170 protein-coding genes, 1 other RNA gene, 3 pseudogenes and 1 riboswitch are annotated in these 201827 nt (G+C 72.6%); of the genes and pseudogenes, 78 read left to right on the top strand and 96 right to left on the bottom strand.

From position 1 onward, the window contains the following. Window positions 1-173: 173 nt before the first annotated feature. Window positions 174-335: a hypothetical protein gene (locus tag ACZ592_RS28825; RefSeq protein WP_471584569.1), complete on the bottom strand. Its 162-nt coding sequence runs from the start codon at window positions 333-335 to the stop codon at window positions 174-176. Window positions 336-379: 44 nt separating this feature from the next. Then, window positions 380-1519, bottom strand: a complete 1140-nt coding sequence (locus ACZ592_RS28820; RefSeq protein ID WP_471584568.1) for a hypothetical protein — start codon at window positions 1517-1519, stop codon at window positions 380-382. Window positions 1520-1891: 372 nt separating this feature from the next. Between ACZ592_RS28820 and ACZ592_RS28815 the strand changes: the two genes are divergently transcribed. Genes ACZ592_RS28815 through ACZ592_RS28805 form a run of 3 tightly spaced genes read left to right on the top strand, consistent with a single transcriptional unit; the run spans window position 1892 to window position 4767 of the window. Beyond that, window positions 1892-2743 (top strand): Nif3-like dinuclear metal center hexameric protein, encoded by an 852-nt coding sequence (locus ACZ592_RS28815; protein WP_471584567.1) that lies wholly within the window; start codon window positions 1892-1894, stop codon window positions 2741-2743. Beyond that, window positions 2740-3483: a zinc ribbon domain-containing protein gene (locus ACZ592_RS28810; protein ID WP_471584819.1), complete on the top strand. Its 744-nt coding sequence runs from the start codon at window positions 2740-2742 to the stop codon at window positions 3481-3483. Before ACZ592_RS28815 ends, ACZ592_RS28810 begins: the two co-directional genes overlap by 4 nt. A 12-nt stretch (window positions 3484-3495) precedes the next feature. After that, window positions 3496-4767 carry a bifunctional RNase H/acid phosphatase gene (locus ACZ592_RS28805; RefSeq protein ID WP_471584566.1) on the top strand — a complete coding sequence of 424 codons (1272 nt, stop codon included), beginning with the start codon at window positions 3496-3498 and terminating at the stop codon, window positions 4765-4767. On the opposite strand, the gene eda is transcribed toward ACZ592_RS28805, so the two are convergent. Then, window positions 4753-5382 (bottom strand): bifunctional 4-hydroxy-2-oxoglutarate aldolase/2-dehydro-3-deoxy-phosphogluconate aldolase, encoded by a 630-nt coding sequence (gene eda, locus ACZ592_RS28800; protein WP_471584565.1) that lies wholly within the window; start codon window positions 5380-5382, stop codon window positions 4753-4755. The two genes, ACZ592_RS28805 and eda, sit on opposite strands and share 15 nt — an antisense overlap. A gap of 413 nt (window positions 5383-5795) precedes the next feature. Here eda and yaaA point away from each other — a divergent pair, with 413 nt between their 5' ends. Together yaaA and ACZ592_RS28790 are read left to right on the top strand one after the other, a co-directional pair. Next, window positions 5796-6602: a peroxide stress protein YaaA gene (gene yaaA / locus ACZ592_RS28795; RefSeq protein ID WP_471584564.1), complete on the top strand. Its 807-nt coding sequence runs from the start codon at window positions 5796-5798 to the stop codon at window positions 6600-6602. 195 nt (window positions 6603-6797) lie between these two features. Then, entirely contained in the window at window positions 6798-8240 is a 1443-nt protein-coding gene (locus ACZ592_RS28790) for an RNB domain-containing ribonuclease (protein ID WP_471584563.1), read from the top strand. Here ACZ592_RS28790 and ACZ592_RS28785 read toward each other — a convergent pair. Both ACZ592_RS28785 and ACZ592_RS28780 read right to left on the bottom strand, forming a co-directional pair. Beyond that, window positions 8222-8890, bottom strand: coding sequence for a hypothetical protein (locus ACZ592_RS28785; RefSeq protein ID WP_471584562.1), 669 nt, complete (start codon window positions 8888-8890; stop codon window positions 8222-8224). The genes ACZ592_RS28790 and ACZ592_RS28785 overlap by 19 nt on opposite strands. Next, the gene (locus ACZ592_RS28780; protein WP_471584561.1) at window positions 8887-9843 is read right to left on the bottom strand and encodes a MerR family transcriptional regulator; all 957 of its coding nucleotides are present in this window, start codon (window positions 9841-9843) and stop codon (window positions 8887-8889) included. The genes ACZ592_RS28785 and ACZ592_RS28780 overlap by 4 nt, the downstream gene beginning before the upstream one ends. Before the next feature lie 262 nt (window positions 9844-10105). On the opposite strand from ACZ592_RS28780, the gene ACZ592_RS28775 reads away from it, so the two are divergent. Further along, a complete protein-coding gene (locus ACZ592_RS28775; protein ID WP_471584818.1) occupies window positions 10106-10969 on the top strand; it encodes an AraC family transcriptional regulator in 864 nt (287 codons plus the stop codon). A 12-nt stretch (window positions 10970-10981) separates the two neighbouring features. Here the strand turns inward: ACZ592_RS28775 and ACZ592_RS28770 are convergent, their stop codons facing one another. After that, complete coding sequence (locus tag ACZ592_RS28770; protein WP_471584560.1) at window positions 10982-12448, bottom strand: FG-GAP and VCBS repeat-containing protein; 1467 nt, start codon at window positions 12446-12448, stop codon at window positions 10982-10984. Window positions 12449-12700: 252 nt separating this feature from the next. Here ACZ592_RS28770 and ACZ592_RS28765 point away from each other — a divergent pair. The 3 genes and pseudogenes from ACZ592_RS28765 to ACZ592_RS28755 form a co-directional block, all read left to right on the top strand. Then, window positions 12701-13480, top strand: a pseudogene (locus ACZ592_RS28765) (DMT family transporter); the annotation flags it as partial. 118 nt (window positions 13481-13598) lie between these two features. After that, an RNA gene (gene rnpB, locus ACZ592_RS28760) (RNase P RNA component class A) lies at window positions 13599-14022 on the top strand. Between the two features lie 118 nt (window positions 14023-14140). After that, window positions 14141-15571, top strand: coding sequence for a DEAD/DEAH box helicase (locus tag ACZ592_RS28755; protein ID WP_471584559.1), 1431 nt, complete (start codon window positions 14141-14143; stop codon window positions 15569-15571). Window positions 15572-15580: 9 nt separating this feature from the next. On the opposite strand, the gene ACZ592_RS28750 is transcribed toward ACZ592_RS28755, so the two are convergent. Further along, window positions 15581-15799: a response regulator transcription factor gene (locus ACZ592_RS28750; RefSeq protein ID WP_471584558.1), complete on the bottom strand. Its 219-nt coding sequence runs from the start codon at window positions 15797-15799 to the stop codon at window positions 15581-15583. Window positions 15800-16056: 257 nt separating this feature from the next. Here ACZ592_RS28750 and ACZ592_RS28745 point away from each other — a divergent pair, with 257 nt between their 5' ends. The 5 genes from ACZ592_RS28745 (at window position 16057) to ACZ592_RS28725 (ending at window position 30186) form a co-directional block, all read left to right on the top strand. Beyond that, entirely contained in the window at window positions 16057-17433 is a 1377-nt protein-coding gene (locus ACZ592_RS28745; protein ID WP_471584557.1) for an MFS transporter, read from the top strand. After that, window positions 17430-20846: a type I polyketide synthase gene (locus tag ACZ592_RS28740; protein WP_471584556.1), complete on the top strand. Its 3417-nt coding sequence runs from the start codon at window positions 17430-17432 to the stop codon at window positions 20844-20846. The genes ACZ592_RS28745 and ACZ592_RS28740 overlap by 4 nt, the downstream gene beginning before the upstream one ends. Continuing rightward, entirely contained in the window at window positions 20843-28285 is a 7443-nt protein-coding gene (locus tag ACZ592_RS28735) for a MupA/Atu3671 family FMN-dependent luciferase-like monooxygenase (RefSeq protein ID WP_471584555.1), read from the top strand. Before ACZ592_RS28740 ends, ACZ592_RS28735 begins: the two co-directional genes overlap by 4 nt. Window positions 28286-28601: 316 nt before the next feature. Beyond that, window positions 28602-29075 (top strand): hypothetical protein, encoded by a 474-nt coding sequence (locus tag ACZ592_RS28730; protein WP_471584554.1) that lies wholly within the window; start codon window positions 28602-28604, stop codon window positions 29073-29075. Window positions 29076-29247: 172 nt separating this feature from the next. Further along, window positions 29248-30186, top strand: a complete 939-nt coding sequence (locus tag ACZ592_RS28725) for an aminoglycoside phosphotransferase family protein (protein WP_471584553.1) — start codon at window positions 29248-29250, stop codon at window positions 30184-30186. Window positions 30187-30225: 39 nt separating this feature from the next. Here ACZ592_RS28725 and ACZ592_RS28720 read toward each other — a convergent pair whose 3' ends face one another. From ACZ592_RS28720 to ACZ592_RS28710, 3 genes are read right to left on the bottom strand one after another with little or no spacing between them, the layout of a single operon-like run. Then, entirely contained in the window at window positions 30226-30993 is a 768-nt protein-coding gene (locus ACZ592_RS28720) for an SAM-dependent methyltransferase (protein WP_471584552.1), read from the bottom strand. 19 nt (window positions 30994-31012) lie between these two features. After that, entirely contained in the window at window positions 31013-31375 is a 363-nt protein-coding gene (locus ACZ592_RS28715; protein ID WP_471584551.1) for a MazG-like family protein, read from the bottom strand. Window positions 31376-31418: 43 nt separating this feature from the next. Then, window positions 31419-31973 carry a DoxX family membrane protein gene (locus tag ACZ592_RS28710; RefSeq protein WP_471584550.1) on the bottom strand — a complete coding sequence of 185 codons (555 nt, stop codon included), beginning with the start codon at window positions 31971-31973 and terminating at the stop codon, window positions 31419-31421. A gap of 157 nt (window positions 31974-32130) precedes the next feature. On the opposite strand from ACZ592_RS28710, the gene ACZ592_RS28705 reads away from it, so the two are divergent. Next, window positions 32131-32454: a nuclear transport factor 2 family protein gene (locus ACZ592_RS28705; protein ID WP_471584549.1), complete on the top strand. Its 324-nt coding sequence runs from the start codon at window positions 32131-32133 to the stop codon at window positions 32452-32454. A 4-nt stretch (window positions 32455-32458) separates the two neighbouring features. Here ACZ592_RS28705 and ACZ592_RS28700 read toward each other — a convergent pair whose 3' ends face one another. From ACZ592_RS28700 to ACZ592_RS28690, 3 genes are all read right to left on the bottom strand, one after another. Continuing rightward, window positions 32459-33463, bottom strand: coding sequence for a PhzF family phenazine biosynthesis protein (locus ACZ592_RS28700; protein ID WP_471584548.1), 1005 nt, complete (start codon window positions 33461-33463; stop codon window positions 32459-32461). Between the two features lie 100 nt (window positions 33464-33563). Continuing rightward, complete coding sequence (locus ACZ592_RS28695; protein WP_471584547.1) at window positions 33564-34034, bottom strand: lamin tail domain-containing protein; 471 nt, start codon at window positions 34032-34034, stop codon at window positions 33564-33566. A 161-nt stretch (window positions 34035-34195) separates the two neighbouring features. Then, the gene (locus tag ACZ592_RS28690) at window positions 34196-35014 is read right to left on the bottom strand and encodes an SDR family oxidoreductase (RefSeq protein ID WP_471584546.1); all 819 of its coding nucleotides are present in this window, start codon (window positions 35012-35014) and stop codon (window positions 34196-34198) included. A gap of 133 nt (window positions 35015-35147) precedes the next feature. Here ACZ592_RS28690 and ACZ592_RS28685 point away from each other — a divergent pair, with 133 nt between their 5' ends. The 3 genes from ACZ592_RS28685 to ACZ592_RS28675 all read left to right on the top strand — a co-directional run bounded on the left by ACZ592_RS28685 (window position 35148) and on the right by ACZ592_RS28675 (window position 39309). Beyond that, window positions 35148-36779, top strand: coding sequence for an alkaline phosphatase D family protein (locus ACZ592_RS28685; protein WP_471584545.1), 1632 nt, complete (start codon window positions 35148-35150; stop codon window positions 36777-36779). A 113-nt stretch (window positions 36780-36892) separates the two neighbouring features. Continuing rightward, the gene (locus ACZ592_RS28680) at window positions 36893-38179 is read left to right on the top strand and encodes a multidrug effflux MFS transporter (RefSeq protein WP_471584544.1); all 1287 of its coding nucleotides are present in this window, start codon (window positions 36893-36895) and stop codon (window positions 38177-38179) included. Continuing rightward, window positions 38137-39309 carry a serine hydrolase domain-containing protein gene (locus ACZ592_RS28675; RefSeq protein WP_471584543.1) on the top strand — a complete coding sequence of 391 codons (1173 nt, stop codon included), beginning with the start codon at window positions 38137-38139 and terminating at the stop codon, window positions 39307-39309. The genes ACZ592_RS28680 and ACZ592_RS28675 overlap by 43 nt, the downstream gene beginning before the upstream one ends. Window positions 39310-39349: 40 nt before the next feature. Here ACZ592_RS28675 and ACZ592_RS28670 read toward each other — a convergent pair whose 3' ends face one another. Further along, the gene (locus ACZ592_RS28670) at window positions 39350-39889 is read right to left on the bottom strand and encodes a GNAT family N-acetyltransferase (RefSeq protein ID WP_471584542.1); all 540 of its coding nucleotides are present in this window, start codon (window positions 39887-39889) and stop codon (window positions 39350-39352) included. A gap of 65 nt (window positions 39890-39954) precedes the next feature. Between ACZ592_RS28670 and ACZ592_RS28665 the strand changes: the two genes are divergently transcribed. Next, a complete protein-coding gene (locus ACZ592_RS28665) occupies window positions 39955-40971 on the top strand; it encodes a small ribosomal subunit Rsm22 family protein (RefSeq protein ID WP_471584541.1) in 1017 nt (338 codons plus the stop codon). Between the two features lie 4 nt (window positions 40972-40975). On the opposite strand, the gene ACZ592_RS28660 is transcribed toward ACZ592_RS28665, so the two are convergent. Continuing rightward, window positions 40976-41461, bottom strand: coding sequence for a hypothetical protein (locus tag ACZ592_RS28660; protein WP_471584540.1), 486 nt, complete (start codon window positions 41459-41461; stop codon window positions 40976-40978). A gap of 187 nt (window positions 41462-41648) precedes the next feature. Here ACZ592_RS28660 and ACZ592_RS28655 point away from each other — a divergent pair, with 187 nt between their 5' ends. After that, window positions 41649-43679 (top strand): glycoside hydrolase, encoded by a 2031-nt coding sequence (locus ACZ592_RS28655; RefSeq protein ID WP_471584539.1) that lies wholly within the window; start codon window positions 41649-41651, stop codon window positions 43677-43679. 3 nt (window positions 43680-43682) lie between these two features. On the opposite strand, the gene ddaH is transcribed toward ACZ592_RS28655, so the two are convergent. Next, entirely contained in the window at window positions 43683-44516 is an 834-nt protein-coding gene (gene ddaH, locus ACZ592_RS28650; RefSeq protein WP_471584538.1) for a dimethylargininase, read from the bottom strand. Between the two features lie 208 nt (window positions 44517-44724). Between ddaH and ACZ592_RS28645 the strand changes: the two genes are divergently transcribed. After that, window positions 44725-45357, top strand: a complete 633-nt coding sequence (locus ACZ592_RS28645) for a TetR/AcrR family transcriptional regulator (RefSeq protein WP_471584537.1) — start codon at window positions 44725-44727, stop codon at window positions 45355-45357. On the opposite strand, the gene ACZ592_RS28640 is transcribed toward ACZ592_RS28645, so the two are convergent. Further along, window positions 45344-46294, bottom strand: a complete 951-nt coding sequence (locus ACZ592_RS28640) for a glycerophosphodiester phosphodiesterase (protein WP_471584536.1) — start codon at window positions 46292-46294, stop codon at window positions 45344-45346. The two genes, ACZ592_RS28645 and ACZ592_RS28640, sit on opposite strands and share 14 nt — an antisense overlap. A gap of 168 nt (window positions 46295-46462) precedes the next feature. On the opposite strand from ACZ592_RS28640, the gene ACZ592_RS28635 reads away from it, so the two are divergent. Beyond that, a complete protein-coding gene (locus ACZ592_RS28635) occupies window positions 46463-47188 on the top strand; it encodes a bifunctional DNA primase/polymerase (RefSeq protein WP_471584535.1) in 726 nt (241 codons plus the stop codon). Between the two features lie 27 nt (window positions 47189-47215). Here ACZ592_RS28635 and ACZ592_RS28630 read toward each other — a convergent pair whose 3' ends face one another. From ACZ592_RS28630 to ACZ592_RS28600, 7 genes are all read right to left on the bottom strand, one after another. Continuing rightward, window positions 47216-48202 carry an SCO2278 family lipoprotein gene (locus ACZ592_RS28630; RefSeq protein ID WP_471584534.1) on the bottom strand — a complete coding sequence of 329 codons (987 nt, stop codon included), beginning with the start codon at window positions 48200-48202 and terminating at the stop codon, window positions 47216-47218. A gap of 70 nt (window positions 48203-48272) precedes the next feature. After that, window positions 48273-48611: a hypothetical protein gene (locus ACZ592_RS28625; protein WP_471584533.1), complete on the bottom strand. Its 339-nt coding sequence runs from the start codon at window positions 48609-48611 to the stop codon at window positions 48273-48275. 75 nt (window positions 48612-48686) lie between these two features. Further along, window positions 48687-49550, bottom strand: coding sequence for an iron uptake transporter permease EfeU (efeU, locus tag ACZ592_RS28620; protein WP_471584532.1), 864 nt, complete (start codon window positions 49548-49550; stop codon window positions 48687-48689). Between the two features lie 5 nt (window positions 49551-49555). After that, window positions 49556-50371 carry a Dyp-type peroxidase gene (locus ACZ592_RS28615; RefSeq protein ID WP_471584817.1) on the bottom strand — a complete coding sequence of 272 codons (816 nt, stop codon included), beginning with the start codon at window positions 50369-50371 and terminating at the stop codon, window positions 49556-49558. A 372-nt stretch (window positions 50372-50743) separates the two neighbouring features. After that, window positions 50744-51601 (bottom strand): heme ABC transporter ATP-binding protein, encoded by an 858-nt coding sequence (locus ACZ592_RS28610; protein WP_471584531.1) that lies wholly within the window; start codon window positions 51599-51601, stop codon window positions 50744-50746. Further along, the gene (locus tag ACZ592_RS28605) at window positions 51598-52683 is read right to left on the bottom strand and encodes a FecCD family ABC transporter permease (protein WP_471584816.1); all 1086 of its coding nucleotides are present in this window, start codon (window positions 52681-52683) and stop codon (window positions 51598-51600) included. The genes ACZ592_RS28610 and ACZ592_RS28605 overlap by 4 nt, the downstream gene beginning before the upstream one ends. Window positions 52684-52688: 5 nt before the next feature. Continuing rightward, window positions 52689-53717, bottom strand: coding sequence for a heme/hemin ABC transporter substrate-binding protein (locus ACZ592_RS28600; protein ID WP_471584530.1), 1029 nt, complete (start codon window positions 53715-53717; stop codon window positions 52689-52691). A 162-nt stretch (window positions 53718-53879) separates the two neighbouring features. Here ACZ592_RS28600 and ACZ592_RS28595 point away from each other — a divergent pair, with 162 nt between their 5' ends. The 3 genes from ACZ592_RS28595 to ACZ592_RS28585 are packed head-to-tail and all read left to right on the top strand — an operon-like array spanning window position 53880 to window position 57612. Next, window positions 53880-55367: an HtaA domain-containing protein gene (locus tag ACZ592_RS28595; protein ID WP_471584529.1), complete on the top strand. Its 1488-nt coding sequence runs from the start codon at window positions 53880-53882 to the stop codon at window positions 55365-55367. A gap of 58 nt (window positions 55368-55425) precedes the next feature. Continuing rightward, complete coding sequence (locus ACZ592_RS28590; RefSeq protein WP_471584528.1) at window positions 55426-56919, top strand: HtaA domain-containing protein; 1494 nt, start codon at window positions 55426-55428, stop codon at window positions 56917-56919. Between the two features lie 15 nt (window positions 56920-56934). Further along, the gene (locus ACZ592_RS28585) at window positions 56935-57612 is read left to right on the top strand and encodes a PhzF family phenazine biosynthesis protein (RefSeq protein ID WP_471584527.1); all 678 of its coding nucleotides are present in this window, start codon (window positions 56935-56937) and stop codon (window positions 57610-57612) included. A 42-nt stretch (window positions 57613-57654) separates the two neighbouring features. On the opposite strand, the gene ACZ592_RS28580 is transcribed toward ACZ592_RS28585, so the two are convergent. Together ACZ592_RS28580 and map are read right to left on the bottom strand one after the other, a co-directional pair. After that, window positions 57655-58323: a biliverdin-producing heme oxygenase gene (locus tag ACZ592_RS28580; protein ID WP_471584526.1), complete on the bottom strand. Its 669-nt coding sequence runs from the start codon at window positions 58321-58323 to the stop codon at window positions 57655-57657. A gap of 226 nt (window positions 58324-58549) precedes the next feature. Next, a complete protein-coding gene (gene map / locus ACZ592_RS28575) occupies window positions 58550-59407 on the bottom strand; it encodes a type I methionyl aminopeptidase (RefSeq protein WP_471584525.1) in 858 nt (285 codons plus the stop codon). Window positions 59408-59499: 92 nt separating this feature from the next. Here map and ACZ592_RS28570 point away from each other — a divergent pair, with 92 nt between their 5' ends. Beyond that, window positions 59500-59727, top strand: coding sequence for a hypothetical protein (locus ACZ592_RS28570; protein WP_471584524.1), 228 nt, complete (start codon window positions 59500-59502; stop codon window positions 59725-59727). 51 nt (window positions 59728-59778) lie between these two features. Here ACZ592_RS28570 and ACZ592_RS28565 read toward each other — a convergent pair whose 3' ends face one another. Further along, complete coding sequence (locus ACZ592_RS28565) at window positions 59779-61089, bottom strand: MFS transporter (protein ID WP_471584523.1); 1311 nt, start codon at window positions 61087-61089, stop codon at window positions 59779-59781. A gap of 79 nt (window positions 61090-61168) precedes the next feature. After that, window positions 61169-61771: a hypothetical protein gene (locus tag ACZ592_RS28560; RefSeq protein WP_471584522.1), complete on the bottom strand. Its 603-nt coding sequence runs from the start codon at window positions 61769-61771 to the stop codon at window positions 61169-61171. A gap of 79 nt (window positions 61772-61850) precedes the next feature. Between ACZ592_RS28560 and ACZ592_RS28555 the strand changes: the two genes are divergently transcribed. From ACZ592_RS28555 to ACZ592_RS28545, 3 genes are all read left to right on the top strand, one after another. After that, window positions 61851-62948 carry a sialidase family protein gene (locus tag ACZ592_RS28555; protein ID WP_471584521.1) on the top strand — a complete coding sequence of 366 codons (1098 nt, stop codon included), beginning with the start codon at window positions 61851-61853 and terminating at the stop codon, window positions 62946-62948. 9 nt (window positions 62949-62957) lie between these two features. Further along, window positions 62958-63686 carry an NADPH-dependent F420 reductase gene (gene npdG, locus ACZ592_RS28550; protein WP_471584520.1) on the top strand — a complete coding sequence of 243 codons (729 nt, stop codon included), beginning with the start codon at window positions 62958-62960 and terminating at the stop codon, window positions 63684-63686. A 179-nt stretch (window positions 63687-63865) separates the two neighbouring features. Further along, on the top strand, window positions 63866-64087 hold the full coding sequence (locus ACZ592_RS28545) for a hypothetical protein (RefSeq protein ID WP_471584519.1): 222 nt from the start codon (window positions 63866-63868) through the stop codon (window positions 64085-64087). A gap of 21 nt (window positions 64088-64108) precedes the next feature. On the opposite strand, the gene ACZ592_RS28540 is transcribed toward ACZ592_RS28545, so the two are convergent. Next, entirely contained in the window at window positions 64109-64915 is an 807-nt protein-coding gene (locus ACZ592_RS28540; RefSeq protein WP_471584518.1) for a site-2 protease family protein, read from the bottom strand. A 155-nt stretch (window positions 64916-65070) separates the two neighbouring features. Between ACZ592_RS28540 and ACZ592_RS28535 the strand changes: the two genes are divergently transcribed. Both ACZ592_RS28535 and ACZ592_RS28530 read left to right on the top strand, forming a co-directional pair. Continuing rightward, window positions 65071-65610 carry a DUF6578 domain-containing protein gene (locus tag ACZ592_RS28535; RefSeq protein ID WP_471584517.1) on the top strand — a complete coding sequence of 180 codons (540 nt, stop codon included), beginning with the start codon at window positions 65071-65073 and terminating at the stop codon, window positions 65608-65610. Window positions 65611-65855: 245 nt separating this feature from the next. Further along, window positions 65856-69161, top strand: coding sequence for an ATP-binding protein (locus ACZ592_RS28530; RefSeq protein ID WP_471584516.1), 3306 nt, complete (start codon window positions 65856-65858; stop codon window positions 69159-69161). 71 nt (window positions 69162-69232) lie between these two features. Here the strand turns inward: ACZ592_RS28530 and ACZ592_RS28525 are convergent, their stop codons facing one another. The 3 genes from ACZ592_RS28525 to panB form a co-directional block, all read right to left on the bottom strand. After that, entirely contained in the window at window positions 69233-70060 is an 828-nt protein-coding gene (locus ACZ592_RS28525) for an ABC transporter permease (protein WP_471584515.1), read from the bottom strand. Then, window positions 70057-71085, bottom strand: a complete 1029-nt coding sequence (locus ACZ592_RS28520) for an ATP-binding cassette domain-containing protein (RefSeq protein WP_471584514.1) — start codon at window positions 71083-71085, stop codon at window positions 70057-70059. The genes ACZ592_RS28525 and ACZ592_RS28520 overlap by 4 nt, the downstream gene beginning before the upstream one ends. A gap of 209 nt (window positions 71086-71294) precedes the next feature. Beyond that, complete coding sequence (panB, locus tag ACZ592_RS28515; protein ID WP_471584513.1) at window positions 71295-72176, bottom strand: 3-methyl-2-oxobutanoate hydroxymethyltransferase; 882 nt, start codon at window positions 72174-72176, stop codon at window positions 71295-71297. A 206-nt stretch (window positions 72177-72382) separates the two neighbouring features. Here panB and ACZ592_RS28510 point away from each other — a divergent pair, with 206 nt between their 5' ends. The 4 genes from ACZ592_RS28510 (at window position 72383) to ACZ592_RS28495 (ending at window position 77368) form a co-directional block, all read left to right on the top strand. After that, window positions 72383-73981, top strand: a complete 1599-nt coding sequence (locus ACZ592_RS28510; protein WP_471584512.1) for an MFS transporter — start codon at window positions 72383-72385, stop codon at window positions 73979-73981. Window positions 73982-74062: 81 nt separating this feature from the next. Continuing rightward, the gene (locus ACZ592_RS28505; protein ID WP_471584511.1) at window positions 74063-74710 is read left to right on the top strand and encodes a TetR/AcrR family transcriptional regulator; all 648 of its coding nucleotides are present in this window, start codon (window positions 74063-74065) and stop codon (window positions 74708-74710) included. A 221-nt stretch (window positions 74711-74931) separates the two neighbouring features. Further along, window positions 74932-75960, top strand: coding sequence for an endonuclease/exonuclease/phosphatase family protein (locus ACZ592_RS28500; RefSeq protein WP_471584510.1), 1029 nt, complete (start codon window positions 74932-74934; stop codon window positions 75958-75960). Window positions 75961-76153: 193 nt separating this feature from the next. Next, window positions 76154-77368 carry an MFS transporter gene (locus ACZ592_RS28495; RefSeq protein WP_471584509.1) on the top strand — a complete coding sequence of 405 codons (1215 nt, stop codon included), beginning with the start codon at window positions 76154-76156 and terminating at the stop codon, window positions 77366-77368. A gap of 171 nt (window positions 77369-77539) precedes the next feature. On the opposite strand, the gene ACZ592_RS28490 is transcribed toward ACZ592_RS28495, so the two are convergent. The 4 genes from ACZ592_RS28490 to ACZ592_RS28475 all read right to left on the bottom strand — a co-directional run bounded on the left by ACZ592_RS28490 (window position 77540) and on the right by ACZ592_RS28475 (window position 82773). Further along, window positions 77540-79300, bottom strand: coding sequence for an NAD+ synthase (locus ACZ592_RS28490; protein WP_471584508.1), 1761 nt, complete (start codon window positions 79298-79300; stop codon window positions 77540-77542). A gap of 83 nt (window positions 79301-79383) precedes the next feature. Further along, entirely contained in the window at window positions 79384-80088 is a 705-nt protein-coding gene (locus tag ACZ592_RS28485) for a DUF4190 domain-containing protein (RefSeq protein WP_471584507.1), read from the bottom strand. A gap of 293 nt (window positions 80089-80381) precedes the next feature. Further along, window positions 80382-82124: a multicopper oxidase family protein gene (locus ACZ592_RS28480; protein WP_471584506.1), complete on the bottom strand. Its 1743-nt coding sequence runs from the start codon at window positions 82122-82124 to the stop codon at window positions 80382-80384. Between the two features lie 136 nt (window positions 82125-82260). Then, window positions 82261-82773, bottom strand: a complete 513-nt coding sequence (locus ACZ592_RS28475) for a hypothetical protein (protein ID WP_471584505.1) — start codon at window positions 82771-82773, stop codon at window positions 82261-82263. Window positions 82774-82841: 68 nt separating this feature from the next. Between ACZ592_RS28475 and ACZ592_RS28470 the strand changes: the two genes are divergently transcribed. From ACZ592_RS28470 to ACZ592_RS28460, 3 genes are read left to right on the top strand one after another with little or no spacing between them, the layout of a single operon-like run. Further along, window positions 82842-84308, top strand: coding sequence for an APC family permease (locus ACZ592_RS28470; RefSeq protein WP_471584504.1), 1467 nt, complete (start codon window positions 82842-82844; stop codon window positions 84306-84308). Beyond that, window positions 84295-85077, top strand: coding sequence for a DUF998 domain-containing protein (locus ACZ592_RS28465; RefSeq protein ID WP_471584503.1), 783 nt, complete (start codon window positions 84295-84297; stop codon window positions 85075-85077). The genes ACZ592_RS28470 and ACZ592_RS28465 overlap by 14 nt, the downstream gene beginning before the upstream one ends. Next, entirely contained in the window at window positions 85074-85868 is a 795-nt protein-coding gene (locus ACZ592_RS28460; protein ID WP_471584502.1) for an alpha/beta fold hydrolase, read from the top strand. The genes ACZ592_RS28465 and ACZ592_RS28460 overlap by 4 nt, the downstream gene beginning before the upstream one ends. A 9-nt stretch (window positions 85869-85877) precedes the next feature. Here ACZ592_RS28460 and ACZ592_RS28455 read toward each other — a convergent pair whose 3' ends face one another. From ACZ592_RS28455 to ACZ592_RS28440, 4 genes are all read right to left on the bottom strand, one after another. Beyond that, the gene (locus tag ACZ592_RS28455; RefSeq protein WP_471584501.1) at window positions 85878-86936 is read right to left on the bottom strand and encodes a LacI family DNA-binding transcriptional regulator; all 1059 of its coding nucleotides are present in this window, start codon (window positions 86934-86936) and stop codon (window positions 85878-85880) included. 123 nt (window positions 86937-87059) lie between these two features. Continuing rightward, complete coding sequence (locus ACZ592_RS28450; protein ID WP_471584500.1) at window positions 87060-88697, bottom strand: extracellular solute-binding protein; 1638 nt, start codon at window positions 88695-88697, stop codon at window positions 87060-87062. A gap of 88 nt (window positions 88698-88785) precedes the next feature. After that, the gene (locus tag ACZ592_RS28445; RefSeq protein ID WP_471584815.1) at window positions 88786-89649 is read right to left on the bottom strand and encodes a carbohydrate ABC transporter permease; all 864 of its coding nucleotides are present in this window, start codon (window positions 89647-89649) and stop codon (window positions 88786-88788) included. A gap of 29 nt (window positions 89650-89678) precedes the next feature. Then, window positions 89679-90533 (bottom strand): ABC transporter permease, encoded by an 855-nt coding sequence (locus ACZ592_RS28440; protein WP_471584499.1) that lies wholly within the window; start codon window positions 90531-90533, stop codon window positions 89679-89681. A 371-nt stretch (window positions 90534-90904) separates the two neighbouring features. Between ACZ592_RS28440 and ACZ592_RS28435 the strand changes: the two genes are divergently transcribed. Continuing rightward, window positions 90905-91876, top strand: a complete 972-nt coding sequence (locus ACZ592_RS28435; RefSeq protein ID WP_471584814.1) for a hydroxyacid dehydrogenase — start codon at window positions 90905-90907, stop codon at window positions 91874-91876. A gap of 574 nt (window positions 91877-92450) precedes the next feature. Here the strand turns inward: ACZ592_RS28435 and ACZ592_RS28430 are convergent. Together ACZ592_RS28430 and ACZ592_RS28425 are read right to left on the bottom strand one after the other, a co-directional pair. Then, window positions 92451-93071 carry a DUF305 domain-containing protein gene (locus tag ACZ592_RS28430; protein ID WP_471584498.1) on the bottom strand — a complete coding sequence of 207 codons (621 nt, stop codon included), beginning with the start codon at window positions 93069-93071 and terminating at the stop codon, window positions 92451-92453. A gap of 67 nt (window positions 93072-93138) precedes the next feature. After that, entirely contained in the window at window positions 93139-93798 is a 660-nt protein-coding gene (locus ACZ592_RS28425; protein WP_471584497.1) for a DUF3105 domain-containing protein, read from the bottom strand. Between the two features lie 266 nt (window positions 93799-94064). On the opposite strand from ACZ592_RS28425, the gene ACZ592_RS28420 reads away from it, so the two are divergent. Continuing rightward, window positions 94065-94502, top strand: coding sequence for an RrF2 family transcriptional regulator (locus ACZ592_RS28420; protein WP_471584496.1), 438 nt, complete (start codon window positions 94065-94067; stop codon window positions 94500-94502). Window positions 94503-94544: 42 nt separating this feature from the next. Here ACZ592_RS28420 and ACZ592_RS28415 read toward each other — a convergent pair whose 3' ends face one another. Next, window positions 94545-95900: a globin domain-containing protein gene (locus ACZ592_RS28415; protein ID WP_471584495.1), complete on the bottom strand. Its 1356-nt coding sequence runs from the start codon at window positions 95898-95900 to the stop codon at window positions 94545-94547. Between the two features lie 336 nt (window positions 95901-96236). Between ACZ592_RS28415 and ACZ592_RS28410 the strand changes: the two genes are divergently transcribed. Continuing rightward, window positions 96237-97598, top strand: coding sequence for a glutamine synthetase family protein (locus tag ACZ592_RS28410; protein ID WP_384257058.1), 1362 nt, complete (start codon window positions 96237-96239; stop codon window positions 97596-97598). Window positions 97599-97675: 77 nt separating this feature from the next. Here ACZ592_RS28410 and ACZ592_RS28405 read toward each other — a convergent pair whose 3' ends face one another. Beyond that, window positions 97676-98110: a VOC family protein gene (locus ACZ592_RS28405; RefSeq protein ID WP_471584494.1), complete on the bottom strand. Its 435-nt coding sequence runs from the start codon at window positions 98108-98110 to the stop codon at window positions 97676-97678. Window positions 98111-98173: 63 nt separating this feature from the next. Continuing rightward, window positions 98174-98686, bottom strand: a complete 513-nt coding sequence (locus ACZ592_RS28400; protein ID WP_471584493.1) for a pyridoxamine 5'-phosphate oxidase family protein — start codon at window positions 98684-98686, stop codon at window positions 98174-98176. A 117-nt stretch (window positions 98687-98803) separates the two neighbouring features. Here ACZ592_RS28400 and ACZ592_RS28395 point away from each other — a divergent pair, with 117 nt between their 5' ends. Both ACZ592_RS28395 and ACZ592_RS28390 read left to right on the top strand, forming a co-directional pair. Then, window positions 98804-101797, top strand: coding sequence for a bifunctional [glutamine synthetase] adenylyltransferase/[glutamine synthetase]-adenylyl-L-tyrosine phosphorylase (locus ACZ592_RS28395; protein WP_471584492.1), 2994 nt, complete (start codon window positions 98804-98806; stop codon window positions 101795-101797). 141 nt (window positions 101798-101938) lie between these two features. After that, window positions 101939-102463: pseudogene (locus tag ACZ592_RS28390) on the top strand (eCIS core domain-containing protein); the annotation flags it as partial. 52 nt (window positions 102464-102515) lie between these two features. Here the strand turns inward: ACZ592_RS28390 and ACZ592_RS28385 are convergent. Then, window positions 102516-103181: a TetR/AcrR family transcriptional regulator C-terminal domain-containing protein gene (locus ACZ592_RS28385; RefSeq protein ID WP_471584491.1), complete on the bottom strand. Its 666-nt coding sequence runs from the start codon at window positions 103179-103181 to the stop codon at window positions 102516-102518. 168 nt (window positions 103182-103349) lie between these two features. On the opposite strand from ACZ592_RS28385, the gene ACZ592_RS28380 reads away from it, so the two are divergent. Next, window positions 103350-104834 (top strand): APC family permease, encoded by a 1485-nt coding sequence (locus ACZ592_RS28380; protein ID WP_471584490.1) that lies wholly within the window; start codon window positions 103350-103352, stop codon window positions 104832-104834. Between the two features lie 99 nt (window positions 104835-104933). Further along, on the top strand, window positions 104934-106514 hold the full coding sequence (locus tag ACZ592_RS28375; protein WP_471584489.1) for an amidohydrolase: 1581 nt from the start codon (window positions 104934-104936) through the stop codon (window positions 106512-106514). A gap of 12 nt (window positions 106515-106526) precedes the next feature. Here ACZ592_RS28375 and ACZ592_RS28370 read toward each other — a convergent pair whose 3' ends face one another. The 3 genes from ACZ592_RS28370 to ACZ592_RS28360 all read right to left on the bottom strand — a co-directional run bounded on the left by ACZ592_RS28370 (window position 106527) and on the right by ACZ592_RS28360 (window position 110227). Beyond that, window positions 106527-107405, bottom strand: coding sequence for a phosphatase PAP2 family protein (locus ACZ592_RS28370; RefSeq protein WP_471584488.1), 879 nt, complete (start codon window positions 107403-107405; stop codon window positions 106527-106529). Window positions 107406-107511: 106 nt separating this feature from the next. After that, window positions 107512-108537 carry a LacI family DNA-binding transcriptional regulator gene (locus tag ACZ592_RS28365; protein ID WP_471584487.1) on the bottom strand — a complete coding sequence of 342 codons (1026 nt, stop codon included), beginning with the start codon at window positions 108535-108537 and terminating at the stop codon, window positions 107512-107514. Window positions 108538-108562: 25 nt separating this feature from the next. Beyond that, a complete protein-coding gene (locus ACZ592_RS28360) occupies window positions 108563-110227 on the bottom strand; it encodes a glycoside hydrolase family 13 protein (RefSeq protein WP_471584486.1) in 1665 nt (554 codons plus the stop codon). Window positions 110228-110578: 351 nt separating this feature from the next. Here ACZ592_RS28360 and ACZ592_RS28355 point away from each other — a divergent pair, with 351 nt between their 5' ends. Then, window positions 110579-112282 carry a SpoIIE family protein phosphatase gene (locus ACZ592_RS28355; protein WP_471584485.1) on the top strand — a complete coding sequence of 568 codons (1704 nt, stop codon included), beginning with the start codon at window positions 110579-110581 and terminating at the stop codon, window positions 112280-112282. Here the strand turns inward: ACZ592_RS28355 and ACZ592_RS28350 are convergent. Next, window positions 112279-112446 (bottom strand): hypothetical protein, encoded by a 168-nt coding sequence (locus tag ACZ592_RS28350; RefSeq protein ID WP_471584484.1) that lies wholly within the window; start codon window positions 112444-112446, stop codon window positions 112279-112281. The two genes, ACZ592_RS28355 and ACZ592_RS28350, sit on opposite strands and share 4 nt — an antisense overlap. 41 nt (window positions 112447-112487) lie before the next feature. Between ACZ592_RS28350 and ACZ592_RS28345 the strand changes: the two genes are divergently transcribed. Further along, on the top strand, window positions 112488-112847 hold the full coding sequence (locus ACZ592_RS28345; protein WP_471584483.1) for a 5-carboxymethyl-2-hydroxymuconate Delta-isomerase: 360 nt from the start codon (window positions 112488-112490) through the stop codon (window positions 112845-112847). On the opposite strand, the gene ACZ592_RS28340 is transcribed toward ACZ592_RS28345, so the two are convergent. The 6 genes from ACZ592_RS28340 to ACZ592_RS28315 all read right to left on the bottom strand — a co-directional run bounded on the left by ACZ592_RS28340 (window position 112823) and on the right by ACZ592_RS28315 (window position 121927). Then, on the bottom strand, window positions 112823-113569 hold the full coding sequence (locus ACZ592_RS28340; protein ID WP_471584482.1) for a TetR/AcrR family transcriptional regulator: 747 nt from the start codon (window positions 113567-113569) through the stop codon (window positions 112823-112825). The two genes, ACZ592_RS28345 and ACZ592_RS28340, sit on opposite strands and share 25 nt — an antisense overlap. A 67-nt stretch (window positions 113570-113636) precedes the next feature. Beyond that, window positions 113637-114707, bottom strand: a complete 1071-nt coding sequence (locus ACZ592_RS28335; protein WP_471584481.1) for a PDR/VanB family oxidoreductase — start codon at window positions 114705-114707, stop codon at window positions 113637-113639. Between the two features lies 1 nt (window position 114708). Beyond that, a complete protein-coding gene (locus ACZ592_RS28330; protein ID WP_471584480.1) occupies window positions 114709-115614 on the bottom strand; it encodes a metal-dependent hydrolase in 906 nt (301 codons plus the stop codon). 71 nt (window positions 115615-115685) lie between these two features. Further along, complete coding sequence (locus ACZ592_RS28325) at window positions 115686-117599, bottom strand: hypothetical protein (protein ID WP_471584813.1); 1914 nt, start codon at window positions 117597-117599, stop codon at window positions 115686-115688. 47 nt (window positions 117600-117646) lie between these two features. Further along, window positions 117647-118141 carry a tetratricopeptide repeat protein gene (locus ACZ592_RS28320; RefSeq protein ID WP_471584479.1) on the bottom strand — a complete coding sequence of 165 codons (495 nt, stop codon included), beginning with the start codon at window positions 118139-118141 and terminating at the stop codon, window positions 117647-117649. Window positions 118142-118798: 657 nt separating this feature from the next. Then, entirely contained in the window at window positions 118799-121927 is a 3129-nt protein-coding gene (locus ACZ592_RS28315) for an alpha-N-acetylglucosaminidase (RefSeq protein ID WP_471584478.1), read from the bottom strand. Between the two features lie 111 nt (window positions 121928-122038). Between ACZ592_RS28315 and ACZ592_RS28310 the strand changes: the two genes are divergently transcribed. Beyond that, a complete protein-coding gene (locus ACZ592_RS28310) occupies window positions 122039-122479 on the top strand; it encodes a hypothetical protein (RefSeq protein WP_471584477.1) in 441 nt (146 codons plus the stop codon). Between the two features lie 44 nt (window positions 122480-122523). Here the strand turns inward: ACZ592_RS28310 and ACZ592_RS28305 are convergent, their stop codons facing one another. From ACZ592_RS28305 to ACZ592_RS28295, 3 genes are all read right to left on the bottom strand, one after another. Further along, on the bottom strand, window positions 122524-123969 hold the full coding sequence (locus ACZ592_RS28305) for a DUF1996 domain-containing protein (protein ID WP_471584476.1): 1446 nt from the start codon (window positions 123967-123969) through the stop codon (window positions 122524-122526). Window positions 123970-124043: 74 nt separating this feature from the next. Continuing rightward, window positions 124044-124694 carry a LuxR C-terminal-related transcriptional regulator gene (locus ACZ592_RS28300; protein WP_471584475.1) on the bottom strand — a complete coding sequence of 217 codons (651 nt, stop codon included), beginning with the start codon at window positions 124692-124694 and terminating at the stop codon, window positions 124044-124046. After that, on the bottom strand, window positions 124679-125956 hold the full coding sequence (locus ACZ592_RS28295) for a sensor histidine kinase (RefSeq protein ID WP_471584474.1): 1278 nt from the start codon (window positions 125954-125956) through the stop codon (window positions 124679-124681). Before ACZ592_RS28295 ends, ACZ592_RS28300 begins: the two co-directional genes overlap by 16 nt. 254 nt (window positions 125957-126210) lie before the next feature. On the opposite strand from ACZ592_RS28295, the gene ACZ592_RS28290 reads away from it, so the two are divergent. After that, window positions 126211-128400 carry an MMPL family transporter gene (locus tag ACZ592_RS28290; protein ID WP_471584473.1) on the top strand — a complete coding sequence of 730 codons (2190 nt, stop codon included), beginning with the start codon at window positions 126211-126213 and terminating at the stop codon, window positions 128398-128400. Between the two features lie 59 nt (window positions 128401-128459). Here ACZ592_RS28290 and ACZ592_RS28285 read toward each other — a convergent pair whose 3' ends face one another. The 5 genes from ACZ592_RS28285 to ACZ592_RS28265 all read right to left on the bottom strand — a co-directional run bounded on the left by ACZ592_RS28285 (window position 128460) and on the right by ACZ592_RS28265 (window position 132951). Next, window positions 128460-129446, bottom strand: a complete 987-nt coding sequence (locus ACZ592_RS28285; protein WP_471584472.1) for an NAD-dependent epimerase/dehydratase family protein — start codon at window positions 129444-129446, stop codon at window positions 128460-128462. Between the two features lie 85 nt (window positions 129447-129531). Then, a complete protein-coding gene (locus ACZ592_RS28280; protein WP_471584471.1) occupies window positions 129532-130101 on the bottom strand; it encodes a winged helix-turn-helix domain-containing protein in 570 nt (189 codons plus the stop codon). A gap of 622 nt (window positions 130102-130723) precedes the next feature. Beyond that, the gene (gene glnII / locus ACZ592_RS28275) at window positions 130724-131752 is read right to left on the bottom strand and encodes a glutamine synthetase (RefSeq protein ID WP_471584470.1); all 1029 of its coding nucleotides are present in this window, start codon (window positions 131750-131752) and stop codon (window positions 130724-130726) included. A 170-nt stretch (window positions 131753-131922) separates the two neighbouring features. After that, window positions 131923-132393 carry a hypothetical protein gene (locus tag ACZ592_RS28270; RefSeq protein ID WP_471584469.1) on the bottom strand — a complete coding sequence of 157 codons (471 nt, stop codon included), beginning with the start codon at window positions 132391-132393 and terminating at the stop codon, window positions 131923-131925. 189 nt (window positions 132394-132582) lie between these two features. Beyond that, complete coding sequence (locus ACZ592_RS28265) at window positions 132583-132951, bottom strand: arsenate reductase family protein (RefSeq protein ID WP_471584468.1); 369 nt, start codon at window positions 132949-132951, stop codon at window positions 132583-132585. Between the two features lie 167 nt (window positions 132952-133118). Between ACZ592_RS28265 and ACZ592_RS28260 the strand changes: the two genes are divergently transcribed. The 3 genes from ACZ592_RS28260 (at window position 133119) to ACZ592_RS28250 (ending at window position 136032) form a co-directional block, all read left to right on the top strand. Next, a complete protein-coding gene (locus ACZ592_RS28260; protein ID WP_471584467.1) occupies window positions 133119-133427 on the top strand; it encodes a hypothetical protein in 309 nt (102 codons plus the stop codon). A 124-nt stretch (window positions 133428-133551) separates the two neighbouring features. Continuing rightward, window positions 133552-134520: an alpha/beta hydrolase family protein gene (locus tag ACZ592_RS28255; RefSeq protein ID WP_471584466.1), complete on the top strand. Its 969-nt coding sequence runs from the start codon at window positions 133552-133554 to the stop codon at window positions 134518-134520. A gap of 150 nt (window positions 134521-134670) precedes the next feature. Then, window positions 134671-136032 (top strand): DUF2252 domain-containing protein, encoded by a 1362-nt coding sequence (locus ACZ592_RS28250; protein WP_471584465.1) that lies wholly within the window; start codon window positions 134671-134673, stop codon window positions 136030-136032. 3 nt (window positions 136033-136035) lie between these two features. On the opposite strand, the gene ACZ592_RS28245 is transcribed toward ACZ592_RS28250, so the two are convergent. After that, on the bottom strand, window positions 136036-136863 hold the full coding sequence (locus ACZ592_RS28245; RefSeq protein ID WP_471584464.1) for an alpha/beta hydrolase: 828 nt from the start codon (window positions 136861-136863) through the stop codon (window positions 136036-136038). Between the two features lie 335 nt (window positions 136864-137198). Continuing rightward, window positions 137199-138329 (bottom strand): HAD family hydrolase, encoded by a 1131-nt coding sequence (locus ACZ592_RS28240; RefSeq protein ID WP_471584463.1) that lies wholly within the window; start codon window positions 138327-138329, stop codon window positions 137199-137201. A 238-nt stretch (window positions 138330-138567) separates the two neighbouring features. Here ACZ592_RS28240 and ACZ592_RS28235 point away from each other — a divergent pair, with 238 nt between their 5' ends. The 6 genes from ACZ592_RS28235 (at window position 138568) to ACZ592_RS28210 (ending at window position 144448) form a co-directional block, all read left to right on the top strand. Continuing rightward, a complete protein-coding gene (locus tag ACZ592_RS28235) occupies window positions 138568-139437 on the top strand; it encodes an AraC family transcriptional regulator (protein WP_471584462.1) in 870 nt (289 codons plus the stop codon). Then, window positions 139434-139955: a VOC family protein gene (locus ACZ592_RS28230; protein ID WP_471584461.1), complete on the top strand. Its 522-nt coding sequence runs from the start codon at window positions 139434-139436 to the stop codon at window positions 139953-139955. The genes ACZ592_RS28235 and ACZ592_RS28230 overlap by 4 nt, the downstream gene beginning before the upstream one ends. 28 nt (window positions 139956-139983) lie before the next feature. Next, a riboswitch (cobalamin riboswitch) is annotated at window positions 139984-140168 on the top strand. A gap of 171 nt (window positions 140169-140339) precedes the next feature. Next, the gene (locus tag ACZ592_RS28225; RefSeq protein WP_471584460.1) at window positions 140340-141329 is read left to right on the top strand and encodes an ABC transporter substrate-binding protein; all 990 of its coding nucleotides are present in this window, start codon (window positions 140340-140342) and stop codon (window positions 141327-141329) included. Window positions 141330-141577: 248 nt separating this feature from the next. Beyond that, entirely contained in the window at window positions 141578-142699 is a 1122-nt protein-coding gene (locus tag ACZ592_RS28220; RefSeq protein ID WP_471584812.1) for a FecCD family ABC transporter permease, read from the top strand. 89 nt (window positions 142700-142788) lie between these two features. Then, a complete protein-coding gene (locus ACZ592_RS28215) occupies window positions 142789-143583 on the top strand; it encodes an ABC transporter ATP-binding protein (protein WP_471584811.1) in 795 nt (264 codons plus the stop codon). An 88-nt stretch (window positions 143584-143671) separates the two neighbouring features. Next, window positions 143672-144448 carry a metallophosphoesterase gene (locus tag ACZ592_RS28210; RefSeq protein ID WP_471584459.1) on the top strand — a complete coding sequence of 259 codons (777 nt, stop codon included), beginning with the start codon at window positions 143672-143674 and terminating at the stop codon, window positions 144446-144448. Between the two features lie 13 nt (window positions 144449-144461). Here the strand turns inward: ACZ592_RS28210 and ACZ592_RS28205 are convergent, their stop codons facing one another. Next, window positions 144462-144881, bottom strand: coding sequence for a hypothetical protein (locus ACZ592_RS28205; protein ID WP_471584458.1), 420 nt, complete (start codon window positions 144879-144881; stop codon window positions 144462-144464). 323 nt (window positions 144882-145204) lie between these two features. Between ACZ592_RS28205 and ACZ592_RS28200 the strand changes: the two are divergent. Continuing rightward, window positions 145205-145339, top strand: a pseudogene (locus ACZ592_RS28200) (NUDIX domain-containing protein); the annotation flags it as partial. Between the two features lie 314 nt (window positions 145340-145653). Here ACZ592_RS28200 and glnA read toward each other — a convergent pair. Continuing rightward, window positions 145654-147063: a type I glutamate--ammonia ligase gene (gene glnA, locus ACZ592_RS28195; RefSeq protein ID WP_471584810.1), complete on the bottom strand. Its 1410-nt coding sequence runs from the start codon at window positions 147061-147063 to the stop codon at window positions 145654-145656. Between the two features lie 286 nt (window positions 147064-147349). On the opposite strand from glnA, the gene ACZ592_RS28190 reads away from it, so the two are divergent. Next, window positions 147350-147817 carry an RDD family protein gene (locus ACZ592_RS28190; protein ID WP_471584457.1) on the top strand — a complete coding sequence of 156 codons (468 nt, stop codon included), beginning with the start codon at window positions 147350-147352 and terminating at the stop codon, window positions 147815-147817. 418 nt (window positions 147818-148235) lie between these two features. Here ACZ592_RS28190 and ACZ592_RS28185 read toward each other — a convergent pair whose 3' ends face one another. The 5 genes from ACZ592_RS28185 to lipB all read right to left on the bottom strand — a co-directional run bounded on the left by ACZ592_RS28185 (window position 148236) and on the right by lipB (window position 152122). After that, entirely contained in the window at window positions 148236-148628 is a 393-nt protein-coding gene (locus ACZ592_RS28185) for a hypothetical protein (protein ID WP_471584456.1), read from the bottom strand. 299 nt (window positions 148629-148927) lie between these two features. Continuing rightward, complete coding sequence (locus tag ACZ592_RS28180; protein WP_471584455.1) at window positions 148928-149635, bottom strand: DUF4191 domain-containing protein; 708 nt, start codon at window positions 149633-149635, stop codon at window positions 148928-148930. A 30-nt stretch (window positions 149636-149665) separates the two neighbouring features. Continuing rightward, complete coding sequence (locus ACZ592_RS28175) at window positions 149666-149869, bottom strand: SCO2195 family GlnR-regulated protein (RefSeq protein ID WP_471584454.1); 204 nt, start codon at window positions 149867-149869, stop codon at window positions 149666-149668. 288 nt (window positions 149870-150157) lie between these two features. Further along, window positions 150158-151123: a lipoyl synthase gene (locus ACZ592_RS28170; protein ID WP_471584453.1), complete on the bottom strand. Its 966-nt coding sequence runs from the start codon at window positions 151121-151123 to the stop codon at window positions 150158-150160. Window positions 151124-151255: 132 nt separating this feature from the next. After that, entirely contained in the window at window positions 151256-152122 is an 867-nt protein-coding gene (gene lipB / locus ACZ592_RS28165; protein ID WP_471584452.1) for a lipoyl(octanoyl) transferase LipB, read from the bottom strand. Window positions 152123-152339: 217 nt separating this feature from the next. On the opposite strand from lipB, the gene ACZ592_RS28160 reads away from it, so the two are divergent. Then, entirely contained in the window at window positions 152340-153785 is a 1446-nt protein-coding gene (locus ACZ592_RS28160; RefSeq protein WP_471584451.1) for a regulator, read from the top strand. Window positions 153786-153810: 25 nt separating this feature from the next. Here the strand turns inward: ACZ592_RS28160 and ACZ592_RS28155 are convergent, their stop codons facing one another. The 3 genes from ACZ592_RS28155 to ACZ592_RS28145 all read right to left on the bottom strand — a co-directional run bounded on the left by ACZ592_RS28155 (window position 153811) and on the right by ACZ592_RS28145 (window position 158848). Further along, a complete protein-coding gene (locus tag ACZ592_RS28155; protein WP_471584450.1) occupies window positions 153811-155955 on the bottom strand; it encodes a family 20 glycosylhydrolase in 2145 nt (714 codons plus the stop codon). Between the two features lie 252 nt (window positions 155956-156207). Then, window positions 156208-157572, bottom strand: coding sequence for an NAD(P)/FAD-dependent oxidoreductase (locus ACZ592_RS28150; protein WP_471584449.1), 1365 nt, complete (start codon window positions 157570-157572; stop codon window positions 156208-156210). Between the two features lie 373 nt (window positions 157573-157945). Beyond that, window positions 157946-158848 carry a TIGR01777 family oxidoreductase gene (locus tag ACZ592_RS28145; protein ID WP_471584448.1) on the bottom strand — a complete coding sequence of 301 codons (903 nt, stop codon included), beginning with the start codon at window positions 158846-158848 and terminating at the stop codon, window positions 157946-157948. An 87-nt stretch (window positions 158849-158935) separates the two neighbouring features. On the opposite strand from ACZ592_RS28145, the gene ACZ592_RS28140 reads away from it, so the two are divergent. Together ACZ592_RS28140 and ACZ592_RS28135 are read left to right on the top strand one after the other, a co-directional pair. Beyond that, complete coding sequence (locus ACZ592_RS28140; RefSeq protein WP_471584447.1) at window positions 158936-159424, top strand: GNAT family N-acetyltransferase; 489 nt, start codon at window positions 158936-158938, stop codon at window positions 159422-159424. A 101-nt stretch (window positions 159425-159525) separates the two neighbouring features. Beyond that, the gene (locus ACZ592_RS28135; protein WP_471584446.1) at window positions 159526-160749 is read left to right on the top strand and encodes a PP2C family protein-serine/threonine phosphatase; all 1224 of its coding nucleotides are present in this window, start codon (window positions 159526-159528) and stop codon (window positions 160747-160749) included. Between the two features lie 350 nt (window positions 160750-161099). Here ACZ592_RS28135 and ACZ592_RS28130 read toward each other — a convergent pair whose 3' ends face one another. Continuing rightward, window positions 161100-161735, bottom strand: coding sequence for a TetR/AcrR family transcriptional regulator (locus tag ACZ592_RS28130; RefSeq protein ID WP_471584445.1), 636 nt, complete (start codon window positions 161733-161735; stop codon window positions 161100-161102). Between the two features lie 128 nt (window positions 161736-161863). Between ACZ592_RS28130 and ACZ592_RS28125 the strand changes: the two genes are divergently transcribed. Beyond that, window positions 161864-162658 carry an SDR family NAD(P)-dependent oxidoreductase gene (locus ACZ592_RS28125; protein WP_471584809.1) on the top strand — a complete coding sequence of 265 codons (795 nt, stop codon included), beginning with the start codon at window positions 161864-161866 and terminating at the stop codon, window positions 162656-162658. A gap of 22 nt (window positions 162659-162680) precedes the next feature. After that, window positions 162681-163598 (top strand): SDR family NAD(P)-dependent oxidoreductase, encoded by a 918-nt coding sequence (locus ACZ592_RS28120; protein WP_471584444.1) that lies wholly within the window; start codon window positions 162681-162683, stop codon window positions 163596-163598. Here ACZ592_RS28120 and ACZ592_RS28115 read toward each other — a convergent pair. Next, the gene (locus ACZ592_RS28115) at window positions 163583-164104 is read right to left on the bottom strand and encodes a DUF4240 domain-containing protein (protein WP_471584808.1); all 522 of its coding nucleotides are present in this window, start codon (window positions 164102-164104) and stop codon (window positions 163583-163585) included. The genes ACZ592_RS28120 and ACZ592_RS28115 overlap by 16 nt on opposite strands. Before the next feature lie 134 nt (window positions 164105-164238). On the opposite strand from ACZ592_RS28115, the gene ACZ592_RS28110 reads away from it, so the two are divergent. After that, window positions 164239-165165 carry an SDR family oxidoreductase gene (locus ACZ592_RS28110; protein ID WP_471584443.1) on the top strand — a complete coding sequence of 309 codons (927 nt, stop codon included), beginning with the start codon at window positions 164239-164241 and terminating at the stop codon, window positions 165163-165165. A 6-nt stretch (window positions 165166-165171) separates the two neighbouring features. Here the strand turns inward: ACZ592_RS28110 and ACZ592_RS28105 are convergent, their stop codons facing one another. The 7 genes from ACZ592_RS28105 to ACZ592_RS28075 form a co-directional block, all read right to left on the bottom strand. After that, entirely contained in the window at window positions 165172-166149 is a 978-nt protein-coding gene (locus ACZ592_RS28105; RefSeq protein WP_471584442.1) for a helix-turn-helix transcriptional regulator, read from the bottom strand. Between the two features lie 93 nt (window positions 166150-166242). Continuing rightward, window positions 166243-168948, bottom strand: coding sequence for a pyruvate dehydrogenase (acetyl-transferring), homodimeric type (aceE, locus tag ACZ592_RS28100; RefSeq protein WP_471584441.1), 2706 nt, complete (start codon window positions 168946-168948; stop codon window positions 166243-166245). Between the two features lie 287 nt (window positions 168949-169235). Beyond that, window positions 169236-169859 carry a GntR family transcriptional regulator gene (locus tag ACZ592_RS28095; RefSeq protein WP_471584440.1) on the bottom strand — a complete coding sequence of 208 codons (624 nt, stop codon included), beginning with the start codon at window positions 169857-169859 and terminating at the stop codon, window positions 169236-169238. A gap of 135 nt (window positions 169860-169994) precedes the next feature. Next, window positions 169995-171794 (bottom strand): 2-oxoglutarate dehydrogenase, E2 component, dihydrolipoamide succinyltransferase, encoded by a 1800-nt coding sequence (gene sucB / locus ACZ592_RS28090; RefSeq protein WP_471584439.1) that lies wholly within the window; start codon window positions 171792-171794, stop codon window positions 169995-169997. Window positions 171795-171860: 66 nt separating this feature from the next. After that, complete coding sequence (lpdA, locus tag ACZ592_RS28085; protein ID WP_471584438.1) at window positions 171861-173249, bottom strand: dihydrolipoyl dehydrogenase; 1389 nt, start codon at window positions 173247-173249, stop codon at window positions 171861-171863. A 296-nt stretch (window positions 173250-173545) separates the two neighbouring features. Then, a complete protein-coding gene (locus tag ACZ592_RS28080; RefSeq protein ID WP_471584437.1) occupies window positions 173546-175093 on the bottom strand; it encodes a leucyl aminopeptidase in 1548 nt (515 codons plus the stop codon). A 145-nt stretch (window positions 175094-175238) separates the two neighbouring features. Beyond that, the gene (locus ACZ592_RS28075; protein ID WP_471584436.1) at window positions 175239-176021 is read right to left on the bottom strand and encodes an adenosylcobinamide-GDP ribazoletransferase; all 783 of its coding nucleotides are present in this window, start codon (window positions 176019-176021) and stop codon (window positions 175239-175241) included. Window positions 176022-176108: 87 nt separating this feature from the next. Between ACZ592_RS28075 and ACZ592_RS28070 the strand changes: the two genes are divergently transcribed. Further along, entirely contained in the window at window positions 176109-176897 is a 789-nt protein-coding gene (locus ACZ592_RS28070; RefSeq protein WP_471584435.1) for a hypothetical protein, read from the top strand. Here ACZ592_RS28070 and ACZ592_RS28065 read toward each other — a convergent pair. The 3 genes from ACZ592_RS28065 to cobT all read right to left on the bottom strand — a co-directional run bounded on the left by ACZ592_RS28065 (window position 176813) and on the right by cobT (window position 180763). Then, entirely contained in the window at window positions 176813-177535 is a 723-nt protein-coding gene (locus ACZ592_RS28065) for a hypothetical protein (RefSeq protein ID WP_471584434.1), read from the bottom strand. The genes ACZ592_RS28070 and ACZ592_RS28065 overlap by 85 nt on opposite strands. Next, entirely contained in the window at window positions 177532-179322 is a 1791-nt protein-coding gene (locus tag ACZ592_RS28060; RefSeq protein ID WP_471584433.1) for a phosphatidylglycerol lysyltransferase domain-containing protein, read from the bottom strand. The genes ACZ592_RS28065 and ACZ592_RS28060 overlap by 4 nt, the downstream gene beginning before the upstream one ends. A 283-nt stretch (window positions 179323-179605) precedes the next feature. Beyond that, window positions 179606-180763 carry a nicotinate-nucleotide--dimethylbenzimidazole phosphoribosyltransferase gene (gene cobT, locus ACZ592_RS28055; protein ID WP_471584432.1) on the bottom strand — a complete coding sequence of 386 codons (1158 nt, stop codon included), beginning with the start codon at window positions 180761-180763 and terminating at the stop codon, window positions 179606-179608. A 277-nt stretch (window positions 180764-181040) separates the two neighbouring features. On the opposite strand from cobT, the gene ACZ592_RS28050 reads away from it, so the two are divergent. Continuing rightward, window positions 181041-182156, top strand: a complete 1116-nt coding sequence (locus ACZ592_RS28050) for a class I SAM-dependent methyltransferase (protein WP_471584431.1) — start codon at window positions 181041-181043, stop codon at window positions 182154-182156. Between the two features lie 4 nt (window positions 182157-182160). Here ACZ592_RS28050 and ACZ592_RS28045 read toward each other — a convergent pair whose 3' ends face one another. Then, window positions 182161-183381 (bottom strand): bifunctional adenosylcobinamide kinase/adenosylcobinamide-phosphate guanylyltransferase, encoded by a 1221-nt coding sequence (locus ACZ592_RS28045; RefSeq protein ID WP_471584430.1) that lies wholly within the window; start codon window positions 183379-183381, stop codon window positions 182161-182163. A gap of 101 nt (window positions 183382-183482) precedes the next feature. Between ACZ592_RS28045 and ACZ592_RS28040 the strand changes: the two genes are divergently transcribed. Continuing rightward, entirely contained in the window at window positions 183483-183710 is a 228-nt protein-coding gene (locus tag ACZ592_RS28040; protein WP_471584429.1) for a hypothetical protein, read from the top strand. 192 nt (window positions 183711-183902) lie between these two features. Here the strand turns inward: ACZ592_RS28040 and ACZ592_RS28035 are convergent, their stop codons facing one another. From ACZ592_RS28035 to ACZ592_RS28025, 3 genes are all read right to left on the bottom strand, one after another. Next, window positions 183903-184979, bottom strand: coding sequence for a S1C family serine protease (locus ACZ592_RS28035; protein WP_471584428.1), 1077 nt, complete (start codon window positions 184977-184979; stop codon window positions 183903-183905). 173 nt (window positions 184980-185152) lie between these two features. Beyond that, entirely contained in the window at window positions 185153-185860 is a 708-nt protein-coding gene (locus ACZ592_RS28030; protein ID WP_471584427.1) for a class I SAM-dependent methyltransferase, read from the bottom strand. A 74-nt stretch (window positions 185861-185934) separates the two neighbouring features. Further along, window positions 185935-186555: a DUF3043 domain-containing protein gene (locus tag ACZ592_RS28025; protein WP_471584426.1), complete on the bottom strand. Its 621-nt coding sequence runs from the start codon at window positions 186553-186555 to the stop codon at window positions 185935-185937. A gap of 302 nt (window positions 186556-186857) precedes the next feature. On the opposite strand from ACZ592_RS28025, the gene ACZ592_RS28020 reads away from it, so the two are divergent. The 5 genes from ACZ592_RS28020 to ACZ592_RS28000 all read left to right on the top strand — a co-directional run bounded on the left by ACZ592_RS28020 (window position 186858) and on the right by ACZ592_RS28000 (window position 193666). Continuing rightward, on the top strand, window positions 186858-187655 hold the full coding sequence (locus tag ACZ592_RS28020) for a PspA/IM30 family protein (protein WP_471584425.1): 798 nt from the start codon (window positions 186858-186860) through the stop codon (window positions 187653-187655). Between the two features lie 47 nt (window positions 187656-187702). Beyond that, window positions 187703-187981 (top strand): PspA-associated protein PspAA, encoded by a 279-nt coding sequence (pspAA, locus tag ACZ592_RS28015; RefSeq protein ID WP_471584424.1) that lies wholly within the window; start codon window positions 187703-187705, stop codon window positions 187979-187981. A 441-nt stretch (window positions 187982-188422) separates the two neighbouring features. Next, window positions 188423-189643 (top strand): sensor histidine kinase, encoded by a 1221-nt coding sequence (locus ACZ592_RS28010; protein ID WP_471584423.1) that lies wholly within the window; start codon window positions 188423-188425, stop codon window positions 189641-189643. Then, a complete protein-coding gene (locus ACZ592_RS28005; protein ID WP_471584422.1) occupies window positions 189640-190320 on the top strand; it encodes a response regulator in 681 nt (226 codons plus the stop codon). Before ACZ592_RS28010 ends, ACZ592_RS28005 begins: the two co-directional genes overlap by 4 nt. 196 nt (window positions 190321-190516) lie before the next feature. Continuing rightward, window positions 190517-193666 carry an efflux RND transporter permease subunit gene (locus ACZ592_RS28000; RefSeq protein WP_471584421.1) on the top strand — a complete coding sequence of 1050 codons (3150 nt, stop codon included), beginning with the start codon at window positions 190517-190519 and terminating at the stop codon, window positions 193664-193666. A gap of 125 nt (window positions 193667-193791) precedes the next feature. On the opposite strand, the gene nadA is transcribed toward ACZ592_RS28000, so the two are convergent. Further along, window positions 193792-194994, bottom strand: a complete 1203-nt coding sequence (nadA, locus tag ACZ592_RS27995) for a quinolinate synthase NadA (RefSeq protein WP_471584420.1) — start codon at window positions 194992-194994, stop codon at window positions 193792-193794. A 258-nt stretch (window positions 194995-195252) separates the two neighbouring features. On the opposite strand from nadA, the gene ACZ592_RS27990 reads away from it, so the two are divergent. Next, window positions 195253-195609, top strand: a complete 357-nt coding sequence (locus tag ACZ592_RS27990) for a HesB/IscA family protein (RefSeq protein WP_030933606.1) — start codon at window positions 195253-195255, stop codon at window positions 195607-195609. 112 nt (window positions 195610-195721) lie between these two features. Here ACZ592_RS27990 and ACZ592_RS27985 read toward each other — a convergent pair whose 3' ends face one another. Together ACZ592_RS27985 and ACZ592_RS27980 are read right to left on the bottom strand one after the other, a co-directional pair. Beyond that, entirely contained in the window at window positions 195722-197242 is a 1521-nt protein-coding gene (locus ACZ592_RS27985) for a hypothetical protein (protein ID WP_471584419.1), read from the bottom strand. A gap of 174 nt (window positions 197243-197416) precedes the next feature. After that, window positions 197417-197644 carry a hypothetical protein gene (locus tag ACZ592_RS27980; protein ID WP_471584833.1) on the bottom strand — a complete coding sequence of 76 codons (228 nt, stop codon included), beginning with the start codon at window positions 197642-197644 and terminating at the stop codon, window positions 197417-197419. A 133-nt stretch (window positions 197645-197777) separates the two neighbouring features. Between ACZ592_RS27980 and ACZ592_RS27975 the strand changes: the two genes are divergently transcribed. Then, window positions 197778-198752 carry a carbohydrate kinase family protein gene (locus ACZ592_RS27975; RefSeq protein WP_471584418.1) on the top strand — a complete coding sequence of 325 codons (975 nt, stop codon included), beginning with the start codon at window positions 197778-197780 and terminating at the stop codon, window positions 198750-198752. A gap of 122 nt (window positions 198753-198874) precedes the next feature. Here ACZ592_RS27975 and ACZ592_RS27970 read toward each other — a convergent pair whose 3' ends face one another. Further along, on the bottom strand, window positions 198875-200254 hold the full coding sequence (locus ACZ592_RS27970; RefSeq protein ID WP_471584417.1) for an aminotransferase class V-fold PLP-dependent enzyme: 1380 nt from the start codon (window positions 200252-200254) through the stop codon (window positions 198875-198877). A 342-nt stretch (window positions 200255-200596) separates the two neighbouring features. Between ACZ592_RS27970 and ctaC the strand changes: the two genes are divergently transcribed. Together ctaC and ACZ592_RS27960 are read left to right on the top strand one after the other, a co-directional pair. Then, on the top strand, window positions 200597-201559 hold the full coding sequence (gene ctaC, locus ACZ592_RS27965) for an aa3-type cytochrome oxidase subunit II (protein ID WP_471584416.1): 963 nt from the start codon (window positions 200597-200599) through the stop codon (window positions 201557-201559). Beyond that, the coding region (locus ACZ592_RS27960) for a cbb3-type cytochrome c oxidase subunit I (protein WP_471584415.1) at window positions 201556-201827 on the top strand (272 nt) is incomplete at its 3' end. The genes ctaC and ACZ592_RS27960, both read left to right, overlap by 4 nt.

Genomic DNA, 201827 nt, shown 5'->3' with positions numbered 1-201827 from the left:
CAGAAGATCTTTTTGCGGCGGCGGATGTCTGGGCCTTCAGTCGGGGGGAGGGAAAGGGTAGAAAGTTCTCCTCTCCTTACTGTCCCAGCCGCCAGGGGTCCGAGACCTTTCTGCACTGGTCTGTGCTGGTCCGCCCCGGACTCAAGGGCTCAAGGACTCAGGGACTCAGGGGCTCAGGACTCCTGGTCCTGCTTGCGGTGCCGCCCCCGCGGCGCCGACGCCTCGTCGCGCTCGGACACCGGACCCCGGTGCTTGCCGGCGCCCGTGGGCGCGTCCGTCCGGGTCTGTGGCGCGGTGTTCTGCTGTGTCTCCGTGACGGTCTCGGTCGTAGTCAAGCCATTCACCCCGTAAAGATGATCGTTCGTACAGCCGGGCGAGTCTAACCGGCCACGGTTCGACCGCCGAGGGGTGCCTGCTGCAGAGGGACGGGGCGTGCGGCGGCGGGCTTCGGGGGCTCCGCCGACGGCGGTGGCGGAGGCGGTGACGGCAGGGGCGCGGGCTCGTCCTGCGGGGCGTCGGCGGCGGCCGGCGGCGCGGGTCCGCTGACCCGGGCGACACCGCACGGCGCCGCCCCCGTCACGTACGGCAGACACAGCACCCCGTCCCGCGTCCACCAGCCGGATCCGGCCAACCACCCTTCGGGAGCCGCCAGTTGGTGGAGCTCGCGGGCGGCGGGCCGCCACAGGCCCAGCCAGCTGCCGTTGCCCCCACCGCCCGGCGCCCCGTCGATCCGCAGCGCCACCGCGCACGCCTCCGGCGTCAGTACCTGCCCCGGCTGGACCGCGAACGGCGTCACCGTCAGGTCGGGCAGCCGTAGGGACTCCGGGAAACGCACCGGCCGCGTACCGCCGAGGACGCCCCAGCCCAGGCGGTCGTCGCCCGGCGCGTTCGAGCGGATCAGCAGCAGGCCGCTGTCCGCGTCGGCGAGCAGCAGCCGGTCGTCGCTGTCCTCCGCGATCTGCAGCAGGGGCGAGACCTCGCCGCCGCGCTCCAGGTCCACCGCGACCGTCTTGGTGCGGCCGTCCCGTTCGCGGTCCAGGGCGAGCATGCGGTCCGAGCCGTCCAGCCAGACACCCCCCGAGCAGCGCCCCGGCACCTCGGCGAGATGCTCGGGCCCGAAGGCGCCGCCCGCCACCAGCCAGACGTCCGTGGAGTGCGCGCCGGGCGCGAGGGCGTAGGCGCGGGTGCCGCCCGGCGCGGGCGGCAGCAGGCGCAGCTCGCCGCACTCCACGGCCCCCAGCGGGATCTCGCCGGTGCCCGGGCCCGTCGGGTACAGCAGGGCGAACAGGTGCCGCTCGCCCACCACGCGGTGGATGAGGACCCGGCCGTCGCCCATCGGGAGCACTTCGGTGGACGGCTCCTCGGGCTGGTTGCCGGGCAGGGGCACCGCGTAGGGCTCGGGGGAGTCCAGGGCCCAGCGTTCGGGATACCAGGAGTCCGGCGCTCCGGCGGCACGGGCGAGACGGGCCGCGTACGACCCGTCCGCCGCGATCGTGCACCCCGTGGGGCGGACGGGCACCCGGACGCGGATGGGAGCCTGGACCGGCGGTGGCGCCGGCGGCGCGGGTGGCACTGGTACGGCCGGTGGCGCGGGCGGCGCTGGTGGCGCAGTCATCGTGGTGTGGTCACCTCCGGCCCCGAAGCTAGTTTTCGCACGCACTGGCGTGGCACCGACGGGAGTCCCTTCACACAGAAGGGTGGCGATTGCCCGATTCGACGGAGACGGCGGGGGCGAATGTGCTGTTACGAGGGTGAGCGGCCGGTGACCGGACTGTCCCGTACGGCCCCGGGAAGCCACAGGACACCCCGAAGGTGACCGCTCCAAGTAGCCGTCCGACAGCGGTCCGTGACGCGCGACCTGCGGGGCACGCCGGGAAGGTAGCCTTTCTCCGTGCCCCGTCTGTCTGAAGTCATCGCCGCGCTCGACGCCCTGTGGCCCGCCGATCTGGCCGAGAGCTGGGACGCGGTCGGCACGGTCTGCGGAGACCCCGACGCGGAGGTCTCCCGGGTCCTCTTCGCCGTCGACCCCGTCCAGGAGATCGCCGACGAGGCGGTCGCGCTCGGCGCCCAGCTCCTGGTCACCCACCACCCCCTCTACCTGCGGGGCACGACGACGGTCGCGGCGTCCACCTTCAAGGGCCGGGTCGTCCACGACCTCATCAAGAACGACATCGCGCTGCACGTCGCGCACACCAACGCCGACCGTGCCGACCCGGGCGTCTCCGACGCACTCGCGGGCGCGCTCGACCTCCCGGTCGTACGCCCCCTCGTGCCCGACCCCGAGGACCCGCGCGGCCGCCGCGGGCTCGGCAGGATCTGCGAGCCCGCCCACCCCCTGACCCTCGCCGAGCTGGCCGAGCGCGCCGCGAAGCGGCTGCCCGCCACCGCGCAGGGCATCCGCGTCGCCGGCGACCCGGACGCGCTGATCCGCACGGTCGCGGTCAGCGGCGGCTCCGGCGACAGCCTCTTCGACGACGTGCGCGCCGCGGGCGTGGACGCCTTCCTCACCGCGGACCTGCGCCACCACCCGGCGTCCGAGGCCCGCGAACGCACACCTCTCGCGCTGCTCGACGCGGCGCACTGGGCCACCGAGTGGCCCTGGTGCGAGCTGGCCGCAGCCCAGCTCGACGAGATCTCCGACCGGAACGGATGGGGACTGCGCGTCCACGTCTCGAAGAAGGTCACCGACCCCTGGACCGCCCACGCGGCCTCATCTCTCGACTCAACAGGAGCCCCCAACTGAACGCCGCGCCCGCCGACCAGATCCGACTGCTCGACCTCCAGGCCCTGGACGTACGCCTGCAGCAGCTCGCGCACAAGAAGAAGTCGCTGCCCGAGCACGCCGAGATCGAGTCGCTGAACAAGGACCTCACGCAGCTGCGCGACCTGCTCGTCGCCGCGACGACCGAGGAGAGCGACTGCGCCCGCGAGCAGACCAAGGCGGAGCAGGACGTCGACCAGGTCCGCCAGCGCGCGGCCCGCGACCAGCAGCGCCTCGACTCCGGAGCGGTCACGTCCCCCAAGGACCTGGAGAACCTCCAGAAGGAGATCGCCTCGCTGGCCAGGCGCCAGGGCGACCTGGAGGACGTCGTCCTCGAGGTCATGGAACGCCGCGAGTCCGCCCAGGAGCGGGTCGGCGAGCTCACCGAGCGCGTCTCCTCGGTCCAGTCGAAGACCGACGACGCCACGGCCCGCCGCGACGCCGCCTTCCAGGAGATCGACGGTGAGGCCGGCACGGTCGGCAAGGAGCGCGACGTCGTGGCGGGTTCGGTCCCGGCCGACCTGCTCAAGCTCTACGACAAGCTGCGCGTGAAGGAGGGCGGCGTCGGCGCCGCCAAGCTCTACCAGCGACGCTGCGAGGGCTGCCGCCTGGAGCTCAACATCACCGAGGTCAACGAGGTGAAGGCGGCCTCCCCGGACACCGTGCTGCGCTGCGAGAACTGCCGCCGCATCCTGGTCCGCACGTCCGAGTCCGGCCTGTAAGGACGCCTGCAGATGCGCGAGTTCATCGTCGAGGCCGACGGCGGCTCCCGGGGCAACCCGGGACCCGCGGGCTACGGCTCGGTGGTCATCGACGCGACCACCGGGGAGACCCTGCGCGAGGTCGCGGAGTACATCGGCGTCGCGACGAACAACGTCGCCGAGTACAAGGGCCTGGTCGCGGGACTCAAGGCGGCGCACGAGCTGGACGCGACCGCCTCCGTGCACGTGCGGATGGACTCCAAACTCGTCGTCGAGCAGATGTCGGGCCGCTGGAAGATCAAGCACCCCGACATGAAGCCGCTCGCCGCCGAGGCCGCGCGGATCTACCCGTCGTCCCAGGTGACGTACGAGTGGATCCCCCGCGAGAAGAACAAGCACGCGGACCGGCTCGCCAACGAGGCGATGGACGCGGGCAAGCGCGGCGAGCAGTGGTCGCCCTCGGCCTCGACGGCGGAGCTGGACGCGCGGGCCGCGCGGTCGGCCGCCGCCCCCGAGCCCGCGGGCCCGCCCGGTGACGTGGCGGCCGGCACGGCGAAGGCGCGGGCGGCGCTCGCCACGTCCGTCGCGGGGCGCACCGGCGCGGTGTCGGCGCCCGCCGACGACGCCCGCGCCGCGCACAACGCCGCGGCCCCGCCGGTCGGCTGGGCCGCCCCCGCGGACCTGGGCGCCCCCGCGACCTTCGTCCTGCTGCGGCACGGCGAGACCGCGCTGACGCCCGAGAAGCGGTTCTCCGGAAGCGGCGGCACCGACCCCGTCCTCTCGGACGTGGGCCGCGGCCAGGCCGAGCGCGCCGCCGCCGCCTTCGCGGCACGCGGCACGATCCAGGCGATCGTCTCCTCGCCGCTCACGCGCTGCCGGCAGACCGCGCAGGCCGTCGCCGACCGCCTCGGCCTCGACGTACACGTCGAAGAGGGCCTGCGGGAAACGGACTTCGGGGCCTGGGAGGGGCTGACCTTCGGCGAGGTGCGCGAGCGCCACCCCGAGGAGCTGAACGCCTGGCTGGCCTCGCCCGACGCGGCGCCGCCCGGCGGCGAGTCGTTCGCCGAGGTCGCCGTACGGGTCGCGGAGGCGCGCGACCGGCTGACGGCCGCGCATGCGGGCCGCACGGTCCTGCTCGTCACGCACGTCACGCCCATCAAGACGCTGGTGCGGCTCGCGCTCGGCGCACCGCCGGAGTCCCTGTTCCGCATGGAACTCGCGGCGGCCTCGGTGTCGGCCGTGGCGTACTACGCCGACGGCAACGCCTCGCTGCGCCTGCTCAACGACACGTCACACCTGCGCTGACGCAAGCCCCGCGGCCTCGCGCGCCAGGGACTCGACGCGCGCCCAGTCCTTGGCGGCGACCGCGTCGGCGGGCAGCATCCAACTGCCGCCCACGCAGCCGACGTTCTTCAGCGCGAGGTACGAGGGCGCGGAGTCCGGCGTGATCCCGCCGGTCGGGCAGAACCGGGCCTGCGGCAGCGGGGCGCCGAGCGACTTCAGGTAAGCGGTGCCGCCCGCGGCCTCCGCGGGGAAGAACTTCATCTCCTGTACGCCGCGTTCGAGCAGCGCCACGACCTCCGAGGTCGTCGACACGCCCGGCAGGAACGGCACGCCGGAGCCCCGCATGGCGTCCAGCAGCGTGTCCGTCCAGCCCGGGCTGACGAGGAAGCGGGCGCCGGCCGCCACGGAGTCCTCGACGTTCCGCGCCGAGATGACGGTGCCCGCGCCGACCACCGCGCCCGGTACCTCGGCGGCGATGGCCGAGATCGCGTCGAGCGCGACAGGAGTCCGCAGCGTCACCTCGATCGCGGGGAGCCCGCCCGCGACGAGCGCGCGCGCCATCGGTACGGCGTCGTCGAGGTCCGACACGACGACGACGGGGATGACGGGGGCGAGGTCCAGCACGGAGGAGGTCATAGGGGCATCCTGCCCCTCCGCACGCACCCTGCGCAAAGCGCGTTGCGCATGCTGCAACGTTGCGGGCCCCTGGGCCTTGGGCGGTCATGGGTGGGTGGGGGTGGCCCTGCGTGTGCGGGTGCGGGTTCGTTGTGGCTTGTTGCGCAGTTCCCCGCGCCCCTGAAAGCCCGTCCGCCGCTGGGGGGGGGCTCGACGGTTTGTGGGTGCGGGTTTGTCGTGGCTTGTTGCGCAGTTCCCCGCGCCCCTGTGGCACCGCCCCTGCGGGGCTTGTCCACCAGAGTCGGGCCGCACCCGCACGTGACCCCGCCGCACACGACGGACCCGAGGCGACGCGAGCCCAAGGCGCCCCGCCGGACCCCGTACGATTTCGCAGGGGCCGCACCCCTCCCCCCATCCTCCGAAGGAGTCCGATCGTGCTCGTCCTGCTGCCGCCGTCCGAAGGCAAGGCCTCCTCCGGGCGGGGTGCCCCGCTCAAGCCCGAGTCGCTGTCCTTGCCGGGGCTCACCGACGCGCGGCAGGCCGTCCTCGACGAGCTCGTCGAGCTGTGTGCCGCGGACGAGGAGAAGGCCCGCGAGGTGCTCGGCCTCAGCGAGGGACTGCGCGGCGAGGTCGCCAAGAACACCGAGCTGCGGACGGCGGGCGCGCGCCCGGCCGGGGAGATCTACACGGGCGTCCTGTACGACGCCCTCGACCTCGCCTCGCTCGACCCCGCGGCCAAGCGCCGCGCCGCCCGCTCGCTGCTGGTCTTCTCCGGCCTGTGGGGCGCCGTCGGCGTCGGCGACAGGATCCCCTCGTACCGCTGCTCCATGGGCGTGAAGCTGCCGGGTCTCGGCGCCCTCGGCGCGTACTGGCGTACGCCGATGGTCTCCGTGATGCCGGAGGCGGCGGGCGACGGCCTCGTCCTGGACCTGCGGTCGTCCGCGTACGCGGCGGCCTGGAAGCCGAAGGGCGAGGTCGCGGGCAGGACCGCGACCGTCCGCGTGCTGCACGCCCAGGTGGACGAGCGAACGGGTACCGAGAAGCGGTCCGTCGTGTCGCACTTCAACAAGGCGACGAAGGGCCGCATCGTCCGTTCGCTGCTGACCACCGGCGCCCGGCCGAAGGACCCGGCCGAGCTGGTCGGGGCGCTGCGGGACCTGGGCCACGTGGTGGAGGCCGAGGCCCCGGCGAAGGCGGGCAAGCCGTGGGCCCTGGACGTGGTGGTACGCGAGATCCACTGAGGTCCGGGCGAACCGGGGCCCGCCCTGACCAGGGGCGCGGGGAACTGCGCGACAAGCCACGAGGCACCCGCACCCGCACCCGCACCCGCACCCGCACCCGCAAGACGGCCACCCCGCGATGGGGAGGGGAAATCCGTTCGAGCCCGGCGCACGCCAGCAGGTGCTGAGGCACGCCCCCGGCCCTACGCTCGGTCCATGCCCCGCCGTCACCTCCGCATGACCGCCGCAGCCGACGCCCCGCTGCGGGCCGCGCTGTGTGACCTGCGTACGAAACTCGACGTGCCCGACGCGTTCCCCTCCGACGTCCTCGCGGAGGCGGAACGCGCCGCCGCCTCGCCGCGGCTGCCGGACCACGACGCAACGGACCTGCCGCTGTTCACCGTCGACCCGCCCACGTCCGTCGACCTCGACCAGGCGATGCATCTGGCGCGGCGCGAGGCCGGCGGTTTCCGGGTGTCGTACGCGATCGCCGACGTCGCCGCGTACGTCACGCCCGACGGGCCGCTCGACGCCGAGGCCCACCGCCGCGTCACCACCCTCTACTTCCCGGACGGGAAGGTGCCGCTGCACCCGACCGCGCTGAGCGAGGGCGCGGCCAGCCTGTTGCCGGGGCAGACCTGCCCGGCGGTCCTGTGGACGATCGACCTCGACGCGGACGGGCGCGCGGAGCGGACCGACGTGCGGCGCGCCCTGGTCCGCAGCCGCGCGAAGCTCGACTACGAGGGTGTGCAGAAGGCCATCGACGGGCGCACGGCGGAGGAGCCCGTCGCGCTCCTGCGGGACATCGGCGAACTGCGCGAGCGGCGGGAGGCCGCCCGCGGCGGCATTTCCCTCGACGTGCCCGAGCAGGAGATCGTCGAGCACGAAGGAGCGTACGAGCCGGCCTTCCGCGCCCCGCTCCCCGCCGACGGCTGGAACGCGCAGATCTCGCTCCTCACCGGCATGGCCGCGGCCGAGCTCATGATCGCCTCGGGGACGGGCATCCTGCGGACCCTGCCCACCGCCCCGGACGGCGCCGTCGGCCGGCTGCGGCGCACCGCACAGGCGCTGCACATCGACTGGCCCCACCACATGCCGTACGCGCAGCTCGTCCGCTCCCTGGACGCGAGGAAGCCGCACCACGCGGCCTTCCTGCAGGAGTGCACGACGCTGCTGCGCGGCGCGGGTTACACGGCGTTCAGCGGCGGCGCGGTCCCCGAGCTCACCACGCACGCCGCGGTCGCCGCCCCCTACGCCCACTGCACGGCCCCGCTGCGCCGCCTCGTCGACCGGTACGCCTCCGAGCTCTGCGTCGCGGCCTGCGCGGGCGCCGGAGTCCCGCAGTGGGTCCTCGCAGCCCTGGACGAGCTGCCCAAGGAGATGGCGGAGGGCACCCGGCGCGCCAACACCGTGGAGCGGGAGTGCGTCGACATCGTCGAGGCCGCGCTGCTGGAGGGGCGGGTCGGCGAGATCTTCGACGCCGTGGTCGTGGACGTGAAGGAGGGCGAACCGGCCGTCGGGACGGTGCAGTTGGCCGATCCCGCGATCGTGGCCCGCATCCGCGGCGGCTCGTCGAAGCTGCCGCTGGGCGAGCGGCTGCGGGTACGGCTCGCCCAGGCGGACCCCGGTACGGCGAGCGTTCAGTTCGCGCCCGCGTGAGGGCCCGCGTGAGGACCCGGGTGAGGGCTCGCGTGAGGGTGGGGGCGGGCGGCCAGCCGGTCGGTGAGCTCCGCGTACAGCCGCTCGGGATCGTCCGCGTGCAGCCGTACCGTCGTCACCTCGCGCCGCTTCCCCAGGAAGCCGACGGCGGTGAGGGGACCGGTCAGCTCCAGGGTGAGTGAGGTCGTCGAGGCGACCGGCAGGTCGAGCACGCCGTCGGCGGCCTCGTGCGTGAACCGACGCTCGGCGCGCGCGGCGCCGATCAGGTCCAGCGGTATCCGCAGGTCCCGGTGCGCGCCCTGGCGCACCCGCAGCGCGTCCGGCGCCAGCACGTGCGGCCGGGTCACGGACGCGGCGTGGATGCCGAGCATCAGGATCACGCTGTAGACGTCGACGACCAGCATCACGGCGTGGGCGGTCGGCCAGTCGCGCAGCAGCACCGCCATGCCGAACGCCTCGACGACGCAGACGAACGTCAGGCCGTACATGATCGCCGCCTGGTCGCGGGCGTGCCCGAAGGCGAGGTCACCCGCCCCGCGTACGCCGTGCCGTCGCCGGGTCACCCACAGCGCGAGGCTGACGAACACCCGCAGTTCGTGCCCGACGAGCCGCCGCAGAGGTGTCGGCACGGCTGCCTTGAGCCTGCTCATTCCGCGGCCCTCCCGCCATATCCATCCGGTTCCCCAGACCCCTCAGGTCCCGCAGACACCCCAGACCCCTCAGGCCCCGCAGACCCCTCAAGCACCTCAGGTCTCTCGGACACCTCCAGTGCCTCCGGTCCATCCGTCGTCCGCCGGACGAGCAGGGCCATCGCGCGGCGCACGGCTTCGGCCTGCGCGGGTGCGAATTCGGCGTAGAAGGCGTCGAGGAAGCCGTCGGCGCGGACCGCGCGGCCCTCGGCGAAGGCCTGCGCGCCCTCGGACCCCAGCTCGGTCAGGAGCGAGTCGGGCAGGGCGTCGGCGAGTGTGCGCGCGGCCTCCGTCACGGCCGCCTCCGTATCCGGATCCGCGAGGTCGGCGTCGGCGAGGGCGTCGAGCCGCTCGTACACCGCGTGCGCCCGCTCCAGGGCCCCCGGCGCGCCGAGCGCGGGGCGGATCGCGGCGAGGAAGGAGTCCCGGTCCTGGGGCGACGCGGTCGTGTCGAACAGGGCGAGGAACTCGCGGTCCTTCGCGGCCATCACGGACTCCGGGCCCTCGCGGCCCGCCGACGCGCGGGTCATCTCGCCGAAGAACTCGGCCAGTTCGGGGGAGACGGGGCCCTCGGGCGAGAGCCTTCCGCGCTCCGCGTCGTCGAGCAGGGCCCGTAGCCGCTGCCTGCGCCCGCGGATCGCGGCCTCCTGCCGGGCGAGGTCCTCGTCCAGTTCGGTGAGGACCTCGGCGAGCTCGCGGCCCGCGTCGTCCGCCAGCACGTCCCGCACCTCGGAGAGCCCGAGGCCGAGCTCGGTCAGCCGCCGGACGCGGGCCAGGGCGACGGCGTGCCGCAGCCCGTACTCGCGGTAGCCGTTGGGCCGCCGCTCGGGCTCCGGCAGCAGACCCAGGTGGTGGTAGTGCCTGATGGCGCGTGTGGTGACGCCGACGATGCCGGCGAGCTCTCCGATCCGCATGGCCTCAGTAGAAACGTTGACGCTGCGACAAGGTCAAGCGTGGCCCCGCGGGCGTGTCCGGGACGCGCGCGGCACGCCCTCATGGTCGTCCCGCAGATCCCCGGACGGTTCCCCGACGGCGTGGATCTCGGTGCGGCATGGAAGAGGGGCGTGCGCGCGTTGGACCGGGGAGACGGCCCGGACGGCGGGGCGGCGGGGGAGTGAGCGGCACATGAGCGATGCACCGACGGCACCAACAGCACCGATGACACCCACGGCACCGATGACGCCCACGGCACCCACGGCACCGCGGCGCCCCCGCGAGCAGGCGCTGTGGACCCGGACCCCGCTCGGCCCGTGCGGGCGGACCCTGGACCTGCTGACCGCGCGCTTCGACCGGCACCGCTACGCCCCGCACTACCACGAGGAGTTCGCCGTCGGAGTCTGTGTCGGCGGCTCCGAGATCATCGACTACCGGGGCGGGCGGCTCCACATCGGGCCCGGTTCCATCGTCGTCCTGGCCCCCGGCGAGGTGCACACCGGCGGCCCCGGCTCGCCCGGCGGCTACGCCTACCGCGCCATGTACCCGGCGCTGCCCCTCCTCGCCGAGGGCACCGCGACCCTGCCGCACTTCCGCGACCCGGTGATGGACGACCCCGAACTGGCCGTCGCCCTGCGCGCCGCGCACACCGAACTGAGCGCGCACGCCGACCCGTTGGAGGCCGAGTCGCGGATCCCGTGGCTGCTCGCCGCCCTCGCCCGCAGACACGGCACCGCCCGGCCCCTCAGCGACTGCGTCCCCGGCGCGGGCCACCTCGCCCGTGCCGTGCGCGACCGCCTCGCCGACGAGCTCCTGGCCCCGCCCACCCTCGCCGAACTCGCGGCGCCCCTCGGCCTCTCCCGCTACCAGCTGCTGCGCGCCTTCCGTACGTCGACGGGGATGCCGCCCTACGCCTGGCTCGCCCAGCACCGCGTGACGCGCGCCCGCGCCCACCTGGAGGCGGGTCTGCGCCCCGCGGAGGCGGCCGCCCTGGTGGGCTTCGCGGACCAGGCGCACCTCACGCGCTGGTTCCGCAGGGTGCTGGGGGTGACCCCGGCGGCGTACCGGGACAGCGTCGTGCCTCGCGGGTCCGGGCCTGCGGGGTGATGGCGCCCGCTCTCAGCGGCTGTTCAGCGGCTTGCCGTACTGGTGGGCCGTGGAGAGGTACGGGAGGTTCAGGGTGCGGGGCGAGAAGGCCGTCGAGCCGCTGGCCGAGCCGTTGGGCAGGAGCCAGGCGGCGCCCAGGGAGGTGTTCTCGCCGGGGGATCCGACCGTGACGTCCGGTGTGGCGCCCGTGTCGTAGCGGCCCGTGGCGACCGCCGCGCCGAACGCGTCGCCCGCCTCGGCGACGCCGGGGACGCCGGGCGTGTCCTGGTTCCAGGCGACGGAACGGGCCGCGCCGCCCGTGTCGAGCAGGCCCCGCGCGCCGCCGCGGAGCAGCCAGGCCGCGCCCGCCCCCGCCTTGCTCCCGACGGCCTCTCCGGGCGCGCCCGCGATCAGGTCGTCGCGGCCGTCGCGATTGACGTCGGCGACGGCGAGGGCGGATCCGAAGCGGTCACCCTTCTCGGCCACTCCGGGGACGCCCGCCGTGTCCTGGTTGAGCGTCTGGGCGCGGCCGAACGGGCTGCCCGTGGGGCTGCTGTAGTGGACGTGGATGCCGCCGCCCTCGGCGAGCTCCTCGGGGCCGCACGGGTCGTCGATGTTCTCGTCGGCGATCTCACGGCACTCGCCGAGCGCCAGGTCGTCGCGGCCGTCGCCGTCGAAGTCGCCGGCGGCCAGGGCGCTCACGCCGGCGTTGTCCGTGTTCCAGAAGTTGGCCATCGCGGACCCGTCGGCGTCCCACTTCCACAGGCGCACGTGGGACTGCGTGCTGGGGTCGCCCGCCGTCCAGTACGCCACGGCCAGGTCGTCGCGGCCGTCGTTGTCGAAGTCGCCGGTGGCCAGGACGGGGGCGCGGCCGCCCATGGGGGCGGCGACGACGGTGGTGATCATGCTGTCCTCGCCCTGGATGACACGGGCGACGACCTTGTCCGTGCCGCCGATCACGATCACCTTGTTCGCGCCGCCGGTCATGTCGGCCGCGGTGACCGACTTTCCGTACGCGGCCGAGGGGGAGGGCCCGGTCAGGACGTTCGACCCCGGCCCCGGCCCGGTCCTGGAGCCGCCCACGACGGTGACCAGGCCCGCGTCCGTGCCCCGGTCGGTGACGTCCTCGCCGGGGGCACCGGCGAGGAGCTCGGCGATGCCGTCGCCGTTGAGGTCCACCAGGTCCACGGACGCGCCGAAGCGGTCGCCCGCCTCCGGGGTGCCGGGGACCTCGGGCGTGGCCTGGGTGACGCGGATGCCGCCGTGGGCGCCGACGCCCTTCGGGCCGCCCCAGACCACGTTCACGTACCCGGCCGCCGCGTGCCCGCCGACGGTCCCGTCCGGGACGCCGACGGCGAGGTCCGCGTAGCCGTCCCCGTTGAAGTCGCTCGTGGCGGCGCGGGGCGCGGCGGCGGCGCTGCCGGACGGGAGCGCGAACCCGGCGGCGGTCGCGGCGGCGGTCGCGATGGCGTAGGTCAGGATGCGGCGGCGGTGTGGCACGGTCGCTCCCCCTCGGTCGACGGAGTGTGGGGCATCTGGTCTGACCCCCGAAGGGCGGAGCTGGTTGTACGGAGCGCGCAGGGGGTTCGGGCCGGTCCTGGACGTACGGGACGACCTTGTTCCACAGGTCTCACTCCGCAGGCCTCGTTTCCCGGATCGCACTTCCCGGATCTCACTCCGCTCCCACTCCGCGGGCCCCGTTCCGCAACAGCGTTCAAGACGCCCGTCGCCGGCGCGGCCGAGACTGCGCCCATGACGGCACGCGCCTGGTTCCTCTTCTCGCTCATGGGTGTCCTGTGGGGCATCCCCTACTTCATGATCAAAGTGGCGGTCGACAGCGGTCTCCCGCCCTCGGCGGTGGTCTTCGCGCGCTGTGCGCTGGGCGCGGCGCTCCTGCTTCCCTTCGCCGTACGCCAAGGAAGACTGACCCGCGTACTGAGGACGCACTGGCGCCCCATGCTGGCCTTCGCCTGCGTGGAGATCCTGGGTCCGTGGTGGACCCTGACCGACGCCGAACGCCACCTCTCCAGCTCCACCGCCGGACTCCTCATCGCCGCCGTCCCGATCATCGGCGCGCTCGTCGCCCGCTTCGGCGACACCGAACGCCTCGGCGCGCGCCGCCTCACCGGCCTGGGCCTGGGGCTCGCGGGCGTCGCCGTGCTGACCGTGCCCCACCTGACGGGCGGTGACGCCTGGTCCCTCACCGAGGTCATGCTCACCGCGCTCGGCTACGCCGTCGCCCCGCTGATCGTGGCCCGCCACCTCCGTGACGTCCCGACCCTGCAGCTGATCGCGCCCTGCCTGACCCTGGCCGCCCTGGTCTACGCCCCCGCCGCGGTCGCGTCCCGGCCCGCGGCCGTGCCCGACGCCGGGACGCTGGCATCGCTCGCGGGCCTCGGCGTCATCTGCACGGCCCTGGCCTTCGTCGTCTTCCTCGAACTGATCAGGGAGGCGGGCCCCACCCGCGCGGTCGTCTTCACCTACGTCAATCCGGCCGTGGCGGTGGCGGCGGGCGTCGCCTTCCTCGCCGAGCCGCTGACGGCGGGCGTCGTGGCGGCCTTCGGCCTGATCCTCGCCGGCTCCTTCCTGGCGACCGCGGCCGCGGCGACGCGTCCCCGGACCCGGCGGGTAACATGGTCGGCACGGCAGACGAGCCGGGCGGGCGGCCGCGTGAAGACCCCTTCGGGGGCCCTTCCCGAGGAACGTCCGGGCTCCACAGGGCAAGGTGGTGGCTAACGGCCACCCGGGGTGACCCGCGGGACAGTGCCACAGAGAACAGACCGCCGGAGACCGTATCCGTACGGCCCCCGGTAAGGGTGAAACGGTGGTGTAAGAGACCACCAGCGCCTGAGGTGACTCAGGCGGCTAGGTAAACCCCACCTGGAGCAAGGTCAAAAGGAAGCGCCGCTTTGCGAAAAGGGGCGGTTCTGCGCGGACGATCGAGGGCTGCCCGCCCGAGTCCGCGGGTAGACCGCACGAGGCCGGCAGCAATGCCGGCCCTAGATGGATGGCCGTCACCGCGACGTCCGCGAGGACCCGCGGTACAGAACCCGGCGTACAGCCCGGCTCGTCTGCCCCACCCGCTCCGGCCCCGGCCGGAGCGGATCTCCACCCCGGCCCGCGCCTGTGGGGTCGATACGGTCGATACCTGCCGGGCCCTTCCTCGGTACGTACCCCTTCGGAAGGCCCGACATGAACCACCAGGACCAAGGCCGGAACCAGGACCAGGACGAGCCCGCGCACGACGGGGCCCCGGCGGACTCCTCGCCCGCGCTGCCCCCGGTCGCCTCCTTCACCGAGCTCGACCTGCCACCGGCCGTGCTGCGCACGCTCGCCGAGCTGGCGGTGCGCGAGCCGTTCCCGATCCAGGCCGCCACCCTGCCCAACGCCCTCGCGGGGCGCGACGTCCTCGGGCGCGGGCGCACCGGATCGGGCAAGACCCTCGCCTTCGGCCTGGCGCTGCTCGCCCGGACGGCCGGGCGGCGCGCGGAGCCGAAGCAGCCCCTCGCGCTGGTCCTCGTGCCGACCAGGGAGCTGGCCCAGCAGGTCACCGAGGCGCTCGCGCCGTACGCCGAGGCGCTGCGGCTGCGGATGGCCACGGTCGTGGGCGGCATCTCGATCGGCCGCCAGATCGCGGCGCTGCGCGACGGCGCCGAGGTCGTCGTCGCCACCCCCGGCCGACTGCACGACCTCATCGAACGCAAGGCCTGTCGCCTGGGCCGGGTCCGGATCACCGTGCTCGACGAGGCCGACCAGATGTGCGACATGGGCTTCCTGCCGCAGGTCACCGAGGCGCTCGACCAGGTGCACCCGGACGGCCAGCGGATGCTGTTCTCGGCGACCCTGGACCGTGACGTCGACCAGCTCGTCAACGACTACCTGCACGACCCCGTCGTCCACTCGGTCGACCCGTCCGCGGGCGCGGTCACCACGATGGACCACCACGTCCTGGTCGTCCACGGCCCCGACCGGTACGCCGTCGCCACGGAGATCGCCGCCCGCGACGGCCGCGTCCTGCTCTTCCTGGACACCAAGCACGCCGTCGACCAGCTCACCCGGCACCTGCGGGCCAACGGGGTGCACGCGGCGGCGCTGCACAGCGGCAAGTCCCAGCCGCAGCGCAGCCGTACGCTCGCGCAGTTCAAGGACGGCCACGTCACCGTCCTGGTGGCGACCAACGTCGCCGCCCGAGGCCTGCACGTCGACGACCTCGACCTGGTGGTCAACGTCGACCCGCCGACCGACCCCAAGGACTACGTGCACCGGGCCGGCCGCACGGCGCGGGCCGGCGAGACCGGCCGCGTCGTCACCCTCGTCCTGTCCGGTCAGCGCCGTGAGACGAGCCGGCTGATGGCCGAGGCGGGCATCGAGCCCACGACCACCAAGGTGCGTTCGGGCGAGGCGGAGCTGAGCCGGATCACCGGCGCGAAGGCCCCCTCCGGCACCCCGCTCGACGGCGGCCCCGCGGCCGACCGCCCCAAGAACGTCAACACGCCCTTCCGCGGCCTGGGCAGCAGCAAGGACGCCTCCCGCGGTACGGGCGGCAAGTCGTCGCGGAAGTCCGCCGAGGCCCGCAAGCTCGCGGAGGCCCGCAAGGCGGCGCGGACGCGGCGCGGCGGCTGAGGGGCCGCGTCAACAGTCCTCTGTCAGGCTCAGATGGATCAGATGGGCCACCGTGGGCGCGGTGCGCTTGCTGCGGATGCGGCGCAGATACGTGCTCACGGTGTGCACGCTGATGCCCAGACGCCTGGCGACCTGCTTGTGCGAGAGGCCTGCCGCGATGTGGGCCAACACCTGACGCTCCCTGTGGGACAACGCCGGTGCGTTCTGCGGGCGGCTGTCTACTGGCATCTTCCCTCCGGGAGGGACTGTCAACACGTACGGCGGCTGTAGCCGCCTCGTGATCTAACCACGGTCGTGAAGAAACAGAAAGGAATCCCCGCGTACCCAGGGGAAATGCGTAGCTACTGAGCGCGTTCGAATGTGTCAAGTCCCCAATTCGGGTGACTGTAGGCGCGCTTCGGGTCGGGTGAGTGTGAAGGCGGTCTCGGCTGAGCACAGCCGTGCACGATCCGAATGGCAGCCCGGCGCGGACCAGGGGGGAACGCTTGCGGCACTTTCGCCTGCTCGTCGTGGGGAACGGCGTCTCGGCGTACGGCAGTTACCTGAACATGGTCGCCCTCAACGTCTTCATCTACGAGGTGACCGACAGCGCCCTCGCGGCCGGACTCTTCATGGCCGTACGGCTGTTGACCAGCGTCGTATCCGGCTTTGTGAGCGGACGGCTGGTCTCGGCGTACGACCGCAAGAGGTTGATGGTCGGCGCCGATCTGACGCAGTGCGCCGCCATGATAGCGCTGCTGATCGCTCCCGACGGGGGACGGGCGGGGCTTCTGTACGTGCTGGCCGTCGTGACCGGATTCTGCTCGACCCTGTCCGGTGTCGCGCTGCGCAGCAGCATCCCGGAGATCGTCGGGGGCGAGCTGCGGATGCGCGCCAATTCCCTCCTCGCCACCGGACGTTCGCTCGCGATGATCGCGGGATTCGCCTCCGCGGGCGTGCTCGTCGCGGAACTGGGGTACGTCGCCGCGATCTCCCTGGACGCCGCCACCTTCGCGGTCTCCGCGTGCGTGCTGCTCTCGCTGCCCATCCGGACGAGGGCCGCCGGGGAGGCCGGGGAGGGTGCCGCCAAGGGGGGCGGGGAGCGTGCGGAGAAGGCCGCCGCCGAGGCGGACCGGCGCGGTGCCGGTGCGCTTCTGCTGCTGCGCGCCGCTCCCGTCCTCGCCCTCATGATCGCCCTCCGGGCCGCCGACGGCCTCGGCTCCTCGTCCCACAACGTGGCCCTGCCGGTCTACTCCAGCGACCTCGACCCGTCCCATCCGGCCACGTTCGTCAGCCAGTTCTGGGCCACGTGGGCCATCGGCAACATCGTCATGCAGCAGGTGTGCGGGCGGTGGGCCGGGCGCGGCGGGCGGCAGGGGCCCGGGGAGCGGGCCTTCGCGATCGGGGCCTGTGTGATGTCGGCCGCGTTCATCGTCGTCTTCGCCGGACTCCCCACGGGCTTCGCGGTCGCCGCCGCCCTGGTCGCCGGCATGGCCGACGGTCTCACCGAGATCGCCTACGTCACCCGTCTCCAGGCGGCCCCCGACGAGCAGCGCGGCCGGCTCTTCGGGCTTTCCGCGTCGGTCGAGAACACCGGCTTCGGCCTGGGGATGCTGGTCAGCGGCGCGCTCCTGGACCACTTCTCGCCGTTCCAGGTGGTGGGCCTGCTGCACGGGTTGGCGATCGTGCTGTGCGTCGGGATGTTCGTCGCGCTGGTGCGGCAGGGACGGCGGGCGGCGGCGGTCGCGCCCGCGGGGGTCGCGCGGGACGCATCGGCGGAGCAGGACGCCTTGCCGGAGCAGGACGTCCCGGCGGAGCAGGGGCGGCAGGCGTCGCTCCGGAAGGGCGAGAGCCCCGTGGAACGTGAGAGTGAGGCCCGATGACCGCCGACGCCCGCGACGCCGTGGCCGTCGTCGGCCTGTCCTTCCGGCTGCCCGGCGCGGACACCCCGGAGGAGTTCTGGCGCACGATCCGCGACGGCGCCGACCGCATCCGGCGCTTCACCGAGGCCGAGCTCGACGCCGCGGGGATACCCGAGGAGCAGTACCGCGCCGAGGAGTTCGTCGGGGCGAGCGGAGTCCTCGACGGCATCGCGGGCTTCGACGCGGGCTTCTTCGGGATGAGCGCCCACGAGGCCCGGATCACCGACCCGCAGCACCGGCTCTTCCTGGAGTGCGTCCACCACGCGCTGGAGAACGCCGGGTACGCGGGCACCGCGGGGGAGGAGCGCGACGGCAGCGGCGTCGGGGTGTACGCCAGCACCGGCTACCACCTCTACTCCCTCCAGACGTACCTGCAGAACAACGTCCTCAAGGGCGACATCCCCGACTGGGTCGCCGGACTCCAGGTCACCGTCGGCAACTTCACCGACTTCACCGCCAACCGCGCCGCCTACCGGCTCGGCCTGACAGGACCGGCGGTCAACGTCCAGACGGCGTGCTCCAGTTCGCTCACCGCGGTGTACCTCGCCGCGCAGTCCGTGGTCGCGGGCGAGTGCGACATCGCTGTCGCCGGGGCCACCGCCCTCCACGTGCCGCAGGTCCTCGGCTACCAGTACGTCAAGGGCTCCATCCTCTCCAAGAGCGGCTTCCTGCGGCCCTTCGACGCCGACGCGGACGGGACCGTCGGCGGCACCGGCGTCGTCGCGGTGGTGCTCAAGCGCCTCGACAGAGCCGTCGCCGACGGTGACCACATCCACGGCGTCGTCCGGGGCTGGGGCGTCAACAACGACGGCGCGGACAAGAAGGCGTTCGCGGCGCCCAGCGCGGACGGCCAGCGGGGAGCGATCCGCCGCGCCCTGCGACGGGCGGGAGTCGACGCGGGCACCGTCGGATACCTGGAGACGCACGGGACCGGCACGTTCAAGGGGGACCCGATCGAGTTCGCGGGCGCCACCGCCGCGTTCCGCGCCGACACCGACCGCACGGGCTACTGCGCGCTCGGTTCGGTGAAGGCCAACATCGGCCACCTCGACGTGTGCTCGGGCCTGGCGAGCCTCGTCAAGGCCCTCCTCGTCCTGCGGCACGGCGTCATCCCGCCGATGGCCAACTTCCGCCGCCCCAACCCCGCCCTCGACCTCGAAGCCAGCCCGTTCTACATCCCCGACACCGCCCGCCCGTGGCCGGACGGCGCCGGGCCGCGCCGGGCCTGCGTCAGTTCCTTCGGCGTCGGCGGCACCAATGTGCACGTCGTGCTGGAACAGGCCCCCGATCCCGCGCCCCGCCCCGCGGGTGCCCCGCTTCCCCCGAACGTCCTGACGGTCTCGGGCCACACGGAGACCGCCCTCGCCGACAACGCCGAAGCCCTGCGCGACCACTTGCGCGCCCACCCGCGGACCGACGTCGCCGACCTCGTGAGCACGCTGGCCGTCGGCCGCGCCCACCGCAGGCACCGGCTCGCGCTGCGGGGCGACACGGTGGCCGCGCTCACCGGCGCCCTCGACGACTGGCTGGCGTCACCGCGGCCGCACGGCGCGGGCCACGGCACGGCGATCGGCACCGGGTTCCTCTTCACGGGGCAGGGCAGCCTCCACCGGGGTGCGGCCCGCGCCCTGTACGAGCGCTTTCCCCTCGTACGTGAGGCCCTGGACGCCAGTGAGCGGCAGTACGCCGCCCTCAGCGGCGGCGACAGCCTCCTCGGCCCGCTGCTCGGCACCGGGGACGGCGAGGCGGACGGGCAGGTGTGGGACACCGGCGTGGCGCAGCCCGCGCTCTTCGCGCTGCAGTGCGCCCTCGTCCGGCTGTGGCGCGAGGCGGGCATCGCGCCGGCCGTGGTGGCCGGGCACAGCGTGGGGGAGTACGGCGCGCTGCACGCGGCGGGCGCGCTGTCCGCCGAGGACGGGCTGCGCCTGACGGCGGGGCGCGGCCTGCTCATGCGGCGGCTGTGCGCTCCGGGCGCGATGACCGCGGTCCCCACGGACGAGCGGACCGCACGGAAGCTGGCCGCGGAGGTGTCGGGCGTGGAGCTCGCCGTCGCCAACGCCGAGGACAGCCAGGTCCTCGCGGGCCCGGCCGCCGCCATGGAGCGGCTGACGGAGCTGCTGGCCGAGCGCGGCATACCGGCGCGCGCGCTCCCGGTGCGCCAGGCCTTCCACACCGCGCTCATGGACCCGGTCCTGGACGGCCTGCGCGAACTGGTCGCCCAAGTGGCGCTCGAGCCGTGCGAGGTGCCGTTCGTGAGCGGCCTGGACGGGCGCACCCGAGCGGCCGGCTGGGTCCCGGACGCCGACTGGCTCGTACGGCAGGCGCGTGAGCCGGTGCGCTTCGCCGACGTGCTGCGGGAGCTGGGGGCGGCGCACGCCGACGTGGGCACGCTGGTGGAGATCGGCCCGCACACGACGCTCAGCGGCCTGGCGCGCCGGGGCCTGCCGGACCGGGCGGCACATCCGACGCTGCGGCGCGGCGCCGGGCTCGCGCCGCTGTGGGACGCGGCCGCCGGGCTGTACCGGGCCGGGGCGCCGGTCGACTGGCGGACCTTCATGGGCGGGGCGGGCCGCAGGATCCCGCTGCCCGGATACCGATTCCAGCACAAGGACTACTGGACAGGGCCGGAGAACCACCTTCCCCGGCCCGTGGAACCCGTACAACCCGAACAACCCGTACAAGCAGCAAGGGATGGGGCGGAAGTGGCACAGGACGAGGCAGACCGGGCAGTGGTCGAGCGTGTGCTCCAGCACATCATCAAGGTCACCGCGAAGCACCTCAGCTATGACACGAGCGAGATAGCCGAGGACGCGTCCTTCTTCGACCTCGGCGCGGACTCGCTGCAGATGATCGGCGTGCTGCGGGAACTGGAGGAGGAGCACCGGGTCAAGGTGTCGATGCGGGAGCTCTTCGAGGAGGCGGGCACGGCGAAGGGGCTCGCGCTGATCATCGCGGGGAAGATGCGGGGTGGTGCGGGGGCGGTCCCCTCGGCTCCGGCGACGGCGCCAGCCCCGGCTCCGGCTCCGGCGACGGCCGCGCCGGCGGTCGCCGCTGCTCCTGCGGCTCCGCCGGTCTCGCCGGCTTCCCCGGTCTCTTCTGTTCCTGCTGTTCCTCCTGTTCCTGCCGTCTCTCCCGCTCCGTCGGTGGCCTCCGTGCCGTCGGTTCCCGAGCCCGCTCCGGCCCCGGCCGCCGGCCCCGTCGAGTACGCCACCCGCCGTGAGGTCGACGACCTCGTACGGCAGGTGCGTCAGCTCTCCCAGATGCAGCTCCAACTGATGGGCCAGCTCTCGCAGTTGCTGGCCGCGCAGACCTCGCAGGTCGCGCAGGTGACGCAGGGCGCCCACGCGCCCGTCGACGGGAGGGCGGGCCGGTGACCGCGACCGAATCCTTCGGCCGTACCGCCGACGGCGGCGCGGACCGCTCCGCCTCCGCCGCGGTCGACGCGGACCTCGCCGCGATGGCCGAGCTCTCGCGGCGCATCACGGAACAGCTGGGCGTACCGGCGCAGGCCGCCTCGGACCAGGCGGCTGCCCAGGACTCCGCCCAGGACTCCGCCCAGGACTCCGCCCAGAGCTCTGCCGAGGTCCAGGCCCCGAGGCCGGCCCAGCACGGGCCACGCCTGGAAGTCGCCCGCGGCTCCGGCATGCTCCGCGGCAACGCCTCCGACACCCAGCGGGACCACCTCGACGACCTGGTGCGCCGCTACACCGCCAAGACGCCCACGTCGAAGAGCATCGCCCAGCGCTACCGCCGGGTGCTGGCCGACAGCCGGGCCGCGGTCGGCTTCCGCAGCAGCACGAAGGAGATGCTGTACCCCATCGCGGGGCGGCGGGCGCGCGGTTCGTGGCTCGAGGACATCGACGGCAACCGGTACGTCGACATCACCATGGGCTTCGGCGTGCTGCTCTTCGGCCACGAGCCCGCCTTCGTCACCGAGGCGGTCCGCGAGCACCTCTCGCGCGGCATCCAGCTCGGCCCGCGCAATGTGGAGACCGGCGAGGCCGCCGAGCTCCTCGCCGAGCTGACCGGCATGGAGCGCGTCGCCTTCGCCAACTCCGGTACGGAGGCGAACTCCGCGGCCATCCGGCTCGCCCGCGCCGCCACCGGACGCTCCCGCATCATCACCTTCGAGGGCGCCTACCACGGCCACAACGACAACGTCCTCGGCCGCTCCCCGCGCACCGGCGGCGAGGGCCTCACCACCGTGCCGATGTCCGCGGGCGTGCCGCAGAACGCCGTCGCCGACCTGCTCGTGCTGCCCTACGGCAGCGAGGAGAGCCTGGCCGTCATCGAGCAGCAGGCCGCCGACATCGCGGCGGTCGTCGTGGAGCCGGTGCAGAGCCGCCACCCGTCGCTGCGGCCCGCCGAGTTCGTGCGCCGGCTGCGCGAACTGACCCGGCGCCACGGCATCGTGCTGCTCTTCGACGAGATGCTGACCGGCTTCCGGCCCGCGCCGCGCGGCGCCCAGGAGCTCTACGGCGTCACGCCCGACCTGGCCACGTACGGCAAGCTGCTGGGCGGCGGCTTCCCCATCGGGGCCATCGCGGGCCGCGCCGACATCATGGACGGCATCGACGGCGGGCACTGGAGCTACGGGGACGACAGCTATCCGGCGGCCGACACCACGTTCTTCGGCGGCACCTACATCCAGCACCCGGTGTCGATGGTCGCCACCCGCGCCGTACTGACCCACCTCAAGGAGCACAGCCCACGGCTCCAGGACCGCCTGAACGCCCGTACCGACGAGCTCGCGGCCACCCTCAACGCCTTCTTCGAGGCCGAGGGGTTCGCCCTGAGCATGAGCCACTTCGGCTCGATGTTCCGCTTCGAGCACCGTGCGGACATGGAGCTCCTCTACCACCACCTGATGCTGCGCGGCGTGCACGTGTGGGAGTGGCGAAACTTCTTCCTCTCCACCGAACACACCGACAGTGACGTCGAGTTCATCGTCGACGCGGTGCAGGACTCGCTGCGGGAGCTGCGCGGCGCGGGATTCCCCCTGGGGAGCCCGAGGCCGAAGCCCGCCCCCGTCACCACTCCCGCCCCCGCCCCCGTCTCCACTGCCGCTCCCGCCCCTGTCACCGCTCCCGCTCCCGTGGCCAGGCCGCAGGCCATGGCGTGGAACAGTGCGGCCACGGTCCGGTCGTCGGCGGACCGGGCTCCCGCCCGCCACCTCGACTTCGGCGTCTACTTCTTCGGTGACTACCCGCAGGACGAGGACGCACCGCGGCACGGCAAGTACGACCACCTCCTGGAGACGGCCCGGTTCGCCGACCGCAACGGTTTCCACTCCCTGTGGATCCCCGAGCGGCACTTCCACTCCTTCGGCGGCCTGTTCCCCAACCCCGTCGTGCTCGCCGCCGCGCTCGCCCGCGAGACCGGACGCATCCGTATCAACGCGGGCTCCGTCGTGCTGCCGCTGCACGACCCCATCCGCGTCGCCGAAGAGTGGTCGATGGTCGACAACCTCTCCGGCGGCCGGATCGGCATCGGCTGCGCGAGCGGCTGGCACGCCAACGACTTCGCCTTCTTCCCGGAGCGCTTCGGCTCCCACAAGGAGCTGATGTACGAACAGGTCGAGCAGGTCCGGCAGTTGTGGCGCGGCGAGTCCGTGCGCCGCACCACCGGCAAGGGCGAGAGCGACCTGCGGCTGTTCCCGCGGCCCGTCCAGGACGCCCCGCCGATGTACACGGCCGTCGTCGGCAACCCCGCTTCGTACGAGCTCGCCGCCCGCCACGACCTGGGCATCGTCACCAACCTGATGACCCAGAGCGTGGAGCAGCTCCGCGACAACGTCGCGCTCTACCGCCGCACGCGCGCCGCTTGCGGTCTCGACCCGGACGCGGGGCACGTGGCCGTGCTGCTGCACACCTACCTCGCCGAGGACCACGCGACGGCCCGCGAGGAGGCGCGCGAGCCGCTGGCGCGGTACATGCGGTCCTCGCTGTCCCTGTTCGGGAACGTCGCCAACAGCCTCGGCCACCAGGTCGACCTGTCGGCGATGACCGAGGACGACCTGGACGTGGTCTTCCGCCGTGCCTACGACCGCTACTGCGACCAGCGCGCCCTCATCGGCAGCCCCAAGAGCGTCATGCCGGTGGTGGACGCGGTGCGGGCCGCCGGTGCCGACGAGGTCGTCGGCCTCGTCGACTTCGGCGTCGCACCCGCCGCGCTGCGGGCCGGTCTGGTCCACTTCGACGGCCTGCGCCGCTCGTGCGTGACGGCGCCCGCCGAGCCCGCGCGGACAGCCGTGCCGCCGCCGGCCCCCGCGCCGCGACCGGTGGCCGACGGTGGCGCGCCCCTGTCGCCCGGCCAGCAGCGCGTCTGGTTCCTGGAGCGGATGCTGCCCGGCCGCACCGCGTACAACGAGACCAAGGCCATCGAGCTCGAAGGCCCGCTGGACGTCCCCGCGCTGCGCTCCGCCCTGCGCGACCTGGCCGCGCGGCACGAGCAGCTGCGCACCGTGTTCCGTGAAGTGGCGGGCGAGCCACGGCAGTTCACACTTCCCGCGGGCGAGGTCGACTTCGAGGTCGTGGACGGCGCGGGCGCGGACGATGCCGTCGCCGACGTCCTCAAGGCCGAGAGCGAGCGCCGCTTCGACCTGGCGGAAGGGCCACTGTGCGTCACCCGCCTGGTCCGGCTCGGCGAGCGGCGGCACGTCCTCGTGCTGTCCCTGCACCACATCGTGATGGACGCGGCCTCGGCCGCCGTGCTGGCCCGCGACGTGTCCGCCCTCTACCGGGCACAGCTGCCGGGCGCACCGGCCGCCGGCCTCCCCGCCCTCACCGTCACCTACGCCGATCACGCCCGCAGGCAGCTCGACTCCCTCGGCGGCCCGGCGGCGGCCGAGGACCTCGCGTACTGGAAGAAGGCGCTCGCCGGCGACCTGCCGGTGCTCCAGCTGCCCACCGACCGGCGAAGGCCCGCGGTGATGACCTCCCGGGGGCGCGCCCTGTTCCGCACGCTGGACGCCGAACTCTCCGACCGCGTACGGACGTTCAGCCGTGAGCGGCGCAGCACGCTCTTCATGACGCTGCTCGCCGGATACGCGTCCGCGCTGCGCGGTGTCACCGGCCAGGACGACCTCGTCATCGGCACCCCGATGTCCGACCGCACGCCCGAGTACGAGGACGTGGTCGGCTTCTTCGTCAACACCCTGGCGCTGCGCCTCGACCTCTCGGGCGACCCGGACTTCGGCACGCTCCTCGACCGGGTGCGCGGGGTCGCCCTGGACGCGTACGACCACGCAGGAGTGCCCTTCGAGGCGGTCGTACGGGAGTTGGCGCCGCCGCGTGCCCTCGACCGTACGCCCGTGTTCCAGACGCTCGCCGAGTTCGAGACGGACGACCCCTTCCGCTTCGATCTGCCCGGAGTGCGGTCGACACCGCTCGACTCGGGTCCCGACAAGGCGCTGACGGACCTCAGCGTGTACTTCACCGACCAGCCCGACGGCATCCGCTGCCACCTGGAGTACAGCACCGACCTCTTCGACGAGCCGACGGTCGACGCGCTTTTCACGGCGTTCCGTGACGTCCTCACCGAAGCGGTGGGGGCGGTGGGAGCGGTGAGTGCGAAGGACCCGGACGCGGTGCCCCAAGAGTGGCGGCAGGGGCCGGTACGCGAGCGGACGGGCAGCACCGTGGACGCCCTGGCGTCACGGTGGGCCGAGGTCGCCCCGGACCGCCCAGCGGTGATCAGCGAGGAAGAGACGCTCACCTACCGGGAGTTGGACGAGCGCGCGCGGCGGCTCGCGGCGGCTCTGCGCGCCGCGGACGCAGGCGCCGCCCCCGTCGCGCTGTGGCTGCCGCGCGGCGCCGGCCTGATCGTCGCCATGCTCGCGGCCCTCAAGGCGGGCCGCGGCTATGTGCCGTTGGACCCAGGTCAGGGCAGGGCGCGGGCCGAGGCGATCCTCGTGGAGAGCGGCGCCCGGGTCCTGGTGGTGGACGGGGCGCGGGACGGCGCAGCGGGCCCGGCCCACCGGCCGGTGACGCCGGCCGGGACGACGGTGATCGACATGGCCGCCACGGGCGGGGGCGACGCTCCCGCGAGCCGGCCGGCCACGACACCACCCGACCCCGAGTCCCTCTGCTTCGCCATCTACACCTCCGGCAGCACCGGCGTCCCCAAGGGCGTCGCCATCCCGCACCGAGCCGTCGTCGACCTGTGCCAGTGGCACCACGAGCGGTTCGGGTTCAGCGCGGACGACCGCAGCGCCGCCGTCTGCAGCCAGGGCTTCGACGCCGCCGCGCTGGAGATCTGGCCCGCGCTGACCGCGGGCGCCGCGGTCGTCGTCGCCGACGAGACGGTCCGCAAGGACCCGGCCGCGCTGGCCCGCTGGTACGCGGAGCGGCGCATCACCTTCTCCATCCTGCCGACGGCGCTCGGCGAGGCGGTCCTCGCGCTCCCCGGGGAGCACCAGCCGCCGCTGCGTCATCTGCTGCTGGGCGGCGACGTCCTGCGCACCCGCCCGCGCCCCGGCGCCCCGTACGAGACGGTGAACGTCTACGGCCCGACCGAGGTGACGGTGCTGTGCACGGTCGCGACCGTGGAGCCGCGCGCCGAGGAGGGCCCCGACGTCCCGGTCCCGATCGGGAGGCCCGTGCACAACGTCACCCTCCGCGTGCTCGACGCGGGCGGCCGTGAGGTGCCCGCCGGCGAGGTGGGGGAGCTGTACGTCGGCGGCCCCGGTGTGGCCACCGGGTACCTGGGCAGGCCCGACCTGACGGCGGAGCGCTTCGTGCGCGACCCGAGGGGTACCGGGGGGCGGATGTACCGCACCGGTGACCTGGTGTGCTGGGGCGAGGCGGGGGCGCTGGAGTTCCGGGGCCGGGCCGACGACCAGGTGAAGGTACGCGGCTTCCGCGTCGAGCCCGAAGAGGTCTCCCGTGCGCTGAACGGTCTGGCCGGAGTCGGCGAGGCCGTCGTCCTGGCCCGCAGGGACCGGCGGGGCGAGGCCCGGCTCGCGGCGTACGTCGTGCCGGAGCGAACCGGCGGACCGCTCGAACAACGCGTACAGGAGCGGGAGTTCGTCGACCGGCTGACGGCGGAGCTCGCCGGGCGGCTGCCGGACCACCTGGTGCCGCGCGCCTGGGCCGTCCTGCCCGCGCTGCCCCTGTCCGCCAACGGCAAGCTGGACCGGACCGCGCTGCCCGAGCCCGCCCTCGTCACCGCCCCCACGGGTCCCACCACCCCGGCCGCACCCGCGCCGCGGGCGCACGCTCCGGCGAGTGACGTCGAGGCGCGCCTGAGGCGGCTCTGGGCCCAGGAGTTCGAGGTGGACGTGACGGAGATCGCCGCCGATGCCTCCTTCTTCGACCTGGGCGGCCACTCCATCACGGCGATCCGCCTCGCGAACGGCGTGCGCGAGGAGTTCGGCACCGAGTACCCCGTCGCGCGCTTCTACGAGGAGCCCACGCTGCGGGCGATGGCGGCGTACCTCATGGGCGGGAACGGCGCGCAGGAAGGGACGGGCACCTCGGACGACACGCACGGGACAGACGTCCTCGGCCGCGCGCCCGTCACCGCCCAGCAGGGCGCCTTCATCATGCGCCACCGCACCCACCCCCGCCCGCAGATCTACAACGTGGCGATGCGCCTCACCCTGACGGGAGCCCTGGACGTACCGGCCCTGCGCACCGCGCTCGGCCAACTCGTCGCCCGGCACGAGGCGTTGCGCACCCGCTTCGTGGAGGACGGCGGGCAGTGGTGGCAGGAGGCGCTGCGGGCCCGGCCGGTCGGCCTGCCGGAGGAGGACCTGTTCGCGCGGCACGGTTCGGCGCTCCGGGCCGCCGAGGAGGCGGAGCGCGTCGCGGGGGAGACGGCCGCTGTGCCCTTCGACATCGTCGACGCCGAGCTCGCCCCGGTCCTGCGCCTGCTGCGCACGGACCGGGACCGCTGGGTGCTGCTCTTCGTGCTGCACCACTCGGCCTGCGACGGCTGGTCCGTCAGCGTCCTGCTGCGCGAACTGGCCGCGCTGTACCGGGCGGCGGCCACGGGTGTCCCGCACGGCCTGTCGCCGGACGTCCCGCAGCCGGGCGAGTACGCGCGCTGGCAGCAGGAGCGGAGTCGCACGCAGGACAAGGGCCGGCTGGTCGACTACTGGGCGCGTCAGCTGAAGGGCGCCTCCTTCGAGCCGTCGCTGCCGCTGGACAGGCCCCGTCCTGCCGAGCTGAGCGGGGCGGGCGACGTGGTCCTGTTCACCGTGGACCGGGCCGCGCGCGCCGATGTGGAGGCGCTGGCGCGACGGCACCGCACGACGCCCTTCGTGGTGACGGCGGCGGCGTTCGCGCGGCTTGTCGAGGAAGTGGCGGACGAGCCGGACGTCGTGCTCGGCATCTCCTACGCCAACCGCGAGCGGCGCGAGTTCGAGGCGCTCGCCGCCTGCACGGTGTCGTCGTTCACGCTGCGGGCCCGGGGCGGTGCGGCGGTGTCGTTCGGGGAGCTGGTGGACCAGCTGGCGCGCAGCGCGGTCGGGGCCATGGACCACGCGACGCCGCTGCGCGCGATGGCGGCGGACCTGAGCGCCGCGCTGGGCTCGGAGGTGCCGGACCGGCTGCCGCTGGGTTTCCAGTACCAGAGCTCGCTGGAGACGGAGGTCGACCTGCCGGGCGTGACGACGGCGGTCGAGGACCTCGCGGTCCCGGGCGCGCGCTCCGAGTTCAACTTCGGTCTGATCCCCACGGGCGACGTGCTCTCCGGATACCTGGAGTACTCGACCGACCTGTGGGACCGGGCGACGGTCGAGGCCTGGACCGCCGCGTACGTCAGGCTCCTGGCGAGGGAGGCGGGGGAGGCGTTGCGGGGCGCGGAGTGAGGTCCGCGGAGTGCGGGGGCGCCGGGTGCGGGGGCGAGGAGTGTCGGGGCGGGTGGCTGTGCGGCCGAAATTGGTTGGTACATGTCAAGAATCATGAATCCCGGCCTTGTCACCCCAAGCCCCCTGTGCCTCAATGGGCAGCGATCCAGGCTGCTGACTACCCGTCAGAATCCGTCGGGACGCGGTCTGCGGAACGTGGTTCGGCGGAAGACGTTCCACGGAACGCGGTCCACGGAACGCGGTCCACGGAACGCGGTCGGCGGCCCGGCACTCGCATCCCCCCTCGCTCCCCCCACCTCATGAAGGCAGGTCCTCCATGCGACATGGCAGATTCGGCAGAGGAATCGGCGCGGCCCTGGGCGCCGGCGCGCTCGCCGTCGGAGCACTCGCGATGGCACCCGCGGCCGGCGCCGTGGAGCCGCAGAGCGCCACCCTCTCCTTCGACTGCGGATCGTACGGTTCCGGGACGGCGACACTCACCGCCTCCCAGGACGGCACCAGCGCGACCATCGAGGTGTCGACGTCGGCGATCACGGCCCCGATCGACATCGGCGCGGGCTCCGTCGACTCGACCCTCACCCTCACCAGGAACGGCTCCGGGACCACCGACTTCACCGGCAACTCCAACCCGGCCATACCGGCCGGCGGAGCCGTCTCCACCGGACCCCTCACCGGCACCGTCGCCGCGGGCGACAGCCTGGAGGGCAAGTCCCTGACGATCGTGGTCCTCGGCCTCACGGTCACCTGCAACGGCACGTCGGCGCAGGCACCGGGACCGTTCGTGTTCTGACCAGGACCTGACGCGCGCGGGGCCGGACGCGGCCCCGGCGCGGAAGGCGGGCGGCGCCTCCGGAGCGCGGGGGCGCCGCCCTTCCCGCGCCCGGGCCGCGTCCGGCCCCGATCGTCCACCGTCACCGAAACCCGCTCGCGGCCCCGCCCCGCCCGCGGCTACCGTGCCGATCATGCTGCCCGAGGTGACCACGGACGAGGAGTGGGACCGCGTCGTCCCCGACGAGGGGATCGTGCGGCCCGCCGCCGCGGACCTGTGCGCCCGGCTGGGGCTCGCCGGCGCGCCGCTGACCCGCTTCCCCGAAGGTTCCCAGCCGGTCTACGCCGTGGGGGACGCCCACGTCCTGAAGCTCTTCCCCGGCTCGGCCGCCCGGGACGGCATCACCGAGGCGCGCGTGCTGCGCCACGTCGAGGGCCGCCTCCCCCTGCCCACGCCCCGGCTGCACGAGGAGGGAACGTACGAGACCGGCTGGCGCTACCTCCTGATGTCCCGCCTGCCCGGCGAGGACCTCGCCGTCGCCTGGCCGCGCATCCCGCGCGCCGGCCGGGAGCGGATCGTCGCCGACGCCGCCGAGGCGCTCGCCGCGCTCCACGCACTCGACCCGGAACCGCTCACCGACGTCCTCGGCCCCGGTGACTGGGACGCGTTCGTCGACGGGCAGCGGGCCGGAGCGGTCGCACGGCAGCGGGCGCGCGGGCTGCCGGAGAGCTGGCTCGAGCAGATCCCCGGCTTCCTCGACTCCGTCGAACTGCCGGTCGCCGAAGCGCGCGCAGAGCGGCAACGCGCCCTGCTGCACACCGAGTTCATGCGTCAGCATCTGACCGTCTCCCCGGACGGCGGCCAGCGGCTCACCGGACTCCTCGACTTCGAGCCCGCCATGATCGGCGACCCGGCGTACGACTTCGTGGCCGTCGGTCTCTTCGTCACGCGCGCAGAGCCGGGCCTGCTCGCCCGCTTCATGAAGGCGTACGGGCGGGCGTACGATCCGCGCCAACTCCTCGCGTACACCCTGCTCCACGTGTACAGCAACCTGCCCTGGTACCTGCGGGAACTGCCCGCCCCGCCCGAGCCCACGCTCGACGCGCTCGCCGAGGCGTGGTTCGGGCAGTAGCGGTGGGGCGGGGCGGTGGTCCGTGCGCCCCCGACCGCCTCAGCCCACGGGCACCAACGTCAGATACGCGATGCCGAGCACCCCGCGGTAGCCGCGCAGCCACGACGAACGCTGGGCGTCGACACGCGCGCGGGTCTCGGCCGCCAGCGGGTGGTCCGGGTGCGCGGCGAGCCACTCCTCGACGTCGGAGCGGTAACCGGACTCGAACTCCTCCCACTCCTCCGCGCTCGCCGTCTCCACCCACAGCGGGCGGAACCCCGCCCCGACCGCCGCGTCCACCAGATCGCCCAGCGACAGATGGTCACCGGCGTCGGCGTCCGGCCACATGGCGGCGAGCTCCTCCTCGGTGGGCGTGCGCTGCCAGAAGCCCTCGCCGAGCACGACGCGCCCGCCCGGGTTGACCAGGCGGCGCAGCTCCCGCAGCGCCTCCCCGGCCGCGACGGCCGGCGGGGCGGAGCTGAGGGCCTGGCTCGCGCCCAGGCAGAGCACCAGGTCGGCGGGCCCGCGCGCGGTGTCCGTCGCCGACTCCTCGGCGAAGACGACCCGGCCGCCGAGCCCGCGTTCGACCGCACCCGCGCGGCCGCGGTCCAGGTCCTCGGCGTTGAGGTCGACGCCGATGCCGGTGGCCCGCGGGGCGGCCGCCAGGACGCGGAGCATCAACTCGCCCCAGCCGCAGCCCAGATCGAGCACCGTGCGCGGATCAGCGGCCGTCAGCCGCTCGACGAGTCGCCGGGCGCGGTCCTCGGAGAGGGGGTTGTGGAAGGCGAGGCGGGTGAGACGCGGAGGGTGATCGTTGTCAGTGGTCATGTGCGGGGAGGCTAGACCGTCACGCGGTGGGCGGGACAGAGATTTTGGAGCGCTCGGCGACGCGGCGCAGATGCGCGGTCAGGACGTCCCGGGCGTCCGGGGTGAGCGTGCGCAGGGCGACCATCGCCGTGACGATGACGTCGCAGAGCTCGCCCTGCACGTCCTGCCAGGTGTGCGTGGTCCCCTTGCGCGGATTCTGGCCGGTGGCGCCGATGACCGCCTGCGCGACCTCGCCGACCTCCTCCGACAGCTTCAGCATCCTTAGGAGCAAGGCCTCTTGAGGAGCCTTCTCGTTGTGGGAATCGAGCCATTCATACAGGTGGTCGACGGTGTCCCACGGGTCTGTGCGGGCTTGCGGCGGGCCCTGCTGATCGTCGTCCATGCCCCGCAGCCTGTCACGGCGACGGAGCGGCCTGCCACGGCGGCTACGCGGCCGACGAGGAGCCCTCGCCCGCCTCCTGTGCCGCGCGCAGGTTCTTGTTCCTGGCCCCGAGCGTCACGAGCACCCCGACCGCCGTCCCCGCGAGCGCGGCGGGCACCATCCAGCCGCGGTTGAGGGAGTGGCCGAGCGCGTGGTCGGCGGAGTACCGGCCGGGGCCCGTGACGGCGAGCGCCGCGGCGGTCATGCCGAGGAACGCCGGGTACTCGTAGCCGCCACCCTGGCTGAAGAAGCCGTTCGGGGTGTGCAGGGCCGCGGCGCCGGCCATCGCGCCCGCCGCCGCCGAGCCCGCCGCGGGCGTCGCGAGGCCGAGCGCGAGGAGCAGTCCGCCGCCCGCCTCCGCGAGCCCCGCGACGACGGCGTTCAGCCGGCCGGGCGCGAACCCGACGGACTCCATGAAGGCGCCGGTGCCCCCGACGCCCCCGCCGCCGAACCAGCCGAACAGCTTCTGGGTGCCGTGTGCGGCGAGCACGCCGCCGGTGCCCGCGCGGAGCAGCAGCAGCCCGAGGTCACGTCGGTCCAGGCAGGTGCAGGTGGTCATGGGGAACTCCCGGTTCTGGCCCTCGGCGGGCGGCGGTGGCGTCCGCCTCCACCGTCCACCGGACCCGCGCGGGGCACCCGGCCCGCGGGGCCGTCCGGGTGACCCGTGCGGTGCGGCAGCGGTGGCGCGGCGGGCCGCCCGGTGTGACCGTGGGCCCATGAGCATTCAGGTAAACCGGCTCGGTGACCCCACGGTCCGGGCCTTCGTCACCGCGGTGAACGCCCACGACAAGCCCGCCTTCGACGCCCTGCTCGCGCCCGGCGCGACCATGTCGGACGACGGCTCCGACCGGGACATCGCGGACTGGACGGACCGCGAGGTCTTCTCCTCCCACGGCCACATGGACGTCGAGTCGGAATCGGACGGCGGCCGGACGCTGCTCGTCTCGTACCGGAACGACACGTGGGGCGAGATGCGGACGAAGTGGCGGTTCACCGTCGACGGCGCCAAGGTCTCCCGCTTCGAGACGGGCCAGGCCTGACCTCTCAGGCCCGACCGTCCACAGTGCCCCCGGACACGTCCGGCAGCCGCACCGCCGCTCCGCTCACCCGTACCCGCGCGTCCCCGTCCCGCAGCGTCACCGTCAGCACGCCGGGCCGCCCCATGTCCTCGCCCTGGTGCAGGGTGAGGACGGACTCGGCGGGAACCAGGGCGAGTTCGCGGGCGTACGCGCCGAAGGCCGCCGCTGCCGCGCCCGTCGCCGCGTCCTCCACGACCCCGCCCACCGGGAACGGGTCGCGGACGTGGAAGACGGACTCCGAGGCCCGCCACACCAGTTGGACGGTGGTGAGGTCCAGGCGGCGCATCAGCGTGGCCAGGCGCGTGAAGTCGTACGCGAGGTCGGCGAGGCGCGCCCGGGTCGCGGCGGCCAGCACGAGGTGCCGGGCGCCCGCGAACGCGATGCGCGGCGGCAGCAGCGGGTCCAGTTCCTTCGCGTCCCAGTCGAGCGCGGCCAGCGCCTCGGTCACGTCGTCCGCCGCGACCGCCTCGACGCGCGGGGCGACGCTGGTGAGCGTCGCGCGGAGCGTGCCGCCTTCGGGGTCGGCGGCGACGGTGACGGGCACGGTGCCCGCCGGGGTGGCGAACACGTAGTCGCCGGGCCCGTCGGCGCCCGCCGCCCCGCCCCGCTCGGCGAGCGCCACCGCCGCGGCCACGGTGGCGTGCCCGCAGAAGGGCACCTCGGCCTCGGGGCTGAAGTAGCGGACGGTATAGGCCCGTTGGCGCTCTCTGGAGCCTGCGAAGTCTCTGGAGTCTCCGGAGCCGCCGGAATCACCGACTCCTCCGGAGCCGTCGGCGTCCTTGGTGAGGAACGCCGTCTCGCTGTATCCGAGCCGTGCCGCGATCGCGAGCATCGCCGTGTCGTCGAGTCCGGTCGCGTCCGGCACGACCCCGGCGGGGTTGCCGCCGCCCGGGTCGGTCGTGAAGGCGGTGTAGCGCAGGACCTCGGGGGCGGGGGCCGCGCCGGGGGAGGAGTCGGTGTTCGTCGTCATGTCGCAGGGCAACCGTTCCGCGGCGCGCGTCATTCCCGCGGCCCCCACCGCGGGAACGTCACCGCGGAGCGGTCGCCCTGCCCCTTCCCCCTGATGGTGGTCAGTGGCAGCTCTTGTGACCGGAGTCGCTCCGCGTCCAGGAACAGGAGTCCTGCTGCGAGCCGCTGGGCTTGATGAGCCGGGCCTTGTCGCTCGTGTTGTTCCACACGTAGCTGCCGCGTCCCCAGTAGCGCACGCCGGAGGCGTTGCTGCCCTTGCCGGTGCGGACCTTGACGGTCTTGCCCGCGCCGATCTTGTAGCTGCCGAAGGTGTACGTGTAGCCGGTGTCGTCCTTGAGCTTGTAGCCCTTGAGCTGGATCGCGGAGCGGGTGTTGTTGTGGATGTTCACCCACTCCGCGTTCAGCGAGGAGTTCGAGCGGGTGTCCCGGCCCGGGCTGTCGTACTGGATGTAGCCGAGGTGCAGACCGCCCTGGTGGCGTGCGGTCGCCGCCGTCGCCGGGGACGCGGCGAGCAGGGACACCGACAGTGCGGTGGCGGCGAGGACGGCGGGGGCGGCGGTGCGTATGCGCAAGACGTGCTCCAAGTGTGAAGTTCTCGTGGAGAGAAGCCGAGCATAAAGGGAGCGCGCACCCCGATTGATGCGGTAACCCTTATTCCACTTGTGGAGATCTTGGCGGCGGGGACGCGCCGCCCCGCCGCCCTCTCGTCCGGCCCCGCCGCTCCCGCCGTGTGTCAGCCCCGCCCGACGTAGGGCATGTTGGTCGCGAGGACCGTCGCGAACTGGACGTTCGCCTCCAGCGGCAGCTCCGCCATGTGCCGCACCGTGCGGGCCACGTCCGCCACGTCCATCACCGGCTCGCTCGCCAACTGGCCGTTCGCCTGGAGGATCCCGGACTGCATGCGCTCGGTCATGTCGGTCGCCGCGTTGCCGATGTCGATCTGCCCGACGGCGATCCGGAACGGCCTGCCGTCCAGGGAGAGCGACTTCGTCAGGCCGGTCAGGGCGTGCTTCGTCGTGGTGTACGCGACCGAGTTCGGGCGCGGCGCGTGCGCCGAGACGGACCCGTTGTTGATGATCCGCCCGCCCTGCGGGTCCTGCTCCTTCATCTGCCGGAAGGCGGCCTGCGCGCACAGGAACGCGCCGTTCAGGTTGGTGTCGACGACGTGGCGCCAGGCGTCGTAGGGGAGCTCCTCGACCGGGACGCCGCCGGGGCCGAACGTGCCGGCGTTGTTGAAGAGCAGGTCCAGGCGCCCGAAGTGCTCGCCCACGCGCGAGAAGAGCGCGGTCACGTCCTCGGGCCGCGACACGTCCGTGCGTACGCAGAGGGTGGCGCCGTCCTGCACCCCGTGCCCGGCGGCGGCCAGGGCGGCCGTCTCCTCCAGCGTCTCCACGCGGCGGCCCGCCAGCGCCACCGACCAGCCCGACGCGAGCAGTTCGAGGGCGACGGAGCGGCCGATGCCGGATCCGGCGCCGGTCACCACGGCGGTCCGACGGGCGGTCCGAGGGGCGGTCTCCGGGGCGTTCGTTGCGGCAGTTCGCTCAGCGTTCATGGCCCCGCAGCGTACGGGAGGGGCGTCCACGCGGAGCTCATCCGCCCGCCATGTGGCTGTTGTGTACGCGACAGGCTGACGTCGTCCCCCGGCACTTGCATGCCCGTGACACCAATCGTCAGGGGAGGGCCACATGACATCCGCAGGCCAGCACGCACCCGAGATCCGCGCCGCCGCCCGTCACCTGGGGCGCCGCCGGTTCCTCACCGTCACCGGCGCCGCCGCCGCGCTCGCCTTCGCCACCAACCTGCCCACCGCGGGCGTCGCGGGCGCCGCCGAGCTCGACGCCCGCCGCATCAAGGACAACCCCTTCACGCTCGGCGTGGCCTCCGGCGACCCGCTGCCCTCCTCGGTCCTCCTGTGGACCCGCCTGGCGCCCGCCCCCTACGAGCCCGGCGGCGGCCTGCCCCAGGAGCGCGTCACCGTGCACTGGGAGCTCGCCCACGACGCCCGCTTCCGGCGCGTCGCCAGACGGGGCACGGTCACCGCGCACCCCGAGTTCAGCCACACCGTGCACGTCGAGGCGGCCCACCTCGACGCGGGCCGCACCTACTACTTCCGCTTCAGGACCGGCACGTGGGTGAGCGAGACGGGCCGCACCCGCACCGCGCCCGCCGCGGGCAGCCGCCCCGGCGCCCTCACCCTCGCCGCCGTCTCCTGCCAGGCGTACCACGACGGTTACTTCACCGCGTACAAGCACCTGGCGCAGGACGACGTCGACGTCGTCTTCCACCTCGGCGACTACCTCTACGAGTACGCCGTCAACGCGGTCGGCGGCGCCCGCAACTACACCGACCGCACGCTGCCCGCCCACTTCAACAAGGAGACCAAGAACCTGGAGGACTACCGCCTGCGGTACGCCCTCTACAAGTCCGACCCCGACCTGCGCGCCGCCCACGCGGCCCACCCCTTCGTCGTCACCTGGGACGACCACGAGACCGAGAACAACTACGCCGACGACACCTCCGAGAACGACGACCCGCCCGCCGAGTTCCTGCTCCGCCGCGCCGCCGCCTACCGCGCGTACTGGGAGAACCAGCCGCTGCGCCGCCCGCAGCTGCCCGAAGGGCCCGACGCGCAGCTCTACCGGCGCCTGACCTGGGGCCGCCTCGCCCAGTTCGACATCCTCGACACCCGGCAGTACCGCTCCGACCAGGCCTACGGCGACACCTCCCACGTGCCGGGACCCGAGTCGGACGACCCGGCGCGCACCATCACCGGCGCCACCCAGGAGCGCTGGCTCATCGACGGCTGGCGGCGCTCGCGCGCCCAGTGGAACGTCGTCCCGCAGCAGGTCACCTTCTCCGAGCGCAGGCTGGACCTGAACGAGCGGGCGAAGCTCTCCATGGACGCCTGGGACGGCTACCGCGCCTCCCGCAAGCGGGTCCTGGCCGGCGCGAAGGCCGCGGACCTGGAGAACCTCATGGTCCTCACCGGTGACGTGCACGTCGGCTACGCCTTCGACATCAAGGCCGACTTCGACGACCCGTCGTCCAGGACCGTCGGCACGGAGATCGTCGCCACGTCCATCGCGAGCGGCAAGGACGGCGCGGACAAGCCGGCCAACTGGGACACCTACACCAGGGCCAACCCGCACCTGAAGTTCTACAACGGCCGCCGCGGCTACGTCACCGTCGGCCTCGGCCGCGAGTCCGCGAGGGCCGACTTCAAGACGGTTTCCGCGGTCACGACGCCCGGCGCCCCGATCAGGACGGCGGCGTCCTTCGTGACGGAGGCGGGCGACCCGGGGCTGAAGCCGGCGTAGCCCGCGCGCCCCGCGCCGCCGCCCGGCCGCGCGGGAGCAGCGGAAACCGGTCTGTACCACCCGCCCGCAGCTGCGACCATGGAGGGGCACACGCAGCTACCGGGAGGGGTGCGATGCCTGAGCTCGGGCAGGCCACGGAAGACCATCCGATAACGAAGGCGGCGGAGCCACAGGGCCCCGCCGCCCTCCGTCGTACCGGAGCCCTGGTCACCCTCGTGCTCGGCGGCCTCACCGCCGTCCCCGCCCTGTCCATGGACATGTACCTGCCGGCCCTGCCGGAGGTCACCGACGCCCTGCACTCCCCGGCCGCGACCGTCCAGCTGACCCTGACCGCCTGCCTCATGGGCATGGCGCTCGGCCAGCTCGTCGTCGGCCCGATGAGCGACAAGTGGGGCCGCCGCCGCCCCCTCCTCATCGGCCTGCTCGTCTACATCGTCGCCACCGCGACCTGCGCCTTCGCGCCCACCGCCGAGCTCCTCATCGGCTTCCGCCTCCTCCAGGGGCTCGCGGGCGCCGCCGGTATCGTCATCGCCCGCGCCATCGTCCGCGACCTGTACGACGGCGTGGAGATGGCCCGCTTCTTCTCCACCCTGATGCTGATCTCCGGCGTCGCCCCCGTCGCCGCACCCCTCATCGGCGGCCAGGTCCTGCGCTTCACCGACTGGCGCGGCATCTTCGTCGTCCTCACGGTCGTCGGCACCGCCCTGACCCTGCTGGTCTGGCGGCGCCTGCCCGAGACCCTCGCCCCCGAGAAGCGGCACGGCGGCGGCACCGTCGAGGCGCTGCGCACCATGCGCTCGCTCCTCGCCGACCGCGCCTTCGCCGGCTACATGATCGCGGGAGGCTTCGCGTTCGCCGCGCTCTTCGCGTACATCTCCGCGTCGCCCTTCGTGATCCAGGAGATCTACGGTGCCTCCCCGCAGACCTTCAGCCTCCTCTTCGGCGTCAACTCCGTCGGACTGATCGCCGCGGGCCAGATCAACGGCAAGATCCTGGTCGGCCGCACCAGCCTCAACAAGGTCCTCGCCGTCGGCCTCGCGATGATCACGACCGCCGCGACGGCGCTGCTCCTCATGACGACCGGCGTCTTCGGCGACGTCGGCCTCTTCCCCGTCGCCGCCGGGCTCTTCGTCCTGATGTCGTCGATGGGCCTCACCCTGCCCAACACCCAGTCCCTCGCGCTGCTGCGCACCCCGCACGCCGCCGGCTCCGCATCCGCGCTGCTCGGCACCTCCTCCTTCCTCATCGGCGCCGTCGCCTCCCCGCTCGTCGGCATCGCGGGCGAGGACACGGCCGTTCCGATGGCCGTCGTCCAACTGGTCTGCGCGCTGGCGGCCATCGCCTGCTTCGTGGGACTGTGCCGCCCCTGGCAGCACAAGCCGACGGAGGCGGACCACTGAGCGCACCGAGACTCCTGCGCCCCGGCACGCCGGACCGCGCGGGCCTGGACCCCGACGAGATCGGCGGCCTCGTCAGCGAGGTGCGCGACCTGCCCCGCGGGCCGCGCCCCTGGTGCGCGGGCGCCGTGCTGGTCGTGGGCCGGGGACCGGTGATCGCGGCCGAGGAGGCCACGGGCTGGGCGGTGCGCTACGCCTCGTACGACCCGGTCGCCGAGGCGGGCGTAGAGCTGCCCCGCGAGTGGCGTGTGCCGATGCGCACGACCACCCCCTTCGACCTGGCCTCGCTCACCAAGCTCTTCACCACGGTGGCCGCCGTGCAGCAGCTGGAGCGCGGCACCCTCGGCATCGACGCGCTCGTCGGGGCGTACGTCCCCGAGTTCACGGCCGCCGCCGAGCACGGCATCACGGTCCGCCAGCTGCTCACCCACACCTCGGGACTGCGCCCCGAACTCCCGCTGTACGACAGCCCGGACGATGCCGCCCGCCTCGCGGCCCTGCGCGCGGAGGCCCCGCTCACCGAACCCGGCACGTACGTCTACTCCGACCTGAACATGCTGCTGCTCCAGCACGTCCTGGAGCGCCTCACCCGCCGCCCCCTCGACGCCCTCATCCGCGAGGGCATCACCCGGCCGCTCGGGATGAGCGCCACCGGCTTCGGGCCGCGCCCCGACGCCGCCGCCACGGAGGACCAGCGCAGGCCCTGGGCGAAGGCCGACCGGGGGATGCTGCGCGGCACGGTCCACGACGAGAACGCCTGGGCGCTGGGCGGCGTCGCCGGGCACGCGGGCCTCTTCTCCACAGCCCGCGACCTCGCGGTGTTCTGCCGCACCCTGCTGTGCGGCGGCTCGTACGGCAGGGCCCGGATACTCGGTCCCGACTTCGTCGAGCTGATGCTGGCGGAGCCCGGCCTCGGCTTCGGCATCGACCAGGCGTGGTTCATGGGCGAGCTCGCGGGCCGGGGCGCGGCCGGGCACACCGGCTTCACCGGCACGTCCCTGGTCATCGACCCGGCGACGGACACGTTCCTGGTGCTCCTCGCGAACACCGTGCACCCCCGGCGCGGGCCCGCCGACAGCGGACCGCGCGCGGCGGCGGGCACACGGCTCGCCCGCGCGGCGCGCGGGCGGTAGCCGGACCGGCAGTCGGGGCAGCCGACCGGTACGGCGGGCGCTACAGCGCCCGGTGGAAGCAGACCCGGTGCTGCCCCGGCCCGTCGTAGTCGCTGTGCACGGGCAGCCCGTCGACCTCGCGGTCGCCCGGTTCGAGCGCGAAGCCCATCGCCCGGTGGAAGGCGACGGACCGGGTGTTGCGCGGCGAGGTGATCGCCCGCACCTCCGTGCGGCCCGCGGCGGCGGCCCGCCGGAAGAACTCCGTGTACAGGCCCCGGCCCACGCCCTGCCCGCGCAGATCGGGGGAGACGCCGACGAAGTGGATGTACGCGACGCGGGCCGCGGCGCCGGCCGCATCAGCGGCCCCGTCGCCCCCGGCGGCCTCATCAGGGGAGTGCAGCCCGACGAGGAACGCCTCGATGCCGCCGTCCCGCTCCACGACCAGGCTCGTGTGCGCGAAGAACTGCAGGAACAGCTTCGGCAGCAGCATCGACAGCTCACGGGACTGCTCGGGCGAGTGCGTGTCGCCCCACCAGCTCCGCACGCGCTCGACGATCGCGGAATGGTCGGCCACCCGGGCCCGCCGCGCCTCTGTACTCATCACGCTTCCTCCCGCAGGGTTCACCTTCGGCTCCCGGGTCCCTCCTACCCCCGTAGAATCACGGGGTGAACGCCCCGATTTCCCCGGCAACCCCAGCCTCCCCGGCCGAGACCCTGCGCACCGCCCTCGCCGGGCTCCTTGACGGCCTCCCGCCCCGGCAGGCGACCCAGGCCGTCGACCGGCTGATCGCCAACTACCGGGGCCGTACCCCGACCGACGCCCCGATCCTGCGCGACCGCGCGGACGTCGTCGCGTACGCCGCCTACCGGATGCCCGCGACCTTCGAGGCGGTGCGCGCCGCCCTGGACGCCCTCGCGGACGCGGCGCCCGGGGGCTGGGCGCCCGGCAGCCACGTGGACGTGGGCGGCGGGACCGGCGCGGCGACCTGGGCGGTCGCGGCGACCTGGGCGGGGGAGCGGCCCGTGACGGTCCTGGACTGGGCCGAGCCGGCGCTGGCGCTGGGGCGCGAACTGGCGGACGCATCACCTCAGTTGAGCAGTGCACGGTGGCAGCGCTCTCGTATCGGAGCATCGCTCGCCATCGAGAGCACTGATCTCGTCACGGTGTCGTACGTTCTCGGGGAGCTGACCGGGGACGACCGGCGCTCCGTCGTCGACGCGGCGGCGGAGGCGGCGTCCCAGGCCGTCGTCATCATCGAGCCGGGCACCCCCGACGGCTACACGCGCGTCCTGGAGGCACGCGAGCGGCTGATCGCGGCGGGCTTCCGGATCGCCGCGCCCTGCCCGCACAGCTCGGCCTGCCCCATCGAGCCCGGCAAGGACTGGTGCCACTTCTCCGCGCGGGTCAGCAGGTCGTCCCTGCACCGCCAGGTCAAGGGCGGCTCACTGGCGTACGAGGACGAGAAGTTCAGCTATGTCGCGGCGGTCCGCTTCGCGCCGGACCCCGCGCCCTCCCGGGTGGTGCGCCGCCCGCAGATCCGCAAGGGCCAGGTCCTCCTCGACCTGTGCGGGGCCGAGGAGGAGCTGCGCAGGGAGACCGTGACCAAGCGCCACGGCCCCCTCTACCGCGCCGCGCGCGACGCGGACTGGGGCGACGCGTGGCCGCCCCGGCCCCGGCCCTAGCCCGTCAGGCGCCCCAGGTGCCCTGGTTGACGGCGCAGTTCCAGCCGGTCCCGCGCACGGAGAACTTCACCTTGTACGAACGGGTGTTGAGCAGGTGCGTGCGGATCTTGACGCCGAGCTTCGCCTTGCCGGCGAAGCTCTTGTCGTAGACCGAGACGGTCTTCGTCGTCCTGCGGGTGACCTTGCCGCCCGTGGGGGTGGCCTTGCCGAAGCGGACGTTCTTGACGTTGGTCACCGTGAAGGTGACCTTCTTGAAGCTCTTCGTGCTCTTGTTCTTGATGCCGAAGTACAGTCCGCCGTTGGTCACCCAGCCGTTCCGGTCGATGTGGAACCGGGACGTGTAGATGATGTCGATCGGGCAGTTGGCGACGGCCCGCGGCGAGGCCTTCGGTGCCGTCGGACCGGTGGCCGCGGACGCGGACCCGGCGAGGCCGAGCTGAGCCGCGGTGAGCGCCCCCGCGGTGGCCAGAACTGCGGCGGACGTGCGCATGCGATTCACAGCGCTGATACCTCTTCCCCCTGGGCCCCCGTGGACCCAACTTTTTGGTTGTCGTGACGTGTTCGCACAAGACGGTCGGTGTACCTGTGCGCCCGTATTGTTAGCACGTCCTCGGCCAGGTGGCTGAACTGCCCCTCTTCTTAAGAGGTTCTTAGACCCGGCGACTATCCACATCTTCATGCCATCCAAGATCAGTTCTCCCGGCCACGCCCGCAGGCGGTCGGAGACCCGTTTCCTCGCCCTGTCCGTCGCGCTGGCCGTCACCGCCGCGGGCACCACCGCCTACGCGTTCACCGCCGGAGCCGAGCAGCCGCACGGCCGGCAGGTCGAACTCGCCGTCGACGGCGGCACCGCCCTCGTCGACACCGCCTCGCTCGCCGTCCGCGCCCACACCCGCGACGGCCGCGACCTCACCCTCTCCGCCGCCTCGGGCACCGACCTCGGCAAGCCGGGCCCCGTGACCCGCACCGGCTCGGGCCGGGCCCGCTGGAGCTACCCCGAGCGCGGCATCGACGTCACCGCACGCACCGACCACGGACGCCTCTCCGTCCGCCTGAAGGCGCACCGCGACACCTCCGTCAGCTGGCCCGTCACCGGCACCGACGCCACCGCCTCCGCCCTCCAACTCCCGCGCGGCGAGGGCCTGGACATCCCCGTCGCGGACGCGTTCTGGACCAAGGGCGAGGGAGAGCTCGCCGGCAGCAGCGTCGACATGAGCGAGGGCCTGACGCTGCCGCTGTGGGGCTACTCCCTCGGGCAGCAAACCGGCGTCAGCTACCTCACCCCCGACGACATCGGCACGACCCTCGGCTTCACCGCGCCGAAGGGCCGGCTGCGCGCCACCGCCGAGCACGCCTTCGACGCGGGTGACGGCACCCGCAGCTACACGGTCGCGTTCTCCCTGACCGACGGCAACGCGGTCGCGCCCGCCGCCGACTACCGCTCCTACCTCGCCGAACGCGGCCGGCTCGGCAGCCTGCGGCGGAAGATCGCGAAGAACCCCGCCACCGGAAAGCTCCTCGGCGCCTTCCACGCCTACACCTGGGGCACGGCCCGCACGGCGGCCGGCGTCGGGCGACTGCGCGAGCTCGGCGTCGACCGGATGTGGCTCGGCTACGACGCGGGCCCCGGCCCCATGGACAAGGCGGCCGTGAGCGCCGCGAAGAAGGCCGGATACCTGGTCGGCCCCTACGACTCCTTCGCCAACGGCCAGGACCCCGAGAGCGCCGACAGCCCCACCTCCGCCTGGCCCGGCACCGTCTACCCCGACTTCTGCGTCCGGGACGCCGAGGGCGAGCCCGAGACCGGCTTCGGGGGCCGCGGCTGCTACCTCAGCTCGCAGGCCTTCGAACGGGCCGAGCCGGAAAAGCACCACCTCGCCGACCGCACCCGTTCCATGGTGGCCAACGGCGCCGACAGCTACTTCCTCGACGTGGACGCCACCGGCGAACTCTTCCGCGACCACGGCAAGGGCCACCGCATGACCAAGGCCGGGGACCGGCAGAACCGCCTGGCGCGGATGAAGCGCATCGAGGCGTACGGAAAGGACGGCCTCGTGCTCGGCTCCGAGACCGCCCAGGCCTGGGCGAACCAGGTGCTCGCCTTCGACCACGGCGGGGGCACCCCGGTCGCCGACGGCCTGTGGGCGCTCCAGAAGGACCGCGAGAAGTGGGGCGGCTACTACCCGGAGGGCGCCCCCGGCATCTTCTTCAAGCCGGTCGACCTGCCCGCCGGCCTCGCCAAGGCGATGTACGACCCCCGCTACCGGGTCCCGCTCTACGAGAGCGCGCTGCACGGCTCGCTCGTCAACACCGAGCGCTGGGAGCTCGCGTACGAGAAGCTGCCGCGCCAGAAGCGGGACCGCGCGCTGCTCGCGATGCTCTACAACACGCCCCTCAACTACGTTCTCGACGGCCCCTCGCTCACGGCGCACGGCGCCGAACTGGCCGTCCTCCAGAAGTACTTCTCACCTCTGCACAAGGCCGCGGGCGCCGAGCGCCTCACCTCGTTCCGGCGGCTGACCGCCGACCGCACGGTCCAGCGCACGGTGTTCGGCGGGGGCGAGCTGACCGTGACGGCCAACTTCGGCACCAAGGCGTACGAGGGCCTGCCGGGCGGCTGCGTCGACGCCCGCCTCAAGGGCGACGACGCGCCGCGCCGGCTCTGCCCGGCCCGGGCCGGACAGAGCGGGCAGCGGCAGGCGGGCTAGGCCCTAGGCCCGCAGCTCCTGCGTGCAGCACTTCACACTGCCGCCGCCCTTGAGCAGTTCGCTCAGGTCCATCGGGACGGGTTCGTAGCCGCGGGCGCGCAGCGGCTCGAAGAGCCCGACCGCGGCCTGCGGGAGCAGTACGTGGAGCCCGTCGGAGACGGCGTTGAGCCCGAGCGCCACGGCGTCGGGCTCCTCGGCGATCAGCGCGTCCGGGAAGAGCCGCCGCAGCACCGCCCGGCTGCCCGGCGAGAAGGCGGGCGGGTAGTACATGACGTCGTCCGCCGCGTCGTCCAGGACGGCGAGTGCGGTGTCCAGGTGGTAGTAGCGGGGGTCGATCAGATCGAGCCCGATCACCGGGCGGCCGAGGAACTCCTGCGCCTCGCCGTGCGAGAGCGGGCTGGCGCGGAAGCCGCGCCCGGCCAGGACGTAGGCGGAGGTGACGGCGAAGTCGCCCTCGCCCTCGTTGATGTGGGTGGGCTCGTGGATCTCGGCGAAGCCGTGGTCGCGGAACCACTCCAGGTGGGCCGCGGCCTCCTCCTCGCGCTCGCGGTAGGCGAAGCGGGCGCCGAGTACGCGGCCCGCGACGACGGTCGCGCCGTTCGCCGCGTAGACCATGTCGGGCAGGCCGGGCCGGGGGGTGAGCTCCTCGACGGTGTGGCCGAGCGAGCGGTACCGGTCGCGCAGGTCCTCCCACTGGGCGACGGCGAGGGGGACGTCGACCGGTTTGGCGGGGTCCATCCAGGGGTTGATGGAGTAGGTGACCTTGAAGTGTGCCGGTGGGCACATCAGATAGCGCCGGGGTGTGGCGCGCCGAGGAGAGCGAGGACTACGGGACAAAGAAGGCTCCTCACGTACCGCAGGGTCATTGCCGCCCTTGGTGGGGCAGTTGAAGCCCATAGTGCGGTGTCGTGGAGCCTTCGCGCTGTGAACCGAACGGGTGGTTACAGAGATGGTCATGATGTCGCCCGCGCACACGGCCCACCGCGAGACGGGGCGTCTTTTTGAGACGGTACGTCTCGGTTCGGTCGCTGCTACATTCGACGGCATGGCCCAGAAGACCGCCCCTGACTCCACGCGCCGCAGCGAACGTTCGCGCCGCGCGATCTACGACGCCGCCCTCGCCCTCGTCGGCGAGGTCGGTTACGCCAAGCTGACGATCGAGGCCATCGCGGCCCGCGCGGGCGTCGGCAAGCAGACGATCTACCGCTGGTGGTCGTCCAAGGGGGCCGTCCTGCTCGACGCCTTCCTCGACCTCGCCGAGCAGGCCTCGCAGGCCGCGAGCGAGAACGCGGGCAAGGAGGGGGCCGAGACCGGGATCCCGGACTCCGGGGACCTGGAGGCCGACCTCAAGTACGTGATGCGGGCCACCGTCGACGAGTTCAACGACCCCAAGTACGACGCCCCCTACCGCGCGCTGGCCGCCGAGGGGCTGCTCAACCCCGAGCTGGGCGCCGAGTTCGTCGAGAAGCTCCTCGAGCCCCAGCTCCAGCTCTTCGTGAAGCGGGTGGAGCAGGCCAGGGAGGCGGGTCACGTCGTGCCCGACATCGACCCCCGCATCGCCCTCGAACTGTGGGCGAGCCCGCTCGCCCAGCGCTGGCTGATGCGGTCGGGCCCCCTCACCCACGCCTACGCCGACACGGTCGTCGAGTACGCGCTCTACGGCATCACGCCGCGTTAGCCGGCGTCCTGCGCGGCGCCACCGCCGTGGCCCGCGGGGTCGCCCGGGTGGGTGGAGCCGCCCGGGTGAGCGGGGGTGCCGCGACCGGCGGGACCGCCTGGATCGGCTTGTACTTCTTGATCGGGGTGCGGGAGAGCAGGCCGGGAGCGTCCGTGATCACGCCGTTGCAGCCCAGCCACAGCACCCGGTCGCGCTGCTTCGGCGTGGTCACCGTGTGCGCCCACACCCGAGGGACGCCGGAGTTCACCGCGCGCAGCAGGTCACCGTCGTACGCCTTGTAGTCCACGTCCAGGACGTCCACGAACGGCGCCCAGGTCTCGGGCCGGTCCGTGCGCATCTGCGTCTTGGAGCGCCACAGCTGCGCCAGCAGGCCCAGCTGGTGGGCGCGGTGGGCGACCGCGGGGCTGTTGGTGTTCACGAAGACCGAACGGGTCAGGCCCCGGCCGCGGATCAGGTGGGCCAGCGGCTTGAGGCTCCGCGGGTCCTTGGCCTCCAGCATCAGCATGATCCGCCCGCCGAACCGGTCCAGGACCTCCGCGACCGTCGGCGGCCGCTCCGGGCGCCAGTTGCCGGGCAGGGTGGTCCCCGGGCGCAGCCGGACGCCCAGCCACTCCCACCGGGTCAGGCTGCTCACCGGGCCCGACGCGTACGTGGTGCGGTCCAGGGTGTCGTCGTGCATGACCACCAGGGTCCCGTCGCGCAGTATCCGCGTATCGAAGTCGATGACCTGGGCGGTGCCCCGTTCGAAGGCCGCGAGCAGGCCCGACATGCTGTTCTCCGGTACCTCCAGGGCTCCGCCGCGGTGTGCGGTGTAGACGACGCGGGGGAGCGCGTCCACGGTCAGCGGACCACCGCCCCATTCGATCGGTGCGAGGAAGCCGTTCGGTGCCGTGAGGGTCAGCGCCGTGAGGCCCGTCAGCACAGTCCTAATGACCATGGCGCCCACGGTAGGCAGGTAAATCCGTTCTTCGCCCGGAATGACGCGCTATGTCGTCGGCAGTCGGCGTCACCCGCCCACCCCGGATGTGGGCTCCGGCCCCCCCGAGGCGCAGGATGGTGGGACCATGGGTCATGCTTTCGGCACAACGGCGAGGTGAGGGGCTAGATGGGCGCGGAGTTCGGCAGCCGGTCCGGCAAGCAGGGCAGGATTTCCCAGTGGTTCCGCCGGCGTCCCAAGGACACCGCCGGGGATGACCTGGTCCGCGAGGACCTGCTGCTCGCCGCCGCGGCGGCCGGGCTGCCGCTCGCCCCGGCCGCGTATCCGTCGGGGTACCGATGTTCGTGCGACCGCATCGGCTGCCCCACCCCCGCCCGGCACCCCGTCTCCTTCGCCTGGCAGACGCAGTCCACGACCGACCGCGGCCAGATCGAGCGGTGGGCCCGCCACCAGCCGCAGGCGAACTTCATCACCGCGACCGGCATGGTCAACGACGTCCTCGACGTGCCGCTGAGCGCGGGGCGCGAGGCCCTGGAGCGCCTGCTCGCCGCCGGCATCGAGGTGGGGCCCGTCGCCGAGTCGGGCGACGACCGGATGCTCTTCTTCACCGCGACCCGCGGCACCCCCGAGGACGAGGACGAGTGGTGGCCGTGCGAGCTGGACTGCCACCCCGAGACGATGGACGAGCACCCGGGGCTCCGCTGGCACTGCCGGGGTTCCTACGTCCTGGTGCCGCCCGCCCGCCTGCCCGGTGACCTGGACGTGCGCTGGGTCCGCGGGCCCGAGCACCCGCTGCCCGACCCGCTGACGCTCCTGGAGACGCTCACCGACGAGTGCGCCAGGGTCGCGGGCGAGCCGCAGCACGATGTCGCCGCCTGGCCGTCGGGAGGCTGAGCCCCACCGCGAGGGCGGGCGCGGCTGCTACTCGCCCTTGGCGCCCGTGAGTCCCTGGATGCGGCCCAGGAACGCGACCTTGTCGCCGCCCGGCTTCTTCGGGTCGACGACCACCTGGTTGGAGACGCGGTCCAGCATCAGGGACTGCCGCACCTCGCCCTTGAGCAGGGCCTTCGCGTCCGGGTCGACCTTCGGGCTCAGGCCCTTGAACGCGGTCTGCTTCTCGTAGTGGTGCGTGGAGAAGAACACCAGCGCCCCGCCGTCCGCGGTGCGCAGCCCCACGGGTGCGAAGGCGCCGCCGTTCTGCGGCTCGTCGATGTACTGCACGGCCAGGCCGGCCCGCTTGGAGTTCCGGTCGCGGAACGCCTTCCAGCGGGTCGTGTGGTCGCCGGGTGCGAAGGCGTCGCCGCCCGACTTCAGGAACGACGTGTACTCCTTGCCGAGGTCGGAGGGGGCCAGGGCGAGATCCTTCGCGCCCGCCGCCACCGGCTCCGCCCAGCCGTCCTTGTCCTTCTTCAGCTCGGGCATCTTCCGCGGCGACACCAGGTTCAGGTACGTCGCCCGCCACAGCTGGTCGGGGCCCGTCTTGGTGAAGACCCACAGCCAGCGCAGGTCGGAGCGGCGGGAGCCCTTGGAGTCGGCGAGGAACCAGCGCGGCCAGCCGGCCTTCTTCGGGATCGAGTACGTCACGTCCGTCAGCTTCAGCGGCGTCGCGTTGGGGTTGCCGCCCGGGTTCTGGACCTTCCGCGACTTCAGGCCCGCCTGGTTGATGGCGCCCAGCGGGCCGGTGATGCGGGCCGCGTCCAGGGTCGGATCGTAGGCCCTGTCCGCCTTGTTGTACGCGGTGAGGAAGTCCTTGAGCGCCTTGGCCGCCTCGGACTTGGTGGCCGAGGGCACGATCTCGCGCTCGCCGTGCACGGTCACGCATCCGCCCGCCGACAGCGCGAGAGCGGTGACCGCGGCCGATGCCATGACGGGCCGGCGAAGACCCCGGACCCTGCGAACGTTGCTCATCGGAATTCCTTCACCTACCCCTTCCCGGGCCCGAACCTTATCGGGCCCGGCAAGGGGTGCGCCGTGCGGGTCAGATCTCCTGGAGGAGCATCGAGTCGACCCAGCCGCGCTTGCTGGTGCCCGGCAGGTCGCCGTAGTACCACTGGGTGCCGCGCTTGACCGTGTAGCAACGGACGTACACCTGGTCCATCCACTGCAGCGTCTTGCGCTTGCTGTAGCTCTGGCCGGGGCCCGAGTGCGCGGTGGCGCCGACGTTGATGACCATCATGTTGTGGTTCTTGACGTTCTTGGTGCAGGCACTGCCGCCGACCGCCGACGCGGAGGGGGCCGTGATGAGCGAGGCGCCGAGCGCCACGGCGGTCGCCGCGGTCAGCGTGGCAAGGCTCTTCCCGAAACGGGAGTTACGCATGGGGGGATCCTCAGATGTCGAACAACTGGTGAACGACGATCATAGGCACGCCAGTTCGGGCCACAAGTGGCCGGTTCAGCGCTGTTCCGCAACTGTTGCTTTCGCGGACGCGGGAGCCGTGCGGGACCCGCCCGCCCCGCCCCGGCCCGGCGTGAAGAAGAACGCCGGCGTCGGGATCAGGTACGCCGGCCACACCACGACCTGGACGACCGTCGGGTCGGGCTGGAAGTTGAGGACGCCCTTCAGGGGCGTGCCGTACCAGCTGTCCGGCGGGATCGTCGCGCTGATGTCGAACGCCTTGTCCCGCAGGCCGCCGATGAACTCCGCCTCCTGCAAATCGTGCACGCCGTACGCGAGGACCCCCGCCGCCACCACGACCAGCATCGCGCCGGTCCAGGTGAAGAACTTCGCGAGGTTGATGCGGACCGTGCCCTTGTAGAACAGCCGGCCGAGCGCGACCGCGGTGAGCAGACCGAGGACCACGCCGATCAGCGGCGCGTGCGAACCGTCGTGGGAGGCCCGTACCGAGGCCCACACGAACAGCGCCGTCTCCAGGCCCTCCCGGCCCACCGCGAGGAACGCGGTCGCCACCAGCGCGGCCGTGCCCACCCGCAGGGCCGCGTCCAGCTTCCCGTGCAGTTCGGCCTTCAAGTGCCGTGCCGTGCGCCGCATCCAGAAGACCATCCACGTCACCAGGCCCACGGCGACGATCGACAGGGAGCCGCCGAGCGCCTCCTGCGCCTCGAACGTCAGCTCCTGCGAGCCGAAGGTCAGCGCGCACCCGAACCCGAGCGCCAGCGCCACCGCGACCCCGATGCCCGCCCAGACGGGCAGGAGCGCGTCCCGCCGCTCCGTCTTCACCAGGTACGCGATGAGGATGCAGACGACCAGACTGACCTCCGGACCCTCGCGCAGCCCGATCAGAGAGTTGCCGAACACCGGCCTCACGCCTCCCCGTCGAACAGGCCCCTGCCCCACCAGTCGTCCTTGCCGCGGACGCCCGGCGGGACCGCGAAGACCGCGGAACCCACATGCTGGATGCACTCGTTGAGCGCGTCGGAACGCGCCAGGTTGCGCTGGACCGGGATGAATCCCGTGCGGACGTCCCGCTGGTAGGCGAGGAAGAACAGCCCCGCGTCCAGGCGGCCGAGGCGGTCGGCGCCGTCGGTGCCGTCCGTGAAGGAGTAGCCGCGGCGCAGGATCCTCGCCCCGTCGTTGGCGTCGGGATGCGCGATGCGCACGTGCGCGTCCGGTTTCATCGTCTTCAGGAACGGCTCGTCGTGCTCCTTGGCCCGGCCGGCCGGCGCGCCCTCGCCCTTGTCGCGGCCGAAGATGTCCTCCTGCTCGCCGAGCGGGGTGCGGTCCCAGGTCTCGATGTTCATGCGGATCCGGCGCGCCACGAGGTAGGAGCCGCCCGCCAGCCGGCCGGGCCCGTCCTTCTCGCCGACCCACACGTGGCGCGCCAGGGCGGCCGCGTCGTCGCCGGAGACGTTGCGCGTGCCGTCCTTGAAACCGAAGAGGTTACGCGGGGTCTGCGCGCCCGGCGTCGTCGACGAGGTCTTGCCGAAGCCCAGTTGGGACCAGCGCACGACGACCTTGCCGAAGCCGATGCGCGCGAGGTTGCGGATGGCGTGCACGGCGACCTGCGAGTCGTCCGCGCAGGCCTGCACGCACAGGTCGCCGCCGCTGCGGGCCTTGCCGACCTTGTCGTGCGACGTGTACGCGTAGGGGCCGGCGCCGCCCTCGCGGTGCTTGGCCAGGAGCTCGTCCAGCGCCGCGAACTGCTTGTCGAGTTCCTTGGCGAGCTTCGGTGGCGGTCACGCTCACGCTGTTCGCGCCGCCGCTCTTGGCGTCGCTCTTCTCCGTGCAGCCGGTGACTGCGGTCAGGGCGGCCACGGTGGCGACGGCGGTGACGACGGAGATGCGGGCGGGTCGCACGGGTCGCCCAGAGGGCTCCAGAACGGTTCACGGGCAGGCGCCGGCCCCACCGCAGGCCGGTGAGGCGGACCTGACTTAACTGCCTTACCTCGGTGATACCCGCCCGTTCCGTGATTCAGCTCTCACACCCGGTCACCCCTCACGGAGCGATCACGACGGGCCGATGGCGCGCCCATGACCTGGTAAAGCAGCGGTCAAGAAGGGGAATTCACGCCTCTGAGCGGAGTGACCACAGGGGCGCCGGTGCGCGGGTGGGGGAAGACCTCCACGGGCTGGCGGTAGACCTCGGAGAGCAGCCCCTCCTCGAACACGTCGACGGGTGCGCCCTCCACCGCGACGCTCCCGCCGCGCAGCACCGCGACCCGATCCGCGTACGCCGCCGCGAGCCCCAGGTCGTGCAGGACCACCACGACCGCGTCCCCGGCCGCCGCCCGCTCCCGGCAGATCCGCAGGACCAGTTCCTGATGGCGCAGGTCGAGCGCGGCGGTCGGCTCGTCGAGCAGCAGCAGCGGGGTGCGCTGGGCGAGGACCCGGGCCAGCGCGACCCGGGCCCGTTCGCCGCCGCTGAGCGCGGCGAAGGGGCGCCCGGCGAAGTCGCCCACCTCGGTCGCGGCCATCGACTCGCGCACGATCCTGTCGTCGTCGTCCGCAAGTCCGGTGCCGGCCCAGGGTGCGCGGCCCATGCGGACGACGTCCTCGACGGGGAAGGGGAAGGAGAGCGCGGCGGACTGCGGCAACACCGCGCGGCGCAAAGCCAGTTCGGGCGCGGCCCATTCGGCGGCGGGTCGCCCGCAGACGCGTACCACGCCCTCGGCGGCGGGCAGGTCGGCGGCGAGAGCGGCCAACAGGGTCGACTTTCCCGCCCCGTTGGGGCCGACCAGGGCCAGCACCTCGCCGGCGCGGGCGGCCAGCGAGACCCCGCGCAGCACCTCGCGCCCGCCGAGCCGCACCCGCAGGCCTTCGGCCTCGGCGAGCACGTCCCCGGCGGCGCTCGGACCCGGCAGCGCCTTCTGGCGCCCCGCGAAGAGCCGCCTGCTCAACTGCCCGATCATGCCCAACCCCCTTGCCTGCGACGGGTCCTGCGCAGCAGCCAGAAGAAGAACGGGCTGCCGAAGAGGGCGGTGAGCACCCCCAGCGGCAGCTCGGCGGGCGCGGCCACCGTGCGCGCGGCCAGATCGGCCGCGACGAGGACCAGCGCTCCGCCGAGCGCGCTGCCGGGCACGAGGAAGCGGTGCCCGGGACCCGCGGCCATCCTCAGCAGGTGCGGTACGAGGAGGCCGACGAAAGTGATGATCCCGGCGACGGCCACGGCGGCGGCCGTCAGCAGGGCCACCACGAGAACCAGCACGAGCCGCAGCCGCTCCACGTCCACGCCCAGGTGCCGCGCGGGCCGCTCGCCGAGCGCGAGCAGGTCCAGCTTCCTGGCGCAGAAGGGTGCGACGGCGAGACCGAGGAGCGCGCACGGCAGCACCGCGAGCACCTTGGGCCAGGTCGCCTGGGCGAGCGAGCCGAGCTGCCAGAAGGTGATCTGGCTGATCTGCGCGTTGTCCGCGAAGAAGATGCACAGGCCGATGAGCGCCCCCGCGAAGGCGTTCACGGCGATGCCGGTGAGGATCAGCGTGACGACCTCGGTGCGGCCGCCCTCGCGCGACATCGCGTAGACGAGGAGGACCGTCGCGAGCCCGGCCACGAACGCGCAGACGGTGACGGTCCAGTTCCCGAAGAAGCTCAGGCCGAGCGCGATGGAGGCGACGGCGCCGACCGCCGCACCCGACGAGATCCCGATGACGCCCGGCTCGGCGAGCGGGTTGCCGAACACGCCCTGCATCAGGGCGCCCGCGCAGCCGAGCGAGGCGCCGACGAGCAGCGCGAGCACGACTCGCGGCAGCCGCACGTTCCACAGCACACTCTCGCCGACGCGGTCCAGCGCGGAGCCGCCGAGCCCCATGCGGTGCTGCACGGAGGAGAGGACGTCGCCGAGGGGGATGCCGTACGCGCCGATGCCTGCGGAGAGCAGACAGAGCACGACGAGAGCGGCGATCAGGCCCACGGTCAGGGGGACGGCCGCGCCGCGCCGGGTCCCGGGGGTCTCTTCGGGGGGCGCGGCGGCCGCGCGGCCCGCGGGCTTGGTCAACAGGCTCACTCGGCGTCCCCGTACAACTGGTCCACCAGGGACTTCAGTACCTGGTCGGTCCGCGGGCCGTAGTTGAGGAGCACGCCGTCGTCGACCGAGACGATGCGGCGGTCCAGGCCCGCGGGGGTCTCGGCGACGCCCGGCACCTTCAGGAGTCCGTCGACGCCGTCCACCGACTCCAGGCCCTTCGTCATCACGAGGATCGCGTCCGGCGCGGCCTTGGCGAGCGCCTCGCTCGTGATCGCCGTGAAGTCCTTCGTCAGCCCGGACTCCTTGCCCGCGTCGACGGCGCCCGCCGCTTCCAGGAGCGAACTCGCCCCGGACTCCCGGCCGCCCAGCAGATACACGGAGGCCGAGCCGCGCAGGTAGAGGAAGGCGACCCGGGGCTTCTTCCTGCGGGCCGCGGCGGGGATGTCCTCGCGGACGGCGTCGATCCGCTTCTGGGTGCGCCGCGTCAGTTCGGCGCCCGGCCTCTGAACGCCCAGGGCCTTCGCCACGGCCTCGATCCGCGGGCTCACGTCGTCGAGGCTCTTGGCGGGGTCGAACACGACGAGGGGAATGCCCGCGTCCCGGATCTGGTCGACGGCCTCCGCGGGTCCCGTGGTGGTGTCGGCGAGGACGACGGTCGGCTTCAGTGAGAGGACGCTCTCCGCCGAGACGTCGTGCGCACGTGTCACCACCGGCAGCTTCTTCGCCTGGTCGAAGGTGGCGGTGATGTCGCGGGCCACGACGTTCTCGCCGAGTCCCAGGGTGAAGACGATCTCGTTCAGGCTGCCGGTGAGCGGCACGATGCGGCTGGTGTCCTCGACCGTCACCTTGTGCCCGTCGGCGGAGGTGACGGTCGCGGGGAGCTCGGCCTTCGGGCGGGTCCCCAGCGGTTCGACCCGGTCCGGCGCGTGCGCCGCCGCCCTCGCCCCGGCCTTCGTGTCCGCCGTCGCCGGGCCGCCGTCGTCGGAGGCCCCGCACCCGGCGAGCCCGAGTGCGAGAACGGCGGCCCACGCGCCGGCGATACGGAGTGAGCGCGGCTTACGCACCGAAGTCCACCGTCCTGTCGTGCTGTTGAGGTCCGACCGGTGCGTCGCGCCTCCCGGTTTACGAGGCCCCGGCGCCCGGGTTCCGGGTTGGGGGGTTCCAGTCCGGAGTGATCGTAGTTTAGGTTAGCCTTACCTAATTCGCCAGACCTGGAGGGGTCTCCCATGCCGTCGTCCAGAAAGGCGCGCGCCACCGGCCGTGCCGGAGCCGTGGCCGTGCTCACCGCGCTCGTCGGAGCCCTGCTCCCGACGGCCGCCGCGCACGCCGAGGACCGCACGGTCCAGGGCGGACGGCTGGACTGGGGCATCAAATCGTCCTTCCAGAGCTACGTCACCGGCCCCATCGCCCAGGGCGGTTCGACGCTGCGGGGCGGCGCCGCCACGGTCGGCGGCAGCCGGTTCCGCTTCCACTCGGCGAAGGGCTCCTACGACCCGGACAGCGGCGAGTTCAGCGCCGGATTCTCGGGCGGGGTGCGCTTCACCGGGCACAAGAAGGGCGGCGCGTACGAGCTCGACCTCACCATCAGCCGCCCCACGGTGAAGGTCACCGGCGGCTCCGGCACGCTCTACGCCGACATGGTGAGCAAGCAGAAGGGCACCGGCAAGGTCACTTCGACCCCGCAGGTCCCGCTCGCCGCGCTCAACCTCTCCGGCATCGACATGAAGGGCGGCACCGGCCCGATCGCCCTCAACAACCTGCCCGCGAAACTCACTTCGCAGGGCGCGAAGGCGTTCGCCGGGTACTACACGGCGGGCACCGCGCTCGACCCGGTGAGCCTGTCCACGGACCTCGTCGCGGAGTCCGGGGGCGGCAAGAAGGACACCGGCCAGAAGGACACCGACAAGTCCGCCGGCAAGGACCAGAGCCAGGACAAGAACAAGGGCAAGAAGACCGGGGCGGGCCGCATCGAGGACGCCGCCGTCGACTGGGGCGTGCGCCGCACCTTCCGCGAGTACGTCACCGGCCCCATCGCCAAGGGCGAGTGGAAACTGTCCGCCGGTGCCCAGGACGGCGGCGCCCTCTTCCGCTTCCCCCGGGGCGAGGGGACGTACGACGCGAAGAAGCGGGCCCTCGACGCGGACTTCGCCGGGTCCGTCCGCTTCACCGGCGAGCACGGCCTCGACCTGACGCTGAGCAAGGTCTCCGTCGGGGTGAAGGACGGCAAGGGCACGCTCTTCGCCGACGTCGACAGCCCGGGCGAGCGGGGCACCGCTGTGAAGAACGCCCCGCTCGTCACCTTCGCGGCGAAGGACGTGCGGCCGAAGGACGGCCTCGTCTCCCTCACCGAGGCGCCCTCCGAGCTCACCGCCGACGGCGCCAAGGCGTTCGGCGGCATGTACAAGGCGGGCTCCGCCATGGACCCGCTCTCCCTCGCCGTCGCCCTCGACGCCGACGCGGAACTGCCCGCGCTGCCCGACCTCGGCTCGTCCGCGAAGCCGGGAGCGAAGCAGGAGATGGCGGCGCGGCCGAAGACCGAGAACGCCGCGAAGTCCACCGACTCCTCGTCGAACGCCGTGCCCATCGGCGTCGGCGCGGGCGTCGCGGTGCTGCTCGCCGCGGCGGTCGCCTTCGCGGTCGTACGCAAGAAGCGCGCCGCCACGGACACCTCGGCGTCCACCCCCGGCTCACCTTCCACCCCCGGCGATTCCTGACCACCCCCCGGTCACCGCCACCCCCTTCACCCCCTCTCTCCCAAGGAGAACCCTGATCATGGCCGCCACCCGCCGTCCCACCACCCTCGCGGCAGCCGTCGCGACCGCCGTCGCCCTCGGCGCGAGCGCCCTCACGCTGCCGGCCTTCGCCGCCGACGGCGAGAAGGCGGCCCCGCCGAAGCTGGAGCTCAAGAACGGCACCCTGGACTGGGGCCTGAAGGAGTCCTTCCGCACGTACGTGGTGGGCATGGCCCACGGCAAGATCGTGCCGTCGGGCGGCGCCAAGCAGGCCGCGGGCAACGGCGTGTTCACGTTCAGCGGCGGCAAGGGCACGTACGACACCGGCACCCACGCCACCGAAGCCGCCTTCAAGGGCGGCGTCCGCTTCACCTCCACGCTCCACCGCTTCGACATCGACATCGCCGACGTGAAGGTCCGCACGAAGGGCACGACCGGCGCCATCCGGGCCGACGTGACGCTCAACGGCGCCGTCCAGAACGACATCGACCTCGCCAAGCTCGATCTGAGCGCGGTCAGGCCCGGCGAGGGCGCGGGCGGTGCGATGGTCTTCAAGGACATCCCCTCGACGCTGACCGCGGACGGCGCCAAGGCGTTCAACGGCATGTACGAGGCGGGCGAGAAGCTCGACCCGGCCACGCTCACGGTGACGGCGGGCGGCCCGGTGGCGGAGCAGCCCGCGCCGGCCCCCACCCCGCCCGGCAAGCCCACCAAGGACCCCAAGCCCCCCACGGGCGCGAAGCCGACGGCGGACCCCACCAAGTCCATCCGGCCGTCCGGCTCGCGGAAGCCCGCGGGAGTCGTCGACGGCAGCCTCTCCTGGGGCCTGAAGGAGTCCTTCCGCAAGTACATCTCCACCGGCGGGAAGGCGACCGTCGCGGGCGGCGCCAAGAAGGTCTCCAGCGGCTACACGTTCCCGTACGCCAAGGCCACCGTGAACTCCGGCGCCAAGAAGGTCGACGCCTCCTTCGGCGGCAGCGTCCGCTTCACGTACAAGGCGCACGGCATCGACATGAGGTTCAGTGACCTCAAGGTGCGGGCGAACGGCTCCAAGGGCACCCTCCTCGTCGACGTCAAGACGCCCGAGCGCACCAGCGACGACGTGAAGTTCGCGACGCTCGACCTCTCCAAGGCCTCGTACAAGCCGAAGAACGGCGTGGTCACGCTCAACAAGGTGCCCGCGACGCTCACGGCGGCCGGTGCGAAGCAGTTCGCCAACGACACGACCGGTTCCCCGTACCGGCCGGGCGAGAAGCTCGACCCGGTGACGGTCGCGCTCTCCTCCCGGGCAGGCGCCGCGCTCCCGGCGGACACCGCGGACGACGGGCAGGCGGGCGGCACCTCCGCGCAGGGCTCGGGCTCGGTGGGCTCCGGCACGGCCGGCTCGGGTTCGGTCGGCGGCGCGGGCGAGCTGGCGGAGACCGGCTCCTCCGTCCCCTCCACCGCGCTGCTCGGCGCGGCGGGCGCGGCCCTGGCGGCGGGCGCGGGCGCGGTGGTCATGGCGCGACGCCGCCGGGGCGCCGAGGCGGTGTGATGCTTCAATGCGCGGGTGACTGAACCACTCGCACTCGACGTCCTACGTGTTTTCTGCGGGCCCGACGGTCGGCACGGCAACGAACTCGGTGTCGTGCGCGACGGGGCCCGCCTGCGCGCACCCGAGGACCGGCAGGCGTTCGCGGCGAAGCTCGGCTACAGCGAGACGGTGTTCGTCGACGACCCCGAGCGAGGCGTCGTCGACATCTACACCCCCACCCTGCGGCTGCCCTTCGCGGGCCACCCCTGCGTCGGCACGGCCTGGCTCCTGGACGTGCCCGAACTTCGCCCGCCCGCGGGGGTGGTGGAGGCGCGCCAGGACGGGGAGTTCACGTGGATCACCGCGCGGGCCGAGTGGGCGCCGGCCAGGACGCTGCGGCGGTACGCGACGGCGGCGGAGGTCGACGCGCTCGACGTGCCCCCGCCGGGGGAGTGGATCTACGCCTGGGCCTGGGAGGACGAGGCGGCGGGGCGCGTGCGCGCGCGGGCCTTCCCCGGCCGGAACGACGGAATCGACGAGGACGAGGCGACGGGCGCGGCCGCACTCCTGCTCACGCACGAACTGAACCGCGCCCTCAACATCACGCAAGGACGCGGTGCGCAGATCCTGACGGCGCCGGGTCCGGAAGACATGATCGAGGTGGGCGGCAGGGTGCAGCTGACCGGCCCGGATCTCAGCCCCTCCGGCGTGTGAGGAGCGGGGCCCCGGGGGCAGCGCCCCCGGGCCCCTGCCCCGTCAGGCGCTCAGCGGAAACTCTTCCCCCAGCTCACGGAAGACCGCCGTGTTCAAAGCGAACGCGCGCTTGCACTCGTCGACGATCCGCTTCCGCTCCAGCTCGTCCGTGACCACCGTGTCGATCCCGTCGAGCAGCTCCCGGTAACCCCGCTTGAACGCCGCCGGGTTGGAGATCCCCTCGAACACGTAGAACCGCACGCCGTCGCCCTTGCGGTCGAAGCCCCAGGTCTGCTCGGCCTTGCCGCGGATGATCTGGCCGCCGGAGAGGTCGCCGAGGTAGCGCGTGTAGTGGTGGGCGACGTAGCCGCCGGGCCAGGTGCGCGCGCACTGTGCGACCCGCGCCGCGTACGCCTCGGTGGCGGGCAGCGCGGTGACGCCCGCGCGCCAGTCCGGCCCCCGCAGGTGGCCGAGGTCGCGCTCCAGCTCGCCGACGCGCGCCAGCTCGGGCCGGATGAACGGTCCGGCGACGGGGTCCTCGCGCAGGGACTGCGCACCGTCCTCCAGGGCGCGGTACACGAACCACAGCTGCTCGGTGTAGCGCGCGTAGGCCTCGACGCCGAGCCTGCCGCCGAGCAGGTCGCTCATGAAGGTCGAGGTCTCGGCCTCGGTGTGCTGCTCGTGCGACGCGGTGCGGATGACCGTCGAGAAGGGCGTGAGCGCCGTGTCCATGCGGGGCCTCCAAGGGGGAGCCGAGGGCTGACGGGATGGCGGGAACCGGTGCGACCCCTGCAGATCATGTCAAGTTAGGCTTACCTAAGTCAACTGGTTCCCGACGTCCTGTCGGTAAAAAACCTACCCGTCCCGGGCCCGGGAAACCACAGAGATCCGGATCCCCGCCGGATCCGGATCTCTGTGAGGTGCCCGCGGGCGGGTGCCCGCGACGGGGCCGTCGGCCTCAGGGCAGCGTGAGGACCTCCGCGCCGGTGTCCGTCACGACCAGCGTGTGCTCGAACTGGGCGGTCCGCTTCCGGTCCTTGGTGACGACGGTCCAGCCGTCCTCCCACATGTCGTACTCGTACGTGCCGAGCGTCAGCATCGGCTCGATCGTGAACGTCATGCCCGGCTGGATGACGGTCGTGGCGTGCGGGCTGTCGTAGTGCGGCACGATCAGCCCGGAGTGGAAGGACGAGTTGATGCCGTGACCGGTGAAGTCGCGCACCACGCCGTAGCCGAAGCGCTTGGCGTACGACTCGATGACACGGCCGATGATGTTGATCTGGCGGCCGGGCCTGACGGCCTTGATGGCGCGCTCCAGGGACTCCCGGGTCCGCTCCACGAGCAGCCGCGACTCCTCGTCGACGTCGCCGACCAGGTAGGTGGCGTTGTTGTCGCCGTGCACACCGCCGATGTACGCCGTGACGTCGAGGTTGATGATGTCGCCGTCGTTCAGGACGGTGGAGTCCGGGATCCCGTGACAGATGACCTCGTTGACCGAGCTGCACAGCGACTTCGGGAAGCCCCGGTAGCCCAGCGTCGAGGGGTAGGCGCCGTGGTCGCACATGTACTCGTGCGCGACACGGTCCAGCTCGTCGGTGGTCACACCCGGCGCGATGTGCTTCGCGGCCTCCTCCATGGCGCGGGCGGCGATGCGGCCCGCGGTCCGCATCAGCTCGACGGTCTCGGGGGTCTGCACCTCCGGCCCCGTGTACGGGGTCGGCGCGGGCTTCCCCACGTACTCGGGGCGCCTGATGGCGCCGGGTACGGAACGGGTGGGAGAGAGCTCCCCTGGAACGAGCGGTGACTGGCCAGACATGCCGGCGAGTCTAGCCAGCCGCGGTGGGGCAGCATGGCCTGAGAGAACGTGATCCGATCGGGTAGGGGATCGGGTACGGAAAGGAGCGGGGCATGGCGTTGTTCAAGAAGAAGACGGTCGGCAAGCCGGGCGAGTGGTTCTACTGCCTGGAGCACGGGAAGGTCGAGGAGGGCCCCGACTGCCCCGGCAAGGACCGCATGGGCCCCTACGCCTCGCGCGAGGAGGCCCGGCACGCGATGGAGACGGCCCAGGACCGCAACCTGGAGTGGGAGAACGACCCCCGCTGGCACGACAAGGTCACCGGGGACGAGGACAAGTGACCCCGCGGGCGCCCCGCGCCCGGCCGTGAGCGCCCGCCGGCAAGCACCTGTCTAGGGGGCGGTCGGCTCGGGCGCCGGTTCGGGCGCCGGCTCCGGCCGCGACGCCCGGGACTTCTCGCGGCGCCGCGCCGCGTCGGGGTCGGTCGTCGCGTCGTAGGAGAGGAGCCGCGGCAGCACCGCGGCCAGGATGCCCACCGAGGCCACGCAGGCGAGGCCGCCCGACCAGATGGCGGACCGCGTGCCGGTCCAGCCCGCCGCCGCGCCCGCGCGGACCTGGCCGAGCTGCGGCCCCACGCTGTACGAGAGGACCTCGATCCCGGCGAGCCTGCCGCGCAGCTCGTCCGGGATGGTCTGGTTCCAGATGGTGGAGCGGCCGAGTCCGCTCGCCATGTCGCCGGCGCCCGCGAGCGCCAGGCAGCCGAGCACCACCCAGATGTCGGAGACCCACCCCGCTGCGGTGATCGCGAGGCCCCAGCCCGCCGCGCCGAACACCACGAGCAGCCCGTGCCGCCGCACCCGCGAGGTCCACCCGCTGGTGAGGCTGAACAGCAGCGAGCCGACCGCGCCCGCCGCGTACATCAGGCCGAGCGACCACTCCGCGTCCAGGTCGTCCGCGAGGAACGGGAAGATCGTGTTCGGGAAGGCGAAGAACATCGCCGCCATGTCGATCGCGTACGTCCCAAGGAGCACCGGCCGCGACCACGCGTACCGCGCGCCCTCCGCGAGGCCCTTCAGCGACGGCTTCTCCGCGTCGTGCGCGGCGGGCGCGGGGGACAGGCGCGTGCACAGGAGCACGGACACCGCGAAGCCCGCGATCGTGATCGCGTACGCGCAGGCGTGCCCGGCGTAGGCGACGACCAGGCCCGCCAGCGAGGGGCCGGCGATGGCGCCCACGTTCCAGCGCAGCGAGTTCAGCGCGGCGGCGGCCGTCAGCTGGTCGTGCGGGACGATCCGCGCCATCAGCGAGTCCAGGGCGGGCCGTTGCAGCCCGGCCAGCGCGGAGACGCCCGCCGCGACGACGTACAGCGGCCACAGCAGCGGCTGGGGCAGCAGCGCGTTCACCAGCAGGACGACGGCCAGCAGACCGAGCCCCGCCTCGGTCAGCAGGATCACCTTGCGGCGGTCCACGGCGTCGGCGAGGGCGCCGCCGTAGAGCCCGAAGACGATCAGCGGCACCAGCTCGACGGCGCCCATCGCGCCGACCGCGACCGGCGAGTCCGTCAGGTCCTTGATCTGCAACGGCAGGGCGACCAGCGCCATGAAGCTGCCGAAGTACGTGACGAGGCCCTGGACCCACAGCAGGCGGAAGTCGCGGGTGGAGCGCCAGGGGGAGAGGTCGGGCAGGACCGTGGAGAGGGGCACGAGAAGCCATGATCAGCGGCGGCCGGTGTGGTGGGCAACCGAATTTCCCGGCCGCCGGGCCATGGGGAGCGGGATCCGGTCACCAGCGCGTCGGCGGAGGTGACGTCAGCTGATCGGCGAGGCGGGACAGCCGGTCGCGCAGCCGCCTGCGGCCCCGTGCCTCGGGCAGCGCGTTCTCCCCGGCCGCCGCGCTCACCAGGTGCTGGACCATGTCGAGGTCGAGCTCGGGCGTCTCCGGCACCGCCAGTGCCTCGTGCGAGAGGGCGTCCAGGTCGCGGTCCCCGGAGCCGAGCGCGAGCACCGTCGCCCCGGCCCGCCGCGCGTCGTGCACCCGCGTCAGGAGTTCGGGGGCGGGCGCGTCCGGCGCCACGACGAGCAGCGTCTCGCCGCGCCGCGCCGCCTCGATCCGGCCGAGCCCGGTCGACAGGTGCGCGGGGTCCGTCGGCAGGACCCGGTGGCGCACCAGCGTCGGGGTGAGCTCGGGCGTGCCCGACCAGGCGGCCTCGTCGACCAGGTGTGCGGCCAGGTGCCACGGTTCGTACTGCGCGGTGCCCACGAGCAGCAGGCCGCCGCCGTGCGGCACCACCGACGAGCGCAGGGTCCCCGCGAAGCGGCGCGTGGCGCCGACCCACTCCGTCCCGGCGAGCACTTCGCGCAGCAGCGCGACCCGTACGGCATCCATGGCGTCGCATCCTGCCCCAACGCGCCAGTCGTCACCGGGAGTTCACGGGGAATTCCCCCGGGTTGGGGAAGGGCGGGGGATGACTGTTGAGACATCTGTTCCCTTCCGTGCGGGCCGCGAGGGATACGCGAGCTTCCGCATCCCCGCCCTCGTCACCGGCCCCGCCGGCACCGTCCTCGCCTTCTGCGAGGGCCGCGTCGGCTCCCAGGACGACTTCGGCACCATCGACATCGTCCTCAAACGCTCGTCCGACGGCGGCCGCACCTGGGGCCCGCTCCAGGTCGTCGGCAAGAACGGCACCGACCTCGCGGGCAACCCCGCCCCCGTCGTCCTCGACACCGGGCGCATCCTCCTCGTCCAGGTCAGGAACGCCGCCGCGGCCACCGAGGACGCCATCCGCCGCGGCAAGGTCTCCGCCGCGAACGGGCGCCGCGTCTGGGTGCAGCACAGCGACGACGACGGCCTCACCTGGACGGCGCCGCGCGAGATCACCGGCCAGGTGAAGAGAGCCGACTGGCGCTGGTACGCGACCACGCCCGGACACGCCGTCCAGCTGGCCGCCGGCCGCGTGGTGGTCCCCGCCAACCACTCCCTGCCCCCGGCCGGCACCGACAACGGCACCGAGGGCAAGTACAACGGCGGTCACTGCCTGCTCAGCGACGACGCGGGCGCGACCTGGCGCATCGGCTACGTCGACGACAACACCAACGGCTACATCAACGTGAACGAGACGACCGCCGCCGAACTCCCCGACGGACGCCTCTACTTCAACACCCGCAACGACTCCCCGGCCCCCGGCACCCGCGGCGACGCCCACTCGCACGACGGCGGCCAGAGCCTCAGCAAGCCCTTCCGGCCGCAGGCGGGACTCCCCGGCCCCGTCGTCGAGGGCAGCCTCCTGCAGCTCCGCGACCCCGACGTCCTCCTCTTCTCCGGCCCCGCCGACCCCGGCTTCCGCGCCCTGATGACCGTGCGCCGCTCCACCGACGGCGGCACCACCTGGCGGACCGCCCACACGGTCGACGGACTTCCCGCCGCCTACTCCGACCTCGCGCGCGTCGACGGGCGGACCGTCGGACTCCTCTACGAGACGGGTGACTTCAGCGCCTACGAGACGATCACGTTCCGCCGGATACCGGTGGGGGAACTCGCCGGGGAGCCGGTGACCGATGAGTAAGGTCGCCCCATGACCTCTACAGACAGTGTGCAGAACGGCTCGGAGAAGGCCGCCGCGAAGGCGCCCGCCAAGGACCCCTGGGAGCTGCCCGACGTGTCCGGGCTCGTCGTCGGCGTCCTCGGCGGCACCGGCGACCAGGGGCGCGGCCTCGCCTACCGGCTGGCCCGCGCGGGCCAGAAGGTGATCATCGGCTCCCGCGCGGCCGAGCGGGCGCGGACGGCCGCCGACGAGTTGGGCCTCGGCGTCGAGGGCGCCGAGAACGCGGAGTGCGCGCGGCGCAGCGACATCGTGATCGTCGCCGTGCCCTGGGACGGCCACGGGAAGACCCTCGAAGCGCTGCGCGAGGAACTCGCGGGCAAACTCGTCGTCGACTGCGTGAACCCCCTCGGCTTCGACAAGAAGGGCGCGTACGCCCTCAAGCCGGAGGAGGGCAGCGCCGCCGAGCAGGCCGCCGCGCTCCTGCCCGACTCCCGGGTCACGGCCGCCTTCCACCACCTGTCGGCCGTCCTGCTCCAGGACCCGGCCGTCGAGGAGATCGACACCGACGTCATGGTCCTCGGCGAGAGCCGCGCCGACACCGACACCGTGCAGGCCCTCGCCGCCCGCATCCCCGGCATGCGGGGCGTCTTCGCGGGCCGCCTGCGCAACGCCCACCAGGTCGAGTCGCTCGTCGCCAACCTGATCTCCGTCAACCGCCGCTACAAGGCGCACGCGGGCCTGCGGGTCACCGACGTGTAGGGATCACGTGCGAGGCGAGGCGGGGCGGGGGCCGGGTGCCGGGTGCGGGGGACACGTGCGGAGCCGGGGGCGGGCATGGGGGACACTGGACGCCGTACGAATCCGTGCGTCCGCGTCTCCGTGCCCCCACGGATGCCCGCGTCCCGCATGCACGCTTCACCGGACAGGAGCCGACCCCCATGCCCCGCCTCGCCGTGTACGCCCTCGTCGTCTGCGCCCTCGCCGTCGCCGCAGCCGTGATCTCCTTCGTGCAGGGCAGCTGGCTCGGCATCGTGTGGGTGCTGCTCGCCGGCCTCTCCTCGAACATGGCCTGGTTCTACCTGCGCCGGGCCAAGGTGGAGCGGGACGCGCTGCGCTCCGCGACCGCGCAGGGCCCCGAGGGCTCCGCGTCCGCCGGCTGATCCCCGCCCGGCCGGTCCCCCCTACCCGATCCCCGTCGCGGGCGGGACCTCCTGCGAGCCCTCCCAGAAGCGGTACAGCTTCTGACCCCAGTAGCTGTCCCACTCGCTGACGCCGAGACCGCGCAGGATCGCGTCGATCGCGTCGAAGAAGGCACTGTTGACCGTCGGGATCCACAGGACCGCGAAGACCGCGATGAGGCCGAACGGGGCGAACGGCTCCACCTGCCTGCGGATGCTGTGCGAGAGCCAGGGCTCGATCACGCCGTAGCCGTCCAGGCCCGGGATGGGCAGCGAGTTCAGGATCGCGGCCGTCACCTGCAGCAGCGCGAGGAACGCCAGCGCGTAACGGAACGCGTCCGGGACGCCGTCCAGGGCGTCCAGCCAGAACGGCGCCGTGCAGACCACGGCGAACGCCACGTTCGTCAGCGGGCCCGCCGCCGAGATCAGGCTGTGCTTCCAGCGGCCCCGGATCCGGCCCCGCTCGATGAAGACCGCGCCGCCGGGCAGACCGATGCCGCCCATGATCACGAACAGCACGGGCAGCACGATGCTGAGCAGGGCGTGCGTGTACTTGAGCGGGTTGAGCGTCAAGTACCCCTTCGCGCCGATGGTGATGTCGCCGCTGTGCAGGGCCGTACGCGCGTGTGCGTACTCGTGCAGGCAGAGCGAGACGATCCAGGCCGCCGTCACGAAGAGGAAGACGGCGACCCCGGGATTGTCGGCGAATCCGGTCCAGGCGGCCCAGCCGGAGACCGCCGTGACGGCGGCGATCCCCAGGAAGACGGGGCTGATCCGCCGGTCGCTGCGGCGGATGGGGGCGGTGGTCATGAGGTGGGGCTCCTGGAGTCCGGCGGGCTTGCTCGCCCGACCGTATCGGCCCGGCGGGGCGCCGGGCCCGAAGACGAGGACCCGCGCACCGTGGAAACGTCTCGTACCCCGAAAACGTCTCGCACGCGCCGCCGGGTTTTGGGGAGGCTGGGGACATGGCGCTGTGGAACGTGATGTACCAGGACTGGCAGATGGAGTGCTGCGGCAAGCCGTTCGCCGTGGGCGACGACGTGGCGTGGCAGCTCCTCGTCGACGTCGCCGAACAGGGCCGCGAGTGGCGGCGGGAGCTCAGCGGGATCGAGGGCCCCGTGGAGTCGATCGGCGGCGGCCCCGCGGTACGGGCGGCCGGGGGCGGCGTCACGGTGCCGTGGCCGGGTGAGGGCGACTGGCCCGCCCGGGCCCACCTGAAGGGCCTGCTCTCGGTGGAACAGCACGGCGGGAAGTGGCCGGCCACGGTGGGCGTGGTGCGCGGCATCCAGGTCGTCGAACAGTCCTACGCCCAGCGGAAGGGCGGCGGCTCGACGTACGAGAGGGTGCCGGGGGAGCGGTGGCTGCGGGCGGTGGAGGTGTGCCCGAAGTGGTTCAAACGGGGGGTGTCGGAGGAGGTCAGGGAGGGCCGGGGGTACCGGAGGGACGAGACGGGGGTGCTGGTGTCCTTGGAGGTGCCGGGGGAGTCGGAGGAGGCGGGCGGCTGAGTTCTGGGGCCCCGAGGGCGAGCGAGCCCCGGCCCTCGGTCGCGGGCATCCCGCCCCTGCTTCCGCTGGACGTCGCGGGGCAAACGGGTGGGTGGCAGCCGTCCGCCGCGACGTCCAGTGGGGCAGGGGCCCTGTTCGCGCCCGCACGGGACGGTCTCGCACGGGGCCTCGCACCAGACCTCGCACGGGGCACGGGGACAAGCCCCGTCGCACCACCCCACCCCGGTACCGGCGACAATGGCCCGGTGCGATACCGCGTCCTGGGGCAGACCCAAGCCACCCGCCCCGACGGAACCCCCGTTCCCGTCGGCGGCGCCCGCCTGCGCGCCCTGCTCACCGCCCTCGCCCTGCGCGCGGGCCGCCCCGTCCCCGCCCAGGCCCTGGTCGACGAGGTGTGGACCGCGGGCGCCCCCGCGGACGCGAGCGGCGCTCTGCAGGCGCTGGTGGGCCGGCTGCGCAGGGCCATCGGCGCGGACGCCGTGGTCTCCGTGGACGGCGGCTACCGACTGTGCGCGAGCCCCGACGACGTGGACGTGTTCCGCTTCGACCGGCTGGTGACCGAGGCCGGGCGCGCCCTGGCCGACGGTGACGCGGCGAAGGCGGCCGACGTCCTGGACGACGCGCTCGCCCTGTGGACCGGCGATCCCCTCGCCGACCTGCCGGAACACACCGCGGAGGCCGCCCGCTGGCACGCGCGGCACCTCGACGCCCGCCGCACCCGGATGACCGCGGCCCTCGCCCTCGGCCGGGCCGAGCAGGCGCTGCCCGAGCTCGCCGAGCTGTGCGACGCCCACCCCCTGGACGAACCGCTGCAGGCCCTGCGGCTGCGCGCGCTGCGGGACACGGGCCGCCCCGCGCAGGCCCTCGCCGCGTACGACGGCGTGCGCCGCGAGATCGCCGACCGGCTCGGCGCCGACCCGGGCCCCGAACTCCGCGCTTTGCACGAGGAGTTGCTGCGGGATCCGCCCGTACCGCCCCGCGCCGCTCCCGTGCGGCCCCGCGCGCCGGGGAACCTGCGGGCCCGGCTGACCTCGTTCGTGGGACGCGAGGACGACATCGACGTGCTCCGCGCCGACCTCGCGCGGGCCCGGCTCGTCACCCTCCTCGGCCCCGGCGGCGCCGGGAAGACCCGGCTCTCGCAGGAGGCCGCGGAGGCCGTCGCCGCGCACGTCCCGGACGGCGTGTGGCTCGCCGAGCTCGCGCCGGTCGAGGATCCCGACGGCGTGCCCGCCGCCGTCCTCACCGCGCTCGGCGCCCGCGAGACCGTGCTGCGCGGCGCCGGCGCGGAGGAGCTGCGGGCCATCTCGGAGCGGCTCGGCGACGACCCCGTGGCCCGGCTCGTCGAGCACTGCGCGGCCCGCCGCATGCTGATCGTCCTGGACAACTGCGAGCACGTGATCGGGGCGGCCGCCCGCCTCGCCGACGAGCTCCTGGCCCGCTGCCCCGGTGTGACGATCCTCGCCACCAGCCGTGAACCCCTCGCCGTACCGGGCGAGTTGCTGCGTCCCGTCGAGCCGCTGCCCGGGCCGGTCGCGCTGCGCCTGTTCGCCGAGCGGGGCGCGGCGGCGCTGCCCGGCTTCACGGTGGACGCCGACCCCGAGGCCGCCGCCGAGATCTGCCGACGCCTGGACGGCCTGCCGCTCGCCATCGAACTGGCCGCCGCCCGCCTGCGGATGCTCACCCCGCGCCAGATCGCCGACCGCCTCGACGACCGCTTCCGGCTGCTCACCGGCGGCGCCCGCACGGTCCTGCCCCGCCAGCAGACCCTGCGGGCCGTCGTCGACTGGTCCTGGGACCTGCTCGACGCGCCCGAACGGGCCGTACTGTGCCGCCTCTCGGTCTTCGCGGGCGGCTGCGACCTGGCGGCGGCCGAGGAGGTCTGCGCGGCCGACGGCGCGTACGACGTCGCCGACCTGCTCGGCTCCCTCGTCGACAAGTCCCTCGTCGTCGCGGCCCCTTCGCCGCAGGCCGGCGGCACCATGCGCTACCGGCTCCTGGAGACCGTCACCGAGTACGCGGGCGAGCGTCTGGACGAGGCGGGCGACCGGGCCGCCGCCGAGCGCGCGCACCTCGTGCACTACCGCGAGCTCGCCCGCACCACCGACCCCGAACTGCGCGGCGCGGCACAGTACGCGGCCGTGGAACGCCTCGAGGTCGAGTACGAGAACCTGCGCACCGCCCTGCGGCACGCCCTCGCCGCACAGGACGAGCAGGAGGCGCTCTGCCTCGTCCTGTCCCTCCACTGGTTCTGGCAGATGCGCGGCCTGCGCACGGAGACCCGCACCTGGTCCCGTGACGTCATCGCACTCGGCCCCGACCCCTTCGCCCCGCCCGTCGCCCCCGCGCCCCCGCTGTACGAGCCGTGCACGGCCGCGCCCCCGCCGATGCGCCCCGAAGTCCTCGTCGAGGCCCGCCGCGGAGCGCACCTGCTCCATCTCTCCTGCATGGACATGGACCGGGACACCACGGTCTGGCAGACGCCGGCCGCCGAGGAGAAGCTGCTCGGCATCAGGACCGCCTACCGCCCCGGCCTCCCGCAGACCTGCCGGACGCCCGCCAACCTCTGGTTCTTCGCCGTGCTGCTCGGCGGCGACATGGAGCTGCTGCGCCACGTCATCGACGAGACCGTCGCGGCGAGCCGCGAACTCGGCTACGCGTGGGAGCTCGCCGCCGCCCTGCAGATGCGCGCCAACATGCTGGCCAACCGCACCGACTGGTCGGGCGACGCCATCCGCGACGCGGACGAGGCGCTGCACGGGTTCCGGGCGCTGGGCGACGTGTGGGGCATCGCCGAGGCGCTCTCCGCGCGCGGCGAGGCACGGGAGCGGCGCGGCGAACTGGCGCTGGCCGCCGAGGACTTCCTGGCCGCCGTCGAGTACGCCGAACAGGTCGGCGCCGACACCCAGGTCGCCCTGCTCCGGGCCCGTCTCGGCTCGCTCCTGACGGACCGGCCGGAGCGCCGCGAGGACTTCGCGCGGGGCGAGGCGATGCTGCGGGAGATCATCGACAATCCGGGCCGCCACCACACCGGCGAGGCCTTGCCGGCCGCCCGCGTCTACCTCGCCCTCGCGCTCGGCCGCACCGGCCGCACCGAAGAGGCGCGCGAGCAACTGCGGCTGCTGCGCGAGGAGTTCAGTGCCATCGGCTACGCCGTCTTCGAGAGCTCCGTGCTCGGCCTGAACGCCTGGCTGGATGCGCTGGAGGGGCGGTACGAGGAGAGCGTCGCCAAGGTCGGCGAGGCCTTCGCCAAGGCCCTCGACCCGCTGTCGCGGATGATCGCCCCGCAGATGGTCTCCGTCCACCTGTGGATCGCCGCCCTCGCCCTGTCCGAGGGCGCGGGCGGGGCCCGCGCCGACGACGCGGCCCGGCTGCTGGGGATCGCCGACCGCGAGCTGCCGCCGGCGCACATCGCCAACACGATGGAGCGGGAGATCCGCGGGGACGCGGAGCGGCGGACGCGCGGCGCGCTCGGCGACCGCGCGTACGAGGAGGCGTACGCACAGGGCGGCGGCCTCACCGTCGAGGAGGCCGCCGCCCTGTGCGCGCTGTGACCCGGACATGACCCGGACGCCCGGATTCCTGTTGTCCGTACCGGTCAGGCTGGTCAGGCTGTTCCCGCTGATCAGTTCTTCGTGCGGAACTTGTGGATCGCGATCGGCGCCATCACCAGCGTGAGCGCCACCGACCAGCCGACCGTCACCCACAGGTCGTGGGCGACGGGCCCGCCGACCATCAGTCCGCGCGCGGAGTCCGCGAGCGAGGAGAGCGGGTTGTAGTCGGTGAAGCCCTGCAGCCAGCCGGGCATCGACCGGGTCGGCGCGAAGATCGACGAGCCGAACTGCAGCGGCATCAGGACCAGGAAGCCCATCGCCTGCACGGACTGGGCGCTCTTCATCGAGACGCCGAGGACCAGGAAGATCCACATGATGGACGTGCCGAAGAGGGCGGAGAGGCCCACGGCGGCGAACAGGCCGCCCCAGTTCGTGATGTCGAAGCCCACCAGGACACCGACGATCATCATGATCGTCGTCGCGATGAGCAGTCGCATCAGCTCCACCACGATCTTGGCGAAGAGGACCGAGCCCTGGCCGATCGGCAGGGTGCGGAAACGGTCCATGATGCCGTTCTGGAAGTCCTGGTTGAAGCCGGTGCCGACCGCCATGGCGATGTTCATGCTCATCATCGCCATCATGCCGGGCACCACGTACTGCACGTACTGGTCCTGACCGCCGCCGAGCGCCTGCCCGATGGAACCGCCGAAGACGTACACGAACAGCAGTGTGAAGACGATCGGCATCAGGACGGCGTCGAACATCGACTCCGGGTCCTGGCGGATCCACAGCAGGTTGCGGCGGACCAGCGCGCCGGTGTGCCGGACGTGGCCGCGCAGCCCGATGCGGGCGTCGTCCTGGCCCGCCTTGAGGGGGGCCGTGAGTGTGGTGGCGCTCATACGGCGACCTCCTCGAGTTCGATGTCGCTGGGACGGGCGTCCTGCGGGGCGCTGGCCTTCTGGCCGGTGATCGAGAGGAACACCTCGTCCAGGCTGGGCAGTTCGGTGGCGATGGAGCCGATGGTGATGCCGCGCGCGGTGACCGCGCCGACCACGGCGGTCAACTGCTCGTCGCTGAGGATCGGAACGAGGACCGTGCCGGTCTCGGTGTCCACCGTGGAGGTGGCGATGCCGGTCAGGCCCAGGTCGTCGAGCGCGTTCGCCAGCGGACGCAGCTCCAGCGGGTCGGCCGGGCGGACCCGCAGGGTGCGGCCGCCGACCTTCGCCTTCAGCTCGTCGATGCCGCCGTTGGCGATGACCTTGCCGCGGTCGATGACCGTCAGCTCGGAGGCCAACTGCTCGGCCTCCTCCATGTACTGGGTGGTGAGCAGCACGGTCACGCCGTCGCCCACCATCCGCTGGACCTCGCTCCACACCTCGTTGCGGGTGCGGGGGTCGAGACCGGTCGTCGGCTCGTCCAGGTAGAGGACGGCCGGGCTGCCGATCATCGACGCGGCGAGGTCGAGGCGGCGGCGCATGCCGCCGGAGTACGTGCTCGCCGGGCGCTTGGCGGCCTCGGTGAGCGAGAACCGCTCCAGCAGACCGTCGGCGCGGGACCTGGCGTCCTTGCGGGACAGGTCGAGCAGGCGCCCGACCATGTAGAGGTTCTCGCGCCCGGACAGCTTCTCGTCCACCGCCGCGTACTGGCCGGTCAGGCCTATCACGCGGCGGAGCTGGCGGGGCTGGCGGGCCACGTCGTAGCCGGCGACGAAGGCGGTGCCCGCGTCCGGGGTGACGAGGGTGGAGAGGCAGCGTACGAGGGTCGTCTTGCCGGCGCCGTTGGGTCCGAGTACGCCAAGGACGGTGCCTTCGCGCACGTCGAGGTCCACGCCGTCCAGTGCCTTGGTCTCGCCGTAGTGCTTGACCAGTCCCCTTACGGTGACCGCGCTCCCTGCGCCGCCGGGGTTCATGTCGATTCGCGTCATGCCCACAAGGTGTCAGACCCCACCGACAAACCACCGACATCCCACCGACAGCCCGGCCCTCACCGGGAACGGCGACAGCCCGCCGACGGGGGAAGATCGACGGGCTGCCATGGTGCCGCGGTGGTCTCGGGCGGACGTCACACGGACATCGGTGAACGTCTGGCGGGCCTCACGCGGGCATCGCGAGGAACCGGTCCGCCCCTACGGCCTCAGTGGACCGCGTGCTCCGGCGCGGGGAACGTCCCGCCCACCACGTCCTCGGCGAAGGCCTTGGCCGCCCCGGCCATGACCCCCCGCAGCTCCGCGTACTGCTTGACGAAGCGCGGCATCTTGCCGCCGGTCAGGCCCATCATGTCCGTCCAGACGAGGACCTGCGCGTCGCACTGGGCGCCCGCCCCGATCCCGACGGTGGGGATGTTCAGGGAGCGGGTGACCTCGGCGGCCAGTTCCTCGGGGACGAGCTCCAGGACGACGGCGAACGCGCCCGCGTCCTGCGCGGCCTTGGCGTCGTTGAGCAGCCGGTGGGCCGCCTCGTCGCCGCGGCCCTGCACGCGGTAGCCCATGGTGTTGACGGACTGCGGGGTCAGGCCGAGGTGGGACATGACGGGGATGCCGGACCGGACCAGCAACTCGGTCTGGGCCAGGGAGCGTTCGCCGCCCTCCAGCTTGACCGCGCCGACGCCCGCCTCCTTGACGAGCCGGGTCGCCGAGCGGAGCGCCTGGACGGGGCCCTCCTGGTACGAGCCGAACGGCAGGTCACCGACGATCAGGGCGCGGCTGGTGCCCCGTACGACGGCCGAGGCCAGCATGGTCATCTCGTCGAGGGTGACGGGCACGGTGGTCTCGTACCCGAGGTGGCAGTTGCCCGCGGAGTCGCCGACGAGCATGACGGGGATGCCCGCCTCGTCGAAGACGGACGCGGTCATCGCGTCGTAGGCGGTGAGCATGGGCCACTTCTCGCCCCGCTCCTTGGCGGTGGTGATGTCGCGCACAGTGATGCGCCGGGTGCCCTTGCCGCCGTACAGCGCCTTGCTGCTGTCGGGGCCTCGGTGGGCGTCGGCACTCTTCTGGGCAGCCGAAAGCTGCGTCATCGCAACGGCTCCTTCTGTCATCTCGAGGCGCCCTGACGGCGTCCCCGGATCACCTCCATGGTTGCACCACGTGCCGCTCCGGGGCTAGTGCGAGTCGCGGGCAGAAGGCCGGCCGGCCGTCCGCCGGGTAAAGCCCACCCCTACGGCTCGGCAAGCTTTTACAATACGAGACGGTCTCGTATCGAAATTCTTCTACGCTGCTGAGCATGTCAACGCCTGCCATACCCACCCCCTCCCGCGTACCGGAGGCCGTCCACCGGCGCCGCTGGGCGATCCTCGGGGTGCTGATGCTCAGCCTGCTGATCGTCGTGCTCGACAACTCGATCCTGAACGTCGCCATCAAGACGATCTCCACCCCCGGGCCGACCGGCCTCGGCGCCACCCAGAGCGAGCTGGAGTGGGCGATCAACGCCTACACGCTCGTCTTCGCGGGCCTGCTCTTCACCGCGGGCCTGCTCGGCGACCGGCTCGGCCGCAAGAAGGTCCTGCTCGCGGGGCTCGTCGTCTTCGGCATCGGCTCGGCGCTCGCGGCGGAGGCGGGCTCGCCCGTCCAGCTCATCGCGTTCCGCGCGGTGATGGGCCTCGGCGCCGCCTTCGTGATGCCCGCCACCCTCGCCGTCCTGATGAACGTCTTCGAACGCGACGAGCAGCCCAAGGCCATCGGCATCTGGGCGGGCGGCGTCGGCCTGGCCGTCGCCATCGGGCCCATCACCGGCGGTGTCCTGCTCGACCACTTCTGGTGGGGCTCGGTCTTCCTGGTCAACGTGCCGATCGTGATCGTCGCGCTCGCCCTGATGGTCTGGCTCGTGCCCGACTCCCGGGACCCGAAGCCCGGCCACATCGACCTCTTCGGCGTCGCGCTCTCCGTCGTCGGCCTGGTGCTGCTCGTCTACGGCATCATCAAGGGCGGCCAGCTCGCCGACTTCACCGACCCGGCCGTGCTCGCCACCGTCATCGGCGGCGTCGTCGTCCTCGCCGGCTTCGTGCTGTACGAGAAGCGCAGCGACCACCCCTCCGTCGACATCACGTACTTCAAGAACCGGGTCTTCTCCGCGGCGATCTGCGCCATCGCGCTCGTCTTCTTCGCGCTGATGGGCGTCACCTTCTTCGCGGTCTTCTACACCCAGAGCGTGCGCGGCTACTCGCCGCTGGAGACCGGCCTGCTGATGCTGCCGCTCGCCGCGGCCCAGCTCCTCTTCGCGCCGCGCGCCCGCCTCGTCGTCGACCGCTTCGGCGTACGGGCCGTGTGCACCGGCGGACTGCTCCTCCTGGCGGCCGCGCTGACGGCCTTCACGCTCTTCGACACCGACACGCCGATCTGGATCCTTGAGGTCGTCTTCTTCCTCATGGGCACCGGCATGGCGCACATCATGACGCCCACCAGCGTCGTGATCATGCAGGCCCTGCCGCGCGAGAAGGCAGGCTCCGCGTCCGCGCTGAGCAACACCTTCCGCCAGGTCGGCGGCGCCCTCGGCATCGCGGTCCTCGGCTCCGTGCTCTCCACCGCCTACCGCAGCGGGGTGGAGGACCAGCTGTCCCTGCTGCCCGCGGGCCTCCGGCACACCGCGGGCGAGTCCATCGAGGCCACCCTCGGCATCGCGGCGAAGCTCGGCCCCAAGGGCGAGCCCCTGGTCACCGCGGCCAACGACTCCTTCCTGCACGCCATGCACGTCACGGCGCTGTGGGGCGCGGGCGTCGCCGTGGTCGGCGCGCTGATCACCTTCCTGTTCCTGCCCGGACGCGCGCCGAAGGACGAGGGGCCGCGACAGGAGGAGGCCGAGCCGGTGGGCGCCGCAGGGCAGTGAGGGAGAAGCGGTGAGGGAGAATCGGCCGGGCAGCCGCGGCGAGCGAGCCGGCAGCCGGGGTGAGCGAGGGAGAGTGACGACGTGAGCGACAAGGGCGCGACGGTCGCGGAGCACAAGGGTGCCGCGCAGGCGACGCCCCACGCCAGGGCCGCCCGCGGGCGGCCCAGGAGCGAGGCCGTGGAGCAGGCGATCATGGAGGGCGTGGTGCGCCTCATGGAGGACGGCGTCTCGCTCACCGAGCTGTCCATCGAGCGGATCGCCCGCACGGCCGGTGTCGGCAAGGCCACCATCTACCGCCGCTGGGACGGCAAGGAGGCCCTCTTCGTCGACGTCCTGCGCGCCTTCGAGGAGCCCGACCCCGTGCTGCCGGGCACCTCGATGCGCGACGACCTCGTGAGCATCCTGGAGAGCCTGCGCAGACGTGGCCTGACCATGCGCTCCTCCGCCCTGTTGCACAACGTCTTCGCACAGATGAAGGCCCTGCCCAAGCTCTGGGAGGCGTACCACGAGACGGTCATTACGCCTCGCCGCCGCATGACGCTCGACGTCCTGCGGCGGGGCCTCGCCGACGGCGAACTGCGCGCCGACATCGACATCGAGACCGCCAACGACCTCTTCGTGGGGCCCATGCTGCTGCGCACGGTCATGCGCCAGGACGGACCGCTGGACGCCGACCTCGCCGAGCGGATCGTCGACACCGTCCTGCAAGGGCTGCGTCCCGCACGGTGACAAGGGCTGCGTCCCGCGCGGTGAATTGACCGTCGGCCGGAGTTATGCGCATTTCGTCACAGAGAACGCTCTCCCCGCCCGGTCAGGAACCCGTCGCGACATCCCGATCGTCCTGGTCCGTGTACGGCCGTCGTGGACGGCAGGGACGACACCCGATCATCGCCTAGGGTTTCAGGGGCGGGACAGACGGTGTGCACGGCAGGCAGTGAGGCGACGAGAGCATGGCGCAGGCGTATATGACGGAGACCGGCAGCGGCGGCTCGGGCCCCGAGCGTCCGGGGTCCCGGCTCCGCCGCCTGCTCGACGGCTGGCGGGGCGACCGGGACATCTGGCGGCGCGGACTGGTCACCGCGGGGGCCGCGGTCCTCATCGCGCTGGTGATGCTCTTCCACGCCCAGATCCCCAACAACGTGGGCAACCTCGGCAGTCTGACCGAGACCTTCCTGCCCTGGCTCGGTCTCTTCGTCCCCGTGCTGCTCGTCATCGCGGTGGTGCGCAAGTCCGCGACCGCGCTGATCGCCCTGCTGCTGCCGACGATCATCTGGATCAATTCGTTCGGCGGCCTGATCACCGGGAAGTCGGACACCGGCGGCGACCTGACCGTCGCCACCCACAACGTGAACGCGGACAACCCCGACCCGACCGGCACCGCCCGGGACGTCGCGGCCTCCGGCGCGGACGTGATCGCCCTGGAGGAGCTCACCCCCGCCGCCGTGCCCGTGTACGAGAAGGCGCTGTCGGCCGGGTACAAGTACCACGCGGTCAAGGGCACCGTCGGCCTCTGGAGCAAGTACCCGATCTCCGACACCCGGCCCGTCGACATCAAGCTGGGCTGGGTCCGTGCGATGCGCACGACGGTGACCACGCCCAAGGGCGAGATCGCCGTCCACGTGGCGCACCTGCCGTCGGTGCGCGTGAAGCTCAACGCGGGCTTCACCGCCAACCAGCGCGACAACAGCGCCGACGCGCTCGGCGAGGCCATCTCCGACGAGAAGATCGGCAAGGTCATCCTGCTCGGCGACCTCAACGGCACGATGAACGACCGCGCGCTGAACGGCGTCACCTCGCAGATGCGCTCCACGCAGGGCGCGGCGGGCGACGGCTTCGGCTTCAGCTGGCCCGCGTCGTTCCCGATGGCGCGCATCGACCAGATCATGGTCAAGGGCGTCGAGCCGGTCTCCTCGTGGACGCTGCCGAAGACGAGCAGCGACCACCTGCCGATCGCGGCGCGGGTCGACCTCTCCTCGTAACGCCCGCGTCGTCCGTTCTTGACCCCACGGACGCGAGCCCTCGGAATACTCGGTGCGGGCGGCTTTGTTCCGTACGTAAACTTACGGGTTCCGCCTCTCTCCCGTACCGGGCCGGCCGACGCCGACGACGGCCGCCCTCCGGTACGGGTCCGGCCTCGCGCCGCCCCCCTGCTTCCGTGGAAGGTACTTCTTCATGCCCCTGGCCCTGCTCGCCCTCGCCGTGGGCGCCTTCGGCATCGGCACGACCGAGTTCGTGATGATGGGCCTGCTGCCCAACGTCGCCGACGACCTGCACATATCCATCCCCACCGCGGGCCACCTGGTCTCCGCGTACGCGCTGGGCGTCGTCATCGGCGCCCCGCTGCTCGCCGCCGTCACCGCGCGGCTGCCGCGCCGCCGCGTCCTGATCGGACTGATGGGGCTGTTCGTCGTCGGCAACGCGCTGTCGGCCGCGGCCCCCGACTACCACCTGCTGATGGCCGCCCGCTTCCTCAGCGGACTGCCGCACGGCGCCTTCTTCGGCGTCGGCGCGGTCGTCGCCACCGGCCTCGTCGGCCCCGAGCGCAAGGCGCAGTCGGTCTCCCTGATGTTCCTCGGCCTGACCGTCGCCAACATCATCGGCGTGCCGGTGGCCACCGCGATGGGGCAGCAGCTCGGCTGGCGCGCCACGTTCCTCGCGGTCAGCGCGATCGGGCTCGCCGCCATCGCCGCGCTCGCCCTCCTGGTCCCCGCCGACCACGGCCACGGCGACGACGTCGGCCTGCGCGGCGAACTCCGGGCGCTGCGCAGCGTCCCGGTGTGGCTGGCGCTCGGCACCACCGTCGCGGGCTTCGGCGCGCTGTTCTCGGCGTACAGCTACATCACGCCGATGCTGACGGACGCGGCGGGCTACGCGGAGTCCAGCGTCACGCTGCTCCTCGCGCTGTTCGGCGTGGGCGCGACCGCGGGCAACCTGCTCGGCGGGCGCCTGGCCGACCACTCCCTGCGCGGCACGCTCTTCGGCGGGCTGATCTCGCTGGCCGTCGTGCTCGCCTTCTTCCCGCTGCTCATGAGCGCCGGGTGGAGCGCCGCCGTCGGCGTCGTCCTGCTGGGCATGGCGGCGTTCGCGACGGGCTCGCCGCTGCAGCTCATGGTCATGGAGAAGGCGTCGGCGGCCCCCTCGCTCGCCTCGTCCGCGAACCAGGGCGCGTTCAACCTCGCCAACGCGGGCGGCGCCTGGATCGGCGGCCTCGCCCTCGCGGCGGGCTTCGGCGTGACGTCCCCGGCGGTCGCGGGCGCGGTCCTCGCCGTCCTCGGGCTCGCGGTGGCCGGTCTCGCCTACGCGGTGGACCTCCGCCGGGGGCCCGTGCCCGGCACGGAGCGGGTGGTGGCGACGGGGACGCCCGCCCGGGAGCCCTCGCACCACTGACACCCCCGCGGACCGCCCCCTCCCGCGGACCGCCCCCTCCCACGGACGCCCCCACGGACCGTCCCGCACGGTCTGCCCGCACATGGTTCTGCCCCTGTCGCCACACGGCGGCAGGGGCAGAACACGTAGGAGGGAGGGCCCGCCCCGGCGGCGGGCCCTCCCTCCCGGGGATCAGCCGGAGGCGGACTCCCGCCACCGGTTCGTGATGGGCAGCCTGCGGTCCTTGCCGAAGCCCTTCGCGGAGATCTTCGTCCCCGGCGGGTACTGCCGCCGCTTGTACTCCGCGGTGTCCACCATCCGCAGCGTCTTGGTGACCAGCTCACGGTCGTAGCCCGCGGCCACGATCGTGTCGGCGCCCTGGTCGCGGTCGACGTAGAGCTCCAGGATGCCGTCCAGGACCGGGTAGTCGGGGAGCGAGTCCGTGTCGACCTGGTCCGGGCGCAGCTCGGCGCTCGGCGGCTTGCTGATGGAGTTCTCCGGGATCGGCGGCGTCTGCCCCCGCTCCCGCGCCGCCCGGTTGCGCCACTCGGCGAGCCGGAAGATCGACGTCTTGTACACGTCCTTGATGGGGCCGTACGCGCCCACGGAGTCGCCGTAGAGCGTCGAGTAGCCGACCGCGAGCTCGGACTTGTTGCCCGGCGCGAGCACGATGTGCCCCTCCTGGTTGGAGATCGCCATCAGCATCGTGCCGCGCAGCCGCGACTGGAGGTTCTCCTCGGCGAGCCCGGTGAGCCCGAGCGACCCCATGTACGCGTCGAACATCGGCGCGATCGAGACGGTGCGGAAGTTGAGCCCGGTGCGCCGGGCCAGTTCCTCCGCGTCGCCGATGGAGTGGTCGGAGGAGTAGCGGGAGGGCATGGCGACGCCGTACACGTTCTGCGCGCCGAGCGCGTCGCAGGCGAGGGCGGCGGTGATCGCCGAGTCGATGCCGCCGGAGAGGCCGATCAGGACGCTGCTGAAGCCGTTCTTCGCCGCGTAGGCGCGCAGGCCCACGACGAGCGCCGAGTACACCTCCTCGTCGTCGTCGAGCCGCTCGGCGTACCCGCCGGTGAGCTCGGCCTCGTACGCGGGAAGGGGCGCGTCGGAGAGCGTGACGTGCTCGATGCGCAGCCCGTCGTCGACGATGCCGGACGGCGCGTCGGGCGCGGCGGCGGGCAGCTCCAGGTCCAGCACGATGCAGCCCTCGGCGAACTGCGGGGCACGCGCGATGACCTCGCCGTCCTTGTCGACGACGATCGAGTCGCCGTCGAACACCAGATCGTCCTGACCGCCGATCATCGCGAGGTAGGCGGTGGTGCAGCCCGCCTCCTGGGCGCGCTTGCGCACCAGCTCCAGGCGCTCGTCGTCCTTGTTCTGCTCGTACGGCGAGGCGTTGATGGAGAGCAGCAGGCCCGCCCCCGCGCTGCGGGTCGCCGGGACGCGGCCGCCGTCCTGCCAGAGGTCCTCGCAGATGGCGAGCGCGACGTCGACGCCGTGCACGCGCACGACCGGCAGCGTCTCGCCCGGCACGAAGTAGCGGAACTCGTCGAAGACGCCGTAGTTGGGGAGGTGGTGCTTGGAGTACGTCAGGACGGCCTCGCCGCGGTACAGCACGGCTCCCGCGTTGCGCGGGGCGCCCGCGGGCTGGCCGAACTTCGGCTTGGCCTCCTCGGTCCGGTCGAGATAGCCGACGACGACCGGCAGCTCCCCGAATCCTTCCTCCCGCAGCCGCACGGCGAGCGCGCGCAGCGCGTCCCGCGAGGCCTGGACGAAGGACGAACGCAGGGCGAGGTCCTCGACGGGATAACCGGTCAGCACCATCTCGGGGAACGCGACGAGATGCGCCCCCTGCTCGGCGGAGTGCCGGGTCCAGTGGACGATCGCCTCGGCGTTCCCGGCGATGTCGCCGACGGTCGAGTCGATCTGATTCAGAGCGAGGCGTAGTTGAGGCACGCCGCCCAGTGTAATCGTCAATCCGACGCGATGCCCTGTCGGGCGGGTGTGGGGCGTCCCACGCGAGGGAGGGGGCCGCGAGGTCAGCCGGTGCTTCCGGACCAGTCGGCGCTGTCGTAGTGCAGGAAGCCGGGCTCGACCTGGACCTCCAGCTTCTTCGCCGCATCGGCCGGCAGGCTCACGGCGTACGTGGCGACGGACTGCTTGCCGGGCTGCAGGTTGCCGGCCAACTCCCTGGGCAGGTCACCGTCGTGGACCGCCTCGGCCCCGGCGCCGTCGGCGTCCTTGAAGCCGACGGTGGTCAGATCCAGATCGACCGCCTTGTCCGATCCGTTGACGACGGTGATCTTGACGGTCAGCGCCTTGTTGCCCTCGGCGTGCCCCACCGCGAAGGGGCCCGGCCTGTAGGGAACGGGGGGCGCGACGGTCACCTTGACACCGTCCTCGTACGCGAACGTCTCACCGAACGCGAGCTCGTCGGAGTCCTTCTCCGCCTGCCGGCCCGGCGGCATCGTGGTCGACGACTCCTTCTTCCCGCCCGTTCCGTTCAGCTCATCCACGGTGTCGTTGAAGACGGAGACGCTGATGACCAGGCCGATGACGGCCAGCACCGCGGCGACCGCCCCGAGCGAGGTGCCCCAGATCGCGGTGCCTCTGTTGCCGGCCTGACCTTTGCGGGCTCGCCCGATGCCGATGCAGCCGAAGGCGACCGCCAGAACGGCGAGGATGCCCGCCGCCCAGAACAGGAGGGGAACCAGTCCGCACAGCACGCCGATGATGCCGAGCACGAGAGAAGCCGTGCCGAGACCGTTGCGGAGCCGCCCCTGCGATGGTGCCGGGGGTGGAGGTGGTCCCGCTTGGGGGCGTGGTCCCCACGGGGGTGGCGGCGGAGGGCCGCCGGGCATGGACATCGGGTGGCCTTCTTCGGGAAGGGGAGGCCTGTTAGTCGCCCTCCAACTATTGTCCGACTTCTTGCGGGAAGTGCCCACCGCGCCCGGTAGAGGCGCGGCGCCCCCGGAGGGCATGTCCGGGGGTACCGCTCAGGTCGTTCCTGCGCGTGGAGCCGCCCCTGGCGGGGGCCTCAGGAGCGGTAGCCGAGGACCGTCATCATGCCCGCCTCCGCGTGGTACACGTTGTGGCAGTGGATCATCCACAGGCCCGGGTTGTCCGCGTCGAAGTCCACCGACAGCGTGCCGTTCGGCAGGATGACCGCCGTGTCCTTGCGGGGGCCGCCTGCCACGTTCGCCAGGGCGAAGCTGTGGCCGTGGAGGTGGACCGGGTGCCACATCGACGTCGAGTTGGTGAAGGTCAGGCGGACCCGCTCGCCCGCGCGGACGGGGTGGCGCCGGCCGGGGGAGTAGGGCTTCTTGTCGAACGCCCAGTCGTACGCGGCCATGGAGCCCGTCAGCCGGAGCCTGATCGTGCGGTCCGGCTCGCGGGCGGGGAGGGCCACGGACTCGTGCGCCCGCAGCCGGTCCGCCGTCAGGAGACGGCCCGTCAGCTCCCCGGGGCGGGTCGACGCGGTCGGCGCGGCCCCGCCACCCGTGCGCAGCACCGCGAGCGCCGCCGCCTTCTTGCCCTCGGCCAGCGCGGTCAGCGGGAAGACGCCGTCCTTGGCGGTGACCAGTACGTCGTACCGCTCGCCCATGCCGAGGAGCAGCGCGTCCGTCTTCGCGTGCCGGACGGGGAAGCCGTCGGTGTGCGTCACCGTCATCTCGTGGCCGCCGAGCGCCACGCGGAAGGCCGTGTCGCCGCCGGCGTTGATGATGCGCAGGCGGACGCGGTCGCCGGGGCGGGCACGGAACTGCGGAGGCGCCTTGGCCGTACGGCCGTTGACCAGGTAGTACGGGTAGGCGACGTCGCCCGCGTCACCGCCGAGCAGATCACTCTTGGCGCCCATCATCATGCGCGAGGGGCCCGAGGGCTCCGGTGACTCGGACGGTCGTGCCGACGTGCGGGACATGGTGGACGCGGAGGCGGAGGTGGAGGGCGTGAAGGACATCGACGACATGTTGTGGCCGCCGTGGTCCATGCCTCCCGGGCCGTCGCCGCCGTCGCCGCCCATGTCGTGGCCCGCCATGCCCCGGCCCAGCTCCGCCAGCACGCCGTCCGGGGTCGAGCCGTCCACCCCGTCGACCCAGTCGTCCAGGACGATCACCCACTCCTTGTCGTACCGCAGCGGTTCCCTGGGGTCCTCGACGATCAGGGGCGCGTACAGACCGCGGTCCTGCTGGGTGCCCGAGTGCGGGTGGAACCAGTACGTCCCCGGGTCCGGCAGGGTGAAGCGGTAGGTGAAGTCCTTGCCGGGCCCGATGTCCTTCTGGGTGAGGCCGGGGACGCCGTCCATGTCGTTGCGCAGGGCGATGCCGTGCCAGTGCAGGGAGGTGGCCCGCGGGAGGTGGTTGGCGAGGGTGAGGGCGAGGGTGTCGCCCGCGGTGACGCGGACCTCCTTGCCGGGGAGCCGGTCCCCGTACGCCCACGTCCTGACCGTGGGGCCGCCCAGGTCGAGCGTGGCCCGCGCGGCCGTCAGCCGCACCTCGCTGATCCGGCCGCCCCGGCCGCGCCTCTTCTCGGCGGCCGCGACCTCGGGGCCCGCCGGGTCCACGTACCCCTCGGGACCGGACGCGCCGTGTGCTCCGCGGCGGCCGCCCGGGGCCGCGTCCGAACAGGCCGTCAGGACTCCCGTGCCGGCGACGGCGGCCGCGGCGCCGAGCACGGCGCGGCGCGAGGGGGAGCGGTGCGAGGGGGTGCGTGGGGCTTCCTCACGCGTGGCTGACTGATCGGGCGTGGCCGGGTGACCGGGCGTGGCTGACTGATGACGCATGACTGAGTGACACCTCGTCGTGGTGGTGCGTGCAGAGGGCGCATCTGCTGCTTCTGGTACACCGCTCGACGCCCGCGGGTTCCCATCGGGAGACCACGACATCGCGCGGGCAGCGCGAAGCAGCCGGTGCGCAGGCCTAAATGCGCAGCACCGACAGGTGGGACAGGAGTATGCGGGGCGGGGGTGGATCGGGTCGCAGGGCGGGCGGGAGCCGCCCGGGCGAGAACAGCCGTACGAGCGTCCCGCCCGGCCGCAGCAGTCCGGCCCGCACCAGCAGCAGGAGCGTGCAGCCCCCCAGCACCGTCAGACACACGGACAGCGGATCCATCGCCATCCCGCCGTGCGGCTCGGACGCGGGCGCGGCCATGCCCGTCGCGGGGGCGCGGGCACCGTCACCGTCCCCGTGACGGAGCGTGCGGGAGTCGTGCGCCAGAGGGGTGCCTCGGTCGTGCACGGCGGGCGCCGCGCCCGCCGGCCCGTGCCGCGACGGCGCCGCGACGGCGGCGGATCCACCGCCGTGCGCGTCCCCGTGCCCGCCCCCGGGGCCGGACGAGGGATGCCCCAGCGTATGCATCGTCACGATGCCGAAGAGCAGCGCGGCGAGCAGCAGCCACTGCCCGTGCCCCGTGCGGCCCCTCGTCCTCAGCATGCGGAAACCCTACCCCCGCCGGGTATCGGCGACATGCGGTCCCCCGCCGCTCCGACGATCATGAGCGCATGACGAGTACGGACGAACCGGGGCAGAACGCCGCAGGGACCCTGCCGGAGCCGGACCCCGCCATTCCGCGCCAGTTCATCTCCTGGGTGACGCTCGCCCTGATGACCACCGCGTCCGTGGCCAGTCTGCGCCCCTCGCCGTCGATGGCCATCTACGGACTGGCCGCCGTCTTCCTCTACCTCCTGCCGGCCCTCGTCTTCCTGCTCCCCACCGCCCTCGTCGGCGCCGAGCTCGCCTCCGGGTGGTCCGGCGGCATCTACCGGTGGGTCAGCGAGGCGCTGGGCAAACCGCTCGGGTTCGTCGCCGTGTGGTGCCAGTTCGCCATGACCATCGCGTACTACCCGAGCCTGCTCGCCTACGTGGCCTCGACGTTCGCGTACGTCATCCACCCGAGTCTCGCCGAGAACGGCCTCTACGTAGCGATCGTCATCGTCGTCATCTACTGGACGGGCGTCTGGATCACCTGCCGCGGGACCAAGACGGTCGCCGGACTCTCCTCCCTGGGGCTGATCATCGGCACCCTCATCCCCGGTGTCGTCCTCGTCGTCCTCGGCCTCGTCTTCCTTGGGGAGGGCAACGCGTCGGCCGCCCCCATGAGCCCCGACCACTGGCTGCCCCCGTGGACCGGTCTCGCCAGCCTGGTCCTCATCGTCAACAACTTCCTCTCCTACGCGGGCATGGAGATGAACGGCGTCCACGTGTCCTCCCTGCGCCACCCCCGCGCCGAGTACCCGCGCTCGATCTTCCTGGCCACCGGCCTCGTCCTGCTGATCTTCGTCCTTCCGGCCCTGGCCATCAGCTGGGTCATGCCGTCCGGGGAACTCAGCCTCACCGCCGGTCTGATGCAGGCCTTCCAGGCCTTCTTCGACCACTTCCACGTCGGCTGGATGACGAAGATCGTCGGCATCATGCTCGTCATGGCCGCACTCGGCGGCATGCTCACCTGGCTCGCGGGACCCGCCAAGGGGCTGGTGACGCTCGCCCGGCAGGAGGGCTACCTGCCGCCGTTCCTGCAGAAGTTCAACAAGGCGGGCGTGCCGCGGAACATCATGGTCGCGCAGGGCGTCGTCACCACCCTGATCGGTGTCCTCTACGCCTTCAGCAGCGACGTCTCCAGCGCGTACTGGATGTTCTCCGTCATCACCGTGCAGATCTATCTGCTCGCGTACCTGCTGATGTTCGTCGCCGTCGTCCGGCTGCGGACGTCCCAGCCGCAGGTGCCGCGCGGCTTCGTGGTCCCGGCCGTCACCTTCGTCGCGACCGTCGGCTTCGTGGCCTCGCTCGCCGCGCTCGCCATCGGATTCGTGCCGCCGGACCAGTTCGGCAAGGGCCCGCTCTGGCGCTATCTGCTGATCGTCGGCGGGGGCCTCCTCGTCCTCGGCGTCCTGGCGCCCGCGGCCTTCCTCAAGTACCGCAAACCCAGCTGGATCCACCCCGACCACCGGACGTCACATGCCTCCTCGTAGCGCGTACGCCCTCATGTCACCCCCCACGACCGACGTCACCGGGGCCGCGGACCGGCCGCGCCGGGCCGGCCCCGCCCTCGTCCGCACCCTCGCCGCCCTCCTGCTCGCCGGCGCCCTCGCCTACAGCACCTGGACGGCCGAGGCGTTCCTGTCGACCGGGCTCTCGCCCCGCTCGGCCTACGTCAGCGAACTCGCCGCGGAGAACCAGCCCTACGGGACCTTCTTCCGCACCGCCGACTTCCTCGCGGGCCTCCTCGTCCTCCTTGCGGCGGCCGGAGCGCTGCTGTGGCTGCCCGGCAAGGGCCGGTGGGCCACGGCGGGCTGGGCCGGACTCGCGCTGTTCGGGGCGGCCACGGCGGCCGACTCACGGCTGCCGCTGAGCTGCGCGGCGACCGCCGACCCCGGGTGCCTCGCGCGCGAGCGGGCGGGCGCGGTCCCCTGGACGCACGCCGCCCACGCGGTCAGCAGCAGCGTCGCCGTCACGGGGGCCCTGGCCGCCATGGTGCTCCTGACCGTCGCCGCGCGCCGCCACGCCCGCACCCGGCCCGCGCTCGCCCGCACCGGCCCGCCGCTCGTCGTCCTCGAACTGGCCGCCACCGTGTGGACCCTGACGTCCGTCGCGGCGTTCGAGGCCGGGCGCGGGACGTGGGGTCTGGGGATCGGCCAGCGGCTCCAGGTGCTCTTCATCGCGGTGTGGCTCGTGGTCCTCGCGTGTTCGGTGGCGGCCGCGGCCGTGCAGGCACCGCACGCGGAGGCCGGGCGGGGGTGACCTTCGTACGCGTCGGGGGAGTGCCGCACCACGTCGAGGTGACGGGGAGCGGGCCGGTGTGCGTGCTCAGCGCCGGGCTCGGGCTCGGCTGGTTCGACTGGGACCCGGTGGCGGAACTGCTGGCCCCGCACCGCACGGTGGTCCGCTTCGACCGCCCCGGCCTCGGATTCAGCGGCCACGCACGCGTGGCGCCCACTCTGCGGGGCGAGGCAGAGCGGATCCTGCGGGTCCTGGACGGGGTACGGCCCGCCGGTGAACGGGCGACGGTGGTCGGGCACTCCCTCGCCGGATTCCACACGGAGGCGTTCGCACGGCTGTACCCGGGGCGTACGGCGGGTCTCGTCCTGGTCGACTCCAGCGTGGAGGAGCACCCTCGGATCCTCGTGCCGCGCGGGGCGCGGGTCGCGGCCACGCGCGCGTGCGGGGCGCTGCTGTGCGCGGCGGGGCTGCCGAGGGCGCTGGGGCCGGCCCTGCGGCGGCTGGTCGCGCCGACGCCCCGGGCCTGGGTGTACGGGACCGGCAGGGTGTGGCGGGCCGCGCTCATGGAGTACGCGACGTACGGCGACGCGGCACGCGAACTGGCCGCCCTGCGAAGGGAGCTGCCGCTGCCCGACGGCGCCCCCGTGACGGTGCTCGCCGCCGACGCGGGAGGTTCGCGGCGGTGGCTGGACCGTCAGCGGCGGCTGGCCCGCGGGCTCGGCGCCGAGTTCCGCGTGGCACGGCCGTCGGGCCACCTCGTGATGCGGGACCGCCCGGCGGACGTGGCGCGGGCGGTCCTGGCAGGAGGGTGAGGACAGGCCCTAGGGAGCCCCCGCCCCCCGAACCGGCCGCACACTGTCCCGGATGACGATGTGCGTGCCGAGCACATGGCGCTCCTGGCCCGCGCGGGGGGAGCCGGAGAGGGCGCGGCGGACCGCCGTGCGGCCCATCTCCTCGGCGGGGATGTGGACGGTCGTCAGGCCGGGGGTGATGTCACCGGCCACCGGGTCGTCGTTGTAGCCGACCACCGACATGTCCTCGGGGACCCGCAGGCCGTACTCCCGCAGCGCGGTGATCGCCGCGGCCGCCGCCCGGTCGTCGCCGGCGAAGACCGCCGTGAAGCCGGGCTTGCCGTCCGCCTTCGCGAGCAGGTCCCGCATCGCCTGGTAGCCGTGGTTCCGGCCGAAGCCGAGGCCGTGCAGGACGGCGTCCTCGGGGGGCACCCCGTGGTCCGAGAGCGCCCGGAGGTAGCCGGCCAGACGGTCCTCGCCGGTCGTGTTGCCCGGTTCGTAGCCGAGCAGTGCGATCCGCCGGTGTCCCGCGCTCAGGAGGTGGCTGGTGACGGCGTGGGCGCCCGCCTCGTTGTCGTACTCGACGACGAGCGCGGGCACGTCGGGCGCCGGTGCCGGGCGTCCGCACAGCACGAGGCGGGAGCCCGCAGCCGCGAGCGCCTCGGCGTAGCGCGCCATCCGCTGCCGGTACTCGTCGTCCTGGACGACGCCGCCCACGAGCATCACGGCCTCGGCGGCCTGTTCGCGCATCATCTGGACGAGGGCGAGCTCCCGGGCGGGGTCGCTGCCGGTGGACGCGACCAGGGTGAGGCGGCCCTGTTGGGCGGCCTCCATCTCCACGCCCTGCGCGACCTGCGCGTAGAACGCGCCCACCACGTCGAACATGAGGACCGCGATCGTCTTGCGGCCCGCGCCCGCCAGCGCGCGCGCGTGCGCGTTGGCGACGTAGTCCAGGTCCTTGACCGCCCGCAGCACCTTGGCGCGCGACGCCGTGGACGTCGGGTAGTTGCCCGCGAGGACCCGCGAGACGGTCGCTACCGAGACGCCCGCGCGCGCGGCCACCTCGCGGATGGTGACCCGCTCACCCACTGTGTCTCCCTCACCTAGCCGTCGTCCGACCACCGTCCGACGGTCAACCCGATGGATCCGGGACGGAGTTGCCCCCACGGCACCCGCGCCCCGGACCCATCATCCCGCGCCCGGCCCCCCGGGTCAGTGCGCGGCCTCGTACTCCTTCTGGAACTCCTCGGCCGACCGCTTGCCGCCCTGCGACTGCCACTTGCGGTGGATGCCGTCCCAGTCGGAGAGCTTCTTGCGTCCGGAGACGATCGCCGTCACGCCGTCCTCGATGATCTGCTGCATGGAGGCGCCCTGCCGGTTGTACGTGTCCGACATCAGGCCCCAGTGGTCGTCGGGCACGAGGAGCGGGACGACCTTCTTCTCCCAGGCGTGCAGCCGCTTGGTGAGGTCGGGGAAGCCGGGGAAGTACAGCGGCTGCGGCGCGTCCATCAGGTACGGGAAGGGGAGGTTGGTCTTGGAGTCGATCAGGCCGGCCTCGGTGGCGACCGGGTCGCCGTCCTTGTTGTACGTGAAGTGGGTGCCCTCGACGCCGTAGTGCATCAGCTCGTACTCCTTCGAACCGAACGGCGAGGCAAGCCAGTTCAGTACGCGGAGCATGAGCTTGACGCGGTCCTTGGAGGCCTTCTTGATGACGGTGTAGCCGAAACAGCCGCGGTTCTGCTGGTAGACGGGGGTGACGCCGTCGACCGCGTAGGGCTCGGCGACATCGAGGGTGAACTCGTCCTTGATTCCCTGGGCGTTGGAGATGATCGCGCCCCAGCCGTCGGTCATCGAGCGGACGGTGCCGTTGTAGAACTGCGTCTTCAGGTCGACCTGGGAGATCGACGTGGCGTCGGGGTTGTACGAGCCGTCGCCGCGCAGCGTGGCCATGTATTCCAGGGCCGCCTTGAACTCGTCGGTCCCGTACATGTCGGTGGCCTTGCCACCCTTGATCTGCCACTGGTTGGGCGCGCCGTGCCACATCGCGTGGTAGAGGTACCCGTAGAAGCCGACCGTGGACGCGCCCAGCGCGTACTTCCTGCCCCGCGAGGCGTCCTTCACCATCGCCCGGAAGTCGGTCGCGGACATGCCCGGCTTGTACCCGGCCGTGTCGAACGCCTCGCGGTTGATGAACATCGCGCCCTGCACCTTGGCGCGCTCGATGGGCAGTCCGTAGATGCGCCCGGCGATGCGGCCCATGCCCTCCCACGCGTACGTGGGAATGTTGGCGAGGTTGGGGTAGTCCTTGACGGCGTCACCCGAGAGGTGCTCGCTCAGGTCGGCGCACCGGGACTTCACGAACTGCGACTCGCGGGGCAGGACGTACCCGCCGCCGAAGTTGATCATGTCGGGCAGGTCGTCGCCGGACATCAGCGTGGACATCTTGGCGCGGAAGTCGGCGTCCGGCACGACGGTGAACTCGACCTCGACGCCCAGGGCCTCGTTGACGGCCTGCCAGTACTCGTTGCGGCCGACCTCCTTCGGCGGGGTGCCGTAGGTGATGGTCATGACCTTGATCTTCTGCTTGCCGGTGCCCGGCTTCTCGGCCATCGCCCGCACGAGCTTCTCCGGGTACTTCGTGTACCCGGGCTGCACGCCCTCGGCGGTCGGCGCGAGGTCGGGGGTGGGGCCCTTCGCCGGGGTGTACCGGGGCCAAGGCGCCACCTTCTTGCCCGCGTTGGAGACGTTGCCGCCGCCGCTGGAGTCGGTGGAGCAGGCGGTGAGGACGGACGGGGCGGCCAGGGCGGCGCCGCCGACGGCTATGGAGCGGAGCAGGTTGCGGCGCGACATCGAGGTACCGGACACGTGAATGAGCCCTTCTGGACGACGAGTTGGGAAAGAGGGGGTCGGCCCCGGGCCTGAATTCCGGGGCCGGCGCTCAGCTCTTGATGGCGCCGGTGAGCACGCCCTTGGTGAAGTACTTCTGCAGGAAGGGGTAGACGAGCAGGATCGGCACGGTGGCGATCACCAGGACGGCCATCTGGGTCGTCTGCGGGGCGGAGACCAGGCCGGCCTCGCTCAGGCCGGTGTCGGCGATCTGCGAGCCGCCGATGACGTACGTGCGCAGGACCTGCGACAGCGGCCAGTGCCCCGACTCCATGTAGATCGAGGCATGGAACCAGGCGTTCCAGTAGCTCACGGCGTAGAAGAGGGAGACCACGGCGAGCGCGGCCTTGGAGAGTGGCAGCACGACGCGCCACAGGATGACCCAGTCCCCGGCGCCGTCCAGCCGGGCCGCCTCGTACAGCTCCTCCGGTATCCCCTGGAAGAAGCCGCGCAGCACGATCAGATTGAAGACGTTGATGAGCACCGGAGCGATCAGCGCGGCATATGTGTCCATCATCCCCATGCCCTTGACCAGCAGGAACGCGGGGATCATGCCGGGCGGGAAGAGGAAGGTGAACAGGATGAGCAGCAGCACCGGCTTGCCGCCGAAGACACCAGGCCTGGCGAGCGCGTACGCGAGGAACGTGGTGCACGCCAGCGAGAAGAGCGTGCCCACGACGGTGAGGCCGACGCTGATGCCCAGCGCCTTGGTGACGATGCCGCCGTCGAGGATGGTCCGGTAGGCGCGCAGCGTCGGGTCGCTCGGCCACAGCACCCAGCCACCGTTGTCGACGACCTCCCGGTTGGAGGCGAGCGAGGTCGAGACGATGACGAGGAAGGGGATCAGCACGAGCGCGAGAACGATCACGACCGCGACGCCCTTGGCCGCCTTGGTGGCGAACCGGGGCTTCTCCATCCAGGCGGGCCTGGTGATTTGGCCTGCACTCACTTGTAGACCCCCTGTTCGCCGAGCCGGTGGGCGACCCGGTTGGCGGTGAAGACGAGTGCCGCGCCGACGACACCCTTGAAGAGACCCGCGGCCGCCGCGTAGCCGGTGTCGCCGCCGACGATGCCCTGCCAGAAGACGAAGGTGTCGAGCACCTCGCCGACCTCGGGGCCCACCGACTGCCGCTGCAGCAGCATCTGTTCGAAGCCGACCGAGAGGATGTCGCCGAGCCGCATGATCAGCAGGAGGATGACGATGGGCCGGATGCTGGGCAGCGTGACGTGCCAGAAGCGCCGCCAGGGACCGGCCCCGTCGATCGCCGATGCCTCGTAGAGCTGCTCGTCGACCTGCATCAGGGCGGCCAGGAAGATGATCGTCCCCCAGCCGGCGTCCTTCCAGATCACCTCGATGACGACGAGCGGCTTGTACGCGTCCGGATTGCCGATGAGGTCGACGGTGTGCAGCCCGGAGTCGCTCAGGAAAGTGTTCAACAATCCGGTGTCACTGAGCACTTGCTGGAAGAGCGCCACGACGACGACCCACGACAGGAAGTGCGGCAGATAGATCACGGACTGCGTGAAACGGCGCAACAGGTCCGAGCTCAGACTGTGCAGGAGCAGGGCGAGGGCGAGCGGAGCGGGGAAGAAGAACACCAGCTGCAGCACCGCGATGAACAGGGTGTTCCACGTGGCGTGCCAGAAGTCCGGGTCGCCGAACATCCGCGAGAAGTTCTCCGTGCCCACCCACGGGCTGGCCCACAGCCCGTCGAAGGGGACGTACTCCTTGAAGGCCACCGCGTTCGCGACGAAGGCGCCGTAGTGGAAGACCAGGAAGTACGCCAGTCCCGGCACCATGAGCAGCACCAGGACACGGGTGCGCTGAAACCGTTTCCACAGCTCACCACGCCCTGATTTCTTACCACTTGACCCACTTTTGCGGCTGTCGGGCGGCTTCACCGCCTCGGTTTCCGCCCGTTCCTTCGTCACCGTCGGCACGGCAACCCCTCCGTCGTCGGAATAAGGTGCCCGGAATCTAAAGCGGTTACTGCGCCCGGTCAACCCCCCTTGCCTCGCTCTCTCTTGACCGACCTCCCGGATTGGTCCTAGCCTCCAGGCGCTGGTTGGTAACCGGTTACTACGAGGGACGGTCACGCGTGGCAGATCAGGCAGAGCGGGTGGATCGGCGGGACCGGGGCGGTGCGGGACCGCCGGTCGCGACCCTGGCCATGGGCGTCGAGGTCGCGGAGCGCGTGTTCCCGGCGGAGCTGCGCGAACGGCTGGCGCGCAGCGTGGAGTTGTCCCCGCTGCTGCTCTCGGGAACGCTCACGACGCCCGAGGCCCGCGCGGTCCTCGCCGGGACGGACATCCTGGTCACCGGCTGGGAGTGCCCGCCGCTGACCCCCGGGATCCTCGCCTCCGCGCCCCGGCTCCGCGCCGTCGTCCACGCGGCGGGCTCGGTCAAACCGATGGTCACGGACGCGGTGTGGGAACGCGGCATCGTGGTCTCCTCCGCGGCGGACGCCAACGCGGACCCCGTGGTCGCCTTCACGCTCGCGGCGATCACGTTCGCGGCGAAGGGGGCGCTGCCGGCCGCCGCGGGATACGCGGCCGGGTGGCCGCCGTTCACCGAGCGCACCGGGGCGGACGCGCGCACGATCGGCGTCATCGGGGCGTCACGGATCGGCCGCCGCGTGATCGCGGCGCTGCGGGCGTCGGACGCGGGCTGCCGCGTCCTGCTCACCGACCCCTACGTGAGTCCCCCGCAGGCGGCGGAGCTGGGCGCGGAACTGGTCGACCTGCCCGAACTGTGTGCCCGCAGCAGCATCGTCACCGTCCACGCGCCCCAACTCCCCGAGACGCGGGGGCTGCTGAGCGCCGACATGCTGAAACTCATCCCCGACGGCGGGACCGTCATCAACACGGCACGGGGATCACTCATCGACACGGAGGCGTTGGCGCGGGAGTGCGGGGACGGGCGCCTCGACGCGTTCCTCGACGTCACGGACCCCGAGCCGCTGCCCGCGGGGCACGCGCTGCTCCGCCTGCCGAACGTCCTGGTGACCCCGCACATCGCGGGGGCGCAGGGGAGCGAGGTGCGCAGGCTCGGGGAGTTCGCGGTGGGGGAGGTCGAGCGGTACGTGGCCGGAGCGGAGCTCTTGGGCGGGCTCGCGCGCGAGGAACTCTCCCGCTTGGCGTGACGGGCCTTGGGTCTTGGGCCTTGGACGGTGCGGGTGGGTTCCTCCCTGGGCGGGTGGGGCGGTCCTGCGCGTCCGGGTGCGGGTCCGCTGCGGCCGTTCGCGCAGTTCCCCGCGTGGGCTGGCCCCTGGGCCTTGGGCGGTGCGGGGTGGGTGGGTTCCTCCCTGCGTGGGCGGGTGCGGGTGTGGTGTGGCTGGTCGCGCAGTTCCCCGCGCCCCTTAAAAGCCCACCCGCCGTTGCGGGGCGCGCTGTGTGGGCGGGTGCGGGTTGGTTGTGGCTGGTCGCGCAGTTCCCCGCGCCCCTAAAAGCAACAGCTCGCCGCCCCCGCGCCCCTGAAAGCAACAGTGCGCCGCGCTCGTACCCCTGAAGCGCTCGCCCTGAAGAAGCCCCACCGATGACCGGCAGTCGCACGCGCGGCGGAGGGGGCGCGGGGGTATGTGCGCACGGAGCACCGAGCGGACTGTGGCGTCTTTGTTCTTGAGGCGTGGCGCAGGGATAGCGAGTACGTACATACCCCCGCGACCCCGCCCCACAAGACGGACCCAAGGCGAGACCGCCCAGGAACAGCGCCCAGCGTCAGGGCTTGGCGCCCCGCGCCTTCAGCAACGCAGCCATCAGGTCGATCTCCGACTCCTGCGACTCCACCATCCCCCGGGCCAGCCGCTTCTCCGCGGACACCTCGCACCGGTCCACGCACCCCTGAGCCATGTGCACCCCACCCTTGTGGTGCCGCGTCATCAGCTGCAGGTACAGGATCTCCGCCTTCTTGCCGCTCAGCTTCCCCAGCCGCTTGAGCTCCGCCCCCGTAGCCATCCCCGGCATCAGCGCCCCGTCCTGGCCGGCCGGCATGTCCCCCATGCCCATCCACTCCATCGGCGCCCCCTCCGGAACCTTCGGCAGCTCCCACAGGTCCAGCCACCCGAGCAGCATCCCCCGCTGGTTGGCCTGGGTCTGCGCGATGTCGTAGGCGAGGCGCCGTACCTCCTCGTCGTCGGTGCGGTCCCGCACGATGTACGACATCTCCACCGCCTGCTGGTGGTGCACGGACATGTCCTGCGCGAACCCCGCGTCGGCCGAAGAACTCGCGGGCGTGCCGCCGGAGTCGGAGTCCGTCGAGGCCACCGCCGCCGTGATGCCGCCCCCGGCGACGGCCGCCGCCGCGAGAGCGCCGACGATCCAGTTGGTACGCCGCTTCACTTCGAACCCCACCTCATCGCGTTCACCGAGCCTGGAGAGCCCGTCGAGCCACCCGACCCCACCGTGTCTACTGCCCCATGCCGTTGGTGCACGCGGCGCCCGGCTCCGGAGTCTGCTTGCCCTGGACGTACTTGGAGAAGAACTCCTTGACCTTCGGGTCGTCCGCACCCGACACCGTCCGCTGGTGCGCCCACGCGCTCAGCATGACGGGATCCTTCTGGTCCTTGACCGGGCTCATCAGCGAGTACGGCGTGGCCTTGACCTTCGCCTCGAGCTTCTTCAGGTCGGCCGGCTTCGCCTTGTCGTTGTAGGTGACCCAGACGGCCCCGTGCTCCAGGGAGTGCACGGCGTTCACCTCCGGGATCTCCTTCTTGTAGACGTCGCCGTTGCAGTTCATCCACACCTGATTGTGGTCCCCGCCGACGGGCGGTGTCATGGGGTAGTTCACGGTCTTCGCGACATGCGTACGGCCGAGTTTGCCCCAGACCTTCTCGCCGTCGGCGGAGACCTTGTACTTCGGCCAGCCCTTGGCGTCGTCGTTCGAGCCGGAGTCGTCGGACGCCTTGTCGAAGAGGAAGAAGCCGCCCACGCCGAGCGCCGCGACGACGACCGCGCTGACCGTGATCGTCAGGGCCCGGCCCCGGCGGTCACGCGCGCGTTCGGCCCGGCGCATCTCCTCTATCCGGGCCTTGCGGGAGGCGTTGCTCGTGTTCTTGGCGGAACCCATGGTGTGTCCTTCTGCGAAAGGGACGGACGGGACGACGAACGAGTCCGCTGATCGTAATGCGAGCGCGGGGCAGTACTACAGGGCGTAGGAGAAGTAGCCGACGCAACCAGGCCAAGAACGCAAAGAACAAGGACCCACAGCCCCCACGCCCCCACAGACCGAAGACCCACGCCCCACAGACACCCACCCCCCCGAAGGCCCTCGCCCCCACTCCCACCGCCGCCCAAAATTTGAAGCACAGATGCGCATTACCTACGCTCGACGGCATGCGGCTCCTGCGATCCACCGACCTGGCGTTGCGCACCCTCATGCGACTCGCCGTGGTGAGCGGCACGGCACCCACGACGCGCGAGGTGGCCGCGGACATGGCGGTGCCGTACACGCACGAGGCGAAGGTCGTCGCCGAGCTCCAGAAGCGGGGCCTGCTGGAGGCCCGCCGGGGCAGGGGTGGCGGTCTGGCGCTGACGGAGGCGGGCCGCACCGCGTCGGTCGGCGCGCTGGTGCGGTCCTTCGAGGGCACGGGCGACGTGGTGGACTGCGAGGGCGGCACCCCCTGCCCGCTGAACTCCGCGTGCCGCCTGCGCGACGCGCTGCGCACGGCGCAGGAAGCCTTCTACGCCTCGCTGGACCCGCTCACGGTCGCGGACATCGTGGCGGCGCCGACGGGCCCGCTGCTCCTGGACATCACGACCCGCACCGACTGAGCGTCCCCCGCCCGCGCTCCCGCCCCGCCTCCACCCCCGCTCTCAGCCCTGCGCGAGCCACAGATCGGGCCCGAACACCTCGTAGTGGATGTCGGCGGCGGCGACCCCGCGCCCGATCAGCTGGGTCCGCACGGCCCGCATGAAGGGCAGCGGACCGCACAGGTACGCGCGCGTGCCCGCAGGGATCGCGGGGAGCACCGTGAGGTCGACGCGTCCGGTGAGGTGCGCGGGGTGTCCCGCCTCCGGCCGCTCGTAGAAGAAGTGGGCGGTGCCGCCCGGCAGTTTGCCGGTGTACGCCGCGTGGTCGGCGCGCAGCGCGTGCTCGGCGGGGGAGCGGTCGGCGTGCACGACGGTGACGGGCGCGCGGTGTCCCGCGGCGGCGAGCTGCTCCAGCATGGCGATCATCGGGGTGACGCCGATACCGGCGGAGGCGAGCAGCACGGGCACCTCCGCCCCGCCCCCGTCCATCCCGCCGCCCTCGTCCGCCCCGCCGCCCCCAAGATCAGCCTCGGCCCGGCCCCCCACACCGCCCCCCACACCCCCGACATCCAGCACGAGATCCCCACAAGGCGCCGAGACCCGCACCACACCGCCCTCCCGCACCCGCGCATGCAGATGGTTGGAGACCTCCCCCTCGGGTACCCCGGCGCCGGCGTCCCCCCGCACCCGCTTCACGCTGATCTGCCGGACGGGGGAGTCGGGGGAGGCGGCGGAGCCGGGGGTCCCGGGGGAGGCGGGGGCCCCGAGGGATCCGGGCCCGTCGGACAGGCTGTACTGGCGTATCTGCCGGGCGCCGTCGTCCAGTTGGACCTGCACGGACACGTACTGTCCGGCGCGGAAGTCCGGTGCGGGCGCCCCGTCGAGGGGGCGCAGCCGGAACGTGGCGACGTCGGGCGTCTCCTCGACGCGGTCGACGACCTCCCACTCCCGCCAGGCGCCCTCGCCGGCGGTGACGCCCTGCTCGGCGTAGAGCCTCGCCTCGATGGTGATGAGGGCGTTGGCCATGAGCCAGTAGACGTCGTCCCAGGCCGCGGCCACCTCGGGCGTCACCGCGTCGCCGAGGACCTCGGCGATGGCGGCGGAGAGGTGGCGGTGCACCGTCCGGTACTGGGCGGGGGCGATGCCGAGCGACGCGTGCTTGTGGGCGATGCGGCTCAGCATGACGTCGGGTCGCTCGTCGGGGTGTTCCACGAGGTGGGACGCGAAGGCGGCGATGGATCCCGCGAGGGCCCGGCGCTGGGTCCCGGCTGCCTGGTTGCCGCGGTTGAACAGGTCCCGCAGGAGTTCCGGGTGGGCTGCGAAGAGGCGCTCGTAGAACCGTTCGGTGATGTCGCCGATGGCGGCGCCGACGGCGGGCAGGGTGGCGCGGACGATCGCGGCGGACTGCTCGGAAAGCAACGGGACTCCTCAGGGCCGGTGCGGCGGGAAGCCGGGAGGAGGCGGGCAGCCCGAAAGGCGGACGGGCGGTACGGGCGGTTACGCCTCCCTTGTCTGTTTCAGACCGTAGAAAACTTGCATCTTGGATGCAAGTTTTAGGCGAGGATCCGGCGGCCCGCTGTTACCCGGCCGCCCATCAGCAGGCACTATGGGCACAGAGCGGCAGGCCGAGTGGCGCACACCACGGCACGCGGTCCGCAACGCGCTCGAAACCGCACCATGGGATGCTCGGGTGCCGAGCTGTCCCGAGGCGCGGGTGCAGGTGGCCTGACCAGCAAGGATGGGTGGAAGCGGAAGATGGACAAGCAGCAGGAATTCGTGCTCCGTACGTTGGAGGAGCGCGACATCCGGTTCGTACGCCTCTGGTTCACGGATGTCCTCGGCTTCCTCAAGTCGGTGGCCGTGGCCCCGGCCGAGCTGGAGCAGGCCTTCGACGAGGGCATCGGTTTCGACGGTTCGGCGATCGAGGGCTTCGCCCGGGTGTACGAGTCGGACATGATCGCCAAGCCGGACCCGTCCACGTTCCAGGTGCTGCCCTGGCGCGCGGAGGCCCCCGGTACGGCCCGCATGTTCTGCGACATCCTGATGCCGGACGGCTCCCCGTCCTTCGCGGACCCGCGCTACGTGCTGAAGAGGGCCCTCGCCAAGACCTCCGATCTGGGCTTCACCTTCTACACCCACCCCGAGATCGAGTTCTTCCTCCTGAAGGACAAGCCGCTGGACGGCTCGCGGCCCACCCCCGCCGACAACTCCGGCTACTTCGACCACACCCCGCAGAACGTGGGCATGGACTTCCGCCGCCAGGCGATCACGATGCTCGAATCCATGGGCATCTCGGTCGAGTTCAGCCACCACGAGGGCGCCCCGGGCCAGCAGGAGATCGACCTGCGGTACGCCGACGCGCTCTCCACGGCGGACAACATCATGACGTTCCGCCTCGTCATGAAGCAGGTCGCGCTCGAACAGGGGGTCAACGCGACCTTCATGCCGAAGCCGTTCTCCGAGCACCCCGGCTCGGGCATGCACACGCACCTCTCCCTCTTCGAGGGCGACCGCAACGCGTTCTACGAGTCGGGCGCCGAGTACCAGCTCTCCAAGGTCGGCCGTTCCTTCATCGCGGGCCTGCTGCGGCACGCCGCGGAGATCTCGGCGGTCACCAACCAGTGGGTGAACTCCTACAAGCGCATCTGGGGCGGCTCCGAGCGCACGGCCGGCGCGGGCGGCGAGGCCCCCTCGTACATCTGCTGGGGCCACAACAACCGCTCGGCCCTGATCCGCGTCCCGATGTACAAGCCCGGCAAGACGGGCTCCGCGCGCGTGGAGGTCCGCTCCATCGACTCGGGCGCCAACCCCTACCTGACGTACGCCGTGCTGCTCGCCGCCGGACTCAAGGGCATCGAGGAGGGCTACGAGCTCCCGCCGGGCGCCGACGACGACGTGTGGGCGCTGCGGGACGCGGAGCGCCGCGCGCTGGGCATCGAGCCGCTGCCGCAGAACCTGGGCGAGGCGATCGCGCTCATGGAGAAGTCCGAACTGGTCGCGGAGACGCTCGGCGAGCACGTCTACGACTTCTTCCTGCGCAACAAGAAGCAGGAGTGGGAGGAGTACCGCAGCGAGGTCACCGCCTTCGAGCTGCGGAAGAACCTGCCGGTGCTCTAGGCCGGCCCCGCAGGGGGGGGCGCGAGGAACCGCCCGCGCCCCTTACGGCCAATGGCTCACGACTTGTGGCGTGTGGCTTACGGGCCGCTCACGATCGCGTTCCGCAGCGGCGTCGTCGCGCGGACCCGGTACTCCTGGATCGCCCAGCCGTTGCCGTCCGGGTCCTTGAAGTACATGAACGTGCCGCCGTCCTGCGGCGCGTGCTGCACCGGCTCCGTGACGTCCAGGCCGCGCGCGACCAGCTCGGCGTGCGCGGCCTTGGCGTCCGCGACGCACAGCTGCAGGCCCTGGTAGGAGCCGGGGGCCGGCGTCGGGCCTTCCATCGTGTCCCAGAGCGTGTCGGCCAGGGCGATGGAACAGCCCGATCCGGGCGGGGTCAGCTGGACGATGCGCAGGCCCGGCATGACCTCCGTGTCGATGTCGACGTGGAAGCCCAGCTTGTCGCGGTAGAACTGCTTCGACCGCTCGATGTCGCTCACCGGCAGCGGGACCACTTCGAGTGTGTATTCCATGGCCCGCAGTACATCAGGGAGTTGAGGGCCTGTCAGCGCTCGCGGCCGGGTGTCGTGGGCGGGTCACGCGAACCGCCACCGCGTCTGGCTGAACGGCTCGCCCTTGCCGAAGCCGAAGGCCGTGCGGGGCGCCACCGCGAAGACGTACGCGTGACCGGGTCCGTGGTGGAAGCAGCCGTCGCGCACGTCGTAGTGCCAGAAGCTCCCGTACTTCTCCTCCCAGGCCGCCGCCAGGCGCCGCAGCCGCGCGTCGTCGGTGACCCGGACCGCCGTGCCCTCCACGACCAGGTCGTAGCCCTTGTCCCAGAGGTTGACGCCGGTGGTCAGGACGGTCTCGGGGTTCGCCGCGAGGTTCAGGGCCTTGCGCTCCTCGGGTCCCGTCGCGAAGTGCAGGGCGCCGCCCTTCCACACCGCGGGCAGCGGGGTGACGTGGGGGCGCCCGTCGGGCCGTACCGTCGAGATCCAGAACAGCTCGGCCGTCTTCAGGCGCGCCACGGCCTCCTGCCACGGTGTCGCCTCCGCCCCCGGGCTGCTGTACCTGGCATCCAGTTCCGTACGGGGTTCCTCGCTCGGCATGACTGTCCTTCCGACGCCGCTTCGGTGGTCCTGTGCAAGGACAGACTCCGCGGGTGCGCGGAGTTCATCGGTCAGGCCGTAGGCTCGGCTCGAGGTGTGATCGAACGGAGGCTCGGCATGACGCTGCCGCAAGGGCGACGAAGCAGTACGTTCACGCGGCTGCTGCGGCACGGCTTCACCGATCCGTCCACCGCGGAGCGGTTCCTCGACGACCCCGCGCTGAGCGCCGTACGGGACGACCCGCTGCTCCTGGACGCGCTCGGCGCCACCGCCGACCCCGACCTGGCCCTGCTGGGCCTCGTCCGGCTCGTCGAGGGCCAGGCGGACGATCTGAGCAGCCGGGAGCTGCTCGACACCCTCGTCACCGCCAAGCCCCTGCGCGACCGGCTCCTGGGGGTCCTCGGCGCCTCCGAGGCCCTCGCCGACCACCTGGCCCGCCACCCGCGCGACTGGCGGGCGCTCGTCACCTACGAGTCCTCCGACCTGCACCCCGGCGTGGAGGAGTTCGAACAGGGCCTCGCCGATGCCACCGACCCGGTCTCGCTGCGCGTCTCCTACCGCCGCTGCCTGCTCTCCATCGCGGCCCGCGACGTCTGCGGCACGACGGACGTCGCCGAGGCGGCGGCCGAGCTCGCCGACCTCGCGACGGCGACGCTGCGGGCGGCGCTCGCCATGGCCCGCGCGGCGGCGCCCGGCGACGCCGCGCAGTGCAGGCTCGCGGTCCTCGCGATGGGCAAGTGCGGTGGCCACGAGCTCAACTACGTCTCCGACGTCGACGTCATCTTCGTCGGCGAGGCCGTCGAAGGAGCCGACGAGGACAAGGCGCTGCGGGCGGCGACCCGCCTCGCCTCGCACATGATGCGGATCTGCTCCGAGACGAACGTCGAGGGCACCATCTGGCCCGTCGACGCGAACCTGCGCCCCGAGGGCAGGAACGGCCCCCTGGTGCGCACCCTGTCCAGCCACCTCGCGTACTACCAGCGCTGGGCGAAGACCTGGGAGTTCCAGGCGCTGCTCAAGGCCCGCCCCGTCGCGGGCGATCTCGCGCTCGGCGAGGAGTACGTGGCCACGCTCGCGCCGCTCGTCTGGCACGCCGCCGAGCGCGAGAACTTCGTGCCCGACGTGCAGAAGATGCGCCGCAGGGTCGTCGAGAACATTCCGGCGGGCGAGGTCGACCGGGAGCTGAAGCTCGGCCCCGGCGGGCTGCGCGACGTCGAGTTCGCCGTGCAGATGCTGCAGTTGGTGCACGGGCGCAGCGACCCCTCGATCCGCAGCGGGTCGACGCTCGAGGCGTTGCAGGCGCTCGGCGCCGGCGGTTACGTGGGGCGGGTGGACGCCGCCCAGCTCGACGACGCGTACCGCTTCCTGCGCTCCCTCGAACACCGCATCCAGCTCTACAAGCTGCGCCGCACCCACCTCGTCCCGGAGGGCGACGCGGACCTGCGGCGCCTCGGCAGGTCCCTGGGGATGCGCACCGAGCCGATCACCGATCTGGGCCGGGCGTGGAAGCGGCACACCTCCGTGGTGCGCCGCCTGCACGAGAAGCTGTTCTACCGCCCGCTGCTCGACGCGGTCGCCCAACTCGCGCCGGGCGAGGCCAGGTTGAGCAACGAGGCGGCCCGCGAACGCATGATCGCGCTCGGTTACGCGGACCCGAGCGCCGCCCTCAGGCACCTGGAGGCCCTCGCCTCCGGGGTCACCCGCAAGGCGGCGATCCAGCGCACTTTGCTGCCGGTCCTGCTCGGCTGGTTCGCCGACTCCGCCGACCCCGACGCGGGCCTCCTCGGCTTCCGCAAGGTCTCCGACGCGCTGGGCAAGACCCCCTGGTACCTGCGCCTGCTCAGGGACGAGGGCGCGGCGGCCGAGAACCTCGCCCGCGTCCTGTCCGCCGGGCGCCTCGCCCCCGACCTGCTGCTGCGCGCCCCCGAGGCGGTCGCCCTCCTCGGCGACGCGCGCGGCCTGGAGCCCCGCGGCCGCGCCCAGCTGGAGCAGGAGGTCCTGGCGGCGGTGCGCCGCGCGGACGGCGCCGAGCAGGCCGTCACCGCGGCCCGCGGTGTACGCCGCCGTGAGCTGTTCCGCACCACCGCGGGCGACATCATCGGCTCGTACGGCACGGAGGACAGCCCCGCGGAGGCGGACCCGGGCAGGCTCGTGGACCGGGTGGGCGACGCGGTCTCCGACCTGACGGCCGCCACCATCGCGGGCACGCTGCGCGCGGTCGTCCGCGAGGGCTGGGGCGACACGCTCCCCACCCGTTTCGCGGTCATCGGCATGGGCCGCTTCGGCGGCCACGAGCTGGGCTACGGCTCGGACGCCGACGTCCTGTTCGTGCACGCGCCGCGCGAGGGCGCCGACGAGCAGGAGGCGGCGAAGGCGGCGTCCAAGGTGGTCTCCGAGATGCGCCGCCTGCTCCAACTTCCCTCTGCCGACCCGCCGTTGCTCATAGATGCCGATCTGCGCCCGGAGGGCAGGAGCGGTCCGCTGGTGCGCACCCTCAAGTCGTACGAGGCGTACTACCGCCGTTGGTCCCTCGTCTGGGAGTCCCAGGCGCTGCTGCGCGCCGAACCGGTCGCGGGCGACGCGGAGCTGGGGCGCGCCTTCATCGACCTGATCGACCCCCTGCGCTATCCGGCGGAGGGGCTCGGCGAGGACGCGGTCCGGGAGATCCGCCGCCTGAAGGCCCGCATGGAGGCGGAGCGGATGCCGCGCGGCGCGGACCCGACCCTGCACGCCAAGCTCGGCCGCGGCGGCCTCTCCGATGTCGAGTGGACCGTGCAGCTCCTGCAGCTGGAGCACGGCTGGGCCGAGCCCGGCCTGCGCACCACCCGGACCCGCGAGGCGCTGGCGGCGGCCCGCGCGGCGGAGCTGATCCCGACGGACGACGCGGCGATCCTCGACGAGGCGTGGGTCCTCGCGACGCGCGTGCGCAACGCGGTGATGCTGGTGCGCGGCCGCGCGGGCGACACGTTCCCCTCGGACGGCCGTGAACTGGCCGCCGTGGCACGGTACCTGGGCTACGACACCGGGCACGTGGGCGACATGCTGGACGACTACCGGCGGATCACGCGCCGGGCGCGGGCCGTGGTGGAGGAGCGGTTCTACGGGGCGTGAGGCGGTTCTACGGGTGTGAGGCGGGCGCCGTTCCACGCGTGGCTGCCTCCGAGGGCACCGAACGCTGCCCTCGCGCACCTGGCAGGACGGTGTCCCCATGACGTATCCAGGTAGGGACCAGTCCGTCTCCCTGGAGGCTCCATGCACGCCCGTGAAACCCCCGGCTCCCGCGAGGGCGACGCGGCGGGCCGCACGCCGGCCCGCCCCGCCGGATCGCCGTCGAGCGCAGGAGGCGGGTCCGCCCAGGAGCTCATGGCCCTGCAGCGGACCGCGGGCAACGCCGCCGTCGTACGGGCCGTGCAGCGGTCCTCCGTCCACGACGTGCTCAGCAGCGGCGGCCGGCCCCTCGACACGGGGACCCGCAGCGACATGGAGGCCCGCCTGGGCGCCGACTTCTCCGACGTCCGCGTCCACAACGACAGCGCGGCGAAGGCCTCCGCTGCCGAGGTCGGCGCCCGCGCCTACACCTCCGGCAACCACGTCGTCATCGGCGACGGCGGAGCGGACCGCCACACCCTCGCCCACGAGCTGACGCACGTCATCCAGCAGCGCCAGGGCCCGGTGGCCGGCACGGACAACGGCGACGGCCTGCGCGTCTCGGACCCCTCCGACCGCTTCGAACGCGAGGCCGAGGCGAACGCCCACCGGGCACTGTCGGGGCCGGCGCCGGAGGAGGCGCACGCGGACCACGCGGAGTAGGCGGCGGTTCCTGGCCTGGTCAGGGCCCGGGGTCGGGCCGGGGTTCAGGCTCGGGTTCAGGTTGGGATTCAGGCTCGGTGTCCCGCTTCCGCAGCACCCTCGCGTGCGCGACGAACCCCGCGAGCGCCAGGTCGAACGCCCGGTCCGCCCTGCCCGTCGGCACCGCGTCGAGCGCCCGGGCCAGGCGAGGTGTCGCCGACTCGTCGGTCAGGACCCACATCGTCTCCGGGGCCGCGAGGTCCAGGGCCGAGCCGAGGACCAGGTTCTCCAGGCCGGTGATGACCGGCATGACGTCGGGCAGGGCGAAGCCCGCCGCCAGGAGCAGTGTCACCGCGCGCTCGTACTGGTCGAGGACGCGCGGCGCCCGCACCGGTGACGTCGTCAGGAGCGGGATCGCCTTGGGGTGGGCCGCGAAGGCCGCGCGGTAGGAGCGGGCCCAGGCCGTCAGGGCCTCGTCCCACGGGCCCGCCGCCAGCGTCGCCGTGTCGATCGACTCGGCCACCCGCTCCCGCAGCAGCTCGACGATGCCGTCCCGGCCGTCCACATGGTGGTACACCGAGCCGGTCTGCACGCCGAGCCGCCGGGCGAGCCGCGGCACGCTGAAGTCGCCTTCCTCGTCGACGAGTTCGAGCGCGGTCGTCGTGATCCGCTCCCGGTCCAGAAGTGCTGTGCGCGGCCGCCCCATGCCCCTGATCTCCCTGTGAAGTCTTCCCGAACTGCCCAGGGTGAGGCTACATTGCCGAAACCGAAAGCCTTTAGGTTTTCGGTCTCCCTCGCATGCCGTCCCCTCCGTGCAAACCCCTGCCCCCCATGCCGTGCTCCGCCCCGCCTGCCGCAGAAGGGCTGTTCCTCCATGGCCGTCACGCTCCGCACCGGCTCCCTCGGCACCGCCGACATCGCCTTCTTCGTGGTCTCCGCCGCGGCCCCGCTCACCGTCATGGCGGGCGTCGCCCCCATCGCCATCTCGCTCGGCGGCATCGGCGCCCCCGCCGGCTACCTCCTCGCCGGCCTCACCCTCGCCGTCTTCGCCGTCGGGTTCACCACCATGAGCCGGCACGTGCGCAGCGGCGGTGCCTTCTACGCGTACATCACCCGGGGCCTCGGCCGCCCGGCCGGCATCGCCGCGGCGCTCCTGGCCATGCTCGGCTACAACGGCATGGAGATTGGCGTCTACGGTCTGCTCGGCACCGCCACCCAGGACACCGCGCACGCCCTCCTCGGCGCCGACATCCCCTGGCTCCCGGTCTCCCTCGCGGGCCTGCTGATCATCTGGTACGGCGGGTTCCGGTCCATCGACTTCGGCGCGAAGCTGCTCGGCGTGCTGCTCGTCGCCGAGACCGGCATCCTCGTCCTGCTCGCGGGCGGCGTCCTCCTCAAGGGCGGCGGCGACGGCCTCGGGCTGCGGAGCCTCGCCCCCGGCAACGTCCTCGTACCCGGCACCGCCGCCGTACTGGCCTGCGCCTTCGCCGCGTTCACCGGCTTCGAGTCCACCGTCATCTACCGCCGCGAGGCCCGCGACCCCGACCGCACCGTGCCCCGCGCCACCTACTTCGCCGTCGCCTTCCTCGGCCTCTTCTACGCCTTCGTCGTCTGGACCGTCATCCAGGCCTTCGGCGACGACAAGGTCGTCGAGGCGGCGGGCTCCGACCCGGCCGGGCTCTTCTTCTCCGCCATCACCACCTACGTCGGCGCCTGGGCCGCCGACCTCATGCACGTCCTCATCGTCACCAGCGTCCTCGCCTCCCTGCTCGCCTTCCACAACGCGATCAACCGCTACGGTCTCGCCCTCGCGGAGGAAGGCGTCCTGCCCAAGGCGCTCGGCCGTATCCACGCGCGCCACCGCTCGCCGTACGTCGCCGGCGCCGCGCAGACCGTGCTCGGCGCGGTGGTCGTCCTCGCCTTCGCGGCGGCCGGCGCCGACCCCTACCAACAGCTCCTTCTCTGGGTCAACACCCCCGGAATGATCGGCCTGTTGACCCTTCAGCTGCTCGCCGCGATCGCCGTGCCCTGCTACTTCCGGCGGATCAGCCACCAGGAGGGTGTGCTGCGCACCGTCGTCGCGCCCGTCCTCGCGACCGTGCTGCTCGGCGTGGCGCTGGTGCTCGTCGTCACGCACATCGACCTGTTCACGGGCGCGTCGACGCTGGTGAACACGGTTCTCGTCGCGCTGGTGCCCGCCGCCCTTCTTCTCGGTCTCGTGTTGGCGTGGCGGCTGCGGCGGGGACGGCCCGAGCTGTACGCGGGCTTCGCGGCGGAACCGGCGTCCTGCGACCCCCACCCTTCGGCGCCGCCGTCACCGGCTCCGCCGAGTTCGTCCGCGAGCTCCGCCAAGCCCTGAAGGAGCAGCGGGACCCCCACCACAGGCTTGCACCACCCCGCACCGGTCCGTCATGAAGTGCCGGCCGGCCTGAACCGTCCATCTGAACGGAGTTCCCCCGTGTCCGCACCAGATCTCATCCTCACCAACGCCGACGTCCGCACCCTCGACCCCGAGCGGCCCCGCGCCGGTGCCGTCGCCGTACGGGACGGGGTGATCGTTGCCGTCGGTGACCGTGATGACGTGCGTGAGTCGTGCGGGGGCGGGACCGAGGTGGTCGATCTGGGCGGGGCCACCCTCACGCCCGGTCTCGTCGACTCGCACAGTCACCCGGTGTGGGGGCTCGAGATGGCCACCGGCACGGATCTCTCCGCCGTGCGCGACCTGGACGGTCTGCGGGGCGCCCTGCGCGGGGCCGAACGGATCGAGGGGTGGGTCGTCGCCTGGGGGCTCGATCACAACGCCTTCGGCGGGCGGGCCGTCGACCGGGCGCTCGTCGAGGACGTCCTCGACGGCGCGCCCGCCTTCATCCGGCTGTACGACGGCCACTCCGCCCTGGTCAGCGGCGCCGCGCTGCGCGCCGCCGGGGTCGAGGGGCCGCGCGAGTTCGTGCAGCGCTCCACCGTCGTCTGCGACCCGGACGGGCGCCCCACCGGACACCTCGTCGAGCACGCCGCCATGGACCTCGTCCAGGCCGTGCTGCCCCGGCCCTCGTACGCCGAGCGCCGCGCCCGGCTGGTCGAGCTGCTCTCCGCCATGGCGGCCACCGGGCTGACCGGCGCCCATGTGATGGACCTCGGCGACGGTGACGTACCGAAGCTGCTCGCGTCCGTCGAGGAGGAGGGCGACCTGCCGCTGCGGCTGCGGCTCGCGCCCTGGTGCATGCCCGGCGTGGGGCGGGAGGGGATCGACGCGATCGTCGCGCTGCAGGCCGAGGCCGGGCGGCTGTGGCGGGTCGGCGGCGCCAAGTTCTTCATGGACGGCACCGTCGAGGGCGGCACGGCCTGGCTGGAGCACGCGGACTGCCACGGCCAGGGCACCGACGCCTTCTGGCCGGACCCGCGGGCGTACGCGGACGCCGTGCGGCGGCTGCACGGGGCCGGCGTGCGCACGGCGACCCACGCCATCGGCGACGCGGCCGTGCGGCACGTGCTGGACACCGTGGCGTCCCTGGGCCCGGACGGCCGTCTCGCGCACCGCATCGAGCACATCGAGACCGTGCCGGACGACACCGTCCCGCGCTTCGCCGAACTGGGCGTCATCGCCTCGATGCAGCCGCCGCACACCGCGTACACGCGCGCCGACCACAGCGACGAGTGGTCCAAGCGGCTGGGTGACGCCCGCGCGGCGCGCGCCTGGCGCACCCGGGACCTGCGGGACGCCGGGGCCTTCGTCGCCCTCGGCTCCGACTGGCCGATCGCGCACTACGACGTGCGTCAGGTGCTGGCCACGGCCCGGGCCCCGCGCGGCGCGGCCTCGGCGGGCGCCGGGCTCACCGGGCTGATGGCCCTGGAGGGCTGCACCACGCATGCCGCGGTGGCCGCGGGGGAGGCGGGCGTGGCGGGGCGGATCGCCCCGGGGTTCCGCGCCGACCTCACGGCCTTCGGCCTCGACCCGGTGGCCGCGCCCGCCGACGAGGTGGCGCAGGCGCCGGTGCGCCTCACGATGGCGGGGGGCAGGATCACGCACCGGGCCGACTGACCCCCGGAAAAGCTAGGCCTTGACCGGTCGCACGGGGCCCTCGCCCCTGACCGCCACGTCGCGGGCGAGGGCGTACGGCAGCGCGCCGTACCAGAGGCGGGCCACCAGGAATCCGAAGGCCAGGCACATCATGCCGCCGACCGCGTCGAGCCAGAAGTGGTTGGCGGTCGCCACGATCACGATGAGTGTCGTGACGGGGTAGAGCAGGCCGAGGACCTTGGCCCACGGCACCGATGCCAGGGCGAAGATCGTCAGGCCGCACCACAGGGACCAGCCGATGTGCATGGACGGCATCGCCGCGTACTGGTTCGACATGTTCTTCAGGTCGCCGGACGCCATCGAACCCCACGTCTGGTGGACGACGACGGTGTCGATGAACGTGCTGCCGTTCATCAGGCGCGGCGGAGCCAGTGGGTACAGGTAGTAGCCGACCAGGGCCACCGCCGTCGTCGCGAACAGGACCAGGCGCGTGGCCGCGTACCGCCCGGGATGCTTGCGGAAGAGCCAGACCAGGACACCGAGCGTCACGACGAAGTGCAGCGTCGCGTAGTAGTAGTTCATGCCGACGATGAGCCATGTCGCCGAGTCCACGGCGTGGTTGACGCTTCGCTCGACGGCGATGCCCAGGTCCTGCTCGACGCGCCAGATCCAGTCCGCGTTGCTCAGCGCCTGGGACTTCTGCTCCGGCACGGCGTTGCGGATCAGCGAGTACGTCCAGTAACTGACCCCGATCAGCAGGATCTCGAACCAGAGCCGGGGTCGGCGGGGCGTACGGAGCCGGTGAAATCGACGCAGCAGGCTCCGCCCACGGCGGCCGTTCTCCTGGCCCGCGATGGGTGATGCAGTAGGGCTCTGCCGGCCCTCCAGTGTCGTCACGGTCGTCTCACCCATAGGGACAGAGTCTGCCAGATCCCCACCCTTCGACCGATCATCCCTCGGTCGGGTTCGGCCCGCATTCTCTACGCCACAAGAACGAGGCCGCGACCCTGATGTGGCCCTAGGGGCGCCTGGGGCCCGAGGCGGTCGATCCGCGTACGACCAGCTCGGGCATGAAGACGAATTCGTCGGGCGGGGCGGGGGTGCCGCCGATCTCCTCCAGGAGGGTGCGCACCGCCGCCTGACCCATCGCGGGCACCGGCTTGCGCACGGTCGTCAGCGGCGGATCCGTGAACGCGATCAGCGGCGAGTCGTCGAACCCGACCACCGAGACGTCGTCCGGCACCTCGAGGCCGCGCTCGCGCGCCGCCCGGATCGCGCCGAGCGCCATCATGTCGCTCGCGCACGCGATGGCCGTGCAGCCGCGGTCGAGCAGCGCGGAGGCCGCGGCCTGGCCGCCCTCCAGCGTGTACAGGGAGTGCTGGACCAGATCTGTCTCGATGTCGCCGGCAGCCATGCCCAGCTGGTCCCGCATCGTGCGTACGAACCCCTCGATCTTCCGCTGTACGGGCACGAAGCGCTTGGGGCCGAGGGCCAGTCCGATACGGGTATGCCCCAGGGAGACGAGATGGGTGACCGCGAGACGCATCGCCGCGCGGTCGTCGGGCGAGACGGAGGGCGCCCGCACCGCCGGAGCGAAGCCGTCGACCAGCACGAACGGGACGCCCTGCGCCCGCAGCTGCTCGTAGCGCCGCATGTCGGCGGTGGTGTCCGCGTGCAGCCCCGAGACGAAGATGATCCCGGCGACCCCGCGGTCCACCAGCATCTCGGTGAGCTCGTCCTCGGTGGAACCGCCCGGGGTCTGCGTGGCGAGCACCGGCGTGTACCCCTGCCGGGTCAGGGCCTGGCCGATGACCTGCGCGAGCGCGGGAAAGATCGGGTTCTCCAGCTCCGGCGTGATCAGCCCGACCAGGCCCGCGCTCCGCCGGCGCAGGCGCACCGGGCGTTCGTAGCCGAGCACGTCGAGCGCGGCGAGCACGGACTGGCGGGTGCCCGCGGCGACGCCCGGCTTGCCGTTGAGCACGCGGCTTACTGTCGCTTCGCTGACCCCCGCCTGGGCTGCGATGTCGGCTAGCCGTGCGGTCACAGGACGGGACTGTACCGGTCGAGTCTCAGGCTGCCCACCAGACCGTTGAATCGGCCGGAAGCACGGTCTCCCCGGCGCCCGGCTCGACCTGCGCGCTCGCGAGGAGCAGTGTGCCCGCAGTGGGCAGTGCGACGGGTGACGCGGTCAGGTTCACCGTGCAGACGAACGAGCCGGCGGCGGAGGTGCGGCGGAACGCCAGCACGCCATCGGGGGCGGGCAGCCACTCGATGCCGCGGCCCGCGCCGAGCGCCGGGTGGGCGCGGCGGGCGGCGAGCGCGCGGCGGTAGAACTCCAGCGTCGATGCCGGGTCGCCCGTCTGCGCCAACACCGAGAGCTCCCGCCACGCGTCCGGCTGCGGCAGCCAGCTCGGCCCGCCCTCGACGGGCCCGAAGCCGTACGGTGCGCGCTCCCCGGACCACGGCAGCGGCACGCGGCACCCGTCGCGCGTCCCGTCCTGTCCGGCGCCGCGGAAGAACGCCGGGTCCTGGCGCACCTCGTCCGGCAGTTCGGTGACCTCGGGCAGGCCGAGCTCCTCGCCCTGGTAGAGATAGGCGGAGCCGGGCAGGGCCAGCATCAGGAGCGTGGCGGCCCGCGCCCGGCGCAGTCCGCGGGCCCCGTCGTCGGCGGCGTCCGTGCCGGACAGGCGAGTGGTGTGGCGGATCACGTCGTGGTTGGAGAGCACCCAGGTGGCGGGCGCGTCCACGGCATTCATCGCGGTCAGCGAGCGGTCGATGACTCCGCGCAGCGCGACGGCGTCCCAGTCGGTCGTCAGGTACTCGAAGTTGAAGGCCTGGTGCAGCTCGTCGCGGCGCAGGTAGCGGGCGCTGCGCTCGACGGTCGGCGTCCACGCCTCGGCCACCGCGATGCGCTCGGTGCCCGCCGGGCCGCTGTACTCGTCCAGGATCCGGCGCCAGTCCCGGTAGATCTCGTGCACGCCGTCCTGGTCGAAGTAGGGCACCGCCTGCTTGCCGAGCAGCTTCACCTGCTCACCGTGGCCGATGTCGGGCAGCCCCGCCGCCTTGACCAGGCCGTGCGCGACGTCGATGCGGAATCCGTCGACGCCGAGGTCCAGCCAGAAGCGCAGGACCGAGCGGAACTCGTCGTGGACGGCCGGGTGCTCCCAGTCGAAGTCCGGCTGCTCGGGCGCGAAGAGGTGCAGGTACCACTCGCCGTCATCGACACGGGTCCAGGCGGGGCCGCCGAAGACGGACTCCCAGTCGTTCGGCGGGAGTTCGCCGTCCGCGCCTCGGCCGGGACGGAAGAGGAAGCGCTCGCGGGCCGGCGACCCCGGGCCCTCGCGCAGCGCCCGCACGAACCACTCGTGGCGGTCGGAACAGTGGTTGGGCACCACGTCGACGATGACGCGCAGCCCGAGCGCGTGCGCCGCGCGGATCAGGTCGTCGGCGTCGGTGAGGGTGCCGAACATCGGGTCGACGGCGCGGTAGTCCGCCACGTCGTAGCCGGCGTCGGCCTGCGGCGACGCGTAGAAGGGGGAGAGCCAGACGGCGTCCACGCCCAGGTCGCGCAGGTGCGGCAGGCGGGCCGTGATGCCGGGCAGGTCGCCCATGCCGTCGCCGTCCGAGTCGGCGAAGCTGCGCGGGTACACCTGGTAGATGACGGCGTCGCGCCACCACTGGCGGGCGGGCGCGGAGTCGGTGGCGGCGGGCGCGGCGGTGACGTTCTGGGTCATGAAATCCCTTAGCGGTGCGGGGAGTTACGAGGGTACGGGGGTGGGGCGGCGCGGGAAGACAGGGCCTGGGGGGTGGGCGGGACGCGCGGACACCCCGGTGAACGCCCCGCGGAACGCGAAGGTCACGAGCGGATCCGCCGCACCGGTGGCGGGGCGGCCCGCGCACCGTGCGCGTGATCGGCGGGGCCGGCGCGGATCCTAGCGGCAAGTTCACGGCGCGCGAGGCGGGTCGGGGGATCTTCACCGTTCCCGGTCGGAGCCTCGTCATCGTCTCCCGGAGCGTGCCCGGGAGCGCTAACTTGGTCGGGCGGGCCCGAGGGGGGTCTGCCCCACCAGCCCCAAGGGGCCCCCGTGAGCGTCAACGGCAAGGCAGGGACGACGATCCTGGTGGTGGACGATGTCGCCGCCAGTCGATACGCCCTGGGCGCGGTCCTGCGCAGGGACGGTCACCGCGTCGTGCTTGCCGCCAGCGCGGGCGAGGCCCTCATCGAGCTCGACCTGCGCCGGCGCGCGGGCGATCTGCCCGACGTGGCGCTCGTCGACGTGGGCCTTCCCGACATGAGCGGCTTCGAGCTCTGCCGCCGCCTCAAGGAGTCACCGCCCTTCGCGGCCCTGCCCGTCGTGCACTTCTCGGCCGCCCGGGTAGCTCCCGCCGACCGGTGCCGCGGCCTGGACGCGGGCGGCGAGGCCTATCTGACGGTGCCCGCCGAACCGGAGGAGATCCAGGCCGTCGTCCGCGCCGCCGCCCGCGGCGCCCGCCACCGCACCGTCGCCGAGGCGCAGGCCGGCCACCTCACCCGGCTCGCCGAGACGATCCTCGACGTCCAGTCCGCCCGCGGCCCCGGCGAACTCGCCGAGGCCGCCGCGCACGGCACCGCCCGCCTCACCCACGGCCCCGCCGCCGCGTTCGTCCTCGCCGATGACGGCACCCTGCACCGGGGCCTGTCCCGGCGCAGGACCGCCGCCTCGCTGCCCGACGACGGCGCGCACGAGGCGGTGTCCCGCCTGATCCAGCGCGAGATGGCGGGCCGCGTCGGCGTGCGCGACACCGTGGTGTCCGCGGCCCTGTGGCCGCCCGGCTTCTTCCACGCGGAGCCGGCCGGCGGGACCGGACTCCCCGACGGGGCCCGGCTCACCCTGGCCCGCGCCCGGGAGGGGCGCGCGCCCGTGTGCCTCGCCACCCCCGCGAACGGCGAAGGGCTCGTCCCCGGCACCGGGCGGCTCGTGGGGCGCATCGCCCACGCCACCGCGGTCGCCGCGGAACGGCTGCTCATGTACGAGGTGGAACGCCACATCGCCCTGACCCTCCAGCGCAGCTTCCTGCCGTCGCGCGTACCGCAGACGCCCGGCACGGAAGTCGTCGTCCGCTACGAACCCGCCTCCCGCGACACCGAGATCGGCGGCGACTTCTACGCCGCGCTCGGCACCGGGGGCGGCCTCCTCACCGCCATCGGTGACGTCGTCGGCCACTCCCTTGACGCCGCCACCGTCATGGTCGAGATCCGGCACGCGCTGCGCGCCTACTGTGTCGAGGACCCCGACCCGCGCACGCTCGCCCACCGCCTCGACAAGATGCTGCAGCGCTACCACCCCGAGGTGACGGCGACCCTCTGCCTGGCCCTCGTCGACCCCGCCACCGGACGCACCCGCGTCGCCAACGCCGGGCACATCCCGCCCCTCGTCGTCGGCGACGACGGCACCGCCGCCTACCTGCGGGCACGCGGCCCGCTGCTCGGTCTCGGCCTGGACCGGCCGCCCGTCACCGAGACGGTCCTGCTCCCCACCGACCGGCTCCTCATGGTCACCGACGGGCTCATCGAGACCCGCGGCACGGACCTCGCCGTGTCCATGGAGCACCTGCGCGCGGTGGCCGCCGACGCCCCGCTCGGCATAGCGGCCCTCTGCGACACACTGCTCGCCTGCCTGGGCCACGACCGCGACGACGACATCGCCCTGCTCGCGATGCGTCTGCGCGCGGACGATCCACCGCCACAGGACCTGTCTTCGCACACCCTGCCCCGCGGGCGACGACAGGAGCGTGCCGACAGGCCCTAGCCGACCTCCCGCTCCATGAGCAGCACCCCCGTACGGGCTCCCGTCCGCTGGTCGATCCCGTGGTCCGCCGGCCGGCGGGCCGCGCCCTCGTAGCGACCGACGAGCGTGGTCGCGTCGCCGGGGTCCGCGCCGCGGAAGGCCAGTTGCGCCGTCACGGCGCTCACCGCAAAGGTGGGCACGACACCGGACGAACGAGGGGTGGCCCATGCCGCAGATCACCGTCGACTACTCCGAGCACCTGGCGGACGGCTTCGACCGCCGGGGGTTCGCCCTGGCCCTGCACCCGCTGCTCGTCGAGGTCGCGAACGCCACGGCCGACGCCTGCAAGACCCGGTTCGTACGGACCGAGGACGCCGTCGTGGGCGAGGGCTCGGGCGACGACGGCATCGTCCACGTCATGATCGGGCTGCTGCCGGGCAGGTCGGACCAGATCAAGGCGCGGGTGACGGAAGGCGTGCTGGACCTCGTACGGCAGTACGTGAAGCCCGCCGGAGGAGTACGGCTGCACGCCTCGGCCGAGATCCGGGACCTGGACGCCTCCTACCGCAAGTCCGCGGGCGCCTGAGGCGCGAGCGCGAACAGCCGGTCGAGCAGCTCGGCGAACGGGCCGTCGGCCGGCTCCCCGACGAGGATGTCGCGCAGCAGCGCCGCCATCTCCTCGTCGTAGGCGGCGCTCACCGCGGTCAGCGCCGCGAAGTCGTGCACCAGCTGCAACTCCAGCTCCGCGCGCGGGATGCGCCGGCCGTCCAGCCAGATCAGCGCCGTCGACTCGGCCAGCGATATCCAGGACCGCACGACGAGTTCGAGGCGGGCGGGCGGATCGGTGATCCCCAGATGCGTGAGGATCTGGTCGTACGCGGCCTGCCGCACCGAGTCGATCAGCGCGGTCGTCGTCGACACCGCCTCCGGTGCGCAGGCGCCGCCCGCCGGCACCGCCGACACCGCGGGGCCGCCCCGCATCAGCGCGGAGAAGCCGGGGCCGTGGTCGTCGACGAAGGCGAGGAAGCGCCCCATCACCCGCAGCAGCCGCGCCCCGAGCGGACCCTCGCGCGGCTCCACGAACCGTCCGGCCAGATCGTCCGCCGCCCGGCGCAACGCCGCCTCGTACAGGCTGAGTTTGCCGGGGAAGTAGTGGTAGACCAGCGGGCGCGAGATGCCCGCGGCCGCTGCTATCTCGTCGATGGAAACATCGTCGGGCGAGCGGTGGCTGAACAGGTCGAGCGCGACCCCGATCAACTGCTGCCGCCGCTCCTCGACACCCATCCTGCGGCGCACCCCGGTTGTCATGCGAACACCTTACCGAGCAGAACCGGCCCTGAGGCGGGCCGGTCCGGGTCCGTGCCGGACCGGCGTCTCACAGGTCGAGGACGAGCCGCTCACCTCGCGCACGCGACACACAGATGAGCATGGTGTCGGCCCGCTCGCCGTCGGTCAGGAGCTCGTCACGGTGGTCGATCTCCCCTTCCACGACGCGCTGTTGGCACGTTCCGCAGAAACCCTGCTCGCAGCTGTACGCCGTGTCGGGCAGCTCGGCGCGCACGGCGGCGAGCACCGTGGTGTCCGCGGCGACCTCCACCGTGCGTCCGCTGCGCCGCAGTTCGACCTCGAAGGCGGTGTTGCCGTCGGACGAGGTGCGGGGCGCGAACCGCTCCAGGTGCAGCGCGCACCCGTCGGGCAGGACCGCGGCGACGGCGTCCATCAGGGCCTCGGGGCCGCACACGTGGACGGCGGTGCCCTCCGGCGTTCCGTCGAGGAAGGCGGCCAGGTCCGGCAGGCCGTCCTCGTCCTCGGCGACGACGGTGACCCGCTCCCGCGCGCTCCCGCCGAGCTTCTCCAGTTCTTCGAGGAAGGGCATCGACGCCCGCGAACGCCCCCCGTACAGCAGGCGCCACCGCGCCCCCGACGCCTCGACGGCCCGCAGCATCGGCAGGATCGGCGTGATCCCGATGCCGCCCGCCACGAAGACGTACGCCGGCGCGTCGGCGAGCGGGAAGCGGTTGCGCGGCCCGCGCACCTCCACCTCGACCCCTTCGCGGAGCGCCTCGTGCACCTCGCGCGAGCCGCCCCGGCCGCCCTGCCCGGCGGAGATCAGACGGGTCGCGACGGTGTACGAGGAGGAATCCTCGGGGTCGCCGCAGAGCGAGTACTGCCGTACGAGCCCCGATGGCAGCACGACGTCCAGGTGGGCGCCCGGCTCCCACGCGGGCAAGCCGGCGCCCTCCAGACGCAGTTGGACGACACCGTCGGCGACGCTCTCGTGCCGGGCGACGCGGAGCCGCAGCGCCCGCGAGCGCGGCTGCCCGGAGATCGGCTCCTCCAGGGTGGGCAGCGGCCACAGCGGGGAGGCCCCGATGCGGCGGCGCACGGCCCGCCGGGTGAGCAGGGCGACGCCCGCGACGAGGGCGACGGTGCGGATGCGGGGCATGTCAGGCGGTCCCCTTCTCGGCGGCGACGGCGGCGGGCGAGGAGGCGAGATAGGCGACGGCCTGTTCCGTGCTGCCCTCCTGCGAAGGGTGGTAGGCCCGGCTGAGATAGCGGGGGATGGAGCGGACCATGTCGCCGGTGGAGGGCAGCGTTCCTGCCTTCCCGCTCCGGTAGAAGTCCTTGAAGGTCGCCCTGCCGTCGACGAGCGTCGGGTCGTTCTCCATGAAGAACCGCGCCCCGCGCTGCCACAGGAAGACCAGGGCGGAGAACGCGGTCGCCCAGGTCCTGGCCCGGCGCCGGTAGCCGCCGTCGACGTGCATGAACAGCTCGAAGGCGACGGAGCGGTGCTCGACCTCCTCGGCGCCGTGCCAGCGCAGCAGGTCCAGCATTGTCGGGTCGGCGCCCCTGCGGTCCAGCTCGTCGGCGTTGAGCACCCAGTTGCCGAGGAAGGCGGTGTAGTGCTCGATGGCGGCGATGATCGCGACGCGCTCCATCAGCCACCACCGGCGCGCCTTGCCGGGCGGCAGCGTGCGGTCGCCGAGCAGCTTCTCGAAGAGCCAGTCGACCTGCGCGGTGTACGGCGTCGGGTCGAGGCCCTGTTCCTTGAGGTGCGGCAGGACCTCGTCGTGGGCCTGCGAGTGCATGGCCTCCTGGCCGATGAACCCGATGACGTCCTCGCGCAGTCTCTCGTCGCGGATGAGCGGCAGGACCTGCTTGTAGACGTGCACGAACCAGCGCTCACCGGCGGGCAGCAGCAGGTGCAGCACGTTGATGGTGTGCGTGGCGAACGGGTCGTTCGGGAGCCAGTGGAGCGGGGTGTTCTCCCAGGAGAAGGAGACGTTGCGTGCCTTGAGCGGTATGTGCTCGGACGCGACGGGCTCGGGCACCCGGCTCTGCGTATTAGACATGGCGTCAATGTACTGAGCGGTAGTTCCCGGGTACAGGGGTCTGCGGCGGGAAACTTCGCCCGCCGCACCCGTCAGCGCAGCGTGGTCAGTTTCTCTCCGCCGGCCAGCACGCCGGACAGCTTGATCTCGGCGTTCCGGTCCGTCCGCTTCGCCAGGACGTTGCCCGGCACCGGGCCGCCGCCCGTGGCCGTGATGGACGCGACCTGCCTGCTGCCGGCCGCCAGCAGGTACCAGTTGCCCGCACGGGACTTCCAGCGGACGCCCGCGAGCACCTGAGGATCACGGCTGCCGCACGCGGGGGAGTCCTCGGACTTGGCGGCGACGGCGCCCGCGGGCCCGCCGGCCGTCTGGAACTGGGCGAGGATCCGGCTGCCCGCACCCCGCCAGGTGTCGGCACGGGTGCAGACCCAGCCGGCCGAGCCGTTGGCCTCGGGGAGGGCCTGCTGCGCGTACGTCCAGGCGTTCACGGACCGTACGCCGTGCGAGCGCACCGTCGCGAGGGAGCACGCGGACTTCGACCACTCGGCGGGGGTGGCCTCGCGCGGGGCCTGCGGGCGGCCCGCCGTCAGATGGGCGGGGACGAGCTCGCCGAGGTCGGTCGACAGGCGGGTGCTCCCGGAGTGGTCGCGCAGGCTCAGCGCGTTCCACGACGTGCAGCGGCCGGTCTGCGCCGGGCCGGAGAACGGGTCGGTGACACCGTCCGCCGAACGGTGCAGGGGAGCGGCCTTCGCGGCGGGCTTCACCAGGTCCTGGACGGCGGCGGAGCGGATCCAGGGGGCCGTCAGGTAGCGGATGTTGCCGTCGGCGCGGTTGACGACGACGGCGTTCGCCTCGGTGCCGGTCGCGCCGTCCACACGCGCGAAGTCGAGCGCCGCGCCGCCGGTACCCTCCCGCGGCTCGGCGTACCGCACGATGCGCAGCCCGTCGTAGAGCAGCACCACGCGCGCCGAGTCGACCTCACCGGCGAAGAGGAGCTGGGCGGGCCCGGGCGGCGCCCCGGCGGCGGTGCCCGGCGTCGCCGAGACCTGGACGGACCCGCCGGGCCGCGCCCAGACGGCGAGGGCGCGGCGCAGCAGCTCCTTGTCGCCGACGAGGTCGCCGCGCGCGGGCCACACGGTGAAGTCGGTACGAGCGGAACGTTTCCACGCCCCGGCGGACGCCGTCGTCAAGAGCCCCGGGTCGAGTGCCGCCTGCCCGGCCGGGTTCTTCGCGTACGGCGGCGCTGCGGCGCCGTCGGGCCCCCAGCCGTCACCGGGCAGCCCGAGCAGCGCCCCGCACACCAGCGCGGCGGCGGCCGCGACGCCCGCGGCCTTCATGTGCTGCCTGCGCCGCATCAGATCGGTGGGCCTCGCCTGCAACGAGCAGGGGTCGAACTCGGGGGAGGCGAGCAGCTCGTAGTGCGCCTCCAGCTCATCGGCCTCGTCGAGGGCGTCCTCCGGGTCCTCGCACCCGGCCGCGTCGAGGAGGTCAAGGACGGCGGAGTCGTCGAGCCCCTCCAGGCCGCGCAGCACGTAGGCGGCGCGGGCGGCACCCGACAGGGCGGAGAGCCGCTGGTCCAGGGCGAGTTCGTCGGCGCCGCCCGAGCGCGGGAAGAGCCGCAGCCCCCACACCTGCGGCAGCAGCGGCGGCAGCTGGGCGCGCCGGGGCCGGGCCCGCCAGTGCAGGGGGAGCCCCGCGTCCAGGGCGCTGCGCACCACCTGCAGCCGCACGAACGCGTACCCGGGGTCGCCGAGCGGCCCGGCGGCACCGCCCCGCTGCGCGGGAACGCCGGCCGCCGCACCGGTCTTGCGGCTGCGCGGCAGGGCACGCTGGGTGAGCGAGTGGGCTGTCAGGACCCGGCGGTTGCGGCCGAGACTCGGTGGCAGCACGAGGTAGGCCAGCCGGACGAGCCGCGGGTAGTGCTCGACCAGGGCGGCCTCGGCCTGCTCCACGTCGACGACGGGAGCGGGGCCTGTGGGCTTCTGGGACTTCGACGGGGACTGCACATTCGACGACACGTTCAGCAAAACGAGCGAATCGTCGGATGGTCACCTCATGCCGGGGCGTCCGCCACGAGCTCGCGCGCGTAATGCGCCATGGAGCGCTGGTAGCGCGGCAGATGGGGCGCGAGGGCGCCGAGCACGAGGGAGAGCCCTTCCCGCTCGCGGCCTAGGCTCGCCAGGCACAGCGCGAGACACGCGCGGATCGCGTCGTCCAACTCGTCCGACGGCGCGTCCAGTTCGGCCGTCAGCAGCGCCGCGCCCTCCTCGGCCCGTCCCACGTTCCGCAGGGAGCTGGCGAGTTGCACGGCGGTGCGGCGCTTGCGGTAGCCCGTGAGGCCGCGCTCCAGGGCTTCCTGGTAGAGCGGTACGGCGAGGTCGGAGCGGCCGGTCGAGTCGAACGCGCAGGCGCGCTCGAAGTGGCCTACGGGGTGGCCTTCGGGCAGTTCGGCGACGAGTACGTCGATCGCGGCGCGGAACGATTCCTCGCCGTAGGCGTCCATCGTGTCCCATGTTGCCCCGAGCCGCTTCTCCCACGCGTCATCCATGCCCCCACCATCGCACCCCTGTCCCACCCCGTCACACCCTTTTCCTGGGTGGGCGGGGGCTGCCCTGCGCGTCCGGGTGCGGGTCCGCTGTGGCCGTTCGCGCCGTTCCCCGCGTGGGCTGGCCCCTGGGCCTTGGGCGGTGCGGGGTGGGTGGGTTCCTCCCTGCGTGGGCGGGTGCGGGTTGGTTGTGGCTGGTCGCGCAGTTCCCCGCGCCCCTAAAAGCAGCAGCCCGCCGCACCCGCGCCCTTGAAAGCAGCAGCCCGCCGCCCCCGTACCTCTGAAAGCAACGGCCCGCAGCCCTCGCGCCCCAGGAGGCAACAGCCCGCCGCGCCCCCGAGGCGCCGATCCGCCCGAGGCCCCCCGGGAGGCACCGCCCCACCCGAGGCCACCCCCGAAGCCCCCGGGAGGCACCGGCCCTGCGGGGCTTGCCCGAAGAAGCCCCACCGATGACCGGCAGCCGCACACGCGCCCGAGGGGGCGCGGGGGTATGTGCGCACGGAGCACCGAGCGGGCTGTGGCGTCTTTATTCTTGAGGCGTGGCGCAGGGATAGCGAGTACGAACATACCCCCGCGACCCCGCCCCACAAGACGGACCCAAGGCGACACCAGCCCAAGGCGCCCCCGCCAGACCCCGTCCAAGGCGCCCCGCCAGAAACCTCACGTCACACGCCACCCGCTGAACTCCACAGCCCCACGCCCCCCGTCACCCCCATTCGTCGCACTCATGAACAGCCCCACGTCCTGCACCGCCCCCGCCCCGGCCACCCGCACCGTCGCCACGGTCCGCCACGACCCCCCGCCGTCCGTCGAGCACTCCCCCGTGAACGAGCCGCCCGACCGCGACAGCCGCAGCAGCACCGGCGCCCTGACGCCCGTGATCCGCTGGTACGTGTCCAGCGTGCCGTCGCCGTTCGTGTCGTACGACAGCACGACCCCGTTCGCGGGCGTCACCGCGAGGTCGACGAAGCCGGGGGAGCCGGGGGTCGCCAGGGCGTCGCGGGCGATGAGGCCGGCCCGTGCCCAGGGACCCGTCACCGCCTGGGAGTCGACCCGTACCGTCACCGAGACGCCGTCCCGCAGCGCCCCCGCCCGGTACAGCGCCCCGAACTCGGCCGTGCCCTTCCACAGATCGGCCCCGCCCCCGTCGATCGCGTACCGCCCGTCGAGCTCCCCGAAGACCGCGCCGTTGTTGGTGTACGTCTTCCAGTCGCCGCCCACCGGCCCCGCCTCGAACAGCGTCCCTTCGTGGACGGACGTCACGCGCCGCTCGCCCGAGGGGCCGTACGTGACGGTGATCTCGTAGGGAAGGGGCCGCAGCGGGCGGTCCAGAGGCGTGTCCGGCGCTTCGGCGCGCCACGTGACCTCGCCGGTTCCCGCGGCGGGGACCCGGGGCAGGGACACCGGCCCCGTCGGCTCCGCGTCGATGCCGGTCAACGCGAAGTCGACGCGCCCCGTGGCGCGCAGCCCGTTGACGTTGCGGAAGGCGGCCGTCAGGCGGGCGTGGCCGCCCGGCGGGAGGGCGGGTGGTTCCGCGGTGACCTCCAAGGTTCCCTGGTAGGGGGCGCGCGCCAGCACGTCCCGTACTCGCGCGGCGGTGCGGTAGGCGGTGCCGACGGGCCGCAGCGGATAGTCCTTGCGCTCCCGCGTCCAGGGTTCCTCGAACGCGAACCAGTCGACCGCCTTCGGCGCCCGCCCCGAGGCCAGCGCGTCGGCGAGCTCGTCGAGCCACTTCTGCCACCGGGGCACGTAGAAGTCGCCGATGAGGCCGTGCCATTCGCGGTTGCCGTAGTCGTGCAGCTTCCCGCCGTCAGAGGTCGCGCGGTCGCCCCAGACGGTGGCGAGGACCTTGGCGGTGCGTTCGAACTCGGTGCGCTCGGCCTCGCTCGTCCCCATGCGCCGGGCGGCGTCGAGCCAGGGGCCGAGGAGGAAGGCGGGGGCGGTGCCCGTCACCTCGTCGGAGAGCCGCATCAGCCGCAGCCACAGCTTCGACAGGTCGCCGAAGGTGTCCCGGTCGCCCCGCGTGTAGGCCTCCCGCAGCTGCGGCAGGAGCTGGCGGCTGCGGTGGGCGAGGGCCTGGCGGGCGATGTCGACGAGGTCGTTGCGGTAGGCGGCGCTCCCGCGCAGGGATCCCGTCACCCCGAGGAGCCCGGCGAGCGCCGCGTCGAAACGGGCGGGGTCGTAGGTGAGCGCGCGCGGCGCGTACTCGGCGGCGCGGGCGGCCGCGAGGTCGGGCCGCGCGGCGAAGAGCGAGTCGTGTGCGTCGCTGCGCTCGACGGCGGTGTGCCGGTAGGCGGTGTCGTTCAGCGCCCGCCAGGCGGCCCGCGCGCCCCGGTCGCGCCCGCCGTACCGGAAGTCGGCGTAGGAGGAGAACCAGGCGGCCCGGTCGACGGGCCCCTTCGTCCAGGCCAGTTCGGAGAAGAGCTCGAAGGCGGCGGGGTCGCGGTCGGTGGCCTCCGGCATGAAGGCGGTGCCGACGAGCGCGCTGTCCTCCTTGTCGCGCCAGGCGAAGAACTTCTCGTTCCACAGGTGGGTGCGGGCGCCGATGGTCGTGCGCCCGCCGAAGTTGGGGATGGTCCCGAACGCGTAGGGCGTGCCGCCCCAGTCCTTCTCCCGGTCGGTGACGCTCGCGTACCGGTCCGAGACGCCGTCGACGATCAGCATCCGCTTCTTGTCCACGGCGTCGAGCAGCGCGGGCAGCGGGTTGGCCTCCCAGCCGAGGATCACCCAGGTCGCGCCGGGCCGCGCCGTGCGCAGGGCGCGCTCCACGCCGCGGGCCGCGGCGGGCACGGGCACGTCGCCCGCGGTGCCGCCCTCGTGCAGCAGGTCCATCTTGAAGTGGTCGGCGGGGCCGAACAGCTGCTCCTGGTGCCGGTAGAAGGAGGCGGCGACCTTCGCGAAGGACGCGGTCCGCGGGTCGAGCCAGTCGGGCCGCTTGAACCCGTGCCAGGTGCCCTGCGGCACGACGCGCGCGTCGCCGCCGTTGCGTGCGACGAAGCCGTCGGGCACGTTGCCGTAGTAGCCGGGGAAGACGGGGGCGATGCCCAGGTCGCGCAGTCTTCGCACGATGCGCTGCCCCAACTCGACGCGGTCCCCGATCAGTTGGGTGGAGAGCGGGCCGCCGTACCCGGAGAGGTTCTGCAGCAGCCACCAGGGCTGGTGGGAGGGGGCGGGAAGCCATGCCCTGGCCTCCGCGTCGGAGTAGCCGAACTCCCGCAGCACCCGGTGGTACACGGCCTCGGCGCCCGCGATGACGAGGACTTCGTTGCAGCCGTGCAGGGCGAGTACGTCGATCATCCGCTCCCAGTACGCCCAGTCGGCGTACGGCGCGGTGTAGCCGTCGTTCGTGTCGTTCAGGGCGAACCGGTGGGGGAGCGGGGTGGCCCGCTCCAGGGGGCGGGCCGGCGCGGGCAGCCTGCGCGGCAGGTCCAGCTGGCTGCCGTTCCACATGATGTGCGCCCCGCACACGTACTTCAGGTACCAGTGGACGCCCGTGAGCAGCACCGCGGGCGTCGTGCCCGACACCTCGATCCTTCCGGTGGACCCGGTGACCCGGAAGCGGTCCTCGCGGCCCCGCGGGGATACGGGTCTGAGCCGGATCTGCTCCGCGTGATGCGGCAGGAGTCTGTTGAGCGCCGAGCGCGCGGAATCCGTATCGAAGGCGGGGCCCCCGGCGGGACCGGTGGGGCCGTCGGCGGCACGGGCCGGCAGCGGGACCCCGCCGAGGGCGGCGCCCGCGCCGAGCGCGCCGGCGGTGCCGAGCACGGAACGTCGGGACGGTTCGGACATGTGTACCCCCTGAGGTGAAGGCTGCGGCGCACGGTATCCGTGCCGCCGTCCGTGCTCAACGGTGCAGAAGCAGATGGCGAGTTCAGGTCGCCGGGAGGGTCTGGTGGGACGATGAGGGCAGCGCGGAGCGTGCTTTCGGGCATGGCGGTGGCGGGGCTGCTGACGGTGCTGGGCTGCGGCTCGGGGGGTGACGGCACACCGGACACGGCGAGCGGCAGCCTGGAGCAGCTGGCGGCCGAGGCGGGATGCAGGCCCGACGTCCAGACGGACGCGGTCGAACTGCGCCAGGCCACCTGTGAGAACGGTGCCCGGCGCTACGTCCTCGTAACCTTTACCAACGCCCGCGGCCAGGCCGAGTGGCTCGACGAGGCGAACGACTACGGGGGTACGTACCTCGTCGGCGGGGCCTGGGTGGCGGTCGGCGGGGCCGGTGACATCGCGGCGCTGCGCGAGCGCCTGGGCGGGACCGTGGTGGACGCCGCACAGGGGCACGGCGGGGGCCACCACGGTCACCGCGGGGAGGGCGCGGACGGGATGGCCGGCGCGGGCTGAGGGGGAGACTCAGCACTCGGCGCGGGCGCCGCCCGGGCCCGGGATCAGGTGCAGCGCCGACCGGAGTTGACGCACTTCGCGACGCGCTGCATCAGCCGTTCGTCGAAGACGTTGATGAAGTCGCCGTGGTCGGTGACGGGCTTGTGCAGCTGCTCGGGGAAGGAGTCGACGGCGAAGCCGGGGCCCGGCGGCACGTCGTACACGACGCGCTGCACCAGCTGCGGCACGGCCTTGAAGCCCTGCGGGCAGGCGCCGGTGCGCCGGTCGGCGAAGGCGACGTGGGTGCGGTGGTTGGCGCTGTCGGTGTTCCGTCCGTCCCAGCAGCTCTGGAAGGTGAAGGTCCGCACGACCTTGCTGCCCTTCGGGCAGATCGGATACTTGTCCTTCAGCTGCCGGTTCTCGAATCCGGTGCAGCTCCAGGAGGCATTCGCGTTGGCGTCGCCGTTGGTGAAGGCCTTGGCGTCACCGGTGATGATGCGCAGGAAACGCGGCATCGCGACGACCTTGCCCGCCGGATTTCCGACGAATTTCAGGGTCACGGACGCCGGGGTCCGGATCTCGCCGACATTCTGGTCCTTGCCGCCGCCGTCCGCCTGGGCGTCGTCCTCGTCCTTGCCGTTCTGCAGCCTCAGGACGGGCCAGTAGTACGTCGATCTGTCGCCCTGGTTCCGGCAGCTCGTCCGCCCTTTCGCGAGGTCGTCGTCGCTGGAGAACGCGTCCGTCGCCTGATTTCCCACGTAGTCGTGCATATGGTGGGCGCCATTGCTCACGCCGGGGGCGACGATGACGTTGTCCGGATTGAACTTGCCGTTCTCGTTGCGCCCGCAGGTCGTGGTGAAGGACCCGCGCGAGGCGCCCCGTCCGCCTCGGGGGCGGTCGACGTTCGGCCGGACAGACCGGATCTTCACGAAGTCACCGGCCTCGGGCCCGTTGCCGCCGGCGCCCTGCCCCTGGTCCTGCTCCTGCCCTTGGTCCTGACCTTGCTCCTCTCCCTGTCCCTGTCCCTGTCCCTGCCCCTGTCCCTGACCCTGTCCCTGGTCGTCGGCCCGCAGCGTGCAGGCCGCCATGCCGTCGATGCCCTCGGGCCGCTCGCCCGCCCGGTCCATGGCGTCCGCGATCTGCCCGAGCGTGCCGCGCCGTTGCTCCTCCAGCGGGCCGAGGACGGATTCCTTCTCCCCGTCCCGCGCCCGCGAGAAATCGGTGTAGGACCGCGTGATCTGGCCGTCCAGATCGGCGAGGCGGCGGTCGACCTCGCCGCGCGCGGATTCCGGCACCTCGGGGAGTTGATTGGCCACGTCCGGACAGCTGATGGTCGACACCTGCTGTCCGGCGCTCTGCGGGGGAGGCGGGTCCGTGCCCTCTTCGGCGTTCGCGTAGACATTCACCGCGACAAGACCGCCACCGCCCAGGAGCAATGCCGTCGAAGCGGCGACCGCCCGGCCGGCGAGTTTTGATCGTTTTCGTGATGTGCGTCGTGATGTGCGTCCCATGGGACTACGTACGCAACAGCGGCGTCCCCCGTTCAGCCGGCCCCGGAATTACCGGCACACGCTCAACGCCCCGTTCAGCGCTCCTGATCCAGATAGGCGAGTACCGCGAGGACCCGCCGGTTGTCGTCGTCGGACACCGCGAGGTCGAGTTTCCCGAAGATGTTGGAGGTGTGCTTGGCGATGGCCCGTTCGGTGACGACCAGCTGGGCGGCGATGGCCGCGTTCGACCGGCCCTGCGCCATCAGTTCGAGCACCTCGCGCTCCCGCGGGGTGAGCGCGCCGAGCGGCTGGTCGGCGGAGCGCCTGGACAGGAGCTGCTGGATCACCTGCGGGTCCATCGCGGTGCCGCCGGCCGCGACCCTGCGGACCGCGTCGATGAACTGCGCCGCGTCGAAGACCCGGTCCTTGAGGAGATAACCGACCCCGCCGTTGCCGTCGGCGAGGAGCTCGCGCGCGTACAGCTGTTCCACGTGCTGCGAGAGGACCAGGACGGGCAGGCCGGGGCGCGCCCTGCGGGCGGCGAGGGCGCACTGCAGGCCCTCGTCCGTGTGGGACGGCGGAAGCCGGACGTCGACCACGGCGACGTCCGGCTGCAACTCCTGAAGGGCCTTGGTCAGTTCGGGCCCGCTCTCCACGGCCGCCGCGATCTCGAAGTCGAACGCCTCCAGCATCCGCACCAGGCCGTCGCGCAGCAGGAAGAGGTCTTCGGCTAGGACAACTCGCAAGGGATCTCCATGGTCACCATGGTCGGGCCGCCCGCGGGACTGCTGACGGCCAGTATGCCGTCGAATGTACCGAGCCGGCGTTCGATGCCGCTCAGCCCGGATCCCGCTCCCGTCGTGGCGCCGCCCTTGCCGTTGTCGGTGACGGCGATCCGCAGCATGCCGTGCGCGTGGTGCACGTCCACCCAGACGCGGTCGGCGCCCGAGTGCTTGATCGCGTTGGTCAGGGCCTCGCTCACCGCGAAGTACCCGGCCGACTCGACCGACTCCTCGACCCTGCCCGGCAGTTCGACGTCGACCTCGGTGGCGATCGGCAGGCGCAGGGCCAGCGCCCGGACCGCGTCGCCGAGGCCGCGCTCGGCGAGGACCGGCGGGTGGATGCCGCGGACCAGGTCGCGCAGCTCGGTCAGCGCCTCGCCGGAGTTCTGCCGGGCCTTGGCGAGCAGCTGCTTGGCCTTGGCGGGGTCGGCGTCGATGAGCGCTTCGATGGTGCCGAGGTCCATGCCCATGGCGACCAGGCGGGCCTGCGCGCCGTCGTGCAGATCGCGCTCGATGCGGCGCAGCTCGGCGGCGGAGTTGTCCACGGCGTCGTGCCGGGTCTCGGTCAACCGGTCCACACGCAGGGCCAGTTGGTGCTCCCGCATGGCCGCGGTGGGCGCGAGCAGCGTGCGGGCGAGGAGGAAGTGGGCGCGGACCAGACCGGGGTTGACGAAGAGGCCGAGGGCGAAGAAGCCCATGCCGAGGAGGGCCGCGTAGTTCGCGTCGGTCTGCGAGGTGACGTGGATGAAGGCGAACCACTCGCCGCCGCCCGCGTTGTAGATGGGCTCCCACACGCCGAGGGCGAGCACCCACCCGTAGACCATGTAGAGCAGCAGGGAGGGGGCGAGGACGACGACGACCGGGCCCGCGGTCATGTTGACGAGGAGCCACTGCAGATCGCGCCAGGTCGCCGGGTCCTTCAGCATCAGCGTGCAGCGCTCGACCTGCCCGGTGAAGCCCGACCGCAGGTCCGCGGGGAAGGGGCGGTACGGGGAGGCTATCTGCACGCCCGACCAGGTGTCGGCCCTGCTGCGGTAGGCACCGGCGTACTCGCGCACGGCGGCCAGGACCACCGGCGTGGTGAAGAGGCCCACGCCGAGCAGGATGAACGCGATGGAGAGCACCGACAGGACGAAGAGCGTGATCGAGCCCGCGAGCGCGACGACGGTGAGGTGGAGGCCCTGGGCCCCCGCTGCCACTGCCGCCTTCAGTCTCGTCATCGTCATCAGTCCCTCTCGTCGTGCGCTGCCTCCCCGTACGCGGTCAGCGCGTCCGGCACAGTGCCATTCTTCCTGGTGGGGCCTGCCCGGGTGAGGGGTCGGGCCACCGGAAGGGGGGTGTACCTGACGACACCCCCGGCCTCGCCCTGTGCTTCCGCGAGAGGGGGCTTCGGCGGCTGGGGCGCGACGCCCGCGGTTCCTAGCGTGAGTGACGTCTTATCCGACGCATACTCACGCAGACTTGATGGGGGCGAAGCGCCATGAGGCGGAACCTCGCGGCACGACTCGGTGTGTGGAGCGCACACCACCGGAAGACGGCCATTCTCGGCTGGCTGGTGTTCGTGGTCCTGGCCACGGTGATCGGCGGGGGCTCCGGCATGGTCACCGCCTCCGAGGACGAGATGGAGGTCGGCGACTCGGCCCGGGCCGCCGAGATCCTCGAAGCCGCGGACATCGACGAGCCCGCGGGCGAGCTCGTCATGGTCACGGCGCGGACCGCCGACGGCTGGCGGGACGCGGCGGCCGACCTGTCGAAGGCGCTGAACGCCACCGGCGACGTACGCGACCTCAAGGCGCCGCTGCCCTCCGAGGACGGCAAGGACGCGCTGCTCCGCTTCGCGGTCAAGGGGGATTCGGCGGACGCGGCCGAGCGCGTCCAGCCGGTCCTTGACGCCGTGGCGAAGGCGCGGCAGGACGGGGAGGCGCAGGGCATCGCCGTCCACCAGTTCGGCGACGCGAGCTCCGAGAAGCATCTGTCCGACCTGCTCGCCGACGACCTGAAGAAGGCCGAGTTCACCGCGGTGCCGCTGGCCCTCGGCATTCTCCTGGTCGCCTTCGGCGCCGTGGTCGCCGCGCTGCTCCCGGTGGGCCTCGCGCTCACCGCGTGCGTGGCGGCGTTCGGACTGCTCTCCCTGGCCAGCCACCAGCTGCACCTGTTCGAGACGACGTACTCCGTGATGTTCCTGATGGGCCTCGCGGTCGGCGTCGACTACTGCCTGTTCTACCTGCGCCGTGAACGGGACGAGCGGGCCGCGGGACGGGACGCGCAGACGGCGCTGCGGATCGCCGCGGCCACCAGCGGGCGCGCCGTCCTGGTCTCCGGCCTGACGGTGATGGTCGCCATGGCGGGCATGTTCCTTTCGGGGCTGCTCCTCTTCAAGGGCTTCGCGCTCGCCACGATCCTCGTGGTGTGCGTGGCGATGCTCGGCTCGGTCACGGTGTTGCCCGCGCTGCTCGCCGGGCTCGGCGACCGGATCGACGCCGGCCGCATCCCCTTCCTCAACCGCCGCTCCAAGAGGGGCGTGCACGCCAGTGGCGGTGTCGCAGGCAGGATCCTGCGGCCGGTCCTCGCCCGCCCGAAGTTCTTCGCCGTCGGGGCCGCGGTGCTGCTGCTCGCCCTCGCCGCGCCCGCGCTCGGCATGAAGACCGAACAGCTCGGCCTGGAGAAGCAGTTCGGCTCCGACGCCCCGCTCTCCGTCGCCTACCAGAAGATCACCGCGGAGTACCCCGGCGGGCCCGCCCCGGCCCGGGTGGTCGTGAAGGCCGACGACATCGACGCGCGGCCGGTGCGGGACGCGCTCGGCTCCCTGACCAAACAGGCGGGCGAGGGCGCCAGGCTCACCGTCCACAAGGCGGCGGGCGTCGCCGAGATCGAGGTGCCGCTGCCCGGCGACGGCACCGGTGCCGAGGCGAAGAAGGCGCTGGGCGAGCTGCGGGACGACACGGTCCCCGCCGCCTTCGAGGGCATCGACGCCGAGGCCTACGTCGGGGGTGACCTGGCCTCCTCCGAGGACTTCGGCGACCGGCTCAGCAAGGGCATCGTGCCGGTCTTCGCGTTCATCACCGCGGTGACCTTCCTCCTGATGCTGTTCAGCTTCCGCTCGGTGGTGATCGCGGTGACGTCGATCGCGCTGAACCTGCTGTCGGTGGGCGCCGCCTACGGCGTCATGACGGCCGTCTTCCAGCACGGCTGGGGCGCGGAGCTGATCGGCTCGGAGAAGGTCGGCGCGATCGAGAACTGGATGCCGCTGTTCGTCCTCGTCGTCCTCTTCGGACTCTCCATGGACTACCACGTGTTCGTGGTCTCCCGGATCCGCGAGGCCCGCGACCGGGGCATGGACAACCGCTCGGCGATCCGTGAGGGCATCACGCGCACGGCGGGCGCGGTCACCGGCGCGGCCGTGATCATGGTGGCGGTCTTCGCGGTGTTCGGCACGCTGTCCATGCAGGACATGCAGCAGATGGGCGTGGGCCTCGGCGTGGCCGTCCTGCTGGACGCGACGGTGGTCCGCATGATCCTGCTGCCGTCCCTGATGACCGTCCTCGGCGAGCGCAACTGGCACACGCCGCGCTGCCTGCGCCGGCTGCCGAAGATCTCCCACGAGGACGCGGAGCCGGCCGCCCCGCACGGGCCCGGCCTGCACAACACCCCGGTCCCGAGCGGGCGTTGACGAACAGGCCCACTCCTGCGGGGACCCCGGCACGCACCGCGCGCCGGGGTCCCCGCACGTCACAGCCCGAGCGCCTTCGCCTCCTTCTCGGGGGCGAGCCCGACCACGGGCCGGTCGGGCCGCTGCGGCGGAGTGCCGCCGATGGACCGCAGCCACTCCCACGTGTCGCGCACGGTGTCGGCGACGGGCCGGGACCCGAGTCCCGCCGCGACCGCCTTCTCGCTGGACGTGCGGTGCATCGAGTCGTGCAGCTCGCCGGGGGCCAGCCACACCGGCAGCTCCATCCACTGCTCGATGCCCGCGTCGAGCACCACGTCCGGCGCGGTCCAGCGCAGCGTCGCGTCACCGCCCGTCACGGTCGCGCACGCGTCCAGCAGATCGCCCATCGTGGCCTGTCCGATGGGGCTTACCAGGTTGTACGGGCCGTGCAGCCCCGCGAAGACCGCGTCGAGGACCCAGGCGGCGAGGTCGCGCACGTCGACGTACTGGATGTCGAGGTCCCGCGGCCCGGGGGCCAGGACGGGCCCGCCCCGCGCGATGCGGTTCAGCCACCACGGCAGGCGCCCGATGTTCTCGTAGGGGCCGAGGATCAGCCCGGCCCGCGCGAGCACCGTCCGCTCGGCGCCGAACCCGGCGACCGCCGCGAGCTCGCCGCCCCGCTTGTCCTCCGCGTACGCCGTCGCCTCCGCGTCCGGATCGCCGTCCACCACGGGGAAGTTCTCGTCGGACCCGGCCGGGCTCGGGTAGCGGTACACGGAGGAGCTGGAGACGTACACGTACCGTCCGGCGCGCCCCGCGAGCAGCCGGGCCGACTCGCCCACCACCCGCGGCGCCGCCGACCAGGTGTCGACCACGGCGTCCCACTCGCCCTCGGCAAGCCCCGCGAGGCCGCCCTCGGCGAGGCGGTCGCCGTGCACCACATGGGCGCCCTCGGGGGCGGGACGGTTGCCGCGGTGGAAGACGGTCACGTCCCAGCCCCGGGCGAGGGCCGCCTCGGTGATCGCACGTCCGACGAACTCGGTGCCGCCCAGCATCAGAAGTCTCATGGGGCGACTCTGCCCCGCCGACCCGGGCCGGGGGAACCGGATTCTGCTCGTGGCAGAGCCCGGCCCCCGGATGCCGGGCCGCAGGTCAGCGAGGTGTCGGCGGCGCGTACTTGTAGCCGACCCGGCGCACCGTCTGGATCGTCCTGCGGTGCTCGGCGCCGAGCTTGCGGCGCAGCCGGGCGATGTGGACGTCGACGGTGCGGCCGTCGCCCACGTGGCCGTACCCCCACACCGTGGTCACCAACTGGTCGCGGGTGTGCACCCGGTGGGGGTGCGCGACGAGGTGGGCGAGCAACTCGAACTCCAGGTAGGTGAGGTCGAGGAGGTGCCCGTCGACCTCGGCGGCGCGCTGCACGGCGTCGATCCTGACCGGCCCGGTGGCGGGGGCCGGCCGCGCGTCGGGACGCAGGGGCTCGGCGGTGACGGGCTCCTGACCTGCCGGCACGAGGACGAGGTAGCCGACCATCGGCGGCTGCCCCGGCAGGGTCGGCAGGGTGTGCTGCGGCGCGGGCAGCCACTGGGCGCCCGGCGGCAGGAAGTCGGAGATCTGCACCACCTCGTCGGGGGCGACGGCCCGCAGGCGTCCCCGGGCCGCGGGCACGGCAGGGGTGAGGGCGGTGGGGGCGGAGGCGGAGAAGGAACGGGAGTTGGCCATGGTGGAGTCAGCTCTTTCGCGCGAAGAAGGAGTCGTCGAGAACGAGACGTACGTCGTGCGCGTCAGGCGAAGGCCGGGTGAACGGCTTTAGAGGGCCCGCGCGTTCATCGCGCGGCAACACACCCGGTCGAAGTCGTGATGCTGCCGGGAGGGCCAGAAAGGCTCGAGGTCATGACGACCTGTCGCGGTGTTCTGGTGGCTGCCCATGGCTCCATTGAATCAGATGGGTGGGTTACTGGCAGTTCCCTGTCGCACACCGATACGGACCCTTGGCGGCACTTGGCGTGAAATGCACCCCGAAAAAGCGCATGAGCTCAAGGATTCGGCGCGGCTTGTGCAGTGTTTCCGCCAGCCCGTGGCCGGTGTTGCGAGGGTCTGTCCATCGATCCGTCCCACTCCTTGGACAGGAAGGGGGCAGGAGGGGGCAGGAGGGGACAGGAGGGGGACAGGGCGGGCCGGGAGTGGATCAAGGCCGGGCGGGCCGGCGTGCCGACGGCTTCTTGGCCGATCCGTGCGCAGCGGGGCCCGCCGGTCCGCATGCGTACGACGACGGGGGCGCCCGCCGGAGTGACCGGCGGGCGCCCCCGTCACCGTACGGACGTACGGGCGCGAAGAGGCGGGGTCAGACCTGTCCGGCCTTCTCCAGCGCGGTGCAGCACGTGTCGACGAGCAGGCGCGTCACGACGTACGGGTCGACGTTCGCGTTGGGGCGGCGGTCCTCGATGTAGCCCTTCTGCTCCACCTCGACCTGCCACGGGATGCGGACCGAGGCGCCGCGGTCGGAGACGCCGTACTTGTACTCGTCCCACGGGGCGGTCTCGTGCAGTCCGGTGAGGCGGTCGTCGATGCCGGCGCCGTAGTTCTTGACGTGGTCCAGCGGCTTGGAGCCCTCGCCGAGGGACTCGCAGGCGGTGATGATCGGCGCGTAGCCCTCACGCATCGCCCTGGTGGAGAAGTTGGTGTGCGCGCCCGCGCCGTTCCAGTCGCCCTTGACCGGCTTCGGGTCCAGGGTCGCGGAGACCTTGAAGTCCTCGGCGGTGCGGTAGAGCAGCCAGCGGGCGATCCACAGCTGGTCCGAGACCTCCAGCGGGGCCAGCGGGCCGACCTGGAACTCCCACTGTCCCGGCATGACCTCGGCGTTGATGCCGGAGATGCCGAGACCGGCGGTGAGGCAGTGCTCCAGGTGCGCCTCGACGACGTCACGGCCGAAGATCTCGTCCGAGCCGACACCGCAGTAGTAGCCGCCCTGCGCGGCGGGGAAGCCGCCCACGGGGAAGCCGAGCGGGCGGTCGCCCTCGAAGAACGTGTACTCCTGCTCGATGCCGAAGATCGGCTCCTGGCCGGCGAAGCGGCCCGCCACCTCGGCGAGCTCGGCGCGGGTGTTGGACTCGTGCGGCGTCATGTCCGTGTTGAGGACCTCGCACAGGACGAGGACGTCCGCGCCGCCGCGGATCGGGTCCGGGCAGGTGAAGACCGGCTTGAGGACGCGGTCGGAGGCGTGGCCCTTGGCCTGGTTCGTGCTGGATCCGTCGAAGCCCCAGAGCGGCAGCTCGGCGCCCTTCGCGTCGTCCGTGAGGATCTTCGTCTTCGAACGGAGCTTGGCGGTCGGCGCGGTGCCGTCGATCCAGATGTACTCAGCCTTGAAGGTCACGGGGCCTCATCCTTAAAACGCTCGGTACGGCGCAGAACGTGCGGGTGCTGCGGTGCCGTGGTGATGAGCGGCAGCCTGGCAACCGGCGATTTCCCGACCGTTGCTCTTGTGTGAACCCCGTGTTACCCGGGGCGCTTGTGGCTCACGTCACCCGAGGGCGCCCGCCGGGCTCATTTGATGACCGCGTTGGCGGCCGCTATGACGAGCCCGATCGTCGCGTCGGCGCCGCCGATCAGCACGGCCGAGCGGCGCCGGTAGCCGACGCGCAGCGCGGCGAAGGTGCCCCAGCCGAGGAGGAGGGCGGCGTTCAGGAGCAGCCCGGTGGTGGTCACCGGGGGCTCGGGCCAGTGGAAGGCCCCTGCGAGCAGGAGGAGGAGCACGGTCGGCCAGCAGGCGACGACCACCGGCCACTCGTCCGCGAGCGCCCGGGCGAGGCGCCGCCAGTGGTGGATGCCCGAGCCGGGACGGTGCGCCGACATGTGGTGGGCGTATCCGTGCGCGAGGGCGGCCGTCCCCGCGGTCACCATGACCCAGGACGCGTCGTAGTACGGCGTGTAGGGCGCCCTTTCGGACTGCAGCGCCGCGAGCAGCGCGCTCGCGAGGACCGTTCCGTATACGCCCCCGAACATCCAGCTCCGCACGGCGCGCTCCTTCCGTGTGCCGGAACCCTCGTCCGGTCGACGGCCTGTGGAGCACCCCACGCTAGGCAGGCAGATGTAACGGTTTGCCGGATTTCGCCCATCGGTCGGCGGTCAACCGCCGCCGCCCCCCGGGACCCGCCCCCCTGGCGCCCCCGGACTCCGGCCCTCGGACCCTGGCCGTCGCTGCGCTCAGCGCGACAGCGCGTCCCGTACGGCCTCCTCCGAGCGGGCCACCACCGCCGTGCCGTCGTCCGCCGTGATGATCGGGCGCTGGATCAGCTTCGGGTGCTCGGAGAGCGCCTTGATCCAGCGGGCGCGGCCCGACGCGTCGCGCGGCCAGGCCTCGCGGTCCTTCAGGTCCAGGTCCTTGGCGGCCTGCTCCTGGGTGCGGGTGATGTCCCAGGGTTCGAGGCCGAGGCGGTCGAGCACGGCGCGGATCTCGTCCTCGGTCGGCACGTCGTCGAGGTAGCGGCGCACGGTGTAGTCGGCGCCCTCCGCGTCGAGCAGCGTGAGGGCGCTCCGGCACTTCGAACAGGCGGGATTGATCCAGATCTCCATGCGCACACGCTACCTCCGAAACACCCGCCCCAAGCCGCTCGGCGACGCGCTGTTCGAACACCCCAAAAGCCTTCTGGCCAGCGGCGATTGTCAGTGCCTGGCGGTAGAATCACCGTAGTGTTCGAGGGCGCCCGACGGGGGTTCCCGACCGCGACAGGAGGATGCCTGTGCCCGCTGCCGCACTCACATCGAAGCGTGTGTCCCAGACCGTGCCGAAGCCCGTGCTGTTCGATCTGCCGTACGTCCCGCGGGAGAAGAAGGCGCTGCCCGCCGGGCGTCCGCGCGAGTGGTACATCAACCACAACCGCCGTCTGAAGGCCATGCGCCTGGCCATCGCCCTGCTCGACTCGGGCGTCTATCTGCCGAACCAGGCGAGGAACAGCGCGATACGGAGCATGGCGGAGGACGTCGGGATCCATCCGCCGTCCGACGTCACGTGCCACATGGTGCGGGCGTTGATGCGGTACAGCCGCTGAGCCTGCCCGCGCCGGGCTGAGAGGGGCCGGCCAAGTACGGGGTCCGTGGCGGGAGTCGTGCGCCGCGGGCCCCGTTTCCGCACGAGCCTGTCCGCTCACCTGTGCGATGGGACATGCTGGGCCCATGACCAAGCCGGACTCCGTCGGCGAACTGCCGCTCCTGACGACCGCCGAACTCCCGGACGGCACCCGCCTGCCCGTGCGCGCCCTGCGCGCCCCCGCACCGGACCGCTTCCTGCCGTCCGGCTCCGGCCCCGCACCCGGCCCGCCCCCGGCCCCCGCCGTGCTCATCCTCCCCGCGATGGGCACCGCCGCCCGCTTCTACCGCCGCTTCGCGCGCCACCTCCACGACGAGGGCCTCACCGTGCTCACCGTCGACCTGCGCGGCCAGGGCGAGTCGATCCCGCCCGGCACCGGCGCGGCCGCACCCGGCCACGGCTACCGCACCCTCCTCGAGGAGGACCTGCCCGCGGTCGTCGCCACGATCCGCGACGAACTCGGCCCCGAACCGCCCCTGCACCTCCTCGGCCACAGCCTGGGCGGCCAACTCGCCCTGATCCACGCCGCGCTGGCGAAGGGCCCCGGCGTGGACGGTGTCGCGGTCGTCGCCACCGGCTCGGTCTGGTTCCGCGCCTTCGGCCCGCTGCGCGGCCCCGGCCTGCTCCTGGTGCAGTTCCTGATCGCCGCGACCGCCACCGCGCTCGGCCGCTGGCCCGGCACCCGGCTCGGCTTCGGCGGCAACCAGGCCAAGGGCGTCATGCGCGACTGGGCACGACAGGTGCGCACCGGCCGCTACAGCGCCAAGGGCTCCGCGCTCGACTACGAGGCGGCGCTCGCCGGCCTGGAGCTGCCCGTCCTCGCGGTCTCCGTCGACCACGACACCTTCGCCCCCGCCACCAGCCTCGACCACCTGCTCGCCAAGATCCCGCGGGCCCGGCTCACCCGCCGCCACCACACGGCGCGGGAGGCGGGCGCACGCCTGGACCACTTCGCGTGGGCCAGGGCGGGCGGCGCGCTCGCCAAGGTGGTGGCCGCCTGGACGGAGACCGCCCGGCCCCGCACACCGCCCGGCGCGACCACGGCAGGGCACTGAGCCCGTCACCCGTTCGGCGTACCCGGCATGCGTGCGGGCCCCCGGCCGCATTGGCTGCTCCTGAGGAGAAGCCAAGGAGGCAGGGGACTCCGACACCCCGGCGGACCAGGGGCGGCCGCTGTCCGCCGCGAGCGCGAGAGGGGAGCGAGCATGCCGACCCCGGAGCCACGCGCCACCACCCCCGAAGCACGCGCCCGCACCGGCAGGGCGGCCCGCAAACGCGCCTCTCGCTCCGGCCACGGCGCCTGGATCCCCTCCGCCGACCGCCCCGACCCGGTGGCCGTCCTGGAGCGCCAGGGCGCCGACCGCGTCCCCGACCTGCTGCCCGTCCGCTACGGCCGGATGGCCGCGTCCCCCTTCGCCTTCCTGCGCGGCGCCGCCGCCGTCATGGCGGGCGACCTCGCGGCCCAGCGGCACACCGGCCTCGGCGTCCAGCTCTGCGGCGACGCCCACCTGCTGAACTTTGGTCTCTTCGCCTCGCCCGAGCGGTCCCTGCTCTTCGACCTCAACGACTTCGACGAGACCTACCCGGGGCCCTTCGAATGGGACGTCAAGCGGCTCGCCGCCAGCGCGGCCGTCGCCGCCCGGGGGAACGGCGCCGGCGAGGACGGCGCCCGCGCCACCGCACAGGACGCCGTGACCGCGTACCGCACGAGCATGCGGCGCCTGGCGGGCCTCGGCGAGCTCGCCGTCTGGTACGAGCGCACCGACGCGCACGAGCTGCTTCCCCTCGTACGCCCGGGACGCCACCGCAAGCGCGTCGAGGCGACCCTCGACCACGCCCGCGGGCGCACCAGCCTGCAGGCGCTCGGCAAGCTCACCGAGATCGTCGACGGCGAGCGCCGCATCATCCACGACCCGCCGCTCCTGGTGTCGGCGGGCGTCCCCGACACGGCCGCCCTGCGCAAGATCTTCGGCGACTACCGCTCCACCCTCGCCGAGGAGCGCCGCCTCCTCCTGGACCGCTACCGCTTCGTCGACGCGGCCCGCAAGGTCGTCGGCGTCGGCAGCGTCGGCACCCGCTGCTACATCGTGCTCCTCGCCGGGCGCGACGCGGGCGACCCGCTCTTCCTCCAGATCAAGGAGGCCGTCAGATCGGTGGTCGAGGAGCACCTGCCGACCGGCCCCTACCTCCACCCGGGGCACCGCGTGGTGGCGGGGCAGCGGCTGCTGCAGGCGGCCGGCGACATCTTCCTCGGCTGGATGACCGGGCCCCAGGGGCGCGCCTTCTACTGGCGGCAGCTGCGCGACATGAAGGGCTCGGCGGACCTCGCCGCCCTGTCCGCCGCCGAACTGCGCGCCTACGCCCGGCTGTGCGGCACGGCCCTGGCCCGCGCCCACGCCCGCTCCGGCGACCGCATCGCGATAGCCGCCTACCTCGGCGGCTCGGACACCTTCGACCGCGCCATCGCCGACTTCGCGGTGCGCTACGCCGCGCAGAACGCGCGGGACCACGCGGCGCTCACCGCGGCGATCGACGCCGGCGTGATCGCCGCGAGCCCCGGGATGTGACGTTCAGTCCGCGAGCAGCGCGTCCACGAGCCGCCGCCGGTCCCGCGCGTGGTCCCGCAGCCAGGCACCCAACGCATGGCTCGCGTCCGGCAGTTCGAGCCGCGTGAACCGCGCACCGGCGGTGAGCGCCGCGCCGACGGCAGCCGTGACCGAGGGCGGGATCACCGCGTCGGTGCCGGGCACGACGAGCACCGCGCGCCCGCGGAAGTTCCGGTAGGCCTCGAGCGCCGCGGAGTCGCGCCACCGGTCCGGCGTCCGGATGACCTCGGTGAACCGGCCGTCGCTGTCGCCGAAGGGGAGCGGCCAGGCCTCCCGCGCGTACACGGCGGGCGCGCACAGGCCGATGCCGGTGACCCGCGCGCCGAAGCGCGCCACCAGGTCCGCGACGGTCTGCCCGCTCATGCTGAACCCGACGAACACCAGGGCGTCGGTCGCCTCCACCCGCTCCTCGACCAGCGCGACCGCCTGCTCGAACCGCCTCCGCAGACTCAACTCCCGCAGGTCCCCGCTGCTTTCGCCGTGCCCGGAGAAGTCCAGCGCGAGCGCCCGGCAGCCGCGTGCCGCGAAGTCGGCCTGCAGGGCGGCCAGCCGCGTCTTGCTGCCGGCCCCGGCGCCGTGCAGCAGGACGACGGTCGTGGCGGGCGTCCGCGAGGCGTCGGGCCGCGCCTCCGTGCAGCTCAGCTCCTCACCGTCACAGGCGAACGTGAAGGAGGGGAGGGACGGGAGAGCGGGGAGGGAAGGGAGAGAGGGGTGGGCGGCGGGGGAGAGGGCGGGCTCGGGGGCCAGGGCGGGCCCGGCGGTGGCTGACGGCGCGAGCGAGTCGTGAGTCATGCGCCCATGGTCGTCCGTATCCGCGCCGCATGGGGGCATATGGCGGGGTGAGGCGCATGGCGACGGCCGTATCCGTGTCCGTATCCGTGTCCGTGTTCACCGTTCACCCCTCGGCGGCGCCATCTCCGGGCGCGGCGGGGGAAGTTCGCCCCGGCTGACCGGGGCCGAGCTCCTCGCCGACGTCGGCCCCGGCCTCCTGCACGGGCGCGGTCCCGCTGTTCGCGGACGGCGCCGGCCACGGTCAAGTGGCCGACGCCGTCCGGGAGCCGGGCATGACCGGGCATGACCGGGCATGACCGGGCATGACCTGGCGTGACCTGGCACTAAGGGAACGGCTAGCCGATCTGGTCCGGCGTGACCGTCAGCCACCGCTTGTCGGCGGTCACCTTCTGGCCGAGCTCGCGCTGACGGTCCGCGTTCTTCTTCTTCATCCCGTCCAGCTGCTTCATGTACGAGTCCTTGCGGTTGACCCAGACCCGGACGCCGCCGTGCGCCACGTCGGCGGAGTGGAACAGCATCGGCCCGTCGCTGGAGGGGGTGTCACCCGCGGCCAGGATCGGCTTGCGCCACTCGTCGATGTAGGTGTTGATCGCCGCGGGCTTGCCCTCGTACCAGGTCAGCGGCGCCCACAGGTTCGGCGTCAGCTCGCGCCCCGCGAGCTTGGCACGGTCCTTCTCGCCGAAGCGGTCCTCGGCGATCTCCTTGCGGGAGCTGGTCACCTCACCGGTCTTGCGGTCCTTGAGCTGCATGGAGACGCCGATGACGTTCTGCGGCTTCACGCCGTAGCCGTACTTCGGGTCCGCGAGCACCATGCGCACCAGGTCCTCGCTGGCCGCGCTGACCACGTACACCTCGACGCCGTGCGAGCGCAGGGTCTTGTAGAGCTGCTGCATGCCGCGCGAGAACTCCGGCGGCTTCACCTCGGTCTTCGTGAGCTTCCCGTCCTCGTAGTACTCGGCCGGGATCGGCTTCTTGTACGCCAGGAGTTCGTCGACGTACCCCTTGAGCTCCTTCAGCGTGAAGCCGGAGAAGATCTGTGCGGCCCACGGGTAGCAGACCTGGTCGTCGACCTCGCACAGCCGGTTGTAATAGCTGTAGAGGCTTTCCTTGTGCCCGGCCTTGTCCTTGAAGGGGATGACCTTCAGCGAGGGGTCCATCGTCTTGCGGGTCAGGACGCCCTTCATCTCCAGGAAGGGGAGGAGCGACTCCTCCAGGTCGTTGCGGTACGTCGTGTTGTCCGCGTCGAAGACGGCGTACGCGCCCTTGTGGTCGTTCCGCGCGATGACCTTGCCGAGCTTCTTCGCGACGGGCTTCGGCCAGTGCGACAGCTCACGGGCCGTGGCCGCCGAGGTGTCGGCGGCCGTCGCCTGGCTCGTCGGCCACAGGGCGCCGCCCGCGAGGACGGCGGCGGCGAGCGCCCCCGTGGTGCCGATGACGGCCAGCTTGCTCTTTGCCCGTACTGCCATGTCTCTACGTCCCTGCCGTTCCCTGAGAGCGATCTGCGGCCCCGTCCGGAGCGGCGCGCAATGCTATGGGGCGGGGCGGGCATTTCCCATGATCGAAGTCACCGTGGCCGGGGGGCATGGGTGAGATGAACACGGGTAGCCGAATGAGACTCCGAAAAGGCCTCCCGTGGCCACGGCCTCCCACGGCCTCCGGTCACCCGTGCCTCGGCCGCTGCCGCTGCCGCGCATACTGGAACACATGGGCTCCCGTGAGTTCGTCCGGACCGTTCCCCGGCTCGACGGCATGGTCGTCTCCGCGGTCGGCTACCGCACCGCGGGGCAGCGCCCCGCCCTGCACCGGGGCCTGCCGTCCCCGTACCTGACCGTGATCTTCTCCCTGGACGGCCCCATCGTCACCGGCGCGACCCCCGACGGGGCGTGGGGCCCCGGCGCGGCGCGCACCGACATCGTCGTCGGCGGCCTGCACCAGAGCCCCGCCTACGTCGTCCAGCCCGAGCACGAGGCCGGCATCCAGCTCGCCGTGCACCCCCTCGCGGCCCGCGCGCTCCTCGGGCTGCCCGCGGCGGACCTGGCCGGCCAACTCGTCGTCGGCGGCACCGACGTCCTGGGCGCGTACGCGGGCGAGGTCCGCGAGCGGCTGTGCGCGCTCGACCGCTGGGAGGACCGCTTCGACCTGCTCTCCGCCTACCTGAGGCGGCGCGCGGCGGACGACCGCACCACCGCTCCCGTACGCCCGGAGGTCGCCGAGGCCTGGGCGTGGCTCGCCCGGCACCGGGGCGCGGGCACCCTGGGCGGCCTGTCCCGGCACGTCGCGCTCAGCGAACGCCGGCTGACGGCGTTGTTCCGCGCCGAGACCGGCCTGAGCCCCAAACAGGCCGCCCGCCTGATGCGCTTCCAGCACGCCAAGTCCGCCGTGACCCGTGCCGTAGCGGCGGGCGCACCGCCCGACCTGGCCGGGGTCGCGGCCGACACCGGCTACTACGACCACTCCCACCTGGTCCGCGACTTCCAGCAGTACACAGGGTCGAGCCCGACCCGCTGGCTGGCCGAAGAGTGCCGGAATATCCAAGCCGGGGCGCACGGCACGGGCGAAGACTCGAAGGCATGAACACCACGCCTGACACGACGCCTGACGCGACACCTGGCCCCACGCCTGACACGACACCTGCCCCCACACCTGACCCCACGCCGAATTCCGCATCCGGCACGACCACGGAGAAGCAGGGGCTCAGCACGCCCCCTCCCGCCATCTGGCCGGCCCTCCAGGCGGAGGACGCCTCCGCGCTGATCGACTTCCTCGTCGGCACCGTCGGTTTCCTGCGCACCGCCGTCTACGAGGACGGGGGCCGCGTGGCCCACGCCCAGCTGGACTGGCCCGAGGGCGGCGGCGTCATGCTCGGCTCGTACGATCCGGCCGCCGCGGCCACCTGCGGAAAGCCCGGCACTGCGGGCGCCTATGTCGTCACCGGCCAGGTGGACGACCTGTACCGCAGGCTCACGGCGGCGGGCGTGAAGGTCACCGCTGAGATCGAGGACAAGCCGTACGGCAGCCGCGAATTCGGCATCGAGGACCCGGAGGGAAACCGCTGGTCGTTCGGCACGTACCGGGGCGAGCCCCGGCCCTGACCGGCGATCCGGGCCAGGACCGGCCGCGTGATAACTTGCGCAAGCCAGTCAAACCCACACCTGGGCCAGGGAATCCGGTGCAAGACCGGAACTGACGCGCAGCGGTGAGGGGGACGGGCGGGGCCACGGCCACTGGGCGTCCACGGACGCCCGGGAAGGCGCCCCGTCCGGCCGATCCCGAGTCCGAAGACCTGCTGGCGCCTCCGCTCGCACACCGGGCGGCGGAGGACGTGACGCAGGCCAGGCTCCGCGTATGAGCCGTGACATCCAAGGGATCCCGTGTCCTCGACAGCCCGTATATCCGCTCGTGCATCGGCTCGCGCATCCGCTATATCCGCTCGCGCATCAGCTCGTACGTCCGCCCTGCTCTGCGTCGGAGCGCTCGTGCTCACCGCGTGCGGCGACGGCTCCACGAGCAAGCCCGCGAACCGGGCGGACCGGAGCGCCGACGGCTATCCGGTCACGGTCGCCTCCTGCGGCAAGGAGGCGAAGGTCGAGGCCCCGCCGCGCCGCGCCGTCTCCCTGGACCAGGGCTCCTCGGAGATCCTGCTCTCCCTCGGCCTCGCCGACCGCATGGTGGGCACCGGCACCTGGACCGACCCGGTCCTGAAGAACCTCGCGAAGGACAACGCGAAGGTGGAGCGGCTCGCCGACCGCTACCCGTCGCTGGAGAAGGTCCTCTCCAAGGAGCCGGACTTCGTCAGCGCCTCCTTCCTCTACACGGTCGGCAAGGGGGGCGTCGCCGACCGTACGAAGTTCACCGAACTCGGCGTACCCGTCTACGTCTCGCCCTCCGACTGTGCCGGCAAGGACAACGACGGCGGCGGCGACGGAAAGCGCGTCAAGACCCTCACCATGGACACGGTCTACGGCGAGGTGCGCGACCTGGCGAAGGTCTTCGGCGTCCAGAAGCGCGGGGAGCGGCTGATCGCCGACCTGCGGCGCCGGGTCACCAAGGCCACCAAGGACATCGACGCCTCCGACGCGACGCTCCTCTACTGGTTCGCCAACTCCGACGCCCCCTACCTGGCGGGCTGCTGCGGCGCCCCCGGCATCATCACCCGCGAACTCGGCGCGAAGAACGTCTTCGACGACACCCGCGAGGAGTGGCCCCAGATCAACTGGGAGACCGTCGCCGACCGCGACCCCGACGTCCTCGTCCTCGGCGATCTCACCCGCAAGTCCCAGTCGGCGGAGAGCGCCGCGGCGAAGATCAAGTTCCTGGAGTCCAACCCGGCGACCAAGAACCTGACCGCGGTGAAGAAGAAGCGGTACGTGCTGCTCAGCGGCCAGGCCATGAACCCCTCGATCCGCACGGTCGACGGCATCGAGCAAGTGGCCGCGGGGCTGCGGAAGTTCGGGCTCGCCAAGTGAGCGGGGCGGCGCCCGGCAAGGAGAGCGCTCCTGAGCCGGTGGCATCGGAGCGGAAGCGGAAGCGGGACCTGGAGCGGGGCCTGGACCGAGACCTGGACATGGACCGGGACCGGAACCGGGACCGGGACCGGGGCCTGGACCGGAACCTGGACCTGGACCGGGACCTGGACCTGGACCTGGACCTGGACCTGGACCTGGACCGAGAACAGGACCAGGGCCGAGACCGGGGCCTGGACCGAGACCTGGACATGGACCGGGACCGGGACCTGGACCGAGAACAGGACGGGGACCTGGATCAAGGCCGGGAACCGGCAGTCCCGGCCGACCTCAGGGGCCGGACCGGCCGGACCGGCCGCACCGGCCTGCGCCTCGGCCTGCTCTGGCTGGCCGGCGCCGCCGCGCTCGTCCTCTCGGTGTCCGTGGCCGTCACCATCGGCCCCGCGGACATCTCCGTGCCCGACGTGTGGTCGACCGTCGCGGCCCACCTCGGCTGGGGCGAGACCCCGCTCACGCCGATCAGGGACGGCATCGTCTGGAACCTGCGGATGCCGCGCACCCTGCTCGCCGCGGTCTGCGGCGCGGGCCTCGCGGTCTGCGGCGCTGTCATGCAGTCCCTGCTCCGCAACCCCCTCGCCGACCCGTTCGTGCTCGGGGTGTCGTCCGGGGCGTCCACGGGAGCGGTCGCGGTCGTCGTCCTCGGCGTCGGCGGGGGAGTGGTGTCGATCTCGGCGGGCGCCTTCGCGGGCGCGGTCTGCTCCTTCGCGCTGGTGCTGCTCCTGAGCCACACGCTGGGCGACACCACGGACCGGGTCGTGCTGTCCGGTGTCGCGGCCATGCAGCTCTTCTCCGCGCTGACCTCGTTCGTCGTCCTCACCGCGGGCGACGCGGAGACCACCCGGGGCGTGCTGTTCTGGCTGCTCGGCTCGCTCAGCGGGATCGGCTGGACGGACGTGTGGCTGTGCGCGGGGGTGCTCGCGGTGGCGCTGGTCGTCTGCCTCGCCCACGCCCGTACGCTCGACGCCTTCGCGTTCGGCCCGGAGGCGGCGGCGACGCTGGGCGTCCGGGTGGCCCGCACCCGTCTCGTCCTGCTCTGCACGACCGCGCTCCTGACCGCGGCCCTGGTCAGCTCGGCGGGTGCGATCGGCTTCGTCGGCCTGGTCCTGCCGCACGCGGCGCGTGCGGTCGTCGGCTCCGGGCACGCCCGGCTGCTCCCGGTCACGGCACTGGCCGGCGCGGTCTTCCTGGTCTGGGTGGACACACTGGCCCGCACGGCCCTCGACCCGCAGGAGGTTCCGGTCGGCGTGGTGACCTCACTCATCGGCGTACCGGCGTTCGTGGCGGTGCTGTACCGGACGCGGAGGGCGACGTGACGCACGACAGCGACAGCGACAGCGACATTGACCTCGACATCGGCATCGACAGCGGCATCGACATCGACAGCGCGGAGGGCAGCACGTACGTGACCGCCACCCCGCAGGGTGCCGTGGGCCTGCGCGCCGACCGCGTGAGCCGGGAGGCGGGCGGGCGGCTCGTCGTCGACGGCGTCAGCCTCGCCCCGCCGGCCGGCGCCACCGTGGGACTCCTCGGCCCCAACGGATCCGGCAAGTCCACGCTTCTGCGCATCCTCGCGGGCGTTCTCGCCCCGGCCTCCGGAGTGGTCACCCTGGACGGCCGAGGCATGTCCGACACGGGCCGCCGAGCGGTGGCCCGGCGGATCGCCGTCGTCGAGCAACACGCCTCGACGCAGGTCGAGTTGACGGTACGGGACGTCGTACGGCTCGGCCGTATCCCGCACCGCCGCGCGTGGTCGGCCCCCACGCCGCACGACGAGCGGGCGGTGCGCGACGCGCTGGCCCGCACGGGGCTCACCGAACGCGCCGCCCAGGCCTGGCACACGCTCTCCGGCGGCGAGCGCCAGCGCGTCCAGATCGCCCGCGCCCTCGCGCAGGAACCCCGCGAGCTCCTGCTCGACGAACCCACCAACCACCTGGACATCCAGCACCAGTTGGACCTGCTGGGCCTGGTGGCGGAGCTCCCCGTCACCAGCGTGATAGCGCTGCACGACCTCAACCTCGCCGCGATGTTCTGCGACCACCTGCTGATCCTCAAGGAGGGCACGGCGTACGCGTCCGGCACCCCGGCCGAGGTGATCACCGAGGAGCTGATCGCGGAGGTGTACGGGGTGCGGGCGGTGGTGACGCCGGGGCCGGGAGGCCCCGACGGCCATCTGTCGGTGCGCTTCTTGCGGGGTTGAGAGCGGCACACTTCTTGCGGCGGGCAGGCAGGCCAACAACACCGGGTTGGCTCTTCACCCGACCGCCGCGCCCTCATAGGTTCGGTTCATGCCAGTGATAGCCCACGTGAGCGACATCCACATCGACACCGGCGCCGCGGACGCGGGCCGCAGCGTCGACCGAACCCGCGCCGTCATGACCTACCTGGACGGCCTCCCGTACGACCTGGACGCGGTCATCGTCACCGGCGACATCGCCGACCACGCGACCCCGTCCGAGTACGCGGCGGCCCGCGAACTGCTGGCCTCCCGCCACCCGTTGCTGGCATGTCCCGGCAACCACGACGAGCGCGCCGCGTACCGCGAGCACCTCCTCGGCGAGGCCGCGGACACGGCGCCGATCAACCGTGCCCTCGCCACGGAGGACTTCGTCCTCGCGCTGTGCGACACGTCGGTCCCGGGTGAGGACCACGGCAGGCTGGCGGACGAGACGCTGGACTGGCTGTCGGCCCTGCTGGCGGACACCCCGCCCACACGCCCGTTCCTGATCGCCTTCCACCACCCGCCGGTCCCGCTGCACACGCCGTACGTCGACGGGATCCGCCAGTTCGACGAGGACCGCCTGGCCGAACTGACCGCACGCCACCCGAACGTCACGGCGTTCCTGGCCGGCCACGCCCACACGCCCGCGGCGACGACGTTCGCGGGCCGCCCCCTCCTGGTCGCCCCGGGAGTGGTCTCCACGCTCCGCCTCCCCTGGGAACCCCGGACCCACCCGGCGCACCACGTCCACCGCGACCTGCCGCCGTCGGTCGCGTTCCACGTCCTGGACGACGGGGGCCGCCTGACGACGCACTTCCGCCCGGTACCGCTCCCGACCCCCTGAGCCGACCAGCCACCTACCGGAACTCGGCGACCCAGGGCTCGGCATCGGATCCCGGCGGCGTCAGATCCATCTCCCCGTCCGCACCGTCGAAGGCCCCGGTCCCCCCGGTCACGACACCCGTGACCACGGGATTCTCGTCCCCGGGCCCACTGGACACCCCTCTGGAAGCCTGAAAGGCAATTTTCCCCACACGCTCATCGCTCTCCCCGTTCCCGTTCCCTTTCCTCCCTTCGATCTCAATGATCCCGGAGCAGTACGCGGTGAGGGCCTTCCCTCCGACCATTTCCTTGGCGCACGTCTCGAAGGCCCCGCCGACCGTCGCGCCGGAGGCGTCCTTCACCGTGAACCGCGAAGCGATGACGATTCCGTCCTCGCCCCCCTGAACCGCACCGGCATGAGGCTTCTCCTGCGTCAGAAAGAGCGTCGGAATCACTCCGTCCCGCCCCTGCGCCGCCCCGGCGGACCCCATGGCGACATGCCCACACGCAACAGCCACAAGAGCAGCCCCGCCGGCTGCCGCCCATACGCGCACCACAGATTTCTCCCTGGAATGTCAATTGTTTTGGGAGAAGCGAAATTATCAGCGGCGATGCCGGTGCCCGTCATCGCACCGCTTTCTTCGTAGAAACGCAAAATGATAAAGGAGGATTATCGGGCTGGTGGCGTGAAGGGGCAGGGCCCCCGTCACCACCCCACCCACAGGCGGGACAAGCACTCGGCCGACACGCTCAACGCCTCGCCGACGAGGGCACCACTGTGGCTCAGCGGAACAGCGTCGACCACCGCAAACCCTTCAGGCCCGCACCCGAATCGATGACACTGCTGGTCGCCGCCGTTCTCGTCCATGACAGGGTCACCAACCGCGTCGTCCTTCCGCAGCACGGCGAGAACGATCTCCAGGACCCGCCAGTAGTGCGCTCGACCCGGCGCACCGGCTCAAGCGCGTCCAGGCCGCCGTCCGAGCCGGGGCCGACGTCTCACCGGACGGCAACTGCTTCCCGTGCAGCACGCGGGAGATGAAGGCGACGTCGTAGTTGAGCGCACGGGCTGCTCGCGTGCGACCTGAACCTGAAGGGGCATGGCCCGGCCGCGAAGAGACCTGAAAAGCACCGTCGGCCGTGTTCTTCCGAGAGAGCGGAAGAACACGGCCGACGGCCCACAAGACGGCCCGGGGGAACGGGAACCCGCTCCGACCCGTGGCGTTCTTAAATGTCGAAGTACAGCTCGAACTCGTGCGGGTGCGGCCGCAGCTGGATCGGGGCGATCTCGTTCGTGCGCTTGTAGTCGATCCACGTCTCGATCAGGTCCGAGGTGAAGACGCCGCCCGCCTGCAGGTACTCGTTGTCCGCCTCGAGGGCGTCGAGGACCGCGGGGAGGGAGGTCGGGACCTGGGCGACGCCCGCGTGCTCCTCGGGGGCGAGCTCGTAGAGGTCCTTGTCGATCGGCTCCGGCGGCTCGATCTTGTTCTTGACGCCGTCCAGGCCGGCCATGAGGAGTGCCGAGAACGCCAGGTACGGGTTCGAGGACGGGTCCGGCGCGCGGAACTCCACACGCTTGGCCTTCGGGTTCGAGCCCGTGATCGGGATACGCATCGCCGCCGAGCGGTTGCGCTGCGAGTAGACCATGTTGACCGGCGCCTCGAAGCCCGGGACCAGGCGGTGGTACGAGTTCACCGTCGGGTTCGTGAAGGCGAGCAGCGAGGGCGCGTGCTTGAGGATGCCGCCGATGTAGTAGCGGGCGGTGTCCGAGAGGCCCGCGTAGCCCTGCTCGTCGTAGAAGAGCGGGTTGCCGCCCGACCACAGCGACTGGTGGACGTGCATGCCCGAGCCGTTGTCGCCGAAGATCGGCTTCGGCATGAAGGTCGCGGTCTTCTCGTTGCGCCAGGCGACGTTCTTCACGATGTACTTGAAGAGCATCAGGTCGTCGGCCGCGGCGAGCAGCGTGTTGAACTTGTAGTTGATCTCGGCCTGGCCCGCCGTGCCCACCTCGTGGTGCTGGCGCTCGACCTGGAGGCCGTTCTTGTCCAGCTCCAGGGAGATCTCGGCGCGCAGGTCGGCGAAGTGGTCGACCGGCGGGGCGGGGAAGTAACCGCCCTTGTAGCGGACCTTGTAGCCGCGGTTGTTCTCGACCGCACCGGTGTTCCAGGCGCCGGCCTCGGAGTCGATGTGGTAGAAGCTCTCGTTCGCCGACGTCTGGAAGCGGACATTGTCGAAGACGTAGAACTCGGCCTCGGGGCCGAAGTACGCGGTGTCCGCGATGCCGGTGGACGCGAGGTAGGCCTCGGCCTTCTTGGCGATGTTGCGCGGGTCACGGCTGTACTGCTCGCCCGTGATCGGGTCGTGGATGAAGAAGTTGATGTTGACGGTCTTGTCGCGGCGGAACGGGTCGACCCGGGCGGTCGACAGGTCCGCGCGCAGCGCCATGTCGGACTCGTGGATGGCCTGGAAGCCACGGATCGACGATCCGTCGAAGGCCAGCTCCTCGTCCGGGTCGAACGCCGCCGCCGGAATCGTGAAGTGCTGCATGACACCGGGCAGGTCGCAGAAGCGGACGTCGATGAACTTGACGTCCTCGTCCGCGATGTACTTCTTCGCGTCGTCGGCGTTCTGGAACAACATCCAACTCCTCCTACTCCCGCCCGGGGCTGGACGGGGTTGCAACTCGTGGTGCGGCCAGTGCGGTGGCACACGCTGGGACCCGACCATAAGGACGGGGGATTTCTCAAGCATGACCCATTTGTTTCGCCGAAGTTAACCGGCCCGGGTGCCCGGTACCCCGCCCCGGCCGTCCGGAACCCCTCCCACCCCTTCCCCTTCCCGCCCCTTCCCGCGCCCGCCGCCGCCCGGCCGGTGCCCGACCCCGCCCGTCCCCGTGGGACAAGGGGCGCAGTACCTTTGACGGGTGGACAAGAGGCAAGCAATCGGATCGTGGCTGTCCGGCCCGCGCGCGGCGGCCGAGGAAGCCGGTGTCGACTTCGGGTACCGGGGCCAGCAGCTCGGCCTGCCCGAGGAGGGGCCGGGGGCGATCGCGCGTCCGGGGCGCCGCATCGGTGCCATCGCCGTGGACTGGGCCCTGTGCATGGTGATCGCATACGGCTTCTTCGCCCGCGGCGACCAGCAGGCGATGGGCAACTGGGCCCTCGGCATCTTCTTCGTCATGAGCGTGCTGACCGTCGGCACGGTCGGCTGCACCCCCGGCAAGGCCCTTCTACGGCTGCGCGTCGTCGCGGAGGGCGGCGGCAGGCTCGGCGCCGGGCGGGTCCTGGTCCGCAGCATCCTGCTCTGCCTCGTCATCCCCGCCTTGATCTGGGACCGCGACGGCCGCGGCCTGCACGACCGTCTCTCCCGCGCCGTACAGATCCGGATCTGAGGACTGCGGGGCCTTGAGGGCTCTGGAGGGCTGAGGCTTGAGGGCTGAGGCCCTAGGCCTGACGGCTGGGGTCGGGTTCTCGGCCTCCGGTCTCTCGGCCTCCCGGCCCTTCGAAGAAGTGGCGTCTGGAAGAAGCGGCGTCGGGAAGAAGTGGCGTCGGGAAGAAGTGGCGTCGCCGCGCATTCCTGAAATACCTCTCGGCCGTGCCGGGAACGGACACCGCCGAGAGGTATCGATCAAGCCTTTGAGTGATCCCTGGGATGTCTGGGATCCCTGGAGTATCTGGGATCTCTGGAGTATCTGGGATCTCTGGAGTATCTGGAATCCCTGGAGTGTCTGGAATCCCTGGGATGTCCGCGGTCAATCGGGGAAAACGCGGACGCTTTCCCCGATTGACCACAGATGACGTCGCCGGGACTCAGAGAATGCGCTCCGGGGCGTCGAACTGGTCGATCGGCGCCGTGTCGCACGCCGCGACCGGACCGCCGAGGACGTTGCCGCCCACGCCCTGCGTCGCCGGGACCGCGCAGCGCAGGTCGACGTTGACGAACGGGGCGCCGTAGCTGTTGGCGATGCCGCCGGGGTCGCCGGCGATGGCGACGTCACCGTTGTCCGTGGCGAACTCCGAGACGCCGGTGCCGCTGGAGGTCTCGCCGTACGAGGCACGCGCCGACTGGTTCATGTCGTGCGCGCTGGTGGCGGTCTCGGCCTGCGGGCCGCCCTCGGTGGCCGAGGCGATGCCCGTGATGCCGACGGTGGCCGCGGCGGCGGCGGACGCGAGCGCCGCGCCGGCCAGAACCTTCCGGATCATTCTTGCTCCCATGTTCTTTGGCTGTGCCGACCGGTCCTGGACGACCGGCCTTGTGTCGCCAGCAGAAACAGTGGAGCGGGAAAAACGTCACGCCACGTTCGGCCAGAAGGATCGCACTTCATTCACGCCGGGGTATTTCCTCGGCTATCCAGTCCAGTGGGCGTTATGGATGCCGTCGGGAGTTCCTGTCTTCTCCGCGTCGGCCACCGCTGCTTTCCCGTACAACGACGAAAGGCCCCGGAACCCATCGGTTCCGGGGCCTTTCGCAGAAAACGTAGAAGGAAGAGAAAGGCGGCGTGTTACTTCGCCTTCGGGCCACCGCGAGGCATCCGCATGCCCTTGGGCATCGGACCCTTCGGCAGCGGCATGTTCGACATCAGGTCGCCCATCGCACGCAGCCGGTCGTTGGTCGCCGTGACCTGCGGGCCCGTGAGGACGCGGGGGAGCTTCAGAAGCGTGGTGCGCAGCTTCTTCAGGGAGACCGTGTCCTCGGTGGTGCCGACGATGACGTCGTGGACCGGGACGTCCGCCACGATGCGCGCCATCTTCCTCTTCTCGGCGGCCAGCAGGCCCTTCACGCGGTTCGGGTTGCCCTCGGCGACCAGGACGATGCCGGCCTTGCCGACGGTGCGGTGCACCACGTCCTGGCTGCGGTTCATCGCGACCGCGGGGGTCGTGGTCCAGCCGCGGCCGATCTTGTCGAGCACCGCGGCCGCCGCGCCGGGCTGGCCCTCCATCTGCCCGAAGGCGGCCCGCTCGGCCCTGCGTCCGAAGACGATCGCCATCGCGAGGAAGGCGAGCAGGAAGCCGAGAATGCCCAGGTAGACCGGGTGACCAAGCCAGAAGCCGATCGCGAGGAAGACACCAAAGGTGACGATTCCCACAGCCGCGATGATGAGACCGATCTTGGAGTCGGCCCGCCGGGTCATCTTGTAGGTCAGGGCAATCTGCTTGAGACGCCCTGGCTCCGCGGCCGTATCCGCCGCGGTGGATTCCTTCCTCGCCATGCCGTGAAGTCTACGTGTCCCCGGATGCGACTACGACGTGCGGGTTGTCACGGCCTCTTCAAGCACGCGCAGCGCGTCGACCCTGTCCTTGGCGCGGCGCCGGTCCTCAAGGACCGAAGTCCAGGCATTGCGCCGGGCGGTGCGCTGGCCGCCGCTCATGAGCAGCGACTCGACGGCGCGCAGGGCGTCGGAGACGGACGGGATGGCGGTGGCGCGAACGGGCGCGGCCTGCATGATGGGGCCCTCCTGGAGAGCGGCTCGGGTGGGGGGAGCGGCTATGGGTAAGGCTGTACGTGCGGTAGTACCAGGGTCACTGATTGGTGTTACCAGGGTGTGACCCACCGGTCAAACACCGATGAAACGTTGATGCCGTCGGGCCGACACGCCGGAAAACACTGACGCGGTCCGTACGCTCCTCTCACCTGGAGAGATCGTGCGGACCGCGTCGTTGCGGCTTGTACTAGCCGGTAGTCACTTGTGCGCAGATTCACACAGTGGCTGCCTGTGCGGCATGTGCCTGCGTCACACCGCCTGTGAGGCGACGTACGCCCCGCGCTTCTCGATCGCCATCTGGTAGAGGCGTCCGGCGCGGTACGAGGAGCGGACCAGCGGGCCCGACATGACGCCCGAGAAACCGATCTGCTCGGCCTCGTCCTTCAGCTCCACGAACTCGGCCGGCTTCACCCAGCGCTCGACGGGGTGGTGGCGGGGCGTGGGGCGCAGGTACTGGGTGATGGTGACGAGCTCGGTGCCCGCGTCGTGCAGCTGACGCAGCGCCTCGCTGACCTCTTCGCGGGTCTCGCCCATGCCCAGGATCAGGTTGGACTTGGTGACCAGACCGGCCTCGCGGGCCTTCGTGATGACCTCGAGCGAGCGCTCGTACCGGAAGCCGGGGCGGATCCGCTTGAAGATGCGCGGCACCGTCTCGACGTTGTGCCCGAGGACCTCGGGGCGGGACGAGAAGACCTCGGCCAGCTGGTCCGGGTCCGCGTTGAAGTCGGGGATGAGCAGCTCGACCTTGGTGTAACCCTCGGCGCGCTCCGCCGTCATGGCGTGGATCTGGCGCACGGTCTCGGCGTACAGCCAGGCGCCGCCGTCCTCCAGGTCGTCGCGGGCGACGCCGGTGATCGTGGCGTAGTTCAGGTCCATCGTGACGACGGACTCGCCCACGCGGCGGGGCTCGTCGACGTCGAGGGCCTGCGGCTTGCCGGTGTCGATCTGGCAGAAGTCGCAGCGCCGGGTGCACTGGTCACCACCGATGAGGAACGTGGCCTCACGGTCTTCCCAGCACTCGTAGATGTTCGGACAGCCCGCTTCCTGGCAGACCGTGTGCAGGCCCTCGCTCTTCACGAGTTTCTGCAGGGCGTTGTACTCGGGGCCCATCTTCGCCCGGGTCTTGATCCACTCGGGCTTGCGCTCGATGGGGGTCTGGGCGTTCCGGACCTCCAGGCGCAGCATCTTGCGTCCGTCGGGTGCGACTGCGGACACATCGGCTCCCTGTAGCTTCGATTCTTCGGCGCACACCAGGGTACGCCCGTCATGTCATTGGGTTTACTTGTGGCCAACCTCTGGCCAAGGGGGGTGCATTCCCCCGTTGCCCGGCCGGCGGCCGACGGCCCGCTAGGCGGCGGGCGGCCGGGCCTGAGCGGGGTCCGCCTCGGCGACCGGCGCGGTGACCCGCTCCCCGCCCGCCGCGGCGGGCTTCTCGACGGGACGCGGCTTCAGTTCCGCGTTCTCCAGGACGTCCCGCAGATGCCGCTCGGCCACGGGCAGCACGTCGGCGATGGTGATCTCGCGGCCCAGTTCGTACGAGAGGGACGTCACGCCCGCGTCGCGGATGCCGCACGGGATGATCCGGTCGAACCAGGTGTTGTCCGGGTTCACGTTCAGTGCGAAGCCGTGCATCGTGACGCCCTTGGCGACGCGGATGCCGATCGCGGCGATCTTGCGGTCCTCGCGGCGCTGGCCCGCGTTGGAGGGGGCGTACTCCGGACCGTTGAACCGGGCGTCGAACTCGTCGTCCTGGAGTCGTGGGTCGAAGTCGAGGGAGAGCCCGCCGAGCGCGGGGCGCCGCTCCACCGGGTCGCCGAGGACCCAGACGCCGCTGCGGCCCTCGACGCGTGAGGTCTCCAGGCCGAACTCCGCGCACGTACGGATAAGCGCCTCTTCCAGGCGGCGTACGTGTGCTACGACATCCACCGGCCGGGGCAGCTTCTGGATCGGGTAGCCGACAAGCTGGCCGGGACCGTGCCAGGTGATCTTGCCGCCTCGGTCCACGTCGACGACGGGGGTGCCGTCCAGCGGGCGCTCGCTGTCCTCGGTGCGGCGGCCCGCGGTGTAGACCGGCGGGTGCTCCAGGAGAAGGCAGGTGTCCGGGACCTCGTCGGCGAAGCGGGCGGCGTGCACGCGGCGCTGCTCGTCCCAGGCCTCTTGGTACTCCACGGAGTCCGGGCCGAAGCCCAGCCGGACGAACCGAAACTCACTCACGGCAGGTGCCTCCCTGAACGTTCACCGTGCACATATCGCGCCCCAGCCACTGTACGGGCCCCCTCGACCGGCAACCTCGGCCCGGGTTCCTCACACGATCGGATGAACGAAGGAGGAAGATGCGTCCAGGGGCTGTGACGGCCGCTACATTCACGCCGTTCACGAGGCCATAAGGGCTGCTCAAGGCAGGCCCGAAAGGCAGGAGACCGCACAGCCGATGACGGAACGACCCCCGCAGCGCACCCCAAATCGCCAGCTAGCCGCGCTCATCTCGGAAGCCGGGTTCTCCAACGCGGGCCTCGCCCGCCGTGTCGACCAACTGGGCCTCGAGCACGGCCTGGACCTGAGATACGACAAGACGTCCGTGACCCGCTGGCTGCGCGGTCAGCAGCCCAGGGGCACCACACCCGCGTTGATCGCCGAGGTCTTCACCAGACGGCTCGGACGGCGCCTGTCCGCCCAGGACCTGGGGCTCGACGCGTGCGCGCCGGTCTACGCCGGCCTGGAGTTCGCGGCCTCCCCCGAGGAGGCCGTCGACATCGTCGGCGGCCTGTGGCGCAAGGACTCCGGGAGCCACGCCGAACTGCGGAAGATCGCGTTCACCCCGGCCGGGCTCGTGGTGCCCAGCCGGGACTGGCTCATCGGCCGCGCCGACGAACGCGTCGGGCGCGGGGATACCGACCCGGCCCACTCGCGCGTACCCGTCCAGGGGCGCCCCGCGGTGCCCCGCCAGCGGCAGGGGCCCGAGCGCGGCCCCGGGCAGCGCGTCAGCAGCGGCGACATCGCGGCGCTGCGCTCCGTGGGCGAGCTGTTCCGTGCGCTCGACCACGCGTACGGAGGCGGGCACGCGCGCCAGGCTCTGGTGCGCTACCTGGAGCACGAGGCCGAGCCGATGCTGCGCGGCGTCTACGGCGAGCAGGCCGGGCGGCGCCTCTTCGCGGCCGCCGCCGACCTGACCCGCCTAGCGGGCTGGACGTCGTACGACATCGCGGCGCACGGCCTCGCCCAGCGGTACTACGTCCAGGCGCTGCGCCTCGCACAGGCAGCGGGCGACCGGGCGTACGGGTCCTACGTCCTGGTCACGATGAGCCGCCAGGCCGTCTACCTCGGCCATGGACGCGAGGCCGTGCAGCTCGCGCGGGTGGCCCAGCAGGGCATCGGCTCCTCGGCGCCGCCCGTCGTGCAGTCCCTGCTGTACGCGGCCGAGGCGCGCGGGCACGGGGTGCTGGGCGAGGTGCGGGCCTGCACGGCGGCCCTCGTACGGGCGGAGCGGTCCCTGGAGGCGGGGCGGCCCGGCGACGACGTGCCGCACTGGGCGCGGTACTTCGACGAGGCGCAGCTCGCGGACGACTTCGGGCACAGCTACCGCGACCTGCAGCAGTACCGGGCCGCCGCGCAGTACGCCGAGCGCTCCCTCCAGCTGCGCGCCCCCGCGTTCGCGCGCAGCCGCCTCTTCTGCCGCGTGGTGCTGGCCACCGCGCGGCTCGGCCTCGGCGAGCTGGAGCAGGCCTGCCACCTGGGGGCCGAGGCCGCGCACGCCGCGGGCGAGATGCGCTCGGCGCGCGCCCACGAGTACGTGCGCGACTTCGAACGCCGCCTGGAGCCCTACCGGGACGCCGCTCCCGTGCGGGGCTACCGCGACCGGGTCGCGGCGCTCGGCTGACGCTTTGTCCCCCTCCCGGCGGACGTCACCGCAACCGTGCGGCGTCCGCCGGGGACAAGGCCTCGTCCCACGTCACCAGGTCGTCCAGAGCACCCCGCAGACTCGCCTTCTCCGTGCCGATGGAGCGCAGCGGCAGCGGGATGGAGGCCGCCACGGAGCCGACCCGCTGCCCGTCGGCGTACAGCGTGGTGCGCCCCCGCGTCGCGACCCAGGTCAGCCGGGTCCACCGGTCCAGCGGCAGCGTGTGGTCGAAGCTGTGGTCGGCCTCGCCGTACCGCGTGAAGCCGACCCGGCCCGTGCCGTGCTGCATCAGCTTCAGCGCGCCCGCCCGCGAACTGAGCAGGACCTGGTCGTCGGTCCTTGACGTGGCACGGACGCGGACCGAGACCGTCCACGGCTCGGCGACGTCCAGACCCCCGAAGCCCACGCCGTCCCGGTCCGAGTCGAAGCGCCAGGCCTGCCCGCGCACGCCGGGCACCGGCGTCGGGTTGTCGATGATGTACGAGGTCCCCGGCAGCGCACCGGCCCTGTCCTCGGCGAGAAGCGTGTTGCCGGGGCTGCCCGCGTACGTCCAGCCGCTCGGGTAGGACGCGTCGTCGAAGGTCCAGTGGTGGCTGGGGCGGCCCTGGACGCGCGGCGGCACCGGGGCGGGGGTGGTCCCGGGCGGGTCGCCGATGCGGGCGGCGCGGGCCCGGAAGCCGGCGAGGGTGTCCGGTGGCGTGGACCTGTTCCAGGTGCGGTCGGCGAGGATCGCGCGGGCGCCCGCCATGTGCTGCTCGAAGTAGCCGTCGTCGGCCCAGAAGTTGTAGTCCGCCCAGTTCGTCACGCCGGAGCCGAGCATGTCCGGGGCGTCGCTCGGGGACCAGCCGCCGTACATCCAGGGCTCGTCCGGGTACTTGTGGTGGTAGTTGTTCGGGGTGTCGTAGAACGGGCCGATGGCGATCTCGTCGTGACCGGGCACGGCCGGCTCCGCGCCCGTGCCCTCCCAGGCGAGGAAGACGACGGGGGCGTGCACCTTCTGCCGGGGCGCCGCCAAGTGCTCGGAGCCGTTGTAGACGGCGGTGCGCTTGCCGTGCGCGGTGACCACGTCGTCCAGGGTGTTGATGTAGCGGTTGAGGAGGTCGCCGAGCGTGGAGACGTCGGGGGACGACGCCAGGTGGTCCTTCACGCGCGGGCACTCGGCGAGCTGACCCGGTACCTCCTCCGCGCCGATGGAGAACAGCGGCGCGTCGAACCAGTCCGCGAACTCCGCCACGATCTCCTTGGACTTGGCGACCGCCTTCTCGCTGGTCATGTCGATGATCCAGTCGGGCGTGAGGTGGGAGTGGGTGTGCGCGCCCGTGCACGGGTCGGGCCCCGAGCCGAAGCCGATCCCGAAGGCCTCGCTGATCACGGTGGCGTGGCCGGGGAGTTCGAGGCCGGGCATCAGCTGGACGTGGTGGCGGGCCGCGAAGGCCTTCAGGTGCTCGATGTCGGCGCGGCTGTAGCTGTGCGCCGGGTCCGCGAGGCCGGGGAACTTCGGGCTGTCCAGCCGGAAGCCCTCGGACTCGGAGAGGTGCAGCAGGAGCGTGTTGAGCTTCTGGTCGCCCATCCTGCGGATCAGGTTCTCCAGGTACGGGATCCGCCAGTACTTGCGGCCCGCGTCGAGGTGGACCATGCGGATGCGCTGCGCGGGGCGGTCCGTGGCGGTGGCGCGGGGGATCTCGCGGTGGTCGTCGGCCGTGGCGCGCAGCAGTTGGAGGAGGGTACGGGTGCCGTAGTACAGGCCGTGCGTGGAGGCGGCCGTGATGCGGACGGGCCCCCGGCTGTCGAAGCGGTATCCCTCGGCGCCGGGCGCTCCCTCGTCGGAGAGGGTGAGCACGATGTCGCCGGGCGCGGGGCGGCGGTCGTCGGTGACGCGCGGCCTGACACCGGTGACCTGCTCGATCTCCGTACGCAGCCGGGTGGCGAGCCGGCCCACGGACTGGTGCGCGGGGCCCGGGAGTTCGGCACGTCCGGCGGGCAGCGAGGTGGTGTCGGCGGTGCGCGGATCGATGAGGATGCGGGTCGCGCGGGTGAGCGAGGTGCGGCCGTCGAACGCCGTCCAGTCGGTGGGCCGGGGCACGACGGAAGGGGGCGCGTCCGCTCCGGCGGGCTCCTTGCGCGGAGCGTCGGCTTGGGCGGTGGGCAAGGCTACAGCTCCCATGAATAGGCCGAGGATGAGCGATATCACCGGCAAGGTGCGACGCACTGCGGTCCTCCCGCTGCTTGGCGATCCGGGTGGGACGGTAACCGCGTACTACCGCTGTGGCAAGGGAAGTTGCAGGGAATCGTGGAGCGCTTGCGGGGCTGTGGGAGGGACGTGGGAGGTGGGCGAACAGGGCGAAGCCCCCGCGTGGGGGCGCGAGGGCTTCGGGGGGAGCGGGACGAAAGGTCGGATGGGTCAGGCTGCGGTGGGCAGTGACTCCTGGGCGTACGAGGGGGCGATGCCGAAGTCCGTGAGGGCGGCGTGGGCCGCGCGCATCCCGGAGCGCAGGGCGCCCTCGACCGAGCTGGTGTCCCGGTGGTCCCCGCAGACGTAGAGCCCCGAGAGCAGTCGCACCGGGCGGTGCACGTCGTGCGGGGGAGGCATGGCGGGCACGGCCTCGCGGGTGTGGTGGACGGCGAGCGGCTCCCAGCGGTGCGTCGGCACGCCGTACAGCGCGGCGAGGTGCGTGCGGACCGCTCGCTCGTCCGGCGGCGGGCCGAGGGCCGTCGAGGAGACCAGGACGCGGTCGGCGGGCGCGCGCGACGGGTCGACCTGGCTGACGACCGCGGTGTGGGCGACCGGGCCCGCGCGGTCGGCGTCCAGGAGCAGCGCGGATCCCTGCAACGGGGGTTCGGGCGCGGTGTGGTGGAACACCGACACCTCGTGGAAGGGCGGCACGCGCAGGCCGGGCAGGAGCTCGGCGGCGGCGCGCGCGTCCGTGGCGAGCAGGACGGCCCGGCAGCTGATCTCGCCGTGCGCCGCGGTCCGTACGGCGCTCGTGGAGACCGAGGTGACCCGGACGCCGGTGTGGACGACACCGGGCGGCAGGGCGGCGGCCAGGAGCTCGGGCACGACCTCGGCGCCGCCCTCGGGCAGGCAGAGGCGGCCGCGCGCGAAGGCGTGCAGGGCGAGGTCCGCGCACCGGCTCGACGTGGTCAGGCCCGGGTCGCACAGCAGGGCGGAGAGCAGTGGGCGCAGGAAGCCGTCGATGGTGCGCGGGGGCAGCCCGCGGGCGGCCAGTGCCTCACCGGCCGGGAGTTCGGGCCGGGCCAGGAGGCGCTCCGGGGGCAGGGCGGCGAGGCGGGCGAGGGCGGAGCCGAGGCGGGCCTGGTCGAGAGGGCCGCCGAGGGGCGTGGGGCGAGAGGCGGTTCCCGGGGCGGCCCGCGCCGGGGTCCGTGCCGCCAGCGGCCCGAGGGGGGCGCTCGCCAGGGCGCGTGCGGCGGTGAGTGCGCCCCTTGCGCTCCGTCGGGGCAGGGGCTCGGCGGCGCGGTGGTGCCGGCCCTCGCTGTGCACGAGGAGGCCGGGTGCGAAGGGGCGCAGGACGAGGGAGTCGAGGCCCGGGGTGCGGCGCAGCTCCGGGTAGGAGGTGGTGAGGAGCTGTCCGATCCGGTCGAGTCGGAACCCGTCGACCTTCTCCGTCGACATCCGGCCGCCGACGTAAGGGGCGGCCTCCAGGACCACGGTCGTTACACCGGCTCTGGTCAGCCGATGCGCCGCCGAGAGCCCCGCGGCCCCGGCTCCCACGATGACGACATCCGTATGGTGCGCAGGCTCTGGCACGTGCCCCTCCCGAGGTCGCACGGCTGGTGGGGTGCTGATGCCCCCAACAGGGCTCCGGAATCACCGAGTTCGCCACGAGGGTAGGAGGGGTTCCGGTCGGGGGCAGTCGCGCATGCACCGGGCACGGTCGCACAAAGGTCGCACGGTGGCCATGGGACGGACCGCGCGTCCGGTCGCGCGTCCCATCGCGGATCGGAAGGGGATCGACCGGGCCCGGGCAGGGGCGTACGCCGGAGACCGTGCCCTCGGCATTCGCGCCGCCTTCACGCGGTCCGGCCGCCTCTACGGAGAGCGGTTCCGCGGAGAGCGGTCCGTCCGCCGGCACGCTGCCCGTTCACCTCACAGCGCGGTCCGGATCACAGCGCGGTCCGGGTCACAGCGCGGCCCGGATCGCCTCGTCGATGCCGGGGAACGCGAAGGTGAAGCCGGACTCCAGGAGCCGCGTCGGCAGCACCCGCTGACTGCCGAGGACGTCTCCGGCCATCTCCCCGAGCACCAGACGCAGCGCGGGCGCGGGCGCCGGCAGGAGCGTGGGCCGGCGCAGCACCCGGCCCATCGCGGCCGTCACCTCGGCGTTGGTGACCGGATCGGGCGCCGTGAGGTTGAAGGGGCCCGACAGCGTCCGCGTGTCGAGCAGGTACCGCAGCGCGGCCACCTCGTCGTGCAGGGAGATGTGGCTCCAGTACTGCCTGCCGTTGCCCAGGCGGCCGCCGAGCCCCGCCTTGAAGAGCGGGAAGAGCCGGCCCCACGCCCCGCCCTCGCGCCCGACGACCAGGCCGTTGCGGGCCAGGACGGTGCGGATGCCCGCGCTCCGCGCGGCCCCGGTGGCCTCCTCCCACTCCACGCAGAGCGACGGCAGGAAGCCCTCGCCCGCGGGGGCGGTCTCGTCCACCGCGCGTTGCCCGGTGTCTCCGTAGTAGCCGATCGCGCTCGCGTTCAGGAACACCAGCGGCGGCTCGTCGAGCGAGGCCGCGGCCGTGGCGAGCGCCTTGGTGCCGAGCACCCTGCTGTCCCTGAGCTCCCGCTTGTAGGACTCCGTCCAGCGGTGGTCGCCGATGCCCGCGCCCGCGAGGTTGACGACGGCGGTGCAGCCGGCGAGCCCGGCCGTGTCCACGTACTCCTTCCCGGGGTCCCAGCGCACCTCGTCCTTCGCACGGGGCGCACGGCGCACCAGACGCACCACGTCGTGCCCGTCGGCGGCGAGGGAGCGTGTGAGAGCCGTGCCGATGAGCCCGGAGGCGCCGGCCACGGCAACGCGCGACTGTGTGGTTTCCATGGGATCCATCCTGCCCCGTAAGGCCGGGAAGGTGCCCGCCCCGCGCAGCCGGGCCGGCGCGCGCCGCGGCCGCCGTAAAGTGGCGCCATGCCGGACTTGCACATACGCACCGCACTGCCCGAGGACGACGACGAGCTCGCCCGTCTCGACCGGGCCACCTGGTCCACGCTGCACGCGGTCCAGCCCCGCCCCCAGCCTCCCTACGACCCCTTCTTCAACGACCGCTTCGGCCCCCACGACCACCTGGTCGCCGAGGTGGACGGGCGGATCGTCGGCTACGTGAAGCTCGGCTTCCCCACCCCGCTCCTGGTCAACGCGCACGTGCGCCAGATCCAGGGCTTCGTCGTCGCCGACGGGATGCGCGGCCGGGGCATCGGCAAGCGGCTGATCAGGGCGGCCATGGACGAGGCCCGCAGGCAGGGCGCGCTCCGCATCACCCTGCGGGTCCTCGGGCACAACACCCCGGCCCGCAAGCTGTACGAAGGGGAAGGGTTCGTCATCGAGGGCGTGCTGCCCGGCGAGTTCCTGCTGGACGGCGTGTACGTCGACGACGTCCTCATGGGACGCCCCCTCTGACCTTCCCGGAGCACGCGGGCCCCGGGGTCCGGCACCCCGCGGAGGCACCCGACGGACCGGCCCGGCGTGCGAGGGCGCCGCGCCCGTAGGAGCGTGAAGAAATGATCAGGGCTGCGGCCAGACGGCGCGACGCGGACCAGCGCGACTGGCTGCTGCGCGGCACGCCACCCCCGCCGTGGGTGCGGTGGCCGCCGCCGCTGCTCCTGCTCGCGATCATCGTCGTCCAGCTGGTCACCCCGAAGACGGTCGACCTCGGCTTCCTGGTCGCCGCCGTGCCGCCGCTGGCCGCCCTCTCGTACGGGCCCGCCGCCACCGCCGTGGTCGGCGGCCTCGTCGTCATGCTGCTCTCGCTGCCCGTCTTCGGCCTCGGCCACCCGGGCAACAGCGACGAGCTGACGATCACCTTCATCGCGGTGCTCAGCGTGCTCTTCGCCTGGGTGCGCAGCCGGCGCGAGGCCCAGCTCGTCACGGTCCGCACGGTCGCGGAGGCCGCCCAGTTCGCGGTCCTCCCGCCGCTGCAGGAGCGGGTCGGCCGGGTGCGGTGCGCGGGCCTGTACGAGGCGGCGCAGCACGAGTCGCTGGTCGGCGGCGACTTCTTCGACGTGCGCAGGGGGCCCGGCGGGGTGCGTGCCCTGGTCGGCGACGTGCAGGGGCACGGGCTCGCGGCGGTCGGCACGGTCGCCGCGCTGCTCGGCGCGTTCCGCGAGGCGGTCCTCGACCAGGCGGGTCTGGAGGGCGTCGCCTCCCAGCTCGACCGCAGGCTCGTGGTGGACTCGGCGGGGCAGGAGCACGCCGAGCTGTTCGCGACGGCGGTGCTCCTGGAGTTCCCCGACGACGCCTCCGTCGTCCGCATCGTCTCCTGCGGCCACCCGCCGCCCCTGCTGCTGCGCGGCTCCGACGTCACCGAACTGGACGTGCCCGCGGGCGCGCCGCTCGGCCTCGGCATCGCGGGCCTCGCCCCGCCCGAACAGCTGACGGTGCCGCTGCTCCCCAAGGACGTGCTGCTGGCCCTCACCGACGGCGTGAGCGAGGCGCGGGACGTGTCCGGCACGTTCTACCCGCTGGCCGAGCGCCTCACCGGGATGATCGAGGCGGACGCGGCGCTGCTGGACGACCCGGCGGGGTTCACGGACCGCGTGTGGGCGGACGTGGTCAGCTACGCGGGCCGGGTGCGGGACGACGTGACGATGATGGTGTTCGTACCGGGCGCGGAGACCGAGCCGTCCGCCGGGCCCGAACCCCGCCCGGCGACCGGCCCCGCACCGATGCGCGGGCCGGACCCGGCAGGGGGCGCGCACGTGGCCGAGGGCCCGGAGGCGGCGTAACCGGTCCGGCGCCCTCACCGGCCCTCCCGCACCCCGGCCCCGCCCCCGTCAGTCGGCACCCGCCTCGCCCATCAGCGCCCGCAGGCACCGCCCCCCCCGTCAGTCGGCACCCGCCTCGCCCATCAGCGCCGGCAGGCCCCGCCCCCCCCGTCAGTCGGCACCCGCCTCGCCCGTCAGCGCCGGCAGGCCCCGCCCCCCCCGTCAGTCGGCACCCGCCTCGCCCGTCAGCGCCCGCAGGCCCCGCCCCCCGTCAGCCGGCCCCCGCCTCGCCCGTCAGCGCCCGCAGGCCCCGCCCCCCGTCAGCCGGCCCCCGCCCCGCCCGTCAGCGCCCGCAGGCCCCGCCCCCCCGGTCAGCCGGCCCCCGCCCGACCCATCAGCGCCCGCAGGCACCGCACCGCGAGTTCCGCGGGGGAGTCGGGGCCCGTGACGTCCGCGTCCGTCTCCGCCCAGGTCTCCAGGGCGATCCTGATCGCGTCCGTCGCCGCCGCCGCGGCCAGGCGGATCTCCAGTGGCCGGGCGTCCGCGCCCACGAGCTCCGCGACGACGGGGCGCAGCTTCTCCTCGGACTCCTGGTTCACGCGGTACCAGACCGCGCGCAGCGCCGGGTCGTGGGCGGCGGCGCGGAGCAGGCCGCGGGTCTGGCGCAGGCCGGCCGCGGCGGTCCCGTCCGGCGCGGCGAGCGCCTCGCGGACCGCGCGCCGCAGCGCCTCGGGCAGCTCCGTGCCCGGCTCGCTCGCGGCGAGCAGCGCCCGCCAGCGCTCGCCGCCGACGGCGAGCAGCGGGCCCACCGCGTCCTGCTTGTTGCGGAAGTACCGGTAGAAGGTGCGCAGCGCGACCCCGGCCCGGCCCGCGATGGCCTCGGCCGTGGTGCCGTCGGGCCCGTGGGCGGTGAAGAGCTCGGCCGCGGCGTGCGCGATGTCCAGCTGGGTGGCCAGCTTGCGGCGCTCCGTGAGGGAGAGGGGCGGCGTTGACGACGGGATGCTCACCCGTCGAAGCCTACGCCGACCGGCCACATCGGCACGTATGGACTAAGTGGCAGAACGTGCCATCCAGGCGTAACGTGTATCGGGAAAGCACGACCCTTGCGAGAGTGGGAGAGAACGCCATGAGCGCCATGCAGACCCTGAACCGTTACGAGGGGCGCCGCGCCCTGGTCACCGGCGGCGGCTCCGGCATCGGCCAGGCGACCGTGCTGCGCATGCTGGCCGAGGGCGGCCGGGTCGTCGCCGCCGACGTCAGCGAGGACGGCCTGACGGACACCGTCGCCAAGGCGGGCGCCGCCGCGGACCGCCTCACCACCGTGGCCGTGAACATCGCCGACGAGGCCTCGGTCCGCGCGGGCGTCGCCGCCGCCACCGCCGCGCTCGGCGGCCTGGACGTCCTCGTGAACGCCGCGGGCATCCTGCGCTCCTCGCACACCCACGCGACCACCCTCGACGCCTTCAACCAGGTCATAGGCGTCAACCTCACCGGCACGTTCCTGATGATCCGTGAGGCGATCCCTGCGCTGCTCGCGGGCAACGGCTCGGCCGTCGTCAACTTCAGCTCCACCTCCGCGATGTTCGCCCACCCGTACATGGCGGCGTACGCGGCCAGCAAGGGCGGCATCCAGTCCATGACGCACGCCCTCGCCGCCGAGTACGGCAAGCAGGGCATCCGCTTCACCGCCGTGCAGCCCGGCTCCATCTCCTCCGGCATGACCGACGGCTCCGGCGCCAGCCGCCGGAGCGTGGGCCCCGGTCTGCCCGAGGACGCCGACATGAGCCTCTTCGTGAAGCTCGCGCCCGCGCTCGGCCAGGGCTTCGCCGGCCCCGAGACCGTCGCCTCCGTCGTCGCGATGCTCGCCTCGGACGACGGCCGGTTCATCACCGGCACCGAGGTCCGCATCGACGGCGGCACCCACTTCTGAGCCGCGGGAAGGCACGCACCCCATGAGCACCGCAGCAGAGACCTTCGGCGGCAGGGTCGCCGTCATCACCGGGGCGTCCGCGGGGATCGGCGAGGGCCTCGCCCGGCACGCCGCCGCCCTCGGCATGCGGCTCGTCCTCGCCGACGTCGCGGCCGAGCGGCTCGCGGCCCTCGCGGACGAGCTGGCCCGGGGTGGCGCCGAGGTCGAGGCCGTCCCCACCGACGTCGCGGACCCGGCCTCCGTCGACGCGCTCGCCGACCGGGCCCACGAGCGGTTCGGCGGGGTCGACCTGCTCGTCAACAACGCGGGGATCATGGCGATGGGCTACTCCTGGGAGATCCCGGCCGAGCGCTGGGACGCCGTCCTGCGCGTCAACGTCGGCGGCTGCGTCAACGGCATCCGTTCCTTCGTGCCACGCCTCTTGGAGCGCGGCACCAAGGCGTGGATCGTCAACATCTCCTCCGTCGGCGGCCTCTTCCCGAGCCCCCTGATGGCGCCGTACAGCGTCACCAAGTTCGGCACGCTCGCGCTCACCGAGGCGCTCGCCCACGAGCTGCGGATGAAGCGGGCCGACATCCAGGTCTCCGTGGTCCTGCCGGACTCCGTGCGCAGCGAGATCTTCGCGGCGGCCCGGCCGGGCGACGGCACCCCGCCCGAGGTCGCGGGCTTCCACGCGCGGCTCCAGGCGCGGTCCGACACCCAGGGCATCAGCGCGCAGGAGCACGCCCGCCGCTGCTTCGAGCAGATCGCCGAGGGGCGGTACTGGGTCACACCGCAGCCGGAGATGATCGACGCGGAGCTGCCCCCGCGTACCGAGATGATCATGAGCCGCACGGACCCGGCACCGGCGGGAGGATCCGCCGCACCGACGGAAGGCCCCGGCGCACCGGCGGAAGAACCCGCCGCACCGGCTCAGGGGCCCGCTCAGTCCGCCATGTAGCGGTCCCAGAGCTTCGGGTAGCGCCGGGCCATGGCCGTGTCGTCCTCGAAGTCGATCGCGGTGCCCTCGGGTTCGGCCGGGGCGGGCGGCAGGCCCAGGTCCGGCGCGACGACCCCGGTGAGCTGCTCGTACGCCTCGTCCGCGGCGTAGCCGAGTTCCTCGCCGTCCCCGTCGAGCTCCTCGTCGAAGTCGTCCAGGAGGTCGGCGAGCGCGTCGGGATCGTGCACCGCGCCCTCGAAGACCTCCCGGCCCTGGCCGATCAGCCAGCACCGGAAGTACTCGAAGGCGTCGTCGCCCGCCCCGCCGAGCAGCACCCAGGCCGCGCCCCACAGATCCCAGCGGAAGGCGCGGTTGTAGCGGGACTCGAAGTGACGGGCGAAGTCGAGGACGGAGTCCGGGTCGGACTGCACCAGTCTCTCGACGAGCAGCTCGGCGTGGTCCTCGGGGTCACCACCGGCGGCCTCGCGGGTGCGGTCCACGATCTCCCAGAACTCCGTCTCGTCCATCACGGGTCCAGCATCGGTCCTGCGGGGTGGGGGCGCACGCGGAGTGCGCCGGAATGCGGCTGTCTCGTTATGCGTGCACATGCCGATGGAAAAACCGACAGGGGTTGTCGGGATTCGGTGGAAGGCTCACCGGCATGGAGACCACCCACAAGCTGACCGGAAAGATCGCCCTCGTCGCGGGCGCCACCCGCGGCGCGGGCCGCGCCATGGCCGTGGAGCTCGGCCGCGCAGGAGCCACCGTGTACGTGACGGGCCGCACCACCCGCGCGCACACCAGCGAGATCGGCCGCAGCTCCGAGACCGTCGAGGGGACCGCCGAACTGGTCGACGAGGCGGGCGGCACGGGCATCGCCGTGCCCACCGACCACCTGGAGCCCGAGCAGGTCGAGGCCCTCGTCGAGCGGATCGACCGCGAGCAGGGCCGCCTGGACATCCTCGTCAACGACATCTGGGGCGGCGACCAGCACGTCGAGTGGGACAAGAAGATGTGGGAGCACGACCTCGACAAGGGGCTGCGGATCCTGCGCCTCGGCATGGAGACCCACATCATCACCAGCCGGTACGCGCTGCCGCTCCTGATCAGGAACCGCGGCGGCCTGGTCGTCGAGGTCACCGACGGCACCGAGGAGTACAACCGCGCCAACTACCGCAAGCCCTTCTACTACGACCTGGCGAAGGCGGCCCCGCTGCGGATGGCCCACGACCTCGCCCAAGAGCTGGTGGAGTACGGCTGCACGGCGCTCTGTCTGACCCCCGGCTGGCTGCGCTCCGAGGCCATGCTCGACACCTACTTCAAGGTGACCGAGGAGAACTGGCTCGACGGCCGCGAGCAGAACCCGCACTTCGCGATCTCCGAGACACCCGCCTTCGTGGGCCGCGCCCTGGTCGCCCTCGCCGCCGACCCCGACGTGGCCCGCCACAACGGTGCCTCGCTCTCCAGCGGCGGACTCGCCAAGGAGTACGGCTTCACCGACGTGGACGGCTCCGCGCCGGACGCCTGGCGCTACCTCACGGAGGTCGACCAGGAGAGCGGGACGGCGGACGTCACCGGCTACCGGTAGCCGCGCCTACGGCGCGCCGTACAGCGCGGCCGCCCGCTCGGCGGCGTCGGCGAAGCGTGCGCGCAGACTCGGGGGCGCCAGGACCTCCGCCTCAGGGCCGAGCGCCAATAGCTGCGTGTACGCCACGTCCTCGTTCTCGACGGGCAGGGTCACCGTCACCCGCCCCTGTCCGTCGGGCTCGCCCGCCGACGCCATCGCCTCGCGCACGGCGGCGCCGTCAGTGGCGTGCGGCAGCCGGCGCACGCCCGACGGGGAGAGCCGCACCACGGCCTCGGCCCGCAGGATCGCCCGCGCGAACTGCTCGGCCCGCTCCTCCCAGAACCCCGGCAGGTCGAACTCCTCGTCCCGCGCGAAGCGTTCCTCGCCGGCCCGAACGGCCGTGAACCGGTCGATGCGGTAGACGCGGTACGTCCCGGAGTCGGGCACCCGCGCGCACAAGTACCAGACGCCCGCCTTCAGCACGAGGCCGTACGGCTCCAGCTCCCGCTCCACCTCGCTCTCCTCGCGGCGGTAGCGGGCCCGCACGGGCCGGTCGTCCCACACCGCGTCCGCGACGGCGGGCAGCAGCCCGGGGGCGGGCGTCTCCTGGAACCAGCCCGGCGCGTCCAGATGGAACCGCTGCGAGGCGCTCTGCGAGGCGTCCCGCAGCGAGGGCAGCAGCGCCGCCGACACCTTCAGACGGGCCGCCGACGCCGCGTCCGCGAGCCCCATCTCGCGCAGCGCGCCCGGCACCCCCGACAGGAACAGCGCCTCGGCCTCACTGCGGCCGAGCCCGGTCAGCCGGGTGCGGTAGCCGCCCACGAGGCGGTAGCCGCCGGTGCGGCCCCGGTCGGCGTAGACCGGCACGCCCGCCTCGGACAGCGCCTGCGCGTCCCGCGTGACGGTCCGCTCGGAGACCTCGAGCTCGGCGGCGAGTTCGGCGGCGGTCATGGAGGGCCGGGCCTGGAGCAGGAGCACCATCTTGATGAGACGAGCAGCGCGCATGCGTCCATGATGCCGCCGGGGCCACCGTGCACACACGGGTGCGGGCCCCCGCCGTCATCCGGCAGGGGCCCGCACACGTGTCGGTCGAAAGGCCTACAGGCCGTACTTGGCCCGCGCCTCCTTCACCGCGGAGGCGGGCACCTCGCCGCGGCGGGCGAGCTGCGCCAGCGCGGCGACGACGATCGACGGCGCGTCGACGCCGAAGTGGCGGCGCGCGGCCTCACGGGTGTCGGAGAGGCCGAAGCCGTCCGCGCCGAGCGAGGAGTAGTCCTGCTCGACCCACTGCGCGATCTGGTCGGGGACCTGGCGCATGTAGTCGGAGACGGCGAGCACGGGGCCCTGCGCACCGTCGAGCGCCTTGCGCACGAAGGGGATGCGCTCCTCGCCGCGCAGCAGCGCCTCGTCCGCCTCAAGGGCGTCGCGCCGCAGCTCGGTCCAGGACGTCGCGGACCACACATCGGCGGCCACGCCCCACTCCTCGGCGAGCATCTTCTGGGCCTGGAGGGTCCAGTGGATGGCCGTGCCCGAGCCGATGAGCTGGATCCGCGAGGCGTTGGCGGCGGGCGAGAGCCCGGCCGTCTCGGCCGTGTTGAAGCGGTACAGGCCCTTGACGATGCCCTCGTCCACACCCGCGGGCTTCGCGGGCTGCGGCATCGGCTCGTTGTAGACGGTCAGGTAGTAGAAGACGTTCTGGTCTTCACCCTCGTGGGCCTCGCCGTACATGCGGCGCAGACCCTCCTTGACGATCGCGGCGATCTCGTACGCGAACGCCGGGTCGTAGGAGAGCGCGGCGGGGTTGGTCGCGGCGATCACCGGCGAGTGACCGTCGGCGTGCTGCAGACCCTCACCGGTCAGCGTCGTACGGCCGGCCGTGGCGCCGACGAGGAAGCCGCGGCCGAGCTGGTCGCCGAGCTGCCACATCTGGTCGGCCGTGCGCTGCCAGCCGAACATCGAGTAGAAGATGTAGAAGGGGATCATCGCTTCGCCGTGCGTCGCGTACGACGACGACGCGGCGATGAAGTCCGCCATCGAACCGGCCTCGGTGATCCCCTCGTTGAGGATCTGGCCGTCCTTGGCCTCCTTGTAGTACATCAGCTGGTCGCGGTCGACCGGCTCGTACGTCTGGCCCTTGGGCGAGTAGATGCCGAGCGAGGGGAAGAGCGACTCCATGCCGAAGGTGCGCGCCTCGTCGGGGACGATCGGCACCCAGCGCTTGCCGGTCTCCTTGTCGCGCACGAGGTCCTTGACCAGACGTACGAAGGCCATGGTCGTCGCAACGTTCTGCGAGCCGGAGCCCTTGTCGAAGGAGGCGAACGCCTTGTCGGCGGGGGCGGGCAGCGGGGCCAGCGGCTGCGTGCGGCGGGCCGGGGCCGGGCCGCCGAGCGCGGCACGGCGCTCCTGGAGGTAGCGGACCTCGGGGGAGTCGGCGCCGGGGTGGCCGTAGGGCACCTGGCCGTCGACGAAGTCGCTGTCCGGGATGGGCAGCCCGAGCAGGTCGCGCATGTCCTTGAACTCGTCCACCGTGAGCTTCTTCATCTGGTGGTTGGCGTTCTTGGACTCGAAGCCCTTGCCGAGGGTGAAGCCCTTGACCGTCTGCGCGAGGATCACGGTCGGCGCGCCCTTGTGGGTGAGCGCCGCACGGTAGGCCGCGTAGACCTTGCGGGCCTCGTGGCCGCCGCGCGAGAGGTGGAAGCACTCGCTGATCTTGTCGTCGCTGAGCAGCTTCGCCAGCTCGGCGAGGGCGGGCTCGGCACCGAAGAAGTGCTCGCGGATGTAGGCGGCGTCACGCGTCGCGTACGTCTGGAACTGCGCGTCCGGCACCTCCCGCAGGCGACGGACCAGGGCGCCCGTGGTGTCGAGCTGGAACAGCTCGTCCCAGGCGTTGCCCCACATGACCTTGATGACGTTCCAGCCGGCGCCGCGGAACTGGGCCTCCAGCTCCTGCACCACGCGGAAGTTGGCGCGGACCGGGCCGTCGAGGCGCTGCAGGTTGCAGTTGATGACGTACGTGAGGTTGTCCAGACCCTCACGCGCGGCCAGTGCGAGGGCAGCGGTCGACTCGGGCTCGTCCATCTCGCCGTCACCGAGGAACGCCCACACGTGCGAGGCGGAGACGTCCTTGATGCCGCGGTTGGTGAGATACCGGTTGAAGCGCGCCTGGTAGATGGCGGAGAGCGGACCGAGTCCCATGGAGACGGTCGGGAACTCCCACAGCCAGGGCAGGCGGCGCGGGTGCGGGTAGGAGGGCAGGCCGTTGCCGCCGGCCTCCTGGCGGAAGTTGTCGAGCTGCGCCTCGTTCAGGCGGCCGTCGAGGAAGGCGCGGGCGTAGATGCCGGGGGAGGCGTGGCCCTGGATGTACAGCTGGTCACCGGAACCGGGCGACTCCTGGGATTCCTTGCCCTTGAAGAAGTGGTTGAAGCCCGTCTCGTACAGCCAGGCCGCGGACGCGAAGGTCGCGATGTGGCCGCCGACGCCGTGCTTGGAGCCGCGGCTGACCATGGCGGCCGCGTTCCAGCGGTTCCACGCCGTGATCTTCCGTTCCATCTCCTCGTCGCCGTCGATGGCCGGCTCGGCGGAGGTGGGGATGGTGTTGACGTAGTCGGTCTCGAGGAGCTTGGGCAGCGCCAGGCCCGCGCCCTCGGCGCGCTCCAGCGTGCGGCGCATCAGGTACGCGGCACGGTGCGGCCCGGCCGCCTGGGTGACGGCGTCCAAGGAGGCCTGCCATTCGGCGGTCTCCTCGGGGTCGCGGTCCGGGAGCTGGTCGAGCTCGCTCGGCTGGATTGCGGAGGGGTCGGTCATTGCGCCGCCTTCCTGAGTCGGAGGGGGTCCCCTGTTCGGTAAGGGGTGGGGGTGCCCGGTGCTTGGCAGGACAGGGCATGAGGCTCTGGTGTGAGCCCGTCGGAGACTCTAACTCCGTGATCGATGATCGATCAAAGGGTTGAAGGCGAAAACCTCTCAACACCGAGAAAGTAGGCATCCGGTGCCAGTAAAGCGGGCACGCGGTGCCTTCGATTTGAAGGGTTTACGCAGGTGAGGGCACGTATGGCGGCAAGCGCCCACGGATGAGCGCACCGCGTGCGCCGCCGTCAGGGCCGGGGCGCGCAGCCGAGGACGTGCGACTTGACCAGGTCCGCGATGGCCGGATCACGGCGGCGGAACGCCGAGACGAGGGCCTCGTGCTCCTCCGCGTACGACTGCTGGACCGTGCCCAGCCAGCGGATGGACAGCGCGGTGAAGACCTCGATGCCGAGGCCCTCCCAGGTGTGCAGGAGCACGGAGTTGTCGGCGGCGCGCACCAGTTCCCGGTGGAAGCCGACGGTGTGCCGCACCTGTGCCGTGCCGTCGGCGGCCCGGTCCGCCTCGTAGAGGGCCGCGACGTGCGGCTCCAGGGCCGAGCAGTCCCCGGCGAGCCGCTCCGCCGCGAGCTCCGCGGCGATCGCCTCGAGACCGGCGCGCACCGGGTAGCTCTCCTCCAGGTCGGCGGCCGTCAGGTTGCGTACGCGTACGCCCTTGTTGGGGGCCGACTCGATCAGCCGCAGCGTCTCCAGCTCGCGCAGCGCCTCGCGCACCGGCGTCTGGGAAACCTCCAGCTCCACCGCGATCCGGCGCTCCACGATGCGCTCGCCCGGCTTCCATCGCCCGCTGACGATCCCCTCCACGATGTGCTCGCGGATCTGTTCGCGCAGCGAGTGAACGACGGGCGCGGTCATGTGGGCTCCTCCGGCGGGGCAGCGCCCCAGGGCGTTGTGACCCCTAGACAATACGGCGACGCCCCCGTCCGGAAACCTCCGAACGGGGGCGTACGCGCTGATGAGACGAGTCTTACAGCTCCATGGGGGCTGTGACTACAGGCCGAGCTCGACCTCGAACTCGCCCGCCTCCAGGATCGCCTTGACCGCGGTCAGGTAACGGGCGGCGTCCGCGCCGTCCACCAGACGGTGGTCGTAGGAGAGCGACAGGTACGTCATGTCCCGCACGGCGATGGTCTCGCCGAGGTCGGGGTGGTTGATGACGACCGGGCGCTTCACGGTGGCACCGATGCCGAGGATCGCGGCCTGGTTCGGCGGCACGATGACCGTGTCGAACAGGGCACCGCGCGAACCGGTGTTGGAGATCGTGAAGGTGGCGCCGGACATGTCGTCCGGGGTGAGGCCACCGCCACGGGCCTTGCCGGCCAGCTCGGCGGTCTTCTTGGAGATGCCGGCGATGTTCAGGTCGCCCGCACCCTTGATGACCGGCGTCATCAGACCCTTCTCGGCGTCCACGGCGATGCCGATGTTCTCCGAGTCGAAGTACGTGATGGTGCCTTCGTCGTCGTTGATCCGGGCGTTGACGACCGGGTGGGCCTTCAGCGCCTGGGCGGCGGCCTTGACGAAGAACGGCATCGGGGAGAGCTTGACGCCCTCGCGGGCCGCGAAGGAGTCCTTCGCCTTGGCGCGCAGCTTCATCAGCTTGGTGATGTCGACCTCGACGACCGAGGTCAGCTGGGCCTGCGAGTGCAGCGCCTTCATCATGTTGTCGCCGATGACCTTGCGCATGCGGGTCATCTTGACGGTCTGGCCGCGCAGCGGCGAGACCTCCAGGGCCGGGGCCTTGGACGCGGCCGGAGCAGCGGCGGCGGCCGGGGCCGGGGCGGACTTCTTGGCCTCGGCGGCGGCGATGACGTCCTGCTTGCGGATGCGGCCGCCGACGCCGGAACCGGTGACCTCGGAGAGGTTCACCCCGTTCTCGGTCGCGAGCTTGCGGACCAGCGGGGTCACGTAGGCACCGTCGTCGGCCGGGGTGGCCTGGGCCGGGGCGGCGGGCGCGGCGGGCGCCGGCTGGGCGGCCGGAGCCGGAGCCGGAGCGGCGGGCGCGGGCTGGGCCGGGGCGGCGGGCTGAGCCGGAGCCGGGGCGGCCTCCTGCTTCGGGGCCTCCTGCTTCGGGGCCTCCTGCTTCGGGGCCTCCTGCTTCGGGGCCTCCTGCTTGGGGGCCTCCTGCTGCGCGGGGGCGGCCGGGGCCTCCTCCTTGGCAGGGGCGGGCGCGGCACCGGCCGCACCGACGACGGCGAGCTTGGCGCCGACCTCGGCGGTCTCGTCCTCGCCGACGACGATCTCGAGCAGCACGCCCGCGACCGGCGAGGGGATCTCGGTGTCGACCTTGTCCGTCGAGACCTCCAGGAGGGGCTCGTCGGCCGCGACCTCCTCGCCGACCTCCTTCAGCCAACGGGTGACGGTGCCCTCGGTGACGGACTCGCCGAGCGCGGGCAGGGTGACGTCGGTGCCCTCGGCGGAACCGCCGGACTGGGCCGGGGCCTGCTGCTGGGGGGCCTCCTGCTGCGGGGCCTCCTCCTGCTTGGGGGCCTCCTCGGCGGGGGCGGCCGGGGCCTCGGCCTGCGCCGGGGCGGCCGAGCCGCCCGCGTCGCCCGAGCCGTCGTCGATGACGGCGAGCTCGGCGCCGACCTCGACGGTCTCGTCCTCGGCGACCTTGATGGAGGCCAGGATGCCGGCGGCCGGCGAGGGGATCTCGGTGTCGACCTTGTCGGTCGACACCTCGAGCAGCGGCTCGTCGGCCTCGACGCGCTCGCCTTCGGCCTTCAGCCAACGGGTGACAGTGCCCTCGGTGACGCTCTCGCCGAGCGCCGGAAGGGATACGGAAACCGCCATGGTTTCAGTTGCTCCTTACAGAATTGCGGAAGTCTGGTCGTCTCGTCGCGCCCGAATGACCGAAGGTCAGTCGTGGGAGTGCAGCGGCTTGCCCGCCAGGGCGAGGTGGGCCTCGCCCAGCGCCTCGTTCTGCGTCGGGTGGGCGTGGATGAGCTGGGCCACCTCGGCCGGCAGCGCTTCCCAGTTGTAGATCAGCTGGGCTTCGCCGACCTGCTCGCCCATGCGGTCGCCGACCATGTGGACGCCGACGACGGCACCGTCCTTGACCTGGACGAGCTTGATCTCGCCCGCGGTCTTGAGGATCTTGCTCTTGCCGTTGCCCGCGAGGTTGTACTTGAGGGCGACGACCTTGTCCGCGCCGTAGATCTCCTTGGCCTTGGCCTCGGTGATGCCCACGGAGGCGACCTCGGGGTGGCAGTACGTCACCTTCGGTACGCCGTCGTAGTCGACCGGGACGGTCTTCAGACCGGCCAGGCGCTCCGCGACCAGCATGCCCTCGGCGAAGCCGACGTGCGCGAGCTGGAGGGTCGGCACCAGGTCGCCCACGGCCGAGATCGTCGGGACGTTGGTCTGCATGTACTCGTCGACCAGGACGTAGCCGCGGTCCATGGCGACGCCCTGCTCCTCGTAGCCGAGGCCCTGGGAGACCGGGCCGCGGCCGATGGCGACCAGAAGCACCTCGGCCTCGAAGGTCTTGCCGTCGGCGAGGGTCACGCGGACGCCGTCCTGCGTGTACTCGGCCTTCTCGAAGAACGTGCCGAGGTTGAACTTGATGCCGCGCTTGCGGAAGGCGCGCTCAAGAAGCTTGGAGCTGTTCTCGTCCTCGACGGGCACGAGGTGCTTGAGGCCCTCGACGACCGTGACGTCGGCCCCGAAGGACTTCCAGGCCGAGGCGAACTCGACGCCGATGACGCCGCCGCCCAGGATGATCGCGGACTTCGGCACGCGGTCCAGGGTCAGGCCGTGGTCCGAGGAGATGATGCGGTTGCCGTCGATCTCCAGGCCCGGCAGCGACTTCGGCACGGAGCCGGTCGCCAGGAGCACGTGGCGGCCCTGGACGCGCCGGCCGTTCACGTCCACGGAGGTCGGCGACGAAAGCTTGCCCTCGCCCTCGATGTACGTCACCTTGCGGGAGGCCACCAGGCCCTGCAGGCCCTTGTAGAGGCCCGAGATCACGTCGTCCTTGTACTTGTGGACGGCCGCCATGTCGATGCCCTCGAAGGTGGCCTTCACGCCGAACTGGTCGGCCTCGCGCGCCTGGTCGGCGATCTCGCCGGCGTGCAGCAGCGCCTTCGTGGGGATGCAGCCGTTGTGCAGGCAGGTGCCGCCGAGCTTGTTCTTCTCGATCAGTGCGACGTCCAGGCCCAGCTGCGCTCCGCGCAGCGCCGCGGCGTAACCGCCGCTACCGCCGCCGAGGATCACTAGGTCGAAAACGGTGCTGGCGTCGTTCGCCACGTCACGTCCTCCATGCATGTGCGCCGTACGCCGGACCCCGTTCTCGGGGGACGACCGGTCGGTCGGCTGGTATTCGGCCGCTCTTGTTTCGGCCCTTTGGGGGGGGCCCTGTCCTGCCGGGAACCCATCTTCGCACTTGTCGGCGGGAGACGGGACGCCGGGCCAGGCTGTGAGACGTCGGATCGACCGTCTCGCGGGCCTACCTGTGCGTACGAACGTACGGATTTCGTCCAGGGCGAAATCGCGCCGGGCCCCGGACGCACAGGCGTCCGGGGCCCGGGATCAACGTACGCGAATCAGCCCAGGTCGCCCGATGCGGTGTGCTCGGCGAGCCGGACCAGGGTGCGGACGGCGGAGCCGGTGCCGCCCTTGGGCGTGTAACCGAACGGCGCGCCCTCGTGGAAGGCCGGGCCCGCGATGTCCAGGTGCGCCCAGGTGATGCCCTCGCCCACGAACTCCTTCAGGAAGAGGCCGGCCACCAGGCCGCCGCCCATGCGCTCGCCCATGTTGGCGATGTCGGCGGTGGGGGAGTCCATGCCCTTGCGCAGGTCGGCGGGGAGCGGCATCGGCCAGGAGGGCTCGCCGACCTCCTCGGCGATCTCGTGGACCGAGGTGCGGAAGGCGTCGTCGTTGGCCATGATGCCGAAGGTGCGGTTGCCCAGGGCCATCATCATGGCGCCGGTCAGCGTCGCCACGTCGACGATCGCGTCGGGCTTGTCCTCGGAGGCCTTGGCGATCGCGTCGGCCAGGACCAGGCGGCCCTCGGCGTCGGTGTTCAGGACCTCGACGGTCTTGCCGCTGTACATCCGCAGGACGTCGCCGGGGCGGGTCGCGGAGCCGGACGGCATGTTCTCGGCGAGCGCCAGCCAGCCGGTGACGTTCACCTCGAGGCCCAGGCGCGCGGCGGCGACGACGGCGGCGAAGACGGCCGCGGCACCGGCCATGTCGCACTTCATCGTCTCGTTGTGCCCGGCGGGCTTCAGCGAGATGCCGCCCGAGTCGTACGTGATGCCCTTGCCGACGTAGGCGAGGTGCTTCTTCGCCTTGGAGTGCGTGTACGAGAGCTTCACCAGGCGCGGCGGGGCGTCCGAGCCCGCGCCGACGCCGAGGATGCCGCCGTAGCCGCCCTTGGTGAGCGCCTTCTCGTCGAGCACCTGGATCTTGATGCCGTGTTCCTTGGCGGCGGCCGTGGCGACCGCGGCGAAGGCCTCGGGGTTGAGGTCGTTCGGCGGGGTGTTGACCAGGTCGCGGGCGCGGTTGAGCTCCTCGGCGACGGCGGTGGCGCGCTCGACGGCGGCCTTGTACGCCTTGTCGCGGGGCTTGCCGCCGAGCAGGGCCGCCTCGGCCAGCGGGGCCTTGGCGTCCTTGCCGTTCTTCTTGGCGGCCTTGGCGTCGCCCTGGTCCTTGTAGGCGTCGAAGGCGTAGGCGCCGAGCAGCACGCCCTCCGCGACGGCGCCGGCGCCGTCCACGTCCTCGACGGGCAGCGCGAACGCGGCCTTCTTGGCGCCGGTCAGGACGCGCGCTGCGGCACCGGCGGCACGGCGCAGCGTGTCCGTGCCGTACGTGTCGTCCTTCTCCGGGACCTCGCCGAGCCCGACCGCGATGACGACAGGGGCCTTGAATCCGGACGGCGCGGGAAGCTTCGTCACCTCACCCTCGCCGCCCGAGGCGCCGAGAGTCTCCAGGACGGACGCGAGCTTGCCGTCGTACGCCTTGTCCACGGCCTCGGCGCCGGAGGCGACGACCAGGCCCCCCTTGGATCCAGCGCCCTTCGCTACACCGACGACGATCGCGTCGGCACGCAGGCCGGTCGCGGCGGCGGTGCTGAGAGTCAGAGCAGTCACGGTGGTGAGGTCCTCTTTCAGTGAGTTTGACGGGCTGTGGGGTGGTGAGCCCGTCGCGAGCCTACGCCCGTGAGCGCTGCGGTGCGCCTCACTGTGTGTGTTCGGCGCGGTGTGCGGTACGCGGGGGATCCCGCGGACCGGGGCGTCAGCCGAGTGCGAGGACCACGAGCGAGGCGGTCGCCGCGGTCTCCGCGAGGCCGCCGAAGACGTCTCCGGTGACGCCGCCGAAGCGCCGTACGCAGTGCCGCAGCAGGAGTTCGGCGGCGCCGAGCGCGAGGACGACGGCCGCCGCGGACCGCACGATGGTGTCCGCGCCGAGCGGCGCGGACACGGCCGCGGCCCCGCACGCGACCACCACGGAGACGCCCAGCGCCCGGCCGCGCGGGACCACTCCGGCGACGGCGGCGCCGAGCCCCTCGGGGCGGGCCGGCGGCACTCCGGCGCGGGCGGCCAGGGTGAGGGCCAGGCGCGCGGTGGTCGCCGAGACGACGGCGGCGACGGCACCGTGGGCCCACGACGTCTCGTACAGCCGGCAGACCGCGGCGACCTGGGCGAGCAGGGCGAAGAGCAGGGTGATGACGCCGAAGGGGCCGATGTCGGACTGCTTCATGATGCGCAGCGCGTCGTCGGCCGGCTTGGCGCTGCCGAGGCCGTCGGCGGTGTCGGCGAGGCCGTCCAGGTGCAGGCCGCGGGTGAGGGCGGCGGGCACCGCGGCGGTCGCGACGGCGGCGAGCAGAGGGCCCGCGCCGAGCAGCGTCAGCGCGCCGCCCAGGCCCGCCGCGCAGAGGCCGATCACCAGACCGGCCAGGGGAGCGCACTGCATGCCGTCGCGCGCGGCATCGCGGTCCCAGCGCGTGACGCGGACGGGGAGCGCGGTCAGGGTCCCGAAGGCGAAACGTATGCCGTCGGCGGGGGAGGTTCTGGACACCGCGGCAGGCTACCCCGGGGGAACGTCCCGGCCTGCGCGTCACTCTTCGGGGACGGAGGATGGGCGCATGAACGACTGGTGGGCCGCATGAGCGACTGGTGGTACCGGAACATCGTCGAGCCGGGGAAGCTGCCGCTGCTGCTCGCGCTGCTCTCCTTCGTGGGGTCGTTCCTGATCACCCGGACCATCACGCGGCTGATCCGTGCGGGCAAGGGCCCCTTCCGGAACATCAGCACGGGGGACGTGCACATCCACCACGTCGTGCCCGGCATCTTCCTCATGCTGGTCGGCGGGTTCTGGGCGGTGGCCGCGGGGCGGCACGGCGTCGGGCCGCTGTACGCCGCCGTCATCTTCGGGGTCGGCGCGGGACTGGTGCTCGACGAGTTCGCGCTGATCCTCCATCTGGACGACGTCTACTGGAGCGAGCAGGGCCGCAAGAGCGTGGAGGTCGTGATGCTCACGGCCGCCCTGGTGGTGCTCGTCCTCACCGGCTTCACACCGTTCGGGGTGAACGACCTGACGCCCGAGGAGCAGCAGAACCGGGGGCTGTTCGCGCTGAACGTCGGCATCAACTGCGGCTTCTCACTGATCGCGCTCCTCAAGGGCAAGCTGCGCACCGCCCTGATCGGCATGGTCGTCCCGTTCGTCGCGCTGGTCGGCGCGATCCGGCTCGCCCGGCCCGGCTCGGCGTGGGCGCGGCGGTTCTACCGCAACCGGCACCGGGCACGCGCGCGTGCGGGGCTGCGGGCCTTCCGGCACGACCGGCGCTGGGCGGGCCCGAGCCGCAAGCTTCAGGACTGGATCGGCGGCTTCGTGCCGGATCCGAAGCCGGGCCCGTCGAAGCCGGACCCGGACCGGGTGTCACGGCCCCGGTGACGCGGTGCCCTGAGCAGGCACAGCACGATCACCGCGGCGATGGCGGCCAGGTGCTCCTTGCCCGCGAGGTTGTCCTTGACGAGGACCTCGACGACCATCAGCGCGCTCACCAGCGCCGCGGTGACGTACGCCCGGTAGCGCCAGCACACGTAGACGGCGAGGCCGACGACGGCGGCCGAGGGGCCGGTGTCGACGACCTGCGCGTCGGAGGCGGGGAGTCCGACCGGGTTGGCGGGGCCCAGCTCGATGCCCACGCGCGCGTAGAGCGTGCCGGCCAGGGTGGCCGCGTACCCGATGAGGAGCGTGCGCCACCAGCCCAGGCAGATCTCCGCGATCCCGAAGACGAGCAGGATCTGTGCGAGCGCTCCCCACACGGGCAGGTCGAGGGCGGGCACGAAGAGGGAGAGCGGGGTGCGGAGCAGCGCCAGCCAGAGCGGGTCCTCGGCCCGTACGCAGCCGATGTTCTGCACGAACCCGTAGCCCCACGACTGGTTCTGCACGTACTGGAAGGCGGCGGTGAGGCACACCGCCGCCAGCGTCATGGGCACGGCCCGCCACCGCCGGGCGACGAGCGCGTCGCGCACGGTGGAGAACAGCGGCCCCCACTCGGCGCGGGCGTAGCGGGCCAGGGTGCTCATCGTCTCGACTCCAGGTGTTTGCGGTGCAGCCACTTCGGCAGGCCCGGCGCTTCGAGGAAGCCCTCCGCGCGGGCGGACGAGACACCGATGCGCAGCAGGTCCGCGCTCTTCTCAAAGAGGAGGAAGCGCGGTTCCCAGATCGGCCGGTACTTGGCGTTGGCCCGGTACAGGGACTCGATCTGCCACCAGCGGGAGAAGAAGCTGAGCAGCGACCGCCACAGGCGCAGGACCGGACCGGCCCCGAGCCGCGAGCCACGTTCGAAGACCGACCGGAACATCGCGAAGTTGAGCGACACCTGAGTGATCTTGATCTCGGGGGCGCGCTGCAGGAGTTCGATGACCATGAACTCCATCAGGCCGTTCTCCGAGTCCCGGTCACGGCGCATCAGGTCGAGGGAGAGCCCGTGCGGGCCCCACGGCACGAAGGAGAGCAGCGCCCGCAACTCGCCGTCCCCGTCCGTGCATTCGAGCATCACGCACCGCCCGTCCGCCGGGTCGCCGAGCCGTCCGAGCGCCATGGAGAAGCCCCGTTCGGTGGCGCCGTCGCGCCAGTCGTCGGCGCGGCGCAGCAGCTCGGTCATCTCGTCGTGCGGGATGTCCTCGTGGCGGCGGATGCGGACCGTGTAGCCCGCGCGCTTCACGCGGTTGTACGCCTGGCGGACGGTGCGCATGGCCCGCCCCTCCAGGGTGAAGTGTCCATGAGAGGCTTCGCCCCGGGCGGCGATCTCCACGATGGCTTCGTCGCCCAGCTCCAGGGCGTCCAGGCCGTGCCGGGCGTAGATGGTGCCCGCCTCCTCGCTCGCGCCCATCACGGCGGGGATCCAGCCGTGTTCGCGGGCCTCGGCGAGCCAGGGCTCGATCGCGCCGGGCCAGGCCTCCGGGTCGCCGATGGGGTCGCCGGAGGCCAGCGAGACACCGCCGACGACGCGGTAGGCGACGGCTGCCTTGCCGGTCGGCGACCACACGACGCTCTTCTCGCGGCGCAGCGAGAAGTAGCCGAGCGAGTCGCGGTCGCCGTGCTGGTCGAGGAGCGCGCGCAGCCGCTCCTCGTCGTCCTCGGTGAGCGGGTCGACGGCCCGGCGGGAGCGGAACGCGGCGTACAGGACGGCGCAGAGCAGCAGCGCGCTGAGCACGTTGATGCCGACGTTGACCCAGCTGGGCGTGGTGATGCCCTCGAAGCGCTTGTCGTCGGCGGCGAGCGAGACCAGGCGCATGGTGCCGTAGCGCCAGCGGTCCAGGAACGTCGAGCGGTAGTCGTCGTGGGCACGGTTGGTGACGGTGACCAGGAGCGTGGCGATCAGCGAGGTGACCAGGAGCCCGCCGACCGCGACGGCCGACGCCAGCCTCGGGTTGGAGCGGTCGCCCTTGGCGTAGAACTCGCGGCGGCCGACGATCAGCGCCGCGACGAAGGCGGCGGTCAGGACCAGGGAGATCCAGTTCTGCGCGTACCCGCGGATCTCCGGGAAGATCATCGCGAAGGCGAAGAGGAGCAGGAAGAGCCCGCCGAGCACGAGGTTGAGGATCCACGCGGCGCGCTTGCGGCGCCGCATGGTGATCGCCAGGAACAGCGTGAAGAGGCCGGAGGCGAAGCCGGCGGTCAGCAGGTACGGAGTGAAGTAGTTCTCCGTGTTGTGCTGGCGCAGGTCCTGCCCGAGGGAGACCCAGACCGCGCTCAGGAAGTTGATGAAGGTGACGGCGCGGAGATACCAGACGGTGAATCCCGCGGCGCGGCGCTCTATGACGGTGCGTGACTTCTGTCGTCCGGCGACGACCTGCTCATCTCCCATGAAAAGGGATCATATGGGCAAGTGGTGACCGCCCTTGGCGCGCAGACGTTCGGCACGCTTTGCAGGTAAGTGTTCCACATGCGGCGCGAACCGGCGTTCCGCCCGCTTTGGGGGCGTGTGCGGGGGTGTTCGCGCGGGATGCTCCGCGGCTGCCGCGAGTGGGTTCTCCGTACGGCCGGGGTGCGTTCTTCCTGCGGCCGGAGCGCGTTCCCCGTACGGCCGGTACCTCCGCACGGCCGGGCGCCGGTGACGAGGTGTCAGCACTCGCCCCGGCGCCGGGCGGTCACTCGGCGGGCGGCGTCGCGGTGCGGTGCTCCGGGGTCGTGGACTCCTCCGGCGCCGAGGCGTCCGCCGACTCCTCGGGGGACCCGGGCGCCTCGGACGGCTCCGGCGCCTCCGGCCGCTCCGGCAGCTCCGCCGACAGAGCCGCCGCGGCCCGCACCAACGGCAGGGCGAGCAGCCCCCCGGCGCCCTCGCCGATCTTCACGCCGTGCGAGAGCAGTGGTTCGAGCGCCATCCGGTCCAGCGCCTTGGCCTGGGCCGGCTCCCCGCTGTCGTGCCCCGCGAGCCACCAGTCCGGCGACCGGAAGGCGGCCCGCTGGGCGACCAGCGCCGCCGCCGACGCCACGACTCCGTCCAGGATCACCGGGGTGCGCCGCACCGCGCACTGCAGCAGGAAGCCCGTCATCGCGGCCACGTCGGCGCCGCCCACCGCGGCGAGCAGCTCCAGCTGGTCGCCGAGCACGGGCCTGGCCCGCCGCAGGGCGTCCCGCACCACCGCGCACTTGCGCATCCACGCCAGGTCGTCGATGGGCTGCCCGCCCCGCCCGGTCACCACGGACGCGTCGGTCCCGCACAGCGCGGCGACCAGCGTCGCGGCGGGCGTCGTGCCGCCCACGCTCACATCACCGAGCACGACCAGGTCGGTGCCGGAGTCCGCCTCCTCGTCGGCGACGGCCATCCCGGCCCGTACCGCGGCCTCTGCCTCCTCGGCCGTCAGCGCGTCCTCGATGTCGATGCGCCCCGAGCCGCGGCGCACCCGGTGCCCCGCCACCTCGGCGGGCAGCTCGGCCGGGTCGCAGTCCAGGGCCATGTCGACGACCCGGACGGGCACGTCGAGGCGGCGCGCGAGGACGGCGGCGGGGCTCTCGCCGTTCAGCACCGCGCGGACGAGATCGGCGGCGCCGCCCGCGGGCCGCGCCGACACCCCGAGCCCGGAGACTCCGTGGTCGCCCGCGAACAGCACCACGCGCGGCCGCTCCACCGGCCGCACCGGAACCGCCGACTGGGCCGCCGAGAGCCACTCGCCGAGTTCGTCGAGGCGGCCCAGCGAGCCGGGCGGCACGGTCTGCCGCTCCCTGCGTTCCTCGGCGTCGCGACGGACCCCGCCGTCGGGCCGCTCGATCAGGTCGGTGAAGTCGTCGAGATTCAGCGAGCTCATTCGCCGAACAGTACCGGGAGCGGTGGCGGCACCGCGTAAACGGTCCCCGGGCGGCACCCCACCCAAGTGACGGACCGTCAGGACGACACGGCGCCCGGTCGCACCCCGTGAGGCGCGCGATGCATAGCGTCACCGTGTGCATGGGAATGATCCCTTACGTTCCGTTTGTAGCGGCTTGTCGTACTGCGTGATCCCTTGCCGTGCCGCGCGCCCCTTCGTCGTCGTCCCGCGTGACAGCGCGGCCACTCCCACCCCAGGACCTCCCAGGAGCACGACCATGACCACGGATGCCGCCCAGCAGGTCGCCGCACGGCGGCCCGCCTACCTCGCCGAACTCGCCCAGGGCACCGAGCGGTTCCACGAGCCCCGCCGCACCGACTGCCCCTGGTGCGGCTCCGAGCGGCTGCGGGTGCGGCTGCGCACCACCGACCTGGTCCAGCACAAGCCGGGCACCTTCACGCTCGACCGGTGCGACCACTGCGGCCACTCCTTCCAGAACCCCCGCCTCACCCCCGAGGGCCTGGACTTCTACCGCAGGGACTTCCACGGGCTCCGCGGCTGCCACGGCTGCCACGAAGGACCCGGCGCCCTCGGCGCGGACGTGCCGCCGAGGCGCCGCCTCTCCAGCGCCCGCGCGATGCGCGCGTTCGACGAGCCCGAATGCTGGCTGGACGTCGGCACCGGCGCCGCGCACTTCGCGGCCGTGGCCAAAAGGGTCCTGCCGTACACGGCCTTCGACGGGCTCGACGCGGGCGACGGTGTCGAGGAGGGCGTGCGGCGCGGCCGCATCGAGGAGGGCCACCGCGGCTCCCTCACCGAGCTCGCCGACTCCCTCGCGGGCCGCTACGACGCGCTGAGCATGTTCCATTACCTGCAGCGCAGCCCGGACCCGCGCGCGGAGCTCAGGGCCGCGCGGACGGTGCTGCGCCCCGGCGGGCACCTGATGATCGAGGCCCCCGACCCCGAGTGCCGCTCCGCGCGGCTGCTCGGCAAGTGGTGGGCCTCGTACGCCCAGCCGCGGCACCTGCACCTCGTGCCGCTCGCCAACCTCGAGAAGGAGCTCGCGGAACTCGGCTTCACCGTCGTCGGCGTCGACCGCCGCGCGGCGCACGTCCCGCTCGACCTGAGCTCGGCGCTCACGCTCTTCCTCAACTGCCGCATCCCCGCGCCCGACGTCCCCTGGCGTGCCAAGCCCGCCTCCCCGCTCCGGCTCAGGCTGCGGCGGGCCGCCTGGTCGATGTCCGTGCCGCTGACGGCGCTCGCCCGCGCGCTCGACGCCTGCCTGCCGCCCCTGCTCACCCGCACCGGCTTCGCCAACACCTACCGGGTCGTCGCCCGCAGGGGAGAGGAGACGGCGGGCGCGGGCGCGGGCACGGCCGAGGGGCCGGCGTAGGGCGTCAGCCGCGCAGGGTCACGGCCTGCCCGGCCACGACGAGCAGCACGTGCTCGCACTCGGCGGCGAACGCCGTGTTGAGGCGGCCCAGTTCGTCGCGGTAGCGGCGGCCCGACGCGGTCGCGGGGACGATCCCGGAGCCGACCTCGTTCGAGACGGCGACGACCGTGCGCCGGGTGGCACGCACCGCGTGCGCGAGCTCGGTGACCCGCCCCCGCAGTGCCCGCTCCCCGCCGCCCGCCCACTCGGCGTCGTCCCACGCCTTCACCTCGTCCATCACGTGGGTCAGCCACAGCGAGAGACAGTCGACGAGCAGCGGCGGCCCGTCCTGCGCGAGCAGCGGCACCAGGTCGCAGGTCTCGTCGGTCCGCCAGGAGCCGGGACGCCGCTCGCGGTGCACGCCCACCCGCCGGGCCCACTCGGTGTCACCGTTCCTGGTCCCGCCGGTCGCCACGTACAGCACGTCGGGAAAGGCCTCCAGGCGCCGCTCGGCCTCCACGGACTTGCCCGAGCGCGCACCGCCGAGGACGAGGGTGCGGCGCGGTACGTCCGGTACGTCCTCGTAGGCGCCGACCGCGAGCGTCGAGCCGTCCGGCACGGCCCGTGCGCCCACGGCGGCCAGCCGGCGCGTCAGCTCGGGGCCCGGCGGCGCCTCGTGGCCGATGTGCACGGCGATCACGTCGGTGGTGGGGCCGACCGCGCCGGCCGCCCGCAGCCGGGCGAGCCCGTCGGGACGCCCGACGACGTCGGCGAGGACCATCTCGTACGGCCGCCGCTCGCCGTCGTCCGAGCCGTTGCCGTCGGCGAGCCCCGCGGGGGCCCCGCCCGGCGGCAGGTACAGCAGCCGGTCCCCGTCCGGCCCGGTCACCTCGTACCCGGAGCCTGGCGCGTCCAGGGCCACCGCGCGCACCCGGTGCCCGGTCAGCAGCGCCAGCTCGCGCCCGTCGGCGACCCGCCCCGGCTGCGGCAGGCCCGCGGGGACCTCGACGGCGGGGCCGTCGTGCGGGTGGGAGAGGAGGACCTGGCGCACTCCGCCGAGCGAGTGCCCGGCGCGGGCGGCGGCGAACGCCGCTCCGGGGGTGAGGTCGAGCAGCAGGACGCCGTCCACGAGGGCCGCCGTCGCGGCGCGTGCCGCCGTGCCGAGGGCGGTCGCGCAGGCCGCGCAGGGGCAGTCGGGCAGGGGCAGTCCGCCGGGGGCGCCGGTGCCGAGCAGAGTCAGTTCCACACGAAGATCCTCCCGCGTCGGGTCGAGCGCCGCGCGCCCGGCTAGGCTTCAAGCGGATTCAGGCGGTTCTCACACCGCTACGGGACCTTCGGGAGGCTGACATGGCGGCATGGACGTGGCGGTTCGAGAAGGCGGACGGGACGGAGGTCCAGCCCGCGGTGCAACCCGAGGAGTTCACCACCCAGGGGGACGCCGAGTCCTGGGTCGGTGAGTACTGGAAGGAGCTCGCCGAGGGCGGCGCCGACCAGGTGAGCCTCTTCGAGGACGCGAACAAGATCTACGGGCCGATGGGCCTGCGCGCGGAAGAGGCGGAGGACGCTTCGGCGTAAGGCGTCACCGCACCGAGCGACACCGCACCGAGCGATACCGCTCGACGCGACACCGTTTCCGTGGCACGCTCCGCGCGGCGCGGAAGCGTCACACCGCACGCGCGGGAGGCGGCGGCCGGACCCCGGCCGCCGCTTCCTGCGCTTCCTGCGCTTCCTGCGCTTCCTGCGCTTCCCGGGTGTCCCGCCCCGCGCCTACATCTCGCCCAAGGTGACGTCCGCGGTCGTCTCGTCGCCGTCGCGTACGTACGTGACCTGCTTCTTCTGGCCCGGCTTCGCCCCTGCGAGTGCCTCCGAGAGCGAGTTGATGGTCGTCACCTTGTCGTCGCCGAGCCCGGTGATGATGTCGCCGGCCCGCATCCCCGCGTCGGCCGCCGCGCCGTCCTTGCGGGCCTCGACCACGGCAACCCCGGCGGGCCGGTAGTCGTCGTCGAGGACGGTGCGTCCCGTGATGCCGAGCGCGGCCCGGCCCGAGTCGGTCACCTTGCCGCTCTCGATGATCTGGTCGGCGACGGTCTTCACCATCGACGACGGGATGGCGAAGCCGATGCCCGGCGCGGCCGAGTCGCCCATCTGCGGGTCCGACGCGGCGAGCGTGGGGATGCCGATGACCTGCCCTTCGAGGTCGACGAGCGCGCCCCCGCTGTTGCCCGGGTTGATCGCGGCCGAGGTCTGCACCATGTTGGCGATGGTGGCCCCGGTCCCGCCGCCCGAGCGGCCCTCGCTGACGGTGCGCCCGACGGCCGACACGATGCCCTGGGTGACGCTGGAGGACAGGCCGAGCGGGGAGCCCATGGCCAGCACGATCTGCCCGACCTCGGCCTTGGTGGAGTCGCCGAAGGACGCGGCCTTCAGCCCGTTCGGCACGTCGCTCAGCTTGATGACGGCGAGGTCCTGCTCGGGGTAGGCGGCCACCAGCTCGGCGGTCAGGGCCTGCTCGCCGGTGGCCGTGGTCACCTTGAAGCGCTTCTGGTCGCCCACGACGTGGGCGTTGGTGACGATGTGCCCCTTGTCGTCGTAGACGACCCCGGAGCCGAGGCCGTCGGCGGCGTCGATCTGGACGACGGACGGCAGCACGTCCTTGATGACCTTCTGGTAGTCGTCCTGCAGATCGTTCGCGGCGGCGGGCGCGGCCTGCGTGGTGGATCCGTCGGAACCCCGGGACCCCCCGGACCCGGAGGAGGAGCACCCGCCGACGAGGGCGACGGCGGTGAGGGCGGCCAGCAGGGGCACGGAGGCGGCACGGACGGCACGGGCACGAGAGACAGTCATGTCCCGAGTGTCGGTTTCGCGGGGTGGCGCCGCCCTGACTTAGGGGGCCGATCAGGGGCTCGACGCCCCGTCCGGCCGCCAAGCCCCCGAGCGCGCAAGACCTCAAGCCCTCAAGCCCGCAAGCCCTCAAGCCCGCAAGCCCCAGGACCGGAGGACCGGAGGGCCGGAGGACCCTAGTCCCGCACCCCGCACAGATGCAGCAGCGCGGCGACCCGCCGATAGGGATCCGTGCGCCCGGCCCGCTCCTCGGCGGCGAGCAGCGTCTCCAGCTCCCAGTCCGGCGGGATGCCCGCACCGTCGGCCGCGGTGTCCGTGAAGACCCGCACCCCGTACCAGGCCTGCAGCGGAGCGGCGATCCCCGCCAGGGCGGAGGTCAGCGCGTCGAGCCGGTCCGCGCGGGCGTCGACGCCGATGCGATTGCGGTACGTCACGGAGTCGAAGGAGGCGAGCGCCCCCGCCCAGTCGCCGGCGAGGCCGGGCCGCATGGCCAGCGCCTCCGCGTTGCGCACGAGGAGCGAGAGCAGCCCCCCGGGCGCCAGCATCCGGGCGAGCCCCGCGAGGAGCGCGTCGGGCTCCTCGACGTACATCAGGACGCCGTGGCAGAGCACCACGTCGAAGCTGCCGGGCAGGAAGTGCACCCCGGTCTGGTGCCCGTCGCCCTCGACGATCCGCACCCGGCCCTGGATGCCCTCGGGCTCCGCGGCCAGCGCCCCACGTGCGGCGGCGATCATGACGGGGTCCTGCTCGACGCCCGTCACCTTGTGCCCGGCACGGGCGAGCCGCAGTGCCTGCGTGCCCTGCCCCATGCCGACGTCGAGGACCCTGAGCCGCTGCCCCACGGGGTAGCGGGCGACTATCTGCTCGTCGAGCTGGCGGGCCACCAGCTCCTGGCGCACGGCGTTGCGCAGGCCGCCCAGCTTCTCCAGCCAGGCACCGGCGCCGCCGGAGAATCCGCTCAGGGCCGCTCTCCGCGCTTGACCTGCGGCTTCGGGAGCCTCAGCCGGCGCATCTGGAGCGTCCGCATGAGGGCGTACGCGACGGCGCCCTTCTTGTTCTCGCTCGGGAAGCGCTTGGCGAGACGCTTCTTCAGGCGGAACGCCGTGACGATCGAGTCGACGATGATCAGCACGATCACGAAGAGCCAGAGCAGCAGCGCGATGTTCTGCAGCTGCGGCACGCGGACGATGCTCAGGACGAGGATGATCACCGCGAGCGGCAGGAAGTACTCGGCGATGCAGAAGCGCGAGTCCACGAAGTCGCGCGCGAACTTGCGCACGGGACCCTTGTCACGGGCGGGCAGGAACCGCTCGTCACCGCTCGCCAGCGCCTCGCGCTGCTTCGCCATCTGGGTACGGCGCTCGTCGCGCTGGCGCTTGGCGGCCTCCTTGCGCGTCGTCGGCGTGTTCGTCACGCTGCGGCGCTGCGACTGGGCCATGGCGCGCTTGGGGGTGGGGCGGCCCTTGCGGGCCTGCGGGTCACGGGGCTGCTTGGAGTCGGTCACCGGCGCGGCCGGGGCCTTCTCTTCCTTGGATCGGCTACGGAACACAAAATCCAAGGGTACGGGGTGCGGACACATGGAGGTCCGCCCGGCGGGGAACGATCCGGCAACACCGGGCGTCTTGATTTGCGTGCCTAAGGGGACGTAGCAGGCGGTATGCGGCCGCGGGTGGCCGTTCTGCGGGTCTGTCGCCCCTGGTGACACGTGGCCGGCTCCCAGGGGTGCACCTACTCCTTACGCCGGAGCGGTGCGGGACGTAGTCGTCCTTGGGGATGAGCGCATCCGCCCGCGAACAGTGCGGTAATGGATGCAGGGCCCGTACTGTGGGTTCTGGCAGTACCTGGAGCTGGAAGTCCGTCAGAAGGGGGCGCGCGAAGCCCATGAGCGGTGTCATGAAGCGTATGGGGATGATCTTCCGCGCGAAGGCGAACAAGGCCCTTGACAGGGCCGAGGACCCGCGCGAAACCCTCGATTACTCGTACCAGAAGCAGCTGGAGCTGCTGCAGAAGGTGCGCCGCGGCGTCGCCGACGTGGCGACCTCCCGCAAGCGCCTGGAACTGCAGCTGACCCAGCTCCAGAAGCAGTCCTCGACCCTGGAGGACCAGGGCCGCAAGGCGCTGGCGCTCGGCCGCGAGGACCTGGCCCGCGAGGCCCTGTCCCGCCGTTCCGCCCTCCAGCAGCAGGTGACGGACCTGGAGACGCAGCACCAGACGCTCCAGGGCGAGGAGGAGAAGCTCACCCTCGCGGCCCAGCGGCTCCAGGCCAAGGTCGACGCCTTCCGCACCAAGAAGGAGACGATCAAGGCCACGTACACCGCGGCGCAGGCGCAGACCCGGATCGGCGAGGCCTTCTCCGGCATCTCCGAGGAGATGGGCGACGTCGGCATGGCCATCCAGCGCGCCGAGGACAAGACCGCGCAGCTCCAGGCGCGGGCCGGCGCGATCGACGAACTGCTCGCCTCCGGTGCTCTCGACGACTCCTCCGGCCTCGCCAAGGACGACATCCAGTCCGAGCTGGATCGCCTCTCCGGTGGTACTGATGTAGAGCTGGAACTGCAGCGCATGAAGGCGGAGCTGGCAGGTGGCTCCTCCGGCGGCAAGCAGGCGATCGAGGGTGGCCAGGGCCAGCCCCAGTCGCAGCAGCAGCCGCAGGACACCCCGCGCTTCGACAAGCAGTAGCCCTGCGCAGGTACCGCGCGGTACCGCTGACGTCCGAGGAGGACGACGTGATCGTACGGATCATGGGGGAGGGGCAGGTGAAGCTGGCGGACAGCCACTTCGCCGAACTGAACAAGCTGGACGACGAGCTGCTCGAGGAGATGGAGGGCGGCGACGCGGCCGGCTTCCGCCGCACGCTCCACGCGCTCCTGGACAAGGTCCGGGAGCTCGGCGAGCCGCTCGCCGACGACGCCCTCGAACCCTCGGAACTCATCCTCCCCGCCCCCGACGCGACGCTGGACGAGGTCCGCGACCTGCTGAGCGACGACGGCCTGATCCCCGGCTGACCAGAACCAGCCTGCGCTGCGCGCCCCGCAAGGGGCGCGGGAAACGGCACGCTCAGCGCAAAACACCCCGGCCCCTCGCAAGGGGCGCGAGGAACTGCGCGCCCGGCCACATCGAGCCCGGCACGGGCAGACCACCCCGCCCCCCCCGGCAAGGGGCGCGAGGAACTGCGCACTCAGCCACACCGAGCCCGGCACGGGCAAAACAACCCGGCCCCCCGGCAAGGGGCGCGAGGAACTGCGCACTCAGCCACACCGAGCCCGGCACGGGCAAAACAACCCGGCCCCCCCCGCAAGGGGCGCGAGGAACTGCGCGCTCAGCCACACCGACCCCGGCACGGGAAGAACAAGCCCGGCCCGCCCTCGTGCGAAGCACGGAATCCCCCGCGCGGGAAGCGCAGGATCCGGTCCAGGCAGCCGCCCAGGCCCCGTACCGTTTAGCGCGTGACGACTCTCCTACGAGGCCGCGGCTGGGCCAGAACACACCCGCTGGCGGTCGACGCGGTGCTCGCATCGGCCGCCCTCGTCTGCATGGTCGTCGGCTCCTTCGCCGAGCCCTACGGAGAGCACGGCCCCACCTGGGGCGCCCGCACCCCCGACGTCCCGAGCCTGCTCCTGATGGCGTGCGGTGCCCTCGCCCTGGTCTTCCGCCGCCGCGCCCCCTGGTCCGTGCTCGCGGCGACCTGCGCCGCCTCCATCGTCGAGCTGCTCACCGGCGAGCCCCGCGCCCCCGTGGTGATGTGCTCCGTCATCGCGCTGTTCACCGTCGCGTCCACCACGGACCGCTCCACGACCTGGCGGATCGGGCTGGTCACCATGACCGGTCTGACCGGCGTCGCGATGCTCTCGGGCCCCCTGCCCTGGTACGCGCAGGAAAACCTCGGCATCTTCGCCTGGACCGGCATGGCCGCAGCCGCGGGCGACGCGGTGCGCAGCCGGCGCGCGTTCGTGGACGCCATACGGGAGCGCGCCGAGCGGGCCGAACGCACGCGCGAGGAAGAGGCCCGGCGACGCGTCGCCGAGGAGCGGCTGCGTATCGCCCGCGATCTGCACGACGTGGTCGCCCACCACATCGCCCTGGTCAACGTGCAGGCCGGCGTCGCCGCGCACGTCATGGACAAACGGCCCGACCAGGCCAAGGAGGCCCTCGCCCACGTACGCGACGCCAGCCGCTCCGCACTGGGCGAACTCCGCGCCACCGTCGGCCTGTTGCGGCAGACCGGTGACCCCGAGGCGCCCACCGAACCGGCCCCGGGCCTGCACCGCCTGGACGAGCTCGTCGAGACGTTCCGCAACGCGGGCCTGCCCGTGGAGGTGGCCCTCGGCCAGGTCGGCCTCGACCTGGCGGCCGCCGTCGACCTCGCCGCGTTCCGGATCATCCAGGAGGCGCTGACCAATGTGCAGAAGCACGCGGGGCAGGACGCCAAGGCAGAGGTGAGCGTCGTCCGCGTCGGACCGAACGTGGAGGTCACCGTCATAGACGACGGTCCCGGGCATGAGCAGGGCGGCGCGGAGAACACCGACGGCGGCGGCCACGGCCTGATCGGCATGCGCGAACGCGTCACCGCACTCGGCGGCAGCTGCACGGCGGGGCCCCGCTACGGCGGCGGTTTCCGCGTCCATGCGATCCTGCCCGTGACCACGGCAAAGGGAGGGACCGCGTGACGATCCGCGTACTGCTCGCCGACGACCAGGCGCTGCTGCGCAGCGCGTTCAAGGTGCTCGTCGACTCCGAGTCCGACATGGAGGTGGTCGGCGAGGCGTCCGACGGGGCGGAGGCGGTCGCGCTCGCCAGGTCGGAGCGGGCCGACGTGGTCCTGATGGACATCCGGATGCCCGGCACGGACGGCCTCGCCGCCACCCGCATGATCAGCGCCGACGCCTCCCTGGCCCATGTGCGCGTGGTGATGCTGACGACCTTCGAGGTCGACGAGTACGTGGTGCAGTCGCTGCGCGCGGGCGCCTCCGGCTTCCTCGGCAAGGGCGCGGAGCCCGACGAACTGCTCGGCGCCATCCGCATCGCGGCGGCCGGCGAGGCGCTGCTCTCCCCGGTGGCGACCAAGGGCCTGATCGCCAAGTTCCTGGCGCAGGGCGACGGCAGGGACGGCGACGGGCCGGTGCGCGGCGAGCGGCTTGACGCGCTCACCGGGCGCGAGCGCGAGGTCCTCGTCCAGGTCGCGGGCGGCCACTCGAACGACGAGATCGCCGAGCGCCTGGAGGTCAGCCCGCTCACCGTGAAGACCCACGTGAACCGCGCGATGGCGAAGCTCGGCGCGCGCGACCGGGCCCAACTCGTCGTCATTGCGTACGAATCGGGCCTGGTACGTCCAAGGGTGGAGTGACGCGAGAGGCGGCGTACTGCGCCCGCAGTATGCGTGGCCCAAGAAATGGTCCTGCGAGTGACGCAGGTGGCCGTGGCCATGGCTGAGGGTGTGAGGGGCGTACGAAGCTTGCCGCAGGCACCCACTTTCCGTGCCCCTCCTGTGGCCCCGCCCGGCCTCGTACGCCCCCCCGCGCACGCCACAGAGAGAGACCACCATGTCCTGGCTGTCCAGGTTCAGCCTTGCCCAACGGGCCCTCGTAGGGCTGATGTCGATCATCGCGATCGTCTTCGGCGCCATCGCGATACCGCAGCTCAAGCAGCAGCTGCTGCCCTCCATCGAACTGCCGATGGTGTCCGTGCTGGCCCCCTACCAGGGCGCGTCCCCGGACGTGGTCGAGAAGCAGGTCGTCGAGCCGCTCGAGAACACCATCGACGCGGTCGACGGCATCACCGGCATCACCTCCACGGCGAGCGAGGGCAACGCCGTCCTCATGGCCAGGTTCGACTACGGCAGCGGCTCCAAGCAGCTCGTCGCCGACGTCCAGCAGGCCGTGAACCGCGCCCGCGCCGAACTCCCCGACGACGTAGACCCGCAGGTCGTCGCGGGATCCACCGACGACATCCCCACCGTCGTCCTCTCCGTCACCTCCGACAAGGACCAGCAGGCCCTCGCCGACCAGCTCGACCGCACGGTCGTGCCGTCCCTGAAGGACATCGACGGCGTCGGTCAGGTCACCGTCGACGGCGTGCGCGACCTCCAGGTCAACGTCACCCCCGACGACCGGAAGCTGGCGAAGGCGGGCCTGAGCCCGGCCGCGCTCGGCAAGGCGCTCCAGGCGGGCGGCGCCACGCTCCCCGCCGGGTCGTTCGACGAGGGCGGCAAGAACCGCACCGTGCAGGTCGGCGGAGGCTTCACCTCGCTGAAGCAGATCCAGGAGCTGCGGGTCGCGCCCGAGGCCGCGCCGGGCCAGCGGGCGGGCAAGCCCGTGCGGCTCGGCGACGTCGCCACGGTCAAGCAGGAGCCGTCCACCGCGACGTCCATCACGCGCACCGACGGCGAACCCAGCCTCGCCGTCGCGGTCACCATGGACCACGACGGCAGCGCCGTCGCCATCTCCGACGCGGTCAAGGACAAGCTCCCCGACCTGCGCAAGGACCTCGGTGCCGGCGCCGAGGTGACGGTCGCGAGCGACCAGGGACCGGCCGTCGCCAAGTCCATCGAGGGCCTCACCACCGAGGGCGCGCTCGGCCTGGTCTTCGCCGTCGTGATCATCCTGGTCTTCCTGGCGTCGATCCGCTCGACGCTGGTCACCGCGGTCTCCATCCCGCTCTCGGTCGTGCTCGCCCTGATCGTCCTGTGGACCCGCGACCTCTCCCTCAACATGCTCACGCTGGGCGCGCTGACCATCGCGATCGGCCGCGTCGTCGACGACTCGATCGTGGTCCTGGAGAACATCAAGCGGCACCTCGGCTACGGCGAGGAGCGCGAGGAGGCCATCCTCAAGGCGGTCCGCGAGGTCGCGGGCGCCGTCACCTCCTCGACCCTGACCACGGTCGCGGTGTTCCTGCCCATCGGCCTGGTGGGCGGCATGGTCGGCGAGCTGTTCGGCTCGTTCTCGCTGACGGTCACGGCGGCGCTGCTCGCCTCCCTGCTCGTCTCGCTGACGGTCGTGCCGGTCCTCTCGTACTGGTTCCTGCGCGCCCCCAAGTCGGCCCAGGGCGTGGATCCGGAGGAGGCCCGGCGCAAGGCCGAGGAGAAGGAGAACCGCAGCAGGCTCCAGCGGCTGTACGTCCCCGTCCTGCGCTTCGCGACGCGCCGCCGCCTCACCAGCCTCGGCATCGCGATCGTCATCCTGGTCGGCACGTTCGGCATGGCGCCGCTCCTGAAGACGAACTTCTTCGACCAGGGCGAGCAGGAAGTCCTCTCCATCAAGCAGGAGTTGAAGCCCGGCACCAGCCTGGCGGCCTCCGACGCCTCGGCGAAGAAGATCGAGAAGATGCTCTCCGGCATCGACGAGATCAAGGACTACCAGGTCACGGTCGGCTCCTCCGGCTTCATGGCGGCCTTCGGCGGCGGCACCGACACCAACCAGGCCTCGTACACCCTCACCCTCAAGGACAAGTCCTCGTACGACGCGACGCAGGACCTCATCGAGAAGGAGCTCGGCAAGCTCTCCGGGATCGGCCAGACCACCGTCTCCGCCGGTGACGGCTTCGGCAGCCAGGACCTGAGCGTCGTGGTGAAGGCCGCCGACGCCGGTGCGCTGCGCACGGCGGCAGGACGGGTGCGCGACGAGGTCGCGAAGCTCGACGACGTCACCGACGTGCAGAGCGACCTGTCGCAGAGCGTCCCGCGGATCTCGGTCAAGGCCAACGCCAAGGCGGCCGACGCCGGATTCGACGACACCACGCTCGGCCAGGCCGTCGCCCAGGCGGTGCGCGGCACGACCAGCGGCAAGGCGACCCTCGACGACACCGAGCGCGACGTCGTCATCAAGTCGGCGAAGCCGGCCAGGACCCTCGACCAGCTGAAGAAGCTGACGCTCCGCCCGGGTGTGCGGCTCGGCGCGATCGCCGACGTGCGGCTCGTGGACGGCCCGGTCTCCATGACCCGCATCGACGGCGCGCGGGCCGCGACGATCACGGCGAAGCCGACCGGTGACAACACGGGCGCGGTCAGCGCGGACCTCACCAAGAAGCTGGACGCGCTGAAGCTCCCGGACGGGGCCACCGCCTCGATCGGCGGCGTCTCCGAGGACCAGGACGAGGCGTTCGCCTCCCTCGGGCTCGCGATGCTGGCGGCGATCGCGATCGTCTTCATGCTCCTGGTCGCGACCTTCCGCTCGCTGGTGCAGCCGCTGATCCTGCTCGTCTCCATCCCGTTCGCGGCGACGGGCGCGATCGGCCTGCTGGTCGCCACGGACACCCCGATGGGCGTCCCCGCGATGATCGGCATGCTGATGCTCATCGGCATCGTGGTCACCAACGCGATCGTGCTGATCGACCTGATCAACCAGTACCGCAGGCAGGGATACGGCACGGTCGAAGCCGTCATCGAGGGCGGCCGGCACCGGCTGCGCCCGATCCTCATGACGGCCCTGGCGACGATCTTCGCCCTGCTGCCGATGGCCCTGGGCGTCACGGGCGAGGGCGGCTTCATCGCCCAGCCGCTCGCGGTGGTGGTGATCGGCGGTCTGATCACGTCGACGCTCCTCACCCTCCTCCTCGTCCCGACGCTGTACGCGATGGTGGAGCTCCGCAAGGAGCGTCGTCGCGCGAAGCGGGAGGCGAAGCGGGCGAAGAAGGCGGGCGTGCCGCCGCAGGCGGGCGCGGAGTCGGACGACCCGGCACCTGCCCAGGTCTGAGCACGCCGAAGGCCGCACCCACGCGTAAGGGGCGCCCGCAATAGCGGGCGCCCCTTACGCAGTGCATCAGGACAGAGCGCTGCATCAGGACAGAGCGCCGGATCAGGACCGGGCCCCGGGCCGAGCTACGGGAGCGACAGCATCCGCTCCAGCGCCAGCTTCGCGAACTGCTCGGTCTCGCGGTCGACCTCGATCTGGTTGACCAGATTCCCCTCGGCCAGGGACTCCAGGGTCCAGACCAGGTGCGGCAGGTCGATCCGGTTCATGGTCGAGCAGAAGCAGACCGTCTTGTCGAGGAAGACGATCTCCTTGTCCTCGGCGGCGAAGCGGTTCGCCAGGCGGCGCACCAGGTTCAGCTCGGTGCCGATGGCCCACTTGGAGCCCGCGGGCGCCGCTTCCAGGGTCTTGATGATGTGCTCGGTGGAGCCCACGTAGTCCGCCGCGGCCACGACCTCGTGCTTGCACTCGGGGTGCACGAGGACGTTCACCCCGGGGATCCGCGCGCGGACGTCCTCGACCGACTCCAGCGAGAACCGCCCGTGCACCGAGCAGTGCCCGCGCCACAGGATCATCTTCGCGTCGCGCAGCTGCTCGGCGGTCAGGCCGCCGTTCGGCTTGTGCGGGTTGTAGAGCACGCAGTCGTCGAGCGAGAGGCCCATGTCGCGCACCGCGGTGTTGCGGCCCAGGTGCTGGTCGGGCAGGAAGAGCACCTTGGTCGACGAGCGGGGCGTGCCCTGCTCGAAGGCCCACTCCAGGGCGCGCTTGGCGTTGGAGGACGTACAGATCGTGCCGCCGTGCTTGCCGGTGAAGGCCTTGATGTCGGCGGAGGAGTTCATGTACGAGACGGGCACGACCTGCTCGGCTATCCCGGCCTCGGTCAGCACGTCCCAGCACTCCGCGACCTGCTCGGCGGTGGCCATGTCGGCCATCGAGCAGCCGGCGGCCAGGTCGGGCAGCACGACCTTCTGGTCGTCCGTCGTCAGGATGTCCGCGGACTCGGCCATGAAGTGCACGCCGCAGAAGACGATGTACTCGGCCTCGGGCTTGGCGGCCGCGTCCTTGGCCAGCTTGAAGGAGTCGCCGGTGACATCCGCGAACTGGATGACCTCGTCGCGCTGGTAGTGGTGGCCGAGCACGAAGACCTTGTCCCCGAGCTTCTCCTTGGCCGCGCGGGCGCGCTCCACCAGGTCCGGGTCGGAGGGGGACGGCAGGTCACCGGGGCACTCCACGCCGCGCTCGCTCCTGGGGTCGGCCTCGCGGCCGAGCAGCAGCAGGGCGAGCGGCGTCGGCTGGACGTCAAGATCCACGGGGGACTGGGCGGTGGTCACGAGACACGCACCCTTTCTTTTCTGCAGACAAGCCTTCTCGTCTAATTGACGTTATCTATCATAACCGCTTCACGTCAGTTTGACGATGGCGATAGTGTCGATGTGACGCATTCGCCGTTCCTCGACCCGGTGTCCCACCCGGCGCCGTGTGCGAGCATGAAGGGGCAAGGACGTAAGCGCTCGGCCCGGAATGAATCCGCGGCCCCGCCGGTTGCAACCGTCGGCAAGCAGTCTCCGTACAACCCGGGAGAGAAGCAGATGTCCGTATCGGACGAGACCACCACCGTGAGCGACGGCATCCTCCTGTCGGACGCCGCCGCGGCCAAGGTGAAGGGCCTGCTGGAGCAGGAGGGCCGGGACGACCTGGCGCTGCGCGTCGCCGTTCAGCCCGGCGGCTGCTCGGGCCTGCGCTACCAGCTGTTCTTCGACGAGCGCTCGCTCGACGGCGATGTCGTCAAGGACTTCGACGGCGTCAAGGTCGTCACCGACCGGATGAGCGCTCCCTACCTGGGCGGCGCCTCCATCGACTTCGTGGACACCATCGAGAAGCAGGGCTTCACGATCGACAACCCGAACGCCACGGGCTCCTGCGCCTGCGGCGACTCCTTCAGCTGAGCCTGCAGGCAGCAAGGCGGCGGCCCCCCGAGGATCTCGGGGGGCCGCCGCCTTCGTGTTGCCCTCGCGCGTACGGGTCTTGAGCCGGCCGTACGGGTCTCGCGTCGGCGCGCTACTTCCCGCGCACCGTGTCGCCCGTGCCGTCCACGACCGTGCGGTCACCCAGCGGCTTGTCGAGCGTGACCGTCCTGGAGAGCTTCTTGGCCACCTTCACGCACATCGTGTCCTTCTGCCGCGTCTCGGTGACCTCGACCGTCACGCGCTTGCCGTCCTCGCTCGCCGACGCCGCGTACTTGCTGCACACACCGCCCCAGAAGTGGACGGTCAGCGAGGTGCCGTCGGAGCTGTAGGACTCGACGCGGGCCGCCGCCTTGTCGCTGTCGCCGTCGCTCCCGCCCGGCTTTCCGGACTGCTCGGGCGTGCCGGGGGAGCTGGGCGACGTCAGGTACGTGGGGTCGACCGCCGGGTGCGTCACCGTGAAGGTGTCCTGCGCGCCGCGCGGCTTCACGTCGAAGAGCCAGGACGGCACGAGGGCCTGCCGGCCGTCCACGGCGTGCGTCGCGAGCCCGAACGTGGCCCCGCTGACGTCGACCGGCCGCGGCTTCGGCTGCGCGGACGACGGCTCGCACGGTGCCTGCTTCGCCCCGCCGCCGCCCTCGGACTTCGTGCTGTCGTCGGCGTGCGGCACGGGGGTCGCGCAGCCGCCGATGCCGACGCGGCCACCGCCGCCCATGCCGTTCAGCCGGTCCAGGGTCTCCTGGGCGCCGATCACCGGGTACGTGGCACCCTTCTCCGGCGCCTTCAGCCGGCCGCTCCCGCCGACCACTTCACCGCCCGGGCCGACCTGGATACCGGTCGACCAGCCGTACGTCGGCAGTCCATCGACCTTCGGGTCGGCGTTCACCACCCGTACGGCGCCCATCAGCTGGCGCGCGTCCAGTTTGGCGTCGTCCTGGCCGAGCGCCTTCAGGACGGGCGCGGCGGCGTCCTTGGCGGCCTTCTCGCCCACCGCGTCGCCCGTCTCACCGCCGGGCGCCGTCGAGCTGCTGGAACAAGGCTTGCCCTTGGGGCAGTTGTCGGTGCCGCCGGTACCGTGCCGGGTGTACGTCCAGGTGCCCGGCGCCTGCTTGTTGACCTCCAGCGACGGACCCGAGCCGTCCTTGGCCCCGCCGACCTTCCAGGTGCCGTCCTGCGACGTCGGGGTCCCGGCCACGCCCAGCGCGTCGGCCAGCCCGGCCACGTCGTCCCGGCCGACCTCGCCCCGCGCGTGGTAGACGGCGGACGACTCCGGGCCCTTGGGCAGCTTGCCGGTCGCCCGGTACGTGGCGCCGTTCGGGTCGGGCTCGCCGGGGGCGATTCCTCCGGTGCTGCCCGTACCGCCCGTACCGTCGCGGCCGTCGCCCTGCCGGTCGCCGCTCGTGTAACCGTCCAGGGCGAGCGGCGGCGGATTGCCGCCGTTCCCCGCCGGGGCGCCGTCGCTGCTGCCGGTGCCGCCGTCGCCGGACGCGGTCGCCGCGAAGTACGCGCCACCGCCGCCGACCAGCAGCACGGTGGCCGCGACCGAGGCGACGGCCAGGCGGGAACGCCGCCGCTGCGACTCGGCCGCCTCATGATCGGATCGCTCGGTGCTCACCGCATCGCTCCTTCGACTGACTGCTGTGTCCCTGACATCCCACAGGTGGGCTTCGTCGTGTCCCACGTCCCCTCTGCGGGGGACGGCGATGGGACGCAGCGGGGGAGCGCACGGTTCCCTCTGTGCGCGCCGGGGCTCCTGACCTGCGCGCCAGGGCCCCGGACACAGTCTCCCTCAGTCTCCGTAGTCGGACATCTCGTCGATCAGGCGGGCGGAGGAGGACGGGACGGTGACTCCGTTGATCCGCGAGGGCGGTACGGGGGCGGCCGAGGCGAGTGCGGGCACCGCCCAGTGCGGCACCATGCGGGCACAGTCCCCTCGCAGGGCCTCCATGCTCTCCGGGGTCTCGGCGGTGAGCGCGCCGCGACGCGGCAGGACGACATCCTTCGGGATAACGGTCATAACGGCACCGTATGCAGCGGACCCCGCACGAAAAAGCCCTACTATCGGGTAGTTTTGCCACTTCAGCGGCGGTACCTCGACCCGGTAGCGTGAACTGTCAATCCCCGCCTCTCCTCCACAGGAGCATCCAGCCGTGCGTATTGCAGTCACCGGCTCCATCGCCACCGACCACCTGATGACCTTCCCCGGCCGCTTCGCCGACCAGCTGGTCGCGGATCAGTTGCACACGGTCTCCCTCTCATTCCTCGTCGACGCCCTCGATGTGCGCAGGGGAGGCGTCGCCGCCAACATCACCTTCGGCATGGGGCAGCTCGGCACCGACCCGATCCTGGTCGGCGCCGCGGGCTCCGACTTCGACGAGTACCGCGCCTGGCTCGACCGGCACGGTGTGGACACGGCCTCGGTACGGATCTCCGAGACGCTGCACACCGCGCGCTTCGTCTGCACCACGGACGCCGACCACAACCAGATCGGCTCCTTCTACACGGGCGCGATGAGCGAGGCCCGCCTCATCGAGCTGAAGACCGTCGCGGACCGCGTGGGCGGCCTCGACCTCGTCCTGATCGGTGCCGACGACCCCGAGGCGATGCTCCGGCACACCGAGGAGTGCCGCTCCCGCCGGATCCCCTTCGCCGCGGACTTCTCGCAGCAGATCGCGCGCATGGAGGGCGAGGAGATCCGCACCCTCCTGGAGGGCGCCACCTACCTCTTCTCCAACGAGTACGAGAAGGGGCTCATCGAGTCCAAGACCGGCTGGACCGACGCCGAGATCCTCTCCAAGGTCGGCCACCGCGTGACGACCCTCGGCTCGCGCGGCGTGCGCATCGAGGCCGACGGCCAGGACCCGGTCGAGGTCGGCGTCCCGCAGGAAGAGGCGAAGGTCGAGCCGACCGGTGTCGGCGACGCGTTCCGCGCGGGCTTCCTCTCGGGCCTCGCCTGGGGCGTCTCCCACGAGCGCGCGGCGCAGGTCGGCTGCATGCTCGCCACCCTGGTCATCGAGACCGTGGGCACCCAGGAGTACGCGCTGCGCCGCAGCAACTTCATGGACCGCTTCACCAAGGCGTACGGGCACGAGGCCGCCGCCGAGGTACAGCCGCACCTGGCCTAGGACCTGCCTTCGTCCTCCCTCCCTGCCCGCCCCGCGGCGCCCGGCACGCCGAGAGCGCGCACCAGACGCCGCGGGCCCGCCCTCCGGGCGACGACAGGGGTGTGAGGGCAGGGCCCCGGCGCTCACGAGCTCCGGCGGACCACGTACGCCGCGCCGTGGTCCGCCGGGCGCTCACCCACGTACTCCTGTCCCCGCATCTCGCACCACGCGGGGATGTCCAGGCGCGCCGCCTCGTCGTCCGCGAGCACGGTCACCGTCGCGCCGAGGGGCACGTCCCCGATCACCTTCGCCAGCTCGATGACGGGGATCGGGCACCGCTTGCCGAGCGCGTCGATCACCAGCGAAGCCGCCTCCGTGCGCGCCGTCGGCGCGACCGGCGCGCCCAGCTTCTCGCGCACCTCCGAGACGGCTCCCGGCAGCACGTCGAGGAACCGGTCGACCTCCGCGGCCGCGGTGCCCGCGGGCAGCGAGACCCGCACGTTGCCCTCGCTCAACACGCCCATCGCCCTGAGCACGTGGCTCGGCGTCAGCGTCGAGCTGGTGCACGAGGACCCGGACGACACGGAGAAGCCCGCCCGGTCCAGCTCGTGCAGCAGTGTCTCCCCGTCGACATAGAGACAGGAGAAGGTGACGAGGTGCGGCAGCCGCCGCACCGGGTCGCCCACCACCTCCACGTCCGGCACGAGCCCGGGCACCCGCGCCCGGATCCGCTCCGTCAGCTCCCGCAGCCGCGCGCCCTCCGCCTCGGCCTCGGCCCGCACCGCCCGCAGCGAGGCCGCCGCCGCGACGATCGCCGGAATGTTCTCGAACCCGGCGGCCCGCCCCGACTCCCGCTCGTCGGCCGGACCCTGCGCGGCGAAGCGGACCCCCTTGCGCACGACGAGCAGCCCGACCCCCGCGGGCCCGCCCCATTTGTGGGCGCTGCCGGTCAGCAGCGACCAGTCCCCGTCGACCCGCCCCCAGGGCAGCGACTGCGCGGCGTCCACCAGGAGCGGCACGCCCGCGGCGCGGCAGGCCTCGGCGACCTCGGCGACCGGCTGCTCGGTGCCGACCTCGTGGTTGGCGGACTGCAGACAGGCCAGCGCGGTGTCCTCGCGCAGCGCGGCGGCGTACGCGTCGGCGGCCACCGCCCCGCCGCGGTCCACCGGCACCTCGGTCACGGTGCCGCCGCCCGCCGCGTGCGCCTCGGCCGAATGGAGCACCGACGAGTGTTCGACCGCCGACACGATCAGGTGGTGTCCGACGCGCCGACGCGCGGCGAGCGCGCCCGCCGTCCCGGAGTGCACGGCACGGGTGCCCGAGGAGGTGAAGACGAGCTCGTCGGGGCGGCAGCCCACCGCGTCGGCGGCCGCCTCGCGGGCGGCGTCGAGCAGCAGCCGGGCCCGCCGCCCCTCGCGGTAGAGCCGGGCCGGATCGGCCCACCCCTCGTCGAGCGAGGCGGTCAGGGCCTGCCGGGCGACGGGATGGAGGGGAGCGGATGAGGCGGCATCGAAGTAGGACACACGTCAACGCTAAGGCGCCCCCGGGGAGTGGCACCCGAAGGGGGCCGTCAGGGGCGCGGGGAACCGCGCGACGGGCCACGACGCTCCCGCGGCCGCGAACCCGCAGGTCCCGTCGGCCCAGTGGGCGCCCCGACCCTCCGTCAGAAAGCGGCCGACGGCGCCTCGTCCCACCCTTCGGAGTGACCCGCGGCGCGTTAGGCACCCTCCCCGCGCGACCCCAAATAGCGTCCAGTAGGGTTTGGTCCGCATAAACATCCAAACCCCTGCCCGCCGCAGGGCGGCGACCGACCAGCGTGGAGGCCGCAGCCGACCGCGCGGGCGAGACTCTCGGGAAGGCGCTACGTGAGTCCCAACGGCTCCGACCGCTCGTCGCGGCGCCCGATGCGGCGGAAGCTGCCGCAGGTGCTGACTGCGGGCCTGATCCTGGCGACCGCCACCGGTTGCACATACAAGGATTTCCCCCGCCTTGGAATGCCCACTCCGGTAACGGAGGAAGCTCCGCGGATTCTCTCCCTCTGGCAGGGCTCGTGGGCGGCAGCGCTCGCCACGGGCGTGCTGGTCTGGGGCCTGATCCTGTGGAGCGTCATCTTCCACCGGCGCAGCCGCACCAAGGTGGAAGTACCGGCTCAGACGCGTTACAACATGCCCATCGAGGCGCTGTACACGGTGGTTCCGCTCATCATCGTGTCGGTGCTCTTCTACTTCACGGCACGTGACGAGTCCAAGCTCCTCAAGCTCGAAGACAAGCCGGCCCACACGGTCAACGTGGTCGGCTTCCAGTGGAGCTGGGGCTTCAACTACGTCGAGAACGTTCCGGGCGGCGGCAAGGACAACGCCAAGACGTCCAAGGACCTCTCGGCGATCCCCGACAAGTTCCGCGATGACTTCCCGGCCAAGGCCAACGGCGTCTACGACGTCGGCACGCCCGGCGAGCGGAACCCCCAGAACGGCAACCCCGGCCCGACCCTCTGGCTCCCCAAGGGCGAGAAGGTCCGCTTCGTGCTCACCTCGCGTGACGTCATCCACTCCTTCTGGGTGGTGCCGTTCCTCATGAAGCAGGACGTCATCCCGGGCCACACCAACGCCTTCGAGGTCACTCCGAACAAGGAGGGCACCTTCATGGGCAAGTGCGCCGAGCTCTGCGGCGTCGACCACTCCCGGATGCTCTTCAACGTCAAGGTCGTCTCCCCCGAGCGCTACAAGCAGCACCTCGAGGACCTGGTGAAGAAGAACCAGACCGGTTACATCCCGGCCGGCATCGAGCAGACGCCCCACGAGAAGAACCGGGAGACGAACAACCTGTGAGCATCCTCAACGAACCCCAGGGTGCCGCGGCAGCAGAAGACTCGTACGAGAACGAGCTGCCGGTCAGGCGCAAGCAGCCGGGAAACGTCGTCATCAAGTGGCTGACCACCACTGACCACAAGACGATCGGCACGCTTTATCTGGTCACGTCGTTCGCGTTCTTCTGCATCGGCGGGGTGATGGCGCTCTTCATGCGCGCCGAGCTCGCCCGGCCCGGCACGCAGATCATGTCGAACGAGCAGTTCAACCAGGCGTTCACGATGCACGG

This window comes from Streptomyces sp. NPDC040622 (genome assembly GCF_055593965.1).
The sequence above is the reverse complement of the archived record's forward strand: the minus strand, read 5'-3'. Positions and strand labels throughout refer to the sequence as shown.

Bases quoted from the DNA above. Each gene is read 5' to 3' on its own strand.
- ACZ592_RS28805 (WP_471584566.1), top strand. From the start codon at position 3,496: ATGCGCGAGTTCATCGTCGAGGCCGACGGCGGCTCCCGGGGCAACCCG.
- eda (WP_471584565.1), bottom strand. From the start codon at position 5,382: ATGACCTCCTCCGTGCTGGACCTCGCCCCCGTCATCCCCGTCGTCGTC.
- ACZ592_RS28790 (WP_471584563.1), top strand. From the start codon at position 6,798: ATGCCCCGCCGTCACCTCCGCATGACCGCCGCAGCCGACGCCCCGCTG.
- ACZ592_RS28785 (WP_471584562.1), bottom strand. From the start codon at position 8,890: ATGAGCAGGCTCAAGGCAGCCGTGCCGACACCTCTGCGGCGGCTCGTC.
- ACZ592_RS28780 (WP_471584561.1), bottom strand. From the start codon at position 9,843: ATGCGGATCGGAGAGCTCGCCGGCATCGTCGGCGTCACCACACGCGCC.
- ACZ592_RS28775 (WP_471584818.1), top strand. From the start codon at position 10,106: ATGACGCCCACGGCACCCACGGCACCGCGGCGCCCCCGCGAGCAGGCG.
- ACZ592_RS28755 (WP_471584559.1), top strand. From the start codon at position 14,141: ATGAACCACCAGGACCAAGGCCGGAACCAGGACCAGGACGAGCCCGCG.
- ACZ592_RS28750 (WP_471584558.1), bottom strand. From the start codon at position 15,799: ATGCCAGTAGACAGCCGCCCGCAGAACGCACCGGCGTTGTCCCACAGG.
- ACZ592_RS28740 (WP_471584556.1), top strand. From the start codon at position 17,430: ATGACCGCCGACGCCCGCGACGCCGTGGCCGTCGTCGGCCTGTCCTTC.
- ACZ592_RS28730 (WP_471584554.1), top strand. From the start codon at position 28,602: ATGCGACATGGCAGATTCGGCAGAGGAATCGGCGCGGCCCTGGGCGCC.
- ACZ592_RS28725 (WP_471584553.1), top strand. From the start codon at position 29,248: ATGCTGCCCGAGGTGACCACGGACGAGGAGTGGGACCGCGTCGTCCCC.
- ACZ592_RS28720 (WP_471584552.1), bottom strand. From the start codon at position 30,993: ATGACCACTGACAACGATCACCCTCCGCGTCTCACCCGCCTCGCCTTC.
- ACZ592_RS28715 (WP_471584551.1), bottom strand. From the start codon at position 31,375: ATGGACGACGATCAGCAGGGCCCGCCGCAAGCCCGCACAGACCCGTGG.
- ACZ592_RS28710 (WP_471584550.1), bottom strand. From the start codon at position 31,973: ATGACCACCTGCACCTGCCTGGACCGACGTGACCTCGGGCTGCTGCTG.
- ACZ592_RS28705 (WP_471584549.1), top strand. From the start codon at position 32,131: ATGAGCATTCAGGTAAACCGGCTCGGTGACCCCACGGTCCGGGCCTTC.
- ACZ592_RS28700 (WP_471584548.1), bottom strand. From the start codon at position 33,463: ATGACGACGAACACCGACTCCTCCCCCGGCGCGGCCCCCGCCCCCGAG.
- ACZ592_RS28690 (WP_471584546.1), bottom strand. From the start codon at position 35,014: ATGAACGCTGAGCGAACTGCCGCAACGAACGCCCCGGAGACCGCCCCT.
- ACZ592_RS28685 (WP_471584545.1), top strand. From the start codon at position 35,148: ATGACATCCGCAGGCCAGCACGCACCCGAGATCCGCGCCGCCGCCCGT.
- ACZ592_RS28680 (WP_471584544.1), top strand. From the start codon at position 36,893: ATGCCTGAGCTCGGGCAGGCCACGGAAGACCATCCGATAACGAAGGCG.
- ACZ592_RS28670 (WP_471584542.1), bottom strand. From the start codon at position 39,889: ATGAGTACAGAGGCGCGGCGGGCCCGGGTGGCCGACCATTCCGCGATC.
- ACZ592_RS28660 (WP_471584540.1), bottom strand. From the start codon at position 41,461: ATGCGCACGTCCGCCGCAGTTCTGGCCACCGCGGGGGCGCTCACCGCG.
- ACZ592_RS28655 (WP_471584539.1), top strand. From the start codon at position 41,649: ATGCCATCCAAGATCAGTTCTCCCGGCCACGCCCGCAGGCGGTCGGAG.
- ACZ592_RS28645 (WP_471584537.1), top strand. From the start codon at position 44,725: ATGGCCCAGAAGACCGCCCCTGACTCCACGCGCCGCAGCGAACGTTCG.
- ACZ592_RS28640 (WP_471584536.1), bottom strand. From the start codon at position 46,294: ATGGTCATTAGGACTGTGCTGACGGGCCTCACGGCGCTGACCCTCACG.
- ACZ592_RS28635 (WP_471584535.1), top strand. From the start codon at position 46,463: ATGGGCGCGGAGTTCGGCAGCCGGTCCGGCAAGCAGGGCAGGATTTCC.
- ACZ592_RS28630 (WP_471584534.1), bottom strand. From the start codon at position 48,202: ATGAGCAACGTTCGCAGGGTCCGGGGTCTTCGCCGGCCCGTCATGGCA.
- ACZ592_RS28625 (WP_471584533.1), bottom strand. From the start codon at position 48,611: ATGCGTAACTCCCGTTTCGGGAAGAGCCTTGCCACGCTGACCGCGGCG.
- ACZ592_RS28610 (WP_471584531.1), bottom strand. From the start codon at position 51,601: ATGATCGGGCAGTTGAGCAGGCGGCTCTTCGCGGGGCGCCAGAAGGCG.
- ACZ592_RS28595 (WP_471584529.1), top strand. From the start codon at position 53,880: ATGCCGTCGTCCAGAAAGGCGCGCGCCACCGGCCGTGCCGGAGCCGTG.
- ACZ592_RS28590 (WP_471584528.1), top strand. From the start codon at position 55,426: ATGGCCGCCACCCGCCGTCCCACCACCCTCGCGGCAGCCGTCGCGACC.
- ACZ592_RS28580 (WP_471584526.1), bottom strand. From the start codon at position 58,323: ATGGACACGGCGCTCACGCCCTTCTCGACGGTCATCCGCACCGCGTCG.
- map (WP_471584525.1), bottom strand. From the start codon at position 59,407: ATGTCTGGCCAGTCACCGCTCGTTCCAGGGGAGCTCTCTCCCACCCGT.
- ACZ592_RS28570 (WP_471584524.1), top strand. From the start codon at position 59,500: ATGGCGTTGTTCAAGAAGAAGACGGTCGGCAAGCCGGGCGAGTGGTTC.
- ACZ592_RS28560 (WP_471584522.1), bottom strand. From the start codon at position 61,771: ATGGATGCCGTACGGGTCGCGCTGCTGCGCGAAGTGCTCGCCGGGACG.
- ACZ592_RS28555 (WP_471584521.1), top strand. From the start codon at position 61,851: ATGACTGTTGAGACATCTGTTCCCTTCCGTGCGGGCCGCGAGGGATAC.
- npdG (WP_471584520.1), top strand. From the start codon at position 62,958: ATGACCTCTACAGACAGTGTGCAGAACGGCTCGGAGAAGGCCGCCGCG.
- ACZ592_RS28545 (WP_471584519.1), top strand. From the start codon at position 63,866: ATGCCCCGCCTCGCCGTGTACGCCCTCGTCGTCTGCGCCCTCGCCGTC.
- ACZ592_RS28540 (WP_471584518.1), bottom strand. From the start codon at position 64,915: ATGACCACCGCCCCCATCCGCCGCAGCGACCGGCGGATCAGCCCCGTC.
- ACZ592_RS28535 (WP_471584517.1), top strand. From the start codon at position 65,071: ATGGCGCTGTGGAACGTGATGTACCAGGACTGGCAGATGGAGTGCTGC.
- ACZ592_RS28525 (WP_471584515.1), bottom strand. From the start codon at position 70,060: ATGAGCGCCACCACACTCACGGCCCCCCTCAAGGCGGGCCAGGACGAC.
- ACZ592_RS28520 (WP_471584514.1), bottom strand. From the start codon at position 71,085: ATGACGCGAATCGACATGAACCCCGGCGGCGCAGGGAGCGCGGTCACC.
- panB (WP_471584513.1), bottom strand. From the start codon at position 72,176: ATGACGCAGCTTTCGGCTGCCCAGAAGAGTGCCGACGCCCACCGAGGC.
- ACZ592_RS28510 (WP_471584512.1), top strand. From the start codon at position 72,383: ATGTCAACGCCTGCCATACCCACCCCCTCCCGCGTACCGGAGGCCGTC.
- ACZ592_RS28500 (WP_471584510.1), top strand. From the start codon at position 74,932: ATGGCGCAGGCGTATATGACGGAGACCGGCAGCGGCGGCTCGGGCCCC.
- ACZ592_RS28495 (WP_471584509.1), top strand. From the start codon at position 76,154: ATGCCCCTGGCCCTGCTCGCCCTCGCCGTGGGCGCCTTCGGCATCGGC.
- ACZ592_RS28480 (WP_471584506.1), bottom strand. From the start codon at position 82,124: ATGCGTCATCAGTCAGCCACGCCCGGTCACCCGGCCACGCCCGATCAG.
- ACZ592_RS28475 (WP_471584505.1), bottom strand. From the start codon at position 82,773: ATGCTGAGGACGAGGGGCCGCACGGGGCACGGGCAGTGGCTGCTGCTC.
- ACZ592_RS28470 (WP_471584504.1), top strand. From the start codon at position 82,842: ATGACGAGTACGGACGAACCGGGGCAGAACGCCGCAGGGACCCTGCCG.
- ACZ592_RS28465 (WP_471584503.1), top strand. From the start codon at position 84,295: ATGCCTCCTCGTAGCGCGTACGCCCTCATGTCACCCCCCACGACCGAC.
- ACZ592_RS28450 (WP_471584500.1), bottom strand. From the start codon at position 88,697: ATGTCGCGCCGCAACCTGCTCCGCTCCATAGCCGTCGGCGGCGCCGCC.
- ACZ592_RS28445 (WP_471584815.1), bottom strand. From the start codon at position 89,649: ATGGAGAAGCCCCGGTTCGCCACCAAGGCGGCCAAGGGCGTCGCGGTC.
- ACZ592_RS28440 (WP_471584499.1), bottom strand. From the start codon at position 90,533: ATGGTGCCGGGACTGGCGTACTTCCTGGTCTTCCACTACGGCGCCTTC.
- ACZ592_RS28435 (WP_471584814.1), top strand. From the start codon at position 90,905: ATGGGCGTCGAGGTCGCGGAGCGCGTGTTCCCGGCGGAGCTGCGCGAA.
- ACZ592_RS28425 (WP_471584497.1), bottom strand. From the start codon at position 93,798: ATGGGTTCCGCCAAGAACACGAGCAACGCCTCCCGCAAGGCCCGGATA.
- ACZ592_RS28420 (WP_471584496.1), top strand. From the start codon at position 94,065: ATGCGGCTCCTGCGATCCACCGACCTGGCGTTGCGCACCCTCATGCGA.
- ACZ592_RS28410 (WP_384257058.1), top strand. From the start codon at position 96,237: ATGGACAAGCAGCAGGAATTCGTGCTCCGTACGTTGGAGGAGCGCGAC.
- ACZ592_RS28405 (WP_471584494.1), bottom strand. From the start codon at position 98,110: ATGGAATACACACTCGAAGTGGTCCCGCTGCCGGTGAGCGACATCGAG.
- ACZ592_RS28400 (WP_471584493.1), bottom strand. From the start codon at position 98,686: ATGCCGAGCGAGGAACCCCGTACGGAACTGGATGCCAGGTACAGCAGC.
- ACZ592_RS28395 (WP_471584492.1), top strand. From the start codon at position 98,804: ATGACGCTGCCGCAAGGGCGACGAAGCAGTACGTTCACGCGGCTGCTG.
- ACZ592_RS28385 (WP_471584491.1), bottom strand. From the start codon at position 103,181: ATGGGGCGGCCGCGCACAGCACTTCTGGACCGGGAGCGGATCACGACG.
- ACZ592_RS28380 (WP_471584490.1), top strand. From the start codon at position 103,350: ATGGCCGTCACGCTCCGCACCGGCTCCCTCGGCACCGCCGACATCGCC.
- ACZ592_RS28370 (WP_471584488.1), bottom strand. From the start codon at position 107,405: ATGGGTGAGACGACCGTGACGACACTGGAGGGCCGGCAGAGCCCTACT.
- ACZ592_RS28360 (WP_471584486.1), bottom strand. From the start codon at position 110,227: ATGACCCAGAACGTCACCGCCGCGCCCGCCGCCACCGACTCCGCGCCC.
- ACZ592_RS28345 (WP_471584483.1), top strand. From the start codon at position 112,488: ATGCCGCAGATCACCGTCGACTACTCCGAGCACCTGGCGGACGGCTTC.
- ACZ592_RS28340 (WP_471584482.1), bottom strand. From the start codon at position 113,569: ATGACAACCGGGGTGCGCCGCAGGATGGGTGTCGAGGAGCGGCGGCAG.
- ACZ592_RS28335 (WP_471584481.1), bottom strand. From the start codon at position 114,707: ATGCCCCGCATCCGCACCGTCGCCCTCGTCGCGGGCGTCGCCCTGCTC.
- ACZ592_RS28330 (WP_471584480.1), bottom strand. From the start codon at position 115,614: ATGTCTAATACGCAGAGCCGGGTGCCCGAGCCCGTCGCGTCCGAGCAC.
- ACZ592_RS28320 (WP_471584479.1), bottom strand. From the start codon at position 118,141: ATGGATGACGCGTGGGAGAAGCGGCTCGGGGCAACATGGGACACGATG.
- ACZ592_RS28315 (WP_471584478.1), bottom strand. From the start codon at position 121,927: ATGTCCGAACCGTCCCGACGTTCCGTGCTCGGCACCGCCGGCGCGCTC.
- ACZ592_RS28310 (WP_471584477.1), top strand. From the start codon at position 122,039: ATGAGGGCAGCGCGGAGCGTGCTTTCGGGCATGGCGGTGGCGGGGCTG.
- ACZ592_RS28305 (WP_471584476.1), bottom strand. From the start codon at position 123,969: ATGGGACGCACATCACGACGCACATCACGAAAACGATCAAAACTCGCC.
- ACZ592_RS28295 (WP_471584474.1), bottom strand. From the start codon at position 125,956: ATGACGATGACGAGACTGAAGGCGGCAGTGGCAGCGGGGGCCCAGGGC.
- ACZ592_RS28290 (WP_471584473.1), top strand. From the start codon at position 126,211: ATGAGGCGGAACCTCGCGGCACGACTCGGTGTGTGGAGCGCACACCAC.
- ACZ592_RS28285 (WP_471584472.1), bottom strand. From the start codon at position 129,446: ATGAGACTTCTGATGCTGGGCGGCACCGAGTTCGTCGGACGTGCGATC.
- ACZ592_RS28280 (WP_471584471.1), bottom strand. From the start codon at position 130,101: ATGGCCAACTCCCGTTCCTTCTCCGCCTCCGCCCCCACCGCCCTCACC.
- ACZ592_RS28265 (WP_471584468.1), bottom strand. From the start codon at position 132,951: ATGGAGATCTGGATCAATCCCGCCTGTTCGAAGTGCCGGAGCGCCCTC.
- ACZ592_RS28255 (WP_471584466.1), top strand. From the start codon at position 133,552: ATGACCAAGCCGGACTCCGTCGGCGAACTGCCGCTCCTGACGACCGCC.
- ACZ592_RS28250 (WP_471584465.1), top strand. From the start codon at position 134,671: ATGCCGACCCCGGAGCCACGCGCCACCACCCCCGAAGCACGCGCCCGC.
- ACZ592_RS28245 (WP_471584464.1), bottom strand. From the start codon at position 136,863: ATGACTCACGACTCGCTCGCGCCGTCAGCCACCGCCGGGCCCGCCCTG.
- ACZ592_RS28240 (WP_471584463.1), bottom strand. From the start codon at position 138,329: ATGGCAGTACGGGCAAAGAGCAAGCTGGCCGTCATCGGCACCACGGGG.
- ACZ592_RS28235 (WP_471584462.1), top strand. From the start codon at position 138,568: ATGGGCTCCCGTGAGTTCGTCCGGACCGTTCCCCGGCTCGACGGCATG.
- ACZ592_RS28230 (WP_471584461.1), top strand. From the start codon at position 139,434: ATGAACACCACGCCTGACACGACGCCTGACGCGACACCTGGCCCCACG.
- ACZ592_RS28220 (WP_471584812.1), top strand. From the start codon at position 141,578: ATGGACCGGGACCGGGACCTGGACCGAGAACAGGACGGGGACCTGGAT.
- ACZ592_RS28210 (WP_471584459.1), top strand. From the start codon at position 143,672: ATGCCAGTGATAGCCCACGTGAGCGACATCCACATCGACACCGGCGCC.
- ACZ592_RS28185 (WP_471584456.1), bottom strand. From the start codon at position 148,628: ATGATCCGGAAGGTTCTGGCCGGCGCGGCGCTCGCGTCCGCCGCCGCC.
- ACZ592_RS28180 (WP_471584455.1), bottom strand. From the start codon at position 149,635: ATGGCGAGGAAGGAATCCACCGCGGCGGATACGGCCGCGGAGCCAGGG.
- ACZ592_RS28175 (WP_471584454.1), bottom strand. From the start codon at position 149,869: ATGCAGGCCGCGCCCGTTCGCGCCACCGCCATCCCGTCCGTCTCCGAC.
- ACZ592_RS28160 (WP_471584451.1), top strand. From the start codon at position 152,340: ATGACGGAACGACCCCCGCAGCGCACCCCAAATCGCCAGCTAGCCGCG.
- ACZ592_RS28145 (WP_471584448.1), bottom strand. From the start codon at position 158,848: ATGGAAACCACACAGTCGCGCGTTGCCGTGGCCGGCGCCTCCGGGCTC.
- ACZ592_RS28140 (WP_471584447.1), top strand. From the start codon at position 158,936: ATGCCGGACTTGCACATACGCACCGCACTGCCCGAGGACGACGACGAG.
- ACZ592_RS28135 (WP_471584446.1), top strand. From the start codon at position 159,526: ATGATCAGGGCTGCGGCCAGACGGCGCGACGCGGACCAGCGCGACTGG.
- ACZ592_RS28125 (WP_471584809.1), top strand. From the start codon at position 161,864: ATGCAGACCCTGAACCGTTACGAGGGGCGCCGCGCCCTGGTCACCGGC.
- ACZ592_RS28120 (WP_471584444.1), top strand. From the start codon at position 162,681: ATGAGCACCGCAGCAGAGACCTTCGGCGGCAGGGTCGCCGTCATCACC.
- ACZ592_RS28115 (WP_471584808.1), bottom strand. From the start codon at position 164,104: ATGGACGAGACGGAGTTCTGGGAGATCGTGGACCGCACCCGCGAGGCC.
- ACZ592_RS28110 (WP_471584443.1), top strand. From the start codon at position 164,239: ATGGAGACCACCCACAAGCTGACCGGAAAGATCGCCCTCGTCGCGGGC.
- ACZ592_RS28105 (WP_471584442.1), bottom strand. From the start codon at position 166,149: ATGCGCGCTGCTCGTCTCATCAAGATGGTGCTCCTGCTCCAGGCCCGG.
- aceE (WP_471584441.1), bottom strand. From the start codon at position 168,948: ATGACCGACCCCTCCGCAATCCAGCCGAGCGAGCTCGACCAGCTCCCG.
- ACZ592_RS28095 (WP_471584440.1), bottom strand. From the start codon at position 169,859: ATGACCGCGCCCGTCGTTCACTCGCTGCGCGAACAGATCCGCGAGCAC.
- sucB (WP_471584439.1), bottom strand. From the start codon at position 171,794: ATGGCGGTTTCCGTATCCCTTCCGGCGCTCGGCGAGAGCGTCACCGAG.
- ACZ592_RS28070 (WP_471584435.1), top strand. From the start codon at position 176,109: ATGAGCGACTGGTGGTACCGGAACATCGTCGAGCCGGGGAAGCTGCCG.
- ACZ592_RS28065 (WP_471584434.1), bottom strand. From the start codon at position 177,535: ATGAGCACCCTGGCCCGCTACGCCCGCGCCGAGTGGGGGCCGCTGTTC.
- ACZ592_RS28060 (WP_471584433.1), bottom strand. From the start codon at position 179,322: ATGGGAGATGAGCAGGTCGTCGCCGGACGACAGAAGTCACGCACCGTC.
- cobT (WP_471584432.1), bottom strand. From the start codon at position 180,763: ATGAGCTCGCTGAATCTCGACGACTTCACCGACCTGATCGAGCGGCCC.
- ACZ592_RS28050 (WP_471584431.1), top strand. From the start codon at position 181,041: ATGACCACGGATGCCGCCCAGCAGGTCGCCGCACGGCGGCCCGCCTAC.
- ACZ592_RS28040 (WP_471584429.1), top strand. From the start codon at position 183,483: ATGGCGGCATGGACGTGGCGGTTCGAGAAGGCGGACGGGACGGAGGTC.
- ACZ592_RS28035 (WP_471584428.1), bottom strand. From the start codon at position 184,979: ATGACTGTCTCTCGTGCCCGTGCCGTCCGTGCCGCCTCCGTGCCCCTG.
- ACZ592_RS28025 (WP_471584426.1), bottom strand. From the start codon at position 186,555: ATGTGTCCGCACCCCGTACCCTTGGATTTTGTGTTCCGTAGCCGATCC.
- ACZ592_RS28020 (WP_471584425.1), top strand. From the start codon at position 186,858: ATGAGCGGTGTCATGAAGCGTATGGGGATGATCTTCCGCGCGAAGGCG.
- ACZ592_RS28000 (WP_471584421.1), top strand. From the start codon at position 190,517: ATGTCCTGGCTGTCCAGGTTCAGCCTTGCCCAACGGGCCCTCGTAGGG.
- ACZ592_RS27990 (WP_030933606.1), top strand. From the start codon at position 195,253: ATGTCCGTATCGGACGAGACCACCACCGTGAGCGACGGCATCCTCCTG.
- ACZ592_RS27980 (WP_471584833.1), bottom strand. From the start codon at position 197,644: ATGACCGTTATCCCGAAGGATGTCGTCCTGCCGCGTCGCGGCGCGCTC.